Below are 230,686 nucleotides of genomic sequence, written 5' to 3' on the forward strand. Positions count from 1 at the left end.
GAAGAAGCAATCACTACAATCATCGAAGCTATTGAAAAAGCTGGTTACAAACCAGGTGTTGACGTATTCTTGGGTATGGACGTTGCTTCCACTGAGTTCTACAAAGACGGTAAATACACCCTTGCTGGCGAAGGTAAATCTTACACTTCCGCTGAGTATGTTGACCTTCTTGCTTCATGGGTTGAAAAATATCCTATCATCACAATCGAAGACGGTATGTCCGAAGACGACTGGGATGGCTGGAAATTGCTTACTGAAAAATTGGGCGACAAAGTCCAATTGGTTGGTGACGACTTGTTCGTAACTAACACTGAGCGTCTTGCAACAGGTATCGAAAAAGGTATCGGTAACTCCATCTTGGTTAAGGTTAACCAAATTGGTACATTGACTGAAACTTTTGATGCTATCGAAATGGCTAAACGTGCTGGTTACACAGCAGTTATCTCCCACCGTTCCGGTGAATCCGAAGATAGCACAATCGCTGATATCGCTGTTGCGACTAATGCTGGTCAAATCAAAACAGGTGCTCCTTCCCGTACAGACCGTGTTGCTAAATACAACCAATTGCTTCGCATCGAAGATGAGTTGGGTGAATTGGCTCAATACAACGGCCTGAAATCCTTCTACAACCTTAAAAGATAATCTGCTTTTATAGCAGACTTCGAAGACCCGCCGTTATGGCGGGTCTTTTTTATGATTTGAAGAAGATAGACTTTAATAGGTTTATCCTTATCTTGCAAGAAAAGCTACGACTTAACAGTCTAAGCTGTTGTATTACCGACAGCGCTATGATAAAATAAGAATACTGTTTATGTATCGTGATAACCTAAATTACCATAGATAGTGATGCTTAGGCGTAGGAGGTGGAAGTGAATGGATATCTTTTTGAAAGTTGTGCTCCTGATTTTTTCCGTCGGTCTTATTGCGGTCGTTCTTCTGCAAAAGGGGAAAAGCGCGGGTCTTTCCGGTGCCATCTCTGGCGGTGCTGAGCATCTCTTTGGTAAAACAAAAGCTCGTGGTATGGAGCTTGTACTACAACGTGTAACTGTTGGACTTGCTGCTGGTTTCTTCATCATGGCGATTCTAGCTGCTATTTTAATCGACTAAAAGATCTACCGTAAGCCCTCGCTCTGTTCTAAATGGAATAGAGCGGAGGCTTTTTTGTTATATTAAAAGGAGTTAAAAAGCACCTAAGGGTGCTTTTCTTTTCATATTCGCAAAGAAAAAGGTTGGATCGATAGGAAGTAAATCTGAAATTGGCATGGATGTATTTCAGCAGTTAAAGGAAATTTTGTACTGTGTTAACCTTTGGATGACAGTAACAGGGATGCGCAGGATTGATTTCGTGTATACTAGGGTATGAAGTAGTAAAGGTAAAATTTACTTGGCATTACTGCAGGGCAGGACAAGATATACATATTTGCCAGCGGCTTGAAGCCGCGGAGGGCTGGGGTGACGAACATGATAACACAAGAAATATTACTCGATTTCATGCGGGAAACTGCATATAAACCAATGACTTATGAAGAGCTGGTGAGTCATTTTGCTCTAGAGGATAGTGAAGGGTTTAAAAAGTTCGAGGAGCTGCTGATTGAATTAGAGCAGGATGGAAGAATTGTATTGACCCGTACTGCACGTTATGGCGTGCCAGAACGGATGGATTTGCTGCGTGGACGTTTACAAGCACATGCGAAGGGTTTTGCTTTTTTAATCCCGGATGATCGTGATCATCCTGACGTATATATCCATGCAAATGATCTTAAGGGAGCTATGAATGGCGATATCGTTCTGATTCGTATTACCTCTAAAAGTCCGTCCGGCGGACGTATGGAAGGCGAAGTAGTACGTATTGTAAAACGTGGCGTGTTGCAGACGGTAGGTGTTTTTCAAAACCTGGAGACCTATGGTTTTGTGCTGCCTGATGATAAGCGGATTAATCGTGATATTTTTATTCCGAAGCAATCCTTTAAAGGGGCTGTAGATGGTCAAAAGGTCGTTGTGCGTATTGTGAGTTATCCGGAAGGCCGAGCAGCGGCAGAGGGTGAAATTATTGAAATTCTCGGACATAAGGATGATCCGGGTGTTGATATTCTTTCCATTATCCGCAAACATCAATTGCCTGAAGCATTTCCAGCTGAAGTGATGGATGAAGCCGATAGTGCTCCTGATTCAATTACAGAAGAGGAGATTGCGGAGCAAGGAAGACGCGACCTGCGCGGACTGAACATTGTTACGATTGATGGCGAAGATGCTAAGGATTTGGATGATGCGGTAAACGTACAGCGCTTGGAGAATGGACATTACAAGCTGGGCGTCCATATAGCAGACGTAGGTTATTATGTGCGTGAAGGCTCTGAGCTGGATAAAGAAGCCTATGACCGCGGTTGTAGTGTGTATTTGGTAGACCGGGTTATTCCGATGTTGCCGCACCGTCTATCGAACGGGATTTGCAGCTTGAATCCACAGGTAGACCGGTTAACAATGTCCTGTGAAATGGAATTTAACGAGCAAATGAAGGTTGTGAAGCACGATGTCTTTACGAGCGTGATTCGCACCAAAGAGAGAATGACTTACTCCAATGTTCGTAAAATTCTCGAAGATGAAGATCCAGAGCTGCTGGAACGTTATAGTCCACTAATTGATGATTTCCGCCTCATGAAAGAATTGGCGATGAAGCTGCGCGATGCGCGGATGCGCCGGGGTGCGGTTGATTTTGATTTTGAAGAGAGCAAAATCATCGTCGACGAGAACGGCAAGGCTGTAGATATCGTGAAGCGTGAACGTTCTGTAGCGGAGCAGATTATCGAGGAGTTTATGCTGGCGGCAAATGAAACGGTTGCTGAGCATTTCCACTGGTTGAAGGTTCCGTTCCTTTACCGGATTCACGAAGATCCAGATCCAGAGAAGCTGCAGAATTTTATGGCTTTTGCGGCCAATTTCGGATATCACGTCAAGGGCCGTGGCAATTCGGTTCATCCACGTGCTTTGCAGGATCTGTTGGAGCAAATCCAAGGCACAAAGGAACAGACGGTCATCAGTACGATGATGCTGCGTTCCATGAAGCAGGCAAAGTATGATGCGGAGAGCACGGGCCATTTCGGACTGGCTGCGGAATACTATTCTCACTTTACTTCTCCAATTCGCCGGTACCCCGATCTGGTCATTCACCGCGTAATGCGTGAAGTGATTGAGAATGGAGGGGCACTGACCCAGAAACGGCATGATTATTTGTCTAGCCGGATGCCTGACATTGCTCAGCAGTCCTCGGAACGCGAGCGTGTGGCGGTAGAAGCTGAACGCGATACGGAGCAACTGAAGAAAGCAGAATACATGCAGGATAAAGTAGGCGAGGAATTCGAGGCTATGGTCAGCAGTGTGACCAGCTTCGGAATGTTCATCGAGCTGGATAATACCGTCGAAGGTCTTATTCGTCTCAGTGCAATGAGCGACGATTATTATCACTTCGACGAAGGTCATATGGCGCTTATTGGCGAGCGCACATCGCGTGTGTTCCGCATTGGTGACGAGGTGAAGATCCGAGTCGCCAAAGTAAATATGGATGACCACACGATCGATTTCGAGTTGGTCGACATGAAGCCACGCGCGCCAGGCGAGCACCGCGGCGGTGGTTTTGCAGGCGGCCGCGGAGGCAAGGGCGGCCGGTCGGGCGGCGGCTTCATTTAAAGCCGGCCGGGGGCAAAGGCGCCGCGGGCAAGGGACGCGGCGGTAAAGGCAAGCCCGGCGGCGCTGCTGCAGGCGCGGGCAAGGGCAAGCCGGGCGCAGCTGTGCGCGCCGGTGAAGGGCCGCGCGAAGCGGCCGGTGTTGGCGCAGCGGGCGGACGCGGTAAGCGGAAGCGCGGGCGCGAGGCCGGCGAGGATGCGAGCCGGGTAGTTGCTGCGCCGGGCGCAGAGCGCGGAGGCGAAGCCGGCGGCAACGCAGGCGCGCCGCGTGAGCGCAGCGGCGGGCGAGGCCGCGGCGGAGAGACGCCGGCGGTGCCGTGGTGGACGCGGCATCAGCTTCGGCTTTGGCTCAGGCAAAGGCGGATACGGCGCTCCTGCGTCCGACGCCTCCGGCGGCGAAGCGCGGGGCGTGGACGGCAGCACGAAGTTCCGCAGCCGCGAGGATCGCGGGGGGAACTTTGGCGGTGGAGAAGGCCGTAACGGTGCTCCTACAGGCAAAGGCCGCCGCAAAAAGAAAACCAAAGGCGGCGTGTTCATCGGCCAGTCCGTGACACCAGGCAACGTAGAGACTTCTGAGCAAGTCACTTCTAAACGGAGTGACAATAATGGCGGCGCTCCAGAAGGAGCACCACGTAAGCGTAAAAAGAAATAAATGACGGTTATGCGTTGCGTAACTCTATAACGATACTAAGCACCGTCCCTCTTGGGGGCGGTGCTTTTTAACTCATAACAGGCTTGGTTAATTGCATTATGTGCAGTTAAATTTGGGTTATGTAGTAAAAGTGGTAGTTAGTTGCATTTTGTACATCTAAATCTGATGAGTTACCTCTAATTGGTCTGATTTCGCTTTTTTAGCTGCAGAAAGTGCAACTAATTAGTTTTTTGGCGGTGATAAGGCTTAAATAGTTGCACGAAATACATTTATATATAGAAAAACGTAGGTGATAGCAAGTGAATAGGTAGAGGATAGGATAGGTAGAGGATAGGCACAGTATAGGTAAAAGCGGCACTATTTGAATAGGCGTCGAATAGATGTATATCCAAGTAGGGGGAAGCGGATAATTGAGAACAAATATGTAATAAGTAATTAGGGTAGATGGATATAGATATGTGGAAATTAGTGGATAACTATCTGTTAATTAAGGCGCACAAGTAAAAGGGTAACCTCGCTATTTTCCAAAAAAGTCCAGATCAACTCAAATTAATGTTTTTTGTAACAAATGCTAGATATTGGGTAATGTTACTGACAACTATATGACAAATTAGGTGAGGTATATTTGGTTGAAGGTTCCTTGCGCTCACTTGATTCCATTTGTTACAATATAGATCAGACGTTCGATGGCTGTGTCGTTTAAGATTAGACAGACATGGTTACTTTAACTTATGAATATGATTCAAGGAGTGATTCTCATGGGTAAAAAAGCAGACGGGAAAGTACTCGCCCAGAACAAGAAAGCTTCCCATGATTATTTTATCGAGGATACTTATGAAGCTGGCTTGGTGCTGACGGGTACAGAGATCAAGTCGCTGCGTAATGGCCGCGCTAATATTGGAGATGCTTTTGCTACGATCCGCAATGGTGAGATTCAGATTCACAACATGCATATCAGCCCTTTTGAACAAGGTAACCGTGCCAATCCTACCGATCCCACACGCACACGTAAATTGTTAATGCATAAGGAGCAAATTCATAAACTGCTGGGCTTGTCCAAGCGAGATGGATTTACGATTGTGCCACTCAAGATTTATGTGCGGAATGGCTATGCGAAGCTGTTGATTGGTCTTGGTAAAGGTAAAAAGGAGTATGACAAACGTGACTCGGCTGCCAAGCGAGATGCTCAACGTGATATCCAGCGTGTACTGCGTGATAAGCAAAAGATCGCCAGATAATCTGGGAGAACTAGACGATTCAAATGAGTTCCAGTTTCAACCTTCAATTCCTTTAACCCACGTGTTAAAGTGTTGATAAATGTGCTATACTGAGTAAGTAAGTTAGTTATTGCTTCGTTACAGTTTTCTTGAATAAGAAGCTGTAGATTGGATCTCTCTTGCTTGGAAGATCCGCTTGATCCGAAGCGCCCTTTTAATGAGGGGCCGTTCTTGGATTCGACGGGGGTAGTTCGAGCATGAGTAGCGAGTAGTGGGGACGCGTCCGCTTCATCAACGCTAAAGCCTATTAAACGGCAAACAACAAAACAACTACGCTTTCGCAGCCTAAGAAACTGTGTGCGTGCTTCTACTCTGCATCGCCCATGTGACAGGGATAGGGGCTAACAAATAGTGGGATACGCTGTCTCATCTCCGCCTGCGGTGAGCTGAAGAAGACAATCAGGCTGACCCAACGTATAGTAGGATTACGGGGCGATACTCGGGTGACATCAAAACTGTGACTACACTCGTAGAAGCTTATGTGCCGTTATCTTCGGACAGGGGTTCGACTCCCCTCGGCTCCATATGGAGTATTAGAAAAAGCGACCTTTAGGGGTCGCTTTTTTGTATCCTCATAATTAAAGTTAGGCCATGCTTTTTAATGATTTCAGCCAATTCCTCAAATGTGTACTTGTGGTTTATCATGTCTACTATGAGGTCTTCGGAATGTTTGGTATGCATATTTTTAAACTGCAAAAGATTTCTCTACCACCACGAATACCGTCCTCATGAGGATGGTTCCCATACTATTGTTAACGATACCCTTTTGCAAAGTTTCTTTGTTATAATTATTATAATAATCTCTTCATTGGCTGGTGATTATGAATGAGTGAAAAATTTTGGTTAGTAGTACAGTATCCTCTAAAAAGTGAAAAAGGAAGCCAACGTGATAACTGGTTAAGAGATAAAGTAATGGAATACCTGGACATATCTCTAATAGATGCTAACTTAGGTTGTGTTGATGGCTTTGATATGGGCAAATGCATTTCCGACCCAAAAAAATATGCTCTTAATATATTTTGTATCATTACGGAAGAAGAACGTAGTATAGCCTTGGTAAAGAGAGTTTTAAGAGATAGCAGGCTTGATTATACTCGTATAAAAATTGCTACAATGCCCTATGGAAAAGAAGAAACATATAGTCTTAAATTTTCCTATAAAAAGGGTGTTACCGATTTTTCGCTATAGCACAGTTTTGAGTTTAGAATTACAACTACACCGTAAAACAATTTTCTGGCGGGAGTCATGAATTTTGTGACATCAAAGCTCTGACTACACTCGTAGAAGCTTATGTGCCGTTATCTTCGGACAGGGGTTTGACTTCCCTCGGCTCCATAAGAGGAACCCGCTGAGATAGCGGTTTTTTTGCTGTTTAGTGATTGAATTGTAGACCGAATGCAGACAAGGAATTATGGGGAACTAAAAGTATTTATTTTTGTAGACATGTTGTCTACATCTAAAATTAGATCATTCACTTTGAAGTTAATATTTAGTGGCACATTTTCCGAAACTACATCTATAAGAGCTCGAACTGATATAAGATTAGATTATGGCATTAAGCACTCAAAAGCAAAAATATTCGGGGGAATTACTATTATGAGTTTCACTATTGATTATGTTAAAAATAAAAACAGAATTATTGTAACATCGGACGGTATGGAAGTTGAGGATGCCTTTGCGTACGCAGAACAATTTCCGAAGATACTGAAGAAAACTAAGCGAGGGTTTACAGGTATGACTGTAATCACTGGTGGTCTGGTATTTAAGCAAGAGGTGATGGCAATTCTTGCTCCAACTGGTGAAGATGCTGTGAAAGCTGGAATGTCCACAAAACACAAATGGGTGTATGTTGCGCCTACGGCGTTCTACAAAACGCAAATGAATCGTATGTTTAAAGATATTGCAAACTTGTACGAATCGATAGAAGAAGCTGAAGCGTATCTTGATTCTGCAGGGAATTAGCAACTTCTAAAAATTAAAAGGACCCAGCCATCATCTGTAGCGCCAAAGGTACTTTCTGCGTATCGAAGAAGCACTGTGAAAAACCGATATATTCAGGATTAACTTATATAAATGGATCACTATACTAAGGAGTTATTCCTATGACCAGTCTCCTTAATCAGAATGACTTATCAAATATTGGTTAGAATGCTTCTAGGATGACATCAAAACTGTAAGTAGACTCGTAGAAGCTTATGTGTCATTATCTTCGAACAGGGGTTCGACTCCCCTCGGCTCCATTTGAAAGACCCGCTGATTGATATTATCCCCTTCAAGTAGACACTCAAAAAAACCTTCATGTTATCATGTAGGCTTGAGTGCCACTTGGAGGGGATATTTTTTATGGCTAAAAAAGGTCAAACATTTCAGAAGTATACAGAGGAATTCAAATTAAAGGCGGTCAGAGCGTATTAAGAGGGTTCATCGAGCTATAAGGAGGTAGCTGAACGAGAAGGGATACGTAACTGTTCTCAACTGATTGAACACACATGAGGCCAGTTTTTTCGTTCTCTAAAGTATACCTAAATAGGATGAATTATAACTGGTTAAATTTACAAATTTGTCATGTGACAATAGTGATGACAGCAGTAACTATTCTCTCAAATGCTGGAATTATATAATGGATAGATTACATAGACAAGATAGGCTTCGTAAGGCTATTGTCTATAAATTTTTATTTTGTATTATTTATTTATAATGTAATTATATTACATAAAGTATTATATTGATATTTATATGAAATGGGGAGAAACATTGAGAGAAAGAATTCTAACTCTATTCATGACGATTGCTATTCTATTCACGACAATCACACCCGGGTTGGTACCGAGTGCTGAAGCAGCAGGAGGCACAGTTACAAAGACCTATACAGCAACTGCTGATACGATGCAATTAAATGGTCAAGCGGAATATAACGGAATCTATGATAATGACGGAGATGGTTATCTATATGTCGGCATGAGCAATAATGACGGCTTCGTCAATGTGCGCAATAGAATGGCCGCATCTTTCAATTTAGGTGCTCCAGAAGGGACCATTGTATCAGCAGAGCTGGTTGTGGCGGTTGCTACTGTATTAAGAGTCCCGAATCACACGCTGTACATGGAGGCAAGGGGCTCTGCTGCGAATAGTTTGGACCATAATTTTAATGGTACCTTCCCCTTCGTAGATGTGAATAGCCCTTTTTCAGATAAATTTACGGCGAAAAGCACTGCGGAAGTGCCGATGGGCACTTATCTTCAGGATCAATCGATTACTTTCAATGTTAAGAGTGCTGTCGATGCCTTTACGGGTGGTTCTGATCGCACAGTAACTTTTACACTTAACGGCAATGAAGCAGATGCAGACAGCGGGAGATTTTTATTGTATTCCTTAGAAGCTTCGAATGCTGCATTTCGCCCGAAGCTAGTCGTTACTTATGAGACCGGACCGACGAATACCCCGCCTACGGGCTCTTTCAAAATTGCGGAGGGAACAGCGACAAGCGCCAGCACAGTCAATCTATCCGTAACAGGTTCAGATCCTGATGCAGGTGATAGTGTTACCCATATGAGATTTGCGAATAGCGTTGCTAATTTATCGGCGGCATCTTGGTTGCCTTTCAGCAATACAGCAACATTCAGTCTAAGTGGAGGGGATGGGGCGAAGAACATCTATATGCAGGTGAGAGATTCCAACAATGCGATATCTGCCAGTTCTTCTCAGATCATTCTATTGGATCAGACAGCACCAACAGGTGCACTGATTATTAATGATGGTGCTGCATGGACGAAATCAGAGATGGTCACTTTAAAAGGAACCTATACGGATGGAAGCGGCTCAGGAGTTGAGCAGGTGCGTCTCTCCAATGTTAATGGGACTTGGCAGACCAGCTGGTTCAGTATCGCTGATCTGAACGGGAGGTCATGGGTCCTTCCGGCTGGACAGGGAGTCAAAAACGTATATGTACAATATAAAGATAGAGTTGGTAATTCGAGCAACTCAACTATTAGTAGTACAATTACAGTAGATACAATAGCTCCTGTTATTACAAATGTAGTGAATAACATAGTATATAATAGCAAAGTTAATCCTCTATTTTATGAAGGCAGCGGATTGCTTAATGGGAGTCCCTATACCAGTGGTACAGACATCACCCAGGATGGAACGTATACACTGATCGTCACCGATCAAGCAGGCAATAGTGCGACGGTGGTTTTCAAGGTTGATACGATAGCACCTACCGTAACGGGAATAGCGAATGGTGTAATATACAACACAATCAAAACGATTACCTTTAACAAAGGAACCGCGACTTTAAACGGAGCTGCTTTTGTTAGTGGTGCACAGGTTTCACAAGATGGTGTGTATACCCTGATTGTAACGGATACAGCAGGCAATGTAACAACGATTAACTTTGAGATAGACACAACAGCACCTAAAATTAAAGGGGTAAGCGAGGGCGGGGTTTATAAGTCGGTTACTCCCAGTTTTAATGAAGGAACAGCGCAGCTGAATGGAACTGCTTATATGAGCGGTACAAGGATTGATCAGGATGGTGTGTATACGCTGGTTGTAACCGATACAGTAGGTAATGTAACAACGGTTAACTTTGAGATCGAAAATGTGGCGCCAATTGTTACGGGAGTAATGGAGGGCGGAATTTATATATCGGTAGTTCCTAGTTTTAATGAAGGGACAGCGCAATTGAATGGAACTGCTTATACAAGCGGTACAAAGATTGATCAGGATGGTGTGTATACGCTGGTTGTAACCGATGCAGCAGGCAACGTCACGATGGTGAAATTCATCATTGACAGAACCGCTCCAACCGTCATAAGCGTTGTTTACGGGGTGAGCTACAACACCGACAGAACGATCACTTTTAACGAAGGTACGGCAACGTTGAACGGAGATCCATTCGCAAGTGGCGAGACCGTTTCCGCTGAAGGCAACTATACACTCATTGTGACCGATGCGGTGGGCAACGTTACGACAGTCAGCTTTACGATCCACAAAGCTATGGCCCAACCGTTACTGGGGTTGTTTACGGATCGAGTTATAATACCGACAGAATGATCACGTTTAACACGGGAATCGCAACATTGAACGGAGATCCCTTTGCTAGCGGATCTGAAGTCAGTGCCGAGGGCGACTACACACTCATCGTAACGGACGCGATGGGCAACGTTACAACCATTGCATTCACGATCGATAAAACGGTCCCGATCATTAGCGGTGTGACCGACGGCTCTATCTATAACACGAATCAATCGATTACGTTCAATGAAGGTACGGCGACCTTGAACGGAGATCCATTTGCAAGTGGCGCAACCATTTTCGCCGAAGGTGACTATACGCTTGTGGTGACGGATGAGGCGGGTAACGTTACGACGGCCAACTTCACCATTGACAGAACCGCTCCAACCGTCACCGGGGTTGTTTACGGGGTGAGCTACAACACCGACAGAACGATCACTTTTAACGAAGGTACGGCAACGTTGAACGGAGATCCATTCGCAAGTGGCGAGACCGTTTCCGCCGAAGGCAACTATACACTCATTGTGACCGATGCGGTGGGCAACGTTACGACAGTCAGCTTTACGATCCACAAAACCGGCCCAACCGTTACTGGGGTTGTTTACGGATCGAGTTATAATACCGACAGAATGATCACGTTTAACACGGGAATCGCAACATTGAACGGAGATCCCTTTGCTAGCGGATCTGAAGTCAGTGCCGAGGGCGACTACACACTCATCGTAACGGACGCGATGGGCAACGTTACAACCATTGCATTCACGATCGATAAAACGGTCCCGATCATTAGCGGTGTGACCGACGGCTCTATCTATAACACGAATCAATCGATTACGTTCAATGAAGGTACGGCGACCTTGAACGGAGATCCATTTGCAAGTGGCGCAACCATTTTCGCCGAAGGTGACTATACGCTTGTGGTGACGGATGAGGCGGGTAACGTTACGACGGCCAACTTCACCATTGACAGAACCGCTCCAACCGTCACCGGCGTTGTTTACGGGGTGAGCTACAACACCGACAGAACGATCACTTTTAACGAAGGTACGGCAACGTTGAACGGAGATCCATTCGCAAGTGGCGAGACCGTTTCCGCCGAAGGCGACTATACACTCATTGTGACCGATGCGGTGGGCAACGTTACGACAGTCAGCTTTACGATCCACAAAGCCGGCCCAACCGTTACTGGGGTTGTTTACGGATCGAGTTATAATACCGACAGAATGATCACGTTTAACACGGGAATCGCAACATTGAACGGAGATCCCTTTGCTAGCGGATCTGAAGTCAGTGCCGAGGGCGACTACACACTCATCGTAACGGACGCGATGGGCAACGTTACAACCATTGCATTCACGATCGATAAAACGGTCCCGATCATTAGCGGTGTGACCGACGGCTCTATCTATAACACGAATCAATCGATTACGTTCAATGAAGGTACGGCGACCTTGAACGGAGATCCATTCGCAAGTGGCGCAACGGTTTTTGCCGAAGGTGACTATACGCTTGTGGTGACGGATGAGGCGGGTAACGTCACAATGATTTCTTTCACAATTGATCGAACAAACCCGATTATAACCGGTCTAACTGTAGGAATAAGCAACTACACCAGTCCGTTGACGATTGGATTTAATGAAGGTACCGCTACATTAAACGGTCAGCCCTTCACAACCGGAACGAGAGTTATATCTTCTGGCAACTACACGCTAGTCGTCATCGATGAAGCAGGAAATCAGACGATTGCCACGTTTACGCTGAACATCTCGACTCCTGAATCCGGTTCAGGTTCAAGCTCAGACCCAAGTACAAGCTCAAGTACAAGCCCAATTCCAAGCTTAGGGCTAGAGATCGAGATCAATGGAGTTAAACAGAAGGATTTAGCCAAAGAAACAACTGCTGTTATGAACGGAAAGAAAGTGACAACGGTAACCATCGACGAGAAGAAATTATCGCGTTACCTCGATTCCTTACCCGATAAGCCAGTCATTAACATACCGGTCCATAATGATTCAGATCGTGTTCTTCTGCTCTTAAACGGTCAGCTTATCACAACACTGAATGACCGAAACGCAGTTATTCTAATTCAAACGGAGCTTGGTTCCTATCTTCTAGCTGCCAACCGGATCGATTGGAGTCTTGTCACGAAGCGTTTCGGTTCGGAGGATGCACTGCGAAACATGGTGATTCAAGTCGAGATTACCAATGTACCAGAAAGCGATATCGTGCAACTTGCTAATAGTATAGGGAAGGCAAGACTCTTGTCGCCGCCGATTGATTTCAACATCACAGCAGCACATGGCGGTAAGACGATTGAGCTCAACAAGTTTCTTAGCTATGTCGAGCGGACGATTGTCATTCCCAATTCAGCAGATGATCACAATAAAAATATAACGGGGATTACGATGACGAAGGATGGAAACATCGTGCCGGTACCTACCCGAATGATGAGGGAGAACGGCAAGACCTTTGCTGTCATTTATAGCCTGACAAATAGCGTCTATGCCGTTATAGAGAATGACAAAACCTTTGCGGATATTCAGAATCATTGGGCGAAGTATGATATCGAACAAGTAGCGTCCAAGCTGATCGTCCAAGGTGTCACTGAATCGAGCTTTCAACCGAACAAGCAAATTACCCGAGCTGAGTTCACGGCGATGTTGGTCCGGGCTCTCGGATTACACACGGTTGATCAGCCTACTAGCTTTACTGACGTCAACAGCGGGCAATGGTATTACGAAACGGTCTCCATTGCGGAAGGCTACGGGTTAGTTACGGCAAGTAACAACAGCCAGTACACTCCCAACGAGAAGCTAAGCCGAGAAGAAGCAATGGTGTTGCTGGGGAAAGCCATGAAGCTTGCTGGGATGGATACAGCGATTTCCGATAGCGAAGCCGCTCAACAGCTTAGCACATTCAAAGACCATCATTTGCTCGACTTGTCTGCAAGAGCGGCAGCTGCACTTAACGTTAAATACGGAATTATCATAGGCAATCAAGGACAGCTTACGCCGAACAATGTCATTACACGTGCCGAAGCTACCGTCATTTTACAACGCTTGCTCGAAGCGGCCAAACTGAGTTCGTAACAGCAAGAACCTTCAACCACAAGCTAAGTGGTTGAAGGTTCTTTTTTGTGTATATTTAGAGGAACTCGTCATGCATTACCTCGTGATCACCCATTACAAACTCCTGCTCAGCCGTTATTTGCCCCTTCTAGATTTGATCGTACTTGCGAAGTTTGTAATTAACCGCTTCGAACGCTTCGTCTAGGTCTTGTTGTCGTTGCAACTCTTTTTTATGCTACTCAAGGATCGCCTTTCTTTATAGGAGAGTTTGTTTTCCTTGAATGGCTAAATCAGTGTAATAAAGATGCTTCCAAAGGCAAAGTTACGGATATGTCTACCGCAAGCTCTTATGCAGTGAATCTAATTAAAGATGAAGCAGAAGCTAGTATTATCAATGGGAAGAAGAATGGCGTATTTGATCCGCTGGGCAATGCCACACGCGCATCGATACGCTGACCAAGGAATGATCTTAAACTATGCTACCTCGCCGAACATCCGAATCATCACACGGCGGCGAATTGTGGATTTGTACAGCCATGGCTCGGCTCCATATGGAGTACTATTGAAGACACCATGAAAGGTGTCTTTTTTCATATTTTCAGAATATGATCTGGACTATGCGTGGCGGTTCAAAAAAATGAGTATCTTGCTAGATCCAGTATCTTTCGTATGTGGAATTAAAGATTGCAGTGAAGAAGGTGTGAAGGAAAATTTAAGGTTCTATATAGGGATAAAAAAGGCAAACCTAGGATAGGAAGAGTTAATAGGGAGATATAAATGAAAACCAGTATACTTATGCTATAATTTAATAAAGTGACTCTGTGTTTTAGAAAAATTGGATAAAGGATGCATTGACCAACCATGTATGAGAATCAGACTTCTATGCACCACAAGCTGTTTATTATCGGCGCAGGTGCTGCCGGACTAATGGCCGCCGTTACTGCGCGTGATATGGGTATCGATACTGCCATTCTGGAGGGTAACGACCGGATTGGAAAGAAGATATTAATGACAGGTGATGGCCGCTGTAACATTACGAATGAATCCACTGCGACGGGTACGGATGAAGCAATTGCTTTATCGCACAAGTATCACAGTAATCAGGCCGGATTTCCACTTGCGGTATTGCAGCAATTTGGCATCCGTCAGACTATAGATTTTTTCTCCTTTCTCGGGCTTCCACTTACAAGATTGAAGGAGGGCTTGATGTATCCAATGTCGCTGCAGGCAGCAGCGGTGCTGGATATTTTCCAGCTTGCGCTGGAGGATCGGAATGTTCCGGTATACCTCAATAACAAAGTGTTGGATGTTACTGTTTCGAAGAATCATCCGCGCTTCAAGATAAAATGCCAAACGGAGACAGAGGAGGAGGTTGTTTATACTAGCGACTATCTACTTCTATCTGCGGGTGGCCTTGCCGGTCCAAATGCGGGAAAAGAACCTCCTGGGTATACACTTGCCGAACGTCTGGGGCACACCCTGATTGAGCCTTTGCCGGCCATTGTGCAATTGAAGCTGCAATATCCGAATATGAGGGCACTGTCCACTATCAAATCTCAGGGACAAGCTCATATCATTGTGAACGGTAAAGTCATCTGCAGTGAACAGGGTGAAATTGCCTTCACGGATTATGGTATTACCGGCCCGCCCATTCTTCAGCTAAGCAGGAAGGCTGCGTATCATCTTGCAAGAGGAGAACAGGTAACATTGTCGGTTGATCTGATGCCGGGCCGCACGGAGGAAGAGTTAGTTGAGTTTTTAGAAAGGCTCTGGGAGACCTTTGGACACCGGACTGTGGCGGATTGCCTTGTTGGCATCTTCAATAAGAAGCTTGTTTCTGTCCTACTAAAAGAGACTGGCTTAGATCAACAGCCAGAGCTGCTTTGCCAGGATCTATCGATGAAAACCAAGGGGAAATTTTATCGAATCTTGAAGCGTTGGGAATTTAAAGTGACGGATACCAATGGCTTTACGAATGCGCAAGTGACAGCCGGCGGCATTGATACGTCGGAACTCATCGAAGGAACGCTGGAATCCAAGCTGGTGCCTGGGCTGTATTTGGCTGGCGAAGTGATGGATGTCGACGGAGATTTCGGCGGCTATAACCTGCAATGGGCCTGGAGTTCCGGATATGTGGCCGCCATGGCGCTAGCTAAGTCAATTCAATAAATTTATCAGGAAAAGGGATGCATCAATTAACATGTATAAGGATCAGACTTCTAAGCACCACGAGCTGTTCATTATCGGTGGGGGTGCTGCAGGTCTAATGGCTGCAGTTACAGCGAGGGATCAAGGTATTGATACAGCAATTATTGAAAGCAATGACCGGCTTGGGAAGAAAATAATAACGACGGGTAACGGGCGTTGCAACATTACGAACCAATCCACCGCCACCGGTACGGATGAAGCGGCCGCTTTATCACGCAAGTATCACAGTAATCAGGAAGGATTCCCAATACATGTATTGCGGCAATTCGGTGTCCGCCAAACGATCGAATTTTTCTCCTCACTCGGGCTTCCTTTTGTAAGCTTGGAGAATGGCCGGATGTATCCGATGTCGCTGCAGGCGGCTTCGGTGCCGGGTGTATTTAAGCTGGCGCTGGAGGATCGGAATGTTCCCGTATATTATAAACATAAAGTGTTGGATGTTACCGTTTCGGCGGGACATCCGCGGTTCGCGATAACCTGCCAGACGGAGACAGAGGAACAGGTTGTGTATACCAGCGACTATCTTTTTCTATGTGCAGGCGGCCTTACCGCTCCCAAAACGGGAACGGACGGCTCCGGTTATACGCTTGTCCAACGTCTGGGGCACACCCTGATCAACCCGGTGCCAGGCATTGTACAATTGAAGCTGGATTATCCGTATTTGAAGGAACTATCGGGCATCAAATTTGAGGGAGAGGCCCATGTTATCGTAAACAATGAAGTCATCCGCACTGAGTCTGGTGAGATTCTTTTTACGGACTATGGTATCTCGGGCCCGCCCATACTTCAGCTCAGCAGAAAGGCTGCGTATAATCTCGGAATAGGAGAATCGGTGACATTGTCGGTTGATTTAATGCCGGAGCGCACGGAGGAAGAGTTAATTGATTTTCTGGAGATCCACTGGGGGATCTTCGGACACCGGACGGTTGCCGATTCTTTTGTGGGCATCGTCAGCAAGAAACTGATTCCAGTACTGCTGAAGGAGGCTGGAATTGATCAACAGCCGCACTTGCTTTGTATGGATTTATCATGGAAAACCAAGAAAATATTTTATCGAATCTTGAAACGTTGGGAATTTAAAGTGACCGATACCAATAGCTTCACGAATGCACAAACAACAGCCGGTGGCATTGATACGACGGAGCTAATCGAAGGAACGTTAGAATCTAAGTTAGTCCCTGGGCTGTATTTGGCAGGTGAAGTGATGGATGTGGATGGAGATTGCGGCGGCTATAACCTGCAATGGGCTTGGAGCTCCGGCTACGCCGCTGCTATGGCACTTGCTAATCGACGTGCCAGCACCACGTAAGGGGGCAGAGGGTTGCTGACTCTTAAACGATCATCTATTACTATGGCAGAGGTTTGCTGTAACAAGTCTGGTTTTAGTAATGTGAAAGCGATGAGGATTGTTTCTCATCGCTTTTTTTGTGATTTTTTAAAGTTTGGTGCTCATTTTATTCGTTGCTTAACTCTGATGTCTTTATTTTACCTCAACTTTATTGTCGTCCCTTTATTAATCCTTAAGTTTATCAATTAGAGTTAGTATTCGTCTATTTTTTGTATCTTCCTTTTTAGCAAGCTCAATATAATTAATCTGCTCTCGTTTAATGTAATCAGGCTGGTTTAGAAATGTATTCAGCATGTGGTACTCTTCAAGGTTTGTAGTAATGTAATCAGGCACAATCAGTTTACGATTTTCCTCACATTTCTTAAGTATTATATGTAATGTATCACCGAGCTCTTTTTGTACTGCTCTTCGAATAAATTCGTTATAAACAAAATAATGCCCATTCTTTGACGGCAATAAAGTATGGTCAAATTCGTGCCCGTCAACAGAGATTTGAATAGGTACTTTACCATTAGTATTGAATATCTCCCTTACTGAATAGGGGAAATAGACTACTTTCCATTTCATTTTACCTTCCAGCAGCTTTATCTCACTATCAAATTCATAAACCATATTAAATAACACTCCTCGTGGTAAAGAAGCTGATTTCGGTCACTCATTTTATCATAGCCACTTTGCTGTTTCTAGGTGATTCGAATTCAATATGCTGTTGCAATAACCTATATGATGTTGAACATGCCTTATCTGCATGAGGATAACATCAGTTTTAGTTATTTCTTCGTATAGTACACATGGTTCCAATAATCTGCCGTCAGTAAGTTCAGCAAAAAAATTACGAGCCACACTCATTATCTCCTCTACGTACTCCGTCATTTCCTCCTTAGTAGGGTAGTCAGAGCACTCCTTATCTAAGTCTTCTGTTATATCTTTACCGAAGTCAGGTATCGTGAATTCTTCATCCTTCTGCTGCCTAAACCAAAATTTCATGCTGGTTGTAGCATGGAATATATGCTTCCAGTATTTATGCTTGGCATCCTTCCAAAAATGATCAGGACATACTTCGATAAGATTCTTCAACATTTCTACGGTTGGATCAAACTGTCTTCTTAAAACAGCCACCATCTTATCACTCATGTTCATCAACTCACTTCTTGAATTTTAGAATCTTAACTTTATTCTTGTTCTCAGCAACCAAAACCTTCCATTTTACGATGGTGCATTTGGAAAATTTGTGAAACATACTCAATCACAAACCCAACTGTTACGGGATTTTCCGTTCTTTGAACATCTTGATGATGAATAATTAGCTGAAATTGCTAAGGTATGTGGCGAGCGTACTTATATAAAAGGAGAGTCCATCTTTTTTGAGGGTGAAGAGGGAGAGGAGCACTATCTGGTTCTATCTGGAGTTGCTCACGTGTTGTTGCGTCTAACAGAACAGCACGGAGTGCCCTCTGATAAAGGTGTTCTAATCGATTTGAAATTAACGCATCAACACCTGGCGGATATGACAGGAACGGCGCGTGAGACCGTGACAAAATCATTGCTTGGATTACAGGATGAGCAGTTGATACGTATTGATCAGAGGAAAATACATTATGATGCGGCTCCATAGGTAGTAAAAGAAAAGACACCTTGAAGGGTGTCTTTTTACGTTATTGCAGCTTGAAAAAAAGATGCCAACATTATCCCCGACTTTAATGAAAGTTCCCGGTTTCATTTTCCGTGAATTTTCCGTCGCTGTCATGCTGAGATTGCTTGCGGCGATCATTACGGGCTTGTTGTTGCTGTTGGGCTTCCAGGCTGTTTACGGGCGTGGCTTCCAAATCTTTTACGGTGTTGATCAGATTCTTGTCTGGTTTATTTGCGCTCAATTGAAAATTCCTCCTTGATTACCTAATGGTTGTGAATTTTATTATGTGCTGGCTACTGTGTGGCTATTCGTGTTGTATGATCACAATCCATTCGCTGTCCTATAATCATTAGCTCAGAACACGGTTAGATATGGGAGATATGAGTAAATGATTGTTTCGGAACCTTTTTTAGTTTTGATATGTTGAACGTGTTCTGGTTCCAGAATTTGGATTATTCTCGAAGGGGGACAGGGGCTAGATGCAGGATCTCTTTCTAAATATTTAGGAGGTGAAAAGAGAAACTTCATTTTTTGCAAGCGGTTACAATGATATCTGCAACAAATTAAAATCGGGAGGAAATAAAATGAAAAAAAGAGTTGCAAAGGTAACCAGTATTGTTGTGTTGTTTTCTCTTGCTCTTTCTTTAATAGTAGGTGGATGGACAAATACGGTGGTGCATGCTGCTGGTCTTGCGGTAACAGGCAGTGGAGGCTGGAATGAAACGGCATATGTGGAATGGTCACCTGTAAGCAATGCGACAGGGTATAACGTTTATGTTAAATTGGCAAGTGCAGCGGATTCTGGGTATCAACAAATTAATAATGAGTTAATCCGCAAATATCCTTCCTACTGGAGAGCCGATGCTGTAGGGCTTGCAGCCGGAAATTATGTGATGAAAGTTGAAGCTACCTTGTCAGGGGGTGGGACGGTAAGTGCGGTTTCAAATCCACTATCCGTAACGTCATATGAACGCTCAGGATTTGCTTTTTCGACTAGCTCGCAATATGGTACGGGATCAGGGGCTTATAATGAGAATGGAACCCTCAAGAATGGTGCTCAAGTGCTGTATATAACATCTCAGACTGCGCAAACCGTAACCCTTGGTGTGAAAATCAACAGCTCCGGCGCTGTACAAACAGGGGTTGGCCTGGGCGGTATTCTGGCACTGAGACAAAAAGGCTATGATACAACTCCACTTGCGATTCGAATTATCGGAAAAGTTACAGCTGCTGATCTGAGTGGACAGCTTAACAGCAGTGGGTATCTTGAAGTCAAAGGTAAAAACAATTATTCGGAAATGAATATTACTATTGAAGGTATCGGAAATGATGCTTACGCATACGGATGGGGAATGCTTCTAAGATATGTAGGTAATGTGGAAGTAAGAAACCTGGGTGTAATGTTATTCCCCGACGATGGCATTTCAATGGATTCTGGCAATATGAATGTCTGGGTGCATAATAATGATATTTTTTATGGAGCTGCTGGAGGCGATGCAGACCAAGCCAAGGGCGACGGTTCCACAGACCTTAAAAATGGATCCAACTATATTACAATCTCTTACAACCATTACTGGGATTCCGGAAAATCTTCGTTAGTTGGTTTGAGTGAGCCGGCTGAATTTTTTGTTACCTTCCACCACAACTGGTTTGACCATTCGGACTCCCGTCATCCGCGGATTAGAGTGGCATCCGTCCATATCTATAACAACTTTTTCGATGGTATCTCCAAATACGGTGTGGGTGTTACTACAGGTGCTTCAGCTTTTGTAGAATCTAATTATTTTAGACATGCTAAGTTTCCAATGATGATCTCCTTACAAGGTACAGATGCTTTAGGGGAGGGCACGTTCTCAGGCGAAAATGGAGGTGTGATTAAAGCCTATAACAATCTTATTGTAGAGGCTTCAAGTCTCATCTATGCGAATTCAAACACAGGGACAGCTCCTGCTAATGTTACCTCATTTGATGCTTACTTAGCTTCGTCAAGAAATGAAACCGTCCCAAGCTCATACAAAGCATTAAAAGGCGGAACAGCCTATAACAACTTCGACACGAGCGTAAATACAGGAGTGAACGTATCTAATATTGATAACGTAAGCAATGTTGAACAGATTGTTATGGCAAAAGCCGGCCGTCTGAATGGCGGAGACTTCACATGGGAATTTAATGATTCAGTGGATGACGTTTCGTATGCGCTTAATACAGCGCTGATGTCTGCAATCAGAAGCTACACAACGGGACTTGTCTCTGTAGGGGGGAATTCAAACCCAACGAACCCGACTCCGACTCCATCAGTAACACCTACGCCAACAGTAACTCCTGTGCCAACAGCGACCCCAGCTCCAACAGCGACTCCAGCACCGACGACAACGCCAGTGCCGACAGCGGGATCAACCGTTCACAACTTTACTACGGATGGAACAACAAGCAGCTTCTTCAATATTCAAGGCAATCTCTCAACAAGTAAGGGAACTGTGGCCTATCAGGGTTTAACCCTAACCCAATGTCTAAAAATCGAGAGTGCAACCAGCATTCAATTCACTGCTGCTAAAGCTTCAACGTTAACCCTAGTGTTCAACACAGAGGGAACAAAAATCAAAGTGGATGGAACAAGTTATCCTATAACCAATGGCATTGCCACTGTCTCTCTAGCCGCAGGTGCACATACCATTACAAAAGATAGTACGGCGAATCTATACTATATGAAGCTGGAATAGGGGAATGGCTGCCTCTACTTTAATATGGAGTATCAGAAACGCAGAAAAGCGACCTGTAGGGGTCGCTTTTCTTTGCTTTTTCTTATGATCTTATTACTTGAGTTATTGTCGATTCAAAAACTATTAATTTTGTGTTGATTTGATTAATCTTTATCATCAACCAAATCAATAATCTCACGAATATCCTCAATATTTAAAGCTTCTGCAATTTTGCCTATATGACTAAAGTTAATATTCTCCCTTTTTCCATTAGCTAACTCACTTAATGCGGCATGTCGGACATCGGATATTCTGGATAATTCTCGTAGGGAAATCTTATGTTTTTTGGTCAATTCTGAAATTTTCACTATAACTCTCTTTCCCACTTCTAATCCCCTCACTAACTCTCAGTTTTTAAGAAAGCTGCTGTAAGTAAAGTAAAAGACATCTTAACCGTGTCTTTTACTTTACTATATAAGCACGTTTCAGCACTTCAGGATAGTTGACCAGCTTATACTAATTCTCGGTTATTCCCCATACCGGTCAATCGCCATAGCTGCGGATTTCAGCATGCGCCGCTTAAGATGCTCACCCTCGACGATTTTTACGCGGAGGCCAAGAAAACGGATTTTGGACAATAGGAATTCGCTATCGTCTCTCATGTAGATGACTTTGATTCGATAGATACCCGAATTTTCATCAAAGGACACGGATTTATCAAAACAGGAAAAGGCGTACAGAATTCGTGATAGCTCAGCATTAAAGGTGGGGATGACTTGAATACATGCACATTCCTTCTGATCCTCTAATAATCGCATTATCCTTGCTTTTAAATCATTAATCCGTTTGGCAGGGAAGGGAGCTACTTCAACAGAAATAATGTTTTTTAGTTTAGTGGACATAAGAGAACGTTGCCGGGTGCTGTACCATTGCAGATACCACTCCCGCTTATACATGTTGTATTCCAGCTTATGAGGGAACCCGGTTTGGTCAGTTCGTTGGCCTCCATGCTTAATATGGAAAGTAATAAGGATCGCTTGATTCTGCATGATTATACGGCGGAGTGTACGAAGCATTGGATGATAGACCTGCCGCTCTTTGCTTTTAGCTTTCTCCATAATAATTTGCCGCACTTCTGTGGACGCTTCTGCCTCCAATATGGCGTTCAATTTACTTAAGGTATCCAGTGTAAAAGCTGCTTCTGAGGCCGGGTGCATTAACATGGTTTTCAGCCAGGAACGTTCCTGGGAGGTCAGCGCTAATGAACCCACTTCGTCGAGGCGTGAAATGATTTGGAAGTTAAATATTTTCTCAAATGGATTCATAATAGCTGTGAATCTCCTTCCACTCCGCGATAAATTGCTTACGCAGCCAAGGGGGTTCTAATACCTCGCAGCTCGAACCAAAGCTTCGTAACCACGGCTTAATTTCATAAATACCATTCACTATGATCTCATAAAGGAATGTAGAATCGGACTCTTCCGTAATTTCTCCCCACTGTCCCTGCGCTTCAACCCGCTCCCGAATAAAATTAACACCTGGGCGATTGGGGTTATAAAATCTTGCCACCACTTTAATTGCACGGGTGGTATCTATAACCCAGCTGGTTGTCATCTGCTCTTCCAGATTGCTGAGTTTCTGAGCAAACTCTGCTTCTTCCACAGTGTCGCCCTCCTCAATTTGAGTGAGGCCCTCCATTCGGAATTTCATGATGCCCATACGTGAATTATGTCCGATTAAATACCAGCGCCCATATTGATGGTCATAGATGACGCGGAGCGGAAGAACAGTTTCTGTGACGCCCCTTGTTTCCCGCTCAAAGAGAGGATTGGTATTCTGAGAGGCGTAGTTTTTGCCCTTTTTAGGGGATAGATATAGAAACTTGATTTTTTTTCGCTGCTGAATGGCTGCAAATATCGTATATAGGTGTGCCTCATCAAGAATACGTGAATGATAATTATATTTGTATCTATGGGTTTCCGTAGCTTCGAGGGTATAACCCCGCTTCCGCAGGACCTTTTTTAAGGTGTCGCGCAGCAGGTAACCTTGTACAGACGGAGTCTGCGTGTTGGCGATGACATCAACATAGTCGTAAAGATCCAAGAGCTGATCGCCGGATAATTGATCAATCAGATCGTTAGCAGCCTTGTATCGATAAGGCCGACCTTCGTTTACACGAAGAATAACGCCAACTTCCTCAAGGTATTTCAGATCTCCACGGATGGTTTTCTCATCGGGCATTGGATAATCGGTTGGCATTTGCTCACTGCACACATCCTGTAGATCTTTAGCCGTTAGCTCCTGAGTCTGGAGCGCAGTTAATAGTAGTGTAAGCCGGATGCTCTCCGTTTCCTTAAGCGACTTCGCCCGGAACAAGAACAGGAGCAGCGGGTCGGCAGATTCATAGTAGTTATAGCGGAGCCACTCAGAGAGTTCTGTTGCTTGTTCTGTAGGCAGATCCTGTTGTAAGACGGTTACCATGCCCTTCAGGTTGCGCAGCGTTTTGTCATAGGTATGTACAGAAATGCCGAGACGATCGGCGAATTGTTGTCTGCTGTAAGCTCCCCCCGCTAAAGAGAGCATGCGAAGAAATTGAATCTCCTTGTCAAAACTTTCCCGGGCCATTTGTATCCCTCCACCCTGTAGCGAATCCATAAGAAATAGTAGTACTCATTATATTAAGCACCAGAGTTGAATAAAATGGAAGTGTTTTTGGCCGCCGCCATACTTCCGCCCTGTTCGTTACAGGGAAGATGAGCGAAGATAGATCCATGAAGCCAAAGCAATTCTGATGAGGCGTTCGAATAGTAACAAGGGTAGAGAATAGGGAAGTAACCGATCTGGAGGGATGAAGATGGATCCTATAAACAAGCTTATCCGTGAGCAGCTGGAACAGATTGAACAGGAGGAGCAAGTTACAATATTGTATGCCTGCGAATCAGGTAGCCGGGCGTGGGGATTCCCATCGCAGGACAGTGATTATGATGTGAGATTTATTTATCTGCATAAACCGGAATGGTATCTATCTATTTTTGATAAGCGGGATGTGATCGAGCGTCCTATTAACAATATGCTTGATATCAATGGCTGGGATTTGCGGAAAGCACTGAATTTATTTCGGAAGTCTAATCCACCGCTGCTGGAGTGGCTGCAATCACCCATTCAATATGCAGAAAAGTACAGTACAGCAGAGAAGCTTAGAAGCATTTCCCCGTACACATTTTCACCGAAGTCTTGTATGTACCATTACTTAAACATGGCAAGAGGGAACTACCGTGATTATTTGCAAGGCGAACAGGTCAAGATCAAAAAGTACTTTTATGTACTTCGTCCCGTTCTAGCCTGTGAATGGACTCACCGATATGGAGAGATGCCGCCGATGGAGTTCGATGTACTGGTAGAGCGGCTTATTCCGCAGGATGAAGAGCTGTGGCAGGTGATTCAGCAATTGCTGGCACGAAAAAAATCCGGTGAGGAACTAGACTACGAGCCGCAGCTAACCGCGATTAACGATTATTTAGAAGAACAGTTCCAAGTGTTGGATAAGGTGGCGGCGTCCTTGAATGCTAAGGAGAACAACAGAGATCATCAGCTGGATGCTCTATTTCGAGAAGCTTTACAGGAAGTATGGGGACGGGCCCTATAGAAAGATTGATAGGAGGAAGATGGTAGTGGCTATTGTACAACTGAAATCTACGAATCCAAAATTCACTTTTTTAATTAAAAAAAATCCAGTGACAGGTATGCAGCTTCGTCTGGTTCGTCAGGGATTGGCTTATGGATGGTATTCTGATGAGGCAACTTATAACGTTTATTTTAAGGACGCAGATAACGATATATCCTACAAGCAGAACGGAAGCGAGAGCTTTGAGTATTTAAATGTCTCCCGGTTTAATACACCTCTATTTCCGCTTAATGCGGTCAATGAGTTTTTCTCTACACCCTTTAAATCCCAGGATGAACGGGATGCGGAAGGATATGAGCATTCTTTTTTCATCAATATGGTTCAGGTTGAGCGGATACACTATATTGAATTTTTCCAAAAGCATTTAAAGGGATATACCTTCTCCTTGCAGCATCAGGCACATAAGAGCTATTCCCTGACGATTACCACACATAAAAGCTTGTATCACCTCTTACATGTTGTTGGTGTGCTGTCCTTGTTCTTATCCATATTTGGGGATGAGTACATAGATATTTCGGATGCTATTTTGGATAAATATATCCGCAGCCTTAACGTCATTGATGCACCTTTTTATATAAGAAGTCTATTTGCAAGGAATTTCCTTACCTCTAAGGAACGGTTCAAGCGATATAAAGCCTCCATCGAACAAACAGACCAGTATTCTATTGGGCTGGAGTATGGCGGTACTGCGATGCAGCGGCGTACTTTTATTTCGAGTGTGCTTCCATTCAATAAGCCGATTCTGGACATCGGCTGCGGAGAAGGTTTCTATGCAATTCCGTTTGCCGGAAAAATAGAGAGCACCTATTATGCGGTAGATATAGCCGAGGCGTTGCTGGAGGTTGTGAATCGGAAAGCGAAAGCTAAGGACATTGATAACATTGCAACCTTTGGCTCACTGGACCATTTTCTGGAGTCGTACAATGGGGAGCAGGTTGATGTGATTCTAACAGAAGTTGTAGAGCACATGAGTGAGGGTGAAGCGGCAGAGCTTATTCAGCAAATAATCGGTAATGTGAATTTTCAACAGCTTATTGTGACGACACCAAATGCTGATTTCAATCGTTACTATGAGCTGGAAGGATTCCGGCATGAAGATCACAAGTGGGAAATGGGACAGGAAGCGTTCGTGCAATGGGTTTTGGATACGGTTCAAGGTTTAGCAGTCGAGGTTGAATATTTGATGGTTGGTGACCGGGTTGGCGAGATCCGTACGACGCAATGCGCTATTGTGCGAAGAAAGGAGGAGTAGACAGTGGAAATTCAAACGCGTGTACATACCATATTTCTGCTTGTAGGAGCAACGGAATGCGGGAAATCAACTTTTGCTAAAGAAGTTCTGATCCCGCAGTTAAAACTAGAGGATGCCTCCAAAGGTTTACGTACGAATGTGCAGTATTTATCCTCGGATAGTATCCGCCAGGAGATATTGGGCTACGACTATGATAAGTATGATCAGGTTATGCTGGAGGCGAGTTCGCATACCTTTCAATTATTGTTTGAGAGATTGAAGTTAGTCACTTCTTTTCCGATTAATGCGGAGTTTGTGGTGATGGATACCATTGGGCTATCCGAAGATTACCGTAGTAAAGTCCGTGAGATCGCCGGGCAAAATAATTACAATCTGGAGGTTATTCTGTTTGATTACCGTAAACGGGAGGATTACTACGTCTCGGAGCGCTCGAAGAAGCTGATCTCCAATCATTTAAACCGGCTGAGAAAAGAAATCCTGCCTGTTCTGTCACGGGAAGGTTACAACAAGATTCATAAAGTGCGTGCTAAAGATTTTATTCTCGAGGGTGAAGGGATAGCTAACCCGGACTACCGGGTGATTATACAGGATTGGGATACTTACGCATCTACGGTACTTCTACAAGCACAAGAGTATATTGTGGTTGGGGATGTTCATGAGTGCGTCGAAGAGCTTCAGGGACTTTTACGTAATTACGGCTACAGGGTGCACGAAGGTAAGTTAAGTGCAACAGATAAGCTCAGTAACACACGAGTCATTCTTGCTGGTGACTGGATTGATAAGGGCAAAAAGACACGGGAGACGATTGAGTTCTTATTTGATAACCGCGAGCATTTCCTATTTGTTATGGGCAATCACGAGAACTTTGTATACAAGTACGTAAAGGGTGAGATTCAAGGAACCGATCCGGAACTGCTAAGAACGTACTTTGATTCCACCCAAGTGCTTAAGGAGGATACCGCGCTTTTTAGTAAATTTTCGGCTTTAGTGGAGCAATCTCAGCCCTTTTACCGCTATATAGGTATGCAAGGTCCTTCTTTTTATGTTACTCATGCTCCTTGCCGTAATAAGTACATTGGTAAGCTGGATACGAATTCACTACGCCATCAGCGTAACTTTCGGCTGGATCGTGAGGTTTCCTTTGAGGAACAGCTTGATTTCCTAAAGCAAGAGGCTGTGAGTAATCACCCCTTTCATCTCTTCGGACATATTGCAGCCAAGCAGACTTTTCGGATCAAAAACAAACTCCACCTCGACACAGGGAGTGCGCAGGGTAATGAACTAACTTCTGTTCGCATGTCGTTTAAACCTTTCTATAAAAGTCAAAAATCGCATGTGACTACGGTGCACGAAGAGCTACCTATCCTGTTCCGGGAACAGCAAACCGTATCCTTGTTAGAGCTTGATTACGAGTCTGTGCGCAGACTGCAGTATTCCTCGCAGAACCGGGTCAACTTCATCTCCGGGACGATGTCACCTGCGGATAAGGATATGGCTGCCGGTGAGCTTGAGTCTCTGCGAAAAGGGTTGGATTATTTTGCCGAGCGTCGTATATCTGAAGTCGTCCTGCAGCCTAAATATATGGGATCACGCTGTAGTGTGTACCTTTACCGGGATATAGAGCAGTGTTACGCAATTAGCCGGAACGGCTACAAGGTTAAGGCGGTCGATCTGACGCCTATCTACGAACAACTGCTGCATAGATTCGGAACCTATATGGCTGAGCAGGGGATCCGTGTGCTTTTACTGGATGGCGAGCTGCTGCCTTGGAAAGCGCTGGGGGATGGGTTAATTGAGCGTCAGTTCCGGCCGATTAGCAAGGCGCTGGAGACAGAACTGGATTTCTTAAGACAATATGGATTTGAGGAGTCACTGGGTAAACTGATACAGGATTTTGAAGCAAGCGGGTTTGAACAAGACCAGCACCATATGTCGAAAGAGGCGCTTAACAACAACTATGGGTCTCATGTTTATCAGACTTTTAAGTATGTCCGTGACATAAGAGAATCGTATGTAGATCTTGACCAGCGTGAGGAAGCTTACAGAGTATACAAGCAGCAACTGGAGTTGTATGCGGGTGATGCAGAATTAGCGTACAAACCTTTTGCAATCCTGAAGGAAGTACTGGAGAATGGTGCTGAACGGGTACCTGACGGTAAAACCTCCGAATTATACAGGTTCTTAAATGATGATGAATCTCTGGTTTTGGACTTGAAAGAGCCTGATGCCTACATCAGAGCAGAGGAGTATTTCGCAAAGATAACGGTAGAGAAACATATGGAGGGAATTGTAATCAAACCGGAGCAAGAACAGCAGGGGGTAGTCCCATACATGAAGGTCCGCAATCCGGGCTACCTGTCGATCATCTACGGGTACGACTACAAGTTTCCACATAAGTATGCCAAGCTGATGAAACAGAAGAATATCGCTCCTAAGCTTCGGACGTCCTTAATCGAACACCGGCTGGGCAGACAAATGCTAGAAGTGAAGCTGGATGAGATCTCGTCTGACAACGAGGACTACAAGCAAATTGCAGCAAACCTGTTATTCGAGGTAACGAAAGAGAAAGAGATCGACCCGAGGTTGTAGAGGATTGTTACAGGCGAAGAAACTTGGTTTGCCAATTATGAGAATGAGTTCAGGCTGTCGGGAAGGTCCCGGCAGTCTTTTTTTCGTCAATTGTATCCAGCTCAATCGCGGTCATAGAGCCGGAAGGCAAGTGTACAAGCCTCGTTCTAATTGTAAAAACAGGAGGACGCACCTTATCGGGTCCGTCCTCCTATCTATTCCTCATAAATACGCCTTAACCCATAATAACGAGCACGTTGTTTTCTGGCGCCATTTTGGCCACTGGGATCAGGTTGCCTTGAATTTCTTCACCGTTAATAACGATATGGGTAACCCCTTTTTGTACACCCTTCTTGTTCTCCACCTGGATGTTCAGCTTCTTCCCACGGAATTCCCGGACCATGGAAAAGTCTGTCCAGTCGGAAGGAACACACGGGTTGAGGCGAAGGCCATCAAATTGCGGTTGAACCCCCATAATGCCTTCCACCAAGGAGACCATCACGGTTGAAGCGGTGCCGGTCAGCCAGTGGACATGCGCCCGGCCTTGATATGGGCTGTCCTTGGACTCGACAAACTGGCCATGTACATAAGGCTCGAGTTTACGGATTTCAGCCTTATCGTTCATGCTGGCCGGACTGCAATTCAGGAAGTATTCGAACGCGCGCCCACCGTTGCCGATCATGGTTTCCGCCAGAATGAGCCATCCCTGCGGCTGGCTGAAGATGCCGCCGTTTTCCTTAGTTGAGGCGTTGAAAAGAGCCATCAACGCTACTGGCAAACCGTATTCACGGAACGGAGGGTAGAATAACATAGTGCCGTAATCGGTCCGCAGATTCTCATACACTTTGTCCATGGCGAGCTTCGCCTGATCCGGGCGGGCTGCACCGCTTAATACGGCCCAGCTTTGCGGATTGAGCCAGATCTTGGCTTCATCATTTTCCCAGGAGCCGATGGTATAGTTGTCTTCGGTAAATCCGCGGACGAATTGATCGTTCTCCCAAGCGTGTTTTTGAATGTTATCGTCCAGCTCATCAAGCAGGCCCTGCGCCCATTGAATATCTTCAGGCTTGTTCTTATTTTGTGCGATTTCCATGAATACCTTGAATGCCATATACAGCTGGAATGCGACGAACAACGACTCACCCTTGGCTCCAAGCCGTAGGCAATCGTTCCAGTCGGCATGAAGCCCAACCGGCATGCCGTGTGCGCCCATACGATCCAGACTGAACTGAAGTGCCTGGCGCAAATGCTCGTACACTGTGCCCTCGCCTTTATCCGAATAAGGGATTATTTCATCTGTGAAATCCCAGTTGCCACTTTCATTCAAGTATTTAATGACGGTTGGGAACAGCCATAAAGCGTCATCAGCCCGATAATGGGGGTGACCGGTTTCCCGCACGTATTCTGGATCATCCGGTGTGCCCTCATGCCCAGGATTGTGATCAAATTTCACCAACGGAAGTCCACCGCCGTTGGAAACCTGGGCGGATATCATCAGTCTTAGACGTTCAAGGGCCATCTCATGATCCAGATGAATGATGCCTTGAATATCCTGCACGGTATCCCGATATCCGAGTCCATTACGAAGACCGGAGTATTGGAAGGAGGCTGCACGTGACCAGATGAAAGTGATAAAGCATTGATATGCATTCCAAGTGTTGATCATGTTGTTCAGGTTATCGCTTGGTGTCTGGACTTGGAAGCGGTTAAGTTTGCTGTGCCAGAATGCTTTTAACTCTTCGAGTTCTTTATCTACCACGGACAAGTCCTTATAATGGCTGAGAATTTCGGAAGCGCCTTTCTCATCATACTGTCCCAGTAGAAATACGATTTCTTTCTCTTCTCCCGGCTGTAAATCTACGTTAATCTGCAGGGCCCCGCAGGAGTTAGTATTGTAGTTTAATGAATTGGAGCATTGGCCGTTCTCAACAGAGGCCGGATTGCCATAACTGCGGTAATCGCCTAGGAACGTATCCCGGTCACCGTCATAAGCGGTAACTTCTGCACCTGCAGCGCCGAAGAATCTCCAGGTTTGTTCTTCGGGGGTGTTTTCATTGATGACTTGAAGGATCATATTATTTTTATAGTAGGTCCGTGAAATAAACAGAGTGTACTGAAGGTTGACGGTATCCTGCTCATAGTTGTTATTGTTGGTTAATTCAACAAATCCGAAGAGAGCCAGCTTGCGTGCTTTGGAGCCATCATTGCGCACCTTCATGCGCCACACCTCATAGGTTTTGTTCAGTGGTACATAATATAATGATTCTGTATGGATGTTATCGTAGTCCGAGACAATGTTCGTGTATCCGGTTCCATGATGGCATACCGACTTATATTGCTCCAGATCTTTACCCACTGGCTGCCAAGAGCCGGACCAATAATCCCCGTTCTCCAAATCTCTCACGTAAATATAGCGTCCGGGCTCGTCCTTAGAGTTGAAGTGGTAGCGGATATGCCGCCCATTTGCGCCAGACTTTACAAAGCTATAGCCGCCTGCGTTACCTGAGATGATTGCACCGTATTCCGGCGAGCCGAGGTAATTCGCCCAAGGGGCAGGCGTATTCGGCTTGGTAATGAGGTATTCCTTGTTTTTTCCATCAAAATAACCATATTGCATGACCATTCCTCCTATTAAGTGGTTAATGGGCCGATCTATAAACGCGCGTTCACAAAGAGGTGAAATATCCATGTGTAATTTTATTATAAGATACTTTTAGTAAATCGATAACCCTATATTTTAGCGAAAAAACGAACAAAAATGCTAACTTTTTAAGTAGGTTGCAAAGCGAAAGACACCTTAAAAGGTGTCTTTATTTATTTTAGCGGCAATGTCTACTCCACTAAAACACCATTAACAAACGTCATAGTTTTATCTTTGAATTCAAGAATAAACTTGTTTGGAAAATCTAGATCAGTATGAATCTCCGTCCCCAACATAACTTTTTTGCCCACATCATCAAAGGGATTATGAAGTAAACCTCTAGGCGTATACCTAGTTTCAGAACCGATTACATTATTATTCTCATCGCGGATAAATTTGGTTTTTCCTGAGAACACGAGGTCCTTGCCATTTTCCAAAGTTAGATGAACTTCCAAACGATCCTTTGTCTTCTGATAATCTATGACTACATCTTTAGAGGATACAGGGAAACCGATAACAAAAAGTCCAATAAGGGCTGTAGCCAGTATGAGTACCGATAAGACGGAAAAAATGAGAGTTTTTATATTCTTTTTTTTCACTTTTTTAAAATAATTGAGTTTGTTAACTTCCTCTTTATCAATAATAGGCACACTTAGATTTGCTGTGGCGGTCATTTCATTATAGGATTGAAGGCAGCTTTCACAGGATTGCAGGTGTTTTTCGATTTCTTCGTTACTATGTACAGAGGTTAGCTTTTCAATATAGGAAGGTAATAAATCCTGAATGATCTCGCATTTCATGAAGATCTTCCTTTCATTAATTTTTGTTTTCCACGGTAAAAGGTAACTCTTGCCCAGGTCTCATCTCTGCCAAGAATTTCGCCGATTTCCCGAAAACTGAATTCTCCGGTCAAACGCAGATATAATACTTCTTTGGTGTTTGGATCAAGTAAATGAAGTTGTTTAAATAAATCCATTTTGTCCTGAGCAAAAATGAACTGGGATTCTGTTGAATTTGCGTTAGCCAAAGGAGCGTCTTCTAATTCCTCAGACTTCCGCTTGCGCTGCTTGTCCAGCTCCTGATACCACACATGTTTAGCAATTTGACAAAGCCAAACGTATACTTTGCAGGTTCCATCGTATTTATCTATCGATTTTATAGCTCTATAAAAAGTTTCTTGGGTGATTTCTTCTGCTAGCAAGTGATTATGACAAAAGCTAAATACGAATTTATATACTTGGGTTGAATATTCCCTGTATAATTGCTCGTTGTCCTGCATCCATTCACCTCCTCAAGTTATATATCCGTAAAAAGCTATAAACGTTACAAGTTTTTTAAAAATAAATTTGATTTATAAAATAATCGCTTTCAACCCCGGTATGTGAGGGAATTAAGGAGGTTCAGCGTTAAGGCTGGTTTCACAGTTGGTTTACCCTTTATAATTACATGAGATCTTATTGTACAAGTTACAAGGGGGTTCATATATGATAACAAAGGTAAACCGGCAGTTAAATGAGGGTCCTAAAATTCAAAAAGAACAAGAGCTTGTTACCAAAATGATTCGTATATATTGTAAGAAAAAACATCATCATAAAGGCTTTTGTGAGGAATGTCAGGAATTAAACGAGTATGCGCTGAAGAGGTTAGCCTATTGTAAGTTTGGTGAAGAGAAAACAGCTTGTGCCAAATGTCCTGTTCATTGTTACAAACCGGATTATCGCCAAAGAATTAAAGGGGTTATGCGTTTTTCTGGTCCGTGGATGCTGCTCTATCACCCCATTGAGTCGATTAGGCATATTCCGCTACCTAATAAATTGAGAAAATAAGTAAAAACCGGACATCATTTGATGCCCGGTTTAATGTATTTTTAGGTATTATTCTCCCAGCTTTTCAGCCTTCACCAAAATCTCTCGCAAAACACGGGCAACCCGGCTTTTTCTTCTCTTTACTTTTACACTTATCCGTCTTAACGACTCTTGGTATACGGCGGTATCATTGGGTTCATAGAGCTGTTTGGCGGCAATCCGTAACGTCCTTCTCATTAATATTGCTGATGAACGTGTTGACTTCGTTCGGTATCCTCTGCGCAAGACCCGTATAGTATGTTTGTATTTCTCCAGGTCTTCGTTTGGAGGAACAAGGGCGAACAGATTTAGGGAGGAGTCATTGAACCCGTAGCTTTTGAACATGATTTTTAGATTCTCAATATTTATGAGATTTCCTCTGAAGTGGGTTGGATGTTCTTGGTGAACGCCGACAACTTCTTTGATGCTGTGAAAAGGGATTTTTAATCGATGCAGTCGATACCCAAGATCCCAATCTTCGAGTCCATAGAGGATAAACTGTTCATTAAAACCTCCAGCCCGTGTTAATTGGCTGCGTCTTATGGACACACAACGTGTGACGAGTAACATCCAAGGGGCTACATCTGTGCTGGCAAATTGCTTTTTAGTATTTGGAGGAACTCTTGAGGCAAAGGTGACTTTTGATAACGTCTCCGTCTGCTGAAGGATATCATTGGGTGTGATTATTGGGATAATTTCAGTCGCTGATTCGAAGTCAGGATTCCATAAGTTAGAAGGCGAAAGTGTATTGCGGCAATGTTCTTTTTCTTCAGGAGAAAAGTCTGGGTAGTAGTGGGTATAAGCGTCATCCCATGAGTGTGGAATACCTGAAATTATCGACTTAGGATATTTACGGTGATACTGGTTTACGATCCTAATGAATTCAGGGAATACCAGAAAATCAGCATCGCAGAAGATGACGTATTTCCCTTTTGCCTGACTCAGCCCCAAATTTCTTACGGCAGAACGGCCGCGTTGTTCCTGCTGAGCCACATAAAGAAGCGGATAAGAAGTTTGAAAGCTTTCGACCATTTCCTTAGTACCATCTGTAGAACCGTCATCTGCGACGATTACCTCGAACCGATCCTTCGGATAGGTCTGTGTCTCGAATGAAGTGAGTGTAAGTAGCAGCTGCTGAAGTCGGTTATAGGTTGGAATTATGATGCTGTAACGGATAGCCAGAATGATCACCCCCACCATTTAATAAAAGTCCTTGAATAGGATAAATAATAACAATATATTCAGGGACTTTAGCCTGGTCTAGTCAAACGCCTTTAAGGGTGGAAATAGGCAGGGGACAGGGTTTAGCACGAATCAAAGATTTTATCTTTTTGTGAACTTACCTAGCTCCGTCTCATCTCTATTGTAAAGAACCCGCTAAATTAGCGGGTTCTTTACTGTCTGTGCGCTTAATTGTAGTAGACAGAATGCTCGGTATATGTGAAGTGCTATTAGTGAGATATAAGAACCCCATATTGTTTAAAAAAGTTGGTGATTTCAGAGATGTCCATCCGTTCATCAGGTAGATCTTCTGGATAATAAATGCCTGGGACCCATGGTTCTTCCTTTGATATCCGCAATAGCTTTTCTGCTTGGACAGCAGCTCCCAAAGCGGTAAGATGAGTCTGACCAAGCGGGTCAGAAATCGCTATTGTCCGTTCAACCCAGTGCCCATTATGATCCAGACCCTTTAGATGAATAAGGATATGATGTGCACTGCCAGTACCAGGATTGTAGAGCAGTCTTCGTCTAAGCGAACGGAATCGGTCCCCGCTGATCATCTTCCATATTCCGCTGTTAACTAGTCCGACAAGGATGGAGGTGGAGGCTTTGCTGTCGAAGGAGATGCGGAAGCTGGCGGAGTCGATATTCTCAGCTGTTGGCAAGGTGACATGATCTGGGGTGTCAAGCCGATAGCATTTTGCTGTATATCCATCTGGAAATTGGACTTTGATGGGGTCAGTCATTGGAAATACAAGACGTTTTCCCCCCCGTTCTGTAATATGGAATGGAATGGTCATACGATCCATGTACGCCGCGGAGTCGGGTCCTGCTTTGTCACGTAGAGAGTACAACGCGTGAATATCAACGGCGACGTTTTGAAGCGTGGCCGAGTGCAGCATGGCGAACAGCGAAGCAGTTCCCGCCATCCATCCCGAAGAAAGCACGATAGGAGCATAGAGGTCTGCTTTTTCTAACTTTGTGATTGATTGTTGGAATATCTCTGTCCAGCGAGTAAGATCGATCAGTGGGATTTTTCTTCTAACTGCAGACATAAGTAGCCGATCCTGCAGATCGTTGACGGAATTGATGATTAGCGATACATTATCGCCTGCATAAAGCAGTGGATCATCCGCATTATTATCAACTACGACTGTTTGTACCCGTGTGGACTCAAAAGGTGCTGCTTTTTGCGGTGACCTTCCTCCCAATATAATCTCGAGATCGGGATGTCGATCGTGTAATATTTGAGCAATTTGTCTGCCGACGGCACCGTATCCTCCTACAATAAGTACCTTTTTCCTATGCATATCTGCAACCTCCGTTTAAATGTTTATATGTTTAAGTTATTTAACATATTGCTTAAAAAAATAGGAATGACAAGTGCTAGTCAGGTTAATGGCATTAATTAGCACTGGCATTCCTCTTCAACGAAATGGACAAGTTGTTTCATAAGCGCTATCGCTTCGTCAAACTCAAGTCTGTAGAACATTTCCGTGCCCTTCTTCTGAACCTTAAGCAGCCCTGCTTGCCGTAATATTTTCAGATGATGAGAGACTGTAGGCCGGGACATGGGGATATGCTCTGCAATTTGGCTCACATTCATACTCTCTTTGTCGATCAGCAATGCAATGATTTGCTGACGTATAGGATCTCCCAAGCCTTGGAAATAGGGGCTTAAATTCTCGAAAATATGAATCGCCTTCTGATTACTATTAGATTCGTTCATAACTCCCTCCGTTATAATGTTTAATTGTTTAAACGTATCATAATATATTTCAGGGAATAATTCAATGCGTTGATAATCTCCGTTATTTTGGAGGAATCCTAGTTTATTAAATATAATCAAGGGACATATGGATATTTGTATTAAAATTGTGAGGTCATATGGTAAGGCGGTTTTATGGATGAACTCAAGTAAAAAATAATCATGTCCTTAAACAAAAGACACCTCGATGGGTGTCTTTTGTTTAAGGAATTCCAGAAGGTAGCATACAAAGCTCGGCTTATTCGCGGGGATAAAAAAGGATCAATAAGAGGCTGCTCCTTTTTATGTTCTATTTTCCACTAGGTAATAATTTATTCAATAAGATTGCTGCCAATGAAGCAGCTAGGATAGGTGAGCCTAATAAATACTGTACGAATGTAGGCAAAGAGTTCAAGTAGTCACCAGGAATGAGTACCAAAGCCAAGGTGATGATCATTGGTAAGGCAATAATGTACATTTCTTTTTCGCCGATGGTTACATTTTTCATTACTTGCACACCATTAATTGCGATGATGCCGCAGATGATGGCGAAGACGCCGCCGATTACAGCGGATGGAATGGAAGAGATCAAAGCGGCGAGTTTACCGGAACAACCAAAGAGGACAAACCATCCTCCTACAGCGAGAAAGACCCGGCGGCTGGCAACACCTGTAATGGAGATGATCCCTGCATTAGTTGAATAACCTGTAACAGGAGTCGAACCGAGCACAGAAGCAATAAGACAGCCAATTCCTTCTCCAATTACGCCTCGGTTAATATTTTTGTCTGTCAAAGGTTTATTGATTACATTGCTGACCGCAAACCAGGTGCCTGTTGTTTCAGCCAGCAGCACGATATAAATAATAACCATGGTGATAATAGCTGAAAAGTTGAAGGAAAAGCCGAAATCGACAAAAGCGATCCGCGGCATGCTAAACCACTTGGCACTACTTATCGCTGAGAAATCTAAAACGCCCATAATATTAGCGGAAATACATCCGACTACTAACGCCATCATTACGGAAAGAATTCGGAAGACAGATCCTTTATTACGGAACAAAGTACCGAGAACCACAAAAATAAGCAGTGTAGCACCTGAAATAAGGGCTAATAATACATTTTGATTAATTGAAGCCCCGGAGGCTCCGTAGATATTATCTCTGATCGCAACAGGCAATAAAGATAGACCTACAATGAAAATGATTGTGCCACCTACGATAGGCGGAATAAAGTTTTTAACGATTTTATTAAAAATCCCCGCATAACCCAAAATAATAACCAGGATGGCCCCGATTAAGCTGGCACCTAACACGGAGCTCCAACCGAGCTCTCCGCCACCACTAGCTGCATAAATACTGACGATCGCACCCAGCGGAACATAAGAAGGACCTTGAGCGATAGGCAGCTTCATACAGAAATAGGTTTGCACAATCGTTGCAAGTCCTGCGGCAATAAAGGTGGATTGGATTAACGCGCTGGACTGATTGGGCTGTAAGCCGATTAACATCGCAATAAGGAATGGCACTACATAGACATCCATAGCCAATACATGTTGAAAGCCGAGAATGACGGATTTACTAAATGAAACTTTTTCATCGGGTAGGACAGTTAGTAGCTGTGATTCCAAATGTGCTTGCTCTTGTACGTTTACTTGTGTTTTCACTCCGATGCCCACCTTAAGTTTTCTAGTTTAATTAATCTTTAACGCGAATGAACTTTTTCACCCTGTACCCAGACTTCACGGATATTTTCAGGTCTAGCCAGATACATTATCTTTTGAAAAATATCTTGCAAATCTTCATTCTCATCAAAGACGGGCAATTTCGCCGAGGGTACTTTCGTATCGATTATTTGAACATCCCATGCATAACCTTCTAGTAACCGGCCGATAGGTAAGCTTAAGCTTTCTCCGCCGCCAGCGGTAGCAAGATAAAAGGATTCATGGATCGTAATTCGCGATCCGGGTACTCCGCGGTTTTGTGCAGAAAGTGAGGGATTCACTCCATCCTCCAGCATTCTTGAAGACATAACGGCTTGTCTAATGTTGTCGAAGAGACTAGGTGAAAAACCTCCGGAAATATCAGAGCCTAAACCAATCTCAACGCCTTTGGCATGGAAGTCAGCGATCGGAATGACACTATTGGCAAAATACGCGTTGGATATCGGACAATGCGCAATAGCTGTTCCTGTCTCTGCAAACAAATTCACATCATCTTCATCTAAAAAATTACAATGTGCCATGACAGATTTATCACTGAGCAGACCAAAATCATGCAAGGCAAAAGCATCGTTCTTCTGGAACCGTTCTTGCACATAACCATGTGCCCAATCACTTTCACTACAGTGCGATTGCACATACGTATCATATTTAGCGGCTAGTTCTCCCAAGCCTTGTAAAGCCTCATTAGTGCAGCTTGGAATGAACCTTGGTGTCACTACTGGATAAACGCCTTGTTTAGTAGATTTAGCGAGTTCTTGTACAGCTAGTATAAATTCTTCCGTATCCACTAGTGCGGTGTGGGTGTCGGAGTCGCGGTAATTCTCAGGATTTCCCTGCGGATCGTCCATAACCACTTTTCCAACGAGTCCACGTTGTCCTTTTTCCGCACATATTTTAGCCAATAATAGACTGGCCTCTTTATGCACCGTTGCAAAATAAAGTGCTGTAGTGGTTCCGTTTGCGAGCAAAGTGCCAACCACGTCATCGTAGACTTTTTTTGCAAAAGCCAGGTCCGAGAATTTAGACTCCAGTGGGAAGGTATAAGTATTTAGCCAATCATAGAGCGGGATATCTAATGCAGTTCCAGATTGAGCCCATTGTGGCGCGTGGACATGCAGGTCGATAAAGCCGGGTAAAAAATACTGGCCTTCAGCTAATAAATGAAAATTGTCCTGACCTTGATAAGCATCAAGCAAGGGTTGATAGTCGGGGTGATCCGGTGCAACGATCATTTCTATCATCCCATCCGAATTGATACAGAAGAGATGATCCTTTAAAATTTGTATTTCTTTTGGGGATAGGCTAGAAAATGAAGTGCCTAGGAATATTTGCATATAATTTCTCATGATTTCCGCCTTAATGTTCGTCTTTTGGTGTGCATTCGTTATTATAATCCGTGAAAAAGGATAAGTCCAGACCAAAAGTCGAATAAAGGCGTAATTGACGGATAGGAGAAGCTGAGGAATTGAAAGCGAATATGACACATAGACGTCACGTTCGCTAGGCTAGAATACAGAAAAAGATAGAGGGAAGTAAAAAATGCTGATCGGCTTCGATTTCTTTACGGTTATAGGAAATGAATGCGGTTACTATCTTGTGATATAATAGATGAAATCGATCAATAGTTTGAGAAAATTGGATTAGGAGTGTTGCCTGGATGAGAAGATACAACATTTGGCGCCCGTTGATGTTAATTATTGTTGCTGTACTTACAAAAAGCTTGGTCACTAACCTGTGCATTTTGTTTGGTATGCAGGCTGAATCAGCAAGTAGTATGGGGACGCTGGGCATGGTCATTGCCGGTTTAGTGATGTACAATCGCATGACAAATCGCCGACGTAAATAAGCTGGCCGGATAGATTATAAACGTCTGGTTATTATGTTATAGTAAAGATTGAAATAAAACTTGTATCGACCTGAAAAGGAGTACTTCATGACACAGTTTGTCTACAAACAAATTATTGATGACTTAAAAATGAAAATTTTTGCTGGGCAGTTTCCCGATATGAAATTACCGGATGAACGAACGCTTAGTGAAACTTATCAAGTGAGTCGTAGTTCTATTAAAAGTGCTCTGACTAAAATGGCAAATGCCGGCATTATTTTTAAAAAGCGTGGCTCAGGGACATTTATAAATCCTTTATACATAAAAAATGAATCTATTTTTAACTACGAAGGCTCTAATTTAGGTGTCACCGACAATTTTCAAATGAATGGGAAGAAGCCAAAGATTAAAGTTTTGAAATTTGAGGTCATTCCACCAACGGAAGAACTACAACGGGATCTGTTTTTAGGCCCTCATGATTTTGTTTACAAAATCATTCGCTTACGTCTTTTTGATGATGAACCCTTTATGATTGAAACGGGTTATATCCCAATCAAAATCGTGCAGAATTTAAATCAGACCATTATTGAAGGATCTATCTTTAATTATTTGGAGGATTCACGAAATCTGGCGGTAACCAAATCCTTTTTATCGATATCCGCAGAACCCTCTGAGGCTACGGATCAAGAGCTGCTGCATTTGCAGGCAAATGAGCCAGTAAGCATTATGGAAGGGATTTTCTTTTTAGATAATGGCACGCCATTTGAATTCTCCCATATGCGCTTCCACTATAAATACTTAAAATTTAATACCTTTGTGTCCGTTCATTAAAAGTAAGACTGGGGAATTTTTCTCGGTCTTATTTTTTTTGTTTTGCGCAAAATAGATGAAGGATAAGGAGCAAATACCCCCGCAAACTTCAGTCCATATTTTTACATATATATTAATATTGACGTATTTTTACAGACAATTGACACTGTATTTCATACTATGTTCATATTTTCACAAAATTGGACCGTATCATTTGTTGAAAAGGTTGAATTAATTTTTCGCGGCGGTATGATGTACTTGTGGAAGAAATTACGGCAATGTAGACACAGAAAAAATTTTGGGGAGTGGAAGAAATGGTATTATCCATGGATGTTGATTACTCATCAAAAACTTATTTAGAGAAGCTTGATGCATACTGGCGCGCAACTAACTACATCTCTGTAGGTCAACTGTATTTGAAAGATAATCCGTTGTTAAGAGAACCGCTGAAAGAAGCAGACGTAAAGATTAAGCCCATTGGACACTGGGGAACTATTCCAGGCCAGAACTTTATTTATGCCCATTTGAATCGGGTCATTACTAAATATGATTTGAATATGTTCTACATCGAGGGCCCTGGTCATGGCGGTCAGGTTATGGTTTCGAACTCCTATCTCGATGGTAGCTATACTGAAATTTATCCGGAAATCACACAAGATATCCCAGGCCTGAAGAAATTGTTCAAACAATTCTCTTTCCCAGGTGGAGTTGCTTCCCATGCTGCCCCTGAAACACCTGGATCGATCCACGAAGGTGGCGAATTAGGTTATTCTCTATCCCATGGTGTAGGTGCAATTCTGGATAATCCAGATTTAATCTCCGCTGTTGTTATTGGTGATGGAGAGGCTGAAACTGGCCCATTAGCGGCTTCATGGTTCTCCAACCGGTTCATCAATCCAGTTACTGATGGTGCAGTTCTGCCGATCTTGCACTTAAATGGTTTCAAAATCAGTAACCCAACGATTCTGTCTCGTCAATCCAAAGAAGAAATTACTGCATACTTTAAAGGTATGGGTTGGGAACCGTTCTTCGTTGAAGGCGAAAATCCTGATCTAATGCATCCGGAAATGGCTAAGGTGCTTGATACCATCGTTGAAAGAATTGAAGCGATTCAAAAGAATGCACGTGACAACAATGACCTGACGCGTCCGGTTTGGCCAATGTTGGTCTTCCGTTCTCCTAAGGGCTGGACGGGTCCAAAGCAATGGGATGGTGTTCCGAATGAGAACTCTTTCCGTGCCCATCAGGTGCCGATTCCAGTGGATCAAAAAAATATGAAGCATGCTCCAGCGTTATTGGAGTGGATGAACAGCTATAGACCAGAAGAATTATTTGATGACAATGGTCGTCTGAACGCTGAACTTGCTGAGATTCTGCCAACTGGCGACAGACGTATGGGAATGAACCCAGTTACTAATGCTGGCAACCAAATTAAAGATCTAAACTTACCGAATTTCCGTAAGTTCGCACTTGATAATTCCAAACCAGGTGAAGTAATAGCACAAGATATGGCCGTTCTGGGTAAATACATGAAAGATGTTATCTCTCTGAACGAAGAGAACCGCAATTTCAGAATTTTCGGACCGGATGAAACAATGTCCAATCGTCTGGGACCTGTCTTTGAAGTGACGAAACGTCAATGGTTGGATCAAGTGATTGAGCCGAATGACGAATTCCTAGCTTCTTATGGCCGTGTTATCGATTCCCAATTGTCTGAACATCAGGCAGAAGGTTTGCTTGAAGGTTACGTATTGACAGGTCGCCATGGTTTCTTTGCAAGCTATGAAGCTTTCTTGCGTGTCGTGGATTCGATGATTACTCAGCATTTCAAATGGCTACGTAAAGCAACAGATCAAAGCTGGCGTGCGGATATTCCATCATTGAATGTGGTAGCAACTTCAACTGTATTCCAACAAGACCACAATGGTTACACTCACCAAGATCCAGGTTTGCTAGGTCACTTGGCTGATAAAAAACCAGAATTTATCCGTGAGTATTTGCCGGCTGATGCCAACTCCTTGCTGGCTGTCTTTGACACCGTCTTAAATGACCGTCAAAAAATTAACTTGATTGTTTCTTCCAAACATCCTCGTCCACAATGGTTCAGTGCGGATGAAGCACAAGAGCTGGTGGATAAAGGACTGAAGATTATTGACTGGGCAAGCACCGATCAAGGTGGAGAGCCTGATGTTGTCTTTGCTTCTGCAGGTACAGAACCAACTATCGAAAGCTTGGCTGCCATCTCTATCCTGCATGAAAAACTGCCGAACCTTAAAATTAGATATATCAACGTGGTAGACTTGTTGAAACTGAGAAGTCAAAAATTAGATCCGCGTGGCTTATCTGACGAAGAGTTTGATCAATTTTTCACAAAAGATAAACCAGTTATCTTCGCTTTCCATGGATATGAAGGTCTGATTAAAGACTTGTTCTTTGATCGCCATAACCATAACCTGCACGTACACGGATACCGCGAGAATGGCGATATCACAACACCATTCGATATGCGCGTATTGAATCAAATGGACCGCTTTGACTTGGCGAAGGAAGCTGTTCTGAGCTTGCCTAATGCTAACGACTATAAAGCGATCGCAGATGAAATGGATGCTATCGTTAAGAAACATCACCAATTCATTCGTGAAGAGGGTATTGATTTGCCAGAAGTAGAGAACTGGGTATGGAAAGCTTTGAAATAAGCGTATAGTCAGTACCATAGGAAGTAATACAAAAAGACACCTTTAGAGGTGTCTTTTTATTTGTTTAAATTACCATACAAAACAATTATAATCATTTTTTCATCTTTACCACTGTAAATATATGTGAGTAAATAGTTGGGTAAAGAAAGGGGAGAAATGTATGACATCTATTGATAAACTTCCCAAGTCTATAGAAATACAGCTTACAGAACAACCTTTATTTCACTCTGTATCCGATTTAATGAAAGATGGGCAATTCGGTGAGCAGTGGCTTGTATTGACTGAGAAGGAGATTTCCGTTTGGGGAACGGACGGGAAACTGGTCTCAAAGCTTCTAGTCTCGAATATTACTGATGCCCGGGTAGTAGGCGGGGTAGGCGGCGGATCGTTGCTTGTGGATACCCAAGAGGGGCCTATTATACTTATACGTTATACAGCATCACTTACCTCTATATTTGGTTTTGCTTCTAAATTAATTGGCGCTGTAGCTAAAGGCGAGGAACGGCCAACCGCTTCTGAAAAAGAGTTTCCAAGAAATTGTCCAAAATGCCGCAATCCACTGCCGGAAGATTCGCAAGCTTGTCCGGTGTGCAAGAGTAACGGCAAGGTTCTATTTCGGATGCTGAGCTATGCCAAGCCTTATAAGATCCAAATGATCGCTGCGGCGATTATGTTGATTTTTACTACATTGGTAGAGCTTGTTCCACCATTTTTGACGAAGATGATCGTTGATAATGTGTTGACAGAAAAGGATATGGGCTCAACGCTTCTATGGATTGTGATCGGGCTAGCAGCCACGTCCTTAGTAATTACTTTAATGCAGACTGTACGTGGACTTATAGGGGTATGGATTGGTTCCAAAATCATGGGTGATCTTCGTCATGATGTGTATCATTCCTTGATGAAATTATCTTTATCTTTTTTCGACCGAAGACAATCTTCGCAATTTATTGGACGGGTGAATAATGATTCAGAGGCGATGCGGCAATTTATGACTGACGGTGTAATCTGGGTCTCGGGTGAATTGCTACGGGTAATCGCTATTTTCACTATTATGTTCAGTATGGATTGGAAGCTAACGCTGCTTGCTATGCTGCCTATGCCGCTTATGGTGGTGCTGTCGACCGTGTTATGGCCGATGATTGGCAGACGTTGGTACCAGCAGTGGAGATCTATTTTTAGATTAAACGCTTTGGTTGGCGATTCTTTGCAGGGGATTCGTGTAGTCAAAGCATTCGGTCAGGAAACAACAGAGATGTCACGTTATACAGTCGCCAATAAGGAGCTGGTTCGGCATAATATTCGGATCGAAGGCTTATGGCAGGGGATGTTTCCTGCTTTTGCGTTGGTTGCTGGTGTGGGTACGTTATTAATTTGGTTTTATGGCGGGAAAACGGTGCTACAGGGCCAATTATCCATCGGTACGCTAATCGCTTTGGTGACCTACCTTGGGATGCTTCTTGGACCTTTGCAGTGGGTGAGCCAAATGATCAACTGGGCCAGCCATGCGATTTCAGCAGCAGATCGGGTCTTTGAAATTATGGATACTCCGTCAGATGTGCCTGATACTGTGAATCCAGCAGCCATCGGCCGCGTAAACGGTGAGGTTGAGTTTAAGCGGGTTACTTATGGATACGAAAAACATCATCCTGTGCTCAAGAACGTGGATTTAAAAGTGGGTGCGGGCGAGATGATTGGTCTGGTCGGACATTCAGGTGCCGGTAAGTCGACTTTCATTAATATGATCTGTCGCTTCTATGACACAGATGAGGGAACCATTACCATCGATGGTGTGGACATCCGAAATATCAGCCAGTCAGATCTGCGTAGTCAGATCGGTGTAGTGCTGCAGGAGACGTTTCTATTCGACGGAACGATTGCTGAGAATATTGCCTATTCTAAACCGGACGCTACGGAATTAGAAATCATGCGCGCTGCAAAAATTGCCAACGCCCATGATTTTATCGTTCAATTGCCGGATGGCTATGATACAAGAGTTGGGGAACGTGGCCATAAATTGTCCGGTGGAGAGAAGCAGCGAGTGTCTATTGCCCGAGCAATAATTCACGATCCGCGAATTCTAATCCTAGATGAAGCAACAGCTTCTGTAGATACAGTGACCGAGCGGCAAATTCAAGAAGCGATCTCGCGACTGGTAAAAGGCAGAACGACATTCGCGATTGCCCATCGATTATCCACGCTAAGAAATGCGAACCGTCTTGTAGTGCTTGAACGCGGGAAGATCATTGAAGTGGGTACACATGAGGAATTGCTTGCTGCAGAAGGTGCTTACTTCAAGCTAGTTGAGGCACAGAAGGAAATGTCGCAGATTAAGGGGGTTGAGATGCATGAGTGATTCGAATCTTGTTAACGGGGAATTGAATCCTAAAGATCCCTATGAGATTAACATTCTTGAACCGGGTGCAATCTCTTTTAGCCGCAGTCAAGGTGGCGTGTTTCAAGGAGTAGTGGAGGGTCAAGTCTATGAGGAATTAATTCTTTTTCGTATATTTCCATTCCAATATACCACGGAGTATATTTCAGTTCGTAACTCCAAGAGTGAGGAGATCGGAGTCATTCGTGACATTGATCAGCTCGATGAAGAAAGTCGGGTGGAAGTGGACACAGAGCTCCGGCTGCGGTATTTTCTTCCGGTTGTAACCCGCATTGATTCTATTAAGCAAAAAGCGGATATGTGGATTTGGGAGCTGCAAACGAATCTGGGCCAGACCCGGATCGTTATGCGGAACCTGCACGAGCATATGCAGTATCCAAGTCATAAACGAATCATTCTTACGGATATCAATGGAAAAAGATGCGAAATCCGTGATTATCTAGCCCTGGATGTTCAGAGCCGAAGCAAGCTGAAGGATGTTTTATAGTCTAGTTATGAAAAAGCTCCGCAGCCATTTGTTGATGGCCTGCGGGGCCTCTTTTTTTATCCGTAGTTTCTGCTAAGGAAAAATTTGATGGCGTTCTCTCTTCGGTATGGTAATATATTACAACCGGATCTTTACCATAGGGGAGGTATGTGAGTGAAGCATAAATGGATCAATTCGCCGTACACCTTTGCTTTAGGGATGTTTGCGATGATGGTTCCCAGTCAGGCATTTAGTTCATTTTACAGTTACTTTTATGTTGAAAAATTAGGATTGGGCATTGGACTTGCTACATTAGCCAGAACCATCTTTCTGATCTGGGATGCGGTAAACAATCCGTTATTCGGCTATTGGTCAGATCGCACAGATACTCGTTTGGGTCGACGCAGACCATGGGTGTTTGGCTCAATTCCGTTATTCATGCTGGCATTTGTACTGGTTTTCTCCCCTCCCGGCGGATTATCTGAAAATGGATTGTTCACTTGGTTTCTAGTCACACTTATTTTCTATGAGGCTGTCGCCACTGTGTTATGGGTGAATTATGGAGCGTTACTCCCGGAGCTCTTCCGTGGAGACCGTATTCGGGCAAAAGCCTCTGCGATTCAGCAAGGCTATCAAGTTGTAGCTTTGTTAATCGGTACTGCCTTAACCCCAATTATTTTTGCAGCTATTGGTTTCTCTAATATGGCTATAGTGTATGCCTGTCTCTTTGGAGTGTTTATGTTTTTATGTATGATGAATGTCCAAGAAAAGAAGGAGCCCACAGAGCAGGAACCCTTGAAGTTGATTCCGGCTTTTCGGGAGACCATTCGGAATAAAAAGTTTTGGGTGTTTAATATTTCGAACTCTTTTGCCCAAACGGTGAATGGACTTGTAAGCTCGATGATTCCTTTTTATGCAAAATATGTACTTCATATCTCAGAGGCTCAGGTATCGATTTTACTCGCAGCTGTTTTTGTTTCGGTCATTCCATTAGTATTCGTGTGGTACTGGATGATTCGTAAGATGGACGGGGTTAAGGCGTGGCGGTTATCACTGATCTTATATGCGTTATCGGTAATTCCGTTATGGTTTGGTTATGACCTCTTAAGTGGCGTGGCTGCTGGCGTAGTTGTCGGTTTCGGATTAGCCGGATTTCTAGTGACCCCAGCAATAGTAGGTGGCAAGATTATTGATGAGGATGCGGAAAAAACAGGTCTGAGAAGAGAAGGAATCTACACGGCTGTAAGCGGATTCATCACTCGTTCAAGCGGGTTAATCTCTGCGTTAGCTTTTTTCATTGTAGGTATGATCTTTGGCTATCAAGGCGGCGATGACCCAGGGTCCAATCCTGAAGCGACATTTAGGTATTTAATAAGTGTGGTGCCATTATGTCTGTTGGCCATAGCTGTTGTCATATCCTTCACAATGAAATTTACATTTATGGACTCTTTGAGAGGTGAGGCTGACTATGAACAAAAAATTAATCATCAATTGTGATGATTTTGGGCAAAGTCCCCCCATGAATCAGGCGATTAAACATCTGCTGGAAGAGGAAAAGGTATCCTCAGCAACGATTATGGCGGTGGCCCCTGGGTTTGAGGAGGCCGCTGCATGGTGTAGTCGCAGGCAACAACGGAATGTGGGACTTCACTTGACGATGACTAGTGAATTTGAGGCTTTGCGCTGGGCGAGCCTGACGGGAGAGACTTCTCTTCATGACGAGAGCGGACATCAATATAGGACGGTAAAAGAGTTCGAACAGGGGGCGCAGACAAAAGCCGTACTAAAGGAGATAGATGCGCAGTACGAGCGAGTAAAACAGTCGGGAATAGTGATTAGCCATGTAGACAACCACATGGGTAGTTTATACGGAGTGGAAACAGGACGCAGCTTGCTACCGCAGACGTTGTGGACAATTTCCCGCTGGGGATTGCCCTCACGATTCTTCAGATACATCCATGCTGAGGATCCGCTTTTGGCATCGCTGAAAAATATTGAACGACCAGTTGCCCTTGGAGCAGGGCTGGCGGATACGTTTGGGGTGCCGATTCCCGACTATTTGCTATCGCATCCTTTTGGTGTAGAGGAAGGCGAGACGTATGAAAGTTTTAAAAGATCTATTATTGCTAAGCTGTATTCGTTGCCGGATGGCGTTAGTGAGACCTATATTCATCCCGGGATAGACGATCCATGGATGCAAGCAAATATTCCGCACTGGAGTAAGCGAGTTTGGGAGTATAAGTTGCCCTTTGATGATGATTTTACCTATGCCCTCAGTGATGCTAAGGTTGAATTGACGAATTATCGTTATGTACAGGAGCATCTAAAACGTCCACGGTTAAGATCTGCAGGCAGATTGTTAAAGAACCTGATAAGATTATGAGCAAAAATAAAAGACACCTTGAGGGGTGTCTTTTGATTATCCCATTAATCCTTTTAGCCCGTTAAGGAAGGGGGAAATAGATTTAATCATATTGTAGCCCATCTTCATAACCGGCATAGTTTTTTGTACCATTCCAATAAAGTTGCCGATTCCCCCGAACCCGCCAAATCCGCCAAAACCACCGCCTCCAGAACTGGCAGCCCCTGCTCCTGCGGAGCCTAGAACGCCTCCACCCATTCCGAAAAGTGAGCCGAATAAGGGCATTAATCCTGATACGTTTGCTTTCCGGGAGCGGGAAGAAGAGTGTTTTTTTGATTTTCTGTGTTTGTTTTTACGTGGTTTGGAAAGGGTCAGTCCATTCTTATCGAGGCCGGTTATCCATCCTATATACGTACGTCCATCATGTAACGTAATGCACACGGGTCTACCTTTCAGCTGTTCAGCACGTTTGCGAATCTTCGTTGTATTTGCCATTTGTGGATCACCTCATTGGTCTATTTACTTCTATATTACTCAGATATTTTTGTGTTGCTTGTGCTAGTTCATCATAAAAAAATATTTGGGTGAAAGAGCTACCACTTGTGTTGATGCCCATAATAATTCATTACACTCATATAATTTAATGTGCGATAAATAAATTATGGAGGGGTGAAAACTTGATATCAGCATGGATTGGGAGTATTACTTTTTTGGGAGCAGTGATTCTTTATATACTGCTGTCTCTGGGATTGCCTTATGGGGAATTTGCAATGGGAGGAAGGCATAGAATTATGCCTCCACAAATGAGAGTCGCGTGTGGAGTTTCAGTAGTGATACAGCTAGTTGCCATCCTGTACTTATTGCAGGCAGGGAATGTGATCTCTATTGGATTACCTTTTGATAGAAGGGTATGTTATTTTTTTGCCGTCTATTTAATGCTTAATACTATAATGAACTTATTGTCGAGGAGCATGAAAGAAAAACTTGTGATGACACCCTTATCTTTAATAACTGCAATCTGTTTTGGGATTACTGCTATGAATGGGTAAAAAGTAGTGCCGGATATAGATTCGACTTTTCTAGACTTTATATAGGATTGTTTTTAGGACACATCTGGTGAAGATGTGTTCTTTTTGCATCTATTGACTCTTGACCTATAAAAACGGATTCATAAGTCTAGGTCTTTCTTCTTATGTTATTATATTTAACATTGTTTTATATTATTTTTACAATTATATGATAATTGGTTATGTTTGTGTGATATAATATCACAGAAATTATGTGAAAATGATAGGGAGGACTAATATTATTATGGGATGGAAGACACGATGGAATAAGCCGATTGCTTCTGTATTAGCAACTGCAGTGCTTTCTTTGCAGGTGTTTGGAGGTATTGGTTTGGGTGCAGCTTGGGGTACAGATAAAGCTGAAGCAGCATCCGCAGCCACAGCCAAACTCCGGCTGATGAGCACGACGGACGTGCACACCAATGTCTACGGCTGGGACTATTTTAAGAATGCGGCTTCAGTAACTGTCGGTCTTGACCGCACAGCAAGCTTGGTGAAACAAGCCAAAAGTGAAGAACCCAACACCCTCCTGCTCGACAATGGGGACTTGATTCAAGGAACTCCGCTAGGTACTTATGTGGCGAAGGAATCGGATCTGAAGGATCCTACTAATGTTACTGATATCCATCCGATGATTGCAGCCATGAACGCTATGGGATATGATGCTGCGACTTTTGGTAATCATGAATTCAATTATGGATTACAATTTTTAGATCGTACGATAAACGGTAGCGCTGGTAATGAGATGACTACTGGAGCCAATTTTGATTATGTGAATGCCAATATATATAAAATGGATGGCGTTACAAATGCTTATCAACCTTATGTTATTATTCCTAAGAAAGTAACGGATAGTAACGGCGATGAGCAGACGATTCAAGTTGGTCTAATCGGCCTAGTTACTCCTCAAATCATGGAGTGGGACAAGGTTAATCTGGAAGGCAAAGTTGTCGTTGAAGATATTGCTAAAACGGCAGAAAAATTTGTTCCTGAAATGAAAGCTAAGGGAGCAGATATTATTGTTGCTATGGCCCATACGGGGTTTGATGTTAACGCCGTTGTTGGAGACGGTTCTGAGAATGATATTAACGCTTTGAGTAAGGTTCCTGATATTGATGCGATTACGTTCTCTCATACGCATAAGGTATTCCCAACAGGGAATAACGATACGTTGGACGCGTCGTTCAAAGATCCTGTTACTAAACAACCGTATGCAAACGAAAAGGCTGTGATCGATAATGTGAATGGCCACATTAACGGTACGCCTGCTGTACAAGCTGGTTACGGCGGAGCTTATTTGGGTCTAATCGATCTGAACATTGTATACGATGGTAGTGACTGGACGGTAGACAAGCAAAGTTCAAAAGCTTCTGCTCGTTCTATTTATAAGACAGAGAATAAAGTGAATATACCACTGGTTGAGCCTGATGCGGCTGTAGATGCAGCTGTTGCAGCAGCACATGAGGCTACTATTGCTTATACTGGACAAAAGCTTGGTGTTACAACAGCTCCGATGAACAGCTATTTCGCAATGGTTCAGGATGATCCTACGGTTCAACTTGTTACGTATGCACAAAAGTGGTACGTTCAGAATTATATTGATATCAATGTTCCTCAATATAAGGACCTTGCCATTCTTAGTGTTGGTGCTCCTTTTAAAGCAGGACGCAACGGACCTGATGAGTACACCAGTATTGATAAGGGTGACTTGACTATTCGTAGCGCAAGTGACCTGTATTTATACGATAATACCCTTAAAGCAATCAAAGTTAAGGGTTCTGTTGTAAAAGAATGGCTGGAAATGAGTGCGGGCGCATTTAACCGCATCAAACCAGGGATCTCGACTCCGCAGTCTCTGTTGAATACGAAATTTTCAGTTTTTAACTTCGATGTAATCGATGGGGTTCAATATAAAATTGATGTGACGAAAAACGCGAAGTACAATCCGGATGGTACGATTAATGATGCTTCTTCGAGTCGTGTAACGGATGTCACTTACAATGATCAACCTTTAGATCTAGATCAGGATTTCATTGTTGTTACTAATAATTACCGCGCAAGTGGTGGAGGGAACTTCCCGGGTGTTAAAGGTGCAGAGCTGGTTGTAGACTCTCAAGATGAGAATCGTCAGGTTCTGATGGACTACATCAGTGAAGCTGGTACGATTGATCCAACTGCTGATGGTAACTGGTCCTTGGCACCTATCAAAGGCAATGTGAATGTTACATTTACAACAACACCTAAAGCGGCAAATGTACTCCCAGCGAACATTTCCGATACTGGACAGCAAGATAATAAGGGCTTTGGAATTTTCAAGCTAGATCTAAGTGTGAAGACACCTGCACCGACGGAAGATGTGGAGGTTCACCTTCTTGGAATTAATGACTTCCACGGTCAACTCGACACTGTTTCTACAGTGAACAATAAGTCTGTAGGCACAGCAGCCTATCTCGCGACTTATTTGAAAGCAACTCGTGCAAAATATGAGAACTCATTACTCTTCCATAATGGTGACTCCGTTGGAGCATCCGCTCCAGTATCATCCCTTGAGCGCGATGAGCCGACTCATGCTTGGATGAACATGATGAAATTTGATGTGGGTTCTCTTGGTAATCACGAATTTGACCAAGGTGTTGATGCACTGATGACACAGCTTTATGGTGGTGTCGACCCTAAGGATAATAAAGTTAACCATGCTGGATCTGATTTTGATTATGTTAATGCGAATGCAGTGGATGCCAAAACTGGCGAGCCAATTATTAATCCTTATGTAATCAAAGAAGTAGGCGGTGTGAAGATCGGCTTTATTGGTCTTGTAACGAAATCCACACCAAGTAAGGTGGCACCTTCCGGTACGGCTGGCGTGCATTTCCTCACGCCTGAAGAGGAAGTGGCGGCTGTTGAGAAATACGCTAAGGAGCTTCAATCTAAAGGTGTTGAGACGATTATCGTGCTTGCACATGATCCTGCAACAACCAAAGATGGTGTGACTACAGGTGAAGCGGCTGATCTAGCCAATGCGCTTCCTGCGGAATCCCCTGTTGATGTTATCGTTGCTGGTGATAACCATGCACTTGCAAATGGAACAGTAAACGGCAAGCTGATTGTACAAGCTTATTCTTACGGTACAGCATTTGAGGATATCAAGTTGATCATTGATCCTAAAACAGGTGATGTGAAGGACAAGTCTGCTGTGGTAACTTCCACCTTCCATGATGGGGTAACACCAGATCCGGAAAGTGTGGCACTGGTTAATGCTTACCTTGAGAAGCATCCTGAGCTCACTCAACCAGTGGGTACAACGGACGGAACTATCACTCGTACCGATGCTTACAATAATGAGGCTGCACTTGGTAATCTGATTGCTGACTCTATGCGTAATGCTGACTTCGGCGATGGTGCAAAAGCTGCCGATTTCGCCTTTATGAATCCAGGCGGTATCCGTGCGGACCTTCCGAAAGGTCCTGTAACCTTCGGCGATCTGGCTAAAATTCAGCCATTCGGCAACACGCTTGTGAAGCTGACACTAACCGGAGCGCAAATCAAAACATTGCTGCAACAGCAATGGAATGTAAAAGCTGATGGAACACCAGATATCAAAACGCTGCAAATTTCCGGACTGAAATATACAGCGAATATGTATCTGCCAGTAGCCGATCGTATTGCGAGCCTCACACTAACTGATGGAACACCAATTAATCCTACGCAGAAATATACAGCAGTAGTAAATAACTTTATGGCTGCGGGTGGAGATAACTACAAGGTTCTGACTCAAGCCAGTGATTCATTGGCTGGACCTATTGATTTGGACGTGTTCTACGACTACATTGTAAAAACGTTTAATGGCAAAGAGATTAAAGCAGCCATTGAAGGTCGTATTATTAATAAATTAAAGGCTGATTCGGGATCAGGCAGTGGCAGCGGAGGCGGTTCTACCGGTGTAACTCCAACGCCTACTCCAACCGCGAAACCAACAGCAACACCAGCACCATCAACAGCACCAACGGCAACACCTGCACCAACTACTGCGCCAGCAGCAAACTTCAAGGATCTGGGCAAGGTAGCTTGGGCGCAAGAAGCTATTGAAGCATTGGCTGCTAAGGGCATTCTGAAAGGTCTGGATGCAAATACTTTTGCGCCAACCAAAACAGTGACTAGAGCAGAGTTCGTTACGATGCTGGTACGCGCACTGAATCTTACGGGTTCAGCAACAACCAGTTCGTTCAATGATGTTAAACAAGGAGTTTGGTACACGGATTCTATCGCCCTTGCGGTGAAGGCTGGACTTGTACAAGGCTCTGGAAATGGCAAATTTGAACCGGGTCGTGAAGTGACTCGTGAAGAGATGGCCATTATGGTTGCTAACGCACTGAAAGACAAACTACAGCCGATTGATAAAAATGCAGCATTGGGTAAGTTTGCAGACAAATCCAGTATTGCTCCTTATGCACAAGAGGCTATCGCACAGCTAACTCAATTGGGAATCGTCAACGGTGTTGATGGTGGGAAATTTGCACCTAAGGGTATAGCTAATCGCGCTCAAGCAGCGGTTATCATCTATCGCATGCTTGGACAAGCATCATAATTCTATTGTTCTAACTAAAAGTGTATCGATGATCCTCTTGAGGGCATCGATACACTTTTTTTAAATATAAGAAAGTATAAGTGACACCAATACTCTTATAGTCTTCCCTTAAACGCTTACTGCCCTTACAAGGACACCGAAGGCGCTTTTACTTGTTAAATTTGTTGTTGCTCTTTCTGTGAAATCATGTTAACTTATATTCTGCACTGTATTTTTTTATATCTTGTGCGGTCGTGGCGGAATTGGCAGACGCGCACGGTTCAGGTCCGTGTGGGCTAACCCCCGTGGAGGTTCGAGTCCTCTCGACCGCATACCTAAGTGCATATAAACAGGCAATACTTTTGAATCGCTCTTCAACCTGAAGAGCCTTTTTCTATTTATACGCATAATTCAATTTGACAAACTCTATGTAAAAGAAGTGAAGCAAAGATGGAGCCTAATGTAGGTGTAAATACGAAGCAAAGTGTGCGGTTTCTAGAAAAGTATTTCTCTGGGGAGTCGATAGATTATCGTCAGATGATTGCTTTATTCATCCCTATCCTAGTGGATCAGGCCTTTGTGGTGGGTCTTAATCTAGTGAATACAGCTATGATAAGCTCGTCTGGTGTGGCAGCTATCAGTGCGGTCAATATGATAGATTCTCTTAATATTTTTCTCATTAGTGTGTTTATTGCCGTCTCAACAGGTGGGACGGTTGTTGTTGCGCAGTATAAAGGGAGCGGCAATGACCTCATGGTGTCAAAAGCTACGGCAGGTGCTACGTCATCTGTTTCGCTGATGGCATTTGCTATTGGGATGTTCGGAATTCTTTTTCACAATCCGCTGTTGAATTTACTATTTGGAGCGGCCTCACCGGAGGTTATGGAGAACGCCCGAATATATTTAATCGGGAGCTGTATCTCTTATCTTGGTATAGCTGTTGTGGAAGCGGTATGTGGTGCTCTTCGTGGAATTGGTAGAACGAGGGCCTCGCTTGTACTTTCGCTAATTATGAATTTAACTTATGTCTTATTGAATCTCGTCTTTATTAACCTGTTGCATATGGGTGTTCTGGGGATGACCATTTCTATAAATATAGCTAGATACCTGGGGGCGTTCTGCGCACTTTATTATCTATTCCGATTGGACAACGATCTGCATATCCGTATTCGCGATCTTGTAGCAGTTAAGCTGTCTATGCTGAAAAAAATAATGTTCATCGGGATGCCGTTTGCGGCAGAGCAGATGTTCTTTAATGGTGGTAAAATTCTGACTCAGATCTTCATCGTTAGTCTGGGTACGTATGCACTTGCGACTAATGCGATTGCCTCCTCCTTTGCAGGGATTATGCAAATCCCGGGGAATGCGTTGTCCTTGACGATTATTACAGTGGTGGGACAATGTATGGGAAGCAATAATGTTAAGGATGCTCGAAAATTTATTAAATCATTCCTTGTCGCCTCTTCTCTTTCCCTGGTGGTGATGGGGTTGCTGATTATGCCTTTTTTCAATCCATTAGTGTCTATGTTCCATCCTCCTGCTGAGATTGTGGGTGATATCTTCCTGATTGTGCTCATCAATACGATTGCGCAAATTCCGTTATGGTCTATAAGCTTTATTACGCCTTCGGCGCTTAGAGCGGCAGGGGATTCCAAATTCACCTCTATGGTTTCGATGCTTACGATGTGGCTGTTCCGTGTAGTGCTCGGATACATCTTAGGTATTGTTCTGAACTTTGGTATACTCGGCGTTTGGCTGGCGATGAATTGTGAGTGGGGGATCAGAGGTTTGATTTTCCTGCGGCGATTTATGGGCAAGAAATGGGTTCAGCATCGTGTTATATAATAGATATAAAAAAATCAAAGGACGCCCTGAGGGGTGTCTTTTTTGTATGCTCTGATGAGTGCCTTGGGAGAATGCAGCTTGAGTATTTCTTGGGTAGCGGGGTAATAATATGTAGGAATTGCGTCTTTATGCTTACTAAAACACACAACAAGGAGTCTTGCACAATGTCACATTTCGTTAGATCCGTTACTTCACCCAAGAAATTTATCTCCGGCCATAACTTACTGTCAGATCTGAATGAGTATATTAAGGCGTTTGGCGATCATGCCTATGTGATCTGTGATGAGTTCATTTTGGAACGTGCTAAGAAAGAGGCGGGAAGTTCCATCGAAGGTGCGGGGAATAAGGCTACTTTTGAAAAATTCAATTATGAATGTACTCAGGAAGAGATTGATCGTAATCGGGAACTTGCCCGTAAAGCTGGGGCGAATATCATCGTCGGTATCGGTGGAGGTAAAACACTGGACACCGCCAAAGCTACTGCGTATTATGAGAAGCTACCTGTAGTTATTTTTCCGACGATCGCATCTACTGATGCACCATGTACAGCGCTGGCTGTCATTTATAATAAAGATGGTTCATTTGATCAATACTTATTCCTCCCAAGTAATCCGGATGTGGTCTTGGCGGATACAGCGATTTTAGCTTCAGCGCCTTCCCGTTTTTTCGCAGCTGGAATTGGCGACGCACTGGCTACTTATTTTGAAGCCCGTGCTTGTTATGCCTCTAATGGCGACAATCTCGTACTTATGAAACCTTCTACAACGGGTCTAGGTATATCAAGACTTTGTTATGAAGCTCTACTTAAGAATGCGGTAAAAGCAAAACGTGCGGTCGATCAGAAGCTCTATACACGCGCGGTGGAGGAGACCATTGAAGCGACAATTTATCTAAGTGGTGTGGGTGCTGAATCTGGTGGTCTGGCTGCCGCGCATGCTATTCATAATGGGATGACAGCCGTTCCTTCACTACACAAAGCTCAGCATGGTGAAAAGGTTACGTTTGGTCTTTTAGCCCAGTTAGTACTGGAAAATGCCTCAAATGAGGAGCTGGAAACTGTCATTAAGCTTATCAAGGATGTAGATCTTCCGCTAACCCTCGCCGATCTGGGGTGCACGGAATTTATCGAATCCGAATGGCGCCAAGTTGCTGAAGCTGCTTGTGCAGAAGGAGACACAATGGGCAATATGCCGTTCCCGGTTACTCCGGAAGATGTGTACAATGCGATAGTGGTGGCGAACTCGCTGGCAGAGTCTTATAAATAACTAGCACAACTAATATGTAGTGATAATGAAGGCGCCCTTGGGGGTGCCTTTTGTTTTTATATAGGTTAAGCTGTTGAAGTAGAGTAGGGGTAAAATTATGCTTATAGGTATCGGCTTCGGCATACTTAATCACGGGATAGGGTGCCTACGGAAACGAGATTATTGCTAATCGCCCCGTTGCTGTGCCAATATCACTCTATGTAATAAGGAGGAAAGATGAGAAAAAAACATTTAGGTTATCTAGTCCTTATTATCATAATTATTGGAGCGGTAATAATAGCAGTAATTCACGGAAATTCGGAGCGTCAGAACAAGCAGGCAGCAGGAAGCCTTGGAATGGATTATGTGCGCAAAGAGTACACGGAAAGTGCGTCGCTGAGAGTTGCAACGATTTGCAAACCCTTATTTGGAGGGTCGGGTTATCAGGTAGTGCTCGAGGATTCAAGTGGGCAATCGTATTATGTCATTATCGTTCTCGGAACTACACGTAATCTTGTCACTATGGACGATCTGACGAAAGAGGTGCGGGAAGGTACAACTGTGTTTCCGTGCCACCAATAAAACATGATAAATGAATCGGATCTCATCTATATGATTATTGGGAGGCACTCCTGCGGGGTGTCTGTTTTTGTTATATTAAATTGAATTTTGTTATTTATTTTCGGAATAACTAACATTAATACTAACGTAAACAATAAAATAATTATAACAAAAGGGAATATTTAGATTGTTTTATGCCAATGTAACCGCTATAATCTTGCATATACCGAAATATCTAACGAAATTAAAATGTTTTGTTAGTATTTGTTATTAATAACGAAGCTGAATATGTGGAGGTGAATAGTTAGCGAGTAGGTCTGTAATTGTCTTCTATAAGGACAGATAGTTATTGGGTTCATAACAGCTGGTTGGCTATTCTTATTATCAAATCCAATCATTTTCGAAGGAGAATTAGGAATGAAAAAAGCGAAAAAGTGGCTGGGGAGTATACTTGCCTGTGCAATGATAATGTCTCCTTTCCCCTCTGTAATTTCTGCAGCAGCAGCGCCATCGACTGTGGGATTCGGTGATACACAGGGTCACTGGGCACAACAAAATATTGCGAAGTGGGTAGAAAATGGCGTATTAAACGGGTATCAGGATGGTTCTTTTCATCCCAATGAAGGAATTACAAGAGCTGAGTTTGCTACGATCTTGAATAAGGTATTTGGTTTCTATATGAAGTCAGATCAATCTTTTTCCGATGTAAAAGCGACCGATTGGTATGCAGATCAGCTTTCGTTGGCACGATATGCTGGGTATTATGAAGGATACTCAGAGAATAAAGCACAAGCTACTGATTATATAACGCGTCAGGATGCGGTGACGATGTTGGCTCGGATATTTACTCTTCAAGCTACTGAAAGCGCTTCATCGATGAGTGGATTTAGTGATTCCGCTCAGATTCAGGCTTATGCTAAGGATGCAGTTCATGCGCTCTCAGGTTTGATTACAGGGTATGAGGATGGAACCTTTAAGCCGCTTGGAAGGATCACCCGTGCCGAAGTTATAACGTTAATTAATAAAATAGTGAAGAGTTATTACTCGCAATCTGGAAGCTTTGAAGGAGGAATAGTTTCTGGGAATGTAGTCGTTAATCAGGATGGTGTTGTGTTAAAAAATGCAACGATAAACGGAAACCTGTATCTAACTGCTGGGATCGGTAACGGCGAAGTGACCCTTGAGGGTATTAAGGTTACGGGCACCACATTTATTGCAGGTGGCGGGATAAACTCCATTCTTATTAAGAATAGCTCATTAGGCAAAGTAAATATAAATCGTAAAGAGGGTGAGGTTCGTGTCCTCACGAGTGGTACAACCCAAATTTCTCAGCTAACGGTAGATAGTCTAGCAAGACTGGAGTTTGGAACTGGGACGATGATCACCACGGGAATTCTAAATAGCACTGTGGGGCTGATCCTAGGTGAAGGCGCATCGATTGCTAATCTAAACGTAGCTGTCAAAGCGACTGGAACCACCCTTTCCGGTCAGGGCGACATTGCAAAAGCGGACGTTAAAGCAACAGGAGTAACGTTGAACGGTAAGCCCATTGCTTCTGGCACAATCGTCATTATCAAAGGCAATCAAGGTCCTGTAGCAACGACTACCCCAGCGCCTACCTCGGCATCAGGCTCATCAACAACGCCGGTAGGTCCGACTAATCCAACCGCGGCACCTACAGCGACACCAATACCAACGGAAACACCGACACCGACAGACCCGACGGGTCCTGTGGGACGTATCGAGAATTTAGCGGATGTTGATGCAAGTAGTGAGACTAGATCGCTATTCGCCTATTTACAGGATATCCGCGGCAGTGAGATCTTGTTTGGACATCAGCATGCTACTACAGAAGGACTTTCTATTACTGAAAAGGACGGAACGCAGTCTGAGGTCGAGAATGCAGTAGGCGACCTTCCGGGGCTGTTCGGCTGGGATACGCTTAGTCTTGAAGGTTTTGAGAAACCAGGCGATCTAGGCGCAACCCAGCTGGAGAATCGTGATAAATTAATCGGCGTGATGAAATCTGCTTATGAAAAAGGCGGCGTGCTTACATTAAGCTCGCATATGCCGAACTTCGTCACAGGAAAGGACTTTTATGACACCAAAGGGAATGTGCTTACGCATATATTACCCGGCGGTGACAAACATGCGGAATTTAATGCATTCCTGGATATGATTTCGGACTTTGCAAATAACTTAAAAGATGATGATGGTAAAGCTATTCCAGTCATTTTCCGTCCATTCCACGAGCAAAATGGTGGCTGGTTCTGGTGGGGTGCGCCTTACCGTACGAAGGAGCAGTATGCTGAAATTTATCGTTATACCGTTGAATACTTAAGGGACAAAAAAGATGTGCATAACTTCTTATATGCGTTCTCACCGGGAAGTCCATTTAACGGCACAGATGCGACATTCCTTGAGACGTATCCGGGAGATGACTATGTCGATATCCTTGGCTTCGATAATTATTATGACGGAACCACTGAGGGTTGGTTTGATTCAGTCGTGAAGGATGCTAAGCTGATCTCGAAGCTGGCGGATGATAAGGGGAAAATCGCAGCATTTACTGAGTTCGGTTATTCGGGTGTGAAGCCAACTGGAACGAAGGACCTGAAATTCTTTACCAAGCTAATCGCTGCACTGCAGTCTGATCCGGATGCTAAACGGATGGCGTACATGCAGACTTGGGCGAATTTCAATACAGATTCTATCTTTGTCCCTTATAGAAATGCTCCAAACGGGCTAGGGGATCATGAACTGCTCCCTGATTTTGTAGACTATTATAATGATCCGTATACAAGCTTCAGCCATGAAGTGGCTATTGCGGATGCGTATTCGAAACAGGTAACTACAGAAACCGAGCAACCTTTTTTACACATTGCCTCACCAACGGCAAACCAAACAGTGCCCACGACAAAAACATCGACCCTTCGTGTTCGTGTGTTGAATCAGGACGTGGATAAAGTAACCTACCTGATTGGGGATGACACAACAGAGTACAGCATGGCAGCTGACGCAGAAGGTTTCTATTACTTGGCAGATTGGACACCAGGTGTAGCCTTCGACGAAACTGGCGTGATGCTTACTGTTAAGTCCTATGCAAAGGATGGTTCTGTACTTTCACAAACGATCCAAATCTTTGTAAGTGACGTAGAGGGCAATGGGGACCCATTGATTGTAGATACTTTTGAGAATTACAAAGGGAATGATGAATTACTTCGTGCGGCATTAAGTCCTGCGGGTGATCTAAATACGATCTCACTTGATGCGGACCATAAAAATGATGGCAAGTATGGCCTGAGATTCGATTATAATGTGGATGGCCAAGGTTATACAGGTCGTACCAAAAACATGAATAATGCCGACTGGTCGGACGCCAACAAATTGAAGCTCTGGATTGCACCTGATGGCAGCGACCACAAGCTTGTTATTCAGGTCAATGCAAGCGGCATTTCTTTTGAAGCTTATCCTTCACTGGCAGGTACGACACCTGGCTTGGTGGAAATTCCATTCAGCCAGTTCGCTCCAGCGCCATGGGATACAGGAAATGCCGGTAAAGTAATCACTAAAGAGAACCTTAAGGACATTCGGGCAGTGTCTATCTACGTAAATAAAAAGGACATAGTAGCAAGTACGTCTGGTACGCTGTACTTCGACGATATTGCAGCGTTTAATGATGGAACAGGTGGTGTTCCTAATGGGGGCGAAGGCCCTGGCAGCACGCCAGAACAGGCGAAGCTGTTGTATGGTTTCGAAAAAGATACTCAGGACTGGACAGTAGAGCAAAATAATGCGAGTGCAAGCGCGGCAGTGATCTCGACTGATGAGGCTGCTGAGGGAACTCATTCGTTAAGCACCTTGTTCTCACTCGATTCAGATGGAGCTTTTGAGCTCAGCAAAAATGGCAGTCTGGATCTGAGCGCGGTTGATAAATTAAGCGCACAAATTAAACTGTCGAACGGAACAGCGGATGCACGTTTGTATATTAAGACGGGATCAACCTGGTCTTGGGCTGACAGTGGAGCTGTGAAAGTAGATTCGAGCGGATTTACTACGGTTTCGCTCAACTTGGCAGGTATTGCAGATCTTAATAGTGTAAAAGCCATAGGTATCAAGCTCGAGGGATTCAGTGGTACGGGAACTTCTACGCTGTATCTGGATGATGTTCGGACCCTGAAGAATGGTACCGCACCTGAAGCTGTCGTCTATGGCTTCGAGGACAATACACTGCAAGGCTTCAGCATCAATGTGGATGAAAATAATAAATATAATACAGCGCTGGCTCAGAATCTATCGGTGAGCAATGCTGTGTATGCTGAGGGAACTCATTCGATGCAAGCGGACTTAACATTGAATGGAGGGCAATTCCAGCTGCGTCGTATGGTGGTTACCAACTTAGCGAATGCATCAACAATTACGCTTAAAATCAAGGTTGGACCTATTGATGCAAGCGATGTTAGCGGTGTAATGGCTCAGCTGTTCACCCAAAGTGGCTCAAGCTGGGGAACATGGACTGCTTCTACGGCTACACCAGTAGATGCCAATGGATTTACTACAATAACACTGGATATCAGCAAGGTAGCGGATCGTAATTTGACCCAAGCGATTGGCGTTCAAGTCATGACCACAGCAACTGATCCAGTAGGTAGTGCTACCGTATATGTGGACCAAATCACGATTAAATAGAAAGTAGTAAAGCCGGAAGCGAACATTTTACGATGTTCACTTCCGGCTTATTTATTTAGCATCAAATTTATTCATTTTAAGTCGAGTATCTGCTTGAAATTAACGAAGCTTAATAGACCCGCCATCTACCATGATAGTCTGGCCCGTAATATAATCGGAATCTTCACTCGCTAGGAATACCGCAACACGCCCGATATCACTTTCCAGTTCACCCAATCTTCTCAAAGGGATTTTCGAAATCATGTTTTGGTAATACTCAGGGTTTGCTTCTGCCCATTCAATCATGCCAGGGGAATTAGCAATTGGAGCAATGATGTTTACGTTGATTCCAAATGGACCAAATTCATTAGCGGCTACCCGGGTAATTCCACGGATGGCTTCTTTTGCAGCAGCATATGTTCCTTGATTGGTATCCCCGTTGAGGCCAGCGCCCGATGCAAAATTAATAATTTTACCTTGTGCTTCTTTTAAATACGGTAGTGCTGCTTGCATGAAATAGAAGGTTGGATAGAAGCCTGTATCAAAAGATAAATCGAAATCAGCCTGTGTAGTTTCTTCGATAGATTTCATTCTGGATGCGTGGGCATTGTTTACTAAAATATCTATTTTTCCAAATTTATCAGCTACTTGTTTAGCAAGGTGAGCTATTTTATCGTGTTCCTTGAGGTTCGCTTGAATAAAGATAGATTCAGGTTGATATTCTTGTAATTCTTTAATTGTTTCTTTGCCGGTTTCTTCATTGAGGTCAATAATAGCTACCTTAGCGCCTTCTTTAACAAAAGCCAGGGCCATCCCTTTACCAATACCGCCTGCTCCACCAGTAATAATAGCTACTTTTCCTGCAAGTCTGCTCATGTTGGTATCTCCTTTTTGTGAAAAAATGTAGTATCTAACTCTTATCAGAGGTAAGGTGTAATTGTTACTTCGACTATATATTACCCAAAATAGTAGCTATATTTACCATGAAGTAGAAACGGCATCATTTACCAAGATGAATATAGAGGGTGATGATGAATAATACAGCATCTGATGAGGTCTGTTCCAGCTCTTATGTACATGTTGAGCGATTGAATTAAGCGGCGCACCAAGTGATGAGCAATTGATGATTCATGTGTCGCACCAAGTGATGCTGCAAGTGATGCAATAAGTGAAGTATTTATAGAGTAATTAGGGAAAACTTACCTGATTTTCGGCCGATTTAGTAACTAATTAAGAAATCCCCCTAATTATTAGGGAGGAATTCCCTGATTTCGTGCATTTAGAGTGAATATCGGCTATTTTCAGGGAGTTTTTCCCTAATTAGTTTAAACCCTACCGCAAGCCGTATGAAAAACTCACCTAGCAAGTCGCCCACCGCCCACTGCCTACACCCACCGCTCACCGCCCAACCGCCCACCGTCCAACCACCCAACGCAATATCAGAGAACACTACGCGTGGTATATAGTCATATGGCACAGTAAAATCCATTACTTTTCTTTTCAATTCCATTCCATAAAAAAGAAGCTGCCCCCAAGTAGAATTCACTACTTTTGAGACAGCCTCTTATGGATATTTATAAAGGAAACCCCATCGAGATTACCGCACCGCCATTTCTTCGGTTGCCTGCGCTGATCTGACCTCCACAACGCTCGATGATTGCGCGGGAAATAGCCAGTCCAAGTCCGGATTCTCCGTCTTTTCCTTTTACAAACCGATGGAAGAGATAGGGAAGCAGATCGTCCGAAATTCCAGGACCATCGTCACTTACGGATAACAGGGCCCGGCCCTCCTTGACCGAAACATGGATATAGATATGTTGGTTAGCATAACGTGTTGCATTCGATACTACATTAAGAAGCGCCTGTAGCAGCTTATCCCTATCCGCACGGATCGTAAGAGAATCTTGATGATCGTGGGAGATATGGAGGGTTAATTCTTTTTTCATTAATAGAGGGTTCATTCGTTCGATGGTTTCTGTCAGTAGATCTTTTAAACAAATAACCGTAGGCTTGAATATATCTTCCTCGCTGTCTAGCTTCGCAAGTAAAGTCATTTCGGACACGAGCTTCTTCAAGCGGCTGCTTTCGCTCATGATAATGTCTAGCCCTTTTACTACATTCTCACCTTCAAAAACACCATCCTTAATCCCTTCAGCGTAGCCGGAAATGGACATTAAGGGAGTTTTTAATTCATGAGACGCATTCTGGAAAAATTGTTTCTGCACATGGTTGAAACGATTTAATTCATCTGCCATGTCATATACCGATTGAGCGACAGATCCAAGCTCTCCACCAGCTTTAATTAATTTAACATCTGAGAAGCGCCGTTCTTTGACTTTGCGGAGTTCTTGTTGCAGCCTCATTAGAGGTTGAATCAGCTTCTTGGTGATAAATAGGCCAAATAGGAACATAAATGCTCCCGCTGCGCTGAAAACGATCAGCAGTCTTTTGAGCAAAGCTTGTTCAATAGCAGTGACTGCGCTCATAGGGGTTAGTAGAGTTAGCGTGCCTATAGGTGTAGCCTTCACTTCAGTAATATACCGTGTATCTGTTCCATTCCAAATGTTCTGGAGCTCAGTGGCTTGGCCTGTGACACTCTTGGCATCATAGTTTATTGCAATTGAACTCATCTCTGATGATGTGGACAAGACTTTTCCTGTCTCATCGCTAAGAATGGCTTCGACGCCTGCAGTGCTTAGAGAAGGTAAGGTCACCGGCAGAGCTTCCAGCTGAGTGCCAATCTCCCCGATGTATTTACTTTCTTCAGTCAATGTAACTGACATCGCTGCCCCAATGGTTCTTAAATCCTCTTTTTGTGTTCCGACAAAATGGTTGAGTAGTACAAAATGGATCACGACTGCAGTAATAGATAGTAGCAATACCAATGCAATACTAAAGGCTAAATTAATCTGATGTGCTAGTTTCATTCGTATGCTCACCCCCATCTGTTCTCATGCGGTATCCGTGTCCCCATACAGCCTCAATGGGCAAATGCTCCAGTTTTTTGCGCATCCGTTTAATGAGATGATCCACGGCGCGATCACTTCCAAAATAGTCGTCTCCCCACACATAGCTCAGCAGCTCATCTCTTGTAAATGCCCGGTTAGGGGCATCAGCGAATACTTTTAGCATGGTGAATTCCTTGCTGGTCAAGTCTACCTCTTCACCACACCAGAATACACGTCTTTCTTCCGGCAATAGTAGAAGCTGGTCGATTTCAAGACGGGTGGAAGTGGTCTGACTATTCAATTTTTCGGCCTGATTACTCATTTTGTACCAGCGTTGAAGCTGCCGTTTGATCCGGGCGACTAATTCACGAGGGCTGAACGGCTTGACTAGATAATCGTCACTGCCAAGCTCCAATCCTAATATTTTATCCACTTCATTATCTCTTGCGGAGATCATAATGATCGGTACTTCGGCTTCGTTACGAATCCTTTTACAGAACTCATAACCATCCATGCCGGGGAGCATAACGTCGAGTACCCACATATCCGGGGGGCTAGTCTGCCACAAGGTCCATGCTTCCTCAGCGCTGCCAAGGCCGATGGTGTGGTAGTTTTCTTTTTGTAAATAAGCTTCAACAAGATTGCGTATATGTTCATCATCGTCGACTACGGCAATGAGATATGGATTATTCATTTCGGGTTACCTCCAGATTATTCTCCTACAAGTATATCAATCCAGAGGTGGGTAGGGGCGGCTGCCATTGTATTTCCACAAATTAACCAATGTTCTGCCACACCCATTATGTAAGCTTGGTCTTGTAAGATCATTCGAATCGACGAGGAGTGTTGTATTTATGAATCAACAGATGTTATTTAAAAAGTTAGCGCTGTCCGCCCTGCTTGTGTCCGCCGTTGCTGCACCGTCTGCAACGAACGCAGCAAGTGGAGCGCAAGACGGAAACACGAAAACAACGGCTGCAGCCGTGGTTACTGCTGCCTCTAAAGGAACAATTGCCACTAAAGTAACCACTATTGATTGGGTAGATCCCCTAGAGTTGGCTAAGACCTACGCACCTAATACCCAAGAAGATTGGAAGAACACCTTGGATCAGTATTATAAGGTTGCTGGATTTAGTGTAACCGCACTTGCCGAGCTTGTGCCTGCGGAACTGGTGGAGGGAGTTCAATTATCTAAAGAAATACTATCCACCGAAGCTCTACCTGCAGGATATATTGAAGCTGGTCGTAACCTTGAAGTAATACCTGTAGTCGATGATATGCAGGTAGATAGCAATATCACTACTTCAATTAAAGCTGTAGACGCGACTTCAATTGCTATTTCCATTCCAGATCTTAGCGACGCGGATAAAGCTTTTTTCAAAGCCCAAGATGATCTGAATAGTGCCGCTAAATCCAAAGATGCGACTGTGATCAAGGAAGCTTTAGCTAATCTGCTGGACCAATATAAAGAGAAGATCAAGGAGCTTGAAACAGCCAAATAACGGCGATTAGCGAGGCTTGATACAGAATAGAGATACTGAAAAGGGTAAAGATAAAAGACACCTCGCGGGGTGTCTTTTTAATATGCATATCAATCTTCACGCTTTGCCTTTGGCCCTTACTTGCTTCCGCCAGTTCACACCGATCACCCCGGCGATGATCATCACTGTACCGGTCCAATGGTACCATTCCAGTTGCTCATTCAGCAGAAGTACACCACCGAGAATAGAGACAACTGTTGAAAGACTGCCGAAAATGCTCACGCGTGAAGCTTCCATCCGTGATAAAGCATAGTTGGAGAGGAAGGAGGTAACGAGGGAGGAGAGTACGCCGAGATAGAGCATGGAGAATATAAATTTGGGCTCTTGAAAAGGTGTGAAATACTGATCCAAGGTTCCTGCCGAACCATGCTTAATGATCGACAGTCCATTAAAAAATATAAATCCGAACAAAGTAATCATATAGGTAAGTTCTTTGGGACTCCAGGTACGTGTCAGCTTTCGAGCTGCAACATTATAACCGGCAAGGGATAAAGCTGAGATTAGGATAAGTAAGACGCCCCAAAGACTAGAAGAAGAGATACTCAAACCTGGAATGGCAAAGATAAGAATAATGCCTGCAACTGAGATTAATGTAGAGATCTTTTGGAAGCTGCTCGTGGTTTCCTTCAAGAACATCGCCGCCAAAAGGATGGTGAAGATGGGCATTGTCGCCTGAATAATACCCGCTACAGCGGAAGTTGTATACAAAAGTCCATACGCCTGAAGGGTGAAATATAACGCTGGATACATTAAAGCCAGTGGGATTATCACTGCGGCCTTGGATATTCCAAACTTCACCCGCCCCCACCCTGGAAAAGTAAATAAAGAAGCGGCAAGGAAAGATAACGTGAAGCGATGAGCTAGCGTATCAAAAGGATCCGAGACGGTTAGGGCCATTTTTACAAATATAAAGGAAAACCCGACGATAATAGCATTCATGACAGCTGCTGCTATCGCTTTTTGAGTAGAAGATGTATTCATTAGTAAAGACCTCCAAAGTGTTGCGCGCATTTAGGTACCGGTCCTGTTCTGCTCTTTATTCTAAGGCTAGAGTAGCTGTGCTACAATGTAATTATTATTCATCTGTACCGGTACAGAATAAGCTTGGAGGAAGGTGAAAGGGATGTATAAGTATTCGGAGTTAATCAACGAGCTGGAAGCGCAAATTGCCGAGGATACGTATCGTGAGGGAGATAAATTACCGTCTATCCGGGAGTTGTCCTTACGTTATGGATGTAGTAAAAGTACAGTAATTCGCGCTTTACAGGATCTTCAGGACAAACATTTAATCTATGCCGCCTCAAAAAGTGGTTATTATGTCATGAAACGAAGCGGACAGCGAAAAGACGAAGGTGCACATTGGATCGATTTTACGGTGTCTGCACCCGACCCGGATATTTTTCCGTATCTGGATTTCCAACATTGTATTAATAAAGCGATTGATATGTACCGCAATGACTTGTTCATCTATGGAACGCCGCAGGGGCTTCCTTCTCTTATTCGTGAAATGCAGCGGCATCTGGCTTCTTATCAGGTATTTGCCAATCCGGAACAGATTTTTATTACCTCAGGTGTGCAGCAGGCGCTTGGCGTATTGACCCGAATTCCTTTTCCGAATGGCAGGCAGCGAGTGCTGATTGAGCAGCCGAGTTACCCGTTGTTTATGGAATATCTGAAGACGTATGGCATTGAGACAGAGGGAATAAAGCGTTCGGATGCTGGGGTGGACTTGAAAGAATTAGAACGGTTATTTAAGACAGGCCAGTTCAAGTTCTTTTATACCGTCCCGCGATTTCATAATCCGCTCGGCGTTTCCTATACCCGTACTCAGAAGAAGGCGATTGCTCAGCTAGCAGCTAAATACGATGTGTATATCGTTGAAGATGACTACATGGCGGACTTGGAGCAGGATGCAAAAGAGGATCCGATCTACGCTTATGACGATGCTTCCCATGTGATCTATTTAAAAAGCTTTTCCAAAATTATATTTCCGGGTCTACGTGTCGGTGTCGCTGTACTGCCAGAGGTCCTGTGTGACTCTTTTAACCGATTCAAAAGACTGATGGATATAGATAGCTCTATGCTGTCTCAGGCTGCCCTGGAGTTGTATCTGAAAAGCGGAATGTTCGAGCGCCACCGAAAAAAGATGCGTTCCTGCTACGAAAAAAGATCCACGCTGCTCCATGAATCGATTATGAGAGAGTTAGATACAGCGACAGCACAGCATTATTCCTACCATCCAACCGGCCAGCTTGGTGTGCATACGTATCTGAAGCTTAGTGACAGCGTAAAGACAGAACAGATGATCAAACGTCTGCAAAAAAAGTTCATTCGCATCGAAATGGCGGACAGCGGGTATCTGCCCTCTTTTAATAAAGAGAAGATTCTAAAGCTCAATGTATCCAGTGTAAAAGAGCCGGATATTCGCTCTGGCATTGAACAGGTAATGCAAGAAATACGCTGAGAGCGCAGCAATAAATGAGTGGATGATAATGGTGGAAATGCTGGGAGTCCATTGGAGTAGAAATAAAAAAGCGTTCCTCCAGTAACAGGGATCGTTTTTTGGCGTTGTGGGTCGTTGGCAAATCTGGCAGCAGTGAATTGATGGACAGCAGATCTCATTATCGGTACAACTCGCAGTAATCTCTGGTTCTTCTATAAATATCCGAACACATTTTCTGTGCAATCTTCGGCCGAGTCCTGCGGACCCAGATAACGTTATTTGCTAGTTTTTAGCCTTTGGAGCAGGTTTTCGGACACCAGCGCCGCTATACAATTAGAAAGGGGTTACATTGGGTGGTTTTCATGCTAATAACGGCTATGGGGTCCGCTAGCACTCTAAAAATGTGAAAAAGCCGCTTTTAAGGTCAGCTGTGTCCGATAGCGAATTCGCTAAGTGCAAATTACCAAGATGCTTTATTCATTTTTGCTTCGGTAGCGAGTATCAGCAACAAGCGCAAAAAAAGAGACCGGGTTCGGTCTCTTTTAGTTATTTCTCGATAGGAGGTATGAATTAATTCGCAAAAAAGTTCGGCAGGAACTCTTTATTAGCTTCCAGCATTTCGTCCAGCATCCGAATCGCTACGTCCACGGACGGAACAAGCGGGTGATGTGCGAGCGCCTGAAGGGCAAGGGCGCGGTCTCCGGTGACAGCGGCGTCAATCGCCAGCTGTTCATAGGTTTTGACAGCATGAATGAGTCCTTTAGCCATGGTTGGAATTTTGGTCAGTGGCAGAGGTAACGGGCCGTTTTTGGTGACCACGCAGTTCACCTCAATGCTGGCGTCATCTGGCAGGAAGTCCAATATGCCACGGTTAGCGACATTTAGGGTCTGAATGTCGTTTGATCCGTTATGAAGCGATCTCATGAGATTAACAGCTGCTTCTGAGTAAAAAGCACCGCCGCGCTGTTCCAGCTGCTTCGGCTTCTCGCTTAGCTCTAGATTGCCATAAAGCTCGAAGAGCTCTTCTTCTACACGTTTGACGACTTCAGCACGGTTAATGCCTTGCTTATGGGAGTCCATCTGCTCTTCGAGCATGGCATCGGTCATATAGAAATATTTTAAATAGTATGAGGGCAGTGCATGAAGGGATTGCAGGAATTCCGGGTTCCATTCTCTTGCCGGTACGTTCTTAGCGCTGTAGCTGGTTGTATCTGCAAGCATATCATCCAGCTTGTCTTCACCTTCAACATCGATACGAGTAATCCAGTGCAAGTGGTTGAGGCCCACAAATTCGGCATATACGCGGTCTGCTGCTACATTATATTTGGCAGAGACTTGCTTGATCAGGCCGATAGGTGCGTTGCACAGGCCAATACTTTTTACCTTAGAGTATTTCAGAACGGCTTCGGTGACCATCCCAGCAGGGTTAGTGAAATTGAGCAGCCATGCGTTGGGAGCCAGTTCCTCGATATCACGGCATACATCCAGAATAACAGGGATGGTGCGCAGTGCTTTCATCATTCCCCCAGGACCTGTTGTTTCTTGGCCAATAACGCCATATTTGAGCGGAATCGACTCATCACGAGCACGGGCATCAAGCATGCCGACACGCATCTGAGTGCTGACGAAATCGGCGCCTTCGATCGCTTTACGGCGGTCTGTTGTCAGGTGAACCTCAATCGGAAGGCCGGATTTCTCCACCATACGTTTTGCCAAGTTACCTACAATATTCAGCTTGCGAAGACCAGGCTCAATATCTACAAGCCATAATTCGCGCACGGGAAGTTCTTTATAGTGAAGAATGAATCCCTCTACTAATTCTGGGGTATACGAAGAACCTCCACCGATAACTGCAATCTTTAATCCTTGGTTAGCTGCCAAGATTAATCACTCCTGTCTTGTAGTTTGTTTGATCGATTCATAATCCTGAAATTTCCGCATCTTCTCATATACTTCACTACTAAGGGTCAACCCATCTTGATCCATAGCTGACCATACTGCACCGACTACAGGCTCTGTGGCAAGGGTAACCACTGTTGCCTGAGGGGCTGCAGCGTGTACAGCTTTCTCGATAGGCTGGCGAATCCAACCGCGATCCCCTCGGGTTAGCAGACTTCCTGCCAGCACCACATCGAAGGTCTCCTGCTCCATGCCTAGCTTGTGAATGATAGCTGCCGCAGACTTCCCTAGTTCAACCCCTTGCCGATGTAAAATCTCCAGCGCTACGGCATCTCCTTCAGCTGCTGCTTCAAAGAGCATGCGGGTAACATTTACGGGGACTTTTTTCCAATGATCAAGGAAATCGTGAAACATATGCCCAACTTCCTCATAACCTAACATTTTTAGCAGTAAGCCTGTTAATAGGGTGGGCTGTTCCCGGCCGTCCCAAGCTCGGATAACGGAACGAAACACCTCAATATTGAGTGCGCCACCCCCGCCAAAATCACCGTACATATAGTCAAAGCCGCCGCATTGATAATGCTCTCCCTGCAGGTTTCTGCCTGCTGAATTGGTGCCGGTACCGCAGATGAGCGCGACACCATATGGGCGATTCGTTCCGGCGCGTAGACCGATCATAGTGTCACAGTTAATGGTGTATTTGGTGAATCCTATCTGGCGTATCATCGGATGGAGAATAGCATAGTCGGCCTCGCGATCAGCACCGGCAAGTCCGAGATAGGTATGCTGGATGTCTTCCAACCGGAGTCCGGCTTCAGCCAGCGCCCCGAATGTGGCCTCTTGAATACTGTTGGCGGCCTCAAGGGCGCCTGTCTGGTGGTTGCCGTTACCACTCTTGCCTTTGCCAAGAACATTGCCATGTTCATCGCTTAGCAGAGCATAGGTTTTCGTGCCTCCCCCATCGATCCCCAAGTAGTAAGTCAATGGTCGTCACTCCTAGTGTATAAATTTAATCTACTCAGCTCCGGTAGATTCACGTACGATAAGTTCAGGATCAATCCGCATCCCGGCTCCACGTTTCATCTTTCCGGAGATGCGTTTGAGCAGCATATCCGCGGCTGCCAGCCCGATTTTGTCTGCAGGCTGACGTATTGTTGTCAGATGTGGATGAAGCTGTGAAGCAATATAATGATCGTCATAGCCGACCACTGCCACCTCTTCGGGTACCTGAATGCCCGCTTCCATCAGGGCATTGATGACTCCAAGCGCGATATTGTCATCCCCGGCGAAGACGGCGGTGGGCAGCTTTCCTTCCTTCAGCCAACGTTTGCAGGTATCGTATCCCATCCCAATATCGAAATCACCAGGCACGATCTCAAAGGGGGCCAGTCCTTGTTCCTGAAGCGCCTGTAGAAATCCACTGCGCCGCTCCCGCGTACTCCGGAACATTTCCTGACCGCAGAGATGGGCGATTGAAGTGTGTCCCAGCTCCAGCAGATGACGCGTAGCTGCGTATCCCCCCTTGAAGTTGTCGATCGTGATGGAGTAGGTATCATTTTCGGGCTTCTGATTATCTATCAGCACATAAGGAATACCCCGCCGTTTTAACTCCACAATATAATTGTCCTCTTCCATCGGAGAGAGCAGAATTAAACCGTCTACACGATCCTCCTGAATTAAATAATGGCTATCATCCGATTCGATGCCTGTTGAGATGGATATGGCTAAAAAATAACCATGCATCGCTAATATTTCATTCAGCTCTTTGACCACTGCGTCAAAAAAGGAATCTTGCAGGGTAGTGACAATAATGCCGATAATTCCCGTCTTACCGCTTGCCAGACTGCGTGCCGCAGCGTTAGGGCGGTAATCCAGCTCTTTAATTGCCTCCAGCACCTTTTGGCGATTATTCTCGCGCACCGATTCGGCCCCATTTAACACCCGGGATACGGTTACAACGGATAATCCGGATTTTTTGGCTACATCAAAAATACTCACTTTCATCTTTAATTCTCCTCACGGCAGATTTTCCGATCCTGTTTTCTACTTTCAGTATACAGGGTTGGCAGACTGTCCGCTAAACGTATGATTTCACGCAGGTATACCGTCCCTAAAGGGGGCGGTATACCTGCCAAACAGTTATCGCTGAATGATCTCTGTAACCTTCTTCTGAATCGTCGCCATCACCTCTTCAACCGTCTTATGTCCGGTTTCTACTGGCTGCAATTCATTAATGAACATGTCATTAATTTGCGAGTAGTTGGTGATTAAGTGGTTATAGGATTCGAAGCCGTAGTTAACAGCACCCTCGTAGACATTTTTGATATCCTGTGGATCGATACCTTCAAAATGTTTATAGTAAGCTTCTGCAGCTTCGGTGTTGACTGGTGGGTTACCGCCACTAAGCTCAATGGATTTCTCTTGCACTTCGCTTGTGATCAGGTATTTGATCCATTCAAAAGCTTCCTTCGGATGTTTGGAGTCCTTCAAGATCAGCAGCGGATCGACATAAAGGGTGCTGCGTACCTTTTCGTTTCCTCCCCATGGCACAGCGGCTACGCCAATTTTGAAGGGGAAGTCATTTGCACCTGCAAGGTTCCATGAGCCTCCGATAGACATGCCGATTTTACCAGCAACAAAGGGATCGCCGTTCTGTCCAGCTACACTTTTGCTCCATTCGGAAGAAGGAGAGACTTTATCCTTAAAGACAAGATCAAATAGCTTGTTGTAGGCAGCGATCACTTCAGGGGAGTCAAAATAAGTCTCGGAAGGCACGCCGCCATTAGTCCATGTATCTTCTGAGTAAGGCTCCGCTCCAAAATATAACGGCCGCATATCGCGTTCGGACCAAGTGAAGTCTACGCCATATTGAGTTTTGGCGATATCATCGGATACAAGCGTCATTTGTTTAGCTTCGTCGACCATTTTTTCAAACGTCCAGCTCTTATCTTCATAATTGCTTGTTGGATAAGTCAGTTTGGCAGCATCAAACATGTCTTTGTTATAGAGCATTAAGGTGACATACATATTGACCGGGATGCCGTAAGTGTGATCTTTAACCTTGTAGATACCCATTAGATTCTCTGGGATACTATAATCCTCTGCCTTGAAACCATCCTCTTTCATAAGGTCGGTCATATCGAACAACATACCCTTATTGTAGTATTCTGCGAAACCTCCATACCCCCAGTGACTTGTCACGTCGGGCGATTTGCCGCCGGCAATTAGCGTTTGCAGCTTGCTGTCGAACTGCTCATAAGGCGCTTTTTCCACTTTCACTTTAATATTCGGATGCAGCTTCTCGAAATCAGGGATTAATTTTTCGACAAATGTGCGGTCTTCTGAATCTATTGTGTAATGGGTAATCGTTACCGTTTCTGCTTTACCTCCAGAATTAGTAGAGTCACCGTTTCCTCCAGATAGGGCGTTACCCGCCGATTTGCCGCCGCTACAGCCTGATAAGGCTAGAACAACGAGCATGGTAGCTGCAAGTAAAAGCGCAATACTTTTCCTGTTCTTGTTCATTAGCTAAACCCTCCATGATTTCAAGTATATTTGGCCGCCGGATGGCGGATTATTACTTAATCCCTGTAAGTACAATCCCTTCGACGAACTGTTTCTGGGCTACAGCAAACAGCGTAACGATTGGGACCATAGCTAGAACTGAAGCAACCATTAGCAGATGCCAAGGTGGAATACGGAACCTCGATGAGGTAAGAGAAGCCATCCCGACGGGTAGCGTGAACTTATCTGATGAGCTTAAGTAAAGCACTGGCGTAAGCAGATCATTCCAGTTGTAGATAAAAGCAAAGATAGCTACGGTCGCAAGTGCAGGTTTGGAGAGTGGGATTGCTATGGTAGCCCACATCCGTATTTCACCACAGCCATCAATGCGTCCGGCATCAAACAGCTCTTCAGGCAATGTGGAGAAGAATTGGCGCAGCAGAAAAATATTATAGGCTGAGCCGAAGAAAGCAGGCACGATCAGGGGTAAAAAGGTATCTATCCAGTTCATTTGCGAAAAGAGTACAAATTGCGGAATCATAATGGCCGGATAGGGTAACATCATGGTGCTCAGCAGCAGGATGAACCACACCTGATTACCTGTACCTCTGAATCTGGCGAATCCATAGGCAACCAGCGCCGAAGAAATCAAGGTTCCCACAACACTAAAGCCGGCGATAATCAGACTGTTTTTATAAAGAGTACCGAACTGCAGGGTATCAAATATTTCTGTGTAATTGCTCCACTGCCAGCTCTCCGGAAGAAAGGTGGGTGGGAACTTCAGCATCTCGCGTTTGGACTTAAGTGAAGTGGAGACCATGAAGAACAAAGGAAGCAGCATCAGAAATGTTGTAACTACTAGAGTAATAAAGCTGAAAATCTTAACAGGCTCCGCTTTCCGGCGGCGGTTTGTTCCTTTAGTCCGGGGGCTTAGCGCTCTGACTGTACTCATTTGCGTCCGCCTCCTTCATAGTGAACATAACGGTTAGACAATTTCATAATAAGTGCGGTGCACAGCATAACTACGATAAGGAGCACCCATGCCAAGGCTGAGGAATAACCGGCACGATATTCTTTGAAAGCGCTGGTGTAGAGATTATAGACATAGAACCAGGTAGAGTAATTCGGCCCCCCTTGAGTCATGACAAAAGCTTGGGTAAAGACTTGGAAGGAATCAATCAGTCCCATAATCAGTTGGAAGAGCAGCACGGGAGAGATCATCGGTAAGGTAATGTTCAGGAAGATTCTGAAGCGCCCGGCACCGTCAAGGTTAGCGGCTTCGATCAAGCTAGCCGGTACGCCTTGCAGACCTGCAAGAAATAAAATCATTCCTGAGCCTGCTGTCCAGAAAGTCATGATGATCAAGGCATATAGTGCAGTGTCTGGGTTCATCAGCCAAGCCGGTCCATGAATGCCGAACCAGGAAAGGATGTAATTGAAGAGCCCGATCTGCGGGTTGAAGATCCAGTACCACAGCAGGGACATGGCCACGCCGGATACCATGCTTGGGAAATACATTGCTGTTCTGAAAAAGCCGCGCAAAGGAATGGTCTGGTGAAGCAATAGTGCAAAGCCAAGACCGAGCGCAAGCTGGATAGGTACACCGATGAAGGTATATCTCAGCGTGACAACCACCGATTTCCAGAACAGGTCATTGTGAAACATCTCTGTGTAGTTAGCGAGCCCGATAAATTTAGGTGGGTGTATGATGTCATAATCAGTAAAGCTGAAGTAAAGCGATGATAAGATAGGATAAAGGGCGAATACTAGGAAGCCGATAATCCAAGGAGAAATGAACAGATACATGTAGAACGTCTGCCGCCTGTTCTCGCGATTGATCATGACACACCAACCTCTCGTTTTAAAAGTATAAGCGCTTTAACTTTTGATCATGCTAACACTATTAATTAGCAATAATACTAGGTACCTAGAGATTAAAGTTTAACCGCTTTAACTTTTTGTTTCGCTTTAATAAGCTTATCATAGAGGATGATCTCTAAATAATCAACACTTATTTTAACTATAAAAGCGCTGTCAGTCATTAAACGTAACATACAGTCTGTCATTTTTGTGAAAAAGGGACCTGAAATAAGATTCGGGAGATTATTGTGTTAACTATTATAACGCAATTTTATTATTTTTTATTAATATTCCTCATGCTATGATTAGGTTTGGTCATATTTTGTTAGAAATGAGGAAACTGAATGACGACTAGACCTTACTTAAAAATGATCCAGCATTCTGTTACAGCCTCAGGGATTAGCTTTGAGGAAATTACACCGAATTTCGTATATAGAGCGACAGATGGAGTGAAATCATTTGTGATGGTAGACGCTGAGATCGGACTAAACAACAGTGCTTCTACGATCATTGCCATGAGTAAATCTCTAACTTATGATGTTTTGCATAAGGCGAATATCCCAGCCGTAGAACATATTTATTTGCCGCATCCTGACTCCAAATTTAGCAATTTGAATCCTTATCCATTGGCTGAGCGTTATTTCCAAGCGTGCAATGGGGAGGTAGTTATGAAGCAGGATAACGGGGCGCAGGGAAATCATGTGTACAAAATCAATGAGATAGCCGATCTGCATGAAAAGCTGGATTTATTATTTTCTTTACAGCTTAATGGGGCAATAGGTCCTTATTATGAAGCGGAGATTGAGTATAGAATTGTAACTTTTAATCATCAGGCGCGTGTATTCCTTGGCAAAAAAAGAGTTCGTTCGTGGAAGCATAATTTGATTAACGGAGCTGTTACGATTGAGGTGAAAGATCAGGCCAAACAAGAGGCGCTGGCGGAGCTTGCCTCCTGGACCTCTAAAGCGCTGGGCCTTGATTTCTGCTCAGTAGATATCTTAGAGACAAATCAAGGCTTGATGGTGATTGAGGTCAACCATAAGGTGATGTTAGATGAATATTGTAAGCAAAATCCAAGTGAAGTACCTGGCCTCTCAGACCTTTACAGGGAAGTTATTCTTCAGCGTATGAATCAGTTATAAGCCGATATTCAGCAGCGATTGCCCGAATAATCTTTTGGCATTTCCGATTAGAGTTTGCGTACCCACGATTACAATAATCTCCGAAGGTGATTGTTCTTTAACATACGTAAGAGCATCCTCTAAATAAGGGAATTCGGAACTTTTTTCGAGAAAACTTTTAGCGATAAGCAGGGCATCCGTTGGGAAAATTAGATGGCTTATATCGGGTTTGGTTACGATTAGTTGATCCGAGACTGTACTCATGACTTCGATGACCCCTGTGTAATCTTTATCCTTAGGGACACCGATGATGGATGTGACGGTACGGCTGCGCTCAGGATTCACTAATTGAATAAGTTCAGCCAGATAGCTTGCAGAATCTCTATGAATAGCTCCGTCAATAATCGTCAGTGGGTCATGATAGATAACTTCACAACGCCCCGGCCATTGTAATTGTTCAAAACAGTGATGTACGATCTTCTGATCAAGGGGTCCCCCTGTAATCTCTTCACAAAGTGCGACTGCGCTGGCAGCATTGACCGCTTGAAACTGTCCCAATAGCGGAAGGGTCAAGGCTGGATAAACGGCTGGCTTCGTCCGGACATCAAAAGTAGTTCCGACAGAAGTGGTTGTGATAGATTCAGCTAAAAACTGTTCTTCATAATATTGCACAGGGTTGGAGGAGAGGTTGTCCTTCATGATCGCAAGAACGTCGGATTTCTGTTTGCTAACATAGACGTTTGTTGTGTTGTTTTTGACAATCCCCAGCTTGTGCAGTGTAATGCTGTTCAGATCAGGTCCCAAATGGGCTACATGCTCTTCCATAATCGGGGTAATGACAGCCCAGTCATTGCTCAGGACATTGGTGTCATCAAACCTTCCTCCTCTACCGCATTCAATCACATTGATATCTGTACCCTTCTCCTTAAAGTACAAAGCCGCAATAGCCAAAGCAACCCCAACCGGACCTTGATATTCATCAGCAGCAAGCTGCTCTTCGATCTGGTGGAAGCCCCCGCGAATTACATTACCTAATCGCACAAAATCTTCTGTGGCTATTGCCTGCCCATTGATCCGGATTCTTTCGTTGAAATCTACCAGGTGAGGGGAGGTGAATAACCCCACTTTATAACCCAAGTGACTTAACAGAGAGGAAATAAATCTAGAGGTGGAGCCCTTACCTTTACTGCCTGTGATCAGTATGTATTTTTGATTGCGATCCGGACTTCCGACTGCATCCAGTAATGCTCTGGTTAACTCCGGTTTTCTAACTTCTTCATCCAAAGTTTCTGTAATGTTGTTAATGGCCCTTAGGTAAGAGCTGTAGATCATATCTTCTACTTGGGATTGTGAAGTGAATTCCACGGAAATCCCTCCATTTAATTAATTTTGGCGCGTTCCTCAGATAGTGTTGTGTAGATGATAATCGGAAGTAACACAAGAGAAATGATGACGGTCAGAGCGATGCTCCAGTTCAAATCCTTATATAGCTGTACTATGGTGAACAACAAAGCGATAACAGGTAAGACTAGTTTATTTAAGTGCTTTAGGAATAAGGAGTACATACTTCTTTTTACGGTAACTGATGTGCCGATGCTTGGGATTTCTAACTCGTTACGCGATAAGGCGGTGATCCCGATAAATAAGTGGCTGTCGATAAATTTAAGCTGCTCATTATCCGCATAAAGCTTGACTGACTGGGCAATATGCTCCGTATCGATGTCTAAGATGGGGATAGTGATTTGTTTGGAATTATAGGAGATCACGATCTGATCTGTTTCTTCCATGCCTAGCAGTTTTCTAACATTCGGATGAATTCTGCATAAATTCTGGTGCTCATCAAAAGGGTAAGGATGACCCACTCTGAGGGTGAGCTCTCTTTTGCCAATAAAAAAGTTCCCTAATGCACTTAAGGGCCGTTGGATCAGTTGATTTATAAGTTTATGTATGCCTGGCTTGGGTTGAGAACGCGTCCTAGCGCGAGTAATGATTAATGGATCATGCCCCTCGGAATGGGTTTCAAGCAATAACATGATGTATCTGTTGAAGTAAAGGGTATTCGGTTTGGCTGTGCTATCTTCTCGTAAAGTTAGGTTTACCCGGAAGCCATTTTTGGGATTGATAAGTTCTACTTGATTCGTATATTTACGGACGAGTGCTGGACAGGCTTTTACATAGGGTTTGGCAATCTCGTCCACTTTAGGAATTCCCCGAAGAACTGTGTCGTATTCTGGCTTCGTTATTGTTAATCCTGTAGTCAGGCAGTCCCCGAGCTTGTCCTTTGCCCGCTTGGATAATTGGATTGTACCTCTTGGCACCTCATCTGCCGATAAAATTAAACAGCTGACTTTGACACCATTCTCTGCTGTAAGATCAACGAAGATATGCTGCACTAAACCTAATTCCTTTAACTCTTCGGAGTTCATTGTGATTTCTTCACGAGGTTGAAGGCTTTGTTTGTCTAGAATAGTAAAGGTTTGCTCGATAATAATGTCAGACACCGCCCAATAGTTTAATGATTTGTTCAAGGGAATGAATGGTTTTTTGGAATAAATCAAACGCATTCGGGTTACGATAATTTCGATTAATTTCAATTTGAATACTTTGAACTAACAATTCCTTAGTGCAATATGAAGTAATCGTTCCAGGATGGGATGCAGAAAATGTATGATTTTGTCGAACATTGGTAATACCATTATTGTTAAAGATGCCTATGACGTCATTTAAATTATTCTCTCGTATAGAGGTTCCGTACAGTGTCCCTAGGTCAATATCAAACTCTCGAAGTTTGGAAGCTCCGTGCAGATCGATCACAAACTGAATGCGATGTTCTTTGACAAGCGCTCGTAGCGCAGCCTTATATTCTCCACCTAAGATGTAATTTGGGTCTTCTTTGGAAAAGCTATTCGAATAAATACAGTAGCAATTGGTGAGCTTTTGTAACAAGAGGGCAAGGGAGCCTGTATACATGTCAGCTGGTTTTACAGCATGTTCTCGAAAATGATTAATGGCATGTGGAGCTGAGACTAGTACAGGAAGGGAGCCTTCTACAATGGAGTAAGAGGGAGCTACCCCGATATCGCCAAAATAATTATTATTGGAGAATTGTAGCTCATACTGTTCGATCAGAGATAAAATATGCAATCACCTATTCATAGTTATTTAATGGGTCGTTAACCATTAGTATGTCCTAAGCATTCACCATTCATGAATAAGGATGAATCTATTATAACGCTTGCAAGGTTTGCCGTGGGCAGTTTTTCCATAAAATGATTCTAAAAGATTGGCTATTGAAAAGTTCAAAATGGTGTGCTAATATTTCAATTGAAAACGTTACCGATAAGGATACCGAGAAGGATACCAAAAAGTAGGCTGGGGATTACTTAAGCAAATGAAAACGCTGACATAATTTTCACTAACAGCATCGGAACGTCTTCATGCGAAGTAATCTAATAAAAAGTACGAGGGGGAAGAAGAATGAAGAATATCAAAAAATATTTAGGGCTCATGTTAGTAATGTCTATGGTTGTTGTCTTAGCGGCAGGATGTGGGAATAAAGAAAATAATTCTGCATCCAATGATGGAAACGCTACATCTGGTAAAAAAGGGTCAGTTTATTTCTTGAACTTCAAACCTGAGATTGCAGAAATATATGAAAAGATCGCTAAGGATTACGAAGCAGAAACAGGAGTTAAGGTAAAAGTCGTAACGGCTGCTGCGGGTACTTACGAAACTAAATTGAAATCCGAAATCTCCAAGTCTGAAGCGCCAACTATTTTCCAAATTAACGGACCTGTTGGTTTTCAATCCTGGAAAGATTACACCTTGGATTTGAAAGATACTAAGCTTTACAGCTATCTGTCCGACAAAAGCTTGGCTGTAACTGAAGGTGAAGGCGTGTATGGTATCCCTTACGTAGTTGAAGGATACGGCATCATCTACAACGACGCAATTATGAAGAAATACTTCGCTTTGGCTGATAAAGCGGTATCGATCTCCTCCACAACTGAGATCAATAACTTCGACACTTTGAAAGCAGTAGTAGAAGATATGACGGCTAAAAAAGACCAACTGGGCATTAAAGGTGTATTCGCCTCCACTTCCCTCGCTGCTGGTGAGCAATGGAGATGGCAGACTCACCTTGCAAACTTGCCGCTGTACTATGAATTCAAAGACAATACTGAGTTTGACAACACCGTTCTTGCGGGTCTAGCTTCTAAAGAAGTTGAATTCAAATACAACGATAAATTTAAAAACATCTTCGATCTGTACATCAAGAACTCTGTAACTAAAGAATCCTTGCTGGGTAGTAAATCCGTAGCTGACTCCATGGCTGAATTTGCACTTGGTAACGCAGCTATGGTTCAAAATGGTAACTGGGCTTGGTCACAAATCAACGATGTTGACGGTAACGTAGTTAAAGCTGAAGAAATCAAATTCTTGCCTATCTACACAGGTATGGAAGGCGAAGAAAAACAAGGTTTGGCTGTAGGTACAGAAAACTATTTCGCAATCAACAGCAAAGTATCTGCTGAGAACCAACAAGCTTCTATCGCTTTCCTGGAATGGTTGTTCTCCAGTGAAAAAGGTAAAGCTTATGTAACTAACGATCTAGGTTTCATCGCACCATTCAATACCTTTGAAGACAGCGAAAAACCAGCAGATCCACTTGCTAAAGAAGTATCTGCTTGGATGGAAAAAGATCTTACTTCTGTAGCTTGGACATTCGCAGCATTCCCAAGTGAAGAATTCAAAAACGTCTTTGGTGATGCGCTCTTGCAATACGCTCAAGGAAACAAAACTTGGGATGAAGTTGTAACCATCTTCAAGGACACTTGGAAGGCTGAAAAAGCAAAATAATAAATGCATGGAAAGATGCTTGAATAACTCTCAGTTGTCATACAGATAAAAGCTTAGTGCCACTGGGCTCCCTCGGGATTCAGTGGCACTAAGCAACAATTGGAGTGGATCTTGCTACATCTGTTTCATCATTTTCCATACTGAGATAGGAGAAGACTCCATGGAAAAATCGATAAAAAAATATTTTGCTCTTTTTGCATTACCGACCATAATAGCCTTTGGAATTGCCTTTGTGATCCCTTTTCTTTTGGGTATATATTTGTCTTTTACAGAGTTTACTACAGTCAATGATGCAACATGGATAGGGTTTGGCAATTACGCTAAAGCTTTTTCGAATCAAGAGTTTCTAAATGCATTAGGTTTCACCGTTAAATTCACAGTTTTATCTGTTCTTACTATTAATGTGTTCGCCTTCATCTTGGCGATGTTATTAACTAGAAAGCTAAAAGGTACCAACGTATTTAGAACGATCTTCTTTATGCCTAACTTGATAGGCGGTATCGTATTAGGATATATCTGGCAGTTGATTTTTAATGGGATTTTGTACAAATTCGGTGTCACTTTGACCTCTGATGCAACGTATGGATTTTGGGGACTAATCGTTCTTATGAATTGGCAATTGATAGGGTACATGATGATTATCTATGTTGCAGGTATTCAGAATGTTCCTAAAGATATAGTAGAAGCCGCAAGAATTGATGGAGCTTCACGTTCTAAGATTTTGCGTAATGTGACTATTCCACTCGTAATGCCGTCCATTACTATTTGTTTATTCTTAACTTTATCTAATTCATTTAAATTGTTTGACCAGAACTTAGCGTTGACCGCTGGTGCACCTTCTAAGCAGACCTCCATGTTAGCACTGGACATCTACAATACATTCTACGGAAAATCAGGATGGGAAGGTGTCGGTCAAGCGAAAGCCGTCGTATTCTTTGCTTTAGTAGCCTTAATCGCCTTAATACAACTTGTCATTACTAGAAGAAAGGAGGTTGAGAACTAATGCAAAAGACTAGAGCAAAAGATTACTCCATATTCACCATTTTGTTGGTCTTGGCCATTGCGTTCTTATCTCCTATTTTTATTGTTCTGATGAACTCCTTCAAGGGTAAGTTCTACATTAGTGATACGCCGTTCTTATTCCCTAATGAGACTACGTTTGTTGGTTTAAAGAACTATACTAGTGGTGCAGCAAAGATTGATTTCTTCAGTGCCTTCGGAATGTCCTTGTTTATTACGGTATGCTCGGTGGCTGTGATCGTGTTATTTACTTCCATGACTGCATGGTACATTACCCGGGTGAAGTCCAAATTCACAGGCATGATGTATTATGCGTTTGTATTCTCGATGATCGTGCCTTTCCAAATGGTTATGTTCACAATGACTAAGACTGCAAACGTGCTGCATCTCGACAATCCGATTGGGATTATCTTAATCTATTTAGGGTTTGGATCAGGGCTGTCTGTGTTTATGTTTAGCGGATTTGTGAAGTCTATCCCGCTTGAGGTTGAAGAAGCGGTAATGATTGATGGCTGTAATCCACCTCAGGCCTTCTTTAAAGTGGTATTGCCCATCCTGAAACCTATTGCTGTAACTGTAGCTATCCTTAATGTAATGTGGGTATGGAACGACTTCCTATTGCCAGACCTGCTGATTGGTACAGAATATAAAACGATTCCTATTGCGATCCAGTACCTAAAAGGTGGATACGGATCGATTGACATGGGAGCTATGATGGCGATGCTGGTCTTAGCTATTGTGCCAATCATCATTTTCTACCTGACTTGTCAAAAGTACATCATCGAAGGTGTCGTTGCAGGTGCGGTTAAGGGTTAAGCTTGATCTACCTCGTTAAATAAATTAATATTCATGTAAGAAGCGAGTAGGGTGTTTTTCTTGGTGGGTGACCATCAGGAATCCCCTGCTTTCTTATTTTGACTATGAAGTTGAATAAGGATTAAGGAGTTTGATAGATACTAACAAGTAAAGGATAGATAGAAATGGAGAGACTGACTATTATAGACATCGCCAAATTATGCGGTGTTGGCGTGACTACTGTATCAAGGGCTATTAACAATCATCCGGATATTAATGAAGAAACAAAAGCGATGGTTATGAGGGTTATCAAAGAAAATCATTATGTCCCGAACAACAGTGCAAGAAATTTAAAACGTTCTGATTCGAAAACGATTGCAGTATTGATTAAAGGGATATCCAATCCATTTTTTAGCCCGATGATCAAAGTGTTCGAAAAAGAGATTCAACGCAAGAAATACTCCTTCATCCTACAGCGAGTTGATGAGAATCAAGATGAGATCGAAGTGGCGATTGAGCTGGAGAAAGAAAAAAGGCTAAAGGGAATTGTCTTTTTAGGAGGGCTATTCTCACACTCTCAAGAGAAATTACAGCAATTAACGGTTCCATTTGTCCTTAGTACGATCGGAATGACGGAAGAGTTTGATTTGAGCGACTATTCTTCTGTATCTGTCGATGACTTTAATGAGAGCTATAAGATTGTGGACTATTTATGTAATCTGGGGCATGAGAAAATCGCAGTCATTACTGCACCAGAAGAAGATGTAAGTATCGGTAAGTTAAGATATGAAGGTTATAAAAGGGCTTTAGCTGATCATGGAATCGCTTATAATGAGCGGCTAGTGCGGCGGATGAAAGAGGATATCGACAGTTACAGTATGGAAAATGGGTATGCGGTTACAAAAGAATTGCTAGAGTTAGGTGAAGAGTTCACCGCTATTTTTACCTTATCAGATAGTATGGCTATCGGCGCCTGTAAGGCAATATTTGAAGCGGGCAAGCAAGTCCCGGAAGATTACTCTGTGGCTGGTTATGACGGATTGGATATTTCCTTCTATTATAATCCTTCTATTACTACCATCAAACAGCCGGTAGTGGAGATTGCGGAAGCGACGATTAAGATTCTTTTTGATCTCATCAATAAGAAGGTTAAGCATGCGCATCAGATTTTCCCGGCTGAATTAATAGTTAGAGAATCTACAAGGTCTTTATTGTAGTTTCAACAAGTGAGTATGTTTAAGTTTATTTACGAATCGGGGTGGGGAGATAGAACCGCAAGAGATTAAACCTAACGATATCAACAGCATCACACGGTTTCTCACCGCATTTGGTGATCCTACTCGGATTCGGATTGTTACGTTATTAGGGAATAAAGGTCGGCTGAATGTTGGGGAAATTGCAGGTGAATTCGAAATAAGCAGGCCAGCGATTTCACATCATCTCAAAATCCTACGGGATGCCCGCATTGTTGACCATAAAAAGAGAGGCCAGGAAGTCTATTACTGGCTGGCGCGTGAACGGCTAGCAACAAACTTTAGGGCGCTTGCTGATTTGGCAATGTCGTTTAATCATGGGGACTAAGCCATCTCAAGGGAATGGTTCAGTCCCATTTTAGGATAACCAGGCATTTACCATATCGGAGACGGGTTTATAGATAAATATCATCCATCCCAATGGGTTAGAGACCGAAATATGTAACGCATTAATAAGACTGAAGAAAGTTCCCAGCAACAGAAGAAATGAGAAAACCCACATCTCCTTGATTAATTTTTTCCTCCACATCAGGGGAACTTCAATGGCTGCTATAACGGCTACAACTATGAGAATCACTACTATACCCAATATTCACAACCTCCCAAACCATCTAGTTTCGAGATATTAAGTCTTTGCTCAGTGCTCTTCTGAACATTACTACGCTTAACAAAACCAGGGGTAGAAATAACCCAAAGGTTATAACATAATACACCCAATAATTATCAAAAATTTCGCCGTAATAAGTGTAATTTGGGGCTATAAGAGGTGCTAGTGCGACCAAAATCAACCCTGTCGGTAAGGATAACACTCGATACTCCTTCAATTTTAATAATTGGGACAACCCCAGAATAAAAGCATAGAAATACAAAGTTACTTTTATAAAGAAAGTTAACATCCACTGTAGAGCTATCATGGCTTCCACCCGCTCAAAGATTCCACCAACAGATATGCGCCTTGCGATGTTATAGCTGGGATATATATCTCTGGCCGTCAGATCCGGACCTAAGACCAGTATGGAGACGATGAGCGTTATGAAAATTACAGTCCCCCCTAGGAGGGTGCCTTGTAAAAAACTCCTTGTTATCTTTTGTTGTTTATCTACATAAGGAAGTATCATTAGAAAGACGACTGGTTCTAAAAAAGTGTAGGCCGTAATGGGAATAGTCCCTCTCAGTACTGGCTTTATTCCATCTTCCAGGATGGGGAATATTCTGATAATTTCCATCTGAGGAACAATTGCGACCGTCAGGATCAGAAATAGGATAACGACCATTGGAGTGAAGATCTCTCCCGCTCGTCCGATAACCTCAATACCGAGCCGCGTTGCCATAATTACGATAAGTATAAATAAGAGCAGGATGGCCGGGATAGGAGTTCCAGGCAACATTTCTGAAATCACAAAATCACTGATCTCCCTCATACTTCCAGCGATAACTATAAGAAAAAACAATAAAGTCATAAGCGATAGAATAGTCCCAAGCCATTTTCCGAAGACCTTTTGAATTGCCTCAATAAGCGTTAATTTGGGATATAACTTTGCGAACTTGCTGTACATATAGTTGGCCAGCAAACCTAATGCCATTCCAATTAAAGCTGAAATCCAGGCGTTTTGTGTGGCGTAGTGTGTGGATGAAGAAGGGATTATAAGGATGGAATCCCCAATAGTAAGGAGCATAACCAGTAAGGTTAGCTGGCGAGTACTTATTTTTCCCTTTTCCAACATGGTTTTGTTCACTCCAATTCATCACTTCGCCTCTTCTAGGAAAGAGTTAGTCACTTTCCCTAACAGGCGAATCTTAATATCCATCTTTACGCTTACTGGAAGGTTAACAAAGGTCTCATCCCAATTGTTTCGCAGTTTCTTCCACGCCTGCGGGTTAGAACGATGGATGATTTCGCCGAATCCAAAAATATCACTTTTGTATTCAGTTTGTACCTTTTTAATTGTAGCTTCGAATAGATTTATTACTTTTTTATTGGCGATTTGTTCTAATTGAGTGATGGTCTTTGGGTCCCTTAGATCAAGATTTCTGCATTGTACCTCTCCTAAATCTGATTCTAAATGCTGCTCAATAGTGATTTCTGGTTTGCCACTATGGATGCTGCCTTTCATTTTGGAACGGGCTTCAAATACATCAAGTGAAACCTTTTTACCTTCGGGACATTGGATATAGAAAACAGTGCTCCTTACTTTATTGGTTAAATAGTTATACACTTTTGATTCCTCTGGATTTAGCCAACCAATCAATTTGTCCTCCTTGAATATGGCCAATCCGGAGTATTTCAATTCCGTTGGAGAGTCTACCGTTTCAACATTCTTCGGAGTTTCTCCTTCATCTACACTTCCATCGATGACAACACCTGTTAAGACTGGATTTTTACCTTTACTCACAAGTTCTGTAATTAGGGTTCCTAATGTCACAGTAGATGTAGGTGCCCAATTTTTCTCAGAGGTTTCCAGACTGGAAAACAATCGCACGGCAGGAATCTTTTCAAGACTGGTTAATATTTTCAACGCATCTTCTGCCCTCGCATCCTTTGCTACCACTATAAAATAATCATTTCGCGTATCGTTGTCTCTTGACATGAAATCAAGAACATCGCTGATTCCCTCTTTAGCCAAATCCTCGCCAAGGACTAGGATTCGTAAATGAGAGATATAAATTTTACGTGGACTAACGGTTGTGATTTTTCTAAGGGCTTCATATACGGTATTTCCCGTCGCTTTATAAAGGTTGACTGGTGCCTGAGGAGAGCCCCCCTTTGAGCCAGCGATTTGACTGGGTAAGACCACTTGCGCAGAAACTTGATATTGATCTCCGATTTTATCGATACCTATTCCTACAGCAATCGCAAGATCATTTAATTCTCGGCGGCTCCAGCAACCTGTTACAAATATTTGCATGAGAATAAGAACACAAATCAGAAGCGATCTTCGTTTCATGAATTATTCCTCCGTGAGATCTCCCGGTTTCTCCGGTGGTGAACTCTTTTCCCGAACGATATTTTTTTTATTGATAAGTCTAGGGCGGGTAAACATAGCCCAATGCGGCATTCGGAAAAAGGTGTCCTTTTGATCGGCGAGATTATAGGGAGCAAACGGGCTCAAATAAGGAATTCCAAAGGAACGTAAGCTGCACATGTGAAGAACTATCGCAATAACGCCGATAATGATCCCAAACAATCCAAAGGATGCAGCAAGGAACATCATTGGGAAACGGAGCATTCTGATGGTCAGGGCAAGATCGAAGGATGGCAGCACAAAGCTGGAGATAGCAGTAATAGCGACGACAATAAGCATGGCAGCAGAAACAATGCCGGCATCAACTGCCGCAGTCCCAATCACTAGGGTGCCTACAATGGATACAGATTGGGCTATGGTTTGAGGCATTCGTACACTCGCTTCTCGTATAATCTCAAAGGCAAGCTCCATTAAGAGTGCTTCAATAAATGCTGGAAGCGGCACGCCCTCCCGTTGTGCGGCTAGACTGATCAGCAGGGTTGTGGGCAGCATCTCCTGATGAAAGGTAGTAATAGCTACATACAAAGATGGGGCAAGTAGTGAAATGAAAATACTGAAGTATCGAAGCATTCGTACTAAGGTGCTAACATCGGCACGTTGATAATAATCTTCCGCCGTCTGCATGAAGGAAACAAATAAGGTAGGCACCGTCATTACTATAGGAGTCCCATCTACTAATATGGCTACTTTTCCTTCCATAAGAGCAGCTGCTATAACGTCAGGGCGTTCCGTATGATGGATCGTTGGAAATGGGGTATAGGTTTCATCCTCGATTAATTCTTCGATATAGCCACTTTCCAGGATCCCGTCAATGTCGATCCGATCTAAACGTGAGTGTACTTCTTGCAGAATCTCATCACTAACAATGCCATTGATATACATGAGGGCTACGTCTGTCTGTGTTACACGTCCAATTTGCTGTGTTTCTAACCAAAGATTGGGGTCTTTTATTTTCCGCCGGATTAATGCGGTATTCGTGCGTAAGCTTTCTGTGAAGGCTTCCTTAGGTCCACGAATCACCGTTTCAGTGGCACTTTCCGTTACGCCACGGTCTTTCCAGTCACGCATGCCTATGGTGAACCCTTTGGTATATCCATTGAGTAAGAGGATCACATCTCCGGATAATAGAGAGGTGAATAAAGAATTGAACTCCGTCGCATCTTTAATATCCCCTACAGTGAGCATGTGATCTTTTAATAATTGATAGTTGGCTGTTTGTGTATCAAGACTTGGATCTGGAAGTTCTAAGATTAGTGATTCCAGAATGAAATCCTGAATAGCTTTACTATCCGCCAATCCATCTGTATAGAAAATAGCTGCTTTAATCTGGTGTTTGGAACCAATAAAGAATTCTCTAATCACGAGATCTGTACTATTGCCGAGTGTTGTTTTTATATATTGAATATTATCTTGAAGTTTTTCTTTAATGGGTTCCTTGGGTAATTCTTTAGTGGGGTTAGGGTGCCCTAATGAAGGGTTCTTAAAAACTTTTGTTATTGTTCTGTTCAGAAATCCCATAGTTGTTATCCCTCTTCCGCTGGTGCTGTAAATATAGCTATTACCAGAATGAGGTGGGATTATTCTGAACCATGGATGGGTCAACGCATATCAAAAAAGCCGCAGAGAGATTCTCTGCAGCTAGCTAGAAGCGCTTAATTAAGACTTTAAGACGTCCAATCGTTATATAGATGCTTCTCCGTTAGGATGGACAACAACTGAATACCAACCTCATTATGGCCACCTTCAGGGATGATCAGGTCAGCGTATTTTTTGGATGGCTCAATAAAAGCTTCATGCATGGGTTTAACTGTACTCAAATATTGATGATGGATCGACTGGATGCTCCGTCCACGTTCTTCAATATCTCTAAGGACCCGGCGGAGAATGCGTACATCAGGATCGGCATCCACGAATACCTTGATGTCGAGCATTTCACGGAGATTCTCGTCAGAAAGGACGTGGAGTCCCTCGATGATTACAATATTGTTTGGCTTCAGTTCTACCGTCTCTGTAGTGGAGCGGGCATGGACTGTAAAGTCATACACGGGAGCGAATGCGGTCTGTTCTTCGCGCAGAGATTTAAGATGCTCAATGAGCAGCTCGTTATCGAAAGCGAAAGGATGATCGTAATTAATGGATTCACGTTCAGCAAAGCTGAGATGTGAGTGATCCTTATAGTAGTTATCTTGAGATATGAAAGTTACCTTTCCCGTTCCAAGACGGTCAATGACGGAGCGGGCTACGGTTGTTTTTCCCGAGCCGGTGCCGCCGGCGATACCAATAATGAGCATGTGATTCAATAACCCTCCCTAAGATTGCCGTTGCAATTCCAATATTGTAGCACAGCGCTCATGTTTTTTCACCTTAGATCGGGTAAAATTAAGATGGGATTTTTGGAAATTCGTCTATATTAGGGACAAGGCAAATCCGGAAGGGGTTATCCAACGAATGAACGGAAAAAAAACCGTACAAGAGGCTTTTAATGAAACGGCCTATCGAATCGCAGGGAATGGGAATAGAGATGTGCAAGTGTTGAAGGAAGCCTTGGCAGCCGTAGAGAACAGTACGGCATCTGATATTTATGGAACGGGCGAAGTGATTGAAGATTTCCAGACGAAAATGGCGAATATCCTGGGCAAAGAAACCGCGGTTTTCTTTCCGAGCGGAACGATGGCGCAGCAAATCGCTTTAAGAATTTGGTGCGATGAAAAAGAGGTGAAAAAAGTAGCCTATCATCCCTTATGTCACTTGGAGATCCATGAGCAGGATGGCCTGAAGGAATTACATCATATTGAGCCTATCTTGCTTGCGGACAAGAACCGATTAATCACTTTGGAGGATGTGGCGAACCTAAAGGAGGATATCGCCTGTTTGTTGCTGGAATTACCCCAGCGCGAGATTGGTGGTCAGCTGCCAGAGTACACGGAGCTTGAAGCTATTTCTGCTCATTGCCGTGCACGCGGCATTAAATTGCATTTGGATGGGGCAAGATTATTTGAGATCCTCCCGTATTACGGGAAGTCAGCAGCTGAAATCTCTGCACTCTTTGATAGTGTGTATATATCCTTTTATAAAGGAATTGGAGGAATCGCTGGGGCAATTCTTGCAGGCAGTGAAGATTTTACGAAGCAATCAAAGATATGGAAACGGCGGCATGGTGGAGACTTAATCAGCTTATATCCGTACATCATTTCTTCTGATTATTATTACCAGCAAAGAGAAGGCAACATGCAGCAGTATTATGAAGGTGCAAAGGAGCTTGCTGCCTGGGTTAATCAATGTCACGACGTAACCACTCTGCCCGCTCAACCTGTCTCCAATATGTTTCACATGCATTTTCAAATGTCTAAGGAACAAATTGAACCGATTCTGTCAGCGGTGTATGAGGCGACAGGAATCGGTTTAAGCGCGGGTATAAGAGCTACCGGGGAACATGCTTCTTATTGTGAGATCAGCATTGGAGATAAGTATGCCGACATCCCAAAAGAAAAACTTAAAGAGTTTTTTCTGCTGCTCGATAAGCTAATGAGCGAATCATCTGCCGAGTAGCGTGCGGAGTAAGGAGATTCGTAATAGTTGTTTTTTAATAAGCTTCATGCGAAACTCATTTTTTAATTGATTGTAGATCAGCGGGCAATGGTTAAGCGCCCAATGGTACATGAATTTAAAGTCTGTAGCGTCCTTTGCAGAATTTAATAAATAGTATGAGATCGTATCGTAAGCATTGTGGTTGAACCATTCCGTCATTTCCTGTGCGTTATATCCATATTTCTGCACGGCCATATTCTTAATGAGTTTCTTTTCTTCCAGATTCTCAATTAAGAATCCTTGGCTCAGATTAAAGGTGATATTGTTCCCGTGTATTCTGTATACGCCGGCAATCACATCAATGAAGCCCGCATCACCTACCAGCAGGGAACGCAAATAGATGGAAGCATCGTTGACCATATTCATATCTAGGATATCCATAGCCATTAAGGCCTCTCGTTTAAAGACAGTAGTTAAAGTAGAGGCGGGTTTTGGATATCCTTTTTTCTCGAAATTCATGAAATAATCGCGTTTCTTAATAATGCTGCTAAGCTGCAGATTGGAGATTTTTAGTTGTTTGGCTTTGGAATACTCCAGAAACACATTCGCAGCTACAAATGAAATTTCGGGATGAAGGAGATGGAAGCGGACTGCTTTACTGAAATAATTCATGTCGATCAGATAATCATCATCATCGAGAAAAAGAACATATTCCCCATCACCATGTGCAGCAAAAGCTTTTCGACGATTATTTCCAGGTCCGCTATTGGTAGCATTGCGCATGTAAATGACCCGTGGCTCCGCCCCAAAGTGTTGCTGCATTAACTCTTTCGTGCCATCTGTAGAACAATCATCAATCACTGTAATCTCTTTATTGGGATAGTCCTGCATTAAGATACTTTGGATCGCTTGATATAGGAATTCTTTTCTATTATAGGTGGTGATAATGACACTGATCTTGGGAGAATCGGATAAGGATTGGACTGCTGGGTAGGAAATTTCCGTATCCGAAATGCGGCTTTCCATTTTAACCAACCCCTGAATTAAACCTGCGATATCACTGGCAACAATGTTGAATTGTTCAGACAGATAGAATTTCAAAGTATCCTCTGAAGCCCTCCCAGTCAGAAAGGCATGAATAACCTCAGATAAGGTTTCCAGATAAGGTTTGATTTGTACATTTTGTTCTTGATCTATGATCTGGCGGCATCTTTGCAATAGTTCTGTATCCTCTATTTGGATGGTGGGTGAATGGTTTATTTCATCATTTAGGTCGTTTAGAAAGACGTAACAGGCTTGCTGCAAAACCTCGCTATGATCCATTTCCAGTCCTCCTGTTGTGTTATTTGGATAAACCACTTACCTCAGGCTGAGCGTTAATTTTATTTTTGAGTTTGTATCGATACTTTTTGAGATGTTCCCATGTATAGAGGAAGACTTCCCGTTCCATTAAAGAGCCGATTACAAAATATACAGGCAAGATCACTAGTCCTAGAAGTACACCCCAGATCATAAGCCCCAGATAGGAATGGATCGGGATGTCGATGGCAGTTGTGATGAGAATAATGCCTACAAAAACTACTGCATTCGTAAGCCATCTTCTAAAAGTGACCCATGGACTGCGGTCCAGCAAATGTTTGCTGGCATAAATCACAATATCTATGGAGCGGTATAGGAGGGCAACTATCGTTCCCATCAGTACACCGTAAATTCCCATGAAGATTACGAAGACAACAGAAGCCACCAGATTAATGGCGGATTCCAGAATGGAACGGTTTTGTGTTTTTTTGAAATGTCCAGCGATGGTAATCACATTATTGGAAGACGTTCTGGCATTGGTTAATAATTTGATGACTACGAACAAGACCGGCAACCACATATCAATGTAATTCACGTCGTTTACCCCGGCGGTATACAATTTCATAAAGGGTAAAATCAAAATGTAAGCCACCGTTAGAATCGAGAAGATAAGCCCCATAAAATACACTTCGTAAGCATCATAAAATTTAATAAATGCTTCTTTACTCTCATGGTAGCTTTGCCCTAGGGCAGCCTTCACACTTCCGTTTATGGTCTGAACGATATTATCCACGATCGTAAAAATCATATTGTACATAACATAGATACTGACGATTTTTAGATTCGTAAAGATGGTTAATATAAGTACGTCAGTATTTCTAAACACCAAATAGGAGATTTCATGGACTAATACGGAATTCTTTTGACCAATGGCTTCATAGTCTGGTTTGAGATTCAGGTTGATCCACTTGTAATTCTTATTCATATAAATATAGAAAGCGATGATTTGAAGTAAAGTTAAGATAAAATAGGAAGCTTGAACCGCAATAATGTCCACACCTTGCAGTAATAACAGAATCCGGATCAGGCTGTTCATAATATTAGCCACAGTGACAATGGAAGTCTCTACATAGCTTTTTCCCTCCGCAGCGAGCAGGACCTTGAATTTCCCCTGAAAATAATAATTGATTGCTCCGCCCATCCCCGTAAGCAAAATAATGACCATAATCGATAATTTATCGATCTCAGACGAGATCACTAGCGGGTACACGATGGCGAGTAGCAGTACGGCGAAGAAATAGTAAATACCTGTTTTTTTATAATAGCTGGAGGTGGCAGCCAGAATAGAGTTGATATTGTTTTTATTATCCGAAGCTACCGGCTTGTAAAGTGCTTGGATCGAGGCCGCCCCAACACCTGCTTCCAGCAGCGCCAAATAACTAATAATCTGCACAATCGAAGCGATCAGCCCATTGGCCTCAGAGCCATAGTTGACCATTATCAGTCTGGGTATAAAAAAACCGAGGATAATCGTGATGAGTTGACTTCCCAGTCCAAAGGATAAGTTAAGAATGCTCCGCTTGGCTTTCATAACGAATCCCCCTTTCGTAAAGCGGTAAATACGTGTCTAGATGCTCGAAATGTCTTTCGGCTTGTTTTGCTTGCAGTGTGACATCCATAGAGCAGGTGATCATACTTTCAAAAATCTGTGCAGGCTGGAACTGTTCCAGCGTGTTGAAATCGGCATACAGACCTGTGAATCCAACATCTTCCATTACATTGACCATTTTTTTGCTGTAGGCTACAGGGAATACCGGTTTATTAAATACCCAGCCCAGAATCATTGCATGGAATCTTGAAGCCACAATAGAACTGGCATTAGCTAACACGGACAACACTTCTTCCATGTTCGTTTTATATAAATGCACTTGAATAGCATCCTTGTAGGAGGGACCGATAAGGCGCTGAATCTCTTCAATCGCCAGTTGATCGCCTTCGTGTTCGCAAAATGACATGAAATGAACCGCGTAACCTTTTTCAATGAAATAAATTGCGAGTTCTTTCATTTTTTCATAATAGAGGTTGTCAAAACCGTTCAGACCTTTCGCAGAAGGTTTAATAACGGATAAGACGATGTAATCCTCCGGTTCGTTTGGAATATCTGGCGGGTCTAGCTGGAAAATAATATCTGGGGCTAAGCGGACATTATCCAGATCCTTAAATAAATCATAAGAGTACTGTTCTCTGAAACATATATCTGTATAATCCTTGAAAATCCGCTTGTGCTCATCATAGTATTCTTGATTTGTAAAAGGGCCAAAATTAGATCCTAACAGATAGTAAGGCTTATTTTGATTACGAATGACTTCTGCATTCTTGAAATGCTCTGCCCAGTGGTCTGCTTCCATGAAAATTGAGCCGCCGATATGAACGACGCCATCTGAGTGATCTGCCAGATATTTGTGAGCCACATTATGTATCTTTAGCTTCCTGCAAATATAGCCAATGCCTCTTAGAAGAAGGGAATCGGAAGGATACACTTTGAGGTTAGGGAGCTCTTTGAAACATTGTTTATAGAGGCGTGGTGCGCAAATTCTGAATTTGGTATCCGGATATCTTTCGCACAGCACCTTAATGAATAGATCATCGCCCAGATTAAATTCGGTATAGGCGTATATCAGCATCTTTTTCATATTCTAGATTCCTTTCGGGTTCCGTTCCCTTTAAGTAGGTTGCGCTTGAACCGGGATAAGCCTCTCTCCACAGAGATGAATCTGTGATATAGAAGCGGGGAGATTAAAAATGTTCTGATATAAAGGGTTAATCTGCGATTATCTCCTCTATAACGTCTTATGAGTTCATCCATTTCTTGATTGAGCTTGGGATAGGTATGGTTGATGTCACGAAGTAATTCCTGAATGCTTACCCCTTCCGTACCATTTAGACAGGTTTTGAGGTTGAAAAAGTAGTTCTCGATCAGCTCCCGGTTCATTAACAAAGGTGAGATCGTATCTAGTTCAGCAAAGGGATAGGTTTTAAAATATTCATCCACCCTTTTGAAAGCATCCACTACATCGAATTTATTCACGTTATAGCTGTTGGAGATGGAGGAGTTTCTCTGTAAATAAAATGATAGTATATCCGGGATTGAGATGACTCTGGCCGCTCTGGACAAGGCTTTGTAGATGAACTCTTGATCCTCTCCATTCACACAGCGTTCTGTATAACCTAACCCGTGGAGAAGTAAGAATTCTCGCTTATAAGCGATACTCCCTGTCCATATTCGCAAGCTTTTGTTCACGAAAATCCGCGCCAGTGCTTCGCTTCCCGTCACGTCGCTGAAATCAGAGGTACAGCTTAATAGAGTTTCTCTGCCTTCTGAGACATGATTATAACCCCAGCAAATAATCTCGGGTTGTTCATCTTGAGTATAAGAATGAATGGTTGAGACCAAGTCTGCGGAGACATAATCATCTCCATCGACAAAAAGAACATAATTACCTGTGGCTTCAGCTAATCCCCTATTTCTAGCCGCGCTTACTCCATGATTCTCCGTTCGAATGACTTTACAGAAAAGGGCGGGATTACGCGAAAGAATCTTTTCTATAACGTTGTAAGTGTTATCCGTAGAACCATCATCTACGATGATGATTTCGAAATGCGGATCGCTTTGGTCAAGCAGTGAATTAAACATAGGGGTTATATACTGCTCTATATTGTATACCGGGATCACAAGGCTTAGATTCATGGGCTCGCTCCTTTCCTGTGGAAAACTGGATGATAAGCTATCTTAAGCTTACCCCTCGTATGAAAAGATTGTATATACTACTTTAGTTTACTTATTGCTGGCTCCACTCGTTGTAGCATCATGTGAATAATAGTTATTACAATATGTAAAATGAAAATATTATGGTTTGGTTTAACATAGATAGAAAGCCAACAAAATGCTCGAAGCGGAGGGATCTGGGATGCAGCTGCAAAAAATATTCGTGAACGGTGAGAGACTGAAGAATACAATCGAGGCATTTGCCGATTATGGGCGTACAGATAAAAATGGCGTGACCCGATTATCGCTGACGGAAGAGGATCTTAAAGTTCGGGATTATTTTCGTGCCTGTTGTGAAGAGCTCGGAATGTCTGTGAAGATGGATGATATGGGGACGATGTATGCCACACTGGCAGGCGAAACTTCCGGGCCTCCGATTGTGATTGGCTCGCATATGGATACTGTGAAAAAAGGGGGCAGATTCGATGGCGTCCTGGGGGTTATCGCGGGTCTAGAGGTGGTGCGGACGCTTGTAGATTACGGGATTAAGCCGAAGGTTCCGGTGACGATTATGAATTTTACGAATGAAGAGGGGGCACGTTTTGAGCCATCGATGATGGCCTCTGGTGTGTTGTCCGGAAAGTTTGATAAAAGTGTTATGTTGAACAAAAAAGATCCAGCAGGCATCACCTTTGGTGAAGCGCTGGAGAAGAGTGGATATAAGGGAGAAATGAGCAATCGTATCACCGAAGCCACCGCTTATTTGGAGCTTCATATCGAGCAAGGGCCTGTTCTTGAAAAAGAGGAGCTGACGATTGGGCTGGTTGACTGTGTAGTTGGTATGGCCTGTTACGAGATTGAGGTGACGGGAGAATCCGATCATGCGGGCACAACCCCTATGGCGATGCGCAAAGATGCTTTGTTTGCTGCCACAGATATGATTATTGAGCTGCGGAGCAAGCTGGGGGCGCTCGATTCCGAGCTTGTGTATACCATGGGCAGAATGAATGTGCTTCCTAATATCCATACCGTCATTCCCAATAAAGTGATTTTCACCATTGAAGCCAGACATAAAGAGATGGAGATTGTGCGTGAAGTGGAAGCCATTATCAACGGTTTGCCAGAGCAACTGCTGGAATGTGAAGTAAGCAAGACTAAGCTTTGGGGCCGAGATACGGTGTGGTTTGATCAGAATGTGTGTGATTTGGTGGAGCAAGCGGCTCAAACCTTGAGTTATTCCAGTCGAAAGATCGCAAGTGGTGCAGGGCATGACGCACAATTCGTAGCCAGCTTTCTGCCATCCGCAATGGTGTTCGTGCCTAGCGTGAAGGGTAAAAGCCATTGTGAAGAGGAACTAACCTCTTATGAAGACTGCGAAAAAGGGGTAAATGTAGTGTTAGAAACAGTGATGTTGTTATTATCAAGATAGGTAATGTCACTTAATATAACATAATGCAATAAGGTAGTCGCTTTAATTTCATACAAAATCGTCAAAAAGGCACTCTATAGGGTGTCTTTTTTTATGAGATAATAAAGATGGTTGTGTTGAGTACCAAAATGGTTAAAGATTAATGGGCAGTTAAGTCTGATCCTTTGTGTAAAAACACAATCATGGTAGATAATATTTTAATTTTTTAACAAAATGGGAATGCTAATCATATGTTATCATTCTTTACATAAGGGATCTACATTAGATGGGAGAGATGAATGATGATTATCGGAGTACCTAAAGAAATTAAAAACAATGAAAATCGTGTTGCCATAACCCCTGCGGGTGTAGTTAGTTTAATTACTGAAGGTCATCAAGTGCTCGTAGAAGCTGGAGCCGGTGTGGGCAGCGGATTTCCTAACGAAGAGTATGTCTCTGCCGGAGCACAATTGATTGAGGATGCAGCAAAGGTCTGGAGCTCTGCTGAAATGGTGATGAAGGTAAAAGAACCATTAGCAACTGAGTACCCCTATTTCCGTCCAGGCCTTATTCTATTTACGTATCTTCATCTTGCTCCAGAGCCTGCCTTGGCTGCTGCGCTAAAAGACAAAGGCGTCTTTGCGATCGGATATGAGACGGTTGTTCATGGACGCACCTTGCCGCTGTTAACACCGATGAGCGAAGTAGCTGGCCGGATGTCCGTCCAATTGGGCGCGCAGTTCCTGCAAAAGAACTACGGCGGACAAGGTATTCTTCTTTCCGGAGTTCCTGGCGTTAGTCGAGGTAAAGTGAGTATTATTGGCGGCGGTGTAGTAGGTACTAATGCAGCTAAGATGGCTATTGGCTTAGGCGCAGATGTTACGATAGTTGACCTCAGCGCGGAGAGACTACGTCAATTAGATGATATTTTTGGAGCACAGATTAATACGTTGATCTCTAACCCTTATAATATTGCCAAAGCAGTGGCTGAAGCGGATCTGCTGGTAGGTGCCGTGTTAATTCCGGGTGCTAAAGCACCGAAGCTGGTTACTGAAGAAATGGTCAAGACCATGAAGCCGGGATCAGTGATCGTTGACGTGGCCATTGACCAAGGTGGCATTGTAGAAACCATCGACAGAGTGACGACACATGATAATCCAGTGTTTGTGAAACACGGCGTGCTGCATTATTCCGTGGCTAATATGCCAGGCGCTGTTCCTAAGACCTCAACTATTGCCTTAACAAATGTTACAGTTCCATATGCCCTGCAAATTGCCAATAAAGGTGTGATCAAGGCGATTCAGGATAATGACGGCTTAAGAAGCGGCGTGAATGTAGCCAATGGCAGAATCACCTGCCAAGCTGTTGCCGAAGCGTTGGGTGAGACACCTTATTCGGTTGAGCAAGCCATGGAGCAGACATTCACATTGATCTAAAATAGACGCGTTCCATAATGGAATGAGCCAAACAGCAAGCTCTCTGCGGGGAGCTTGCTGTTTGGCGTTTCTTGCGGTGGAGACCGGGTGGAAGTTGGTCAGTATGGCGTTAAAGTAAATAGATTGCGTTTCAGTGTAATTAGATGCAGTAGATGTTTGCTCGTGCGGTGCTATGGTGGATAGATTACATAGTGAAGTTGGATGGATAGGGTGAAAGCTTTGATGAGAGATTTCCGGGGGTTATTCCCTAAAAACCACTTATAACATTTGGTAATCACCAACAACTATTAAACCTTCCCAAATACCCCGACAAAACTCTCAACAAAACCCCCGCCAAACATCCCCGTCCCAAACACCTTCCTCAACAAGCCGATCTCGCCCCTCACCTAAACCAGCTATTTATCTTATAGTCAGCTAGGGGGATGCATACTATAATGAAATCACTCTAGAGTACAGGATTTGGTTATTCTTCAGGTGGGAGTGAAGCTAGTGACAGATAAGAATCCATTATTTGATCGTTTCTTCGACAGTATGGAATCATTGGCAGATGCGATAAGTGAATCGCTCCAGTCTCAAGTTACCATTGAGGACAGCAATCATCATGTGATTGGCTACAGCTCGCATGAATTTGAGAGTGACTCCGCGCGGATTTCAACGATTATCGGGAAGCGTGTACCTAACACTGTGATTATTGGCTTGCGCAAAAAAGGGATTATGCAGCAGCTGGAGAGTGCGGCACATCCCATTCGAATTCCTGCAGTGCTGGAGGTGGGACTTGGTCCCCGGTTGGCCATTTGTATTAAACATCAAAAGGAAATTCTCGGGTACATATGGGTAGTAGATACAGGCAACCTGGTAGAAGGGCATGCCGAAAATATCGTTGAGAAGGCGGCAGGTATCGTAGGCCGTTATTTACTTAAGCAGCGAGGTTGGAAAACGAAGCAGGACAAAACGCATGAGGACTTTTTCTGGAAGCTGATTACCTCCCACTACGACAACGAAGCAAATATTAAAAAGGATGCGGAATTTTGGTCCATTCTTTTGCCGGAAAAATATTATATTAGCGTGTTTGAAAGTGACAAGGTAATCGATGATCATTTAATACTCCGGTTTCGGCAGGTTATGGCATCTTATTCCGGACTGCAATTACTATTTCTGACGGCTGAGCATAATCGGCTGATTATTTTGTTTTCCTTCAGCTTTGTGATCGAGGGGGCGGGTGGATTATCTTCATTCCTGCATAAAACAATGGAGGATATGTATAAGAGTGAAGGCTGCACACTGGCTGCTGGCTGTAGTCTCGATTACACTGAATATATGTCCGCGGCTATTGCCTATTGGGAAGCGGTGTCCATTGTGGAGATCAAAAAGCTGCTGCCTTTTCATGGGCGGGAGCTGCTATTGTACGAGGAGATTGGATTTTGGGCATATATACCGGCTATTATGGAGCAAAAGCGCAGTCGAATTCGTAAAAGCCCGTTGCTATATCCGCTAAAAGAACATGATCGCGAGCATAAAAGTGATTTTCTCAAAACCATCGCTGTCTATTTATCATTAAGCGGCAATTTAAAGGAATCCGCGGCTTTTTTACATATACACACTAATACATTGCTTTATAGATTAAACCGAATTGCAGAGATTACGGGCAAAAGCTTGAAGGATACGGGTTATCGCACTTCTATTTTCCTGGATATTTTGACGGAAGAGACACGGCAGCTTAACCAGTGGTTCGTGGATGCCAGGGAATCATGAGAATTAAGCACCAACCCGGTGACGAACACGTACAATAACCTATATTTAGAACCTATAACATTGGAGGGACTAAGCATGGTGAAGGAAGTTCGTTCACCCGATGCCCTTGACTTTGAGCGCAAAATGAGAGAAAGCATCGTGGAATCGGCTGAAGCTTTAAATGAAAGTGGAGTGGATTTTGCAACATTTGATGATTCCCGCTGCAATCCGCAGTTTTGGACACGTACAGAGATTGGTGGACTTCAGCTGAACACTGGCGTAGAGCCCACAGTGGGAATTAAAGATATTTTTCGGAATGGTCATTTATATGCCTTTGAATGCGCGACAGCCATGGTCATTGTTATGTATCGGGCGACGATTGAAGCTATAGGTGAGGAAGCGTTTAATCAGTATTTCAAGGATTTGTTCTTATGGGACTGGAATTACGATGAGAATCTACGCTTAATTACAAACTACAACAAGGAACTAACGCAGCGGGGAGACGTTGTATATTTCAAGAATCCCGATCATGCTCCGAGCAAGCCAGAATGGCAGGGCGAGAATGCAATTAAACTCGAAAATGATCTGTTCTACGGCCATGGCATAGGGATTACTACTGGAGAGATCATCATAGACTCTCTGAATCAGGAAAGAGTATATGGGAGTGATATCTCGGCCTATTTAACGGATGAATCGGTGCATCCAGACTTTAATTACTTACAGCGGTTATCTGCAGGAACGGTTTTACCGGCAGCCAACAATAGAAGCTTCCGATACACTGTATGTTCAAGAATAGGGTCTAGAAACTATATTTATAAGATCTAGCGTCTGCCTATTTTATACTTACTGAGCAATGCAAAGAGAGGGCTCTTTTGTATTGTTCATTTTTTTATTCACAAAAGAAAGGGATAGAGCTTCAGATAACTCTGAAAACTCTATCCCTCTTTTTTAATTAAGGATTACCACGTCGTTTCTAATTTGTTATAGCTCAATAAAATCGTTGCGGAATTTCTCAAAATCAGATTTTCTGCATTCCAGCTCAAGGCGTGTGCCTGTTTCTTCATAGCTAGTAGATTGAACATGGGCGTGTTCATTGAAATAGGAGACTACATTACCCCGATCAAATGGAACCAGAATCTCACACTGGACATAGTCCGTAAAAACATGGCTGCGGATCAGAGCGGTAAGTTCAGCCATTCCACTATTTTTCTTGGCGGAAAGGTAGACATTGTCACCTTCAATTTGCGGGTAAGGCAAATCAGTCAGATCAGCTTTATTATAGGCATAGATCGTTGGAATCTGGTCAGCGCCGAGTGCTTTGAGCGTCTCATCTGTAACCGCCATATGCTGTTGATGCTGCGGATCGGAAATATCGACTACGTGAATCAATAAGTCCGCTTCGGTAACCTCTTCAAGAGTGGAGCGGAACGCTTTGACCAGATGATGGGGAAGCTGGCTGACGAATCCGACAGTATCTGTTAATAAAAAGGTTTTGTGATCAGGCAGCTCAATGCTGCGAACCGATGTCTCTAGTGTAGCGAACAGCATATCCTTGGCGAATACTTGTTTATGGGAACCCGGATGGTAAGTCTCTACCATGACATTCATTAAGCTGGATTTTCCGGTGTTCGTATAGCCTACCAGGCAGACGACGGGAACTTCATTTTTATGCCGTTGTTTCCGCTGGATTTGACGTCTTGCTACTTGTTGTTGCAGTTCAACCTGTAAAGCAGTAATCCGCTCTTCAATTCTTCTGCGGTCCAGCTCTAGCTTGGTTTCACCAGCACCTCTGTTTTTAAGTCCAGCTCCGCCACCTTGTCTGCCCAGCGACTCACGAAGACCTGTGAGGCGCGGCAGCATATATTGCAGCTTGGCTACTTCAACTTGCAGCTGGGCTTCCTTGGTCTTCGCTCTTTCCGCAAAAATATTCAAGATCAGAATGGTCCGGTCAATGACCTGACGATCCAGTGCGGACTCCAAATTGCGGATCTGTGAAGGTGACAGTTCGTCGTTAAAAATAACAATAGGAGCATCGTGTGCCTCTAAAAGTGCCGATAATTCCTCGATTTTACCTGTCCCGATATAATGGGAGGGGTTAATTCGACTTGCCTTTTGACTAAGCTCTCCTACGACTTCAAGGTCACAGGCAACTGCCAGATTGCTCAGCTCTTCCATCGAATAGGCGAAATTCGTTTCGTTCTGAAGCTGGACACCGACTATAATTGCTTTTTCTCGTATTTGTTCCATATATTTATTCATCCTCCAATAGTAAATAATAAACGCAAAAAAACACAGGCAATCTGCCTGTGCTTACGGTTCGTTAGAGGACGTCAGAGTTAGGGCCTTCCATAGGTAGAATGAATTAAACAACAGTCCAGTCGCAGGGAAGAGTCACTTTGATCCCTTGCGAGCAGCAGTTGGCTAATTGGCTTCTATGGATGTTCAATTCTTAAAGGAATGGAGGTGAAGAGAATCCTCCCTACACGCTGTTGTTAAATTATCGGGTTACCTTTAAAAATGGGTAGACCAATCCTGAGTCCTCTGCACATGGGCAGAGCTTTAGCGCTATTCAATTAGCCGCGCAAAGTTCTAACTCGGATAAAGTCTATCACACGTAACCCTCCGTTCATAAAAAGTTAAGTCGAGTTTACCACATTCGTTATTTAGTGGCAAATCTCTATTTATGCTCTGGAACATCTCTTGTATTTTAATTATACCCAATAATTCTAAACAATGTTTACATATCATATATGAATTGATATATAGGAGGTGTGATGACATTGCCTGTTCTGTCCACAAACACCATTATTAATTTACCAGTCGACGGTACTCGGCCAATAGATCAAGTAGTGATCAAAGTTGTCAACAATGGATCGGCTGGCGCGTTTTGTTATATTACGGGCTTATCCAATAGTGTCAGTCCCCAGGCCATTTTTGTTGAAGAGTTATTTGAGCTGCAATATCAGGAGACCTTAAGCAAGACCTATGTCATGGTAGAGGATTTATTCCAATTTAATTTTGTATATTCACAGGAGCAGATGAAGATTCAGGTTTTCCTTGTTGATGCGGAAGGTGTATGGACGGCCGTTGATCTTGAAGTGTTTCAAGTGAGCCGAATAACTTCGGAAATACGTGATAACGTGACCGTTACATCGACTGACTTCGCAGCGATCAGCTTTATGAGACGTCCTGGCTTTGCTATTCCACAAGGTCTTGCGGCTGAGATTCGACCGGCAGCTTTAGATGTTATGTCCAAAAGACCTGTGCGATATATGGTCGTTGCAGGCGGGACCCTTGATGGGGCCTTCGAGAATTATCCTACACCGACTACGAATATTCCTGTCACGGACACGGCGCTGCTAGTGAACTATACCTGCACTACGGTCACGGGTGGAAAAGTTATTATGCAAGGTACAGGATCAGGGATTTCTGGGGCGTATGCGAATCTGGCGGTCAATTTACTTAATGAGCGACTCTCATACGAGTTCCATGATGAACCTGTCACATTGGTGGTAAACTCCCTCTCGGGCGGGGACGATCTCGCAGTCACCTTTAAAATGTCCGAGCAATGGTAATTATTCTTGTGAAAAAGGAACATTCGCATTTACGCGAATGTTCCTTTTTGCTAGTCATTTAAGTCACGACGCAAGGTGAAGAGATCTTTCAGAGCCTCTGTGGACAGCTCGGTAATCCAGCCTTCCGAGCTGGAGATCACATTATCGCTGAGCTGCTGTTTATTCTCCAGCATCTCATCAATCCGTTCTTCGAGTGTGCCCAGGGCGATGAATTTATGCACCTGCACATCACGAGTCTGGCCCATGCGGTAAGCGCGGTCAGTTGCTTGATTCTCCACCGCTGGATTCCACCAGCGGTCGAAGTGGAATACGTGATTGGCTGCAGTTAAGTTCAGGCCAACTCCCCCAGCTTTGAGTGAAAGGATGAATACATTCGGCTGATCAGACGGCGATGTGTCTGGGCGTGTAGACCCATCTTCCGCCGAAGGGGCTGGTGTCTGAAACCGCTCGATCATGCGGTCGCGCGCCTGTTTGGAGGTACTTCCGTTCAAATAAAGGACGGGTTCGCCCAGCTCCTGCTGGAGAACCGCCTGAAGCATTTTTCCCATACCCACATATTGAGTAAAAATCAGGCAGCGCTCGTCTTCCGCGCGCAGCTCCTTAACCATGTCCAGCAGTCTTTCGAGTTTGGAGGAGCGGTTAATAAGAAAGCTGGTATCCAGTTTATTGTCTGTATCAAGCTCAGGGATAGCTTCTTTTGTCACAAGCATCGGGTGATCGCATAGCTGCTTAAGCCCGGTCAGAGCTCCGAGAATTGCCCCTTTGCGCTCAATGCCTTCCAGCTTCTTCATCCGTTCCAACAGTCCGTTTACGGTTTGATCGTAAAGCGCCGCTTGTTCGGCTGTCAGATGAACATAGGTTTTCATTTCATTTTTATCAGGTAGATCGAGCTGTATATTAGGGTCTTTTTTCTTGCGGCGCAGCATGAAGGGTTTTACTAGATTTTGTAGGTCCGCTGTACGTTTCGCGTCGCGTTCCTTTTCAATAGCATTTGTGAATCGGTCATTAAAAGACTTGGCGCTGCCCAGATAACCTGGGGTTATAAAATCATAAATGGACCACAGCTCGGATAATCTGTTCTCTATCGGCGTCCCTGTTAAGGCGACCCGGTGTAGAGCTGGAAAACTACGTACAGCTGCGGATTGTTTGGTTTGGGCATTTTTGATATTTTGAGCTTCATCCAGGCAGATCGTCGCCCAAGTGAATTCCTTTAGCAGCTCTTGGTCAAGCGCAGCAGTCGCATAAGAGGTCAGTACCACATCGGCTTGCGAAGCTGCGCCATAGAAGAATCCCGCGTCCAGACGGCGGCTTCCGTAATGAAGCATAACATTCAACGAAGGCGCGAAGCGTTGCAGCTCCTTCTGCCAATTGCCTAACACAGAGGTCGGGCAGATGATCAATGAAGGCCAGCCTGGTGGGTCGGTCTGCCGCCGGGCTGAGCTTGCATCCGTGTTTTCTTGGATGTGTAGCAGATAGGCGATGAGCTGTACTGTTTTGCCTAGCCCCATATCATCGGCTAGACAGGCCCCCAGCCCAAAGCGGCGCAGAAAGGTCAGCCAAGCGAATCCTTCATGCTGATAGGTGCGCAGCTCCGCTTTAAGGCCTGCGGGTACGGGCGGCTTAGGCCATTCTGAGCGCTGGCCCAGCTGACCGATAAGGCTGATCAAATGCTCGTTCAGCTCTACCTCCAGACGCAGACGCGCGGCATCCTCTTGCAGCTGCTCTTCCGTAGCTTCAGCGTCTGCCTCTTCACCAGCTCCTAGCAAGTGGAGCTGAAGCACGTCTTGGAAGGACAAGCCTTGCGACTTGTCCATTCCCGCCATGGCTCTTTGGATTTGCGCCAGCAGAGCCGGATCGAGTGAGACCCATTTGCCCTTGAAGCGGACGAGCCGTTCCCCTCTTGCGACCAGCTCGGCAAATTCGGCTTCAGTGAGATCCGCATCGCCGATGGAGATTCGCCAATCGAAATCGATGATCGAATCGAGACCGAACAGCGACTCGCCGCCGCTGCGTTTGTCTTCGCCGGAGCTGATCTTCGCTCGCAGGCGCGGCTTTTTCCGGCTGGCGGCTTCCCACCACGCCGGCAGCAGCACTTGCCAGCCTGCTTCCAGCAGCCGCTGGCTCTCGGCCGTCAAGAACCGCCAGGCGATGGCATCGCTCAGCGGTTCGGCCAGCACATCGCCGCCCGCCGCGAAGCGCTCGGGCGGCAGACTGCCGCGGAGGCGCTCCAGCCATCCCGCGGCCCGTTCATGCACGTGAGCCGACCACGCGGTCGGCCACAAGCCGTACGGCTCGCCGTTATCGGCGAGCCTGATGGGAACAAGCGCGGATTCATCGCGCTTGTCCTGAAGGATCAGCTGCAGCCGCCAATAGGATTCATCCTCATCGGGCTCCAGCAGCTGTAGAGCGGGCCGGAAAGGCGCGGTGTCCGCCTTCCAGCCAATGGCGATAAGCCACGCGGCGGTATCCATGCCCGCTGCAAGTGCTCCGCTTCTATCGAAGAGAAGCGGGAATTCGCTGCGGAGGTCGCCGGCCTCGGCCTCCGTGCTGTAATAGCGCTGCGATACGGCGGCAGAGAACGCCGCACGTAATCCACGGCTAAATTCGCTGCCGCCATTTAGCGCCTCAAGGGCTCCCTTAGCAGTGTCACTGTCCACTGCCACCTGCGCAAGAGCCCCCTCGTCCCAAGTCCATTGCAGCCTCCCGGCGCGGTAGGCGGAGATGTCGGGAATATACTGTTTGTGCTCCAGACATATAGCCAGAAGTGGCGCCAGTTCTGTGAGGTGGGCGGCATCGCCCTCCCAGCTCCATTCGATATGCGCCAAAAGCTTCTGCTCGGCAAAGAAGGGGATGACCTGCTCAGCAGGAAGAATCACTAGCTCCACGCCTTCGCCAGCTGGCTGCACGGTTAACTCCGTACCATAAAAAGACGCCTCATGCCAGGCGAAAAGCCGCTGCTTAAGCTGCAAGCCCGGCACGAGATCTTCGCGCTCATTCATTCCAAATATTAAAGCATCGCCATACTGGCTTAATGCAAGCCGGATGGTTAGCGTGCGTAAATGCATGTTCATGGTATTAGCTTTCCTTTCCGAAGCTCCTCTTGCAGCGCACGGAGCCTGCTATGCCTAATGGCGAAGGCAGTGAGGAACTCTTCCCAGCGTTCTTCTTGTTTCAGCTTTTTATACAGCTTGGATAATCGTTTCAATAATTTCACAGCCGCTTTGTAGCTATGTCTGTTCTTATCCAGCACGAATCTTTCGGCGGCCTGATGGTAAAAGGGCAGCAGAACCTCAGGTGCATTCTTTTCCACCGGTTGGAGGTCTTTGACACGAAATTCGGAGGGCTGTTTACCGATGGACAGCTGATAATCCATCCAGGTCTGCCATTTCTCATAGGTGATTAGCTTCTCTTCATAGACTTCGCCAGAGATAGGTAACATGGTGGCTAGTGTGTCCCACATTTGCAGCTCAGCTTCAGGCAGGTGGCGAACAGCTTCTTCCCAACTGGTTGAATAGCTATTGAGATTATAGAGTCTGCTGCTCAGCAGTGGACCGATCTGAACAAGCCAACCCACCAACCGGGACCAGTCCCCTGCATCCAGCAGCGGAGAGGTGAAGCTCATGAGCTCATCGGGATGGAGACCCGGGCGCTCGGCAGCCTTATTCAGTAAGTCCCAAGCCTTCTGGTCATCCATCAGATAGTAATACATGCGGCTCTGAGCTAACAGCCACGCATGTTGTGACAGGGAAGCGCCTAATTCACCTTCTGCTTGCTGCAGCTGTTCGATTTCATTCAGGTAAAGCTTAGTTCCACCTGTATTCGGATAAATCCAATTTCTCCACAGCAGATCATAGCTAAGAGAAAAAGAGGGTTGATCCCGTGAGCGATCCCGCGACTCCGTCAACATCTCGCGCCGCAGATAAGATAAAGTATCGATGACGTATGGCCATAGATCCTGCTCTTGCTCGGGGGACAGCGGAAGTGTCTTTTTTAAAAGACCTGTGATTACTTCCTGTAGCTCTGAGACTGCTACCTGTGTGTAATAACCAAGAGAAGGGGCGTAAGCGGCCTGACCGACGGATTGCGTGGAAGGCTTAGCGAGCTTTTCCAACAGATAAAGATGAGCATGCAGAGTGAACAGCTTCTCCGTTTCCGGAAGCATTTTTGGTTTGAATTTATTAATTGCAGACAAGGCCCGACTCACATATTCAGGATTTCGGGTAGTATGGGCTAGAGGGGAGATACAGAATTCAAAATACTCCCGCCACTCCATTATTTTTCCGCTAGCGATGCGGTTGGCCATCTCTTTCATTTGCTGCTGACGAGTTGCATCGGCTCCAATAGAAGTACTTGTTGCTGTACTTGATATTTTAGGCAAAAAGGATGCAGCTTTAGCGTTAGCCAAAACCTGTACAGATCTATTTTGTTGTTCGGCATAATTCAACAGCACGGCAGCCATATGCTTGCAATGACCTGATACTGGACAATTACAATGACAATTGGTGAAGCCGTCGAGATCAATGGTGACGCGGTAATCCTCTCTACCTTCAACTAGAGCGTTAATCTTACAAGGCTCCGTCATGGTAAACGGCTGCACTCGATTTTGTTTATAATATTGGAACCCCCGCTTGAGGGTAAGATCATCGAAATAATAGGCGACATTTTGGATGAGCTTACTCCACTGCGTATCATCCATAGGATAGGTTGGTTGCATACAATTGGTCTCCTGTAACGAAAATGGTCTTTAGTTGTCTTTCATTATATCACTTCTGCTGGCTTCATCTTTAAATCGTTAAATTTTGATAGATCATAAGAAAACTCTGTTTAAAAGCTGGCGTGAAGATGATTAGAAGCTAATGGCTTGTATTGAACGGAAGGTATGAACATATAATAATCGTACTGCAAGTTGGATCATGATTATATAGGTGTCATTTACGAAAGATCAAACAAAGGTCAAAATTGGTCAAATAAATAAAAAGAACTAATTTTGTTGTGGAAAATCAGCTAATTCGCCTGAATTTGAGCGGTAATCGGCTTAAATCGGTTTTGTTATTCCTCGGGTAGGGGACTATAATAAGGTCATAGGTCAAATAAAGTCAAAGTCAATGAGAGGAGAATGGATAATGTTTGATATGGTTCCTTTTGGTAAACGTAGAGATGATGCTTTTGGTGTGCTGGCTAAGTCCTTGAATGATGTTTTTAATGATGATTTTTTTGCACCGATTAAGAGCTCCACGATGTCCTTCAGAACAGATATTCGTGAGAGTGAGCAGGCTTACCTGATTGAAGCTGAACTTCCTGGTTTGAAAAAAGAAGAAATCGACATTGATTATGCCAGTCCTTATTTGACGATTAAAGCTGTACGTAAGGAAGAAAATGCCGAGGAGAACAAGGAACATCAGATTGTACGCAGAGAACGTCGATATGGTGAATATGTGCGCAGATTCTATGTTCAAGATATTGCCGAGGAAGAAATTCGCGCGTCTTTGAAAGATGGAGTGCTGAAGCTGGAAGTTCCCAAACGGCAAAAAATGCAAGGTAAACGCATCGAGATTCAAGACGGAGATTCTAATTCTACGGGTTCGCAGTCTGAATAAGCATAAATTAAGCGGAATGAACTTCCGCTCAGTCTTTTAGAGATGGCAGCGGGCTTTTAATATAGTGTTATGAATAGAAGGCGCATTGTAGTGGAGGATTCCGGCTATGGTGCGTCTTTTCTCGGAGTGCAATGGTGGTCAATATGAGAATAGGGATGGAAAGGAGGAAGCGCGAGTGGCTAGTAAAAGCTATTATGATGCTTTGGGTGTGAGCAAAAAAGCTACTAAACAGGAAATTAAAAAGGCTTATCAGAAGCTTGCCAAGAAGTGGCATCCCGATGTTAACAAAGCCCCTGAGGCAGAGGCGAAATTCAAAGAAGCAGCTGAAGCCTATGAAGTGCTTGGTAATGAGGATAAACGGAAACTCTATGATGAAGAGCTGCTTTATGGAGCTCAACGTGGCAGAGCTAGTGGAGGGGCGGCGAGTGGAGCCTCCTCTTGGGATTCAAACTTTGGTGGAAGTGGAAGCTGGAACGGTGGAACTTATTCAACAGGAGGTTCTGGTATTTCGGAGGAAGATTTATTCGGGATGTTTTTTGGGAATCGGGGCTCGGCGGATCGGGCTGGCTTTGATTTTTTCTCGGGAAGTGGAACGGGACGTGCGAATGGCAATCCGTGGGGCGAGGCCCGTAGTACCATGCAGGCGCAGCTGGATATTACCTTGGAGCAGGCTTATAAAGGCGCTACTGTAAGAGTACAGGTCAGTGACAAAACGGTGGATGTGAACATTCCGCCTAGATCCTATGAGGGTACAATTATTAAAATCGCGGGAAACACTCCGGGTGGCGACGTGCTGCTGGCACTTCATATTCTTCCTCATGATATTTATGAGATTCGCGATGGCGACTTATATGGCATGGTTGAAATCGCTCCTTGGCAAGCGGTATTGGGTGGAGAAGTGAAGGTTCCATTACCGGGGGGCGGCGCCGTGAAATTGAAGATTCCAGCAGGAATTCAGAGCGGCAAAACGCTACGTATCCCCGGCAAGGGCTTAAAACGTGAGAATGGTGCGAACGGCGATATTTTATTTGGAATTGAGATTGTTATCCCTGAACCTATCAGCGAAGCGGAGAAAAATCTCTACCGAAAGCTGGCAGACTCCAGCCCTTTCGAAGCCAGAGCTAAACGTCAAAGCACTGGCACCCAGCGGCAGAAGGCGAAAGTGGGTAATTAATAGATAGGTAGAAGAGGTAGAGGTGAGGTGATTACACTCGTTTGTGATCAACTCTGGTTGGTGAATAAGGTGATTTGAATGCTAGTAGCAGAACAGTAACTTATTTAGCCACTAACTATAAATGAACGTTTCGCTCAAACGGTGAAAGTCGGCACTATGGTGGGAAAAGAGAGTCAAAAGTGCTTTCGAAAGTGCCTTCGAGAGTGCCAAACTGGGATCGATGGTCGAAAAGAAAGGCAAAAATGCCTTAGAAAGCGCTGAATTAAGCTCGTTGGTCGAAAAGAAAGGCAAAAGTGCCTTCGAAAGTGCCGAATTAGGCTCGATGTGCGAAAAAAGAAGCAAAAGTGCCTTCGAAAGTGCCGAATTAGGCTCGATGTGCGAAAAGAGAAGCAAAAGTGCCTTAGAAAGTGCCGGATGGAGATCGTTGGTCGAAAAGAGAAGCAAAAGTGCCTTAGAAAGCGCTGAAATTGGCTCGATGTGCGAAAAAAGAAGCAAAAATGCCTTAGAAAGTGCCGAAATTGGCTCGATGTGCGAAAAAAGAAGCAAAAATGCCTTAGAAAGTGCCGGATGGAGATCGTTGGTCGAAAAGAGAAGCAAAAGTGTCTTCGAAAGTGCCGAATGGGGCTCGTAGGTCGAAAAGAACGGTAAAAATCCCGTAGAATGAGCGCAAACCAGCTAGTTACTCGAAAAGAGCGGCAAAAATCCCGTAGAATGAGCGCAAACCAACTAGTTACTCGAAAAGAACAGTATAAATCCCGCAGAATGAGTGCAAACCAACTAGTTACTCGAAAAGAACGGTAAAAATCCCGTAGAATGAGTGCAAGCCAACTAGTTACTCGAAAAGAACGGTAAAAATCCCGTAGAATGAGTGCAAACCAGCTAGTTACTCGAAAAGAACGGTAAAAATCCCGCAGAATGAGTGCAAACCAGCTAGTTACTCGAAAAGAGCGGCAAAAATCCCGTAGAATGAGCGCAAACCAACTAGTTACTCGAAAAGAACGGTATAAATCCCGTAGAATGAGTGCAAACCGACTAGTTACTCGAAAAGAACGGTAAAAATCCCGTAGAATGAGTGCAAACCAACTAGTTACTCGAAAAGAACGGTAAAAATCCCGCAGAATGAGCGCAAACCAGCCAGTTACTCGAAAAGTACGGTATAAATCCCGTAGAATGAGCGCAAACCAGCCAGTTACTCGAAATAAGCGGGATAAATCCCACTAAATTAACCTATCCCCGGCCCAAAAGGCCGATTTAATATAATCACTCTTAAATAGAAAGGTGAGAGCTATGGATTTCAATAAATTAACTCAAAAGCTGCAGGAAGCAGTAGCTGCGGCGCAGTCGCTGGCATCAGACAGCGGTCATCAGGAGATCGATAATCTCCATCTGTTAAAAGCGTTGCTTCAGCAGCAAGAAGGATTGCTGCCAAGATTGCTGCAAAAGATGAATATCCCTGTGGCTGAGCTGATGCGCAGCACAGATGAACTGCTTCAACGCAAGCCGAGCATCAGCGGGTCAGGAGCAAGCACGGTACGGCGTTACGCCTCGCAATCGCTGATTCATCTGCTGGAGCAGGCGGAGAAGGAAGCGGCGAAGATGCAGGATGAGTTTGTTTCTGTGGAGCATGCGGTGCTGGCCATGGTGTCGGATTCGAGCGGGGAGAATCGTGAGCTAAGGGATCTTTTTGTCCGCCGTGGGCTGACCCGTGAGAAGCTGATGTCGGTGCTTGCTGAGATTCGTGGACATCAGCGGGTAACCAGCCGGGAGCCAGAAGCTACTTATGAGGTGCTGGAGAAATACGGCCGTGATCTTGTAGCAGAGGTTCGCGCGGGCAAGATTGATCCAGTCATTGGTCGTGATGGCGAGATCCGCCGGGTAATCCGGATTTTGTCCCGTAAAACGAAAAATAACCCTGTGCTGATCGGTGAACCAGGTGTAGGGAAAACAGCCATTGTGGAAGGCTTGGCCCACCGGATCGTGCGCAAAGACGTGCCAGAGGGGCTGAAGGATAAGACGATTTTTTCACTGGATATGAGTTCACTTGTGGCAGGCGCCAAGTTCCGTGGTGAATTCGAAGAACGCCTGCAGGCGGTATTGAGGGAGGTTCGCGAAAGTAACGGCCGCATTATTCTTTTTATTGATGAGCTGCATACGATTGTGGGCGCAGGTAAAACCGAAGGCTCGATGGATGCGGGCAATATGCTGAAGCCGATGTTGGCCCGGGGTGAGCTGCACTGTATCGGTGCCACAACGCTCGATGAATATCGCAAATATATAGAGAAGGACCCTGCGCTGGAGCGCCGTTTCCAACAGGTGCTCGTGAGCGAACCCGATGTAGAGGATACGATCTCCATTTTGCGTGGTCTGAAGGAGCGGTTTGAAGTCCACCACGGGGTCAAAATCCATGACAGCGCCCTAGTAGCCGCAGGGGTATTGTCCAATCGTTATATTACGGATCGATTTTTACCGGATAAGGCGATTGACCTAGTGGACGAGGCTTGCGCCATGATCCGCACAGAGATAGACTCCATGCCGGGTGAGATGGATGAAGTGACCCGCCGCCTGATGCAGATGGAGATTGAAGAAGCAGCGCTTAAAAAAGAAACCGATGACGCCAGCAAACGCCGTCTCGAAATATTGCAGCGCGAGCTCGCTGACCTGAAGGAGAAGCAGCTAGGAATGACGGCGCGCTGGGAGAAAGAGAAGTCGGCCATCCAAGGGATTCGCGACCTCAAAAAACGGCTGGAGCAAGCACGTAAGGATCTGGTCGATGCACAGGAGGAATATGATCTTAATAAGTCAGCCGAACTGAGCTACGGCATTATTCCTGATCTGGAGCGTCAGCTGAAAACAGCGGAAGAAGCGGCACAGCAAGACCAGGATACAAGATTGCTACGTGAGGCTGTTACTGAAGAGGAAATTGCAGATATTGTCTCCCGCTGGACCGGCGTTCCGGTTAGCCGACTGGTAGAAGGTGAGCGGGATAAGCTCCTGCGTCTGGAGGATACGCTGCATGAACGGGTAGTGGGCCAAGACGAAGCTGTCAGCTTGGTGGCCGATGCAGTGCTTCGGGCAAGAGCGGGAATCAAAGATCCGAATCGCCCGATTGGCTCATTCCTGTTCCTTGGCCCGACGGGTGTAGGGAAGACTGAGCTCGCTAAGTCGCTTGCGGTATCTCTTTTTGACCGCGAAGATGGGATGATCCGTATAGATATGTCGGAGTATATGGAAAAGCATAGTGTCTCCCGTCTCGTCGGCGCACCTCCAGGATATGTTGGATATGAGGAAGGCGGGCAGCTCACGGAAGCTGTGCGGCGTCGGCCTTATACTGTAGTGCTGCTCGATGAAGTGGAGAAGGCGCATCCCGATGTGTTTAACATTCTGTTGCAGCTGCTTGATGATGGACGGCTGACTGATTCACAGGGCCGAATGGTTGACTTCAAGAATACAATCATCATTATGACTTCCAATATCGGTTCACCTCATCTGATTCAAGGCACCGATGAAAACGGTCAGCTCACGGAAGCTGCCAAGGATAGAGTGATGAAGGAACTGAGTGGTCATTTCCGTCCAGAGTTCCTGAATCGGGTGGATGACATTGTAATGTTCAAGCCGCTGACACTGGGTGAGATCGAGAAAATTGTGGACAAACTGGTGGATGGATTGCGTCTACGTCTGGCAGAACGGGAGATCGGGCTGGCATTAACTGAATCGGCGGTGCGTTTTATCGCTAAGGAAGGTTTTGATCCTGTGTATGGGGCAAGACCGTTGAAAAGATTTATCCAGCGCAGCTTGGAGACACGTGTGGCGCGTGCGATTATTGCTGGTGAAGCCGCAGAGGGATCAGTTATTCAGGTGGATGAATCCGGCAACGAGCTGACAGTAACCATTCTGAAGCCAGAAGTCGATGGACCAGAGAGTTCTGAATTGAGTTCTGAATAAAAAAAGGGCGTTCACAAAACCCTAATGGTTTTGTGAACGCCCTTTTTATTGTAAGCCTCATTCCACCCAAGGGATTAGATGAGGCTGTTCATCCAAGATGGACATGTACTGCTCTTTCCAGCCGTATTTGCCGTCGGGGTCGAGGAGCATATAACGCAGATATTTTTCCAGCCGGAACTCGGCTTTGGACCAACCGAGATGCTTGAGCCGCAGGTTGCTTAGCTGATGAGACAGCTCGAAGATATTTTCCGGGAACCGCCCACAGTGCTGTGGGGATTCATTCCATACATAGTTGAAGTCTTCTTTATAGCGAAGCAAAAAAGGGCGGTAGTTCAGATGAGAGCGCCAGTAGGTATCCTCCCTGTAATGGTTCGCGTTCCATAAATCGTAAAGGCGGAAGCAGAACAGATCGACCCCATCTGCATACAGCAAGGAATCTATATTTTCTGCAAAGCTGGCTTCAAAGATCTCATCCGCGTCCAGACTCAGAATCCACTCGGGATTTGTCTTTAGGACTTCCTCCCACTGCTGTTTTCGCAGCTCAATTTCATTGCTGAACTTGGATTCGGTATTATGCACGAGATGAACGGGAATGCCTTCAAGTGCTTCCAGACAGACAGCTGCCGTATTGTCGGTGCTGCCGTCATCAATAATGACAGCCTCATCGATATATTTGCGGTGTTCCTCCAGAACCTGTCGCAGGAAGCGCCCGCTTTCATTTTTTACAACCATGGTAAGGGTTAGCTTGGGACGCTTTTTTGTTATAGGAGCAGCTGCAACCTCATTGGAATTTTCCTCGATGGGTGTGGGTGCCGATTCAGCTTTTACCCCTGTTGTTTCTCTGATAAAATCTTCAACCTTGTTCAAATCACTATCTCTGTACAAATGAAGGGCAGGATAATGGGTGTCAACAAATAGCGGAATGCCAAGGGCCGCGGCACGAATGCAGAAATGGCGATCCTCGCCCCAGTATGATATGTTCCGGATCTGATTGTAGCTCACCCCGGCTTTTATCGCATGCTGGCTAATCAATGTACAAGCGCCGAGACCCCCCACTTCATAGATTCCAGGATTGCGGAGTTTGGCTATGAATTCATGAAATCTGCGGTTGATCTCCTCGGGTTGCAGTTTTTCGCCGGGAAGTATCTCCCACTGATTATATTCGTCATGCATCCAGACCTGCGGCTGAAACATGGTATCTGGCTGCCACTGTGTCCAAAATACCTCTGAAATAATATCTTTGTTCGTCCCTATTAGATGACTTAGCGTATCGGGGTGGAGGATGAGGTCTGAGTCGATCAGGAACAGGTAGTCGTAGTTCAGGGTTTGCGCTCGGTTTATCATGAGGTTTTTGAAGTTGGCGACTTTCCAGACTAAATCAGAATTCCAATAGTGAGTCGTATCATTGCGAATGTACGCATCGTTAAAGCCGGAGCTTTGAATAAAAATATGCTCGCCCTTGCTTTTAAATTCCTGGAGCAGCCGGCTGGATTCCTCATCATCATTGTCATCAATCAGATGGAAATCCAGTTCGATTTGCTCGATATTCAAGCGCAGCAGGGAATTCAGAAATTCCCGTAATACATTGGGCTTTTGATGGATCGGGCTGCCGATTAATACGCGTGTCTTATTCATTGCGGCCTCCTTGGGGGACTCTCCCTTTCTTCCGAGAGGTATAGGTATGTTCTCAATATATTTACAGTGAGAGAGTAATAATCCTTATTTCGCAAAGTTCTTATAGTAAATGAGAAATGAGAGTTGGATAAATTGAACTTTTTAGATATATTAATTTTGATGAATCTGCTGTACAATTACCGGATAATTAGATAAGAATGCAGCCAGATGAGCACAGGAATGAGACTATGGATAAATCACCACTAAAAGTTCAGTAGTTAATCAATCTGTTACTGGCCATGAATCCTCGTGCGGATGTGTTCTGGGATGATGGAAAGGGTGAATACCGACCTCTGCTGAATGAGGATGCTGAGGAAATTGATTGCACCGGAAGAGAAAGCGAAGACTGAAGCTCATATTGGTGGCTGAACAGAGTTTGATTATTGCGACCCTTGGCATACTGTATTCGGAAGAGTCATTTCAGGTATGGACCCTGTGGATACTTTAAGGCGTGGGGATGTCATGAAAAAGGTCGAAACTATCAGTTCCCTCAATATTACATTAATGTGAAATGCTATCCATTGTAATTCCTAGTATCCCGATATACAATATAAAAACAAACAAAGACAATATAGACACGGGGGAGAAACTTATGCGTAGAGGATTATCTGGAGTTATTACTTTGGTTTTGTTAACATTTTTGATTAGCGCGTGCTCCGGGGGAAATAACGCCGCTTCCACAAATACAAATCAGACGCCTACGGCTACTGAAGGATCGACAGCAAGCACTGAACCAAAAGATGGCGGCAACTTAATTATTGGGGTCGCTGCAGATCCTGTCATTCTAAATCCGAACTATGCAGGTGATCGTGTCAGTCTGACGATTGACCAAGCGCTCTACGCGCCATTGTTCCAAGTGAATAACGGAGAGAAGACCTTCTACTTGGCAGACAGCCTGACACTTTCCGAAGATAACCTGACTTATACATTGAAACTGAAAAGTGGACTAACTTGGCATGACGGAGAAAAGCTTACAGCTGACGATGTCGTGTTCACGATTGATAGCATCCTCGATGAGAAGCAAAACAGCATGCTGAGAGCGAACTTATTCATCGGTGATAAACCCGTTAAGGCAGTTAAGGTGGATGATCTGACTGTAGAGTTCAAGCTTCCGCAGGTCAGCCCAGCTTTTGAAGCTACACTAGTGCAAGTATTTCCGATTCCAAAGCATATTTTTGAGAATGAGACGGATCTAGAGAAAAGCACCAAGAATGCTGCTCCGGTTGGATCTGGCCCATTTAAATTTAAAGAATACAAAGCAGGCGAATATGTTACACTCGAGAGATTTGATAACTACTTTGGCGGCAAACCACATCTTGATTCTATAACGTACCGGATTGCTAAAGATACGAATGCTGCGAATCTCGCACTTCAGAATGGTGAGATCAACATTAAGTATCTAGATCCACAGGATGTTGGAACGATTGAGGCTTCGAACAATTTCGAAATCCTGCCTTATAGTGAAGGGCGATTGTCCTACCTGTTGTTCAATGCAAACAGTGATAGAGGTGCTCTTGCTAAAAAAGAAGTTCGTCAAGCCTTGTCTCTAGCCCTAAGTCGTGATGAAATCATTCAGGCTGCTTATACTTCTAACGAGTATGCAGACCCGGCGAAGTCCTTTTTGACTCCGGATGCATTGTTCTATACTAATGACGTACCTTCTTTTGATAATGACGTAGAAAAAGCCAAAGAGCTTCTGCAATCGGCAGGGGTTAGCGATCTGAAATTGAGATTGATTGTATCGAGCGGTAATAAAGCTCAGGAAGCCATTTCACTATACGTGCAGCAAAAGCTAAAGGCCATTGGCGCTGAAGTTGAACTGCAAAATATGGATGCCTCGGCATATGGCCAGAAGTTCAGTGATATGAATTCAACAGATTTTGAACTTGCGATTGCAGGTTATATTATGGGTTACGATCCTGATGCTTACAGAATTTTGTATACTTCTACTGCAGACTCTAACTACTCGCATTATAATAATGCTGAAGTCGATAAGTTGTTCAATGATGGTGCAGGAGAAGCAGATGTAACTAAACGTGGTGAGATCTATAAGAAGATCCAAGAGATCATTGCTGATGATGCACCGATTTATCCAATTGCTAATACTAAGACTATTGTAGCTGTCTCCAAGAACTACGGCGGTCTAGAAGAAGCAGTCTTGAAGCCTGTCGTTATTTTTGAAGATTTATCGAAAATCTACCTTAAATAAGAACGGGAAAAAATAAGCTGGTCAATCCAGCTTATTTTTTTACCGATATAGAACTGGGAGAATATACGTATGAGACAACTTATCGTCCGAAGATTACTGCAAACCCTGCCGATGCTGTTTTTTGTCTCGGTTGTGTGCTTTGCGATGATTAAGCTGGCTCCGGGGGATCCGGTACTATCCTTCGTTACGCCGAATATGCACGCGGATGATATTGAGCGCATCCGGCATAACCTTGGGCTGGATAAGCCAGCCTACATTCAATATTTTATATGGATCAAAGAAGTACTGCAGGGCAATTTCGGTTATTCCCTTGTGAATCATCAGCCTGTATTGGAGCAAATTCTAGAACGTTTACCTGCAACAGCAGGTTTGATGGGCAGTGCAATCGGCTTAGCCGTTCTGTTGGCGATCCCGATGGGTCTGCTTGCTGGAGCTAACCGGAACCGCTGGGTGGATAAAGTAATTAATTTTTTATCCTATATCGGAATTTCAGTGCCTTTATTTTGGCTGGCCATCTTACTTATGTACTTATTCGCAATTAAGCTGCACCTGCTGCCTATAATGGGGATGCGAACCATTGGTGTGGAATCAGCGGTTGATGTATTGAAGCATGGTATTTTGCCTTGCGCCGTATTGGCGTTTGGATTTCTGGCCGGTTACGTACGATACATCCGCTCTAGTACGATTGGACAGCTAAAAGAAGAATATGTGCAGATTCAATATGCTTTTGGATCCAGCAAGACAACGATTCTGTTCCGTCACGTGCTTAAGCATGTACTGTTGCCAGTAATTACATTGCTCGGGATGTCGATGGGTGATCTGGTGGCGGGTGCAATTGTAACGGAGACGGTATTTTCATGGCCGGGTATTGGCTCTTTAGGGATGACTGCGGTTAAAGGGATGGATTATCCCGTAATTATGGGAATAACTTTGTTCTCTTCTTTAATGCTGATCATCGGCAATCTGGTCGCGGATATTCTATATAGCTTCGTGGACCCACGAATTAAATTAACGAGGTGACCTCATGAATCGCAGTAAATGGAAAAGTGTTGGAGATGAGCTATTTACGAATAAATTGGGTGTCGCAGCCCTCATTACTTTAATCGTCTTCACACTAGGCTCTATATTTGCTTTTTTATCCGGACATGATCCGAATGCAATGGATGTTTTGGCACGTTTGAAGGCACCCGGGGCGGATCATTGGTTTGGTACGGATGATTACGGCCGGGATTATTTTGCCCGAGCTTTGTATGGTGGCCGGGTATCTTTGCTAGTTGGTTTTGCTTCAATGATCATTGCCACGGGTATAGGTGTGACGGTGGGCGTAATCAGTGGATATTTTGGCGGATGGATTGATAATCTATTGATGCGGATGCTTGATGTAGTGATGTCCATTCCATCTTTCCTTGTGCTGCTGCTGCTCAGCGTATTTTTGAAGCCGAGTGTAGGAAACATCATTTTAATCATTGCTCTATTAATGTGGATGAACATTGCCCGTGTGATTCGTGCGGAGACGATGACGATTAAAGAACGGGAATATGTACTGTATGCAAAAGCTTCCGGCCAGAGCAACTTCGGAATTATTTGGCGTCATATTCTTCCGGGGCTAGTACCTGTTGTGATTGTAGGTGCGACGAATAATATCGCTTCCGCGATTATGATGGAGTCGTCCCTAAGCTTCCTTGGGTTCGGGGTACAACCTCCGAATGCCACTTGGGGCAGTATGCTTAACAATGCGCAGGGATATATCGCTCAGGCCCCTTATTTGGCATTGTTCCCGGGGTTATTGATACTATTAACGGTTCTGAGCTTTAATGTTCTGGGCGATATTTTGCGGGTTGGCTTTGAACCGAAGCTGATCCGAAGATAGGAGTGTGAAGACATCATGACGGAACGGCTATTGTCTGTTGAGAATTTGAAGGTTTCCTTCCAAACTCGGGATGGAGAGAATCAGGCAGTTCGTGGCGTTAGCTTTCATATAGATGCTGGAGAAACGGTAGGGATTGTTGGTGAATCCGGAAGCGGGAAAAGTGTAACTGCGAAGGCGATTATGTCGTTGATTACACCTCCGGGTAAAATTATCGCTGGAAATATTAATTTTCGTGGTGACAATTTATCTAACCTTTTGGAAAAAGAGTGGAGAAAACTGCGCGGTAACCGCATAGCGATGGTGTTTCAGGACCCCATGACTTCTCTTAATCCTGTGAAAAAAATCGGCCAGCAGCTTACGGAGGTCATCCGGCGGCATCGCGGCTTAAATAAGGAAGCAGCGTTTAAAGAGGCAGCAAGTATCCTGCGGCAGGTGGGCATTAATAATCCTGAGCAGCGGCTGCAGCAGTATCCGCATGAATTCAGCGGCGGGATGCGGCAGCGGGTCATGATCGCTATGGCTCTTTCCTGCCAGCCAGAGCTATTGATTGCGGATGAGCCGACAACTGCGCTTGATGTAACAATACAGGCCCAAATTCTTGATCTTTTTAAAGAGCTAAAAAATAATACCAGTACAGCTATAGCACTGATCACTCATGATTTGGGTGTGGTGGCTCAGGTATGTACACGGGTTATCGTAATGTATGGTGGACTAGTGATGGAGGAAGGTACGGTGGAGGATATTTTTTATCGCCCACAGCATCCTTACACGAAAGGTCTGCTTCGCTCCATTCCGAAACGTGACGGCAAATCGCGTGAACGTCTAATTCCAATCGAAGGCACACCTCCGGATTTGTTGAATCCTCCTTCTGGCTGTCCCTTTATGGAACGTTGCCCTAATGCTTTTGCCCGTTGCAGCGAACGTCCTCCGGTAATCGAATTATCGCCCGGTCACCGTTCGATGTGCTGGTTAGCAGATGGTGTGCAGGAGACTCCAGCTGTAGCTGGCGTTGAAGGGAGCGGTTCGGTTGAGTGACAATAAGATTCTAGTGGACGTAAATAATCTCAAAAAACATTTCTCCAAAGGCAAGGATATGTGGGGACGCGATACATCGGTGCTTAAGGCAGTAGATGGCGTAAGCTTTCAGATTCGTCAGGGAGAGACCTTTGGGCTGGTTGGAGAGTCGGGAAGCGGCAAGTCCACGGTTGGACGCTGCTTGCTGCGCTTATATGACTACACAGACGGTGAAGTGTCTTTTGACGGGCAGCCGCTGAGCAAGCTTGGAGAGAAGCAGCTAAAACCTTTTCGCAGACGCATTCAGTCGATCTTCCAAGATCCCTATTCATCACTTAATCCAAGCTTAAGTGTGCTTGATCTGATCAGTGAGCCGATGAAAATCCACGGCATCCACGAAGGTGAAGAACGCAAAGAAGCTGTTGCGGCATTGCTGGAAAAGGTAGGTTTAAAAAGAGAACATCTCTACCGCTTCCCGCATGAATTCAGCGGTGGCCAACGCCAGCGGATTTCGATTGCCAGAGCATTGTCCGTAAGACCTGAGTTTGTCGTGTGTGATGAACCGATCTCAGCGCTGGACGTGTCTGTCCAGGCTCAGGTAGTGAACATGCTGGAGGATTTGCAGTCCGAATTCGGCTTGACCTATCTCTTTGTCGCACATGATCTGTCGATGGTACGGCATATTTCTGACCGGATCGGCGTGATGTATGGCGGTCGTCTAGTAGAGGTAGCCGAAAGTGATGAGCTGTACGAGAATCCTATTCATCCTTATACAAAGGCGCTGCTGTCTTCCATCTTGGAGACGGATCCCCGGCGGGCCAATCAGAGAATTATTTTAGACGGATATTCGCAAGAGTATGGCAGAGCTGAGACTTCCACACTACAGGAAGTAAGTCCGGGCCATTATGTTGCTTATGATTTTACGGTATGATTAGACTCTATATATAGATTGGGAGGGATCAGAATGTCAGAGAACTTAAACCGGGTAAAGTTATCCCAGTGGGATGCGTTATTGGTGGAATCACTCCGCTCCTTGGGGTGGTCTGATGAGGATATTCTTCGTAAAGTGGCAGAGGGCGATTTGCCCGTTGACAAGAGCGAATACCAATTTGATTATAAGCAGCTGACTACGTTGCAGTCAGAGCAGCCGGAGTTGTTCGGGCAAGCGGTGAAGACAGGCTATCAGATTAAATACAACACGATTCGTGGGATTCGCAGCTGGATATGGGTAGCTCTGGGCAAAGAAGCGGCTCTGGAGCTTGAGGAAGGTAAGGAAGCCGCTGAGGTGGCTTTAACCTTGGCCGAGAAGGAACGTTTGGCTTCTGTGTTATCCTTCGGTTGGCAGATCGAGAGCGATACGAAGGCAGCGGTTGGAGATACAGCTGTCTACCGGATTGCACCGATTGGACGTTAAGCTGAATAGCTACAGTAAAAAACGATTGTTGCGGGGAAGGACTCCCTGTGCACAATCGTTTTTTTGTTATAATTCTCGCTTAAATGCTTATCGTTAATATACGTTTACCGCTGGGTAAGCTACCTCATATTGTGCAGCCTCAATCCAGCTTCCTGTCTTAAAATCTCTGCCCCGGACAAGCACTTTATCGCTATACACTTCTACATAGAAGCCTTGGCTGCCCTCTTTATGTTTATCTTCATTAGTCCAAAGATAGGCGACAGAAGCAGCATTAAACATCGTTGCGATCTCTCCATCGCCAGGGAACATAGTGTTGTCTACCTCCAGCTCCCAATGGGTATGTCCAGTGAATAACAAGGTCTGAGGGTATCTCGACAGGATTTCTTTTAATTCCTTATCTTGTGTGACACCATACCAATCTTGCGATTCCAGCGATCCGGCTACGGTGTCTTTAAGCGGTTGATGCAGGAAGAGAAAGATAGGCTGATCTGGTGAAGCTTGTTCTCCAAGCTTATGCTCCAGCCAATCAAGCTGTTCAGAAGAAAGATCACAGAATTTGGGCAATCCTTGTTCTGTCCCTAGCATAATAAAATGATAGCCATTGACCCAGTGATCATGATAGGGTCCGGACATTCCGGTCTGTGACGTATACATTCCTAAACGTGATTCCCAATTTCCGAGGCCCACATCATGATTGCCTAAGGTAAAGGTAATCCCGGGCAGTTCGGTTTTGTATTGTTTGAGGATACGAAGCATTTCTTCGTATTCAGCAGGGAAGCCGTGGTCTGTGACATCACCGATATGCATAATCCCGCTGCTGCCTTCCCCATGCGCTGCTATATCACGGAGAGCCAGCTCGAAGTTAAGATTGTACTCATGATTGCGGTCAGCAGTGACATGGGTATCCGTAATGATCTGAAAGGTGATAACTGGTTTATCTTCAGGTGATGTGTTCGTACTCATGTTTGGGCATCCTCCTTTATCTATGAACCTATCCAATACTGTTGCTGTTCGCTAATGCGTCTTGCCGCTAATATTCAGTCCTATGATCCCGACAATGATGACGGCTATCCAAAGTAGTGAGGATAGGGTTAGCTTTTCTTCAAAGAACAGGGTTCCTATGAAGGAAATCAGGATGATTCCCGCTCCTGACCATATCGCATAAGCTACGCCTACCTTAATAGAGGTGAGAGCATAATTCAGGGAGGTGAAGCTGGCTCCATAGAACAGGAACATAAGCACGGAAGGCCAGAGCTGGGTGAACCCTTGAGATATTTTCATTGAGAGGGTCCCTGAGAGTTCGAACACAATAGCCAGCGCCAGAAACATCCATGCCCATATTCCTTCTATTCTCACAGGGGAGTAACCTCAATTCTGAGCTCAGCATAAGATTGTACAATGAGATCTGCATCCGGGAGAATATGTGTTGAAGCACTAGTACCGTCGCTTTCTGCTAGGCCGATAGCTACCTGTACACCCGCTGCTTTAGCCATTCGCATATCCCCGTTAGTATCGCCGATAACCGCTGTGTACGCGGGTTCCACGGCTAACCTTTTGCAGGCAAGCTGCACCATGTCGGGGAAAGGTTTACCCTGATCCACAAGATCTGTTCCAATTACCTCGGAGAAATAATGCCGTATGCCAAGCCATTGGAGATGTTTGTCTGCGGCCTCTGTTTCATCTGCGGTCACCACGGCGAGAGGAATGCCTGCACTCACACACTCATCAAGAAAACGATGAAGTCCCGGAAGGGAGTGAACGGGGCGTTTCTCTTCTAACCTAACATCCGCTTCGAGACGGCATTGATGGACAAGCTCCATGGACTCCGCCCAAGATAAACCTTGCAGATAACCCTGCCATGACAGAATGGCATAAAGATCACTCATAGTCCCCATAGCCAGCGGTCCGTTGCGATCATAATCGATAATGCTCCCCTGGGCATTGTGTACAGTTCCCATTAATGCAGGGAGCTGCTCTTCTGCAATCTGTAGTCCTTTTTCCTTCATATACTTCGTGAATCTCTCTAAAAAACATTCGCCCCAGCTGCCCCAGAGGGATACGAACTGGAGCAGCGTACCATCCTTATCGAATAGAATAGCTGCTACAGCATATCTGCCTTGTGGAGTGATGAGCTCAGACATGAAGTCCACCGCCCTTTATTTTAATTTATCAAGCGCTGCTTGTGCCGTTTCTTGTGCTTCCTTAAGTGCTTGTGCTGCTGGGATATTCTCAATCTGCACCTTATCTGCGGCGATTGTCAACGCATCGTTAATTTTGCCGCCAGTTGGGTCTTGGAAAGGTGCAGAACCATGAGAAGCTTGCATCAATGGAACCTTAATCTGTGGATTGCTTTCGCTGAATGACACAAACGCCGGGTCTTGCAATGCGGATTGGCGCACCGAAATATATCCCGTATTAATGGACCAGGACGCAGTATTCTCAGCATTCGTGAAGTAGGTTAGCCATTTCATAGCTGCTTCCTTTTCACTGTCGCTGGCTTTGGATAGAATGCCGGCCATAAGGGCTTGGGCTACGGGTTTGCCCTCACCGATCCCTGCCCAGCCTGGCTGCTCCATAGCCGAAACAATGCTGAAGTCCAAGTCGCCCTGATCGCCGCTGGAGCCAGTGTAGCCTGCGGCTTGACCCTTCATTACATCGTCAATCGTCTTGTACCAATACTCCCAGCCTTGACCGCCGGAATGAATCCGCATGATCTTATCCTCGTGAATCCACTTGCGGAACAAATCCCAGGTTTCAATCCACTCTTTAGAGTCGACCATAACTTGTTTTCCATCCTCACTAAGGATAGTGCCTCCTTTGCTGAGTACGGCATCAATCATGTTCCCTGAACCCCACATAGGCTCCCAACCATAAAGGGTGGTTTTGCCGCCGTCCTTCACTGTCATTTTCGCAGCTGCGGCAGCCAGATCTTCCCAAGTCTTTAATGTGCTCGCATCAATTCCATTCTTCTCAAAAACATCTTTGCGGTAGTACATGACCTGCGTTGTTCCATACATCGGCAGGAAGTATTGCTTACCATCAACCTGGCCCTGATTTATAAAGGTTTGGACAAAATCCTCTTTATTAAAATCTGGCTGCAGTGCCATAAGCTCGTCTATCGGAGCGAAATATCCTTTACGGGCCCAATCTACATTGGAGGAGAGAGCAGCCGCAGGTACTTTTCCTGTAGCGATAGCTGCTTGCAGCTTCTGTTCGGTTTCCGTGTAGTCTGCCTGCGCGATACCTTTGACGATGACCTCTTGCTGAGAGGTATTAAATTTCTGAATCAGTGCCTCCATATTCTCACCAAGCTTGCCGCCGAGACCATACCAGAATTCAATTGTTACCGGTGCATTTTGTGTGGGCGCAGCCTCTGTGGAGGGGGAGGAAGAAGCTCCATTCGCCGCTGTAACATTGCCTGTATTCGCATTTCCTCCGCAAGCTGTTAACATTGTAAATCCGGCAACTAAAGACAGGGTGGACAGTCTCTTCAATACGTTCATCATCATTCTCCTCTTATTAAAATAGAATTGTTAGCTTATCCTTTGCTGGAACCAGCGGTCATATTGACACTTTGCATGATCGTTTTCTGAGCTAGTAGAAATACTAGCAGCAACGGGGCGATGGTGAATGCGCTAGCGGCCATGATCAGCGGCCATTTTAATCCGTAGGCACCTCCTTGAGTAAAGAAACTACGCAGACCCGCCGAGACTAGCTGTAGATTCGGGTCTTTGGTGATCAGCATCGGCCAGAAATAGTTATTGTACTGATCAATGAAGGTGATCAGGGCTAGCACAGCAAAGGAAGAACGTGTAATGGGGACAAGAATGGTCCACAGAATCCGCATATGTGAGGAACCGTCCACTTCTCCAGCCTCCACCAGCTCATGGGGAACCTGAAGGAAGGCTTGGCGAATTAGAAAGATGGAGAAGACACTTACACAGTTGGATAGAATTAATCCGGCATATGAATCCAGTAGATGGAGCTGGGACAATACCAAATATCCGGGAAGATAAACAGCGGTGGCTGGAACCATATAGCCGAAAAGAATAACGCCTGAGAACAGCCCTCTGAAGCGGAATTTCATATGCGTAAGCGCATAGGCCATCATCCCGGAATTTATGACCTGCAGAATAACAATCGACACAGCGACAAATATGCTATTGCCCATATATCTGAAGAAAGGGGCTTCGTGCCAGGCGGCTGAAAAATTACTCCACAGCGCATCCTTAGGCCAGATTGTGGGCGGAGACTGCCAGATTTCATCATTGGTTTTTAAGGCGCTGGTGACCATCCAATAGAAGGGGAAGGCCATGATCAGTGCAATAGCTGTAAAAAATAGATGGCGGGTCAGCTTGCCCACGCGTACGATCGTTGCATTCATCAGTCGTTCTCCTTTACAGCAGTTGTTATTGATAATGGGTTGTCCGTTTACTAACCTCTAGCGAGACTACGGATAGCAGCATACATATAAATACCAGAACCATTGCGACACTAGAGGCTTCTCCAATCTGAAAGGCTTCAAAGGCAGACTGATAATACATATAGAGCAAGGTGCGTGTTGATCCTGAGGGTCCACCTTGTGTAAGTACGTTAATCTGGTCGTAAGCCTGTAACGCCCCGATGATCTGTACGATGAACAGAAACAGTGTCGTTGGCGAGATTAGCGGTAAAGTAATACGGCTGAATTTTTGAACAGCATTTGCTCCATCCAGTTGAGCTGCTTCCAGCAGATCCGTAGGGACATTGCGTAGTGCCACCAAGTAAAAAATCATCGCCCAGCCTACCGATTTCCATATTGTCACGAGCAGAACGCCAAGCAGCGCCCATTTAGGGTCTTGAAGCCAACCGATTTTTTCTAGACCTAAGAGGTCAAGTACAGTATTGGCAAGGCCGATTTCGGGTTCATAGATCCAGGACCAGACAATGGATACAGCCACGGTCGGCGTGACCCAAGGGGAGAACAGCAATACCTGATAGAGGGTGGACCCTTTCAGCTTCCCGTTCATCAGGAGTGCTAGTCCAAGTCCGATCAGAATAACGGGCAGCACACTTCCGGCACAGAATAACAGAGTCACTCTAAGTGCTTTATAGAAGGCAGGATTGCTGAACAGATCCAGATAGTTGGTTAGTCCGACAAAGGTTTTCTCAGGGCTCATGAAGTCCCATTCGGTAAAGCTGAGATAAAATACATAAAGTAATGGCGCTAGCCAAAATACAACGAATGGAATCATTGCCGGCAAGGTGAAGAGCACCGGTTTCAACTCCCCTATAAATCTCGAACGTTTCATTATTCTGTCGATACCCCATTCCATCTTCTGTTTTTTGCGGTATAATTCTGAGGAAAGCTCTTCCGTTCAAAAAAAATTGTACACTCATCGAGCGGCTGCGTGGTCAAGTGGACGTAAAGATCGATGCGAGATTATGTAAAAAATTAAGAGATTAGCGCAGGTAGTTGCTATTTTGTGTAAAATAGAAGGGTAGATTCTAAGTGGAATGAAGGTGCAGCTATGAAACAGGTAGCCTTTGGTGAAGAGAATAAAGACTTATCTCCACGCGAGCAGCTGCTGCGTCCGATGATCGATGCGATTGCTCAGACGATGGACCTATATGGTGCGAATTATTCATTTGGGCAGCTGTATGGAATTATGTTCTTTGAAGACCGTCCGATGACGCTTGAAGAGATGAAGAATGTGATGAATATGAGCAAGAGTAATATGAGCTATGGAGTCCGTTCTTTGATGGCCTCCAAGATGGTCACTAAGCTGGAGGAGAAGCGGGACCGAAAGGATCTGTATGCAGTGGAAACAGATTTCTTTCAGACCTTTAAGAACTTTTTTGGAATGAAGCTACAGCGGGAGATTGATGTCATGAAGCACGCTTTAGACGTTGTCATTCCTGAGCTGGAGGGATTGGTTCAAGCCGTGGATACGTCTGAGGAGGAGCGGCAATTCTGCCTGAAGGATCTGGAGAAGCTGGAGCATGCCGTTCAATATTATCATTGGCTGCAGCAGTTCGTGGACGAGCTTGGGGAAGAGAATTACTTCGCAGATAAGAGAAGGTCCTAGACCGTCTACAATCACATATAGATGTACATAATTGTATATAGATCTCCATTTTTGCGGGGTGTTCCTTAAGCCGGTTCAGGCTTGAGGTTCGCCCTCTTTTTTATGATAAAGAAACAAAAATAAGAAGAAAATGTAACCAATAGCAGGTGGAACTTCCATAAAATATATAGTTACATAGGGACAAGAAATGTTGTTAAGGAGATTCTGAGATTGAAAACAAAAAAATATATGCTGCTTGTTGTCATAGTTCTACTGCTGAGCTTTGCTGCTATTTTGAATACACAACGTGAACCTTCAACAATTATTATTAACGTAAATGGTCAAATGATAAAGACGATAGCTGCCAACCCTGCCTCGCCTGATGATCTTATGATCCCGAAGGCGGTAGCTGAACAGGCACTAAATACACAAATCGGCTGGCAGAAATCCGGCCCTCTTCCAAAAGGTATTTACTACAGAGATCAGGTGGCTGTGCTGATGTATCATCATCTTTCTGAGAAGCCCATGCCACAGTTTCCTTGGGTGTTATCGGTTGATCGGTTTGATGATCAAATGAATCTGCTGAAGCAGGAAGGTTTTCATGTGATCAACATGGCGGAATACCGTGAATTTATGCTGAATAACGGCGCAGTTCCGGACAATGCAGTGCTGCTGACCTTTGATGATGGATATGAGAGTTTCTATAAATTGGCGTTCCCCGTTTTGCAAAAATACGGATATACAGCCGTTAATTTTGTTATCGTATCTACAATAGATCATCCAGATCCGAATAGCGTACCGAAGCTCACTTGGGAGCAAATGCGGGAAATGAAGCATGCTGGGATGGGATTTTATAGTCATACCTATGATTTGCACCATTATGGGGTTGTCGATGCCGAGGGCGGGCAGCGGCCAGCTGCAAGTGCCTTGTTATATGTTGATGATGAGAACAGGAATGAGATGAATGTCGAATACTACAGCAGAGTTACACGTGATCTGGCTAAGGCGGAGCAAAGGCTGAAGGAAGAATTGGGCAATACGGATTCGGCGATTGCTTTTCCTTATGGGTCCTACAATGACAGATTGCTGGCTGTCTGTGATTCGCTGGGGATTTCACTGACCTTCAAAATTGAGGATGGGATTAACACCAGAGCGGATCGGAATGCCGCACGAATTAACGGGGGAAGTGAGACACTTACCGCTGCGTTGACGCTTGATCAGATGAAGCATATCGATTTGCCTATGGAATTGACCTTGAACAACCAAAAGGTGAATATGGTAAGGAATTCTCCTGAAATGAGGAAGGGAACCTTGATGGTTCCGTTTCATCAATTATGCAAAGATCTGCATATAGATATGAAATATGATCCGAAACGCCGAATCGTTGAATTGACTCATATGGATGCAGGAGCATGAAAAGTGTCACTTTTATAGATGATGAGATTACAAAAAGTGAGTAAATTCGTCATTTTAGGCGAATCACTAGTTGCTATAAGTGAATTCCTTACTGTAGACTATAAACAGAGTACTAATTGGTAAGCGAATGGAGAGAACTGATGGAATTGTTTAAGCGTTATTACGCAAATTTAACGGTCCGGCGTTTTTTGATTTTAGGATTGGTTGCTCTACTGCTATTCAGTATTAGAGATATGCTTAATTTGGTACTGTTGACGTTTTTGATTGCGTATGTAATGAATAGCTTTCAAGTGCTGCTCACGAAGCGCATTAACAAATATGTAGCAGTTAACAGCAAAGTGATTATTGTTATTCTATACCTTGCCTTAATCGCTGTAATTGTCATAACCCTCGTTAATTATCTGCCTAAGGTTTTCATTCAGATTAAACAGTTAACGAATTTTTTGACCAATTTGACCCCTGAGAACATCCCGCAGAATGATATTGTGCAGTATATATTCGCCCAGCTTAAGGATTTGAACTATCAGTCGTATATGAAAGACGGTATTGAATATGTCTTGAAAATAAGCAATTGGGGCACCAGCTTTGTTTTATCAACCATTTTGAGCTTTGTATTTATACTTGAGAAGAACAGGATCGTTAGTTTCACTTCCCGCCTTAAAGAGAGCAAAATCTCTTGGTTCTATGTAGAGCTTGAGTATTTTGGCAGAAAATTCATCTCCTCTTTCGGAAAAGTGATCGAAGCACAAATTCTGATCGCGTTGTTTAATACATGCTTTACGGTGATCGGACTCTGGATTTTAGGTTTTCCTTACCTTTTCGCATTATCCATTATGATCTTCTTGCTTAGTTTAATTCCGGTTGTAGGTTTTGTTATCTCGCTAATCCCACTTTGTATTATTGGTTACAATATTGGTGGCCTAGTCATGACTATCTATGTACTGGCAATGATTGCCGTGCTTCATTTTGTAGAAGGCTACTTCCTAAATCCTAAACTGATGTCATCCAAAATGAATTTGCCTATGTTCTATACGTTTATCGTGTTGTTATTCTCTGAGCATTATCTCGGGGTTTGGGGTCTGATTCTGGGGATTCCGATCTTTGTATTCTTCCTTGATATTCTGGAGATTAACAGAGAGAACAAGATAGGGACTTAGGGATTCTGTTATAAAATAAGTATTAAATATACAAAACCCGGCTAAATGGAAGATCCATTTAGCCGGGTTTTTTTTGTGTATGTTACAGCGTCGCTGTATGTATTCCCTTAACCGAAGGAAGTATGGACACTATCTGAAACGATGTCCCTCAGCTCCGCTTTATATGCCGCATACTGCTCGGTTGTTATGCTTCCAGCGGCTAACCGTGAATCCAATTGATCCGTTAGCTGGGCAACCTGTAGATCGATTACAGCTTCAATATCTTGGCCTTGTTCTGATGCAATATCTTGAAGTGACTTACCGTCATATATGGCCTCGTATAGATCCTCGTCCGTTGGCTGGTTAAGTACCTCCAATAATTCGTCTTGATCCGCGACCTCTGTGGTGGACCATTTAACAGGCGAACTTGCATTAGCGGTAAGACTAGTCCAAGCATTTCCGAAAGACATCACTACAACTACCGTTCCGACTATGATCACTCTTTTTATATCCATTAGAGTCCTCTTTTCTTGTTCTGCAATAACTTATCTTGCTTAAGCATCCGTCTAAAGTATCGTTTAAAATGGGTTCTAACTAGTTATATTGTAACCCGCGAAGCTGAACTGAAGCTTAAGCAATATTAAAAATAACCTAAAGATTTAACACGGCTATGATATAGCGATAATACACCGCAGGTATACTTTCCAGATGAGCTTCATTGCATATTTATGCATTGAATCACAATCAAACAAATGGGGAGTGTTCGGAGTTTTGAGAATAACAGCAAAAGCTAAACGTTTATTTTCCAGCATAATTGCCAGCAGTTTGATGTTGGGAATCATGGCTCCAGCAGGATATGCCGAAGAGCAGCAGCTGGAGACGGAGCAGACATCTTCCGAATTAGAGGCGCATTTTGATGAACAGGTTGAGCTCGACACGCTTTTAAGTCAACCGACTGTAATGGCAGAGGTGTACGCGGTACCTCATAATCCAGGAGCGCTACTGATTACAGAAGTTGTTCCGGATACTAAAAATGTAAAAGGGACAGATGGAACCTCTGTAGATGGTTACGAGTTTGTTGAAGTCTACAATAATACGGACAAGCCGGTTAATTTTAAGGATTATTATTTCTTTTATAATGACAAAGATACATGGGCGCCTAATGGTGATGCTGTAATACCGGCGCATGGAAATATTGTTTTCTGGATTATGAACGGCAATAATCTGAATGTTCCTACGGAGGATTTCATCAAAAACTTTAATCCTTCTGCAGCTTTGCAGGAAGGAGTGAATCTGTTCCGGATCAACGGTGGCGGGGGGATGGCTAACACTTCTGCGCGTAATTTACAAATTAAAAGCAAAGCAGGAGATACGCTAATTGTTTCTGCTTCCTATGGAAAAGAACAGGTGAAGGAGAATAACGGGATCTTCTATCAATATTTGCAAGCGGATAGCTCCGTTATGAACCTCATGGCGAATTCGGGAACGGTTGTGGCTACGCCTGGAACCGTAGAGGCAGAACAAGTGCCTGAGCTAGTTCCTGGGAACAAGCAGCCAGTGATTGAACATATTGCACAGAGTAGTGTCGATCCAGCCGATCTCCCTATCAGTGCGAAGATTACTAATCTGGAAAGCGGGGCAGATGGATCACTGCCCGTAGTGAAGCTACAGTATGGCTCTCCTTCTCAGGCGAAAGATACGATAATCACTATGACCTCAAAAGGTGGGGATGAATATGCGGCAATGATTCCTGCAGCTGCGCTGGAAGAGCCGGAGCTGCATTACAGCATCCGCGTTAATAATGTGACAGAGAGTTATTCTGTTCATGTGAACCTGCCGGCGTTCGATTCGAATAATGTGCCGCCGTTGTTAATCACAGAGCTGCTGCCGAATTCGACGAATGTAAAAGGAACGAGCAGCGACGCTTTTGAATTCATTGAGATCTATAACAATACTGATGCACCTGTTAATTTCAAGGACTACAAGGTCTATTATCGTTATCCTGATAAAGGTAACGCTTCCGATGTGAAGTGGCCTTCGACGCCAGAGAACTTTCTGATTCCTGCACAGCAGTCCGTGGTGTTCTGGGTTATTAATAGTGCCAATAGTACTTACACTGCTAATGATTTCAATACAGAATTCAACACAAACTTAATTGAAGGCACCAATCTCTTTTTGATCAAAAGCGATGGTATGGCGAACTCTGGCCGCCGGGCAGTCGTAATCAAAAGTAACACGGAAAAAGAAATTTCCTCCGCGTATTATGATGCTGACCTCACCTACGATGGTGGAGCTAAAGGTGATGACACCAAAGAGAATAAAGCCCTTCTATATAAGTATCCTGTGAATGGGCTGAGCAAAATGCTCAAGATCAGTACGGGGTCAGCCGTTCCGTCACCAGGCCAGACGGATGTAACACAACTTCCAAGCACACCGATTCATGTGGAGCCGGATACAGAGAAACCAACAGTAGAAGATCTGACGGGCGTAACGGAGATTGATCAGTCGCTGGGTCTCGATTTGAAGGCTTTTGCTGATGACAATAAAGCTGTTACTTCTGTGGAAGTTAGAGTGTCTTCGGACAAGCAGCCGGAGGCTGTTAGCCACAATCTATCCCAAGACTTCAACGACAGCTTGTATCACTTCAAATTGACCTCTGCGGATTTGATTGGCAGAAATGAAATCCAGTATTACTTTGTTGTTTCTGATGGAACGAATGAAACACAATCTCCAGTAATGAAAGTAAAAGTTACAGGAGGACAGGATCAATCACCCCTTCGTTTGAATGTGAAGGAAGGGCAGTTGATCAATGGCTCCATGACCGTAAAGGGAACCTCTGCCACCGCTAAGGCTGATGTCTTAGGCTTGAGCATTGACAGTAAGTTACTGGGCAATAACGAGGCATATAATGCACTGGAGAATGATGCCTACTTTGTATTTGAAGCTAAAAATGTGGACTATTATTTTAAAAATGCGATCACGATGGGACCGGAAGAACTAGGAGATGCCAGTATTCTGTATACCTTTATGGACCCGATTACTACGTATACTACATTGACTTTTCCTATTTCTTCTGCCGCTTTAAAAAAGGGTACGGATAATGTGATTTACATTCGGGCGGGCTCTAAATCATCTCCATTTGATCCTCGTCCTGAGGAGAATAAGGATGATTTTGAAGTGAAAAATGTTCGTCTCCTGCTGGCAGATGGTACCGAAATTTGGGATCCGGCTTATGCAGAACGTGATAAGGAAATCAAGATGGGGGACAGCGCAGGTAAGCATGAATTCCTCGGCTTCCAGTTTGATCTAAAAGCGGATTTGTTCCGTTCAAAGGCGTACAACTGGAATACTAAGGAAGCAACTGACGGAGAACATAAAGTAACGCTTACCGAAGGTGGAACGAAAGTATCATCAAACGTAATTGTTGACAACACGCCACCATCCATCAAAGCATCCATAGAAGAAGGACAAACTTACCGTGGCAATTTTGAAATTGCTGCTGAAGTTAAGGATACTTATGCGGGTGTAGATAAGGTCAGCGTGAAGCTGGATGGTAATGTTATTGAACTGCCCTATGCTACTTCATCCGGGAAGTTATCGGCTGGGGATCATATGCTTTCTATCACAGCCTTAGACAGGATTGGCAATCAAGCAGAAAAGGTCATTACATTCAATGTACCGAATGAGAATCCATTTGCGCCACTGCTTATTTCTCCTACAAACTGGGAGACCGCTGTAGGTACTAATCCGACTTTAAAGGTTAAGGTTGAAGATCCTAATCAGGATAAGATAAACGTTACCTTCTTTAGAGGATTTAAGTACGATGCTAACCATCCGGAGCAAGGCTTTGCTGGATTTATAAACGCATCCGATACAGAGCCGCCGAAACAATCCGTACCTGCGGGCGAACAAGCGCTTAGCAGTGATGACTACAGTAAAATAAGTGCGGTAGACGGACAATATTTAATTAATGATGCTGTCGATCAATTCCCTTATCAGCGTTATGAAATTAAGCTGGATGAGTCGGTTAAGGCGTCAGATCGTGTAGATATTGAATGGAAAGGGAATTCGTTGCCGGGACGTAAAGTAAGTCTCTACGCATGGAGTCCAACTCAACAAAAATGGGTACAGCTGGATCATTTAATCGCTGGAACAGAGGATTTTGAGCTGAAATCCACGGTTACAGCTGGAGAATATGCTAATGGAAATAGCATTGCAGTAATGGTTCAGGACGAAATTGCTTCGGTGGCTAAGACAGCACCAACAGTAACACAAGATACGTATGACTTTTCTTTTGTATGGATGTCTGATACACAATATTATTCACAGAGCTACCCTTACATTTACCGTAAAAATGTAGAATGGATAGCTGACAACAAAGAGAGCTTGAACCTGAAGTATGTTATTCATACAGGAGATATCGTGGATAAATCCTATCAGGAGTATGAGTGGAAGGAAGCTGACCGGGACATGAAGGTTCTGGAGGAAGCTAACATTCCTTATGGTGTTCTTGCGGGTAATCATGACGTAGGTCATCAAACCGGGGATTACACGAAATTCTGGGAGTATTTTGGAGAGTGGAGATTCAAGAATATGCCGACCTTCGGTGGCTCTTATGACAACAACAGGGGCCATTACGATTTAGTGTCTGCGAACGGAAATGATTTTGTTATTGTATACATGGGCTGGGGATTGGCTGAGGAAGAAATCGAATGGATGAATGAGATCGTTGCCCGTTATCCAGAGCGTAAAGCGATTCTTTGTCTCCATGAATACTTGCTGGTTTCTAATAACCGTGCACCTATTGCAGATAAGATTTTTGAGATGGTTGTGAAACCTAACAAAAACGTAATCGCAGCACTGTCCGGCCATTATCATGATGCTGAGCTTAAGGTAGACGAGCTGGATGATAACGGTGACGGTATTCCAGACCGCAGTGTCTATCAAATGCTGGCAGATTACCAAGGCGCTGAAGAAGGGGGACTCGGCTATATCCGTCTGCTTCAGTTCGATGTTGCTAATAACAAACTTCGCGTGAAGACTTATTCGCCTTATTTGGATGATTATAACTACTATGATGAAGACGAATATCCAGGCAAAGATGAGTTCGTTCTGGATCTGGATTTACAGCCTGTGACTAAACGTGTGGCTACCGACTATATCGGAGTCAAGGTTTACAGCGACCAGGAAATTGCGGCCAATCCACAAGTAGAGAGTGGCGCGGAGACTCAGGTCACTTGGAGTAAGCTGAATCCGGATAGCTACTACCAATGGTATACAAAGGTTGAGGATGATCACTCCGGTAGTGTGCTTTCAGATATCTGGGGCTTTTACACTGGAAAAGAGGATGTGATGCCGACACCAGAGGTGACACCAACACCAACACCGACACCAGAGGTAACGCCGACACCAGAGGTATCGCCATCGCCAGAAGTGACGCCGACACCAGCACCAGAGGTGACAACGGCACCTCCGGTAGTTTTACCAGTGCCAACAGTGACTCCAACGCCTACAGCCACACCTGGAGCGGGAAAGGGAAACATTGAACTGGCATTAGGAAGTAATGGGACGTATACAGCTGATCCGTCAGCCCTGAAGAAACTGATAGAGGAAGCTGCTACAGGGGGAAGCCTAAAGATTAGCGCAGGCGGAGCAACCTCGGCTCAAGATCAGATTAGAATTGCTCTTGATGCAGCCGCTGTTCAACAGGCTGTCGATAAGAAGTTGAATTTGAATATTGTTTCATCTAACGTTACCTTGAGCGTACCAACAAGCTCCTTACCAGCCATTCCGGCAGGCAGTGATATGCTGCTACTAAGCATTGATACGAGTATGATATCTGTACAGGCCAATGACGCTGGAATGAGTCCATTCAGAGCTAACGTTACGCTGAACCTCAGTACATCTGCAGGAGGCAAAGAAACGGCTATCCACCAGCTTAAAGGTGCTGTTACGATTACCTTGACGCTGACTAAGGAACAGCTTGCTAAGCTTGATACAGATTTTGCGGGTGTCTATTATGTAAATGGCAGCACGTTGGAATATTTGGGTGGAGTGTTTAAGGATAATACCGTTACCTTCACAACAAATCACTTTTCCTCCTTTGCGGTACTGGAATACCATAAGCAATTTAGGGATACTGCTGGTCACTGGGCAGAGTCGTATATTTCCAAGCTGACGGCTAAGCATGTGATTAAAGGGATCGACGATACGCATTATGGACCACAGGCGAATGTAACACGTGCAGATTTTGTTACACTGGCCGTTCGTTCTCTCGGATTGGATGAAGCAAATGGGGCTATCGTACAGAGTGCTTTTGCAGATGTATCTAAAGATGCTTATTATGCACAGTCGATAGACAAAGCTGTCCAGCTTGGATTGATCCAAGGCAGTGATGGCAAGTTCCGACCTAAAGATGCGATTACTCGTGAGGAGGCGGCAGTTGTCCTGCAGAAACTGATGCAGTATAAAGCAGGATTGCAAGCTTCCGTTGCTGCTGCTGCAAGCTTTAAGGATATGAATAGTGTATCTGAGTGGGCGAAGCAAGCGGTAATTGATTTGCAAGCAAAGGGAATCCTTGACGGCAAGGGCGACAATAACTTTGACCCTCGTGGCAAAGTGACCCGTGCTGAAATCGCAAAACTGTTATATGGAATAATCAAATTATAAGATAGGTTGGCAAAGGCAGGCAGAGGTGACTCTGGCCTGCTTTTTGTCTTTTTTGCGTGTAGTCTCCTTTTTCTTCTATGTAAAAAGGAAATTTCCACTATTCATATGATTTTTCATATATAATATTTTTGAATTAATTTTAAATTTTCAGAATCTTTCAAAATAAAAGTAAATTGCAAGGGAAGCTGGCATTGTCTCTTCTCTAGTACCGTTTTTGTTAGCAGTAATTCAGCTCTTTACGGCACTTCTTCCGCTTGGCGCAGGGCTTGGCATTCATTTATGGGTGCTTGTACTCCTCATCCTGTTATTCACCGACCCCTTCTTCTTTACGTATCAATATCCAACATACTGACCGCTGGTTTGGACTCATTCCATAATACATAGATTGGAGATACCGACTTTGAGAATGAAGTTAGCACATATCCTCCTTTTGCTTACTGCGGTTTTTGCGTTCCTTCTGTATCGGGGAAGCCTTGATTCCATCGATCAGCAGTTACAAGATCGTGTGATGCAGCACGAGAGAGATGTGGATACTACGATTGCTATCATCGGGATTGACGATCAGAGCTTGGAGGACTTCGGCAGCTGGCCATGGAGCAGAAATGTTCATGCCCAGCTCTTGGATACACTCTCCGAGGGCCATCCTGCAGTGATCGGCTTTGACCTCACATTCCCAGTGGGCTCGGAGGATCCGGAGGCAGATGCCGAATTCGCTGCGGCTGTCGCACGAGCGGGGAATGTAGTCCTGCCTGTATATGGCACGTTTGCCCCAAATACTGAGCAGGGGAAGATCGAAGCGTTGGAGTTATCCCAGCCGTTTGAGGCTTTAAGAGAGGCAGCGGCTGCGACCGCCCATATCAATACCATTACCGACATGGACCATGTGGTGCGTAAAGCTCTTTTTTCTTTTGACTATGAAGGTAAACCTATTAACAGCTTGTCATGGACACTCTATCAGAAATATCGAGAGGCGATGGGGGGGACTGCGGATCCGCAGAAGCTACCTTTAGATAAGTTTGGGCGCTTCTATATCCCCTATTCAGGCGGCAAGGGTGATTTTGAAGAGATTCCCTATTCGGCGGTGCTTAACGGGGAGGTTTCTCCATCCTATTTTGAGAATAGAATTGTGCTTATCGGGCCGTATGCTACAGGGTTTAAGGATGACTTTCTAACCCCAATCAGCGGTAAAAACACGTTATACGGCGTGGAAATACATGCGAATATTATTCAATCGCTGCTGGACAATAATTATAAACGCGTGCTGGATTGGAAGTGGAACGAAGTAGTTTTGTTACTAGCTGCACCCTGGCATATCTACTATTCCGTAAAGTAAAGATGCTATATTCCTACGCTGTCATTGCGGTCATTATTGCACTCCTTATTTTTGCAGGTCGTTATTTCTATGATCAGGGAATGTTGATTTCACTAGGTTATGTGATTCCGTTTCTAATTATTAGCTGCATTGTCGTGATAGGGTTTCAATATTTAGAAGAACTGATGGAGAAACGTAGGGTTACGGATATCTTTGGCCGATATGTTGCCCCGCAAGTTGTGGATCAAATTCTTAAGAAGGGTCAAGAAGGATTGAAGCTGGGGGGGAGCCGCAGAGAGCTAACCTTGTTGTTCGTGGATATTCGCGGGTTTACTCCGTTGTCGGAGGCTGCTGAACCTGAGGAGATTGTGGAGATTTTGAATGAGTATCTGGATCTCACCGCAGGTTGTATTTTTAAGTATGATGGCACATTGGACAAGTTTATCGGGGATGCCACGATGGCGATTTTTAATGCTCCATTGCTGCTGGAGGATCATCCGATGCAAGCGGTGAAGGCGGCGTGGGCGATGAAGGAAGGCTCGGCTGCAGTGGAACAAAAGCTGTTCGAGCGTTTTGGCTTAGTCGTGAAATTCGGCATTGGGGTGCACACTGGCCCAGCTGTATTCGGGAATATTGGCTCGAAGACACGGATGGATTATACAGCGATTGGAGACACCGTCAACACGGCGGCCCGTCTGGAAAGCAATGCGAAGCCTGGACAAATCCTCATTAGTGAAGCTACCTACGCTTTTGTAAAAGATAGAGTATCAGCTGTTTCATTAGGAGAGATCAAGGTAAAGGGCAAGGAGCAGGGAATCAGTGTCTATGAATTGGAGGGATTGAGATGAAGTCGTTAAAGCTTACACTGGCATTTATTCTTTTGTTCAGTATTCTTTGGCCAGCGGTTGTCACAGAGGCGAAGGATAGCGTCAAAGTAGGGAAAATAACTGCGGTCTCAGGCGAGTCAGAGGTGAAGAAAAGCGGAGGAACCAAGAAATTTAATGCTTTCAAAGGGATGGCGATTACGCAAGGCGATACGATTATAACAGGCTCGGACGGACAAATCAGCCTCGACCTTGATGCCAACAAAGAAGTTACGATCGGAGCAAACACTACGCTTACCATCAGCCAACTAGTCGAAAGTGCCAAAGCGCTGGGCGGTAAGACAAGTCTGAAGCTTCAAAATGGGCAGGTCCTGATCAAGGTGAAAAAGAAGCTGGAGGGTGACTCCCGGTTTGAAATTGAGACCCCGACGGCTATTATGGGCGTTATGGGCACAGAGTTTTTTGTTAGCGTTAATAGCCAAGGCAATGTAGTCCTTAATGGTGGGGCAGGAATTAACGGCGATTATTTGGGAGTTCTGGAAGGAACAGTTCATGTAGTTTCGCCTGTAGATGCTACTCTTTCTCAATTAATAGGAGCCTCCCAACAGCTTATTATAGAGAATCAACAATGGATACAGGGGCACTTGTCCCTGAATGTATTGCCGCAATTTGCGTTAGAGCAGCATTTGGAATATCTGAACGAAGAAGGGAAATTAACCGAAGCAATAAAAGATCAGTTCGATCGACTATTTGAGCAAATAAAAGCTACTATGCCTGTCCACCCACCTATACCATCAATTCCACCTAAGATTAACTATGATCTATCTAGTCGGGCTCCCTTAGATATAACGAAACCAACACCACCGATGCCGACGCCAACACCGGAACCAACGCCGAAACCGACGCCAACACCGGAACCAACGCCGAAACCGATGCCAACACCGGAACCAACAGCAACGCCAACACCGGAATCAACAGCAACACCAACGCCGGAACCGACAGCAACGCCGACGCCGGAGCCGACAGCAACGCCGACGCCGGAGCCGACAGCAACGCCGACGCCCAATCCGCTTGACGCGCCTGAGCTGAACCAGCAGGAATTTAGAGAACATATCTATGACTATCTCGTCCGTGATAATGAGATTGCTTCGCCGTTTACGGCACCTTTAGCCTTTAATATCGCAGATGACTCTAATCCTAATGCTGCGAGGGATGGGGTGAGTGTTACTTTGAATCAGAGTGCGGACACGCTCGATTTAGGAGAGGTATACATTCGAGAGAATGAGCTTATCATTCAACTGCGGCAATCACTTCCTTATAAGTCATTCGTTCAAATTAAGGTTAACGGTGGTTTGTTAAAGAATGCCCTTACCGGGGGGCAGGTACAGGAAGAGGATCAACAGATAGCAGACGGCGGGTTTTACTTTGAAGGAGAGATCACTCCGAGTTATTTTAATCATACGGGTCCTATAGGTGAAGATGAAGCACCGGAATTTATCATCCATTCGCTAGGTTATGATGTAGGGGAGATTAGATATCGTTATGAATATGATCTTGGAGATCCATTACCACTAGAAGATACGGATTATGTACTGGATCGGAATGATGAGAATACCTTTGTGCTTAAACTTACTCCAGAATTTTTGAATAGACTAACTCCCGAACCTTATAACGTTATCATTCCTCTGGTGAGGATTGAAGATACTGAAGACGGCCCTGTACAGGTAATAGTAGACACGCTTAAGATCAGCTTATCTTTGTTATTTTAAAGGCGCAATAACCTTCGGGAGGAGAAAATAACGTTATGAAAAAAGAACTCATCTCCATCGCTTGCGGAATTATGCTTATAAGCGCAGCCCTACCTAATATCGTAGCCGCAGAGGTATTGCAGCCTATAAGTGGTGACATTCAAGGGAGTATAGTCCAGAATGTTTCGTCTAATGTTGGACTCTCTCTTAAGCAGCCATTGGGAGTAGCAACAGTGCCTGGCAGCAATGACCTTATTATTGTGCAGTCAGCAAGCGGTACAATTAGCAAGTGGAGTAACGGAACCCTACAGACGATAGCGGGAAAAGGTAACACTGGGTATAGTGATGGGCAGTCGGCAGAGGCCTTGTTTAATCATCCGACGTACACCGCCGCTGACAGTAAAGGTAATATCTATATCAGTGATACCGACAACCATGTGATTCGCAAAATAGAGGGAGGCACAGTCTACACCTTTGCAGGAACGGGAGTCGCCGGGTATAAGGATGGACAACCAAACGCGGCGCAGTTTAGCTCTCCGGGTGGCCTAGCCATAGACAGCAATAATAACTTATATGTAGCGGACACACTTAATCATGTGATTCGTAAAGTTACTCCAGAAGGGGTCGTTACTACATTTGCGGGTCAGCAGGGGAATGATGGTGCTTATCTGGATGGAGCGGTAGCTTCGGCAAAATTCAATGAGCCAGTGGGTCTTACGTTTGATGAGTCCGGTAATCTCTATGTAGCTGATAGCGGAAATCAGATGATCCGGTTGATTAAAGGCAGTAAGGTTGAGACCTTTGCAGGCAAATCAACCACAGTTGACCCTGTGACTGGCTATATGGCTGGAGGATTCCAGAATGGAGACCGACTGTCTGCTCTATTCAATCGTCCACGGGGACTGGCTTATGCTGATGGAGTACTGCTGATTGCTGATAGTCTGAATCATCGGGTTCGGGCTATTCAGAAGGACGGCAAGGTCATTACAGTCGCAGGACAAAGTACCGCGGGAGATCGGGTCGGAGCTTTGGACGATGTAATGTTTAATCAACCTTCCGGTATCGCTCTTGTGTCCGGGAAGCTGTATGTGACGGACACGTTAAATAACAAATTGAAGGTATTAGATCTCGATGTACAGGCCCTTAAGCCACTGCGTAGTGAAGCTGATCTGCTGGATGCCGTTCCGCTGCTGCCAGCAGGTAAAAACATGCAAGTATGGTTGGACGGAGTGCAAGTGAAATTAAATACCTCTAATCTGCCACTTCAGGAGTCGGGTAAAATATATTTACCAGTTAGAGCGTTATTTAGCTCATGGGGAGCGGACATTAGCTGGAACGTGGTCAACAAGGAAACCGTGATTAGCAAGGGGGATTGGACACTTTCCCTTAAGCCTGACGCAAGTCAGAAGGTACAAATCCTAAAAGGTACTTTATACGTGGCAGCCGATTATCTGCCGACCATTTCATCTTTTATGCAGGTATACGATGAGGACAGTCACGCAATTGTGCTGGAAAGTGGTCTATAAGCTTCCGAGTTGGAGGACACCTTTGAAGGTGTTCTTTTTTTGAATATATAAAATACTTACTTGACAGGTAGGAATAAAGGGGTATATGATATCACCAATACTTAAACAGTAATTAAATGAACAGTGAAATAATTCAACTGAGCTGATTGGACCACCAAAGGCTCCCGTACTTTTCCCTTGTCAGGGGTAGGTGCTGGGAGTCTTTTTTTATGGGCTGATTGGGAGAAAGCAGAGGTAAGTAAGCCATGAACGAACAATATTGGAGACAGCTGGAGGAGACAGATTGGGCATTTCGCAAGGCGGTTCGCAGATTCGTGAAAGAGCGGGATAAGGTCGCCGTAGCAGGCATCTCCTTACCAGGCATGCTGATTCTGCACAAAATCATTCGCGATGGTGAACAAAGGCTAGGAGACTTAGCGGATGAACTAGACTTCACCTCAGGTGCGATTACCGCATTGAGCGATAAGCTTGAGGCGGGTGGATATACCGTGCGCAGACGTAAAGAAGGCGATCGTAGAACGGTAATGCTGGATATTACGGATAAAGGCCGCAAGCTGGCGGAGCAGAACAGCAACATCGGAGAACGATGTATTTCGCTTTTGTTTGAGGGGTTTACGGAGGAGGAATTGGCGCAGCAAAATGACTTTTATCAGCGGATCATTAGCAATTTGGAAGGATTCTCGGATATCCTGCTGAAGCTCGCCAAGGAGAATGCAGAGACCTCTCCAGCCCTTGAACAGAAGCCACGAACAACCACTAAAAAAAGTAATTATCTTAGCTACTAAAAAAATTGAACGTAGGAGAGATGAACGATGGGACATTCAACCATTTATCCAACTGGAGCAACCGTATATAACCCTAACAAAGCCTGGAGTGGCTATACCGTATTTCAAGCTGGTGAAGAAGGTGTTGTACTGATTGATATGAACGGTAAAGAGGTGCATTTGTGGAAGGGGCTGCTTGGATTTCCGGCTAAAATCTTCCCGGGTGGTTATGTGCTGGGCAGCACAGGAAGAAGAGATCCTAAATTCGGAATACAGGATAATGTAGATCTGGTACAGGTGGACTGGGATGGGAACATCGTGTGGAAATATAACAGCTATGAACATATAGAAGATCCGGGTTATGAACCCCTCTGGTATGCCCGCCAGCATCATGACTATCAGCGCGAAGGCAATCCGGTCGGATATTTTGCACCGGGGCTTGAACCCAAGGTAGACAGTGGAAAAACGCTAATTCTTGCTCATAAAAACATCTACAATCCTCAAATCTCCGACAAACAATTGCTTGATGACACGATCCTTGAGGTGGACTGGGAGGGGAATATCGTCTGGGAGTGGGCTCCAAATGAACATTTTGATGAGCTAGGCTTTGATGAAGCGGCCAAAAATGTACTATTTCGTGATCCTAACTCACGCTCTTTCGGAAATCTAGGTGGTGGTGTTGGAGACTGGCTGCATATCAATTCGGCTTCTTATGTAGGACCCAATAAGTTTTACGATGCAGGGGATGAGCGTTTCCATCCGGATAACGTGATCTGGGATGCGCGTGAAGCAAATATTATTGCGATCACGGATAAGCGTACCGGAGCCATCGTTTGGAGAATCGGTCCGGATTACTCGCTGCCAGAAGTGAAGCATATCGACTGGATCATTGGCCAGCATCATGCGCACATCATTCCGAAAGGTTTGCCGGGAGAAGGCAACTTACTTGTATTCGATAACGGGGGCTGGGGCGGTTATGGTCTTCCAAATCCATCTTCTCCTTTTGGGCAAAAAAATGCACTCCGCGACCACTCGCGAATTCTGGAGATTAATCCCGTGACTTTTGAGATAGAGTGGCAATATACAGCGGCAGAAGCAGGTTTCTCTGTCCCAACCGATTCTTATAAATTCTACAGTCCATATATCAGCTCCGCTCAACGGCTTCCGAATGGCAACACCTTAATTACAGAAGGTTCTAACGGCAGACTCTTTGAAGTTACGCCAGAACATGAACTGGTATGGGAATATATTTCGCCATTTACGGACTCCAGAAATACCAATATGGTCTATCGTTCCTACCGTGTGCCTTATGCATGGGTACCACAGCTGGAAACGCCAGTTGAACAAGCGATTGAGCCAATAGACGTAACGCAGTTCAGAGTCCCGGGGTCTGCACCTAAAGGATCGGATTCTGTGGTAAGTGTGGAGACAACCCTGCCATTTGTTGAAGGAGCTGCTTGTGTAGCGACGACGGATGAAGGCAGCAGCCGCAAGGTAAATTAACAAATTTGAGGAGATGGGTCGGTTGAAAAAATCATGGATCAGCTCAAGCTTTCTGCTCTTATCTTTATCAGTGGTTATCCTTTTATCGGGCTGCAGCTCCAAGGGCGACGCGGCTGCCTCTAATGCCGCTAAAGAGGGAGCGGCGAATAGCAAAGCAGAGACATTAAAGATAAAAATTGCTGACATCAATACGAATCCCACTTTTCGGGTGGCACTAGATAAAGGCATCTTTGCCAAACACGGGATTGACGCTGAACTGGTCAACTTTGGTTCCCCTGCGGAAGGTGTAAATGCCCTTTTTATTAAACAGGTGGATGTGGCTTTCGGGGCAGACTTCCCCTTGCTGAACGCAGTGGCGAAGGGCGATTATGCTATTATCGCCTCGGCGGGATTAGCGACTGATGAAGCGTCCACTGAATGGAAATTGTTCGTACAGGATGATATTCAGAAGGCTGAAGATTTGAAAGGGAAAAAGCTGAGTTTCATACGCGGCACCTTCATTCCGTACCTTTGGGATGAATATTTGAAAGAGCATAATGCTGCTCTCGGTGATGTGGAGTTAATAGGACAGGGTGCCTTTGATGAAGCTTATATCGCTTTGAAGCAAGGTGCTGTGGATGGAGCATGGTTTTATGGTTCGGTTCTGAATGATAAGCTCTATGCACTTAAAGGTGTTCATGAACTGACGGATATGTCTAAAACCACGGTTCGATTGGGGATGGGGATTGTAACGGGAAATGATTTTGCGGCTAAGAATCCGCAAGGTATAGCGAATTTCCTAGCAGCGGTGGATGAAGCCGGAGCCTATGCTCAGGCTCACCCAGATGAGGTTGCTGATCTGATGTATAAGGAAGTGAAGCAGCCTAAGGAATCAACGATAAAAGATCTGCCGAATAATCCGTGGGCACTAGGATTTACTCAAGCAGCGTATGACAGTTTGACCAAGCAGAAGACATATATGGTCGACAACGGAATCATTGAGAAGGATTTCGATCTGGATAGTAAACTGAATCTCGAGCCGCTGGCGAAGGCATTGCCAGAAGAGGTTACGTACAAGAAATAGGGGGGTTCAGCATGTCATTACCTGCTAAGCAGCATACCATTCATATTGAGCAGCTCCGTAAAAGCTACAGCGAACCGACTGCTGGGGACGTTCACTACATTATAAAAGATGTAGATCTCGTAATTAAAGGTGGGCAATTCTTCGTTCTGCTCGGGCCGAGTGGTTGCGGGAAATCAACACTGCTGAATATGATCGCCGGGTTTGTCTCCAAATCCGGTGGGCATCTACGGGTGGATAATGTAGAGGTGAATAAGCCTGGCAGAGATCGGGCGGTTGTGTTCCAGCAGGCGGATTCCTCCTTATTCCCTTGGTTAACCGTCCGTCAGAATGTGGAGTTCGGATTGCGGATGAAGAAAATCGCAAAGGGGGAACGGCACACAATATCGGATAGGTTCATCGGGCTTGTTGGGCTGAACGGGCATGAGGAGAAGTTCCCGAAGGAGCTGTCTGGGGGGATGAAGCAGCGTGTTCAGCTGGCTCGGGTGCTGGCGAATGATCCAGCGATTCTGCTGATGGATGAGCCATTTGGTGCGCTGGATGCGATGACGCGCCGAACGATGCAGAAGGAATTGGTCAACATTTGGTGCCAGACACATAAGACGGTGATTTTTGTAACTCATGATATTCAGGAGGCGTTATTGCTGGGGGAACGAATTGGCATTATGTCCGTAGGACCGTCCTCTAATATTACGGATATTTATGACAATACACTGCCGTATCCGCGGGACGTAACCTCACCGGAATTCTACTCGTTATACAATCAAATTCAAGGTCATTTCGAAGAATAGGATAGGGTGAGACAGATGAGAAAATGGGTGGAGAAGAAGTGGGTTTCCGTAACCCTTCTATGGATTACCGCGCTCTGCGTCTGGCAGCTTGGAGCTGTAATCTATGGCCCCGATGTGATCCCCGGTCCATGGAGTACACTTAAGGGCGGACGGGAGCTGCTGGAAGACGGAACCTTGCTGCAATATATCGGGATTAGCTTTTACCGGGTGCTCATTGGTTGGGTACTCGGCAGTTTACTGGCGATTCCCGTAGGGCTAATCATTGGGAAGGTGAACTTGATCCGTATTTTTGCGGAGCCTTTCCTGAACTTTATCCGTTTTATCCCGCCGATTGCATTCATTACATTGTTCTTAGTATGGTTTGGTATTGGGGAGCAGTCGAAGATTGCGTTAATTATGTACGCTACCTTTTTTATCGTGGTGCTGAATACTTTAACCGGTGTGATGTCCGTGGAAGAGGACAAAATCCGCTCAGCCCGCAGTATGGGCGCCAGTGAGTGGCAAATTCTGATTCATGTGGTCGTTCCGGCGACGATCCCTTATATTTTTACGGGTATCCGGTTAGCGATGGGCACCTCATATATGGCGATTATCGGCGCGGAAATGATTGCTTCGAACGAAGGTGTAGGTTATCTGATCTGGAATTCCCGGTTGTTTTTCCGTACGGATTGGATCTTTGTCGGGTTATTCTGCCTTGGCTTTATGGGCTTCTTTACGGATCGGCTTTTTGGCTGGTTCGGTAAGAAGGTGCTTTACAGATACGGTGTTGTCAGTGTGGCAGCGCGTAGACGGTAGTTATATTCATACATGTAAAACTGCCTGGAAATGTCGGGCAGTTTTTTACTTGGATTGAAGTTTATACGAATATTTTTTGTTATTGTAAGTAAATTGGATGGAATCCAGTGATGAGGGATTAAGAGAATAATCATTTATTTTTTCTTTGTTGCCATTCAGAAGATTATAAATATAAACTTCGTAACTATAGCTACCATCTGCATTTCCAGGAAGTATGGAAACCGATAGATAAAATTTTTCTTTTTCATCAACTGCATAACTATAAAATTTACCTCCAGATGAATGGAATTGAGCAATTTCTTTATTAGATGTTGGATCGTCTACTTTCATCACCCAAGCTTGTTCTCGTATCGGCTGAGCGCCATCAGTGAAAATGGAAAAGGTATGATAGAGGATATAATCATCTAATCCAAAAACGCCGCTAACCACCAGAACAGCATCGCCATCATTTAAAGGTAACGTCAATAGCTTCTTGGACTTTTCTACAGCTAGTGTTTTTTCATTAGGAGAACTTAAATAGAAAGTGAAAGGCTCTGTTGGAAAATAAAATGGATTTGCTTCTGTTCCAGGGGCAATGTTCATTTTTGGGGCTGGCAACCATACGATACCGGCAGAGGTATTGACAGCGTAGTTGTATTGTTCTGTATTCTGATCACGTAATGGGAGGGTGTAAAGATCACTGTTTATTTGAATGATTTTATTACTTGTATCTGGCGTGTTATTTTTAGGAGGAGTAGCTGCATTGTTGCAAGCTGAGATAAGCAAAGTACATAGAAATAAACCTGTTACCATCTGAATTTTTGTAAACGGCATTTTTCAAGCTCCTCTGAGGGTCATTTCTTATTATGAATAAATACTACTATACATCAGTAAAGTTCTATTTTAGTGTAATTAATGTAATTATTTTCATAAAAACATTTCTAAGGGAAACGGCGGTCATCTAAAAAAGACGACAGGTCGTTTCTTTTTATTTACAAATATTCCTATTCTCCTTAATGCCGCGAAAATAGTACACGCCTATACTGCAATTGGGTGCCTAACAGTTGTACATAAAGAAGCCCGCAAATAAGAAATAGGAGTGAAGGGGAAATCATGAAAAAAGGGATCAAAAATCAATTATCGATGGGTCTAATGTTATCCTTGCTCGTCCTGTTGCTTGCTGCTTGTGGAAATTCAGCCAAGGCTGAAGAAACAACGAATGGAAAGGCTGGCACCAAAGAATTAAGTCTGACTGAGATCGAGAGTAAAGCTAAAGAAGAGGGCAGTATCGTCAGTGTAGGAATGCCGGATTCCTGGGCGAACTGGAAAGATACATGGAGTGATATGAACAGTAAGTATGGTCTTACACATTCGGATACCGATATGTCGAGCGCGGAGGAAATTGCCAAGTTTGATGCGGAAAAAGACAAACCAACGGCCGATATCGGAGATGTGGGGATTGCGTTTGGCTCGGTTGCCGTGGATAAAGGGGTAACCCAGCCTTATAAAACATCCTACTGGGATGAAATCCCCGATTGGGCTAAGGATAAGGACGGGAATTGGATCGTCGGCTATCAAGGCACCATTTCTTTTCTGACTAACACTAAGCTCGTGGCGAATCCACCGAAGAGCTGGGAAGATCTGAAGAACGGTAACTACAAAATCATCGTTGGTGATGTAACCAAGGCTGCTCAAGCACAGATGGCTGTATTGGCCGCAGCGATTGCCTTTGGTGGCGATGAGTCGAACATTGAACCGGGGATTGCTTTTTTCGAGGATTTAGCTAAAAACGGACGTCTCTCCAATGCAGAAGCTTCCCTTGCCAACATTGAAAAAGGGGAAGTAGAAGTTACCCTGCTCTGGGATTTCAACGCTTTGAACTATAGAGACCAGATCAACAAAGATGGCTTCGCAGTAGCCATTCCCCAGGAAGGCAGTGTCGTGAGCGGGTATGCCACGATCATCAACAAATATGCGCCGCATCCTAACGCGGCGAAGCTTACACGTCAATACATCCTTAGCGATGAAGGACAGATTAATCTTGCCAAAGGTTACGCTCGTCCGATCCGTGACAGTGTAACGTTGCCGGATGATGTTGCAGCTAAGCTGCTGCCAAAAGAAGAATACGTCAACGCTAAGCCTGTTGGTGATTACAAGGTATGGGAAGAGACGGCAAAAACCATTCCTCAATTGTGGCAGGAACGTGTGCTTGTGCATTTGAATTAGTATTCATTTCTCCCTAAAAAAGAAGCAGGGCGCCTTCGTCATGATGCCGTAAGGCGCCTTTGTTCTATTCCCGCGACAAGGAGCGAGTAAGATGAAACAAAGAAGCCGCGGTGTGATCCTGGCACTTATTCCATTTGCACTAATGGTGTTAGCCTTTCAACTGGTACCTATACTATCCATGTTGACGGGAAGCTTTCGCACAGCGGACGGAACGGGATTTACGTTAGGCAATTATCTGCATGCGTTGCAAAGTGCCTATTACATGCAGGCGATTAAGAACAGTCTGCTAATCTCCATAACCTCAAGTCTGATAGGGATCATTGTCGGACTTTTTTGTGCTTATTGCATTACCCGGTTTACCCCGAGAGTACGCGATAGACTTCTGATGCTGTCGAATATGACCTCTAACTTCGCAGGTGTTCCGCTGGCTTTTGCTTATATCATTTTGCTCGGAAATAATGGGGTGTTTACACTCTTATTTAAACAGTGGGGCTGGAGTGTTTTTGCCGATTTTGATCTATATAGCTGGTCAGGTCTAATACTGGTGTATGTATACTTTCAGGTTCCGTTAGCCTTACTGCTTTTGTACCCGTCCTTTTACGGAATTCGTGAGCAGTGGAGAGAGGCAGCGTCCTTACTGGGGGCTGGGCCTTGGCAGTTCTGGAAGACGATTGGCCTGCCTATTCTAACTCCGGCGATCTTCGGCACACTTGGAATTCTTTTTGCTAATGCAATGGGGGCTTATGCCACGGCTTACGCATTGGTTGGCGGAAATTACAATCTGTTGGCGGTACGTATCGGTTCACTGGTTGCCGGAGATGTGGTTACACAGCCACAAATGGGGAGTACGCTTGCTGTTCTGCTTGGTCTGACTACGATTTTGGCGGTTTATCTGAACCATTTAATGGTGCGGCGTGCGGAGAGGTTCGGAACGAAAGCGCTCAGTAAACCGGATGTGAAAATCAAAGCTTCCCGGCGTTTATGGACAGCTCGTGAGGAGGCAGGGCAATGAATATACGCAAAGCAGGCTTTGCTCCACGCACCTTCATGCTGCTGCTCATGGTGTATTTGCTGCTTCCTCTTTTGGCAACGGGCATTTATGCTTTTGCACAAGATTGGCAGAATACCTTGCTGCCCCGAGCTTGGACGCTGAATTGGTTTGGGGAAATGTTTGAGGATATTCGCTTTCTGGAGGCGCTTTGGACCTCGCTTTATTTATGCCTGATCAGCGTGGTGCTGAGTCTGGCCGTGATGCTGCCAGCTGTTTTTGTCATCACCCTCTATTTTCCGCGTTGGGAGAGCTTTATGAAAGGTATTGTTGTTTTGCCTTATGCGGTGCCTGGTGTTGTGGCTGCGGTAGGTCTTATTCGTACCTATTCTTCTGGACCCTTTGATATCGCTGGAACAGCGTATTTATTAGTGGGGGCATATTTTGTGGTCATCCTTCCCTATATGTATCAGGGCATTCGCAATAGTCTGTTAACGGTTAATGCCGTTGAACTGCTGCATGCTGCGGAGCTGCTTGGTGCCCGCCGAAGAACGGCCTTCGTGAATGTGATTTTGCCTAATATATGGCCTGGGGTTATCGTCTCTACACTGTTATCATTTTCAGTTCTATTCGGCGAATTTGTCCTTACGAACATGTTAGTTGGCGGACATATTCAGACGATTCAGGTATATCTATATCAAAGGGTTGGTGAAAGTGGACATTTAGCCAGCGCGATTGCGATCTCTTATTTTCTGTTTATTCTAATTCTTTCGATGGTACTCATGAAGCTCGGTAAAAAGATGGGAGGGGGCGTTAAGGGATGAATGATTATCTAAAGCTGCAGGGTGTATGCAAAATGTTTGGGAATACCTGTGTGTTAGACAATGTTGATTTGGAGATCCGTGAAGGTGAACTTGTGACACTGCTAGGCCCCTCCGGTTGTGGAAAAAGCACATTGCTACGCTGCATAGCCGGTCTTTCAGAGCTGGATGGCGGCAGAATTCTTTTGGAAAATAAAGATCTGGGAAGTTTGCCGCCCCGTAAGCGCGAGGTAGGAATGGTGTTTCAGTCTTATGCCTTGTTCCCCAATCTGACGGTGAGCCAAAATATCGAGTATGGAATGAAAATGCGGGGATTATCGAAATCAGCCCGCCATCATCGCTGCGCGGAATTGCTGGCATTGGTCGATCTGGAAGATAAACGGGATGTATATCCGCAGTCCCTCTCCGGTGGACAGCAGCAGCGGGTAGCGCTGGCTCGTTCTCTAGCGGTGCAGCCCAAAGTATTGCTGCTGGATGAACCCTTAAGCGCACTAGATGCTAAGATACGCAAGAATTTACGTGCAGAAATTCGTGATATCCAAAAAAGGTTTAACATGACGACACTATTCGTGACACATGATCAGGAGGAAGCGCTGATTCTTTCTGACCGCATCTGTATTATGAACGGTGGCCGGATTGTGCAGGATGGCACACCTGAGGGGTTGTACTCCGCACCACGAACAGAGTTCGTTGCCCGGTTTATGGGCAGTTACAATGTATTGACCCGATCAGAAGTGATGACGTTGTTCCGGGGGATAGATAGCACGCAGGACCGCTTTGCTATTCGGCCTGAGGCGGTTACGCTGCTGCATGAGGGCGCGGGACTTCACGAGGTTGCTGCCGGAGTGCAACTGGTGGATGGCATCATTAAATCTGTCTCCGTGTTGGGCAATATTATTAGGTGTACGGTAGAGGTAGAAGACATTTGCTTAACGGTTGATCTTTTAAATGACGGACGCTGGCTGAGGCTGGTGGAAGGGGCTAACGTCACCTTGGCTCTGAACCCTTCTGAGCTGCTGCATCTGGAACGAGAGGGAGCGTAATAAGATGACTGAAATGAACAATAAACTTATTGTGGTAGTGTTGGACGGACTTAGATATGAGGCCGCACGTGAATATATGGGGTATATGGAGCATTTGGTGGAGCAGGGGAAAATATCATGTCACCGAGTGAAGTCGGAATTGCCTAGTCTGTCACGCCCGCTTTATGAAGTACTCTTGACGGGGACATCTGTGACCAAAAATGGAATTACGGCTAACCATATTGTGAGACCAAGCCATGAAGAGAGCGTATTCCATCTGGCAGTGGCCGCTAATTTGCGCACAGCTGCTGTCGCCTATCATTGGGTCAGTGAGCTTTATAATTCGGCCCCTTTTGATCCGCTGGCTGATCGCCATCAGCACAATGTGATGAAGCCCATTCAGCATGGCAGCTTTTATTTCGAGGATCACTATCCCGACAGTCATGTGTTTGCCGACGCGGTGTATTTACGGAGTGCCTATGATCCGCATTTCCTATACATTCACTCCATGAATATAGATGACGCCGGGCATCGTTATGGCGGCGAGAGTAAAGAATATGAGCTTTCAGTGCGTAATGCCGACGGTCTGCTGGCCACTGTTTTGCCTATTTGGATGGAACAGGGCTATAAGATTATGATTACGGCAGATCACGGAATGAACGCAAATGGGTACCACGGCGGGATAACCCCTTCCGAGCGAGATGTGCCATTATATACGTTTGGGGTAGATGTATTATCTTCAGAAAAAGAGGAAGAAATGCTGCCACAGCTGCGAATGGCTCCTTTAATGTGCCACTGTTTGGGGCTGGCCCCTTCGGTAGCAATGAGTAAGGAGGGCTTGCCTCCACTTGTGCAGAAGCAATCCCATGACAAAGTGGAAGAACCTTTGCCGTTGGTATGAAATAAAATAATTAGCACTAGAAAAATCATATATTTAACCCAATTAGGAGGTTGTCTATTGAGCGCTTCTAAAGCTATGAAATGGATTACGGGTTCCTGTGAAATTATTTTGGCAATTCCAATTCTGGGTGCTGCTATTGTTATTGGCACGGGGTATTCCGTTCTGGGGTTGATGTTTATTCTACATGTGATTACATTGATTTTATCTTCAAGAGACCGTGAGTCTATCTACGGTTCAGTGCTAGGAATTATAACTTCTTTATTGGCATGGATTCCTTTTGTGGGCTGGTTCTTGCACTTAATTACTGGGATTCTGTTGATGGTGAGTGGAGGACAGAAGTCCCGTTATCCGTCGAACCATATCTATCCACAATGATGTAAAATGACTTCAATACAGCCCAATTCGGACGTTTGTCCGGTTGGGCTGTATTCATGTTATAATGAGGGCACATTTTAGCAGTAAGCACAGAGAGGAGGCGCATCCATATGGAAATAACCGCACAAGAAGTAGCAGAATGGATGGTGAAGGAGATTCGTTTTACGGGTACCTTGCATCAGACGGCGGCGATTGAATATGTGAAAGAGAATTTTGGAGAACAATTTGTATTTGTGAATGAGAACGGCAATGCCTCACTCTCCAAAGAAGTGAAGAAAGCTTTCCGGAAACTCCATGGCGGGAGAATTGCTTGGGATCGAGACGGGTTCTTGTGGGCTTGGACCTAGGTTTGGCGCTTAAAAAAATTTATAAACTGTTCAACTTATATAATGAGATAAAAAACGGACCATGCATGTATTGCAATGGCCCGTCTTTTTGCATTCCTTTTTGTTAGATATATTCTGTCATTCCCTGTTCCTTTAGAAGCTCCACGATATCTTTGACTGACTGCGCTTTATCCTTGGGACAGATTAATAGTGCATCCCCAGTATCCGCAATGATGAACCCGTCTACACCAATGGTCGTGATCAGTCTGCCATTTCCATAGATGATTGAATTATGGGTATCTATCCCCACATGATTTGCTTTTATAATGTTGCCTGCATCATCCGGAGGGAAGATTGAACCCAGTGCATCCCAGCTGCCAATATCATTCCAGCCAAACTGCCCGGAAAGCACGACAACTTCATCAGAGCGTTCTAAAATGCCGTAATCAATCGAAATATTCTGAAGCGTTGGATAGATGGCATTAATAACTTCCTCTTCCTGATCTGTACCCAAACAATCACTGATGGGCAGCATGGTTTTGTAGAGTCGAGGTAGATAACGTTTGAAATTATCAATAATGACAGAGGTCTGCCAAATAAAAATCCCACTATTCCATAGATAATTACCGGATGCCAGATAACTCTGTGCATTCTGAAAGTTTGGTTTCTCTACAAATTCATCTACATCATATACAGCCACTGGGCTTGTCGCAATCGGCGTCTTATCAAAGGCAATATAGCCGTAGCCAGTAGATGGGAAAGTAGGCTTGATTCCGATGGTTACTATTTTGTCTGACTCCATGGCAACAGTACAGGCTTCGTCTAGTGTAAGACGGAATTGTTCCTCATCCGTTATATAGTGATCGGAAGGCAGGACGACCATCAAAGAATTGCCATGAGATTTCTCTATAGATAATGCTGCAAAAAGAATGCTAGCGGCTGTATTTCGCGCCACAGGTTCAATTAGAATATTAGCTTTGAGAACGCTGCTGTGCATAATACTCTCCAACAATACTGCTTGGGTACGATTAGTAACGATAACTGTATTCTCCTGAGGAATAATCCCTTTGAAGCGTTCAATCGTATCGTTTAGCATAATGTCGTTGCCACTAATATTCAGCAGCTGCTTTGGGATTTCTTGTCTGGACAGGGGCCAAAACCGTGTTCCGCCCCCGCCGGCTAGGATCGTAGCATATTTATTCATGATGCATCACCAACCGGGCAATTGTGAAGGATATAATGCTCTCCGAGCCTTGGTTCAGGTTGAGCCCCGCGGCATGGATGCCGTCATAACAAGCACCAGTCTGCGGATCGATCAGAGGGATTCCCAAGGAATTATGCCCTAGATACCAGTTGTAGCATAATTCTGCTTGCGTAAGATAGGCGGGGTCCTCAAGAACAACAGCTGCTTCCCGGCAGGCCAGCAGCATCTCGCAGGCTTCAATGGGCTGTTCATCATAGGGTGCAGCCAGCCCATCACGCAGCAGCCAGCCATGGCTGCCGATCGGTTTATAGTAACCTTTGCTGGAGAAGGTGGTGGAAGCTAGGAAATCCAGGCTTTCCTTGGCGGTCTCCCGCAGGTCTTTATTCCCGGAGATCAGGAAGGCCCGAAGCAGAGCCCAGGGCAGCATGGAATTGCCATAAGTGATGCTGTTCTCGAACCAATTCCAGCCGTGCCCCTTATAGCGGGTATATTGATTATGCAGCCGAACCGCAATATTTTCGATCAGACTCTCAATGGTTGCCCTTGGCAGAAAGGCGGCTTCTTCGGTCGTGTTTTCAGTATGCGGGTATGGAAAAGCATAACCTAATGAGCCCGGTGCTTCGGTAAGATAACTTAGGCCGATGATGGCATAGGCTCCAGCCCGAGGTGAGCCCAAGGCTTCCAGATGCGGCAGTGCCTGATTGATCAAATACCGGCAGGTATTCATCAGGTTATCGGGCAGGGAAGCAGCATGCGACAAGGCGAACCCGAGTGCCCACAAGGTACGTCCCTGGCAATCTTCAGAACCTTTATCCTCTATAAAGGAGCGGTTATAATCCATGAAATTGCGAAAATTGCCGTCCGCTGTCTGGGAATGATAGATAAAAGAGATATACGTATGAATGAGATCGAGTGCCACGGCATCCCGGGAATTCTCGTACATTAAGACCGCAGCAATCAGGGCGCGGGCGTTATCATCGGTAGTGTAGCCCTTGGAACGGTCCGGAACCCCAAACTTGGTATGCTGAAAGATTCCTGTATCGTCCGTGATTCTGCGGAGATAGCCTGGTTTAGCCTGTACTGTGGTGGAGGTTTCCATTAAATCACGCTCCGATCAGCTGACGCCGAGCTCTGGATATGGCTGTGGAACAAGGCGGCATAGATTTTGGCGATTTCGTTCCAGCGCATAGTGAGCCCGAGCTTCAACGTACGGTCTTCCATCGTTTGCACCAGGGCGGGGCTATTCAGCAAGCGCAAAATGCAGGCTTCCAAGGAAGCAGAATCATGAAAATCAGCCAGTAGACCGCGGCCTTCTGCCAACATTTCCTGGGCGTAGCGGTAAGGAGTTGACACGATGACCCGGCCATAACCGACTCCGTAGGCCAGGGTGCCGCTGACGGCCTGATCCTTACCCAGATAAGGAGTCACATAGATATCTGACATGACCAAGGACTCTATTACTTCTTCTTGGGTCAGCAACTTATCGACGAATTGGACATTGTCCTGCAGGTCAAACATTTCTACGAGGTCCGTCAGTTTCTGGCGGTAAACTTCGCCGGATTCCAGCTTGACGACCGGATGGGTCTTGCCCCAGACAATGTAAAGTGCTTCGGGATGTCGCTTGACCACGCCGCGCATAGCTTCGATGCTGTATTCAATTCCTTTGCCGGGACTGAGGAAGCCGAAGGTGGAGAGGATTTTGCGGTCTGGATAACCGTATTGTGCTTTGAGGCTGGAGCGTGAAGCTGTGCTCACTTGAGGGACACCGTGATGGATGAATGTGATTTTGGAAACTGGGATCTCATAAATAGTAGATAAATCAGTAAGGGTTGATTCCGCCATCGTCACGACCTGCACGCTACGCTCGGCCAGACATCGGATGATCTGATGCTGCTTAGGGGAGGGCTTGGTCAACACTGTGTGAAAAACAACAACATACGGAATGTTCAAACGTTCGACAAAGGGCAGCAGGTATTCACCGCTTTCTCCGCCGTAGATGCCAAATTCATGTTGGATGACCAACAAATCGGTATCGGAATTGTTGAGGAAATCGGCCGTATCTATATAATCTGCGTAATTATGCTGGTCGATCTGCCGTATTACCTGCTGATCGTAAGCGTAGGTTTCATTGTTGTTTATGGCAATAATCCGGGGCGGGTTGAAGCCGGGAAGGTGGATAAGTTCATCTAGCAGATCCTGTGTGAACGTGGCGATACCGCACTCTCGCGGCAGACTGGTTCCCAGGAACACGATGTTGTGATTACGGACTGTATTTTTCATTCAAAGAGCCTCCCTAATGGTCTTGCGATTGGTCTGGATACAAAAAAAGAAAATAAAGAAGACTTTATTTTCTGAATAGGGAAAGGTATTTGTTTTTTCTGAAATTAGAAATGTTGCAAATTATTTCCTAATCCCACTGTAACATGACCATTTAATCTTGTCAATTTAATTGACTCCTTGGGTGAGTGCGGATATATTATGGGAGGAGGTGGATGAATGCCAGTCATACGCAGTAAACTGAGCGAGGTCATGCTGAGGCATGATCCGAAATTATCGATCCGTAAGCTTGCCAAAGAGATCAATTACCACTTTGATTCAGTACGCCGAATGTACAAGAATGAGATGGTGCAGTATCCAAGGGATCTGCTGCTAAAATTATGTGTATACTTTAATGTCCAGCCCGGCGAGCTGATCGCCATGGATGCGGAAGACAACGATTGGGTAATCGATCGTTCAAATGATTATGAGGAGGACGATGATGACAAGGAACCCGGCACGGACAGCCACCTGTAAGCAGCTTCTGGATACATATCATGCCGGACGCGGTACAACCATAGTAAACAAACTGACGTTCACCGGTGTCGGGCACCGGGATGTCTATAATATAACCGCCCCGTTTATGTATAACGGGGAGGAAGTACTAATGGGAAGAGTTGAGGAACGGGACAGTGAGTTCTCTCAAGTCTTCTTTTTTACATGCCATGATGGAGTCTGGAGGCCTCGTGCGCATACGCATACGTACAATTTACAGGACCCGTGCTGGACCCGGATCAGGGGGGAACTTATTGTGGGCGGGGTGGAAGTGATTACGGCAGCGGATGATCCGCACCGGATTACCTCCTGGGTGACCCAATTCTACAGGGGGTATCACATCGATTCTTTAACCCACTTTTCTTCAGGTCCCGGCACGATGAAGGATATCCGGCTTATCGAGCTTGATAATGGCAGTGTAGGCGTATTTACCCGGCCACAGGGCGAACGGGGTGGGCGAGGACAGATTGGGTTCACAGTGATTCCTTCGCTGGACGAACTGAATGAGCAGACCTTTATTGATGCCGAGGTGCTTCAGGATCAATTCGTGCCCGAAGAGTGGGGGGGAGCCAATGAAGCTCATCTGCTGCGGGGTGGAATGGTGGGCGTATTGGGCCACATTGCTTGCTTCGATAGCGCCGGAAACAAACACTATTATGCCATGGCTTTTTCGCTGAATCCTGAGACTTATAAAGCAACTCCGGTCAAAATAATTGCAGTCCGCAGTGATTTTCCGGCGGGCCCGGGCAAGCGCAAAGAACTGGAGGATGTCATCTTTAGCGGTGGCTTGAAACGTCTTGGAGGAGGCCGGGCGGTATTATCTGTAGGGGTGAGTGATGCTGAAGCATATGAGATTGAAATCGCAGACCCGTTTGACGAATATGAATCCTAGCGTTCTTCCAGTTGGTTTGACTAGATTATATGGTCATGTTACACTTAGTGTGACAAGAATTTATGGTCAAAGAGAGCGGGAAACCCAATGAATAAGTTTATTCAATTCAACACACGTAAGACTGACACCAAGTCCAACATCAATCAGGCGCGTAAGCAAGGACGTATTCCGGCTGTATTATATGGTATTGGTAAAGAGACTCTGACGTTGGAAGTGAATGAAAAAGAACTTCTGGACATTCTCAAAAAGAATCCGCGCGCAATTCTGCAAGGTAAGGTGTCGGAAGAGCTGGAGGTTCCGGTCGTGGTTCAGAACATTCAGAAGGATACCCTGTCCGGCAAAATTCTGCATATTGATTTTCAACATGTAAATATGAAAAAGAGCATGGACAGCAAGGTGACTATTCATTTTGCAGGTGAAGCCGTAGGGATTAAAGCAGGCGGCACACTTCAGGTAGAAATCTATGAAGTGGAAGTTCGTTGTATGCCTGAGGATCTGCCTACCTCCATGGAAGTCGATATCAGCGGACTGGATATTGGCGACCAGTTGCTCGTCTCTGATCTGATCTTCAAGGACGGTATTGAAGTGTTGACCGAACCGTCAACCGTAATGATCCAGATCAAGACCGTGCATGAAGAAGAGGAAGAAGAAGCGGTAGTAACTCCAGCTTAAACATATATTTTTTATAAAAAAGGCAAGTTTCCAGGGAAGAGGAAACTTGCTTTTTTTTGCGTTGAATCATACAGGAACTTCTCGTTGGTCCTTTGCCATAGGGGAACTACATAACGGGCAGGGTTTTGAGGTTAAATGATCCTCAGCTCCGCCCGCTTTCATGCGTGTCCAGCCAGGACAGGTACTGCTGGTACAATTCCATACCGCAACGACATGGGTTCTTGTCGCAGTTGTCCGGCTGGTAGGTAAGGATCTTGTTGTCACTGTTCTGCTCACCGTAGTCGTTGCTGTGGAAGAAACGGCAGAGCGGAAGGCTGATAACATGAAGCGGGAGACCTCTGCTTTTTTGCCCCGATGCCTCGCAGGTGAACTGATAAACAGCTCTTCCCGGGCTCTAGTAACAGCTACGTAAGCCAGTCTTCGCTCCTCTTCCAGGGCAGCCAAGCTTGAACTCCCACTATTTGCAGCGGCCAGCTTGCGGTCCTTGAGCCGGTCCCCCTCCAGGGCGGAGCTATGCGGGAGAATTCCTTCAGAGGCTCCAATCAAAAAGACCACAGGAAACTCTAATCCTTTGGATTTGTGAATGGTCATAAGCGCGATCCGATTCCCTTGTTCTTTGGTGCTTGGCTGACGATTATGTTCATTACGTTCCGTAACATTATCTATGAAATCCAGAAAGGCAGGAATACTATCAAATCGCTCTGCAGACGATTCTAGTTCATCTAGCATTTCTTTTAACGTTTCGCGATGCAAGGTTGCTTGATGCCGCTCATTCGCTTCGATGAAATAATCATAGAATTGCGTGCGGACCTGGCGAATCGCTTGGACTGGGGTTAACTCGCGCATATTGCGAATTAGATCCAGCCGCTCTCTAAGCTTAGTGCCCTTGAAATCCTCCATGCCGGGCATGGACAACAGATGGATTAGTGGGCCTTGCTTTGGTTGTCTAGCTTCCATCTGCCGGATGTGATTCATACCTTTTTCACGGTTCATATAAAGAGTAGGCAGGATGTTCTCCATAGCCGCAAAATTCCGCCGATTCACGGAGAGACGCATATGATCCACGACCGGGGAAATTAGCCAGTGTTCGTACAGTAATTGCCCTTCTCCATAATCAATATAGGGAATATCGCGTAAAAGAAGTAATTCCAGAACGGCCCGGTTGCTGCTGGACGCTCTATATAACATGGCGAAGTCGCTATATTCTCTTTTGCCGCTCGAAACCTCGTTTAAAATATGCTCAACCATCTGCTCGGCTTCCTCGTCTGCTGTCTGGGGACGCATATACCGGGGCTGACTCCCGCTGCCTTTGGCAGCTTGCAGGGTTTTGGAACGCCGGCGCGTATTGTGCCGGATAATACCGTTGCCGAGTCCGACTATAGCTGGACCAGAACGGTAATTAATATCAAGTGTAATAACCCTTGCTCCCGGGTACAGCTTCTCGAATTCCAGAATGAATTCACTGCGTGCCCCGTTGAAGGAATAAATCGTCTGGTCATCGTCGCCAACCACCATCAGATTATGCTGCGGGTGAGCAATCATTTTGACTAACTCGTACTGCAGGGCATTGGTATCCTGAAACTCATCCACCATCACGTATAGATATCTCATCTGCAATTCCTGTAAAAGCGTAGGACGCTCCTTCAGCATCCGATAGGCGATTAAGAGGACATCGTCGAAGTCGATTTTAAAATTGTCTAGTTTCCATTGTTCGTAGATTTCCAGAATGGATTTCATTTCTTTTTCAGCGGTGGTTCCTTCAGGCAAGCCTTCTACGGTACCCATGTTCATCTTGCAGGAAGAGAGCAGGGAGAGTAGCGTTTCCGGTGGATAGGCATCTTTAGGTAGCCCTAGCTCACGCATGATTTGTTTCAACAGGATGTGCTGGCGCCGCGTCTCACTGAAAATCTCTTGCTGCAATCCTTGTCTGCGCAAGAAAAATAAGAAAAAGGAATGAAACGTGCGGGCCTGCAGCCGCGCGACGTCCGCTGGGCCTACTCCCGGTAATAGGGCGATCCGTTCGCGCATTTCCGCCGCAGCTTTACTCGAAAAAGTCAGCAATAGCAGCTGACTTGGCGAGACACCGCGCACGGACAACAAATAACCGGTTCGGCAGATCAGAACCGAGGTTTTGCCGGAGCCTGCGCCGGCCAGTGTTAGAAGCGGCCCTTTATGATGCCGTACCGCAGAAATCTGCGGACGATTGAGTAAGATGCCGCCTTCTTCCAGCCTGCGAAAAAAAGCGGAGTCCTCATCCTCCCGCTTCACCAGCTCTTGGCTTGTCTGCGCTGAGGCCACAGCCGCTTGCGGGATCCGCTCACCAGTAGCTCCCAGTGGGATATTATGAAATAAAAGCTTATTCAATAGATTCACCTTCATTATTTCTGTATAGAGTGGTCTCAACAAATCTAGTTCTATGATGTTTGAGTTCATCTTAAAATGTGCCGAAAATTTAGCCAATCTACAATATACCATCCCAGGCTTTTTACTGCACAGGAAAAGTGTTGGATATTGGGCCAGTAAAAATCTGGGGATTGGTGTGGGAGTGGGACACAACGATGGTAAAAATCCCGTAGATTGGGTGGAATGTGGCTGCGTGGGCGGAATGTACGGTAAAAATCCCGCAGATAGGCTGGAATGTGGCTGCGTGGGCGGAATGTACAGTATAAATCCCGTAGATTGGATGGAAAGTGGCTGCGTGGACGGAATGTACGGTATAAATCCCGTAGATTGGGTGGAAAGTGGCTGCGTGGACGGAATGTACGGTAAAAATCCCGTAGATTAGCTGGAAAGTGGCTGCGTGGACGGAATGTACGGTATAAATCCCGTAGATTGGGTGGATTGTGGCTGCGTGGGCGGAATGTACGGTATAAATCCCGCAGATTAGCTGGATTGTGGCTGCGTGAGCGGAATGTGCGGTAAAAATCCCGTAGATTAGCTGGAATGTGGCTGCGTGGGCGGAATGTACGGTAAAAATCCCGTAGATAGGCTGGAATGTGGCTACGTGGACGGAATGTACGGTATAAATCCCGTAGATTAGCTGGAATGTGGCTGCCTGAGCGAAATGTGAGGAAAAAATGCCCTAAATAAGGGCGAATCCGCCTCCATAAGCAAAAAGAGAGGCATATATGCCCTAGAAATGAGCAGAAGAGGAGAAGCGACGTGGAAGACAGGCAAAAATGCCCTAAATAAGGGCAAATCCGCCTCCGTAAGCGAAAGAGAGGCATTTATGCCCTAGAAATGAGCAGAAGAGGAGCAGCGACGTGGAAGAGAGGAAAAAATGCCCTAAATAAGGGCAAAACCGCCTACATAAGCAAAAAGAGAGGCATATATGCCCTAGAAATGAGCAGAAGAGGAGCTGCGATGTAGAAGAGGGGCAAAAATGCCCTAAATAAGGGCGAATCCGCCTCCATAAGCAAAAAGAGAGGCATATATGCCCTAGAAATGAGCAGAAGAGGAGCAGCGACGTGGAAGAGAGGCAAAAATGCCCTAAATAAGGGCAAATCCACCCCCATAAGCGAAAAGAGAAGCATATATGCCCTAGAAATGAGCAGAAGAGGAGCTGCGACGTGGAAGAGAGGCAAAAATGAGAAAAGGGTGAATCCGCCCCCATAAGCGAAAAGAGGGGCATATTTGCCCTAAAAAGAAGCAGAAGAGGAGCTGCGACGTGGAAGAGAGGCAAAAATGCCCTAAATAAGGGCAAATCCACCCCCATAAGCGAAAAGAGAAGCATATATGCCCTAGAAATGAGCAGAAGAGGAGCTGCGACGTGGAAGAGAGGCAAAAATGCCCTAAATAAGGGAAAATCCGCCTCCGTAAGCGAAAAGAGAGGCATATATGCCCCAGTAAAGGGCGCCGGGTGCAGGTCTATTTCTATTTTTATAATATAAAAATTTCTGCCCGCGCATCGCAGGCTTGTCCAGCGCACATTTGCCACTCTCCTGAACAATTCTGTGATGCCCATTCCCTTTTCCTATCATGCTCATATCCTAAAGCAAAAACATGATATGGAGATGACCCTATGCCCTCGCCCAGTAAGGCCCGCATCAGACATGCCGTTACTATAGATGTACTGATTCCCGCGATTGAAAAAGATTTACAGACCCTTCCCCATGTGATTGACGCTGTTAGAAAGCAGGTTAAGCATCCCATCGGCCGGATATTAATTGTTGCTCCCAAAAAGAAACGGATGATTGAGTTCTGCCGCACAAAAGGCTGTACCTTTATTGACGAGAATACGGTGCTGCCGATTACGAAAAAAGACATTCATTACCGCTCACGCACCTGGGAACGTTCCGGCTGGCTATTCCAACAGCTGCTGAAGCTGAATGGCGACAAGCTCTGCACGGCGGATTATTTTTTGGTCATTGATGCGGATACCGTTCTGATCACCCCCCACCATTTTCGGGCAAATGGCAAGACACTCTTTTACAGCCGGAACTGGAGCCAACCACAGTATTTTGTAACCTATAGGAAACTCATGGGCCGCAAGGTGACCGCAAAATCATCATTTGTGACCCATTATATGCTGTTTGAACGCAGTCAATTGGCCCAAATGAAAAGAGAGATAGAAGCAAAACACCAAATGCCCTGGTATCGAGCTATTTTACACAGTATGAACCGCTCCAAGCAATTTGCCTTTTCCGAATTCGAAACCTATGCCAATTACCTGTATTCGAAGAATCGCGAGGGAATGAAAATTCAAAAAGCGCGTAATAAAGGTCTCCATATGAATGCAGGACAGCTATCCAAGCAGAAAGTGAATCAGCTGGCTGAGAAGTATAGATCATTGTCTTTTCATAAACGAAAGGGGTATGTGAGAACACCGGGGGCTAAATCCAGCGCAGGGGGGCGATAGGGTTGCAGATCGTACTCCTTTCAGGGGGATCGGGGAAGCGGTTGTGGCCGCTATCAAATGAGATCAGGTCAAAAGCTTTTTTAAGGCTGCTTCCAACAGAAGCTGGCGGTATGGAGTCGATGATCGAGCGGGTATGCAGAGGGCTGGAAGAGGTAGGTTTGTTGGATTCAAGCTGCATAGTGACTCATCGCAGTCAGGTGGAGATTACTCGCAAATCCGTTGGTGCTCAAGTCCCTTTATTAGCGGAGCCGCAGAAACGGGGGACTTTTACTGCAGTAGCTCTGGCGGCAAGTTATCTGCATTCTGTGAAGGGTATGGACTCAAAAGAGATCGTAGTGGTCATTCCGGTGGATTCGTATGTGGAGACTTCTTTTTTTAAACAGCTTCATCAATTTCCAAGTGTGCTTGCCGAATCACAAGCGGACATTGCTTTGATTGGTGTTTTACCTGAATTTCCTTCTACACAGTTCGGTTATATTCTGCCGGGTGAAGGGTCTGGGGTAGGGGGGACGTCTTTTTTAAATGTTAAGCAGTTTGCGGAGAAACCGAACGAATCGACAGCCGCCGAGTTCATTTCTCAGGGAGGACTGTGGAATTGCGGCGTGTTTTCCTGCTCATTAGGGTACTTGCTCTCAAGTATGATCGAACGGGATCTTCCAGTAGATTACATGGAGTTTATGGAGCATTATGATCAATTGCCAGAACGAAGCTTTGACTATGAGGTGCTAGAACACACGCGGCGTGCGATAGTCATCCCCTATATTGGGGTGTGGGCGGATATTGGCAGCTGGGATGCACTTGTTCCCCATTTGCAAGGAAGAGTAATTGGCAGTGGGAGTATTTCTGAGGATTCAAAAGGTACCCATTTGATCAACGAACTCTCTTGTCCTGTGCATATCATCGGCGCTCCTGGTTTAATCGTGGCGTCGGGGCCAGATGGCATTTTGGTTGCTGGGATAGAGCAGGCAAAACGAATTAAGCAGAAGCTGGAGGGCCCTGCAGCGAAGCCGATGATTGAAGAAAAACGCTGGGGCACCTCACGCATTTTGGACTTCTCTCGTACGGCGGCAGGTATTGAGGTTACGACCTCTAAAATAACTATTTTGGCAGGCGAGCACACCAGCTACCATTTTCATCGGCATACTAAGGAAGTTTGGTCTTTTCTTTCTGGAAATGGAGAATACCGGATGAATGGCCATCTTCATGCGGTTGCCGCCGGGGACACGGTCACGGTACCTGCTGGTACGAAGCATGGACTGCGGGCCATTACAGCGCTCGAATTAATTATTATTGAACTGTTGGAATTTCCTGAGGTGGATGACTACGTACGAGTGTCTGTCGAATGGGAGGGGGAGGACAGCTTCCTTGATGATTTGGGATGAATGGAAAGGTAGTTCGCTTTAACCCGGAGGCAGTTGTAGACATGGGGAGATTGACCGGCTGAAGTGAAATAGATGTATTCAGTGCAACTATTTCGTGGAGTAGCGAATCCCTTGCGATTTAGATGTAGTTTGTACAGTTAAAAATCGCGAATTTTTACGTTTTGAATAGATTTGCTGAATATAAGTGTACAGAGTGCAATTAAATCCGAATTAGCGCCTAAAAGAGGGCATTTAACTGTACGAAGTACAACTAATTCTTGAGAGGGACGGGGGATGCAATAGGCAAGCCACAGTAAGCTACAGGACAGCCACAGTAAGCTACAGGAAAGCGATAAGTAAGCTATAGGTAAGCCACAGTAAGCTACAGGAAAGCGATAAGTAAGCTATAGGCAAGCCACAAGTAAGCTACAGGCACGCCACAACCTAAACCTAAAGTGTAAATGAGAGACCCCTACCTAGCAAAAATAAACCCACAAATAGCACCGTGAGCAGAACTGCCCACGGTGCTATTTGTGCATCCGCTGCTTTATGCAGAAATTATTCTTTAGAATTTCTTTTCAAAAGATGCTCAATTCCTGCCGCGACTCCGTCTTCCTCATTACTGGTGGTGATGAATTCAGCCATTTCCTTAAGAATTGGCGCTGCGTTAGCCATAGCAATCCGGTAGCCGGCCTTCTCGAACATCGGCTGATCGTTATAACTGTCGCCCATGACAGCTACATCCGCTAGCGGGATACCATAATGGTCAGCAAGCATGGTTACACCGGAGCCTTTGTTGGCCTCTTCATGGTTAATCTCGATATTATTTACATGGGAGGCGGTAATAATTAAGCCCGGAATAGCTGCGAAGCGGGTGGAAGCTTCCTTGAGCAGCTCTCGGTTTAGAGAAAAAGCCAATGTTTTATAAATAACATTTTCCTCCTTGCTCCACACCTCTTCCATACTCTCCACATAGGTAACCGCTGCTTGTTGAAACTGTTGATCGATCATTGCTTTCAGCAGCCAGCTGACTTCTTCAGGAACTTCTTCATCGCTTAGTGCAGATAATTTCTCTAACCGTACACGTTTGTTCAGCTCTACATAAACGTTATCCTCAGTGTATACCTCGTAATACAAGTCCGGAATTTCGTTCATCCAGCGCAGAGCGGGAATGATGTCTGCTTTATTCAGCGGCGTGCTTGCCGCGAGGGTGCGATCAGATAATGTGACGACTGCGCCATTTAGACTGACTACAGGACATTCCAGATCCGCTAGCCGAAGCTGACGTTCTGCATCCATAAAAGAGCGGCCTGTGGCAATGATAACAATGTGACCTAGTTTCTGAGCTTTTATAATAGCTTCGCGGTTTTTTGGACTGATGTTTCCTTCTTCGTTCAGTAATGTTCCATCCATATCTAAAGCAATCAGCATATTGTATGAGCTCCTTTTCCAGGTAAAGTGGTACTTTTTAAGGGGTATTGAAACGTTACTTGTATCTTATCATTAATATTCTGAAAACCAAAAACCATTTTCATGCAACTGTACAATAATGAACGTCCAACAAGAGATAAGAGGTTTTTACAGTATATTTTTAGATAATAGTTCAGTCGTGGTACAATAGTTATCAAACTAACCGACTAGCCGAATCTATCGTCAGCTTATGTTCGTGGAACGTGACCGACGGTATTTTTCCTGTGTAAGGACATCGGCAGCTGCTTATGTAAAGGGGACTATTTATGAGATCCAAAAACTTAGCCACCATGTCACTCGCCTTTATGGCATGTGGGTTTCTGATTACACTGTTTCTACCTGAAAACCTAGCCGTGATTCTACTGAGAGGTGGTTTCGAAGCCGGTTTGGTAGGGGGGATTGCCGACTGGTTCGCGGTAACGGCGCTGTTCCGCCATCCGATGGGGCTACGTATTCCACACACCTCACTACTGCTCAAGAATCGCGATAAGATCATCCAATCACTAATCACCGCGATGGAGACTGAGCTTCTTAACAAGGAAAGCATTGAGAACAAGCTGCGTAAGTTTGGCTTTATATCAATGGGCTCCAAGCTACTGACAAAGTTCTTTAGTAAAAAGAAGGCAAGAGTACAAATATTGGAGCAGCTTGGCGAATTCGTGTCTCGTCTTCCGGTAGAGAAGGCAGTACCGTTTCTGCAAAAGGCAGCCTCCGAATATGTTCGTGAAGCTGAGCTTGGCGTTGCGGCTGATAAAATAGTTACTAAGTTAATGAATGACGGTAAAGATGTAGCTGCTCTAGACTATGCGCTGGAAGGGGTGTCTACTTGGAGCGGACGTCCTGAAACGAAGGCTATGCTGGGCAAGATTGCCAGCGAGAAATTGGCTGAAGTGAAGCTTGGCGGACTTAAAGGTATGGCTTTTCAGGCTTTTGTCGGGTTTATGGATGCAGATATGCTTGGTGAAATGCTGCAAGGTATGTTGCAGTCCGGTATCCGCGATTTTCGGGAAGAGGATAGCCCATACCGTGAAGAGATTATCCGCGAGATTCGAGTGGCCCTGTTCCAGATTGTTAATGACGAGGCTAGACTGGCTTCATTAAAAGAATGGGCAATAAATGAGCTTGAAGGCGAAGCAGCAACCGCATTTCTGCATACGCAATTGGAGAACATTCGCAGCAAAGCAATTTCCCTATTGGAGGAAGATCGGGCGGCTGGCGGACGCAAGCTGTTCACGCTCTATACCCTGCTTGTACGTCGTATTGGCAAGGAACAAGAATGGATCAGCAGCTGGGAAGAGCGGATTCGCGCTTCGCTAATTGCCTTTGTAGAGGCTAACCACTACAGAATAGGTCTTTTGGTAAAAGAGAATCTGGACAGCATGGATGACGCTAGTCTAGTGAATATGCTGGAAGATAAAGTGGGTAAAGATCTGCAATGGATTCGTGTGAACGGAGCTTTATGCGGGTTTGTCGTAGGGCTTGTGCTTACAGTTATTCAATTGATTTGAATGAAACTTACTATTTATTGTAAAATAAGGAAAAAAGAAAAGCAGCGATTCTCCCGTGAGGGAGGATCGCTGCTTTTTGTTGTTGCTCATGGCCTGTCTGCATCGTGGAGTAATAATCCTCCTCTGAGGCTTATGGACCGATATGACGTTATTTGTTAGTTCTTGGCTCTTGGAACATGCTTGCGGACTCCACTGGCGTTATTCCTATGGATGACGTTCATATGGGGCATTTTTCATGCCAATAGGGGTTATAGGGTCCTTAGCATTGCAAATGAGGGATAAAGCTGCGTTTGGGGTCAGCTGTGTCCGATAGCTACCTTGTATGCGCATATGTTACCTAATTCATACGGAGATTGGTGTTTAGCTCAAGCAAGCTCAAAAAGAAAGGGACCCAGCAGCCAGTTGATGGCTTAGGAGGCCCCTACTTTGGGTGAGTCTACAATTGCATTCCATCTGCAAGAGTTCTGTACCCTTGCTGTGGTGTTGCAGAAGCTTGATACAGCTGTTCTAAATGGTTTGCGGTTCGCTGCCAATTGAAGGCTTCAAGCGCATCTGCTCTCCCTTGTGATCCGATGGTAACTGCCAATTGTGGATGGCGGGCTATCCGCAGCAAATGCCGGGCAAAGGGTAAAGCCTCGCGATATCGTTCTACCAGATAACCGTTATGGCCAGAGGCGACAATCTCTCGGATGCCCCCATTATTAGAAGCGATAACAGGTAGACCGGAGGCCATAGCTTCTACATTAACAAGGCCGAAGGATTCATGATTCTGGGAAGGGCATACAAAGCAGTCTGCCGCCTGATAAAGGGTGTGTATATTCTCATGAGCCACATTTCCTAGAAAAGTAACAGACACTCTCAGTCGCCGTGCAAGGAGCTTCAACTGCCGTATGTACGACGGTTTGCCTTTGCCGGCGATGACCAGATGAGCGGGGAGGTGTTTGTTTAAATGCGACATAGCACGTATTAATATAGGCACCCCTTTGCGGGGGATAACCCGACCAACGAACAAAACGGTAAAGGTCTGCGGGAGTCTGTAGAAACTACGAAGCTGTTGTTTTTCAGATATCTGCACAGGGGTAAACCGGTCAAGATCAGCTCCCAATAAGACAATATGAATCCCTGTGGTCAGTTTCGGGAAGCGGCGATCCAATCTTCGCTGTAAGGAGTGGCTGTTGGCAATGATCAGATCCGCTTTTGCCAAGGCATGGGCCACTTTATCTGTACCCGGTGTGAAGGTAAGCGAGTGCAGGAACAGAAATACCGGGATATGAGGAAGCTGCTTCTTTACAGCAGACATAAGATGGGGGCGATTATCAACCTGAATGATGTCAAAGGATTCTTTCTGAATGTATTCTAATACCGAAGTAAGATAATGGGCTGGGGTGCTTGCAGGCAATCGGATAATTCTGACCTGCTCCAATATAGTGGCAGCAGGTAGTCCAGGTACCTTCCGACTTACAATGGTTACCTTATGTCTCTCCGCCAGTCTTCTGGCAATGGCCCGAATGCAGATTTCTACAGAACCGTCTCCCGGAACTGGGAACTGCTCCGGTGCAATGATACAAATGTGCATGGTTCACGCCTCCTTTTATCCGCTAATGGATATCCTCTTCCACCATATGCAACACAGTAAACAGTAGATACATCCGAAAGCGGAGAGGGCGTTTCACTCATGCCATTTGTACAGTTGCAGCATAAAATACTAAGGCTTACTAAGGCCGTGATTATTTTTTGAGGGACAGGGGAGAGGACAGTTGGGAAAGAAGTTAAAGTCTGCATTGACCAGCAAATGGATTAAAACCAAGGTGCTCATGCGAAGCGCTGAAATTTCACCGTTGATTCCCGAAACGATAAAATTCAGTAAAGTCAATCTGAAAGCTATGCTGCTGAAATATGGAATGGTTTATGTTAAACCGGAATACGGTACCTATGGCAATGGTGTGATGAAGGTTGAGCAGAGTAGAGAGGCTCATGGAACAGAATATAAGTACCAAAGTGGAACAAGACTCAAAACCTTTAGAACCTTCGACGCCTTCCATTTATCTTTAAAGAAAGCAACGCGTGGACGTAGTTACCTGATCCAGAGAGGAATAGTTTTGCTAAAGCACGGGAAACACCGCTTTGATATCCGTGTGATGGTCCAGCTCAGCCCGCAGGGCAAATGGGAAACTACCGGTCTGATCGGTCGGGTAGCTGAGAAAGGTAAGATTGTTACCAACTATCATAGCGGCGGCAAACTAACTGCTATGGAAAAGCTGCTGTCTCCTTATCTGAACGAAGCTCAGCAAGCGCAAATGCTTAAGATCCTGAGAAAGCTAGGAGAAGATACCGGACGTTTCTACCATAAGAAATATCCTGGGTTTAGACAGATTGGTGTCGATGTAGGATTGGATAGATCCATGACGCCTTGGATTATTGAAGTGAATACTAGTCCGGACCCGTATATTTTTAAACATCTTTCTGATAAAAGCATGTACCGCAAAGTAATGGCTTACCGCAGAGCGAATGAGAAGAAAAAGTCCGTTAAATGATCTGTTTCCTCGTATTTGCAATGACAGCAGAAATCTTTTGTTCTAATTCTATGATTTTTTGCTTGTGTGTTGCGATTTGGCGGTAACCGGAGACGAGTGAGGACAGAGACTGAGTGGTTAATGTAAGGTTTTGCTTGCGAATCGCTGCTTTGAAGTCACTCCAATCTGCGGAAATCCGTTTATTCAATGAGGTGACTACGCTTTTGTTTGATTTAATTGAGACCTGTGGACTATCAATGCCAGACAAGGTTTTGCGGGCATAGGTTATCTTTCGGGTACGTGTCTGTTTCGCTGCATTCAACTGATTCTGTCTGTCGCTAATTTCTTTGCGTGCCAACTGAACCAGGATCTTCATAGCATCACCTTGGGCTTGTAATACGGTATTCAACGTCTTGTTTTTAAGACCCTTGGCGATCTTGATACGCTTATTAAGCGCATTGTACTGGTCGAATAAGGGCTGATAGTGCTGTTTGCAGCTCTTAACGGTAGCCTCCAGTTGAGCTACGGTTTCTAAATCAATCTCTTTAATTTGCTTACGTACTGCAATCAGTGTTTGCTCATTATTATAGTGAAGGGTTCGGATCTGCTCCTCACGATTATTGTATTGCATCTTTAAAGTAGATAAATCATTGTACAGATTAGTCATCTTTATCCTTGTAGGACCGTCGGCAGTCGCAGCTGTTAGATCAAAAGCCGCTTGAATAGAGGGTGTTAATTCAGTCGTTGCTGCAGCAAAAGCTTCCGTTGATGTGCTTAACGATAGCAGGATCACCAGTAGTAGTAAGGGGAATGACTTTAGTGCGTTCATTAATTCGCTCCTCCTTTTGTCCGTATCCCTGAAGACAACAAAAAAGCACCCGTAGCAAAGGCAAAAGCCTTTATTACGGGTGCTTCCATCGTAATAGGTCACGAACGATATATTTATTCTTAAATATAAGTTGTTTATTTGCTAGCGTCAATAATTTAAATTTAAATATTTCCAATTTAAAATAATGCGCTAGACATTTCTTTCCCCAGTTCTCTTATCGTATACTGACATAAGAAGGTATGAGAGCTTTAGCACTAGCAACAAAGGAGGTCTGGCTTAAATGGGCAGCTCGGTAGAATTTAACGCAATTCTGGATCATGCATTTATGAGGTCTCCAGAAGGAATGGCCGTACTGTTTTCGAATAACGGCGATTTCAACTGGATAAAAGTCAATCCGGCTTTTTGCAATCTACTTGGCTTTACGGAGGCCGAGTTTCTTGCCGGGGCTCTTTTTACAGAATCGGAAAATAGAGAGGCACATTCAAAAGAGCTCTCCTATAGATTAGTAATGGACGAGCTTCAGAAATCGCCAGCGGGCAGCTGGAAGAAGGAACATTGTTTTTTAAACAAAGAAGGTCAACCCGTTTGCCTGTCTCTCATGTTCTCTGGATTAGGAGCAGAAGAAGGACAAGCCCCTTCGTATATTATAGTATACGCCGAGGATATTACGGAACTAAAGATCGCAGCTCAGGAAACGGTGGATCATCGGGATCAGCAGCAGCAAATGGAAGAACAAATTCGTCAAAGTGAACGCAATTATAGATTGATGTCTGAGAATTCGCTGGATTTAATCTCGCGTCATGCGGTCAAAGACAGTGTTTTCTTATATTGTTCTTCGGCTAGCCGTACCCTGCTTGGTTATGAACCTGAAGAGATGGTTGGGACAAGCGCCTATAATTATCTTCACCCCGATGATCTAGTTATGATGCAAGGTTTAATGGAGCAGAGCCGCAGCTCTGGCGTTATTCCGGCTGTAGCTTACCGCTACCGCCATAAGAATGGCACCTATGTCTGGTTCGAGTCGAGCAGTCGTTATACCTATGATGATGAGGGAAATGTCTTGGAGATTATAGCGATTGGGCGGGAAATTACGGAGCGCAAGCAGTTCGAGTTCAAGCTTAAGGAGAGCGAGCAACGGTATAAATCATTGTTTGAATACAATCCATCTGCTGTGTACTCTATGAATTTGCATGGAGACTATTTGACTGCCAATGCGAATTTGGAGAAGTTGACCGGGTATTCGCTGGAGGAACTGATCGGAATGTACTTTGGCCCCATTGTGCATGAGAAGGACATAGAGAAGACGTTGTATCATTTTAACTTAGCCGCCCAGGGTTATCCTCAAAGCTATGATCTAACGCTTATTCATAAAGACGGACACTTTGTAGAAATTAATACTACCAATATTCCGATCATTGTAGATGACCAAGTAGTGGGTGTGTATGGGATTTCCCGTGATATTACAGAGCGCATCCGTTATACAGAACAAATTGAGAAGCTTAGCAATGAGTATACCCTTATTTTAAATGCGGTTTCAGAAGGCATCTTTGGACTCGATATGGAGGAGAAGGTGACGTTCATTAACCCTGCAGGTTTGCAAATGCTGGACTATGAACATGATGAAATTATGGGCCATCCTTATTTGGATCATATTCAGCAAATAGCGCTTGATGGGAGCCATTATCGGCCGCAGGAATCTCCACTGATGAAGGCTATTAAGTCAGGTGTATCTTATCAGAGTAAAGATGCGGTCTTGTGGCGTAAGGACGGTTCTAGCTTTCTGGCGGAATACCAGGTAACCCCTCTGTTTGATAAAGGGGAGCCGAAGGGTGTTGTTGTAGTATTCCGGGACATCACGGATGAGAAGGAAATCATTCGGGCGAAGGAATCCGCAGAAAAAGCAGACCAGGCTAAGTCTGAGTTCTTAGCTATTATGAGCCATGAAATCCGTACGCCGATGAACGGAATTGTAGGGATGACGGATCTCCTGGCGGAGACGGAGCTTGATGAAGAACAGCTTGGATATACTGACATTATTAAGGAGAGCAGCAGCTCGCTCCTATCTATTTTGAATGAAATACTGGATTACAGCAAAATTGAAGCCGGAAAAATGATGATTGTAAATGAGCCCGTGCAGCTTCAAGCCGTATTGGACAGCGTAATCGATCTATTTACAGCTAAGGCTTTGGAGAAAAATATTCAGTTATCATGCAGCGTGGCACCTGGAGTCCCGCCACTGATTATGGGCGATGCCGGGCGGTTGCGTCAGATATTGGTCAATCTGGTCAGCAATGCAATCAAGTTTACAGATCGGGGCAGTATCAGTATTTACGTAGAGCAGAAGCTGTCCGCAGATCAAAAGAAATTAACTTTGAAATTTAATGTTAGGGATACGGGGATTGGCATTCCTCTAGAGAAGCAGCATCGGCTGTTTCAGTCCTTTTATCAGCTGCATTCCTCGTTTAATCGCAAATATGGCGGGACCGGATTGGGGCTGGCGATTTGTAAAAAGCTCGTTGAGCTGATGGGCGGAGCTATCGCAGTAGAGAGCAGTGAAGGAGAGGGCTCTAATTTCTATTTCACGCTGCAGATTAATCCTGATAGTAGTAAATCTGAGATAAATGTGGAAGATACAGTGCAGACAGAAGAACGGGAGACAACAATGGAAGGGGCAGCAGCTGCAGAAGGAGAATTGGATGCCGGTGCAAATGTAATTCTACTTCCGGAGGCAACTCCACATTGTACTCCTAAGTCTAGCCCTTTAAGAGGGGATCTATCCGAATGAAGCATGGACAGCCTCGGATTAGCAAGAAACTGCCTGCGGAGCCATATACACAGTGGGAGGTTGGGGTCGAATCCCCGTCCTCTGCATGTGGCCCAGCTACGATGGCAGCGTTAGCGGAGTATTGGAACACCCATTTAGGAGCGGACTTTATTCGGGGCAAAGGTCATTTTCCTTCCAAAGCCGCTCATATTAATTACATATACAGCCATCACGGTGGAAGACCTTGGGGGATGAGTGTGCGCCGTTTTACCAAAGGACTGAAGAACTATATCCATTCAGTGATTTTACCTAAGGATCAGCAAAAGTTACTTATTACTACGTTTAATGATTTTGAAGTATATAAAACAGAAATTGATGCCGGCCGGCCTGTGGCTGTTAAATTTGATAAGTGGTTTCGTCTGCGGTGGAGAGGTGAGTTTACTTACGATTACCATTGGGTACTAGGTATAGGATATGAGGGATTTGAGGACGGAGAGCGTGCTACCCTGATTGTCCACGATAATGGTGTGCGGTACAAGGACGGTAGAGTCACTCTAGGGAAAGAACGGCGTATTCCGTATTTTGCGAATAAAGACATTATTACGATGGTCGGGCTAGATATTGCAGATGCATCGAGGTAGAGGGATTGTCCTGACAAAATAGCTTGAAAAATTTGAGTCCAAACGTTTGCACTACTTAGACGATCATACTATAATCCAGTTAATAACTGGAAAAGGGGATAGGTGCTTTGTCCGTACAAAGGGAAATGAAGGAACCCATTTATTATGGGGATCCTGCGGCTACTAGAGGGATTTCCGTGTTTGCTCAGGAGTTTGATCAGTTATTCAGCTATGATGGGGACGATCTTGGCCTAACGTACTCACCGGGGAGTTCAGCTTTTTGTTTATGGGCGCCCACCGCTCAAGAAGCGGAGCTGGTACTCTATAATTCATGGCAGGGAGCAGCAGAGTGTAAGTATTCTATGATCCGTGATGTCCGGGGAACGTGGAGAATTACAGTTGACGGTGATTTAGATGGCAAGTTCTATACCTACCGAGTACGTCTTGGAGAACAGTGGAATGAGGCGGTTGATCCTTATGCACGTGCTGTAGGAGTGAACGGTGATAGGGGAGCTATTTTAGATTTACGCAAAACAGATCCGGAACGGTGGACGGAAGATAAGCCACCCTTGGATGATCCTGTGGATGCCATCATTTATGAGCTTCATTTGCGTGACTTATCCATTCATCCAGCAAGCGGTATGACCCATAAAGGACAATATCTTGCTTTGGCGGAAGAAGGAACCCGCGGACCGGAGGGTATTCTCACTGGACTCGATCATATCGCGAACCTCGGTGTAACCCATGTGCAGCTATTGCCTGTCTATGATTATTCTACAGAGAGTGTAGATGAGACGAGGCTGGATGAACCGCATTATAACTGGGGTTATGATCCGAAGAATTATAATGTGCCAGAAGGCTCCTATGCTACAGATCCATATGTGCCTGGACTGCGTATCCGGGAACTAAAAACAATGATTCAAGCACTTCATGATCGGGGTCTCCGCGTCATTATGGATGTGGTTTACAACCATGTGTACGATGGCTATCGTGTGAATTTCACCAAGCTGGTTCCCGGCTATTATTTGCGTTACAAGCAAGACGGAAGCCTGTCGGATGGCTCTGGCTGCGGGAATGACGTGGCTTCAGAACGCTTGATGATGTCCAGCTTCATCGTGGAATCCGTAGTTTATTGGGCCAAAGAATACCATATCGATGGTTTTCGTTTTGACCTGATGGGCTTGATTGACCTCGACACGATGGAGGAAATCCGGCGTCGTCTGGATGGGATTGACCCGTCCATCATGACGATTGGTGAAGGTTGGATGATGGGGACGGAGTTGCCGATGGAGCGGCTCGCTCATCAGAAGAATGCTGCGCTTCTGCCGGGAATCGGACATTTTAATGATGATTTCCGGGATGCCATTAAAGGGAATATTTTTCTGCATGATCAACCGGGCTTCATCAGCGGAATGATGGGACTGGAGCTTGCGATAAAGGCAGGGGTCGCGGGAGGCATTGCTTATGCCCCAGGCATTGGACAATTTGCCGTGGAGCCTCAGCAAACCGTCAATTATGTGGAATGTCATGATAATCATACGTTATGGGATAAAATATTACTGTCCACACAAGGGCAGACGGACAAACAGCGCCAATCTATGCATAGGTTAGCTTCTGCGATAGTGTTCATGAGTCAGGGAATCCCCTTTGTCCATGCGGGTCAGGAATTTATGCGCACGAAAAACGGGATAGAGAACAGCTATAAATCCTCGGTGAAGATCAACCAATTGGATTGGGAACTGTGCGCTGCTCATCAAGATGATGTGGTTTATCTGAAGCAGCTAATTGCCTTGCGTAAAGCACATCCGGCTTTCCGTATGCGAACGGCAGATGAGATTCGGAATCATCTAGTATTTGAAAAAGCACCGGTAAGTTCGGTAGCGTATACATTGCGTGGCCATGCTGGAGGCGATGCGGCGAAGCATATCTATGTGCTTTTTAATGCTAATGTAGAACAGACGGCTTTGGTTCTGCCACAGCTTGGTGCATGGAAAACAGTTTTTGGAGCCGATCTTGCGCAGAATCTGACGGGTAATAAGCTAACTATAAGCGGGATTGGAATGGTAGTACTGACGGTGAACTAGATGTTTTTTTACAGATAATTCTTCAAAAGCATGCAGTGTATTGTGCTCAATGAGTGCAGTACTCCGCGTGCTTTTTTGTGTGGAACTTTCTTTTGAATGGATGCTCTTATTTTACATAAAAAGGTGACATTACTCATTTTCGTTAAAGATATGGGGTGCTAATATTAAGGCATTTACTTTGGCGCTTTAGAGTGGCATAACAGCAGAAAGTGACAGAGAGTACTTTTCTTTGGTAGAGAGGATGAAAGAGATGGGGAAAGCAACCGGATTTTTAGAGTTTGAACGACAGACACCCTCCGAGTGTGAGGCATTGGAGCGAATTAAGAATTGGAATGAATTCTCGATACCTATGGATGAAGAAAAGCTGCGCGAGCAAGGGGCGCGTTGTATGGATTGCGGTACGCCATTTTGTCATGTAGGACGCCTGTTGTCTGGTATGGCTTCCGGCTGCCCTTTGCACAACTTGATTCCTGAATGGAACGATATGGTCTATCGTGGAAATTGGGAGATAGCGCTGAAACGTCTGCATAAGACTAACAACTTTCCTGAATTTACAGGCCGTGTCTGTCCCGCTCCTTGCGAAGGCTCTTGTACGGTAGGGATGAATGGCAAACCTGTCACCATTAAATCTATTGAGAAGTCGATTGTAGATAGAGGTTTTGCAGAAGGCTGGATTGTGCCTGAGCCGCCGCTTCATCGCACGGGTAAAAAGGTAGCTGTAGTGGGTTCAGGTCCGGCGGGGCTTGCCTGTGCGGCACAGCTTAATAAGGCAGGACATACGGTGACTGTGTATGAACGGGCGGACCGGATTGGCGGTCTGCTTACCTATGGTATTCCCAACATGAAGCTGGATAAAAAGACTGTACAGCGCCGGGTGGATCTGCTTGCAGCTGAGGGCATTACCTTCGTAACTCGAACAGAGATCGGCCGAGATCTCCCAGCATCACAGCTCAAGGCAGAGCATGATGCTGTAGTACTGTGTGGTGGATCTACACAGGCACGTAATCTGCCGATAGAAGGACGCGATTTGCGTGGGATTCATCAAGCTATGGAGTTTTTAACGCTGAATACAAAGAGCCTACTGGATTCAGGGCTTGCCGATGGGGAATATTTATCAGCAGCAGGTAAGGATGTAGTTGTAATCGGCGGTGGGGATACTGGAACAGACTGTGTAGCCACTTCGATCCGTCACGGCTGCCGCAGTGTGACTCAGCTTGAGATTATGCCACAGGCGCCGCTGACACGTCAGTCTAACAATCCTTGGCCGGAATGGCCAAAGGTGCTTAAAGTGGACTATGGTCAGCAGGAGGCCGCTTCACTGTATCAAGAAGATCCGCGCCGTTATCTGGTTTCGACGAAACGGTTTGTCGGCGATGAGGGTGGGCAAGTGCAGGAGCTGCGTACAGTGCGCATTGAATGGACTCATAATGAACAGGGACGAATGGTACCGGTCGAAGTGCCGGGCAGTGAGGAGACCCTGCAAGCACAGCTGGTATTACTGGCTTTGGGATTCACAGGACCCGAAGAAACTATACTGGGCGAGCTTGGGGTGGAACGCGATGAGCGGGGGAACGCCAAAGCAGAGTTCGGAGCACAAGTAACCAATGTAGAAGGTGTGTTCACAGCAGGCGATATGCGGCGCGGGCAAAGCCTTGTAGTCTGGGCTATTGACGAAGGGCGTCAGACTGCGCGCGAAGTAGACCGCTTTTTGATGGGATCCTCGAATTTGCCGTGAGTGTTAAGATATAGCGGGCAGGGCGTTCCTTTGGGAACGTCCGCTTTGCGTTGTGGTATGTTCAAGGTTAAGATTATTGTCTAAGCGCATATATACTTAAGTTAAGTTGAAAAGGAGAATACATGATGAAGTTAATGTTTATTTCCGACATTCACGGATCTTTATTTTGGCTGGAACGGGCTTTGGAAAAGGTGGAAGAAGAGCAGCCGGACAGTCTTATTATTCTAGGAGACTTTTTATATCATGGTCCAAGAAATCCGCTGCCAAAGGACTACAAACCACAAGAGGTTGCTAATAAGCTTAATGCATATAACAAAAACAAGCCGATAACCGCAGTACGTGGAAACTGTGACGCCGAGGTAGACCAAATGCTGCTGGAATTCCCGATGATGGGCGATTATGTTATGCTTTTGCACGAAGGCAGACGGATTTACGCTACACATGGTCATGGCTTTAGCATTGAGCATTTGCCGGCGCTTTCCGAGAAGGATATTTTTATTCAGGGACATACCCATATACCAGTTGCCGATGTAAAAGAGGGAGTGTATGTACTGAATCCCGGCTCCATATCGCTGCCTAAAGAGAATAATCCGAATTCCTATGCTATTCTAGAGGGCGGGCAATTTATCGTTAAGGATTTTGAAGGCAATGTGGTAAAAAAGATTACCGTATAGTGAGAGATATCGTTTAAAGGAACTCCTGAAGATTGAGAGATTGAATAAGGGAGACAACGCCGAAAGACAACATTACCAATCCGGACAGTTTGTTGAACATGAGCTGTTTCGAACGCCCTGACATTATGTTGATTCTGAACAAAGCGGTGCTCCCTGTCAAACCTATCCACCATAATGCGGAACCCAGAAAGACGCCGCTAACTAGAAACGGCATATTGGAGCTGCTATGAGACAGAAGGACGCCAGATGCCGAACTGGTCATGCGGCCGTTGCTTTTCAGTAATTCCAAGATTTGAAGATCGATGTCATCCATTGCAACCCACTCCTTTAAGCTAATTATATAAAATCCATTAGAAATGAAAATGGAATCACTAAAATAAGTAAAATTATTAAATGATATCCTGATTTATATTAAAATAATTAAATTTAGCTTCGTTGTTACGGATGAAAACTTAAATTTTTTAACTGTAAAATGGGGGCTGCGAACAAAAAAAATCCTTCCAACATTATTAATGACCCAGGGAATTGAGCACTAGAACATATTATTGTATGATGAGGAAGGAGTTTTAAGGGTAGGACTAGCTCCAAATATATTAGTAAAGGTAGTTAACACATGAATCCTAAAGATTTGAACTATACAATGCCACCGGAATGGGGCAAGCATGAACGTACTTTTATCTCCTGGCCGGTGCAGGAATCTATGTGTTTCCCGGATAACCACGAGTCAGTGTGCCAAGGTTATGCTGACATTATCACAGCCATCGCCGAGTTTGAACCAATCACGGTCATTGTGAACCCGGAGGATGTGGAGCGGGTAGAGCATTTGGTCGGCGGACCGAATGTAACGCTGCTGCCTATTGCGCATAGCGATGCTTGGCTGCGTGATAACGGACCTACCTTTATTGTTAATAAAGAAGGACAAATGGCAGGTGTGAACTGGAAGTTTAATGCTTGGGGCGGTAAATATTCACCTTGGGATCTGGATGACGAAGTGGCTCCGAAGATTCTGGAGCATGCGCAGATCACCCGTTTTGATGCACCGCTTGTGATGGAGGGTGGCTCGATTCATACGGATGGAGAAGGCACTTTGCTTACTACAGAAGAGTGTCTGCTTAACCTAAACCGCAACCCGGAGCTGAAGTGCGAAGAGATCGAAGAGTACGTGCGGAACTATACAGGTACAGAAGCTATTATCTGGCTGAGACGTGGCCTTAGTGGCGATGAAACCGATGGTCATGTCGATAATATTGCTTGTTTTGCTGCACCAGGCAAAGTTATTATCCAGGTCTGTGAGGACCCGCAGGATGAGAACTATGAGATTACGCAAGAGAATCTGCGTATTCTGGAGAACGCTACAGATGCCAAAGGGCGTAAGCTGGAGATTATCAAGATTCAGCAGCCACCACGGGTCGATCATGACGGCAGTCGTCTGACGCTCAGTTATTTGAACTTTTATTTCGTGAACGGCGGAATTATCTTGCCTGTGTTTGGGGGCACCGCGACAGAAACGGATACACTTGCTGAGAAAGTACTGGCTGGTTTGTTCCCGGATCGCAAGATTCGTACAGTTAACGGAATGGCCGTTATCACCGAAGGCGGAAATGTCCACTGCACTACGCAGCAAATGCCTGCACAGCTATAATTGAAGGAAACTAGACGTCCAAAGGGACATTTATATACAAGGAGGACAGATACTTGAGAAATGTAAAAGTAGCTGCGACACAAATGAGTTGTTCCAGCAATATTGAGGAGAATATCAGCAAAGCCGAGACATTGGTCAGAGAAGCGGCAGCACAGGGTGCGCAAATTATTTTGCTCCAGGAGCTGTTTGAGACCCCGTATTTCTGTCAAAAAGAGAAAGCTGATTATTACGCATACGCAACAGAGCTTGAGCATAACAAGGCGATTAATCATTTCAAAGCAGTAGCCAAGGAGCTGCAAGTGGTACTGCCGATTAGTTTTTATGAGAAAAAGAATTACGCGCGTTACAACTCACTTGCTGTAATTGATGCTGATGGAACGGTGCTGGGCAAATACCGCAAGAGTCATATTCCAGATGGCCCAGGTTATGAAGAGAAGTTCTACTTTAATCCGGGAGATACTGGCTTTAAGGTATGGAACACTCGTTATGCCAAGATTGGTGTAGGCATCTGCTGGGATCAATGGTATCCAGAAGCGGCTAGAGTAATGAGCCTGATGGGAGCAGAAATTCTGTTCTATCCAACGGCTATTGGGTCTGAACCGCAGGATGGATCGATCGATTCCAAGGATCATTGGCAGACCTGTATGCTTGGACATGCAGCTGCGAATCTTATTCCAGTCGTGGCTTCCAACCGTATTGGTGAGGAAATTGATGAGGATTCGAGCATTAATTTCTACGGTTCATCGTTCATTGCAGGTCCTCAGGGCAATAAAATCGTTGAGGCTGGACGTGAGGAGCAAACTGTGCTGGTAAGCGAATTCGATCTGGATGCTTTGGAAGTTGGCCGGATCGAGTGGGGAATCTTCCGTGACCGCCGGCCGGATCTGTATAAATTGATCGGTTCTTATGATGGAGATATCACACTTTAATAGGTTTAAAGTTAAATATGCTAAAGGCATTGCTAGAGAGAATAGAATCTCTGGCAGTGCCTTTTTCTGTTTGATGGTATTTTTTTTGAGAGTGATGTACGCATAAAACGTATAAAATAATAATATTGTGTTATATAACCTTACATTATTTAGAAAAGTTAATTGTCATGAATCCTTTAATCTGTTAAAATCTCTTTAAGTTATTTCCGAAAATAGGGGGAATGGGGATATGAAAATAAAAAGTCGTGTTTTAATGTCAGTTTTTATATCATTTGTGGTGGTTGCATTGGTAGGTTGTGGAGCAAATAACAGTAAAGCTGGTAACGAATCCTCAGCGGAGAAAATTAAGTTTGCCAGTGATGCCAGCTACGCTCCTATGGAGTATATGGACACGGATAAAATCAAAGGATTCGACATCGATTTCATTAAGGCAGTTATGGAAGAAGTGGGAATAGACTATGACGTAACGAACACAGGCTGGGAAACGATGCTGCAAAGTGTGAAGCAGGGAACGGAGTATCAAGCAGGGCTATCTTCAGTATCGATTACGGATGAACGTAAAGAAACCTATGACTATTCCATCCCTTATTTCGAATCTACCAATATGATTATGGTTAAAGAAGGCAGCGACATCAAAAACGCACTTGATCTTAAAGATAAAGTAGTTGCAATACAAGGGGCCACAACTGCAGATGACCTGATGAGCGGAATAATGGGTGTCGACAACCCTAACTTGAAACGTTTTGACAGCAATGCGGTGGCATTGATGGAACTGAATGGCGGCGGAGCCGATGCGGTCGTAGCGGATATTGCCATTGTACGTGAGTACATGAAAAACAATCCTAAGCAGAAGCTGGTGGGGATTGTAGACACGGAGAATTTCGGAGCGGAATATTACGGCATTCTTTACCCTAAGGGCAGTGAGTTAAAAGCGAAACTGGATCCGGCTATTAAGAAGGTATTGGAAAACGGAAAGTACGCGGAAATCTACAAAACTTGGTTCGGCGAAGAACCTAACCTGGATAGCTTATTGAACGCAAAATAAGGAAAAAACCTAATAAGCATGCGTAATGATAGCTATTGCGCATGCTTATTTTTTTAAAGAGAGATGACATAAAGAAGAGAAGGGGAGAGTCCTATGGATTTTAGAATGGACATTATCATTCATTATTTGCCCGTCCTTTTAAAAGGGACACTGCTGACTATTGGTATTTCTGTAGTTTCTATTTTATTTGGCTCTATTTTGGGACTGGGGATCGGATTTGGCAAAATGGCCCCAAAATGGTATTTGCGCTGGCCTTTTCATTCATATATCAATTTTTTTCGAGGAACACCACTGTATGTGCAGATTCTGATTGTTCACTTTGGAGTGATTCCTCCGCTTTACGGCAAAACCAATGCTCTAATTACTGCGTTTGTTGCTCTGTCGCTTAATTCGGCTGCTTATTCGGCTGAGATTTTTCGGGCAGGCATTCAGTCGGTTGATCGTGGGCAACGGGAAGCGGCTATTTCACTGGGGATGACTAGTCGGCAAGCGATGAGATTTATTATTTTACCGCAAGCGATCAAACGGATGGTTCCGGCTTTTGGTAACGAGTTTATTGTGCTTGTGAAAGACTCCTCTCTTCTGGCTTTGGTGGCTGCACCGGAAATAATGTATTGGACCAACACGATGAAAGGGCAATATTTGCGGATATGGGAGCCTTATTTGACAGCGGCACTTATTTATTTCATTCTTACCTATTCTCTTAGCAAGCTGCTGAATTACGTTGAACGGAGGCTGAAATAGGATGGAGCCTATGATTTCAGTACGGAACTTACATAAATCATTTGGAACAAATACGGTGCTGGCCGACATAAGTATCGATATTTTCAGTCAGGAGGTAGTGGTGGTTATTGGACCGTCCGGATCGGGTAAATCCACCTTTTTGCGTTGCCTTAATTTACTGGAGCAGCCGCAGGGGGGCGAGATTGTAATTGAAGGCACTTCTTTGATGGCGGCGAGTACGAAGATTAACGATATCCGTACAGAGCTTGGGATGGTATTTCAGCAGTTTAATCTATTTCCTCATATGAAGGTTATAGAAAACATTATGCTGGCGCCGGTTCAGGTGCGTAAATGGTCTCCGGATAAAGCGCGGCAAAAAGCGCTTGAGCTGCTGCAAAAAGTAGGTCTAAGTGAAAAAGCAGAGATGTATCCAGCCTCATTGTCTGGGGGGCAGGCTCAGCGGGTAGCAATTGCAAGGGCGCTGGCTATGGAGCCCCAAATTATGCTCTTTGACGAACCAACCTCAGCGCTTGACCCGGAGATGGTGGGGGAAGTGCTGGCGGTGATGAAGGAACTGGCCCGTGAGGGGATGACGATGGTCGTGGTGACACATGAAATGGGCTTTGCGCGTGAGGTGGGGGATCGGGTGCTGTTCATGGAACAAGGTGAGATTGTGGAAGAAGGAAGTCCGGAGCAGCTGTTCGGAAATCCTAAGCAAGAACGGACACGATCCTTTCTATCAAAGGTGCTGTAATTTTGTGGAAAGTAGAATCTTGTTATTTTATCAGGTATATTAGAAGAGTAACGGTTATTTCAGGGATTTATATGCAAAATCTGTCGGAACGTGGAGAGGAGGCTCTTGGGATATCTTTTGTTATCATAATCTAGCAGTGATAGAGGGAGAATACGATGAGCACATTTAAAAACTGGTTGAATACAGCCAAAAGCGGACTTACAGATCAAGTGAAGAAATTCAAAAATAAAGATTTCATGAATGCGGTAGTTGCAGGCTGCGCTTTGGTCGCTGCGGCGGACGGTAAAATAGAAGAAGCAGAGAAAAACAAAATGGCCGGCTATATGAATATGAGTAATGAATTGAAGGTATTTGACATGAGAGATGTCATTGCTCAATTCAACTATTACGTAAGTAACTTCGAATTTTCACCAGAAATAGGAAAACAAGAAGCTTTGAAAGCGATCGCTAAGTTTAGCGGCAAACCAGAAGCGGGCCGTCTGATCGTGGGTGTATGCTCGGCAATTGGATCAGCTGATGGTGATTTTGATGATTACGAAAAAGCAGTTGTGCGGAATATTTGTGGCGTCTTAGGATTAAACCCTAGCGAATTCAGTTTATAAATTAGGTGAAGTCATAGATAAAAGTTCGTTGAAACGTAATTTATTCTTTATCGTATCACTGATATAACACCTAAAAGCTAGACTAACAGATAATGATTTTTATCGGAAACGGAGGTACGTTGATTTGGCTGGAATTAATCTGGTAAAAGGTCAAAAGATTGATTTGACTAAAGGTAATGCGGGCTTGTCCAATGTAATTGTGGGCTTAGGCTGGGATCCAATTGAAGCCTCGCGGGGATTCTTTGGAGTCAAGAAACAGGCGAATGTCGACTGTGATGCCTCAGCACTGCTATTAAATGAGGATGGTAAGCTAACTAAGAAGGGTAACCTGATCTGCTTCCACAACAAGCAAAGTCCTTGCAACTCGGTCATTCATTCCGGAGATAATCTGACGGGTGAAGGCGACGGAGATGACGAGCAAATCATGGTTAATTTGAAAGCCATTCCTGCCGATGTTCACAAGGTTCTGGTTGTCGTTAACATTTACGATGCGGTGAATCGCAAACAGGATTTTGGAATGATCAAATCAGCGTATATTCGGGTAATAAATGCTGCCGGGAATAGTGAGTTGATTAAATTCAACTTGTCAGACAACTACACAGGTTTTACGGCACTTATTTGTGGAGAGCTTTACCGCCAAGGTGGAGAATGGAAGTTCGCTGCAATTGGTGAAGGCAGCCACGCCGCTCATATCAATCAACTTGCAGAACGCTACGTATAATCCAAATATAAGAAAAGAGGTATGTAATCATGGCAATTAATCTATCCAAAGGTCAAAAAATCGATTTAACGAAAACAAACCCAGGTCTATCCAAAATCACAGTAGGTCTTGGTTGGGACACTAATAAATATGACGGCGGAAAAGATTTCGATTTGGACGTATCCGTCTTTTTGACCAATGCTAGTGGTAAAGTTGATAAAGAAACCAACTTCATTTTCTTCAATAACAAGCAAAATGAGAATGCTTCTGTTGTTCATACCGGAGATAACCGTACAGGTGAAGGCGATGGTGATGATGAGCAGGTTCAAGTGGATCTTCAGAACATCCCTGCTGATGTAGACAAAGTAGCTTTTACTATTACAATTTATGATGCTGAAGCAAGAAGCCAAAACTTTGGACAAGTCTCCCGTTCCTACGTACGTATCGTAAACGATCTGAACAATGAAGAATTGATTCGTTTCGACCTCGGTGAGGATTTCTCTATTGAAACTGGTGTTGTTGTAGGCGAATTGTATCGTAACGGTGCAGAATGGAAGTTCAATGCTATCGGCAGTGGCTACAAAGACGGCTTGAGCGGTTTGACTCGCGACTACGGCCTGCAATAAATTTCATTCTGCATGCTAAAGATGAATTGAATTCATAAATGAAAGAAGGTTTTGTCAGTGACGATCAGTCTCTCTAAAGGACAACGGATTGATCTTACCAAGACTAATCCGGGTTTGACGAAGGTAGTAGTAGGGTTGGGCTGGGATACTAATAAGTATAGCGGCGGCCAAGATTTTGACCTTGATGCCTCAGCCTTTTTACTGCATGAAGATGGTAAGGCCAAGGGCTCCGATGATTTTGTATTCTACAACAATCCTTCGGGTGGCGCAGGTTCCTTGACTCATACGGGGGATAACCGTACAGGTGAGGGTGACGGAGATGACGAGCAGATTGTTGTTGATTTCAGCAAAATCCCTGCTCATATTCAGCGCATCGGAATAACGGTAACGATCTATGATTATGAAACTCGGGCACAAAACTTTGGACAGGTTTCCAATGCTTTTGTACGTGTAGTAGATGCTTCTAATGATCGTGAAGTGCTTCGCTTCGATTTAGGTGAAGATTTTTCAACTGAAACAGCTGTTGTATTCTGTGAGTTCTACCGCAATGGTGCGGATTGGAAGTTCCAGGCGATTGGAAGTGGCTTTGCCGGCGGTCTAAGCGCTTTATGCAGAAACTATGGACTGGACGCGCAATAACATCCAAGTGGGCGGGGTCATTACCGATCCTGCCCTTTTTATAAATATTTAGAGCAGTACAGACTCCACTTTGTGGGGTTCTTTTTTACAAAATTATTAGTTGGTTTACTCCATTTATAAAGGTGGCGTAAGAATGAGTGTTAACGTAGTCAAAGGGCAAAAAGCTGATCTGACCAAAGGCAATGCTGGACTTCATTCTATAATCGTAGAGATCGGCTGGCATGCTCCGGCTGCTCTGGAGATTGATAGCTCTGCTTTCCTGCTTGGATCAGAGGGTAAAGTAAGTAAAGACGAGGATTTAATATTTTATAATAATCCAGCCACATCTTATATTAGGTATAAGGATGTGCCAGGATTCAATGACCGCAAGCAATTCGAAGTTCAATTGGATAAGATTCCTTCCGATGTGATGAAGATTGCCTTTACGCTTACCATTTATGATGGGGAGAAAAGGGGTCAAAGTTTTGGGCAAGTTAGTCAGGCCTATTTTCGGATTCTCAATCAAGTGACAGGTGCGGAACTGCTCCGATGTGATCTCGACAATCTTTTCTCCGTGGAAACGGCCATTGTGGTAGGGGAATTATATAGATATAACAGTGAATGGAAGTTCAGTGCCATTGCAGCGGGGTTTGCCGGAGGTTTGAAAGAGATATGCAGCAACTTCGGTATTGAAGCGAATGAGGAGCCTGCTCCTGCTGCTCCACAGCCGGAGGTTAAGCCGCAGATTCCACCACAAATCTTCGCAACGCCGCCTGCGCAGCCAGTGAAACGTGAAGAGAGCTCTCCAGCCACACCCCCGCCTTCGCCAATGAATCTCAACTTGAAGAAAATCGAGCTGAAGAAAAAAGGCGATTCCATCAATTTGAAAAAATCAGCCAGTGGTGATTTAGGGGAAGTGTTGATTAATCTCAACTGGAACCAGAAGCAGGGCGGACTCTTTAGTCGTAAAAATGGCGTAGATCTAGATCTTGCTTGTCTGTATGAACTGAAGAATGGCAGTAAAGGAGTGGTACAAGCGTTGGGCAATGCCTTTGGCTCATTGAATCAACCTCCTTATGTCATGCTTGATGGGGATGATCGGACAGGCTCCGTAACTACTGGTGAGAATTTGCGTATAAATGGTATCAAAATTTCCGAGATTGAACGCATTCTAGTGTTTTCCTTTATTTATAAAGGGGTAACCAACTGGTCGGAGGCCGATGGGGTTGTCACCATCAAACAAGGCGGAGGACCTGATATCATTGTAAATTTGGACGAGCATAACAACCGAAAAGGGATGTGTGCCATTGCGTTATTCCGGAATGTAAGCAATGAAACATTTAGTGTTGAACGGCTGGTGCAATATTACAGTGGTCATCGTGAGATGGATGAAGCCTATGGCTGGGGGCTGCGCTGGGTTGCGGGCAGCAAATAATCGATTTTACCGGAGGCGCAAAGTGTAATGGATTGGTTCGCAGATTTTTTTAGAAATATTAGTGAGAATTATGGGCATTTTTTCTCATGGAGTGATGTAGTAGGTACACTCTCTGATCCTGTGAGCTGGGGGATTATCGGGAGCTTAATTCTACTAGAAGGTTTGCTCTCTGCAGATAATGCACTTGTGCTTGCCGTTATGGTTAAGCATCTACCTAAGGAGCAGCAGAAAAAGGCGCTTTTCTACGGTATCTTAGGGGCTTATTTGTTCAGATTCCTGGCCATTGGACTAGGGACATTTCTTATTAAGTTTACTTTGGTTAAGGTTCTTGGTGCACTGTATCTCTTTTATATCGCATATAAAGGTTTATTTAAGGGCAGTGGCGAAGAGCATACGGAGAATAAAGGCACTTCTTTTTGGAAGACGGTTCTCCTTGTTGAATTAATGGATATTGCTTTCAGTATTGACAGTGTTATTGCGGCATTTGGACTTAGCGATCAGGTTTGGGTTCTCTTTATGGGTGGTATCTTAGGGGTTCTGATGATGCGCGGAGTGGCGCAGGTATTCTTGAAGCTTATTGATAAATTCCCTGAATTGGAACAGGCAGCGTTCCTGCTTATCGCCATTATTGCGGGTAAGATGCTAGCGGGTGCTTTTGGTTTTGAATTGCCGCATGTCGTATTCTTTACAATCCTTATAGCGGTATTCGTGGGTACGATCCTCTATAGTGCTAGACGTAAGAAAAAAGATGCCCATAAAAGTGCATGATTAAAAAAGTAATTGCACCATAGAGAAGTCGGAGCCGATCATGCAAGAATAGAAACGCCTGCTTCTTTCAGGTAATCGTATATGTTATAGCGTAGGCCTTCACTTATATTTGAGAGAGCCAAGATGCCATCCCCAAGGGAGAGTATTGCCGGTTCTGACACTCTCTATGAGGAGAGGTCTACGCTTGTTTTGCTTGGCTTCGCAAAACTATAAGGGGGAACCGATTTGAGATACTTCGATTACCTGACGAAAGAACAAGAAATCTCTTTGTTTTACACTCCGCCTATCTCATTTGATCATACCACGAACAAGGAACTGCTAGCCTACGCTGTCGGCGCTGCCCTCTATATGCCGGCTACCCGTGCAAGTGTTGCAGAAGACATCATTAAGCTCAAGAATGCAGGTCTAGTGACGGTTATTATAGATCTGGAGGACGCAATCGGAGATGACCAGGTTGACAATGCAGAGGAGTCTATTATCCAGCATCTTATTTACCTAGCTGCTTACGCAGAAAATGAGCTGGATTCATCGAACAGCCTCCCGCTTCTTTTTATACGAGTACGTAACCCGGACCAACTCCGGCAAATGATTTTCCGCTTGGGATCCTTGGTAACGATGTTAACAGGGTTTGTATTTCCTAAGTTCTCTGTGGACAATGGAATTCAATATTTTGAAACGTTAGCTGAGTACAACAATACGCGTGGTTATAATGATCCTGTGCTTTACGGGATGCCAATCTTGGAAACTGCACCTATTATTTATCGGGAAAGTCGAGTGGACAGTCTGCTATCTATCCGTGATTTACTCCGTAATTACCGTGAACTTGTCCTAAACGTCAGAATTGGGGCAACGGATTTCTCCAGCCTGTTCGGACTGCGTCGCAGTCCTGATGTTAGTATTTATGATCTTACTCCTATCCGTGACTGTATCTCGGACATTATCAATGTTTTTGGGCGGGTTGAAGAGGGATATGTGATCTCAGGACCTGTCTGGGAGTATTTTGCGAATAAAGGTCATCGAGTTCTCCGGCCGCAGCTGCGGCAGACGCCATTTGAGGATACTTACGGCAAAAACGGCCGTGATATGCGGAATAGCTATATCTCGAGCAGTGTAGACGGGCTAATTCGCGAGGTTATTTTGGATAAAGAGAATGGAATTGTGGGTAAGACGATTATCCATCCTTCTCATCTCAGACCTGTTCAGGCGATGTATACAGTGATGCATGAGGAATACGTCGACGCTTTAAGCATTGTAGAAAGTAATGATGGCAGTCTGGGCGTGTTTAAGAGTCAATATTTTAATAAAATGAACGAAATTAAGCCCCATCTGAATTGGGCAAGACGAATTTTACTACGATCTCAAATATACGGGGTGTTACATGAACAACAGCATTTTGTCGGATTATTACCCGAAAACGAATTTACGCACGTATAACATAGTCGAGAACCTGCAAGTGAATGTAACCGAAACCTTTAACCCCTTTCATATGCCTCTGGATTCTTTATTTTCTATGGCGGCGCGAATTAATAAAAAACGAACTTTTCTGTTTGTCAGTAAGGTGCTTGGCAAGCATATCCCCGTCGATCCGTATACTTCACTTCTAAGCGGAGCAGCGTTGGCGCTGCTGTTATATCAGGAGATGAACGGCGACTCCGTGGATAGTGATCGTATGACAAAGTTATTGGATATGGCGGTTCATGGGCTGATTCATCCTGAATTTGCTAAGGAAGCCTATCAGCATTTACTAGCGGCCCGGCTGGTTTTGCCCAAGCCTGTGGTTTTTATTGGATTCGCAGAAACGGCAACTGCACTGGGTCACAGTGTGTACAACATCTTTGCTGAGCAGGCATCCTATATTCATACTACGCGTGAGCATATTCCTGATTTGGAGTCTGTTGTAAGTTTTGTAGAAGAGCATTCCCATGCAGTTGATCATCTATGTTATGCCTTGGATACCGAACTCTTATCTGGGACAGAGCCCATTATATTGGTAGATGACGAGATTACGACCGGGAAAACCGCGATCAATACAATTCGAGATATTCAGTCAAAATTCCCGCGGGAGGAATATGTGGTAGTCTCTCTTCTGGATTGGAGAAGCGGCAGCAATCTTCAACACTATAGTGAGCTTGAGCAGGAGCTGGGGATTCGCATTAAGTCGTTATGTCTGCTGCAAGGGAATATTGAAGTGATAGGTTCACCGGTGTTTAATAAGGATACTGAGCAGCTGGATAGAGAGGCCATTTCTGAGTGTGAGGTTGTAACTACTTATGCTCAAGATGGAATGGAACGACTGGAGGTATCCTCTATCGATTCCTATGGTGAGATCAACACAGCGCCGTATATGAAATATAGTGGACGGTTCGGAATGGAGTCACAGGATAATCTGGAGCTTGATCAGGGTGTGAAACGAATAGCTGAGCAGCTGCGGCAATTGCGTAGAGGACCGAAAGCCTTGGTAATGGGTGTAGGAGAATTTATGTATCTTCCGATGAGAGTGGCGGCGGAAATGGGGGAAGGGATTGCTTACCAGTCTTCCACTAGAAGTCCAATTCACCCTGAGCGTCGGCCGGATTATGGGGTACATAGTGCTGCTGCGTATCCTTCAGCTGGTGACCCGGAAATCACAAACTTTATTTATAATATAGCTCCTGGTCAATACGATGATATATTTGTGCTGATTGAGCGTGATGTACCGCATGAGCGTATGAAACCTATGCTTGATATACTGAAGAAACTGGCCCGCCATAAAGTGCATCTTATTGTACTGACCTCGGAAAGAAGAAGTGGAGGCCCTACCTATGAAGGGAACAGTAACTGAAAAAATTCTAAACAGAAGTATAGCCGAACCGGTTCCGCTAGGCAGCTATTCTCCGTCAGATGTTATATTTTTGCTTAAGGATCTGAGCGATGTTTCACTGGAGCGGGCGACTGACGAAAGAGAGGCCGCCATTCAATCAGGCGTACACTACTCTGAGATGCTGCCCGTGGAATATCAGCCTACTGAGCAGTATATTGAGTTATTTCACGAGACGCTGGAGCAATCTGCGGAGAAGGTTGCTCTAGCAGTAGCGGTAGTCTCTGAGATGATTGTCGCTCAACGGGGACTTGATACGGTGTTAGTCTCTTTGGCAAGAGCGGGAACACCAATTGGTGTACTGATTAAGCGTTATATCCAAGAGCGATATGATGATGATCTGCCGCATTATAGTATCTCTATCATTCGGGGCAAGGGGATTGATGAGAACGCAATCCTCTATATTCTGCAAAAGCATGGGCTTGACGCTGATTTGCAGTTTGTCGACGGATGGACGGGGAAAGGGGCTATTCGCCAGGTATTGATTGAAGCGTGCAACAGCCTGTATGAGAAATATGGCATTCGGCTAAATGATGACCTGGCCGTATTGGCTGATCCCGGGAACTGTTCAGGCACGTTCGGGACTAGAGAGGATTATCTTATTCCTAGTGCATGCCTCAATTCTACGGTGTCAGGACTGATGAGCCGGACAGTGCTGCGCGATGATTTAATCGGTCCGGAAGAATTCCATGGGGCTAAATTCTACAAGGAATGGCTCGATACGGATGTATCTAATGTATTCATTGCGGCGATCTGCCCGTATTTCTCCTCCGTTGCGGAAGAAGCACAAGCGATTGCTGAACAGATGCAGCAATCCCCGCCAGAAATTACATGGCAGGGCCTGCGTGATATTCAGAGTATTCAAGAAGTGTTCGGCATAGATAACATCAATTTGGTCAAGCCCGGAGTCGGAGAAACAACCCGAGTGCTGCTGCGCAGAGTACCGTGGAAGATTCTTGTCGATACTATGGATAATCCAAATCTTCGTCATATTATTCTCTTAGCAGAGGATAGAGGGGTTCCAGTAGAAGTATTCCCTGGACTCACCTACTCCTGTTGCGGGATTATTAAGCCGCTGAGAGGTGAGACGGAATGATCTATGCCAGTGATTTGGACCGAACGTTAATCTATTCCTTAAATGCAATCGGTGTCCCGGAGAATACTCCGGGCCTGGTTCCTGCGGAGGTTGTGGATGGTAAGACGGTTTCATACATTTCGCAAAAAGCTTTGGCTGATCTGATGGAGCTTACTTCCCGTATTATCTTTATGCCCGTTACAACACGTACAATAGCGCAGTATAAGCGTATTAATCTGTTTCAAGACACGATTATTCCAGACTACGCGATTACTAGTAATGGCGGGAATATTCTGATTGGTGGCGAAGTAGATAAGAGCTGGAGAGCTTCTGTGGGCAGGCTTGTTCAAAATGAATCGGCTGCGGCAGAAGAAGTTAGAATGCACGTTAGGTCTGTAGTGCACGAGGAATGGATCATTAGTGAGCGGTATTGTGATGATTTATTTTATACTTTTGTAGTAGTTCGTGATTTATTACCTATGGATGAGATCACGAATCTGGCAGAGCGATTATATGATTTGGGCTGGCGGGTATCCTTACAAGGGCGCAAGCTATATGTCGTTCCTGCCGCTGTGAATAAAAGTGATGCGATTGTTCATGTGCGCCGGACGGTTCGTTCAGAACCGATGGTAGCATCGGGAGATTCCTTGTTGGATAAGAGTTTACTAGAAAGTGCGGACTATGCGATTGCTCCTTGTCATGGAGAAATATTTGCAGAGCAGCAGAGTGGTCTTGTAAAATCAAGGTATCCCTTTACGAAGCAAGCGGGTGTTTTTGCTGGTGATGAAATTCTACAGTATGTAAACATGATCTATAATAACTTAACCGTATTGGGAGTTGGGCCACTATGAAAAAGGTAAACATTTATTTCAATCGCTGGTTTTCCGTCGCTTACCATTATATGAATCTCATCCGCAATAATGAGGATGGCGTTCCTGTAAAAATCTTCGCCACGCATCCTGATATTCACCATATGTCCCTTCAAGGTGCTGATGTTGCTGGGACTGAACCAGCACTGACTGGAATAGAATATGTTCAATTCTGCGTGGATTTCTGTCGCCGCAATGAGATCGATATCTTCATTCCACGGTTACATATGCTGGATATAGCTTTGCATGCTGCTATGTTTGATGCGATTGGCACCAAGGTTCTAGTCTGTAGAGATTTGGACTTATTGGAGACCATCATGGATAAGGGGAAGTTCTACGAAAGTGTTAAGGAAACAGGGATTATGACAATTCCTGATTATCATGTGGTGAGTACAGCAGAGCAGTTCAAAGAGGCTTATCATGATCTTGTAGCCAAAGGACACCACGTATGCTTTAAACCCACGGAGACAGAGGGAGGCCTTGGCTTCCGTATCATTGATAACACACGTAGTCCTTTACAGGAGCTGTTTGGTCATGTAACTCCGCTGATATCCTTCGATGAGGCCTATCGTATTCTGGGAAGTGAACCTACATTCCCTGAACTTATGGTGATGGAATTGCTGGAAGGTTATGAATACAGTATAGATTGCTTGTCAGATGAGAATGGCAGGCTGTTAGCGGCTGTACCCCGTCGTAAAGCTGGCGGTCGTCTGCGGCTGATGGAGCATATTCCGGAGCTGGAGGAGATCGCTTCCCGGGTAGCAGAGGTATATAAAATACCTTTCAATTTCAATATTCAAATGAAGTATAGTGGTGGAATTCCTAAACTGCTGGAGATTAACCCCCGGATGTCTGGAGGTCTTCATATTTCTTGTCTGTCTGGAATTAACTTTCCATACCTGGCTGTCAAAAGTGCACTCGGCGGAGAGGTCCAGCCTGCGGAGTTCGGCGATAATGTGCTTGCCAGCCATGTAGAGCAGCCGCTAATTATGAAAATAAACGGCGAATCCGTAATTCCGGATCCCGTGAATTGAGCGTTCGCAATCTCGCTCACAAGAGGTGAGAAAAATTAAATTTAAATCGAAAATATTGCTGTATGCCGGTATTGGCTATGTTGTCGCTGTATTAACGAGTTCTTTTTTGCCTGAGTTACTCTCCTTGCTGTTGCCTGTAGCGGGTGCAGCGGTAGGGGTTCTTGCAACGAGAAGTCCAAGAACCAACCTTCCGGCTGAGGTGCTGCCAGCAGGTCCAGAGACGGTGCCTGTTGCTCCAGCTCCCTCTGCAAATGCTCCGCAATTACCTAGTGTGGCAAATAATGCTGCACCAGGTAATCCGGGCAATAGTGGTAGAACTGAGGCCGAACCAACGAAGATTGGACCGGAATTTGCTCCAGTAGTTGAGTACCTTAGCATTCTGGAAGATATGATTATCTCCGAGGGGCAGAAGGATACACTGGACAATGAAATTGTCGAGAAATCACTGGCGCTTTTTGCGAGACTTCAACGTGTAATTCCGCTGCTGCAGGAGCTCAATAATGGCGATATTAATCATACGGTCCGCAGATTGATTCTGAAGGATTTAAATGGTGTGATTAACCCATTTTTGCGCCTAAGTGGTGAAGCGAAGACGAAGAATCGGAGAACGCTGCTGAACGGTCTAAGAGATGTTGATTCCAAAATATCGGATATTGCTTCGACGATCGAACATAAAGACCTGATGGAACTTCAGACGAAGGCGGAACTGATTCATCAGCGGTATAGCAGTTCCGAATTATAGGAGGGAAACCCATGTCCACGCAGTTGATCCAATTAAAAAAAGAAGATGAACAAAAGGTAGTCGAAGAAGCCGCACAATTGATCGAGAAGGTATCCCAGACAGATACAGTCACGTTGGATTCTTTGATGGATGATATCGGGAAGCTTGGGGTGAAGACGCAGGAAAAAGCAGGCCAAACGCTCAAGCTGCTGGATCGTCCGGTAAATGACCTGATGTCCGGTAAGCGTGTTGAAGTGCCTAACATGATCATGAAGCTGCGGAATGAGTGTGAAAATCTGCAACAGAGTAAGAATGTTAGCTTTTTCGGCAAAATGCTGCGGAAGAGTCCGATGAAGAACTATGTGTACAAATATCAGTCTGTCCGCACAAATATTGATGCGATTGTTACTGGTCTACGCGACGGCAGAGATACCCTCGAAGAGAGTATTGTAAATATGCGCCAGCTGAAACGTACCTCTATGGAGGAGATCTATAACCTTCAAACCAAAATTGCCTTCGGCAATAAGCTAAAAGAGCTGTTCGAGGTGGAGATTGCGAAGCCTGAGAATGAGTTCCGTAAAGCTTATCTGGAGCGTGGTCTGCGTAAAGTGATGGTTCGTATTCAGTCCATGACAGAGATGATTCTGCTCTACAATCAAGCGATTGCTGCTACAGATATCATCAATGACAATAATGATAAACTGATCGATTCCGTAAATAATGCGATTGATAAAACTTCTAATCTGATTACAGTGTCGGCAATGATTGCGATGTCGCTGGCCGATCAGGAGAATGTTATCAACGCTGTAGAAGCAACAAATAAGACGATTGAAGATCAGTTTAAAGAAAATGCACGCTTGCTGCGTACGACTACAGAAAAAACAACCGAGCTTCTATCCAAACCTTCCATGTCTATGGAAGCCGTGAATCAAGCGATCGGCGATCTGCTTAGCGCATTGGATACTTCGGAACAGTCAAACCGTCGTATTATCGAAAGCTGCCAGGATTATACATCCAAAATGACGACGATCAATACCCAACTGGGCAATCGTCTAGGACTCAATGAAGCGGACAAGCCTGAGGCGCTGAAACAAGGTGAAGCAGAGAGCCAACTGAGCAGCTTCTTGAACTAATTGTTTTTAAAAAAAGTTCATAAAAATATAGCAGAGCAGTGAGTCTTCATTTCTGGGGGTTCGCTGCTCTGCTTTTTTTTGGATATGAAGTAGCTTACTTCAACTACATAGGCGTAAACGTGATCTAATCAAATGAAGTTTACTGTAGCCAAACATAAAGCCCTATTCAAATACATAAGTTGTCACAAGACTACATGTGGAGGAAGTGGGGATAGGCTATGGTTTTAGGCTGTTTGATACTCGTGCTTATCATCGTCGCCAGCAGTGAAAAAGCAGAAGCCATTGCTAAAATGAATGAAGACAATTAGCAAGAGGTAGCTTCGCTTCCCCGTAAGTATTCAGGGATTTTTTGCCGCGAGTTGGTTCAAGTAATTTCCAGCGGGTTATTGGGTATAATAACGCAAGGCTGTCGATTAGCCCATAATCAGCTGGAAATACCAAAATCCCTAAGGAGGTCACATGGAGAACGAGGCACTGCTTCAGGTTGAACAATTAGCACTTAAGAAACAGAAGATATTCCGGCAAAGCGTAATGCGCTATATTGCCAGAGCCATGCTGGCCAGTATGTTTATCGGATTCGGTGTAATTGTAGCATTTAAGACAGGCAACTATTTCTTTATGGAGCAATCCCCCTTTGCATATCCAATGGCTGCGATTACTTTCGGAGCGGCTATTATTCTAATTTCTTTTGGTGGTGGCGATTTATTCACCGGAGATACTTTTTATTACACATACACGGCACTAAGACGGAAAATGAAATGGTCTGAGGTTGTCCGCATGTGGATCATGAGTTATATCGGTAATATTCTTGGGGCTGCCGTTTTTGCCTTGCTGATTTTTTTGACAGGACTGTTCTATAGCTCAGATGTAAACGGTTTTTTGCTATATGTAGTGGAGCATAAGATGGAAGCCCCGGCAGGTCAGCTTTTCTTTCGGGCTATTCTTTGTAACTGGCTCGTTTGTATGGCTTTTTTTATACCGATGAATATGAAAGGCGATGGGGCCAAAATGTTCGCCATGGTCTTATTCGTATTCTGTTTTTTCATCTCCGGCTATGAACATAGTATTGCCAATATGTGTACCTTTGCGATTGCGCTAGTACTTGATCATCCCGGAACGGTATCGTGGTATGGCGTGGTGCATAACCTTGTCCCCGTTACGATCGGCAATTTAATTGGCGGTGGCGTACTGATGGGGGTAATGTATTATTATGTGAATAAACCTTTTTTGGATGATACTAAGCATTAACAGAAAAATAGAAAATAATAATCCTCCAAAACTTCGCTCTTGTATAGGGGTGGAGTTTTTTTGTGCAGAAAGTTATTTTTTAACATTGGGATTATTTGATTTTTAAGGATTGAAAAGGATTAGAGGGAGAGAGGTAGAATACATAATTATGCAATGCAAAATTGAAGATTCATACAGAATGGGGTAAGGGCTTTGGATGAGACAACAGGGATACTGACGGATGAGACCATTATTAAGGCTTCCAATCAGCATTGTATTGACCAAGGAATTGATCCTGAGCAACCGCCTGTCTTTGCAAAGGGATATTCTACTGATGAATTGGGGGCACAGCTTAGCGCATATAGTGAAGTGATTGAGGTTATCGAATTTTTTGTCAAAAAATTTCTTTCCTCAGTCAAAGGGAACCCGATCCTAGTTACGATTTCGGATGATGCAGGTTATCTATTGGCGTTCCAAGGAGATGCGACGATTATTGATCTCGTAGGACAGGTAGGCATCAAAGAAGGCGTGCAGATGAACAAAGAAGTGGGTACCAATTCAATCGCTTTAGCCCTTGAATATCAGAGGCCATTCCAGCTGACAGGACGAGACCATTTCCATCATATTTTGCATCATTTAGTATGCTGTACAGCTCCATTTTATAAAGAAAATGGGCAAGAAATTTTAGGTACAATTTCATTTATGGCAGATATAGATGTAGCCCATCCCCATTTGCTGCCTCTGCTCTGTACGATGGCTGACTCGATTGAACGTGAGATTTTGTTGCGGAGAGGGAATTCTCAGCTGCAATTATTAAATCGGATTTTGCTAGAGACCAATTACTTAGGGGTAATCATAACAGATCAATTCGGAACAGTCGTGAATATAAATGAGAACGGTTTAGCTATGCTTCATTTGGGTGGTGAGCATCAAGAGTCTGTTGTTGGAACTAGTGTCTTTGAAATTAGGAATGTGGGCGCATACTTTCAACATGTCATCATACATCATGTCGCATGTGCCGGGTTAGAAGTGATTCAGGAGAAAAACGGGTTGTTCGAGCATTATATGTTAGATGTACTACCCGTTTACGATGGGAATGGTTACTTAGCGCGTGTGATTGGAAGTTTGCGCAACATCACGGAGATGAAAAGAACGGAAGAAGTGCTGCGCAATACAGAAAAGCTAGTGGTCGCAGGACAACTGGCTATGAGCATTGCACATGAGATCCGTAATCCCCTGACTACGGTGAAAGGGATGCTTCAACTGGCTAATAAAGATTCACGTCTGTTGCATTATGATCTCATTATGTCAGAAGTGGAAAGAATGAATCTTATTGTGAGCGAGTTTCTTATTCTGGGTAAACCGCAGGCTGCGCATTATATGACTGAACAATGTAGCACGATCCTGCTGGAAGTATTGAATATCTTCGCGATTCAGGTGGAAATGAATAATATAGTGTTAAATACAAAGATCCATTATGATGCTGAGATCGAATGTGACCGCAATCAGATTAAGCAGATTTTCCTCAATATCCTAAGAAATTCAATGGAAGCTTTGCCTTTTGGCGGGAGCATTACAGTGACTCTTGATGTGAAGGATGAATTTCAGGTGATTACCTTCACCGATAATGGAGAGGGTATGAACAAGGAAGTTCTGGAGAAATTAGGAGAGCCTTTTCACACGACTAGAGGCGATGGGAATGGACTTGGCTTCATGATTGTCAAAAAAATCGTGACTGCCCACAGAGGATATGTGGCAATAGCTAGTGAAGAGGGAGTGGGCACGGCCGTTACAATTTATCTTCCGATGGCACATTCATACCACAAATAAAACAGCAATAATTCATAATTAAAAAGACTCTTCCGCCCATATAAGCGAAAGAGTCTTTTTGTATATCCATTTGCATCTAATGGTGAGGAATTACCACTTAGAGCCACCCGATGATTTTCCACCGGATTTGCCGCCGCCACCGCCCCAAGAAGAGCCGCCGGAGGATTTGCCGCCACTGCCGCCACCCCAGGAAGAGCCGCCGGAGGAACGTCCCCCACCGAATCCGCCTGAAGAAGGAGGACCGGAGGACATCCGTTTACGGGCTTGCGCACGCCGCTGTTGCTCTCTCATCATGGCTAGCTGGGCAAGCCGTTCTTCCTCTTCCTTTTGGCGAACGATTCGGTTCGCTTCATTCACAAAGGAAGTGATCTGAGCGTCATAAGCGTGGCCAATCGATTCCAGTTCCTCCAGGTTGTAAGGCCGGGAGGACAACCGTTGCTCCAACTGGCTATATTCCGGCAGTAAGGATAACTCAAAGCGGATTCTGGAAGACAAGCCTCTGCTGTGCAGCATTCGCTGGGTCGTCTCTACCCGACTTTGTCCTTCGGAGAAGAGACGTTGTACTTTATCCAGTCTTTCATTTAATGCATTTAGACTTTCAGAGACGCCGTCATATTGCCGGCCAGCTTCATCCTGCAAGGACAGCAAGCGCTCCAGCGCATCGTGGGCCTTGTCATATTCGCCCCGTTCATCACTGGTCCAGTTCTCAATTTGCGCCACTTCACCTGCGCCTTCCCGAAGACGTGTGCTCCACTCCGTCAGAATGTTCTCTACGCTAACTATATGCTGTTCTTCGAAATGTACACGTGCTTCTGTAATTCGGGCCTGCAGCTCGTCTCGCCGCTGCTTCAAGTGGCTCCATGTGGTGCGGAATGTCTCTAGATCTCTGCGGTTATTCTGCCGCAGCAGTGCTTGCTGCTCTGTCATAGCAACAGCTTCATCCAGAAGCAGATCTAGACTGGCGCCGATTCTGCGCACCTCATCCATATCTCCTATACGCAGCGGCGCTTCAAGAGTCAACGATTCTACGCGGGCCTGCTCCAGGTGGTCATATGGCTTAACCTTCATATTGTGCAGTGAATTCTGTTCAATGATCCCGGTGATTTTGGCACGTGCCGCAGCTAATACCGTAGGAAATTTGTTTAGCTTATCATCATAGAGATCAACATCCTTCAGATCCTGTTCGATTTTTTCCTGACGTTCTTGTGCATCCTCGGTAACCTCTTGTGCAGCAATGGGATCAAAAAGCTCCAATTGGTCTGCCTTAGCAGTTTCCTCCGCAAGCTCCTTAAGTTCCTCTACAATTTCTTGAAGCTCATATCCGGTTTCTTTAACTGCACCTTGCAGCTGTTCTTCAAGCTCTGGCGTATCCTCTTTCAGCTCTGTAATACGCTGTTTGACATTGCGGTCAGCTTCGTTAATGACAGCAATGTGTTTCTCTTCCTCTTCAAGCGCTGTGCGGAAGGCAGCTTCGGTCTGCTGCAATTGTTTCACGGCTGTCTTGAGGGCAGCCAAACGATAAAATGCTGGCTGAACGCCTTGACCTTCGCTTTGTAGTGCGGAGATTTCAACGAGCTTGGCGGACAGCCGCTTGGAAATACCTTCGACTAGCTCTCCCGTCTTCCCTTGAACGATCCCTTGAAAAGGGTTTAGCGATTCCAGTGCCCGATTTGCCTGGACCATTAAATTAGATAACTGTTTCTGTTGCTCGCTAAGCTGCTTGCGTCGACGCAGACCTGTAACCATTACAAAGAGTAGAAGGAGGATTAGAAGGGCTCCGATAAGAATCGCTGCAATCATAAACATGGAGCTGCTGGAGCGGTTTACATCATTCCCGACCCCGGCTGCGCTCCCGCTTCCTGCGGTTCCTCCAGTATTGCCGGCACGATCTCCGATGGAATGGATGGCATTAATCAAAGCCTTTGTCCCGCCAGCGAAGTCCCCTTTTTGGGCATAAGGAATGAAATAGGTGTCGAGCAGTTTTTGGATGGCTGAACTTCCCGAGGACCCTCCCTGATTCTTAGACCAAGTATTTAACGAGCTTTGAAAGCCTGGATTTAAGAAATTTAGCTCAATGGACTGGTCACCAGCGGAGATCAGCAGTAGAAGATCCCGCGTGGACAGTTTCCACGAGTCGTAAACCTTGTCTGCATACTTATCAGCTGGAGTACCGTCTGTGGAATCTACAGTGAGTACATGGATGGTCATGAGTTCTCCAGTGGCGGTAGCAGAAATAGACGCGGCTTCTGCGGAACTGAACATTTCAGCGTTATCGGTAACAAATCCCTGCTGTGCAGGAATTCTAGCGGCGTATGCACCAGGTACCCATAACAGGCTGAGCATTAAGAATAAAGCTATATACTTTTTCAAGCTGACACGCTCCGATCTGAAGGACTTTTTATTCAATATATTATGCTGATAATTATACTATATCATTAACCATCAGGTGACCTGGAGATACTCCAATTATTATATAGTTATGTCTGCATACCAACAAAAAAAGCCATGCCCCTAAATAAGGGAACATGGCGTATACTCGGAAGCATTATCTTGTCGGCAGACAGAGAATGTATTGCAATCTGGATTTAATTTCTTTTTGCCATTTCAAATCTCCAACTTTAACGGCAAGATTGAGCAGATCCAGATAATCGTCAACCTGTAATGTTGTTCGGGTAGAGGTAACGTTCATGGGTGATCAGTCTCCTTTTAACTTAAATATAGTAAATTGAAATTATTAACGCTTATAATAATGATAATCATTATCAACGTTTATCGTTATTGCTATTATCCACATTTTCTATGTAAAAAGCAATATAAAAATCAAGACTTCGTAACTTTTATCATTTACAAATAAAAGAGTCCATCGAAAGATGGGGATTTGCGTATAATGTGTGGTTTTAGGAAAGAATTAGCAGGAATCTTACCATATTTTGTCGAATACTTTTTAGAATAATGCTTTAAATTCTAAATTTTAGCAAAAAGGGGAATTGGGCAATGAAGCGGTGCACAATGTTGCTTCTGATTATTTTTCTGCTTTTGCTCGTACCTCCTACAGCCGCTCACGCCGAAAGAGAGGATATAAGGTACCAAGTAGAACTGGAATATCCACCTTATAAATATGTAGAAAACGGGTATTTGACCGGGTTTGATATTAATTTGAGCACGATGATTTTTGAGAAGCAGGATTACCTTATTCACTACAGTACTGGGCAATGGGATGAAGTATACAGTCGGCTGATTCAAGGAGATATTGAGATAGCAGGTCTTATGGCAATTACGGAGTCGCGTAACCAAGAGGTGTTATTTTCAGATCCAGTTATTAAGAATTATATTTCCATCTATGCAAGGCGAGAGCTTGAGGATGAGATCGATTTAAAGACGTTGGGAAGTTATAAGATTGGGTTAGGGAATGGACAGTATTCTGCAACCGTGCTGAACAGCAAGGTGGGGATTACAAATTACATAGAATATGCAACGACTCCTGAAGCTTTGAAGGCTTTAGAAAAGGGGGAAATCGACCTTCTATTTGAGAATCAGGAAGTGATTGATTATCTGATTGCTGAACAGAAATTGAAGGGGAGTATTATCAAAAAAATGAGCAATCTCTACCCTAGGGATGTCGCTTTTGCAATAAGTAAATCCTCTCCGGAGCTAGTGACTTATGTTAACGAGAGATTGGATCGCCTGCATCGTTCAGGTGCTTTTGAAGAGCTGTATCAGCACTATTTCTTCGTTCATTCAGATTATTATAAAGTTATGATGCGCAATAGATTTATTGTGGGAGCCATTATTCTGCTCGGCCTTCTGATCATTAGTGCGGTTTTGCTAAAAATGTATATTAATCACTTACGGCGGGCGGTTTATTCGGAACAGCAATTTTTTGAAGATGTAATAGAGCATAGCGGTATGGTGGTTTGGGCTGTGCAGGCGGATAAAAAGGTAGTTCGGTTTAACAATTACGCTGAGCGAATGACGGGCCTATGCGAGAATGAAGTAGTGGGCAAAAACATTGAGGATATAGAGGGGCTGACAGGCAGTACGGCGGCTATTCGGAATCTGTTGGAAAGGGCCGTACAGCTTGACTATGTTGATAATATCGAGCATAAACTTCCAGACAATTCGCCAGCAGCGCGGTATTTTTCATTTCGGACCACCTTGTTGAAAGGATTGGATAAGCAGGCAGCTGATATTTTTGTGCTTGTAGGAGTGGATATCGATGAGCGCAAACAAAATGAGCTAAGGCTTCAGCAAAGTTATGAGGAACTGGAAGCTACTTACGAAGAGCTGTCAGCAACAGAGGTCGAGCTACAGGAGCAATTTGCTAAGCTGCAAGTAGGTGAACGACGGTTCAGTCTCGCGACAGAGGGTTCTGGTGCATACATGTGGGAGCTTGATTGGGAGACAGGACTGTATAATCTATCGGATCGCTGGTACAAGCTCATGGGCTATACGGAGGATGAAATCAATTCTTTCGAAAATGGGGTGCTTAGTATTATTCATCCCGATGACCAGCCATCATCCCAAAAGGCAAGACATGATCATCTGGCAGGTTTAACACCTATCTACGAGACGGAATACCGCATGCGGACCAAAGATAATCAGTTCGTCTGGTTTGAGGTAAGTGGTAAAGCTATCGTTGATCCAAAGAATGAAGTTGTGTTATTTATCGGTTCGCTGATTGATATTAGTAAGCGCAAGCAGGTAGAGCTAAAGCTGAGCAACAGTTATCAGGAGCTTGAGGCAACCTATGAACAGCTTACAGCCACACAGCAGGAGCTTGTAGAGCAATACGATATGCTGGTGGAGAATCAAAAACACATGCATCGTCTAGCTTATGTGGATGAGCTTAGTAATCTACCCAACCGTGTATGTCTACTGGAATCTATGGAGAAATATCTGCAATGTTCAGGAGGCAAGGCGGCGCTGTTGTTCGTAGATACCGATAATTTTAAATACATCAATGATACCTTAGGGCATAAATCCGGTGATGTTCTTATTCAGAAGGCTAGCAAAAGGCTGCAGTCGGTGGTGCGGGAAGGAGATATGCTCTCTCGGCTCGGCGGGGATGAATTCGTGATTTTTATTAAGGATATAGAAAACCACGAGGATGTGCTAGACCTGGCGGAGCGGATCATGAGAGCGTTCAGGCAGTCCTTTTTAATCGGAGAGAGTTATTTGTACGTTTCCGTAAGCATCGGAATTTCCTTTTATCCGGAAGATGGGGAGACCACCGAGCAAATCTTAAAAAATGCGGATGTCGCTATGTACCGGGCAAAAGAGGATGGTAAGGGGACTTATGTAGTATATGACAAATCTATGCATACTGCGTTTAATGAACGGATGAATATAGAGAAACATTTGCGCAGTGCCATGAATAATAATGAGTTTGAGTTATATTATCAACCGCAGGTGGATATCCAGTCTGGATTAATCTCTGGTTTTGAGGCTTTAATACGCTGGAATAGTCCAACGCTGGGCTTTGTATCTCCACTTTCCTTTATCAAAATCGCCGAGGATTCCAGGCTGATTATTTATATTGGAGAATGGGTGCTTAGGGAATCGTGCATCTTTATGAAGGGCATTCAAGATCGTATGGGCATTCCTTACAAGATATCAGTTAACATTTCCATTATTCAACTATTGCAGGATGATTTCGTCGAGATGGTGCAGGAAAGTCTGGCTGAAAGTGGGCTAAAGCCTAGTTGTCTTGAACTGGAAATCACCGAGTCTATTTTTATGGAATCGTTTGAGAGTATCGTGAATAAGCTTCAATTCCTCAAATCCCAAGGCATTCGTATTGCGCTGGATGATTTCGGAACGGGATACTCATCTCTTAGTTATTTGCAGCAATTGCCGATTTCTACGCTTAAAATGGATAAAACCTTTATCGATTCGCTTTCGGAAAAAGCTTACAGCCAGTCTTTTGTGCAGACCATTATACAGCTGGGCCACAATATGGGGCTGGAGGTCGTTGCGGAGGGAGTGGAAGAGATCAGCCAGCTGGATTTCCTCAGAAAATCGGGCTGCGATAAGGTACAGGGATATCTGGTTAGCAGACCTGTTCCGAAGCAGGAAGTGGTGGAGCTTTTGGAACCGCAGAAGCGTTACGGAATATAGCAGTGGATACACAGCCCTCATCACAAGGTGGGGGTTTTTGGTATGAAATGCTTCTGAAATTAAGGCTTTGCAAAAGAAAACAAGCTCCGACAGATAAACAGTGTCTGTGGAGCTTGTCACTAGCTGATGACAATTTTGTTCTTCCCGGTGTTTTTAGCTTCGTAAAGTGCATCATCAGCCTGCTGAAAAGTAGAATTTTTGGAGTCTGCACCTGTGTAATCATGCATCCCGATACTGACGGTTATGCTTTTCCCTTCCATTTCGGCAAAAGGGGTATCGGCGACTTTGGCTAGAATTTGTTGCATGATTTCATAGGATTGCTCAAAGGTTTTGGTTGTCAGAATGACAATGAATTCCTCGCCCCCGTACCGCGCGGCGAAATCATCAGGACCGATATACTCGAGCAGGATCGCTGCGACTTTTTGTAATACGATATCTCCAACGGAGTGTCCATAGCAATCATTTACTTTTTTGAAATTATCGATATCCATAACGGCAAGCTGCATGGAGAATGGATTACTCTGCTGATGCTCGATTAGCCAACCCAAATATTCGTGAAAAGTCTTGTGATTATACAGATCAGTCAGGGGATCTATCTTAGATAGACGATCCATGATTATATTCTGAATGCGTAATTCCTGTTCTGACTTGACGGAGTTCTGCAGGGATTGCATCAAATCACGTCCACGAACGATTACTGCAAAACCTGCCAAAGCAGTGCCTGCAAAAATAAGAGCGATAATGATTGTTTGGGTGATCGGAAAGTACTCGTGAATGGATGTCTTGGTGAATAAAATGATCGTGTACAGTAGAGAAATAGCAGAAGTGGCTATCATATAACTGCTCTTCAGATAGATCATCGAGACTAGTAGCGGGAACAGCATAATTAATGATTTAACATGCAACTCATCGCTGAGATTGACGATAATCAAAACCGCAAATAGATGGCTTGCAACCGTAATGGCGAGTTGGGCCCACAGAGGCCTCCATCTATAGATTACTTCTAGAATAATGATCAAACTCACTATGATGGAATCAGAAATCAACGAGTGCTCAATATAATCGTTCCTGGTTGGGGTTTCCGGACGCTGGCTCCATAAGGATAGAGAAACAATGAACTGAATACTTAAATACACAATCAGGATGATCCAGAATGAATTGAGAAGCACACGATTCCAATAGGTCTGACGAGGAGTTTGAGGTGTGGCGCGCATAATGTGATCCTCTTTTCCAGTGGCAATATGCTTATATATTCGACAATAAGCTCAGGTTTCCTCTTGATGGCTTTCTTGGAAGCGGGAGATCAACAAGCATCTTTATAAGGGGAGATTGCCTGGCCCGGGGAATGATTGATCGAAAAGGAATACTATAGAAAGTATTTCCTTTAATTAACTCTGCTGATATAATGTTAGAATACATAACATCAATCGAGTGGAGTGGAAGTAAAGATGCAGATCCGTCGAAACCAGATTTTCGTAGTCGTCCTGTTGCTTCTTGTCAGTGTGTACAGCTTATTGATTGATATGCTCTGGATGCATAAGCTGGTGATTATTCTGCTTATGGGTTCTCTAGGATGGTTCTCGCTGAATACATCCCGCTACGGTTATCGCAAAGAAGCGCTGCTGAAGGATTCACAGAACAAAGTGGAGCTTCTTGGCAATGAGATTGTAGTTACCTCGGATCGGCTGCATGGTGCGCTTGAAGAAATCAGTCGCCATACAGAGCAGCTGCAGCAGACAGCAGATTATTCACACGCGTATGAAACGGATTTAAGGATTCGCAGCAACGAAGCTAAAGCCAATATTGAAGGGGCCTATCAGACGATGGGCGGTGTAGCCTCAGTTACAGCACATATTGAAGAATTGACGGAAAAACTAGGCTCGAATATGCAATATGCTCGGCAAGGAATGACAGCAATGGTAGATTCCCTGAGCATTGCAGATGTGGTGATGAAGGATCTGCAAACACAGAGTGGGGACATGTTAGCTAAGTTTACTGCCCTGAGTAATCATATTGCGATGGTAGAGGAGATTAATACATTGATTAACTCCATTGTGAATGAGACCTCGTTGCTCGCGCTGAATGCTTCTATTGAAGCGGCCCGGGCCGGTGAACAGGGCCGCGGATTTGCAGTAGTGGCCAGCCGGATTCGGCAGCTGGCTGATCAAAGCAAGAGCTCGGTAGACCGCTCCTCAGGCATCTTGCTTGACATTAATAATGGAGTACAGCAGGTGCTGGAATCCGTTACGAAAGAGCAAGTCTCAGTGGAGCGTGGGGTGAACGAGGTCGGCACGGTGAAGCTTCGACTCGATGATATCGCGTCGAGAGTAGATGAAGTAGGCAGCGCCGTGACGGAAACAATCGATGCTGCCGCGAAGCAGGGCAAGCTGATTGTAGAAGTGACAACGGAGCTGAGCGGTGCGGTGGCTATCGTGAATGAGACGATTGCCAATGTAGACCTTACGCTTGAGCAGGTGACACGGCAGCGGGACCAGATTGGGCAGCTGAACGAAGTCAGCGCCAATCTGTTAGCGGAGTCGCAATCCTTGCAGCAATCGGTTACTAGCATTGCGGGCAGAGCGGAAATTGAGATGAGCCAATATGCAGCCCGGCTTCAGGAAATGCAGAGTCTCTTGGAGACAATTTCCGCCAAGGAAGAACTTTACGCTCCAGATACTGAAGTTCATCAAGGTGTTTTGAACGCTTACATTAAGAAAATTCCAGATGTACAAGCCATTTGGTCCAATCGGACGGATGGAACCTTTATCTACTCCGAGCCAGCGGCTGGCCTGTTGAATGCTAAGCGGCGTGATTGGTGGAATGGGGCCATGAATGAAGGTGAATATGTCTCTAAACCTTATGTATCCGCGATTACGAAACGTTCTTGTATTACATTATCTAGAGCAATCCGGAATCGTCAGGGAGATGTAGTAGGCGTGGTTGGTATTGATTTAGCGGTGTAATAAAACAACAGCAGCAAGCCCTTCTGTAGCAGAGGCTTGCTGTCTTTTTTATTCCGATGCTAACACAACTTAGCTTTAGGTAGCGCTGACCTGCAATTGCTTCCACGTTGCCTGCCAGTTTTTTTGTGCAATTCGTTTTTCATAAATAGGGAGTAAGTTCGGATTATTGTTGAAATGAGGGGTAGCCCGTAACACTACATTAATAACATCTGCAATCCCATGCGGAGCGGTTAGGATAACTTTACCGTATTCATCTAAGGAAAGCCCAAGCGCTGTAGCTGTTTCCGGAAACTTGGAGATGGCATCTACAGATGACGTATAGGGCGCAAGGTTGTTAATGGTATGCATTCTTGCTTCATTCTTAACGGACCATGGCACATGGGGATTTAAATTTCTTAGTTTTGCCTCCCATTGCTTTTCCACTTCCTCATGAAGATTGCTGCCGTCATAATAAATAACATCAATATCTGGCAAAGGGGTCCGCTCTTCAAAGCCATGTAAGGTATCCCAGATTTTTGAACGTACAAACCCAGCACAAACCCACCAGTCAGGTAACTGTAGCGATCTGGCATTTTCTAAAATATCCATCATCCAGGGATCATTATGTACAAGCTGAATGATATCTGCCTCGTGTTCTATCTTGTGCAAACTGCCACCTCCGAATATTCATGCTTCCAATCTGTTAATATCATACAACAAGAGTTTCAATAGAGGTATAAAGGGACAGGCTGAATGGACAGAGGCATGAACTATCTTTATAATGAATCGACATCGAGACCTTTGGAGGCGGTGACCGTGCAATATACGTTTACTATATTACTGCAATTGTTGGAAAGAGCTGCGTTATTGCTGATGTGTCTGTTTGTATTGACTCGTCTGCCGCGGTTTAAAGAGGTTTTTCAAAAAGGGAGTTACGCTCCGCAAGAGCTTGCTATTGCAACGATGATCTTCAGCTTATTTGCCATTTTCGGCACTTATAGCGGGATTAATGTGGAAGGTTCGCTTGTGAATGTGAGAATTATCGCCATCGTATCTGGCGGGATTTTGTTCGGGCCATGGGTTGGACTTATAACAGGCATCATCTCAGGGGTTCACCGTTTTCTGATTGATATCGGAGGGGTAACCTCTCTTCCTTGTCTGATTACGAGTATCACCGCGGGCATAGTGTCTGGGATAATCTATCGCCACACCTCTGGTGAACGTCGCTGGATAGCAGGGATTTTGGCGGGAATGGCCTGTGAGGCACTGACGATGCTGCTCATTCTAGCGATGGCTCAGCCGATGTCGCTGGGTGTGGATATCGTGTCCAAGATCGCTTTTCCGATGATTATGAGCCAGATTAGTGTCGGCCTGATTGTTGTGCTAGTGCAGAGCGTGGAAGGTGAGAAGGAACGGATCGCGGCTAAGCAGTCCAAGCTGGCGCTTGATATTGCCAATAAGACCTTGCCGTATTTTCGCAATATTAATCAGGAGTCGCTGCACACCATCTGCCAGATCATCAAAGAGGATATTGGTGCAGACGCTGTAGCGATTACGGATACTCGGTTTATTCGTGCCTATGTTGGCGTGGGTGAGGAGGATTATGAGACAACTAACGATATTATCAGTGAGGAAACTAAAGTAACGTTGTCCAGTGGTGAAATTACCATCCGTAACGATGATAGTGATTACGTGAATCCGCAGATCAAGTCGCTGATCATTATTCCTTTGAAGGAAAAGGGTGAGGTGACGGGATCGCTCAAAATCTATTACACCAAAGCCCACAAGATTACCTATTCGCTTCAAGCTATGGCCGTGGGTCTGTCACAAATGATCTCTACCTTGATGGAAGTGTCGCGGGTGGAAGGCATTAAGGAAATGGCGAACAAAGCGGAGCTGAAGGCACTGCAGACCAGCATTAACCCGCATTTTTTGTTCAATGCACTGAATGCGATTGCGTCCTCGATTCGAATTAATCCGGATAAGGCACGCGAGCTGATTGTGAATCTGTCCGGTTATATGAGATACAATCTGGAGCTTACCGATGAATTCATTGATATCAAACGAGAGCTACAGCAGGTCCAGCAATACGTAGAGATCGAAAAGGCGCGTTTTGGAAGCCGGCTTAACGTGCTTTATGATATTGATGAGGTTCAGGTTCGAATTCCGAGTCTGATCATTCAGCCGCTTGTAGAAAATGCGATTATACACGGCATACTGAAGGTAAGAGGGACAGGAACAGTAACGATTTCTGTAAAAGACCACGGGGATACCGTACGGGTGGGCATTCGCGATACCGGAGCTGGCATCAGCGAGGAAACGATAGAGAAGGTCTATACTGGCGATATGCCGGAGAATAAAATCGGGCTGTTTAATGTACACCAACGGGTAAAGCTGATCTATGGGACTGGACTTACCATTCAGAGATTGGATAAAGGGACGAACATCTTTTTTGATGTTAAAAAGGAGGACCAATGAGAGCGATCATCGTAGAAGATGAAGAGCTGGCAAGACAGGAGCTGGCTTATTTAATAGAGACGCACAGCGGGATCGATATAACGGCACAGTTTGAAGATGGGCTGGACGCGCTTAAATTTTTGCAGAGTGATACGGTAGATGTGATTTTTCTGGATATTAATATTCCTTCCATCGATGGGGTGCTGTTGGCACAAAATATCAGTAGATTCTCGGTAAAACCCTACATAGTGTTCATCACTGCGTATAAGGAGCATGCCGCTGAGGCGTTTGAGATTGAAGCTTTTGACTATATTCTTAAGCCTTATAGCGAGGTACGCATCAAAGCCATGCTGCACAAGCTGGAAAATGCGTTTGCCAGCCGTGGACGACAGGGGGAAGAAGAGCGTAATCCGGTCAGTGACAAGGTTAATCTGTGGAAAAATGAAAAGATTATCGTAGTGAATGCCGACGATATTTATTACGCCTCCGCGCAGGAAAAAAGTACAAGTGTGATGACTAAAGGTGAGGAATACAGCATGGCACTTAGTATTAGCGATTTCTTTCAGCGGCTGCCGCAGGATCGTTTTTTTCGCTGCCATCGTTCCTATATTGTTAACCTGTCCAAGATCAAGGAAATCATCCCGTGGTTCAACAATACGTATTTGCTGCGCCTGCATGATTTAGGTTTTGAAGTGCCGGTAAGTCGTAGTAAGGTAAAGGAATTCAGGCAGATTATGCGCTTATAAATGCAATTCATTCTTCATTTCCGTCATCTCATGCCGGATTTCTCTCAACATCGGCTGGTTTAGCTACAATAAAGAGGCGATAGAAGCTCTTGTAGCAGACAACGAGAGAGAAAGAAGGAAAAGACCATGACTACGACAATGGACAGCAAAAGCACCAAACGGTGGCTAATCGTATTAGGTACAGTAATTATGCAAATGGGCCTAGGTACCATCTATACATGGAGTTTATTTAATGCGCATCTGGTAACAAAATTTGGCTGGGAGCTTAACTCCGTTTCGATTACTTTTTCTATAACGAGCTTTGCACTCGCTTTCGCGACTTTGTTCGCAGGGAAGCTGCAGGATCGTTTCGGGCTTCGCCGTTTGACTGCTACTGCTGGGATTGTGCTCGGACTAGGATTGATTCTTAGCTCTCAAGCCAATTCACTCTTCATGTTCTATTTATTGGTTGGGGTGATCGTTGGTTTTGCGGATGGGACAGCTTATATCACTTCATTATCTAATTTAATTAAATGGTTTCCGAATAATAAAGGTTTAATCTCCGGCGTGTCCGTTGGTGCTTATGGAACGGGGAGTTTGATCTTTAAATATATTAACGGCGGGTTGATTGACTCAGTGGGTGTGTCTAATACATTTATGTATTGGGGTTTGATTGTTATGGGCATGATTGTAATCGGTTCCTTGCTCGTAAGAGAAGCTCCGGTTCAAGCGGCCCCAGCACCAGCGGGTTCAACGACAGCTACAGTAATGAGTTCACCGAAAGACTATACGGTCAAAGAAATGCTGCGGACAAAAGAAGCTTATCTGCTATTTATCATCTTTTTCACCGCTTGTATGTGTGGTCTGTATTTGATCGGTATTGTAAAAGATATCGGCGTGCAGCTGGCTGGACTTGATGTACAGACAGCAGCTAGTGCGGTGGCTATGATTGCGATCTTTAATACAGCGGGACGTTTAATTCTGGGTGCTTTATCTGACAAAATGAGTCGCTTGAAGCTGGTAGGCGCATCGCTTGCTGTAACTGCGGCGGCTATGCTGACCCTCAGCTACGCGACCCTGAATTTCGGACTTTTCTTCACTTGTGTAGCAGCCATTGCGTTCTGCTTTGGCGGGAATATCACGGTGTTCCCCGCCATTGTCAGCGACTTCTTCGGACTGAAAAATCACAGTAAGAACTACGGAATCGTTTACCAAGGTTTTGGTATTGGTGCCCTTTCCGGTTCGTTTATCGCCGTCTTCCTAGGCGGATTTAAACCAACCTTTGTTATCTTTGGCCTCTTGTGCCTGCTGGCCTGCATCATCGCGGTTTCTCTGAAACCGCCAGTGGCGAAGTCGAAAGAGAAAAAAGCGCTGCGTCTCAAAGCAACGGAACGTACGGCTTAAGATGTAATTGAAGCTAGAACCAGGCAGTGATTCTCCCGTTAGTGGAGAATCGCTGCCTGGTTTTTTTGATTTGTGGTGGCTTGCTGAGCTGTGGCTTGCTGAGCTGTGACTTGTTTGGGCGGATTATCTTCAATTGGGAGAAGGAGTTTTGCTGGGATCTGAGAAGTAACTGCATTCTGTGCAACTATTCCGTATGAAATAGTGAATCTTCGGATTTTAGTTGTATTCTGTACAACTAAAATCTCGAGATGTTGCTTAGAGGCGAAAAAACCAAGGAAATAGTTGCACCAAATACAGCTATATCTAATGGTGGCGTGATGCGTGAAAAAATAGTTGTATGAAATACAGTTAAACGTGACTACCCTTGCACCAGCACCAGCACCAGCACCAGCACCAGCACCAGCACCAGCACCAGCACCAGCACCAGCACCAGCCCCAGCACCAGCACCAGCACCAGCACCAGCACCAGCCCCAGCCCCAGCCCCAGCCCCAGCACCAGCACCAGCACCAGCACCAGCCCCAGCACCAGCACCAGCACCAGCACCAGCACCAGCACCAGCCCCAGCCCCAGCCCCAGCACCAGCACCAGCACCAGCACCAGCCCCAGCACCAGCACCAGCCCCTACATCAGTACCTACATCAGTACCTACATCACTACGAGCACCTATACCAGTACCTGCATCTATACCAACATGTGTGTGCTTGCACCATCGCTTTTGCTATCCCTTTCCCTTCGGCTCTCTTTTGCGTCTAAACATTGCCTCTGTTACTGCTCAATATAGTTACTTAGAGGGTAGATAGATTTGTCGGACGTACAGCGGATTTTTTGTAACTAGGTAAGCAAGTACATCAATAGGAAAATGTGGTCGAAGCAGTGTTGGATATGACCTGATTCTTGCGGAACTCGGATGGGGACATCCCGCTAAGTTTATTGAATATGCGGTTGAACTGGGAGAAGCTGTTGAATCCAGATTGCCCGGCGATCTCGGAAATCTTCAGGCGGGTGTAGATCAGCAATTGCTGGGCATTACGGACCCGGGTCATCTGAATATATTCTGTCAGCGTGGAGCCGGTAATTAACTTAAATTGGTGTGATAAATAATAGGAGCTGATAAAGAACTCTTTAGCGAGGAAATCAAGGGACAACTCGCTGTTGTAATGGCTATGGATGTATGCGGTGATCGAGTAGATTTTTTGCATAATGGCATTTCCGATCTCCTCTGGGACATAGCTGTTCTGGTCTCTATGCTGGTATAAAGCACAGAGGAACTGTTGGAAAAGGCTGTGAATCAGTACTGGATTTAACGGTGAAGTGCTGTGTGATAAGGTGAAGATAGCGTTAAGAGGATCAAATACGGCTTTGCGCAACTCTTTTGGCAAACGGTAGATCGGTATTTCTTCCCAAAATGAGAGAAACATACTTTTGTAAGCGTTCTCTAAACCGGGTATATCTTTGGGCATGGCGAAGTTTATGATCAGCCGCTTAAACGGCGGCCCTTCCGGATATTGTGTCTTATGCATCCGATAAGGACGCAGGAGCACGATGTCATACTGCTGGAGGGCGCAGACATTCCCATCGATAATATGAGTGGCTCGGGAATCCATTAAGATATGAATCTCGTAAAAATCATGAAAATGCTGAAACTCCATATTGATATCGTGAGAACGCTGGTCATAATCAAAATAATAAAAAAGGGGATCAACGGGCGTGTTGATACGTACGCTATACCCTTGTTCGTACAGTAAGTCGCTTTCAAGCAAATGCTCTCACCGCCTTATTCTGTAATATGCACTTATTATAGGTTCAGAAAAGCAAGATTTGCAATATATGAGGGTTATTACAGCAAATATAAAGTAGTTTTTGTATGGAATGGTTTGATATATTACGGGTGAATGGAACTACCCAACATGAGGGAAGAACCAAAATAGCAGGCGAAGGGGCGGGAAACAGATGAACAACAGCATGATTAGTAAAGTTGAGATCATTGAAAAGCTGAACCGCGTGACGGATAAGCTGCTGAAGCTGGAGCGGCCGGAAAACGAAGTAGAACTGCAAAATTTAGGGGAGGATGCGGGACGACGGGGGTATTTTGCCCGTGATTTTGGCATGGAGGAATGGGATTGGCCGCAGGGAGTGGGGCTTTACGGACTTCAAAAGCTTGAGCAGCATTTCAAGGATGAGCGTTATCAAGAATATGCCAAGCTTTGGATGAGCAAGCAACTGGGCAAGGGACTGCCGAGCCGGAATATCAATACAACAGCGCCGTTGCTGTCATTAATGGAACTGAAGGAAGCGGAGGAATTAAGCCTGGAATGGGTGCAGTGGTTGATGCATGGCCTGCCGCGGACGGAGGAGTCTGGTTATCAGCATGTCACAACAGGAGCGAGCGAGGATGAAGTTACGCTCAATGATAATGAAATCTGGATTGATACGTTATTTATGGCTATTTTGTTCACGGCAAAAATGGGTGTGAAATACGATAATTCCGCATGGCGGCAAGCGTCGCTTTACCAACTGTTGCTGCATATCAAATACCTTTATGATAAAAAGACGGGGCTGTTTTTTCATGGCTGGCATTTTGGCGGCCGGCATAATTTCAGTGAAGCCTTCTGGTGCCGGGGCAATAGCTGGTTTACACTCGGCCTGCCTGAATACCTGGAGTTGATGGGGCCGTATCTGGACAGTGGAGTGTTTGAATATCTTCAACAGATCCTGAACGCACAGGCAACAGCTTTATTAGCCTGCCAGAGCGGAGACGGATTATGGCATACGCTGCTGGACGACTCTAGCAGTTATACTGAAACGTCAGGCTCAGCAGCTATCGCAGCGGGTATTTTGCATAGCGTACGCAGGGGGTTGTTGCCGGAATCGTATGCAGATCATGCCCTGAAAGCGATCCGGGCGGTGCTGGACAGAATTGACGATGAAGGCACGGTGCTTGGTGTATCCGGCGGCACTCCGATTGGTGCTGCAAAAGAAGATTATAAGGAAATCATTATTGCCCCTATGGCCTACGGACAGGCCATGGTTTTAGTCGCACTAGGTGAAGCGTTACATTACTGTTGAGGAGGAGTAGATAGCTAAGGAGAGAGTTAAAAAAGCTGGAGAAATATTTGCTTGTAACTTCACTTGTGCTTGGAGTATACTATTTTCGGGATGGTTAAGCGCTTACCTCAAAGGAGGATAAGCAAATATGGTAAATCCGATCGTAGTTGGCATTATTGGGGCAGGCAGAATTGGCCGGCTTCATGCAGATAATCTGCGTGTGATGCCGTCGTTTAAGTTGAAATCCATTGCGGAGGCTGTGGTAAGTGAGGAATTGCTGGTCTGGGCAGAGAGCCGGAATCTTGGCTCTGCATTTGTGAATGGGCAAGACATTCTGAATGACCCTGAAATCGAGGCTGTGTTTATCTGCACACCTACGGATACCCACGCCTCTTGGATTGAGCTAGCAGCCCGGGCTGGAAAACATATTTTCTGTGAAAAGCCGATCAGCCTGTCGTCAGAGTTTACCCACCAGGCACTGAAGATAGTGGCGGATGAGGGTGTATTGCTACAGGTCGGCTTCAACCGGCGAATGGACCCTAGCTTCCGCAAACTTAAGCAACTGGTTCAATCAGGAGAGCTAGGCAGTCCACATATTGTGAAGATCACATCACGTGATCCGCAGCCTCCGGGTGAGGCTTATGTGCGGTCTTCCGGCGGGATGTTTATGGATATGACGATTCACGATTTTGATATGGCCCGTTATCTGATGGGTGAGGAAGTAACAGAAGTTTATACCCGAGGTGCCAATCTCGTTGATCCGATGTTTGGGCGCTGCGATGATGTGGATACAGCTGTCATCACGCTGACCTTTGCCAGTGGCGCAATCTGCGTCATTGATAACAGCCGTAAGGCTGTATATGGTTATGATCAACGCGTGGAGGTGTTCGGTTCCTGCGGCTCAGCCACCGCCGATAACTGCCGTCCAACAACTGTAGAAGTTTCAACCGCTGCTTCGGTCACACGCGATCAGCCGCTTCATTTCTTTCTCGAGCGGTATAACCAGGCTTTCGTGGAAGAGGTTGCCGCATTTGCCCGGGCAATCCGCCTGCAGGAGCCTATCATTTGCAGCGGGCTTGACGGGCAACAGGCGGAACGGATTGCCGAAGCCGCTAAGGAATCCTATCTTACCGGGCTTCCGGTCAAGTTGTCTTCTTGTGCCGGAGAGGGAATATCGGCAACACAAGCTTTGTAAGCGGATGCAGATGCTGAAGGAAGATGGGGGAGGTCTGTGAAGATGTCCAATCTAATCATAAAAGCCGGAGCACCCGGCAAAGATGGACTTGTAGCGGCAGTTAGCAAGGAGAGCGCTGGATGGGAGTATGTAGGTTTTGAAGTGTACCAGCTGCAGGTTGGGGATACGCTGAGCCGCAGCGCGGAAGGGAATGAAATCTGTCTGGTGCTGCTGGCGGGCAAGGCGGATGTGAGAGCAGGCGCCCAGTTGTTCGCCGGGATCGGTGAACGTATGTCTGTATTTGAGGATTTGCCGCCGTATGCGGTGTATATTCCGGCGGGAGGGCATTATGAAGTTACGGCCTTGACGGAGCTGGAACTTGCGGTTTGCCTTGCACCAGGAACGGGCAAATATGCGCCGCGTTTGATCGCTCCGTGCGATACTGTGGCCGAAGCCCGCGGTTCTGGCAGTATGTCACGGCGAGTGGTCAACATTTTGCCTGAGCAGAGTGAAGCCGAGAGCCTGCTGGTCGTGGAAGTACGTACGGGTGGCGGCAATTGGTCCAGCTATCCTCCGCACAAGCATGACTGTGACAATCTACCTGCTGAGTCTTACCTGGAAGAGACATACTACCACCGGGTTAACCCGGCTCATGGTTTTGTAGTGCAGCGGGTGTATAATGACGATCGCAGCCTTGATGAGACGATGGCCGTGTCTGACCGCAGTATTGTATTGGTTCCGGAGGGCTATCATCCTGTATCGGCTCCGCCGGGTTATGATTCTTATTATCTCAATGTGATGGCAGGTCCGGTCCGCACATGGGTTTTTCATAATGATCCGGAACATGAATGGCTGTTCGAGATGCAGCAACACCAGAAGGATAAGAAGAAATAGTGTAGCAGCACGCACGAAAAGGGGGCTTCCGCAAGGCGGAGGCTCCTTCTTTGTGTCGATGTATTGACCAAATGATCGCCACAGTAAGAGAGTCTCTTGCACCGCTGAATAGACACTGTCAGAAGAGTTCCTTATAATCTAGGTATAGGATTGTACGAACGTAAAGGCGGGCTCACTAACGATGAAACCTACGATATATGATGTGGCACGGGAAGCGGGAGTCTCCATCGCTACGGTGTCCAAGGTGTTGAACAAGAACGGGAGAATTAGCGATAAGACACGGGAGAAGGTTCATCGGATCATGGAGGAGCTGAATTACCAGCCGAGTCTGGTGGCCTCTGCGCTGACGAGTCGCCGAACGGGAACGATTGGGCTGATGATTCCCGATATTTCCAACCCTTTTTTTGCTGAGGCGGCCCGAGGTATTGAGGATTACGCTCAGGAGCAGGGAAGCGACTTGATTGTATGCAGTACTGACCGGGATGATGAGAAGGCGGCCCGGTATATCTCACTGCTCCTGCGTAAACGGGTGGACGGTATAATCATTGCTTCTCATACAGGGAATCCAGATATGGTCCGCCGCCTGCTGGCTGATCACGTACCGCTTGTGTTATTTTCGGCTGATATCCGGATGATGGAGAGCAACAGCGTCACGGTGGATGACTATAAGGGAGGCTATCAGGCGACAGAATATCTGTTGTCCCTGGGCCATCGCAGGCTCGGCATTATCTCTGACAATTTACCGGGGAGTAAGCTGCGCGTGGAAGGCTTTATGGATGCGCTCAAGGCAGCGGGTGTTGGCTTTGGCAATCCGGCTAATCTCACGCATACCTCAGCCACACTGGAGAACGGCCGCAAAGCGGCTGCCGCGATGCTGGCTCAGGCGCAGGAAGACCGGCCGACCGCCATATTCGCCTGCAACGATCTGCTCGCGATTGGGATATTGAAGGAGGCGCGCAGCGCAGGCTTGTCAATTCCCCGTGATCTGTCCGTAGTGGGTTTTGACAATACAATGCTGGCTGAAATTTGCCATCCCACCTTGACCAGCATTGCTCAGCCTCTGCGTGAGATGACGGAACAGGCGATGATTCTGCTGAACGAATCTATCGACAATCCCGATAGTCCTAAGCGCAAGATCATGCTGATGCCGGAACTGATAGTCCGCCATTCCACCGGACCGGCACCGCATTAGGAAGACACAAACTCTACAAACGGAGTAAGAACGCCGACTCCTATCTGAAGACCTGTACTTCGCTTAGCGGCGAGGGACAGGTCTTTTCTTTGTTTTTTTCTGATACATGGGTTCAGATCCAAATTCGTTTAAGTTCAGGATTGCCAAACTCCAATTTCTAAACTATACTAATGGAAATTAGGTTAAGCGCTTAACCCATCCCCCGATGATTGTTGTATCTCATTAATCTATTTTACTGAAGTTTTCTCAAGGAGGCGTCATAATGAACGGTTTACAGTTCGATCCTGCACGACCGCTGGATTTAATCGCTGTCGGTCGGCTCTGTATTGACTTGAACGCTAATGAAACCGGAAGACCAATGGAAGAGACACTGACGTTTACCAAATATGTCGGCGGCTCTCCCGCCAATATCGTAATTGGAGCAGCACGGCTAGGGATGCGCACTGGCTTTATCGGTAAGATATCCGATGATCAGATGGGCCGTTTTATCCGAACTTATCTGCAACGGAATGGCATTGACGATAGCCAGGTGCGCGTTGACCAGACTGGTGCAGTGACTGGGCTTGCTTTTACTGAAATAAAGAGTCCTCAGGAGTGCAGCATTCTGATGTACCGGGATCATGTGGCTGATTTGCTGCTGAGTACGGAGGAGATCTCGGAAGAGTATATTCGGAAGTCCAAGGCACTGCTGATCTCAGGTACTGCACTGGCACAAAGTCCGTCCCGTGAGGCTGTGTTTGTCGCTTTGGAGTTCGCCCGCAAGCACAATGTTACTGTATTTTTTGATCTGGATTATCGCCCCTATACTTGGAAGTCAGCCGCAGAAACAGCGGTCTATTATAATCTGGCAGCTGAGAAATGCGATTGTATCATCGGTACCCGTGAGGAATTTAATATGATGGAGAGCCTGTACAATGTTACAGATGCAGATGACGAAGCAACAGTTAACCGCTGGTTCTCGCACCAAGCAAAGCTGGTCGTTATCAAGCATGGCGGGAGTGGTTCAATCTCCTACACGGCGGATGGGCAGAAGCATCGGAGCGGTATTTTTCCCGCTAAAGTATTGAAGACATTTGGAGCCGGAGATTCTTACGCCTCAGCCTTCATTCACAGTCTAATGCGGGGAGAAAGCGTCGGTGAGGCCATGCGCCGCGGCAGCGCGTCGGCATCCATTGTCATCTCCCGCCACAGCTGTTCGGATGCCATGCCAACCTTGGACGAATTGGAAGCGTTTTTATTGTCTAACGAGGAAATCACTTCAGGTGCAGAGTAAGTAGGCAGAGGTTGGAGAGGACACAACTCAAACAACCCCAGATCGAATAGCTATGCAAGATTAGATTAGATTCGCGGGATCGCATTAATAGAGATGAAGGAGTGAGTAGAATGGCACAGCAAACCGTGCAAGTGCTGAACAACTATATTGACGGGCAGTGGGTAGAGGCGGCTACGGAGCACTCAGAAACGGTATACAATCCAGCGTCTGGAGAGGAGATGGCAAGGGTTCCGCTGTCCAGCAGAGTCGATGTTGATCGGGCGGTGGCTGCGGCAAAGGCGGCTTTTGCAGGCTGGTCCAAGACACCGGTACCGCGCAGAGCGCGGATCTTGTTCAAATATCAGCAGCTGCTGGTGGACCATTGGGATGAACTGGCGAGGACGATCACGCTGGAGAATGGAAAAAGCTTCAAAGAGGCCTACGGAGAGGTGCAGCGCGGCATTGAGTGTGTGGAATTTGCGGCAGGTGCGCCGACGCTGATGATGGGCCGGCAGTTGCCCGACATCGCGACAGGCATCGAGTCTGGGATGTATCGCTATCCCATCGGTGTAGTCGGCGGGATCACACCGTTTAATTTTCCAATGATGGTGCCTTGCTGGATGTTCCCGTTGGCCATCGCCTGTGGGAATACCTTTGTGCTGAAGCCCTCCGAACGCACACCGCTGCTGGCAGCACGTTTGGTCGAATTGTTAGAGGAAGCCGGGCTTCCGAAAGGTGTGCTCAATCTGGTTAACGGTGCGCATGAGGTGGTAAACGGCCTGCTGGAGCATCCTGATGTGAAGGCGATTTCCTTCGTTGGCTCACAGCCAGTGGCCGAATATGTCTACAAGAAGGGAACGGCGTGTTTGAAGCGGGTTCAGGCGTTGGCAGGGGCGAAAAATCATTCTATTGTGTTGGCAGACGCGAACCTTGAGGCTTCAGCAACACAGATTGTCAACGCAGCCTTCGGCTCGGCGGGAGAGCGCTGTATGGCTTGCTCCGTGGTAACGGTGCAGGAAGAGGTTGCTGATGAGCTGATCTCCATCCTCCTGCGTGAATGTGAGCAGATGACCATCGGCAATGGTTTGGACGACGACACGTTTCTTGGGCCGGTTATCCGCCAAAGTCATAAAGACAAAACGGTCGCTTATATTGAACAAGGCATGGCCGAGGGCGCTAAGTTGCTAAGAGACGGCCGGGCGGATGCTGCGGTGCAGGGACAGGGTTATTTTATCGGCCCAACGTTGTTTGATGGAGTGACCCGGGAAATGAAAATCTGGCAGGAGGAAATTTTCGCGCCTGTCCTGGCAGTGATCCGTGTCAAGGATGTAGAAGAGGCGATTGAAATTGCCAATACCTCTCGTTTTGCCAACGGGGCTTGTATTTTTACGAATGACGGCGGGAAAGTGCGCTATTTCCGGGAAAATATCGAGTCAGGCATGTTGGGTGTCAATGTTGGAGTGCCAGCCCCGATGGCCTTTTTCCCTTTCTCCGGCTGGAAGGATTCCTTCTATGGCGATCTGCATGCGAATGGAAGCGACGGGGTTGAATTTTATACACGCAAAAAAGTCGTCACTGCCCGCTGGCAGTAACAAAAACGGCGAAAGGGAGGTTTCACGTGGATACGATTAGATTAACGACGGCGCAGGCGCTGGTGAAATTTCTGAACCAGCAATATGTGGACTTTGGCAATGGACCCGAGCGTTTTGTACACGGTATATTCACCGTTTTCGGCCATGGCAATGTACTTGGACTGGGGCAGGCACTTCAGGAAGCGCCGGGTGAGATGACGGTCTATCAGGGGAGGAATGAGCAAGGAATGGTGCATGCGGCGACTGCCTTTGCCAAGCAGAGCCGCAGACGGCGAATCATGGCCTGCACCGCTTCGGTAGGACCGGGTTCAGCTAATATGCTGACAGCCGCTGCCACTGCGACGGCGAATCAGATTCCCGTGCTGCTCCTCCCCGGCGATACCTTTGCCACCCGTCAACCGGATCCGGTACTTCAGCAAATGGAGCATACCTACAATCTGTCGATAACGGTCAACGATGCCTTCAAAGCGGTGAGCAAATATTGGGACCGGATTTATCGGCCAGAGCAGCTGATGACGGCATTGCTGAACGCGATGCGTGTGCTGACTGATCAGGCAGATACCGGGGCAGTTACGATTGCGCTGCCGCAGGATGTGCAAGGGGAGGCCTGGGACTACCCACTTGAGTTCTTCCGTAAGCGCATCCATCGGATCGTTTCCCGTACTCCGCATCCGGATGAGCTTGCTGCGGCAGCTGATCTTATTGCCAGCAAACAGCGACCTCTGCTGGTCTGTGGGGGTGGAGTCCGGTATGCGGATGCAGGAATGGAATTACGTGCGTTTGCGGAGAAATTCGCCATCCCATTCGGTGAGACGCAAGCTGGAAAAAGCGCCGTGGCAAGCGACTGTGCCTACAATCTCGGTGGCATAGGAGTTACCGGGAATGGCTGTGCTAATACGTTGGCCGCAGAAGCGGATCTGGTGATCGGTGTGGGTACCCGGTTTACGGACTTCACGACAGGTTCGAAGAGTTTGTTCGCCCATCCCGAGGTGGAGTTCCTGACAATTAACGCTTCCCTTTACCATGCCTCCAAGCTGGATGCGCTGGCTGTGGTCTGTGATGCTGCCGAAGGTCTTAGGGCGCTGTCTGCTACGTTGGAGAAGCGCGGTTACCGCACCGCTTATACAGATGAAATTGTAGTGGCAAAAAAGGCATGGGAAGTGGAAAGAAAGCGTCTATCTGACGTGGAGTATACGGTGAATCAGGAGGCAGATCGTCCAGATCGTTCTTCAGTTTCCTTCGTGCCGGAAGTTGCCGGACATCTTGATGAGAAGCTATCTGAATATGCGGCGAAGTTGAACACTTCGCTGGCGCAAACACAGGTACTAGGGATCCTCAATGAATATCTTCCGAAAGACGCCATTGTGATAGGAGCCGCAGGCAGCTTACCGGGCGACATGCAGCGGATGTGGAATTCCACTGTGCCGGATACTTACCATATGGAATATGGTTTTTCGTGTATGGGGTATGAAATCTCCGGTGCACTCGGTGTGAAATTGGCGGAGCCGGACCGGGAGGTATATGCATTGGTGGGCGATGGCAGCTATCAAATGCTGCATTCGGAACTAGTGACGAGCCTTCAGGAGAACAAGAAGATCAACGTCATTCTGCTGGATAACATGGGGTTCGGCTGTATCAACAACCTGCAGATGGAGCAAGGACTGGATAGCATGGCGACTGAATTCCGCTACCGGGGCCCGGAAGGTCAGCTGAGCGGCGAACTGATAGGCATAGATTATGCAGCAAGTGCCGCGGGATATGGAGTGAAGACCTTTCGTGCGTCAACGGCTGAGCAGCTGCGTGACGCTTTGAGGGAGGCTCAGCTGCAGGATCGTTCCACCCTAATTGACATTAAGGTGCTGCCCAAGACAATGACACATGGTTACGGAGCCTGGTGGAATGTTGGTGTTCCAGAAGTGTCCGGCAGTGAAGCCGTTCGGGCTGCCTACGAGCAGAAGCTTGAACAGCTTGGAAAGGCCCGCAGTTATTAGTATTAGTAATACTGTGAAACGGAAGGGGTAGAATCGAGGATGTTCAAAGAACATGCGGTCAAGCTGGCGATTGCTCCTATCGCTTGGACTAATGATGATATGCCTGAACTGGGAAAAGACAATACCTTTGAACAGTGCATTAGCGAAATGGCGCTTGCCGGGTTTCAGGGAAGCGAGGTGGGCAACAAGTATCCACGCTCTCCGGAACGGCTGCGCCGGGCACTTGAGCTTCGTGGACTTGAGATTGCCAGCGCTTGGTTCAGCGCGTATCTGACTATGCGGCCATATGAGGAGACAGTGGAGGCTTTTTGCGCGCATCGTGATTTTTTATATGAGATGGGTGCGAAGGTGATTGTCGTCTCAGAGCAAGGACGGAGTATTCAGGGACAAATGGATACGCCGCTGTTTACTAATAAACCTGTATTCACAGAAGCGGAGTGGGCCGCACTTGCCGATGGACTGGGTGGGCTTGGCCGGCTGGCTGCTGAAAAAGGTATGGAGCTTGTATACCATCATCATATGGGGACAGGGGTGCAGACTGGGGCCGAAATTGCTAAGCTAATGGAGCTCACGGAACCGGAAGAGGTGTCTCTGCTGTTCGATACCGGTCATCTAGCTTTTGCCGGTGAGAATCCCTTAGAGGTGTTGCGCATCCACTTACCTCGGATTAAACATGTCCATTTAAAGGATATACGTCCGGAGGTTGTTCAGCGTGTGCTGCGTGATCAGCTCAGTTTTCTCCAGGCTGTAAAAGCGGGCGCATTCACCGTACCTGGCGATGGATGTATATCCTTTGCGGAGATTTTCAGCGAATTGGCAAGTTACTCTTATACGGGATGGTTTGTAGTGGAAGCGGAGCAGGATCCGGCACTTGCCGATCCGCTGGAATATGCGATCAAGGCGCGCCGTTATATCAGAGATCTGAGTGGTTTATAGGCCGAGGAGGGCTACCACTTGGTGCTTGGCGGCTGCTCGGACAGATTTATATGCGGGGGTTCACGGCTATGGCTGTGCGCACCTCGCCTTTTTAATGAGCAGGTGTAAAATACGAATGGCTTCGTTGGTCGGGCTCATGTTGTATGTGTTATAATGGCAGCAAATTAGGCGGAAGAGTTTCCATTTCCATGATGGTGCAGCCAAATATCTATGAACTACTCGTGCATTAACGGCTGAACCGTGGCCGGGTATCCTAACGGTTGTACAGAGGGGGTTATCTATTGTTCCGTTCCTGGTATCGCCGATTGCTGCTGTCCTATTTTCCTATTTTTTTGCTTACTGTGACGATACTGATTTTTGCCTCTTTTGTATTTATTAATGATATTTCACGAATGGAAACCAAAAAAGCGGACCGTATCACCGCCAGCTATCTTATGGATAATGTGGACCGAACGATCAAGGAAGCTGAATTGTCAGTGCTGGAGGCTGCTGAACGCAGCGATGCTTATAAACGTTATTTTAACAATCAAGGCCAGATTGATATGGCGACCGTCTACGCTGTTGCCCAGAATCTACGCAACCTGACGCGTGAATCGCCCTATATTCAGTCCATCTATCTTTATGACAAGAGAAATGAAAGCGTTTTAACAGAAACTGGATTAAAGGACCTTTCAGGATTTGTAGACGAGGATTGGATTGGCCGCATCACCTCCGGCTCTTTATCGGAAGGCTGGCAGCCTGTTAGGGAATACAAAGATGAATTTCAGCGTACGTCTATACGTGTGCTTACCATAAATAAAGGTATGCCGCTGCCCTTCGGCTCGGAGGGAGTGCTCGTAATTAATCTCAAAATGAGCGGAATGGAACAGATCGTCGACGGTATGGTCAATGAACAGTTGTCCTTTCTGACCATCTTTGGCGCAGATGGACAGGTGGTCTATCAGGCGCATTCGGACAGTGAAGGTGCCAAGAATGGGAAGCAGTTGAACACTTTATATATGGAAAGGCTTGGCTGGACGTTTACCAGCGGGATCAAAACGGGCAGTCTATTCAGCTGGGTGTCAGTGATTTCTTACCTTTGGGTAGCTATTGCCTTAGGTACGGTTGTGTGCGCGATTTTTTACCTGATCTATGTTACGCGGCGGAACTATAAGCCAATTCAGGTGATTATGAACCGGATTGAAGGTCATCAAATTCGCAAGCTGGACCAATCCAGCGACAGACCGGACGAAATGATGCTCATTGACGGGGTGCTGGAAGATCTAATCAACCATATGACGGATTATGATAAGAAAAGCAGAGAGAATTTGCTGTTACAGCGCAGCAAGCTTTTCAACGATCTCTTGCAAAGCGAGCGGTTGGACAATGTCGTTCAGCGGATGGAAGAGCTGTCGCCGCTCTCCGGAGCTCATTCCACAACCCGCTTTATGGTTGTGCTAAGCGAAATCAACCGCTACGACAAGGTTTTTCAAGATCGGTATAC

The 230,686-nt window shown here is 45.1% G+C and carries 182 protein-coding genes, 1 tRNA gene, 1 other RNA gene and 2 pseudogenes (2 of these 186 only partly in view); 123 read left to right on the plus strand and 63 right to left on the minus strand.

Annotation, left to right across the window (positions count from 1 at the left end):
* From eno to MHH89_RS23045, 12 genes and pseudogenes are all read left to right on the plus strand, one after another.
* Nucleotides 1-642 carry the end of a phosphopyruvate hydratase gene (gene eno, locus MHH89_RS22985; RefSeq protein ID WP_036687130.1) on the plus strand. Its footprint begins 645 nt before the window's first position, so only the last 642 of its 1,287 coding nucleotides appear in the window; its start codon lies off the left edge, out of view; its stop codon occupies nucleotides 640-642.
* Nucleotides 643-873: 231 nt separating this feature from the next.
* Nucleotides 874-1,107, plus strand: a complete 234-nt coding sequence (gene secG / locus MHH89_RS22990; RefSeq protein ID WP_076126868.1) for a preprotein translocase subunit SecG — start codon at nucleotides 874-876, stop codon at nucleotides 1,105-1,107.
* A gap of 354 nt (nucleotides 1,108-1,461) precedes the next feature.
* A pseudogene (rnr, locus tag MHH89_RS22995) lies at nucleotides 1,462-4,332 on the plus strand (ribonuclease R).
* Between the two features lie 758 nt (nucleotides 4,333-5,090).
* Nucleotides 5,091-5,570, plus strand: coding sequence for an SsrA-binding protein SmpB (smpB, locus tag MHH89_RS23005; RefSeq protein ID WP_036687155.1), 480 nt, complete (start codon nucleotides 5,091-5,093; stop codon nucleotides 5,568-5,570).
* A gap of 200 nt (nucleotides 5,571-5,770) precedes the next feature.
* Nucleotides 5,771-6,136, plus strand: a transfer-messenger RNA (tmRNA) gene (ssrA, locus tag MHH89_RS23010).
* A gap of 298 nt (nucleotides 6,137-6,434) precedes the next feature.
* On the plus strand, nucleotides 6,435-6,797 hold the full coding sequence (locus MHH89_RS23015) for a hypothetical protein (RefSeq protein WP_076126889.1): 363 nt from the start codon (nucleotides 6,435-6,437) through the stop codon (nucleotides 6,795-6,797).
* Between the two features lie 408 nt (nucleotides 6,798-7,205).
* Nucleotides 7,206-7,571, plus strand: coding sequence for a hypothetical protein (locus tag MHH89_RS23020; protein WP_076126891.1), 366 nt, complete (start codon nucleotides 7,206-7,208; stop codon nucleotides 7,569-7,571).
* Between the two features lie 792 nt (nucleotides 7,572-8,363).
* Nucleotides 8,364-10,667 carry a hypothetical protein gene (locus tag MHH89_RS23025; protein ID WP_341088222.1) on the plus strand — a complete coding sequence of 768 codons (2,304 nt, stop codon included), beginning with the start codon at nucleotides 8,364-8,366 and terminating at the stop codon, nucleotides 10,665-10,667.
* Between the two features lie 26 nt (nucleotides 10,668-10,693).
* A complete protein-coding gene (locus MHH89_RS23030) occupies nucleotides 10,694-13,717 on the plus strand; it encodes an S-layer homology domain-containing protein (protein WP_341088224.1) in 3,024 nt (1,007 codons plus the stop codon).
* Nucleotides 13,718-14,090: 373 nt separating this feature from the next.
* Nucleotides 14,091-14,273, plus strand: coding sequence for a hypothetical protein (locus MHH89_RS23035; protein WP_139329976.1), 183 nt, complete (start codon nucleotides 14,091-14,093; stop codon nucleotides 14,271-14,273).
* Nucleotides 14,274-14,557: 284 nt separating this feature from the next.
* Nucleotides 14,558-15,865: an aminoacetone oxidase family FAD-binding enzyme gene (locus MHH89_RS23040; RefSeq protein WP_081382950.1), complete on the plus strand. Its 1,308-nt coding sequence runs from the start codon at nucleotides 14,558-14,560 to the stop codon at nucleotides 15,863-15,865.
* Nucleotides 15,866-15,896: 31 nt separating this feature from the next.
* The gene (locus MHH89_RS23045) at nucleotides 15,897-17,213 is read left to right on the plus strand and encodes a BaiN/RdsA family NAD(P)/FAD-dependent oxidoreductase (protein ID WP_076282629.1); all 1,317 of its coding nucleotides are present in this window, start codon (nucleotides 15,897-15,899) and stop codon (nucleotides 17,211-17,213) included.
* Between the two features lie 204 nt (nucleotides 17,214-17,417).
* Here MHH89_RS23045 and MHH89_RS23050 read toward each other — a convergent pair whose 3' ends face one another.
* Together MHH89_RS23050 and MHH89_RS23055 are read right to left on the minus strand one after the other, a co-directional pair.
* On the minus strand, nucleotides 17,418-17,864 hold the full coding sequence (locus tag MHH89_RS23050; RefSeq protein ID WP_076282630.1) for a YdeI/OmpD-associated family protein: 447 nt from the start codon (nucleotides 17,862-17,864) through the stop codon (nucleotides 17,418-17,420).
* 51 nt (nucleotides 17,865-17,915) lie between these two features.
* Nucleotides 17,916-18,386: a DinB family protein gene (locus tag MHH89_RS23055; RefSeq protein WP_175623624.1), complete on the minus strand. Its 471-nt coding sequence runs from the start codon at nucleotides 18,384-18,386 to the stop codon at nucleotides 17,916-17,918.
* Between the two features lie 283 nt (nucleotides 18,387-18,669).
* On the opposite strand from MHH89_RS23055, the gene MHH89_RS23060 reads away from it, so the two are divergent.
* Nucleotides 18,670-18,867: a helix-turn-helix domain-containing protein gene (locus MHH89_RS23060; RefSeq protein WP_076126901.1), complete on the plus strand. Its 198-nt coding sequence runs from the start codon at nucleotides 18,670-18,672 to the stop codon at nucleotides 18,865-18,867.
* A gap of 82 nt (nucleotides 18,868-18,949) precedes the next feature.
* Here the strand turns inward: MHH89_RS23060 and MHH89_RS23065 are convergent, their stop codons facing one another.
* Nucleotides 18,950-19,126 carry a hypothetical protein gene (locus tag MHH89_RS23065; RefSeq protein ID WP_169744731.1) on the minus strand — a complete coding sequence of 59 codons (177 nt, stop codon included), beginning with the start codon at nucleotides 19,124-19,126 and terminating at the stop codon, nucleotides 18,950-18,952.
* A gap of 343 nt (nucleotides 19,127-19,469) precedes the next feature.
* On the opposite strand from MHH89_RS23065, the gene MHH89_RS23070 reads away from it, so the two are divergent.
* Nucleotides 19,470-21,605 (plus strand): pectate lyase family protein, encoded by a 2,136-nt coding sequence (locus tag MHH89_RS23070; RefSeq protein ID WP_076282632.1) that lies wholly within the window; start codon nucleotides 19,470-19,472, stop codon nucleotides 21,603-21,605.
* A 143-nt stretch (nucleotides 21,606-21,748) separates the two neighbouring features.
* On the opposite strand, the gene MHH89_RS23075 is transcribed toward MHH89_RS23070, so the two are convergent.
* The 3 genes from MHH89_RS23075 to MHH89_RS23085 form a co-directional block, all read right to left on the minus strand.
* Entirely contained in the window at nucleotides 21,749-21,970 is a 222-nt protein-coding gene (locus tag MHH89_RS23075; protein WP_076126905.1) for a helix-turn-helix domain-containing protein, read from the minus strand.
* Nucleotides 21,971-22,111: 141 nt separating this feature from the next.
* Nucleotides 22,112-22,909, minus strand: coding sequence for a WYL domain-containing protein (locus tag MHH89_RS23080; protein WP_076126906.1), 798 nt, complete (start codon nucleotides 22,907-22,909; stop codon nucleotides 22,112-22,114).
* On the minus strand, nucleotides 22,896-24,209 hold the full coding sequence (locus tag MHH89_RS23085; RefSeq protein ID WP_076282633.1) for a helix-turn-helix transcriptional regulator: 1,314 nt from the start codon (nucleotides 24,207-24,209) through the stop codon (nucleotides 22,896-22,898). Before MHH89_RS23085 ends, MHH89_RS23080 begins: the two co-directional genes overlap by 14 nt.
* 229 nt (nucleotides 24,210-24,438) lie before the next feature.
* Here MHH89_RS23085 and MHH89_RS23090 point away from each other — a divergent pair, with 229 nt between their 5' ends.
* From MHH89_RS23090 to MHH89_RS23100, 3 genes are read left to right on the plus strand one after another with little or no spacing between them, the layout of a single operon-like run.
* Nucleotides 24,439-25,230: a nucleotidyltransferase domain-containing protein gene (locus MHH89_RS23090; protein ID WP_076126909.1), complete on the plus strand. Its 792-nt coding sequence runs from the start codon at nucleotides 24,439-24,441 to the stop codon at nucleotides 25,228-25,230.
* Between the two features lie 25 nt (nucleotides 25,231-25,255).
* On the plus strand, nucleotides 25,256-26,521 hold the full coding sequence (locus tag MHH89_RS23095; protein ID WP_076310082.1) for a class I SAM-dependent methyltransferase: 1,266 nt from the start codon (nucleotides 25,256-25,258) through the stop codon (nucleotides 26,519-26,521).
* 3 nt (nucleotides 26,522-26,524) lie between these two features.
* On the plus strand, nucleotides 26,525-29,110 hold the full coding sequence (locus tag MHH89_RS23100; RefSeq protein ID WP_312150999.1) for a metallophosphoesterase: 2,586 nt from the start codon (nucleotides 26,525-26,527) through the stop codon (nucleotides 29,108-29,110).
* Between the two features lie 214 nt (nucleotides 29,111-29,324).
* On the opposite strand, the gene MHH89_RS23105 is transcribed toward MHH89_RS23100, so the two are convergent.
* The 3 genes from MHH89_RS23105 to MHH89_RS23115 form a co-directional block, all read right to left on the minus strand.
* Nucleotides 29,325-31,706, minus strand: a complete 2,382-nt coding sequence (locus tag MHH89_RS23105) for a GH36-type glycosyl hydrolase domain-containing protein (RefSeq protein WP_076192607.1) — start codon at nucleotides 31,704-31,706, stop codon at nucleotides 29,325-29,327.
* Nucleotides 31,707-31,921: 215 nt separating this feature from the next.
* Nucleotides 31,922-32,530, minus strand: a complete 609-nt coding sequence (locus MHH89_RS23110) for a zf-HC2 domain-containing protein (RefSeq protein WP_076126916.1) — start codon at nucleotides 32,528-32,530, stop codon at nucleotides 31,922-31,924.
* The gene (locus tag MHH89_RS23115; protein ID WP_036687188.1) at nucleotides 32,527-33,009 is read right to left on the minus strand and encodes an RNA polymerase sigma factor; all 483 of its coding nucleotides are present in this window, start codon (nucleotides 33,007-33,009) and stop codon (nucleotides 32,527-32,529) included. The genes MHH89_RS23110 and MHH89_RS23115 overlap by 4 nt, the downstream gene beginning before the upstream one ends.
* A 205-nt stretch (nucleotides 33,010-33,214) precedes the next feature.
* Here MHH89_RS23115 and MHH89_RS23120 point away from each other — a divergent pair, with 205 nt between their 5' ends.
* Nucleotides 33,215-33,556, plus strand: coding sequence for a nitrous oxide-stimulated promoter family protein (locus MHH89_RS23120; RefSeq protein WP_036687189.1), 342 nt, complete (start codon nucleotides 33,215-33,217; stop codon nucleotides 33,554-33,556).
* A gap of 48 nt (nucleotides 33,557-33,604) precedes the next feature.
* Here the strand turns inward: MHH89_RS23120 and MHH89_RS23125 are convergent, their stop codons facing one another.
* The 5 genes from MHH89_RS23125 to guaD form a co-directional block, all read right to left on the minus strand.
* Nucleotides 33,605-34,756 (minus strand): glycosyltransferase, encoded by a 1,152-nt coding sequence (locus tag MHH89_RS23125; protein ID WP_076127071.1) that lies wholly within the window; start codon nucleotides 34,754-34,756, stop codon nucleotides 33,605-33,607.
* A 269-nt stretch (nucleotides 34,757-35,025) separates the two neighbouring features.
* On the minus strand, nucleotides 35,026-36,105 hold the full coding sequence (locus MHH89_RS23130) for a saccharopine dehydrogenase (protein WP_076310080.1): 1,080 nt from the start codon (nucleotides 36,103-36,105) through the stop codon (nucleotides 35,026-35,028).
* A gap of 98 nt (nucleotides 36,106-36,203) precedes the next feature.
* Nucleotides 36,204-36,524: an ArsR/SmtB family transcription factor gene (locus MHH89_RS23135; RefSeq protein ID WP_076126921.1), complete on the minus strand. Its 321-nt coding sequence runs from the start codon at nucleotides 36,522-36,524 to the stop codon at nucleotides 36,204-36,206.
* Nucleotides 36,525-36,852: 328 nt separating this feature from the next.
* Nucleotides 36,853-38,205 carry a uracil-xanthine permease family protein gene (locus MHH89_RS23140; protein WP_076126923.1) on the minus strand — a complete coding sequence of 451 codons (1,353 nt, stop codon included), beginning with the start codon at nucleotides 38,203-38,205 and terminating at the stop codon, nucleotides 36,853-36,855.
* A 38-nt stretch (nucleotides 38,206-38,243) separates the two neighbouring features.
* A complete protein-coding gene (gene guaD, locus MHH89_RS23145; protein WP_076310079.1) occupies nucleotides 38,244-39,608 on the minus strand; it encodes a guanine deaminase in 1,365 nt (454 codons plus the stop codon).
* A 311-nt stretch (nucleotides 39,609-39,919) separates the two neighbouring features.
* Between guaD and MHH89_RS23150 the strand changes: the two genes are divergently transcribed.
* From MHH89_RS23150 to MHH89_RS23180, 7 genes are all read left to right on the plus strand, one after another.
* Complete coding sequence (locus tag MHH89_RS23150; protein ID WP_036687195.1) at nucleotides 39,920-40,108, plus strand: hypothetical protein; 189 nt, start codon at nucleotides 39,920-39,922, stop codon at nucleotides 40,106-40,108.
* A gap of 87 nt (nucleotides 40,109-40,195) precedes the next feature.
* Nucleotides 40,196-40,918, plus strand: a complete 723-nt coding sequence (locus tag MHH89_RS23155; protein ID WP_076126926.1) for a GntR family transcriptional regulator — start codon at nucleotides 40,196-40,198, stop codon at nucleotides 40,916-40,918.
* Between the two features lie 293 nt (nucleotides 40,919-41,211).
* Nucleotides 41,212-43,593 carry a phosphoketolase family protein gene (locus tag MHH89_RS23160; RefSeq protein ID WP_175618986.1) on the plus strand — a complete coding sequence of 794 codons (2,382 nt, stop codon included), beginning with the start codon at nucleotides 41,212-41,214 and terminating at the stop codon, nucleotides 43,591-43,593.
* 160 nt (nucleotides 43,594-43,753) lie between these two features.
* On the plus strand, nucleotides 43,754-45,949 hold the full coding sequence (locus tag MHH89_RS23165) for an ABC transporter ATP-binding protein (protein ID WP_076126928.1): 2,196 nt from the start codon (nucleotides 43,754-43,756) through the stop codon (nucleotides 45,947-45,949).
* Complete coding sequence (locus tag MHH89_RS23170; protein WP_076126929.1) at nucleotides 45,942-46,475, plus strand: DUF1854 domain-containing protein; 534 nt, start codon at nucleotides 45,942-45,944, stop codon at nucleotides 46,473-46,475. The genes MHH89_RS23165 and MHH89_RS23170 overlap by 8 nt, the downstream gene beginning before the upstream one ends.
* Nucleotides 46,476-46,628: 153 nt before the next feature.
* Entirely contained in the window at nucleotides 46,629-47,951 is a 1,323-nt protein-coding gene (locus tag MHH89_RS23175) for an MFS transporter (RefSeq protein ID WP_076126931.1), read from the plus strand.
* The gene (locus MHH89_RS23180; RefSeq protein ID WP_341088228.1) at nucleotides 47,923-48,837 is read left to right on the plus strand and encodes a polysaccharide deacetylase family protein; all 915 of its coding nucleotides are present in this window, start codon (nucleotides 47,923-47,925) and stop codon (nucleotides 48,835-48,837) included. The genes MHH89_RS23175 and MHH89_RS23180 overlap by 29 nt, the downstream gene beginning before the upstream one ends.
* A gap of 36 nt (nucleotides 48,838-48,873) precedes the next feature.
* Here MHH89_RS23180 and MHH89_RS23185 read toward each other — a convergent pair whose 3' ends face one another.
* A complete protein-coding gene (locus MHH89_RS23185) occupies nucleotides 48,874-49,311 on the minus strand; it encodes a hypothetical protein (RefSeq protein WP_341088230.1) in 438 nt (145 codons plus the stop codon).
* Nucleotides 49,312-50,127: 816 nt separating this feature from the next.
* On the opposite strand from MHH89_RS23185, the gene MHH89_RS23190 reads away from it, so the two are divergent.
* From MHH89_RS23190 to MHH89_RS23215, 6 genes are all read left to right on the plus strand, one after another.
* Nucleotides 50,128-54,468: a bifunctional 2',3'-cyclic-nucleotide 2'-phosphodiesterase/3'-nucleotidase gene (locus tag MHH89_RS23190; protein WP_341088232.1), complete on the plus strand. Its 4,341-nt coding sequence runs from the start codon at nucleotides 50,128-50,130 to the stop codon at nucleotides 54,466-54,468.
* A 227-nt stretch (nucleotides 54,469-54,695) separates the two neighbouring features.
* Nucleotides 54,696-54,779: transfer RNA gene (locus MHH89_RS23195), tRNA-Leu, on the plus strand.
* A gap of 118 nt (nucleotides 54,780-54,897) precedes the next feature.
* Nucleotides 54,898-56,292, plus strand: a complete 1,395-nt coding sequence (locus MHH89_RS23200) for an MATE family efflux transporter (RefSeq protein ID WP_076218289.1) — start codon at nucleotides 54,898-54,900, stop codon at nucleotides 56,290-56,292.
* Between the two features lie 164 nt (nucleotides 56,293-56,456).
* Nucleotides 56,457-57,557 carry a glycerol dehydrogenase gene (locus tag MHH89_RS23205; protein ID WP_076279938.1) on the plus strand — a complete coding sequence of 367 codons (1,101 nt, stop codon included), beginning with the start codon at nucleotides 56,457-56,459 and terminating at the stop codon, nucleotides 57,555-57,557.
* A gap of 216 nt (nucleotides 57,558-57,773) precedes the next feature.
* Nucleotides 57,774-58,118 (plus strand): hypothetical protein, encoded by a 345-nt coding sequence (locus MHH89_RS23210; RefSeq protein WP_076179139.1) that lies wholly within the window; start codon nucleotides 57,774-57,776, stop codon nucleotides 58,116-58,118.
* A 396-nt stretch (nucleotides 58,119-58,514) separates the two neighbouring features.
* Entirely contained in the window at nucleotides 58,515-62,786 is a 4,272-nt protein-coding gene (locus MHH89_RS23215) for a glycosyl hydrolase (protein ID WP_341088235.1), read from the plus strand.
* 99 nt (nucleotides 62,787-62,885) lie between these two features.
* Here MHH89_RS23215 and MHH89_RS23220 read toward each other — a convergent pair whose 3' ends face one another.
* The 3 genes from MHH89_RS23220 to MHH89_RS23230 all read right to left on the minus strand — a co-directional run bounded on the left by MHH89_RS23220 (nucleotide 62,886) and on the right by MHH89_RS23230 (nucleotide 66,407).
* Nucleotides 62,886-63,641: an SDR family NAD(P)-dependent oxidoreductase gene (locus MHH89_RS23220; RefSeq protein ID WP_339189136.1), complete on the minus strand. Its 756-nt coding sequence runs from the start codon at nucleotides 63,639-63,641 to the stop codon at nucleotides 62,886-62,888.
* A gap of 698 nt (nucleotides 63,642-64,339) precedes the next feature.
* Nucleotides 64,340-65,692, minus strand: a complete 1,353-nt coding sequence (locus tag MHH89_RS23225) for a sensor histidine kinase (RefSeq protein WP_340916186.1) — start codon at nucleotides 65,690-65,692, stop codon at nucleotides 64,340-64,342.
* Nucleotides 65,670-66,407, minus strand: coding sequence for a response regulator transcription factor (locus MHH89_RS23230; protein WP_076126944.1), 738 nt, complete (start codon nucleotides 66,405-66,407; stop codon nucleotides 65,670-65,672). The genes MHH89_RS23225 and MHH89_RS23230 overlap by 23 nt, the downstream gene beginning before the upstream one ends.
* Nucleotides 66,408-66,567: 160 nt before the next feature.
* Between MHH89_RS23230 and MHH89_RS23235 the strand changes: the two genes are divergently transcribed.
* Nucleotides 66,568-67,215 carry a hypothetical protein gene (locus MHH89_RS23235; protein ID WP_076126946.1) on the plus strand — a complete coding sequence of 216 codons (648 nt, stop codon included), beginning with the start codon at nucleotides 66,568-66,570 and terminating at the stop codon, nucleotides 67,213-67,215.
* A gap of 96 nt (nucleotides 67,216-67,311) precedes the next feature.
* On the opposite strand, the gene MHH89_RS23240 is transcribed toward MHH89_RS23235, so the two are convergent.
* Nucleotides 67,312-68,235: a DMT family transporter gene (locus MHH89_RS23240; RefSeq protein ID WP_076206086.1), complete on the minus strand. Its 924-nt coding sequence runs from the start codon at nucleotides 68,233-68,235 to the stop codon at nucleotides 67,312-67,314.
* Nucleotides 68,236-68,377: 142 nt separating this feature from the next.
* Between MHH89_RS23240 and MHH89_RS23245 the strand changes: the two genes are divergently transcribed.
* Complete coding sequence (locus MHH89_RS23245; protein ID WP_341088237.1) at nucleotides 68,378-69,718, plus strand: aminotransferase-like domain-containing protein; 1,341 nt, start codon at nucleotides 68,378-68,380, stop codon at nucleotides 69,716-69,718.
* Nucleotides 69,719-70,267: 549 nt separating this feature from the next.
* Here the strand turns inward: MHH89_RS23245 and MHH89_RS23250 are convergent.
* The 6 genes from MHH89_RS23250 to MHH89_RS23275 form a co-directional block, all read right to left on the minus strand.
* On the minus strand, nucleotides 70,268-71,578 hold the full coding sequence (locus MHH89_RS23250) for a 6-phospho-beta-glucosidase (protein WP_076126950.1): 1,311 nt from the start codon (nucleotides 71,576-71,578) through the stop codon (nucleotides 70,268-70,270).
* A 6-nt stretch (nucleotides 71,579-71,584) separates the two neighbouring features.
* The gene (locus MHH89_RS23255) at nucleotides 71,585-72,580 is read right to left on the minus strand and encodes an N-acetylglucosamine kinase (protein WP_341088239.1); all 996 of its coding nucleotides are present in this window, start codon (nucleotides 72,578-72,580) and stop codon (nucleotides 71,585-71,587) included.
* 30 nt (nucleotides 72,581-72,610) lie between these two features.
* Nucleotides 72,611-73,600 (minus strand): LacI family DNA-binding transcriptional regulator, encoded by a 990-nt coding sequence (locus tag MHH89_RS23260; protein WP_036687224.1) that lies wholly within the window; start codon nucleotides 73,598-73,600, stop codon nucleotides 72,611-72,613.
* A gap of 135 nt (nucleotides 73,601-73,735) precedes the next feature.
* Nucleotides 73,736-75,121 carry an ABC transporter substrate-binding protein gene (locus tag MHH89_RS23265; protein WP_341088241.1) on the minus strand — a complete coding sequence of 462 codons (1,386 nt, stop codon included), beginning with the start codon at nucleotides 75,119-75,121 and terminating at the stop codon, nucleotides 73,736-73,738.
* A gap of 52 nt (nucleotides 75,122-75,173) precedes the next feature.
* On the minus strand, nucleotides 75,174-76,052 hold the full coding sequence (locus tag MHH89_RS23270; protein WP_076305124.1) for a carbohydrate ABC transporter permease: 879 nt from the start codon (nucleotides 76,050-76,052) through the stop codon (nucleotides 75,174-75,176).
* The gene (locus tag MHH89_RS23275; protein ID WP_036687229.1) at nucleotides 76,049-76,942 is read right to left on the minus strand and encodes a carbohydrate ABC transporter permease; all 894 of its coding nucleotides are present in this window, start codon (nucleotides 76,940-76,942) and stop codon (nucleotides 76,049-76,051) included. Before MHH89_RS23275 ends, MHH89_RS23270 begins: the two co-directional genes overlap by 4 nt.
* Before the next feature lie 362 nt (nucleotides 76,943-77,304).
* Between MHH89_RS23275 and MHH89_RS23280 the strand changes: the two genes are divergently transcribed.
* Nucleotides 77,305-78,102 (plus strand): ATP-grasp domain-containing protein, encoded by a 798-nt coding sequence (locus tag MHH89_RS23280; RefSeq protein ID WP_076310074.1) that lies wholly within the window; start codon nucleotides 77,305-77,307, stop codon nucleotides 78,100-78,102.
* Here MHH89_RS23280 and MHH89_RS23285 read toward each other — a convergent pair.
* From MHH89_RS23285 to MHH89_RS23295, 3 genes are read right to left on the minus strand one after another with little or no spacing between them, the layout of a single operon-like run.
* Nucleotides 78,097-79,446 carry a bifunctional folylpolyglutamate synthase/dihydrofolate synthase gene (locus MHH89_RS23285; RefSeq protein WP_340011745.1) on the minus strand — a complete coding sequence of 450 codons (1,350 nt, stop codon included), beginning with the start codon at nucleotides 79,444-79,446 and terminating at the stop codon, nucleotides 78,097-78,099. The two genes, MHH89_RS23280 and MHH89_RS23285, sit on opposite strands and share 6 nt — an antisense overlap.
* 14 nt (nucleotides 79,447-79,460) lie before the next feature.
* A complete protein-coding gene (locus MHH89_RS23290; RefSeq protein WP_341088244.1) occupies nucleotides 79,461-80,609 on the minus strand; it encodes a hypothetical protein in 1,149 nt (382 codons plus the stop codon).
* Nucleotides 80,575-81,225: an N-formylglutamate amidohydrolase gene (locus tag MHH89_RS23295; protein ID WP_341088246.1), complete on the minus strand. Its 651-nt coding sequence runs from the start codon at nucleotides 81,223-81,225 to the stop codon at nucleotides 80,575-80,577. Before MHH89_RS23295 ends, MHH89_RS23290 begins: the two co-directional genes overlap by 35 nt.
* A 333-nt stretch (nucleotides 81,226-81,558) precedes the next feature.
* Between MHH89_RS23295 and MHH89_RS23300 the strand changes: the two genes are divergently transcribed.
* The 5 genes from MHH89_RS23300 (at nucleotide 81,559) to MHH89_RS31375 (ending at nucleotide 86,337) form a co-directional block, all read left to right on the plus strand.
* Nucleotides 81,559-82,941 (plus strand): ABC transporter substrate-binding protein, encoded by a 1,383-nt coding sequence (locus tag MHH89_RS23300; protein WP_076126963.1) that lies wholly within the window; start codon nucleotides 81,559-81,561, stop codon nucleotides 82,939-82,941.
* A 160-nt stretch (nucleotides 82,942-83,101) separates the two neighbouring features.
* The gene (locus MHH89_RS23305) at nucleotides 83,102-83,944 is read left to right on the plus strand and encodes a carbohydrate ABC transporter permease (RefSeq protein ID WP_036687240.1); all 843 of its coding nucleotides are present in this window, start codon (nucleotides 83,102-83,104) and stop codon (nucleotides 83,942-83,944) included.
* Nucleotides 83,944-84,777 carry a carbohydrate ABC transporter permease gene (locus MHH89_RS23310; RefSeq protein ID WP_076126965.1) on the plus strand — a complete coding sequence of 278 codons (834 nt, stop codon included), beginning with the start codon at nucleotides 83,944-83,946 and terminating at the stop codon, nucleotides 84,775-84,777. Before MHH89_RS23305 ends, MHH89_RS23310 begins: the two co-directional genes overlap by 1 nt.
* A gap of 164 nt (nucleotides 84,778-84,941) precedes the next feature.
* The gene (locus MHH89_RS23315; protein ID WP_076126967.1) at nucleotides 84,942-85,973 is read left to right on the plus strand and encodes a LacI family DNA-binding transcriptional regulator; all 1,032 of its coding nucleotides are present in this window, start codon (nucleotides 84,942-84,944) and stop codon (nucleotides 85,971-85,973) included.
* Nucleotides 85,974-86,061: 88 nt separating this feature from the next.
* On the plus strand, nucleotides 86,062-86,337 hold the full coding sequence (locus MHH89_RS31375) for an ArsR/SmtB family transcription factor (protein ID WP_370511611.1): 276 nt from the start codon (nucleotides 86,062-86,064) through the stop codon (nucleotides 86,335-86,337).
* A 30-nt stretch (nucleotides 86,338-86,367) separates the two neighbouring features.
* Here the strand turns inward: MHH89_RS31375 and MHH89_RS23320 are convergent, their stop codons facing one another.
* From MHH89_RS23320 to udk, 5 genes are all read right to left on the minus strand, one after another.
* A complete protein-coding gene (locus tag MHH89_RS23320) occupies nucleotides 86,368-86,598 on the minus strand; it encodes a hypothetical protein (RefSeq protein WP_254847760.1) in 231 nt (76 codons plus the stop codon).
* 22 nt (nucleotides 86,599-86,620) lie between these two features.
* Entirely contained in the window at nucleotides 86,621-87,733 is a 1,113-nt protein-coding gene (locus MHH89_RS23325) for a GerAB/ArcD/ProY family transporter (RefSeq protein WP_076219030.1), read from the minus strand.
* Between the two features lie 21 nt (nucleotides 87,734-87,754).
* Nucleotides 87,755-88,954, minus strand: coding sequence for a Ger(x)C family spore germination protein (locus MHH89_RS23330; protein ID WP_076126972.1), 1,200 nt, complete (start codon nucleotides 88,952-88,954; stop codon nucleotides 87,755-87,757).
* A gap of 3 nt (nucleotides 88,955-88,957) precedes the next feature.
* Nucleotides 88,958-90,550 carry a spore germination protein gene (locus tag MHH89_RS23335; RefSeq protein ID WP_076126974.1) on the minus strand — a complete coding sequence of 531 codons (1,593 nt, stop codon included), beginning with the start codon at nucleotides 90,548-90,550 and terminating at the stop codon, nucleotides 88,958-88,960.
* A gap of 146 nt (nucleotides 90,551-90,696) precedes the next feature.
* Nucleotides 90,697-91,323, minus strand: coding sequence for a uridine kinase (gene udk / locus MHH89_RS23340; protein WP_036687251.1), 627 nt, complete (start codon nucleotides 91,321-91,323; stop codon nucleotides 90,697-90,699).
* A 157-nt stretch (nucleotides 91,324-91,480) separates the two neighbouring features.
* Between udk and MHH89_RS23345 the strand changes: the two genes are divergently transcribed.
* The gene (locus MHH89_RS23345) at nucleotides 91,481-92,581 is read left to right on the plus strand and encodes a threonine aldolase family protein (protein ID WP_076126976.1); all 1,101 of its coding nucleotides are present in this window, start codon (nucleotides 91,481-91,483) and stop codon (nucleotides 92,579-92,581) included.
* Here MHH89_RS23345 and MHH89_RS23350 read toward each other — a convergent pair.
* The 4 genes from MHH89_RS23350 to MHH89_RS23365 are packed head-to-tail and all read right to left on the minus strand — an operon-like array spanning nucleotide 92,567 to nucleotide 97,607.
* The gene (locus tag MHH89_RS23350; protein WP_076126977.1) at nucleotides 92,567-93,883 is read right to left on the minus strand and encodes a glycosyltransferase family 2 protein; all 1,317 of its coding nucleotides are present in this window, start codon (nucleotides 93,881-93,883) and stop codon (nucleotides 92,567-92,569) included. The genes MHH89_RS23345 and MHH89_RS23350 overlap by 15 nt on opposite strands.
* 19 nt (nucleotides 93,884-93,902) lie before the next feature.
* Complete coding sequence (locus MHH89_RS23355; protein ID WP_076126979.1) at nucleotides 93,903-95,450, minus strand: sugar isomerase; 1,548 nt, start codon at nucleotides 95,448-95,450, stop codon at nucleotides 93,903-93,905.
* Nucleotides 95,425-96,552 (minus strand): polysaccharide pyruvyl transferase family protein, encoded by a 1,128-nt coding sequence (locus MHH89_RS23360; protein ID WP_076303192.1) that lies wholly within the window; start codon nucleotides 96,550-96,552, stop codon nucleotides 95,425-95,427. The genes MHH89_RS23355 and MHH89_RS23360 overlap by 26 nt, the downstream gene beginning before the upstream one ends.
* A complete protein-coding gene (locus MHH89_RS23365; protein ID WP_076303191.1) occupies nucleotides 96,549-97,607 on the minus strand; it encodes a glycosyltransferase family 2 protein in 1,059 nt (352 codons plus the stop codon). Before MHH89_RS23365 ends, MHH89_RS23360 begins: the two co-directional genes overlap by 4 nt.
* A gap of 220 nt (nucleotides 97,608-97,827) precedes the next feature.
* On the opposite strand from MHH89_RS23365, the gene MHH89_RS23370 reads away from it, so the two are divergent.
* The 4 genes from MHH89_RS23370 to MHH89_RS23385 all read left to right on the plus strand — a co-directional run bounded on the left by MHH89_RS23370 (nucleotide 97,828) and on the right by MHH89_RS23385 (nucleotide 103,025).
* On the plus strand, nucleotides 97,828-99,054 hold the full coding sequence (locus MHH89_RS23370) for a Zn-dependent hydrolase (RefSeq protein ID WP_341088251.1): 1,227 nt from the start codon (nucleotides 97,828-97,830) through the stop codon (nucleotides 99,052-99,054).
* Between the two features lie 281 nt (nucleotides 99,055-99,335).
* Nucleotides 99,336-100,469, plus strand: a complete 1,134-nt coding sequence (ald, locus tag MHH89_RS23375; protein WP_038568222.1) for an alanine dehydrogenase — start codon at nucleotides 99,336-99,338, stop codon at nucleotides 100,467-100,469.
* 489 nt (nucleotides 100,470-100,958) lie between these two features.
* On the plus strand, nucleotides 100,959-102,221 hold the full coding sequence (locus tag MHH89_RS23380; RefSeq protein WP_341088252.1) for a PucR family transcriptional regulator: 1,263 nt from the start codon (nucleotides 100,959-100,961) through the stop codon (nucleotides 102,219-102,221).
* Nucleotides 102,222-102,296: 75 nt separating this feature from the next.
* On the plus strand, nucleotides 102,297-103,025 hold the full coding sequence (locus tag MHH89_RS23385) for a hypothetical protein (RefSeq protein ID WP_076139027.1): 729 nt from the start codon (nucleotides 102,297-102,299) through the stop codon (nucleotides 103,023-103,025).
* A gap of 156 nt (nucleotides 103,026-103,181) precedes the next feature.
* Here the strand turns inward: MHH89_RS23385 and hflX are convergent, their stop codons facing one another.
* Nucleotides 103,182-104,447, minus strand: coding sequence for a GTPase HflX (gene hflX, locus MHH89_RS23390; protein ID WP_076186202.1), 1,266 nt, complete (start codon nucleotides 104,445-104,447; stop codon nucleotides 103,182-103,184).
* A gap of 527 nt (nucleotides 104,448-104,974) precedes the next feature.
* Between hflX and MHH89_RS23395 the strand changes: the two genes are divergently transcribed.
* Nucleotides 104,975-105,775: a hypothetical protein gene (locus tag MHH89_RS23395; protein WP_076303188.1), complete on the plus strand. Its 801-nt coding sequence runs from the start codon at nucleotides 104,975-104,977 to the stop codon at nucleotides 105,773-105,775.
* Between the two features lie 50 nt (nucleotides 105,776-105,825).
* Here MHH89_RS23395 and MHH89_RS23400 read toward each other — a convergent pair whose 3' ends face one another.
* Nucleotides 105,826-108,846, minus strand: coding sequence for a DEAD/DEAH box helicase (locus MHH89_RS23400; RefSeq protein ID WP_076306811.1), 3,021 nt, complete (start codon nucleotides 108,844-108,846; stop codon nucleotides 105,826-105,828).
* Nucleotides 108,843-110,489, minus strand: coding sequence for an SWIM zinc finger family protein (locus MHH89_RS23405; RefSeq protein WP_076303186.1), 1,647 nt, complete (start codon nucleotides 110,487-110,489; stop codon nucleotides 108,843-108,845). Before MHH89_RS23405 ends, MHH89_RS23400 begins: the two co-directional genes overlap by 4 nt.
* A gap of 409 nt (nucleotides 110,490-110,898) precedes the next feature.
* Between MHH89_RS23405 and MHH89_RS23410 the strand changes: the two genes are divergently transcribed.
* The 4 genes from MHH89_RS23410 (at nucleotide 110,899) to clpB (ending at nucleotide 116,488) form a co-directional block, all read left to right on the plus strand.
* On the plus strand, nucleotides 110,899-111,372 hold the full coding sequence (locus tag MHH89_RS23410) for an Hsp20/alpha crystallin family protein (protein ID WP_076186194.1): 474 nt from the start codon (nucleotides 110,899-110,901) through the stop codon (nucleotides 111,370-111,372).
* Nucleotides 111,373-111,547: 175 nt separating this feature from the next.
* Nucleotides 111,548-112,546, plus strand: a complete 999-nt coding sequence (locus MHH89_RS23415) for a DnaJ C-terminal domain-containing protein (RefSeq protein ID WP_175618984.1) — start codon at nucleotides 111,548-111,550, stop codon at nucleotides 112,544-112,546.
* Nucleotides 112,547-112,766: 220 nt separating this feature from the next.
* Nucleotides 112,767-113,177 (plus strand): hypothetical protein, encoded by a 411-nt coding sequence (locus tag MHH89_RS23420; RefSeq protein WP_341088255.1) that lies wholly within the window; start codon nucleotides 112,767-112,769, stop codon nucleotides 113,175-113,177.
* Nucleotides 113,178-113,833: 656 nt separating this feature from the next.
* Complete coding sequence (gene clpB / locus MHH89_RS23425; protein WP_076306808.1) at nucleotides 113,834-116,488, plus strand: ATP-dependent chaperone ClpB; 2,655 nt, start codon at nucleotides 113,834-113,836, stop codon at nucleotides 116,486-116,488.
* Between the two features lie 57 nt (nucleotides 116,489-116,545).
* Here the strand turns inward: clpB and MHH89_RS23430 are convergent, their stop codons facing one another.
* Complete coding sequence (locus MHH89_RS23430) at nucleotides 116,546-118,123, minus strand: glycosyltransferase family 2 protein (protein ID WP_340977678.1); 1,578 nt, start codon at nucleotides 118,121-118,123, stop codon at nucleotides 116,546-116,548.
* Nucleotides 118,124-118,558: 435 nt separating this feature from the next.
* Between MHH89_RS23430 and MHH89_RS23435 the strand changes: the two are divergent.
* The 7 genes and pseudogenes from MHH89_RS23435 to MHH89_RS23465 all read left to right on the plus strand — a co-directional run.
* Nucleotides 118,559-118,672 (plus strand): annotated as a pseudogene (locus MHH89_RS23435) (peptidylprolyl isomerase); the annotation flags it as partial.
* Between the two features lie 82 nt (nucleotides 118,673-118,754).
* A complete protein-coding gene (locus tag MHH89_RS23440; RefSeq protein ID WP_076203342.1) occupies nucleotides 118,755-120,371 on the plus strand; it encodes an ABC transporter substrate-binding protein in 1,617 nt (538 codons plus the stop codon).
* Nucleotides 120,372-120,440: 69 nt separating this feature from the next.
* Nucleotides 120,441-121,391 carry an ABC transporter permease gene (locus MHH89_RS23445; protein ID WP_076127007.1) on the plus strand — a complete coding sequence of 317 codons (951 nt, stop codon included), beginning with the start codon at nucleotides 120,441-120,443 and terminating at the stop codon, nucleotides 121,389-121,391.
* A gap of 4 nt (nucleotides 121,392-121,395) precedes the next feature.
* On the plus strand, nucleotides 121,396-122,241 hold the full coding sequence (locus tag MHH89_RS23450) for an ABC transporter permease (RefSeq protein ID WP_036687295.1): 846 nt from the start codon (nucleotides 121,396-121,398) through the stop codon (nucleotides 122,239-122,241).
* 15 nt (nucleotides 122,242-122,256) lie between these two features.
* Nucleotides 122,257-123,276, plus strand: a complete 1,020-nt coding sequence (locus MHH89_RS23455; RefSeq protein WP_341088256.1) for an ABC transporter ATP-binding protein — start codon at nucleotides 122,257-122,259, stop codon at nucleotides 123,274-123,276.
* Nucleotides 123,269-124,186 (plus strand): ABC transporter ATP-binding protein, encoded by a 918-nt coding sequence (locus MHH89_RS23460; protein ID WP_280753353.1) that lies wholly within the window; start codon nucleotides 123,269-123,271, stop codon nucleotides 124,184-124,186. Before MHH89_RS23455 ends, MHH89_RS23460 begins: the two co-directional genes overlap by 8 nt.
* A gap of 33 nt (nucleotides 124,187-124,219) precedes the next feature.
* Nucleotides 124,220-124,669, plus strand: a complete 450-nt coding sequence (locus tag MHH89_RS23465; RefSeq protein WP_076192528.1) for a hypothetical protein — start codon at nucleotides 124,220-124,222, stop codon at nucleotides 124,667-124,669.
* Between the two features lie 93 nt (nucleotides 124,670-124,762).
* Here MHH89_RS23465 and MHH89_RS23470 read toward each other — a convergent pair whose 3' ends face one another.
* From MHH89_RS23470 to MHH89_RS23495, 6 genes are read right to left on the minus strand one after another with little or no spacing between them, the layout of a single operon-like run.
* Nucleotides 124,763-125,632 carry a metallophosphoesterase family protein gene (locus MHH89_RS23470; RefSeq protein WP_076192526.1) on the minus strand — a complete coding sequence of 290 codons (870 nt, stop codon included), beginning with the start codon at nucleotides 125,630-125,632 and terminating at the stop codon, nucleotides 124,763-124,765.
* Between the two features lie 51 nt (nucleotides 125,633-125,683).
* The gene (locus MHH89_RS23475; protein ID WP_248549163.1) at nucleotides 125,684-126,025 is read right to left on the minus strand and encodes a DMT family transporter; all 342 of its coding nucleotides are present in this window, start codon (nucleotides 126,023-126,025) and stop codon (nucleotides 125,684-125,686) included.
* On the minus strand, nucleotides 126,022-126,810 hold the full coding sequence (locus tag MHH89_RS23480) for an HAD family hydrolase (protein ID WP_341088259.1): 789 nt from the start codon (nucleotides 126,808-126,810) through the stop codon (nucleotides 126,022-126,024). The genes MHH89_RS23475 and MHH89_RS23480 overlap by 4 nt, the downstream gene beginning before the upstream one ends.
* Nucleotides 126,811-126,825: 15 nt before the next feature.
* On the minus strand, nucleotides 126,826-128,172 hold the full coding sequence (locus MHH89_RS23485) for an ABC transporter substrate-binding protein (protein ID WP_341088821.1): 1,347 nt from the start codon (nucleotides 128,170-128,172) through the stop codon (nucleotides 126,826-126,828).
* Nucleotides 128,173-128,207: 35 nt separating this feature from the next.
* Entirely contained in the window at nucleotides 128,208-129,053 is an 846-nt protein-coding gene (locus MHH89_RS23490; protein WP_076127021.1) for a carbohydrate ABC transporter permease, read from the minus strand.
* Between the two features lie 25 nt (nucleotides 129,054-129,078).
* Nucleotides 129,079-129,960 carry a carbohydrate ABC transporter permease gene (locus tag MHH89_RS23495; RefSeq protein ID WP_076127023.1) on the minus strand — a complete coding sequence of 294 codons (882 nt, stop codon included), beginning with the start codon at nucleotides 129,958-129,960 and terminating at the stop codon, nucleotides 129,079-129,081.
* Between the two features lie 219 nt (nucleotides 129,961-130,179).
* Between MHH89_RS23495 and MHH89_RS23500 the strand changes: the two genes are divergently transcribed.
* The 3 genes from MHH89_RS23500 (at nucleotide 130,180) to MHH89_RS23510 (ending at nucleotide 133,289) form a co-directional block, all read left to right on the plus strand.
* Complete coding sequence (locus MHH89_RS23500) at nucleotides 130,180-130,737, plus strand: GbsR/MarR family transcriptional regulator (RefSeq protein ID WP_076101159.1); 558 nt, start codon at nucleotides 130,180-130,182, stop codon at nucleotides 130,735-130,737.
* A gap of 210 nt (nucleotides 130,738-130,947) precedes the next feature.
* On the plus strand, nucleotides 130,948-132,132 hold the full coding sequence (locus tag MHH89_RS23505) for a polysaccharide deacetylase family protein (protein ID WP_081383320.1): 1,185 nt from the start codon (nucleotides 130,948-130,950) through the stop codon (nucleotides 132,130-132,132).
* Nucleotides 132,133-132,272: 140 nt separating this feature from the next.
* On the plus strand, nucleotides 132,273-133,289 hold the full coding sequence (locus tag MHH89_RS23510; RefSeq protein WP_036687315.1) for an AI-2E family transporter: 1,017 nt from the start codon (nucleotides 132,273-132,275) through the stop codon (nucleotides 133,287-133,289).
* Between the two features lie 107 nt (nucleotides 133,290-133,396).
* On the opposite strand, the gene MHH89_RS23515 is transcribed toward MHH89_RS23510, so the two are convergent.
* Entirely contained in the window at nucleotides 133,397-133,783 is a 387-nt protein-coding gene (locus MHH89_RS23515; RefSeq protein WP_076282386.1) for a hypothetical protein, read from the minus strand.
* 256 nt (nucleotides 133,784-134,039) lie between these two features.
* Between MHH89_RS23515 and MHH89_RS23520 the strand changes: the two genes are divergently transcribed.
* From MHH89_RS23520 to MHH89_RS23565, 10 genes are all read left to right on the plus strand, one after another.
* Complete coding sequence (locus MHH89_RS23520; protein ID WP_175623608.1) at nucleotides 134,040-139,937, plus strand: S-layer homology domain-containing protein; 5,898 nt, start codon at nucleotides 134,040-134,042, stop codon at nucleotides 139,935-139,937.
* Between the two features lie 406 nt (nucleotides 139,938-140,343).
* Nucleotides 140,344-141,270, plus strand: coding sequence for a CHASE2 domain-containing protein (locus MHH89_RS23525; RefSeq protein WP_254847745.1), 927 nt, complete (start codon nucleotides 140,344-140,346; stop codon nucleotides 141,268-141,270).
* 2 nt (nucleotides 141,271-141,272) lie between these two features.
* Nucleotides 141,273-142,097 carry an adenylate/guanylate cyclase domain-containing protein gene (locus MHH89_RS23530; RefSeq protein ID WP_076282384.1) on the plus strand — a complete coding sequence of 275 codons (825 nt, stop codon included), beginning with the start codon at nucleotides 141,273-141,275 and terminating at the stop codon, nucleotides 142,095-142,097.
* Entirely contained in the window at nucleotides 142,094-143,842 is a 1,749-nt protein-coding gene (locus tag MHH89_RS23535; protein ID WP_341088264.1) for a FecR family protein, read from the plus strand. Before MHH89_RS23530 ends, MHH89_RS23535 begins: the two co-directional genes overlap by 4 nt.
* Nucleotides 143,843-143,877: 35 nt before the next feature.
* On the plus strand, nucleotides 143,878-145,347 hold the full coding sequence (locus MHH89_RS23540; protein ID WP_076282383.1) for a stalk domain-containing protein: 1,470 nt from the start codon (nucleotides 143,878-143,880) through the stop codon (nucleotides 145,345-145,347).
* A gap of 245 nt (nucleotides 145,348-145,592) precedes the next feature.
* Nucleotides 145,593-146,132 (plus strand): MarR family winged helix-turn-helix transcriptional regulator, encoded by a 540-nt coding sequence (locus MHH89_RS23545; protein WP_076220058.1) that lies wholly within the window; start codon nucleotides 145,593-145,595, stop codon nucleotides 146,130-146,132.
* A 27-nt stretch (nucleotides 146,133-146,159) separates the two neighbouring features.
* On the plus strand, nucleotides 146,160-147,614 hold the full coding sequence (locus MHH89_RS23550; protein ID WP_076302289.1) for an aryl-sulfate sulfotransferase: 1,455 nt from the start codon (nucleotides 146,160-146,162) through the stop codon (nucleotides 147,612-147,614).
* A gap of 13 nt (nucleotides 147,615-147,627) precedes the next feature.
* A complete protein-coding gene (locus MHH89_RS23555) occupies nucleotides 147,628-148,677 on the plus strand; it encodes an ABC transporter substrate-binding protein (RefSeq protein ID WP_081383322.1) in 1,050 nt (349 codons plus the stop codon).
* Between the two features lie 11 nt (nucleotides 148,678-148,688).
* A complete protein-coding gene (locus MHH89_RS23560) occupies nucleotides 148,689-149,465 on the plus strand; it encodes an ABC transporter ATP-binding protein (RefSeq protein ID WP_076278956.1) in 777 nt (258 codons plus the stop codon).
* 15 nt (nucleotides 149,466-149,480) lie between these two features.
* Nucleotides 149,481-150,260, plus strand: a complete 780-nt coding sequence (locus tag MHH89_RS23565) for an ABC transporter permease (protein ID WP_036687327.1) — start codon at nucleotides 149,481-149,483, stop codon at nucleotides 150,258-150,260.
* Between the two features lie 45 nt (nucleotides 150,261-150,305).
* Here MHH89_RS23565 and MHH89_RS23570 read toward each other — a convergent pair whose 3' ends face one another.
* Nucleotides 150,306-151,073, minus strand: a complete 768-nt coding sequence (locus MHH89_RS23570) for a hypothetical protein (RefSeq protein ID WP_076282381.1) — start codon at nucleotides 151,071-151,073, stop codon at nucleotides 150,306-150,308.
* A 279-nt stretch (nucleotides 151,074-151,352) separates the two neighbouring features.
* Here MHH89_RS23570 and MHH89_RS23575 point away from each other — a divergent pair, with 279 nt between their 5' ends.
* From MHH89_RS23575 to MHH89_RS23605, 7 genes are all read left to right on the plus strand, one after another.
* Nucleotides 151,353-152,465, plus strand: coding sequence for an ABC transporter substrate-binding protein (locus MHH89_RS23575; protein ID WP_076278953.1), 1,113 nt, complete (start codon nucleotides 151,353-151,355; stop codon nucleotides 152,463-152,465).
* A 91-nt stretch (nucleotides 152,466-152,556) separates the two neighbouring features.
* Complete coding sequence (locus tag MHH89_RS23580) at nucleotides 152,557-153,477, plus strand: ABC transporter permease (RefSeq protein WP_076275947.1); 921 nt, start codon at nucleotides 152,557-152,559, stop codon at nucleotides 153,475-153,477.
* The gene (locus tag MHH89_RS23585; protein WP_076186152.1) at nucleotides 153,474-154,277 is read left to right on the plus strand and encodes an ABC transporter permease; all 804 of its coding nucleotides are present in this window, start codon (nucleotides 153,474-153,476) and stop codon (nucleotides 154,275-154,277) included. The genes MHH89_RS23580 and MHH89_RS23585 overlap by 4 nt, the downstream gene beginning before the upstream one ends.
* Complete coding sequence (locus tag MHH89_RS23590; protein ID WP_076307967.1) at nucleotides 154,274-155,317, plus strand: ABC transporter ATP-binding protein; 1,044 nt, start codon at nucleotides 154,274-154,276, stop codon at nucleotides 155,315-155,317. The genes MHH89_RS23585 and MHH89_RS23590 overlap by 4 nt, the downstream gene beginning before the upstream one ends.
* 4 nt (nucleotides 155,318-155,321) lie before the next feature.
* A complete protein-coding gene (locus MHH89_RS23595) occupies nucleotides 155,322-156,197 on the plus strand; it encodes an alkaline phosphatase family protein (RefSeq protein WP_341088274.1) in 876 nt (291 codons plus the stop codon).
* 57 nt (nucleotides 156,198-156,254) lie between these two features.
* Nucleotides 156,255-156,572 (plus strand): hypothetical protein, encoded by a 318-nt coding sequence (locus tag MHH89_RS23600; RefSeq protein WP_036687337.1) that lies wholly within the window; start codon nucleotides 156,255-156,257, stop codon nucleotides 156,570-156,572.
* A 110-nt stretch (nucleotides 156,573-156,682) separates the two neighbouring features.
* A complete protein-coding gene (locus tag MHH89_RS23605) occupies nucleotides 156,683-156,919 on the plus strand; it encodes a DUF6953 family protein (RefSeq protein ID WP_036687339.1) in 237 nt (78 codons plus the stop codon).
* A 103-nt stretch (nucleotides 156,920-157,022) separates the two neighbouring features.
* Here MHH89_RS23605 and MHH89_RS23610 read toward each other — a convergent pair whose 3' ends face one another.
* From MHH89_RS23610 to MHH89_RS23620, 3 genes are read right to left on the minus strand one after another with little or no spacing between them, the layout of a single operon-like run.
* Nucleotides 157,023-158,102: a mannose-1-phosphate guanylyltransferase gene (locus MHH89_RS23610; RefSeq protein WP_036687341.1), complete on the minus strand. Its 1,080-nt coding sequence runs from the start codon at nucleotides 158,100-158,102 to the stop codon at nucleotides 157,023-157,025.
* A complete protein-coding gene (locus tag MHH89_RS23615; protein WP_076302290.1) occupies nucleotides 158,095-159,201 on the minus strand; it encodes a glycosyltransferase in 1,107 nt (368 codons plus the stop codon). The genes MHH89_RS23610 and MHH89_RS23615 overlap by 8 nt, the downstream gene beginning before the upstream one ends.
* Entirely contained in the window at nucleotides 159,201-160,382 is a 1,182-nt protein-coding gene (locus tag MHH89_RS23620; protein WP_076275948.1) for a glycosyltransferase family 4 protein, read from the minus strand. Before MHH89_RS23620 ends, MHH89_RS23615 begins: the two co-directional genes overlap by 1 nt.
* Before the next feature lie 216 nt (nucleotides 160,383-160,598).
* Between MHH89_RS23620 and MHH89_RS23625 the strand changes: the two genes are divergently transcribed.
* From MHH89_RS23625 to MHH89_RS23635, 3 genes are all read left to right on the plus strand, one after another.
* Complete coding sequence (locus MHH89_RS23625; protein ID WP_076127054.1) at nucleotides 160,599-160,895, plus strand: helix-turn-helix domain-containing protein; 297 nt, start codon at nucleotides 160,599-160,601, stop codon at nucleotides 160,893-160,895.
* The gene (locus tag MHH89_RS23630) at nucleotides 160,858-161,805 is read left to right on the plus strand and encodes a DUF1861 family protein (RefSeq protein WP_139330081.1); all 948 of its coding nucleotides are present in this window, start codon (nucleotides 160,858-160,860) and stop codon (nucleotides 161,803-161,805) included. The genes MHH89_RS23625 and MHH89_RS23630 overlap by 38 nt, the downstream gene beginning before the upstream one ends.
* 87 nt (nucleotides 161,806-161,892) lie before the next feature.
* Nucleotides 161,893-162,477: a 50S ribosomal protein L25 gene (locus MHH89_RS23635; protein WP_076101172.1), complete on the plus strand. Its 585-nt coding sequence runs from the start codon at nucleotides 161,893-161,895 to the stop codon at nucleotides 162,475-162,477.
* Nucleotides 162,478-162,543: 66 nt separating this feature from the next.
* Here MHH89_RS23635 and MHH89_RS23640 read toward each other — a convergent pair whose 3' ends face one another.
* Nucleotides 162,544-164,841, minus strand: a complete 2,298-nt coding sequence (locus MHH89_RS23640) for a UvrD-helicase domain-containing protein (RefSeq protein WP_076278950.1) — start codon at nucleotides 164,839-164,841, stop codon at nucleotides 162,544-162,546.
* Nucleotides 164,842-165,022: 181 nt separating this feature from the next.
* Here MHH89_RS23640 and MHH89_RS23645 point away from each other — a divergent pair, with 181 nt between their 5' ends.
* The 3 genes from MHH89_RS23645 to MHH89_RS23655 all read left to right on the plus strand — a co-directional run bounded on the left by MHH89_RS23645 (nucleotide 165,023) and on the right by MHH89_RS23655 (nucleotide 168,717).
* A complete protein-coding gene (locus MHH89_RS23645) occupies nucleotides 165,023-165,262 on the plus strand; it encodes a hypothetical protein (RefSeq protein ID WP_341088277.1) in 240 nt (79 codons plus the stop codon).
* Between the two features lie 1,236 nt (nucleotides 165,263-166,498).
* The gene (locus tag MHH89_RS23650; protein ID WP_076185557.1) at nucleotides 166,499-167,335 is read left to right on the plus strand and encodes a DUF6492 family protein; all 837 of its coding nucleotides are present in this window, start codon (nucleotides 166,499-166,501) and stop codon (nucleotides 167,333-167,335) included.
* Between the two features lie 2 nt (nucleotides 167,336-167,337).
* A complete protein-coding gene (locus MHH89_RS23655) occupies nucleotides 167,338-168,717 on the plus strand; it encodes a sugar phosphate nucleotidyltransferase (protein ID WP_341088279.1) in 1,380 nt (459 codons plus the stop codon).
* A 537-nt stretch (nucleotides 168,718-169,254) separates the two neighbouring features.
* On the opposite strand, the gene MHH89_RS23660 is transcribed toward MHH89_RS23655, so the two are convergent.
* Nucleotides 169,255-170,127: a Cof-type HAD-IIB family hydrolase gene (locus MHH89_RS23660; protein ID WP_076124725.1), complete on the minus strand. Its 873-nt coding sequence runs from the start codon at nucleotides 170,125-170,127 to the stop codon at nucleotides 169,255-169,257.
* Between the two features lie 305 nt (nucleotides 170,128-170,432).
* Between MHH89_RS23660 and MHH89_RS23665 the strand changes: the two genes are divergently transcribed.
* Nucleotides 170,433-171,674, plus strand: a complete 1,242-nt coding sequence (locus MHH89_RS23665) for a DUF445 domain-containing protein (protein ID WP_076282373.1) — start codon at nucleotides 170,433-170,435, stop codon at nucleotides 171,672-171,674.
* A 436-nt stretch (nucleotides 171,675-172,110) separates the two neighbouring features.
* On the opposite strand, the gene MHH89_RS23670 is transcribed toward MHH89_RS23665, so the two are convergent.
* On the minus strand, nucleotides 172,111-173,250 hold the full coding sequence (locus tag MHH89_RS23670) for a glycosyltransferase family 4 protein (protein WP_341088282.1): 1,140 nt from the start codon (nucleotides 173,248-173,250) through the stop codon (nucleotides 172,111-172,113).
* A 181-nt stretch (nucleotides 173,251-173,431) separates the two neighbouring features.
* Between MHH89_RS23670 and MHH89_RS23675 the strand changes: the two genes are divergently transcribed.
* Nucleotides 173,432-174,208 (plus strand): YheC/YheD family protein, encoded by a 777-nt coding sequence (locus tag MHH89_RS23675; protein WP_232061115.1) that lies wholly within the window; start codon nucleotides 173,432-173,434, stop codon nucleotides 174,206-174,208.
* Here the strand turns inward: MHH89_RS23675 and MHH89_RS23680 are convergent.
* Complete coding sequence (locus MHH89_RS23680; RefSeq protein WP_076220534.1) at nucleotides 174,201-175,016, minus strand: hypothetical protein; 816 nt, start codon at nucleotides 175,014-175,016, stop codon at nucleotides 174,201-174,203. The two genes, MHH89_RS23675 and MHH89_RS23680, sit on opposite strands and share 8 nt — an antisense overlap.
* A gap of 280 nt (nucleotides 175,017-175,296) precedes the next feature.
* Here MHH89_RS23680 and MHH89_RS23685 point away from each other — a divergent pair, with 280 nt between their 5' ends.
* From MHH89_RS23685 to yfcE, 5 genes are all read left to right on the plus strand, one after another.
* Nucleotides 175,297-177,801 (plus strand): PAS domain S-box protein, encoded by a 2,505-nt coding sequence (locus tag MHH89_RS23685; RefSeq protein WP_341088284.1) that lies wholly within the window; start codon nucleotides 175,297-175,299, stop codon nucleotides 177,799-177,801.
* Nucleotides 177,798-178,421 (plus strand): C39 family peptidase, encoded by a 624-nt coding sequence (locus tag MHH89_RS23690; RefSeq protein WP_341088286.1) that lies wholly within the window; start codon nucleotides 177,798-177,800, stop codon nucleotides 178,419-178,421. The genes MHH89_RS23685 and MHH89_RS23690 overlap by 4 nt, the downstream gene beginning before the upstream one ends.
* Before the next feature lie 107 nt (nucleotides 178,422-178,528).
* The gene (pulA, locus tag MHH89_RS23695) at nucleotides 178,529-180,484 is read left to right on the plus strand and encodes a type I pullulanase (RefSeq protein WP_341088289.1); all 1,956 of its coding nucleotides are present in this window, start codon (nucleotides 178,529-178,531) and stop codon (nucleotides 180,482-180,484) included.
* 250 nt (nucleotides 180,485-180,734) lie between these two features.
* Complete coding sequence (locus MHH89_RS23700) at nucleotides 180,735-182,219, plus strand: glutamate synthase subunit beta (protein WP_341088292.1); 1,485 nt, start codon at nucleotides 180,735-180,737, stop codon at nucleotides 182,217-182,219.
* 125 nt (nucleotides 182,220-182,344) lie between these two features.
* Nucleotides 182,345-182,893 carry a phosphodiesterase gene (gene yfcE / locus MHH89_RS23705; RefSeq protein ID WP_341088822.1) on the plus strand — a complete coding sequence of 183 codons (549 nt, stop codon included), beginning with the start codon at nucleotides 182,345-182,347 and terminating at the stop codon, nucleotides 182,891-182,893.
* Between the two features lie 13 nt (nucleotides 182,894-182,906).
* On the opposite strand, the gene MHH89_RS23710 is transcribed toward yfcE, so the two are convergent.
* Nucleotides 182,907-183,206: an AsnC family protein gene (locus MHH89_RS23710; RefSeq protein WP_076282369.1), complete on the minus strand. Its 300-nt coding sequence runs from the start codon at nucleotides 183,204-183,206 to the stop codon at nucleotides 182,907-182,909.
* Nucleotides 183,207-183,506: 300 nt separating this feature from the next.
* Here MHH89_RS23710 and MHH89_RS23715 point away from each other — a divergent pair, with 300 nt between their 5' ends.
* From MHH89_RS23715 to MHH89_RS23810, 20 genes are all read left to right on the plus strand, one after another.
* Entirely contained in the window at nucleotides 183,507-184,535 is a 1,029-nt protein-coding gene (locus MHH89_RS23715) for an agmatine deiminase family protein (protein WP_341088295.1), read from the plus strand.
* Between the two features lie 53 nt (nucleotides 184,536-184,588).
* On the plus strand, nucleotides 184,589-185,464 hold the full coding sequence (aguB, locus tag MHH89_RS23720) for an N-carbamoylputrescine amidase (RefSeq protein ID WP_076124702.1): 876 nt from the start codon (nucleotides 184,589-184,591) through the stop codon (nucleotides 185,462-185,464).
* Nucleotides 185,465-185,693: 229 nt separating this feature from the next.
* Nucleotides 185,694-186,509 (plus strand): transporter substrate-binding domain-containing protein, encoded by an 816-nt coding sequence (locus MHH89_RS23725; protein WP_341088297.1) that lies wholly within the window; start codon nucleotides 185,694-185,696, stop codon nucleotides 186,507-186,509.
* Between the two features lie 93 nt (nucleotides 186,510-186,602).
* Nucleotides 186,603-187,253: an amino acid ABC transporter permease gene (locus MHH89_RS23730; RefSeq protein WP_076124698.1), complete on the plus strand. Its 651-nt coding sequence runs from the start codon at nucleotides 186,603-186,605 to the stop codon at nucleotides 187,251-187,253.
* A gap of 10 nt (nucleotides 187,254-187,263) precedes the next feature.
* Nucleotides 187,264-187,986: an amino acid ABC transporter ATP-binding protein gene (locus MHH89_RS23735; protein WP_076276053.1), complete on the plus strand. Its 723-nt coding sequence runs from the start codon at nucleotides 187,264-187,266 to the stop codon at nucleotides 187,984-187,986.
* A 155-nt stretch (nucleotides 187,987-188,141) separates the two neighbouring features.
* Nucleotides 188,142-188,588: a tellurite resistance TerB family protein gene (locus tag MHH89_RS23740; protein WP_076124697.1), complete on the plus strand. Its 447-nt coding sequence runs from the start codon at nucleotides 188,142-188,144 to the stop codon at nucleotides 188,586-188,588.
* 124 nt (nucleotides 188,589-188,712) lie between these two features.
* Entirely contained in the window at nucleotides 188,713-189,309 is a 597-nt protein-coding gene (locus MHH89_RS23745) for a TerD family protein (protein ID WP_076124695.1), read from the plus strand.
* Between the two features lie 29 nt (nucleotides 189,310-189,338).
* Nucleotides 189,339-189,914 (plus strand): TerD family protein, encoded by a 576-nt coding sequence (locus MHH89_RS23750; RefSeq protein ID WP_036687420.1) that lies wholly within the window; start codon nucleotides 189,339-189,341, stop codon nucleotides 189,912-189,914.
* 57 nt (nucleotides 189,915-189,971) lie between these two features.
* Complete coding sequence (locus tag MHH89_RS23755) at nucleotides 189,972-190,553, plus strand: TerD family protein (protein WP_036687422.1); 582 nt, start codon at nucleotides 189,972-189,974, stop codon at nucleotides 190,551-190,553.
* A gap of 133 nt (nucleotides 190,554-190,686) precedes the next feature.
* Nucleotides 190,687-191,967, plus strand: coding sequence for a TerD family protein (locus MHH89_RS23760; protein WP_076124694.1), 1,281 nt, complete (start codon nucleotides 190,687-190,689; stop codon nucleotides 191,965-191,967).
* Between the two features lie 27 nt (nucleotides 191,968-191,994).
* Nucleotides 191,995-192,735 carry a TerC family protein gene (locus MHH89_RS23765; protein ID WP_036687425.1) on the plus strand — a complete coding sequence of 247 codons (741 nt, stop codon included), beginning with the start codon at nucleotides 191,995-191,997 and terminating at the stop codon, nucleotides 192,733-192,735.
* Between the two features lie 225 nt (nucleotides 192,736-192,960).
* Nucleotides 192,961-194,169: an HpcH/HpaI aldolase/citrate lyase family protein gene (locus MHH89_RS23770; protein ID WP_232061116.1), complete on the plus strand. Its 1,209-nt coding sequence runs from the start codon at nucleotides 192,961-192,963 to the stop codon at nucleotides 194,167-194,169.
* Nucleotides 194,114-195,556: a phosphoribosyltransferase family protein gene (locus MHH89_RS23775; RefSeq protein ID WP_081392581.1), complete on the plus strand. Its 1,443-nt coding sequence runs from the start codon at nucleotides 194,114-194,116 to the stop codon at nucleotides 195,554-195,556. The genes MHH89_RS23770 and MHH89_RS23775 overlap by 56 nt, the downstream gene beginning before the upstream one ends.
* Nucleotides 195,537-196,688, plus strand: coding sequence for a cysteine protease StiP family protein (locus tag MHH89_RS23780; protein ID WP_341088303.1), 1,152 nt, complete (start codon nucleotides 195,537-195,539; stop codon nucleotides 196,686-196,688). The genes MHH89_RS23775 and MHH89_RS23780 overlap by 20 nt, the downstream gene beginning before the upstream one ends.
* On the plus strand, nucleotides 196,685-197,518 hold the full coding sequence (locus tag MHH89_RS23785; protein WP_036687429.1) for an HAD family hydrolase: 834 nt from the start codon (nucleotides 196,685-196,687) through the stop codon (nucleotides 197,516-197,518). The genes MHH89_RS23780 and MHH89_RS23785 overlap by 4 nt, the downstream gene beginning before the upstream one ends.
* On the plus strand, nucleotides 197,515-198,570 hold the full coding sequence (locus MHH89_RS23790; RefSeq protein WP_340977652.1) for an ATP-grasp domain-containing protein: 1,056 nt from the start codon (nucleotides 197,515-197,517) through the stop codon (nucleotides 198,568-198,570). The genes MHH89_RS23785 and MHH89_RS23790 overlap by 4 nt, the downstream gene beginning before the upstream one ends.
* Before the next feature lie 34 nt (nucleotides 198,571-198,604).
* Entirely contained in the window at nucleotides 198,605-199,312 is a 708-nt protein-coding gene (locus MHH89_RS23795) for a hypothetical protein (RefSeq protein WP_076278972.1), read from the plus strand.
* Between the two features lie 11 nt (nucleotides 199,313-199,323).
* A complete protein-coding gene (locus MHH89_RS23800) occupies nucleotides 199,324-200,424 on the plus strand; it encodes a toxic anion resistance protein (protein ID WP_036687432.1) in 1,101 nt (366 codons plus the stop codon).
* Nucleotides 200,425-200,883: 459 nt separating this feature from the next.
* The gene (locus MHH89_RS23805; RefSeq protein ID WP_076124688.1) at nucleotides 200,884-201,672 is read left to right on the plus strand and encodes a formate/nitrite transporter family protein; all 789 of its coding nucleotides are present in this window, start codon (nucleotides 200,884-200,886) and stop codon (nucleotides 201,670-201,672) included.
* Between the two features lie 192 nt (nucleotides 201,673-201,864).
* Nucleotides 201,865-203,481, plus strand: a complete 1,617-nt coding sequence (locus tag MHH89_RS23810) for an ATP-binding protein (protein ID WP_341088306.1) — start codon at nucleotides 201,865-201,867, stop codon at nucleotides 203,479-203,481.
* Nucleotides 203,482-203,571: 90 nt separating this feature from the next.
* On the opposite strand, the gene MHH89_RS23815 is transcribed toward MHH89_RS23810, so the two are convergent.
* Together MHH89_RS23815 and MHH89_RS23820 are read right to left on the minus strand one after the other, a co-directional pair.
* Nucleotides 203,572-205,851: a TPM domain-containing protein gene (locus MHH89_RS23815; RefSeq protein WP_341088307.1), complete on the minus strand. Its 2,280-nt coding sequence runs from the start codon at nucleotides 205,849-205,851 to the stop codon at nucleotides 203,572-203,574.
* A gap of 175 nt (nucleotides 205,852-206,026) precedes the next feature.
* Nucleotides 206,027-206,170 (minus strand): hypothetical protein, encoded by a 144-nt coding sequence (locus MHH89_RS23820; RefSeq protein ID WP_167348483.1) that lies wholly within the window; start codon nucleotides 206,168-206,170, stop codon nucleotides 206,027-206,029.
* Between the two features lie 305 nt (nucleotides 206,171-206,475).
* On the opposite strand from MHH89_RS23820, the gene MHH89_RS23825 reads away from it, so the two are divergent.
* A complete protein-coding gene (locus MHH89_RS23825; RefSeq protein WP_076219205.1) occupies nucleotides 206,476-209,598 on the plus strand; it encodes an EAL domain-containing protein in 3,123 nt (1,040 codons plus the stop codon).
* Between the two features lie 119 nt (nucleotides 209,599-209,717).
* Here MHH89_RS23825 and MHH89_RS23830 read toward each other — a convergent pair whose 3' ends face one another.
* Complete coding sequence (locus MHH89_RS23830) at nucleotides 209,718-210,812, minus strand: GGDEF domain-containing protein (RefSeq protein ID WP_076124680.1); 1,095 nt, start codon at nucleotides 210,810-210,812, stop codon at nucleotides 209,718-209,720.
* 234 nt (nucleotides 210,813-211,046) lie between these two features.
* Here MHH89_RS23830 and MHH89_RS23835 point away from each other — a divergent pair, with 234 nt between their 5' ends.
* A complete protein-coding gene (locus MHH89_RS23835) occupies nucleotides 211,047-212,561 on the plus strand; it encodes a methyl-accepting chemotaxis protein (protein ID WP_076307959.1) in 1,515 nt (504 codons plus the stop codon).
* Between the two features lie 75 nt (nucleotides 212,562-212,636).
* Here MHH89_RS23835 and MHH89_RS23840 read toward each other — a convergent pair whose 3' ends face one another.
* Nucleotides 212,637-213,152 (minus strand): nucleotidyltransferase family protein, encoded by a 516-nt coding sequence (locus MHH89_RS23840; RefSeq protein ID WP_076124758.1) that lies wholly within the window; start codon nucleotides 213,150-213,152, stop codon nucleotides 212,637-212,639.
* Between the two features lie 261 nt (nucleotides 213,153-213,413).
* Between MHH89_RS23840 and MHH89_RS23845 the strand changes: the two genes are divergently transcribed.
* The 3 genes from MHH89_RS23845 to MHH89_RS23855 all read left to right on the plus strand — a co-directional run bounded on the left by MHH89_RS23845 (nucleotide 213,414) and on the right by MHH89_RS23855 (nucleotide 217,126).
* Entirely contained in the window at nucleotides 213,414-215,018 is a 1,605-nt protein-coding gene (locus MHH89_RS23845) for a sensor histidine kinase (protein WP_341088823.1), read from the plus strand.
* Nucleotides 215,015-215,743 (plus strand): LytR/AlgR family response regulator transcription factor, encoded by a 729-nt coding sequence (locus MHH89_RS23850; RefSeq protein WP_076275969.1) that lies wholly within the window; start codon nucleotides 215,015-215,017, stop codon nucleotides 215,741-215,743. The genes MHH89_RS23845 and MHH89_RS23850 overlap by 4 nt, the downstream gene beginning before the upstream one ends.
* A gap of 138 nt (nucleotides 215,744-215,881) precedes the next feature.
* Nucleotides 215,882-217,126 carry an L-lactate MFS transporter gene (locus tag MHH89_RS23855; protein WP_076185694.1) on the plus strand — a complete coding sequence of 415 codons (1,245 nt, stop codon included), beginning with the start codon at nucleotides 215,882-215,884 and terminating at the stop codon, nucleotides 217,124-217,126.
* Between the two features lie 358 nt (nucleotides 217,127-217,484).
* On the opposite strand, the gene MHH89_RS23860 is transcribed toward MHH89_RS23855, so the two are convergent.
* Complete coding sequence (locus MHH89_RS23860) at nucleotides 217,485-217,736, minus strand: hypothetical protein (protein WP_341088313.1); 252 nt, start codon at nucleotides 217,734-217,736, stop codon at nucleotides 217,485-217,487.
* Nucleotides 217,737-217,975: 239 nt separating this feature from the next.
* Nucleotides 217,976-218,887: a helix-turn-helix transcriptional regulator gene (locus MHH89_RS23865; RefSeq protein ID WP_341088315.1), complete on the minus strand. Its 912-nt coding sequence runs from the start codon at nucleotides 218,885-218,887 to the stop codon at nucleotides 217,976-217,978.
* Between the two features lie 190 nt (nucleotides 218,888-219,077).
* Here MHH89_RS23865 and MHH89_RS23870 point away from each other — a divergent pair, with 190 nt between their 5' ends.
* The 9 genes from MHH89_RS23870 to MHH89_RS23910 form a co-directional block, all read left to right on the plus strand.
* Nucleotides 219,078-220,193, plus strand: a complete 1,116-nt coding sequence (locus MHH89_RS23870) for a glycoside hydrolase family 88/105 protein (protein WP_076282357.1) — start codon at nucleotides 219,078-219,080, stop codon at nucleotides 220,191-220,193.
* Nucleotides 220,194-220,320: 127 nt separating this feature from the next.
* Nucleotides 220,321-221,367 (plus strand): inositol 2-dehydrogenase, encoded by a 1,047-nt coding sequence (gene iolG / locus MHH89_RS23875; RefSeq protein ID WP_341088317.1) that lies wholly within the window; start codon nucleotides 220,321-220,323, stop codon nucleotides 221,365-221,367.
* A 42-nt stretch (nucleotides 221,368-221,409) separates the two neighbouring features.
* Nucleotides 221,410-222,240, plus strand: coding sequence for a 5-deoxy-glucuronate isomerase (gene iolB / locus MHH89_RS23880; RefSeq protein WP_076219003.1), 831 nt, complete (start codon nucleotides 221,410-221,412; stop codon nucleotides 222,238-222,240).
* A 181-nt stretch (nucleotides 222,241-222,421) separates the two neighbouring features.
* Nucleotides 222,422-223,432: a LacI family DNA-binding transcriptional regulator gene (locus tag MHH89_RS23885; protein ID WP_076282355.1), complete on the plus strand. Its 1,011-nt coding sequence runs from the start codon at nucleotides 222,422-222,424 to the stop codon at nucleotides 223,430-223,432.
* 262 nt (nucleotides 223,433-223,694) lie between these two features.
* Entirely contained in the window at nucleotides 223,695-224,705 is a 1,011-nt protein-coding gene (gene iolC / locus MHH89_RS23890) for a 5-dehydro-2-deoxygluconokinase (RefSeq protein ID WP_076124667.1), read from the plus strand.
* A gap of 110 nt (nucleotides 224,706-224,815) precedes the next feature.
* On the plus strand, nucleotides 224,816-226,276 hold the full coding sequence (locus tag MHH89_RS23895; RefSeq protein ID WP_076282354.1) for a CoA-acylating methylmalonate-semialdehyde dehydrogenase: 1,461 nt from the start codon (nucleotides 224,816-224,818) through the stop codon (nucleotides 226,274-226,276).
* A 26-nt stretch (nucleotides 226,277-226,302) separates the two neighbouring features.
* Nucleotides 226,303-228,267, plus strand: a complete 1,965-nt coding sequence (iolD, locus tag MHH89_RS23900) for a 3D-(3,5/4)-trihydroxycyclohexane-1,2-dione acylhydrolase (decyclizing) (RefSeq protein ID WP_076282353.1) — start codon at nucleotides 226,303-226,305, stop codon at nucleotides 228,265-228,267.
* A 39-nt stretch (nucleotides 228,268-228,306) separates the two neighbouring features.
* On the plus strand, nucleotides 228,307-229,203 hold the full coding sequence (gene iolE, locus MHH89_RS23905) for a myo-inosose-2 dehydratase (protein ID WP_076282352.1): 897 nt from the start codon (nucleotides 228,307-228,309) through the stop codon (nucleotides 229,201-229,203).
* A gap of 281 nt (nucleotides 229,204-229,484) precedes the next feature.
* Nucleotides 229,485-230,686, plus strand: the 5' portion of a protein-coding gene (locus tag MHH89_RS23910; RefSeq protein ID WP_076124660.1) for a helix-turn-helix domain-containing protein. It continues 1,048 nt past the right edge of the window; 1,202 of the gene's 2,250 nt are visible here — the first part of the coding sequence; the start codon lies at nucleotides 229,485-229,487; its stop codon lies beyond the right edge, outside the window.

Source organism: Paenibacillus sp. FSL H7-0323 (assembly GCF_038002725.1).
GTDB lineage: Bacteria > Bacillota > Bacilli > Paenibacillales > Paenibacillaceae > Paenibacillus_AQ > Paenibacillus_AQ odorifer.

What these genes read in the sequence shown, in the direction of transcription:
- MHH89_RS23840 (WP_076124758.1), bottom strand. Translation starts at nt 213,152, where the DNA reads ATGATGGATATTTTAGAAAATGCCAGATCGCTACAGTTACCTGACTGG.
- MHH89_RS23070 (WP_076282632.1), top strand. Translation starts at nt 19,470, where the DNA reads ATGAAAAAAAGAGTTGCAAAGGTAACCAGTATTGTTGTGTTGTTTTCT.
- MHH89_RS23665 (WP_076282373.1), top strand. Translation starts at nt 170,433, where the DNA reads ATGAGATCCAAAAACTTAGCCACCATGTCACTCGCCTTTATGGCATGT.
- MHH89_RS23660 (WP_076124725.1), bottom strand. Translation starts at nt 170,127, where the DNA reads ATGCTGATTGCTTTAGATATGGATGGAACATTACTGAACGAAGAAGGA.
- MHH89_RS23190 (WP_341088232.1), top strand. Translation starts at nt 50,128, where the DNA reads ATGGGATGGAAGACACGATGGAATAAGCCGATTGCTTCTGTATTAGCA.
- MHH89_RS23480 (WP_341088259.1), bottom strand. Translation starts at nt 126,810, where the DNA reads ATGTCTGAGCTCATCACTCCACAAGGCAGATATGCTGTAGCAGCTATT.
- MHH89_RS23080 (WP_076126906.1), bottom strand. Translation starts at nt 22,909, where the DNA reads ATGAATCCATTTGAGAAAATATTTAACTTCCAAATCATTTCACGCCTC.
- iolC (WP_076124667.1), top strand. Translation starts at nt 223,695, where the DNA reads ATGAACGGTTTACAGTTCGATCCTGCACGACCGCTGGATTTAATCGCT.
- MHH89_RS23800 (WP_036687432.1), top strand. Translation starts at nt 199,324, where the DNA reads ATGTCCACGCAGTTGATCCAATTAAAAAAAGAAGATGAACAAAAGGTA.
- MHH89_RS23405 (WP_076303186.1), bottom strand. Translation starts at nt 110,489, where the DNA reads ATGCAACCAACCTATCCTATGGATGATACGCAGTGGAGTAAGCTCATC.
- MHH89_RS23185 (WP_341088230.1), bottom strand. Translation starts at nt 49,311, where the DNA reads ATGGCAAATACAACGAAGATTCGCAAACGTGCTGAACAGCTGAAAGGT.
- MHH89_RS23670 (WP_341088282.1), bottom strand. Translation starts at nt 173,250, where the DNA reads ATGCACATTTGTATCATTGCACCGGAGCAGTTCCCAGTTCCGGGAGAC.
- MHH89_RS23765 (WP_036687425.1), top strand. Translation starts at nt 191,995, where the DNA reads ATGGATTGGTTCGCAGATTTTTTTAGAAATATTAGTGAGAATTATGGG.
- MHH89_RS23560 (WP_076278956.1), top strand. Translation starts at nt 148,689, where the DNA reads ATGTCATTACCTGCTAAGCAGCATACCATTCATATTGAGCAGCTCCGT.
- MHH89_RS23605 (WP_036687339.1), top strand. Translation starts at nt 156,683, where the DNA reads ATGGAAATAACCGCACAAGAAGTAGCAGAATGGATGGTGAAGGAGATT.
- MHH89_RS23855 (WP_076185694.1), top strand. Translation starts at nt 215,882, where the DNA reads ATGGACAGCAAAAGCACCAAACGGTGGCTAATCGTATTAGGTACAGTA.
- MHH89_RS23105 (WP_076192607.1), bottom strand. Translation starts at nt 31,706, where the DNA reads ATGCAATATGGTTATTTTGATGGAAAAAACAAGGAATACCTCATTACC.
- MHH89_RS23050 (WP_076282630.1), bottom strand. Translation starts at nt 17,864, where the DNA reads ATGGTTTATGAATTTGATAGTGAGATAAAGCTGCTGGAAGGTAAAATG.
- MHH89_RS23015 (WP_076126889.1), top strand. Translation starts at nt 6,435, where the DNA reads ATGAGTGAAAAATTTTGGTTAGTAGTACAGTATCCTCTAAAAAGTGAA.
- MHH89_RS23155 (WP_076126926.1), top strand. Translation starts at nt 40,196, where the DNA reads ATGACACAGTTTGTCTACAAACAAATTATTGATGACTTAAAAATGAAA.
- MHH89_RS23625 (WP_076127054.1), top strand. Translation starts at nt 160,599, where the DNA reads ATGCCAGTCATACGCAGTAAACTGAGCGAGGTCATGCTGAGGCATGAT.
- MHH89_RS23725 (WP_341088297.1), top strand. Translation starts at nt 185,694, where the DNA reads ATGAAAATAAAAAGTCGTGTTTTAATGTCAGTTTTTATATCATTTGTG.
- MHH89_RS23205 (WP_076279938.1), top strand. Translation starts at nt 56,457, where the DNA reads ATGTCACATTTCGTTAGATCCGTTACTTCACCCAAGAAATTTATCTCC.
- secG (WP_076126868.1), top strand. Translation starts at nt 874, where the DNA reads ATGGATATCTTTTTGAAAGTTGTGCTCCTGATTTTTTCCGTCGGTCTT.
- MHH89_RS23040 (WP_081382950.1), top strand. Translation starts at nt 14,558, where the DNA reads ATGTATGAGAATCAGACTTCTATGCACCACAAGCTGTTTATTATCGGC.
- MHH89_RS23635 (WP_076101172.1), top strand. Translation starts at nt 161,893, where the DNA reads ATGAATAAGTTTATTCAATTCAACACACGTAAGACTGACACCAAGTCC.
- MHH89_RS23360 (WP_076303192.1), bottom strand. Translation starts at nt 96,552, where the DNA reads ATGAAAAAGATGCTGATATACGCCTATACCGAATTTAATCTGGGCGAT.
- MHH89_RS23870 (WP_076282357.1), top strand. Translation starts at nt 219,078, where the DNA reads ATGAACAACAGCATGATTAGTAAAGTTGAGATCATTGAAAAGCTGAAC.
- MHH89_RS23710 (WP_076282369.1), bottom strand. Translation starts at nt 183,206, where the DNA reads ATGGATGACATCGATCTTCAAATCTTGGAATTACTGAAAAGCAACGGC.
- MHH89_RS23350 (WP_076126977.1), bottom strand. Translation starts at nt 93,883, where the DNA reads ATGGATCATAGCGAGGTTTTGCAGCAAGCCTGTTACGTCTTTCTAAAC.
- guaD (WP_076310079.1), bottom strand. Translation starts at nt 39,608, where the DNA reads ATGAGAAATTATATGCAAATATTCCTAGGCACTTCATTTTCTAGCCTA.
- MHH89_RS23620 (WP_076275948.1), bottom strand. Translation starts at nt 160,382, where the DNA reads ATGAAAAATACAGTCCGTAATCACAACATCGTGTTCCTGGGAACCAGT.
- MHH89_RS23610 (WP_036687341.1), bottom strand. Translation starts at nt 158,102, where the DNA reads ATGAATAAATATGCTACGATCCTAGCCGGCGGGGGCGGAACACGGTTT.
- udk (WP_036687251.1), bottom strand. Translation starts at nt 91,323, where the DNA reads ATGCTCATTATTGGTATCGCCGGCGGCACCGGCTCGGGAAAAACAACC.
- MHH89_RS23165 (WP_076126928.1), top strand. Translation starts at nt 43,754, where the DNA reads ATGACATCTATTGATAAACTTCCCAAGTCTATAGAAATACAGCTTACA.
- MHH89_RS23115 (WP_036687188.1), bottom strand. Translation starts at nt 33,009, where the DNA reads ATGCAGGACAACGAGCAATTATACAGGGAATATTCAACCCAAGTATAT.
- MHH89_RS23680 (WP_076220534.1), bottom strand. Translation starts at nt 175,016, where the DNA reads ATGAACGCACTAAAGTCATTCCCCTTACTACTACTGGTGATCCTGCTA.
- MHH89_RS23355 (WP_076126979.1), bottom strand. Translation starts at nt 95,450, where the DNA reads ATGAAAGCCAAGCGGAGCATTCTTAACTTATCCTTTGGACTGGGAAGT.
- MHH89_RS23650 (WP_076185557.1), top strand. Translation starts at nt 166,499, where the DNA reads ATGCCCTCGCCCAGTAAGGCCCGCATCAGACATGCCGTTACTATAGAT.
- MHH89_RS23305 (WP_036687240.1), top strand. Translation starts at nt 83,102, where the DNA reads ATGGAAAAATCGATAAAAAAATATTTTGCTCTTTTTGCATTACCGACC.
- MHH89_RS23315 (WP_076126967.1), top strand. Translation starts at nt 84,942, where the DNA reads ATGGAGAGACTGACTATTATAGACATCGCCAAATTATGCGGTGTTGGC.
- MHH89_RS23270 (WP_076305124.1), bottom strand. Translation starts at nt 76,052, where the DNA reads ATGAGTACAGTCAGAGCGCTAAGCCCCCGGACTAAAGGAACAAACCGC.
- MHH89_RS23615 (WP_076302290.1), bottom strand. Translation starts at nt 159,201, where the DNA reads ATGGAAACCTCCACCACAGTACAGGCTAAACCAGGCTATCTCCGCAGA.
- MHH89_RS23735 (WP_076276053.1), top strand. Translation starts at nt 187,264, where the DNA reads ATGATTTCAGTACGGAACTTACATAAATCATTTGGAACAAATACGGTG.
- MHH89_RS23830 (WP_076124680.1), bottom strand. Translation starts at nt 210,812, where the DNA reads ATGCGCGCCACACCTCAAACTCCTCGTCAGACCTATTGGAATCGTGTG.
- iolG (WP_341088317.1), top strand. Translation starts at nt 220,321, where the DNA reads ATGGTAAATCCGATCGTAGTTGGCATTATTGGGGCAGGCAGAATTGGC.
- MHH89_RS23545 (WP_076220058.1), top strand. Translation starts at nt 145,593, where the DNA reads ATGAACGAACAATATTGGAGACAGCTGGAGGAGACAGATTGGGCATTT.
- smpB (WP_036687155.1), top strand. Translation starts at nt 5,091, where the DNA reads ATGGGTAAAAAAGCAGACGGGAAAGTACTCGCCCAGAACAAGAAAGCT.
- MHH89_RS23835 (WP_076307959.1), top strand. Translation starts at nt 211,047, where the DNA reads ATGCAGATCCGTCGAAACCAGATTTTCGTAGTCGTCCTGTTGCTTCTT.
- hflX (WP_076186202.1), bottom strand. Translation starts at nt 104,447, where the DNA reads ATGGAACAAATACGAGAAAAAGCAATTATAGTCGGTGTCCAGCTTCAG.
- MHH89_RS23220 (WP_339189136.1), bottom strand. Translation starts at nt 63,641, where the DNA reads ATGAGCAGACTTGCAGGAAAAGTAGCTATTATTACTGGTGGAGCAGGC.
- MHH89_RS23170 (WP_076126929.1), top strand. Translation starts at nt 45,942, where the DNA reads ATGAGTGATTCGAATCTTGTTAACGGGGAATTGAATCCTAAAGATCCC.
- MHH89_RS23225 (WP_340916186.1), bottom strand. Translation starts at nt 65,692, where the DNA reads ATGAAACTAGCACATCAGATTAATTTAGCCTTTAGTATTGCATTGGTA.
- MHH89_RS23555 (WP_081383322.1), top strand. Translation starts at nt 147,628, where the DNA reads ATGGGTCGGTTGAAAAAATCATGGATCAGCTCAAGCTTTCTGCTCTTA.
- MHH89_RS23035 (WP_139329976.1), top strand. Translation starts at nt 14,091, where the DNA reads ATGGGAAGAAGAATGGCGTATTTGATCCGCTGGGCAATGCCACACGCG.
- MHH89_RS23510 (WP_036687315.1), top strand. Translation starts at nt 132,273, where the DNA reads ATGGAATTGTTTAAGCGTTATTACGCAAATTTAACGGTCCGGCGTTTT.
- MHH89_RS23750 (WP_036687420.1), top strand. Translation starts at nt 189,339, where the DNA reads ATGGCAATTAATCTATCCAAAGGTCAAAAAATCGATTTAACGAAAACA.
- MHH89_RS23895 (WP_076282354.1), top strand. Translation starts at nt 224,816, where the DNA reads ATGGCACAGCAAACCGTGCAAGTGCTGAACAACTATATTGACGGGCAG.
- MHH89_RS23130 (WP_076310080.1), bottom strand. Translation starts at nt 36,105, where the DNA reads ATGCATAGGAAAAAGGTACTTATTGTAGGAGGATACGGTGCCGTCGGC.
- MHH89_RS23825 (WP_076219205.1), top strand. Translation starts at nt 206,476, where the DNA reads ATGAAGCGGTGCACAATGTTGCTTCTGATTATTTTTCTGCTTTTGCTC.
- MHH89_RS23470 (WP_076192526.1), bottom strand. Translation starts at nt 125,632, where the DNA reads ATGAGTACGAACACATCACCTGAAGATAAACCAGTTATCACCTTTCAG.
- MHH89_RS23455 (WP_341088256.1), top strand. Translation starts at nt 122,257, where the DNA reads ATGACGGAACGGCTATTGTCTGTTGAGAATTTGAAGGTTTCCTTCCAA.
- yfcE (WP_341088822.1), top strand. Translation starts at nt 182,345, where the DNA reads ATGAAGTTAATGTTTATTTCCGACATTCACGGATCTTTATTTTGGCTG.
- MHH89_RS23245 (WP_341088237.1), top strand. Translation starts at nt 68,378, where the DNA reads ATGTATAAGTATTCGGAGTTAATCAACGAGCTGGAAGCGCAAATTGCC.
- iolE (WP_076282352.1), top strand. Translation starts at nt 228,307, where the DNA reads ATGTTCAAAGAACATGCGGTCAAGCTGGCGATTGCTCCTATCGCTTGG.
- MHH89_RS23515 (WP_076282386.1), bottom strand. Translation starts at nt 133,783, where the DNA reads ATGGATATAAAAAGAGTGATCATAGTCGGAACGGTAGTTGTAGTGATG.
- MHH89_RS23785 (WP_036687429.1), top strand. Translation starts at nt 196,685, where the DNA reads ATGATCTATGCCAGTGATTTGGACCGAACGTTAATCTATTCCTTAAAT.
- MHH89_RS23120 (WP_036687189.1), top strand. Translation starts at nt 33,215, where the DNA reads ATGATAACAAAGGTAAACCGGCAGTTAAATGAGGGTCCTAAAATTCAA.
- MHH89_RS23585 (WP_076186152.1), top strand. Translation starts at nt 153,474, where the DNA reads ATGAATATACGCAAAGCAGGCTTTGCTCCACGCACCTTCATGCTGCTG.
- MHH89_RS23085 (WP_076282633.1), bottom strand. Translation starts at nt 24,209, where the DNA reads ATGGCCCGGGAAAGTTTTGACAAGGAGATTCAATTTCTTCGCATGCTC.
- MHH89_RS23775 (WP_081392581.1), top strand. Translation starts at nt 194,114, where the DNA reads ATGAACAACAGCATTTTGTCGGATTATTACCCGAAAACGAATTTACGC.
- MHH89_RS23445 (WP_076127007.1), top strand. Translation starts at nt 120,441, where the DNA reads ATGAGACAACTTATCGTCCGAAGATTACTGCAAACCCTGCCGATGCTG.
- MHH89_RS23495 (WP_076127023.1), bottom strand. Translation starts at nt 129,960, where the DNA reads ATGAAACGTTCGAGATTTATAGGGGAGTTGAAACCGGTGCTCTTCACC.
- MHH89_RS23440 (WP_076203342.1), top strand. Translation starts at nt 118,755, where the DNA reads ATGCGTAGAGGATTATCTGGAGTTATTACTTTGGTTTTGTTAACATTT.
- MHH89_RS23525 (WP_254847745.1), top strand. Translation starts at nt 140,344, where the DNA reads ATGAAGTTAGCACATATCCTCCTTTTGCTTACTGCGGTTTTTGCGTTC.
- MHH89_RS23180 (WP_341088228.1), top strand. Translation starts at nt 47,923, where the DNA reads ATGAACAAAAAATTAATCATCAATTGTGATGATTTTGGGCAAAGTCCC.
- iolB (WP_076219003.1), top strand. Translation starts at nt 221,410, where the DNA reads ATGTCCAATCTAATCATAAAAGCCGGAGCACCCGGCAAAGATGGACTT.
- clpB (WP_076306808.1), top strand. Translation starts at nt 113,834, where the DNA reads ATGGATTTCAATAAATTAACTCAAAAGCTGCAGGAAGCAGTAGCTGCG.
- MHH89_RS23740 (WP_076124697.1), top strand. Translation starts at nt 188,142, where the DNA reads ATGAGCACATTTAAAAACTGGTTGAATACAGCCAAAAGCGGACTTACA.
- MHH89_RS23590 (WP_076307967.1), top strand. Translation starts at nt 154,274, where the DNA reads ATGAATGATTATCTAAAGCTGCAGGGTGTATGCAAAATGTTTGGGAAT.
- MHH89_RS23780 (WP_341088303.1), top strand. Translation starts at nt 195,537, where the DNA reads ATGAAGGGAACAGTAACTGAAAAAATTCTAAACAGAAGTATAGCCGAA.
- MHH89_RS23385 (WP_076139027.1), top strand. Translation starts at nt 102,297, where the DNA reads ATGGTGAAGGAAGTTCGTTCACCCGATGCCCTTGACTTTGAGCGCAAA.
- MHH89_RS23110 (WP_076126916.1), bottom strand. Translation starts at nt 32,530, where the DNA reads ATGAAATGCGAGATCATTCAGGATTTATTACCTTCCTATATTGAAAAG.
- MHH89_RS23805 (WP_076124688.1), top strand. Translation starts at nt 200,884, where the DNA reads ATGGAGAACGAGGCACTGCTTCAGGTTGAACAATTAGCACTTAAGAAA.
- MHH89_RS23335 (WP_076126974.1), bottom strand. Translation starts at nt 90,550, where the DNA reads ATGGGATTTCTGAACAGAACAATAACAAAAGTTTTTAAGAACCCTTCA.
- MHH89_RS23310 (WP_076126965.1), top strand. Translation starts at nt 83,944, where the DNA reads ATGCAAAAGACTAGAGCAAAAGATTACTCCATATTCACCATTTTGTTG.
- MHH89_RS23570 (WP_076282381.1), bottom strand. Translation starts at nt 151,073, where the DNA reads ATGCCGTTTACAAAAATTCAGATGGTAACAGGTTTATTTCTATGTACT.
- MHH89_RS23685 (WP_341088284.1), top strand. Translation starts at nt 175,297, where the DNA reads ATGGGCAGCTCGGTAGAATTTAACGCAATTCTGGATCATGCATTTATG.
- MHH89_RS23630 (WP_139330081.1), top strand. Translation starts at nt 160,858, where the DNA reads ATGATGACAAGGAACCCGGCACGGACAGCCACCTGTAAGCAGCTTCTG.
- MHH89_RS23850 (WP_076275969.1), top strand. Translation starts at nt 215,015, where the DNA reads ATGAGAGCGATCATCGTAGAAGATGAAGAGCTGGCAAGACAGGAGCTG.
- MHH89_RS23300 (WP_076126963.1), top strand. Translation starts at nt 81,559, where the DNA reads ATGAAGAATATCAAAAAATATTTAGGGCTCATGTTAGTAATGTCTATG.
- MHH89_RS23540 (WP_076282383.1), top strand. Translation starts at nt 143,878, where the DNA reads ATGAAAAAAGAACTCATCTCCATCGCTTGCGGAATTATGCTTATAAGC.
- MHH89_RS23240 (WP_076206086.1), bottom strand. Translation starts at nt 68,235, where the DNA reads ATGAATACATCTTCTACTCAAAAAGCGATAGCAGCAGCTGTCATGAAT.
- MHH89_RS23530 (WP_076282384.1), top strand. Translation starts at nt 141,273, where the DNA reads ATGCTATATTCCTACGCTGTCATTGCGGTCATTATTGCACTCCTTATT.
- MHH89_RS23045 (WP_076282629.1), top strand. Translation starts at nt 15,897, where the DNA reads ATGTATAAGGATCAGACTTCTAAGCACCACGAGCTGTTCATTATCGGT.
- MHH89_RS23370 (WP_341088251.1), top strand. Translation starts at nt 97,828, where the DNA reads ATGCAGCTGCAAAAAATATTCGTGAACGGTGAGAGACTGAAGAATACA.
- MHH89_RS23330 (WP_076126972.1), bottom strand. Translation starts at nt 88,954, where the DNA reads ATGAAACGAAGATCGCTTCTGATTTGTGTTCTTATTCTCATGCAAATA.
- MHH89_RS23465 (WP_076192528.1), top strand. Translation starts at nt 124,220, where the DNA reads ATGTCAGAGAACTTAAACCGGGTAAAGTTATCCCAGTGGGATGCGTTA.
- MHH89_RS23760 (WP_076124694.1), top strand. Translation starts at nt 190,687, where the DNA reads ATGAGTGTTAACGTAGTCAAAGGGCAAAAAGCTGATCTGACCAAAGGC.
- MHH89_RS23790 (WP_340977652.1), top strand. Translation starts at nt 197,515, where the DNA reads ATGAAAAAGGTAAACATTTATTTCAATCGCTGGTTTTCCGTCGCTTAC.
- MHH89_RS23325 (WP_076219030.1), bottom strand. Translation starts at nt 87,733, where the DNA reads ATGTTGGAAAAGGGAAAAATAAGTACTCGCCAGCTAACCTTACTGGTT.
- MHH89_RS23345 (WP_076126976.1), top strand. Translation starts at nt 91,481, where the DNA reads ATGAACGGAAAAAAAACCGTACAAGAGGCTTTTAATGAAACGGCCTAT.
- MHH89_RS23090 (WP_076126909.1), top strand. Translation starts at nt 24,439, where the DNA reads ATGGATCCTATAAACAAGCTTATCCGTGAGCAGCTGGAACAGATTGAA.
- MHH89_RS23580 (WP_076275947.1), top strand. Translation starts at nt 152,557, where the DNA reads ATGAAACAAAGAAGCCGCGGTGTGATCCTGGCACTTATTCCATTTGCA.
- MHH89_RS23215 (WP_341088235.1), top strand. Translation starts at nt 58,515, where the DNA reads ATGAAAAAAGCGAAAAAGTGGCTGGGGAGTATACTTGCCTGTGCAATG.
- MHH89_RS23500 (WP_076101159.1), top strand. Translation starts at nt 130,180, where the DNA reads ATGAAACAGGTAGCCTTTGGTGAAGAGAATAAAGACTTATCTCCACGC.
- MHH89_RS23885 (WP_076282355.1), top strand. Translation starts at nt 222,422, where the DNA reads ATGAAACCTACGATATATGATGTGGCACGGGAAGCGGGAGTCTCCATC.
- MHH89_RS23700 (WP_341088292.1), top strand. Translation starts at nt 180,735, where the DNA reads ATGGGGAAAGCAACCGGATTTTTAGAGTTTGAACGACAGACACCCTCC.
- MHH89_RS23420 (WP_341088255.1), top strand. Translation starts at nt 112,767, where the DNA reads ATGGTCGAAAAGAAAGGCAAAAATGCCTTAGAAAGCGCTGAATTAAGC.
- ald (WP_038568222.1), top strand. Translation starts at nt 99,336, where the DNA reads ATGATTATCGGAGTACCTAAAGAAATTAAAAACAATGAAAATCGTGTT.
- MHH89_RS23275 (WP_036687229.1), bottom strand. Translation starts at nt 76,942, where the DNA reads ATGATCAATCGCGAGAACAGGCGGCAGACGTTCTACATGTATCTGTTC.
- MHH89_RS23020 (WP_076126891.1), top strand. Translation starts at nt 7,206, where the DNA reads ATGAGTTTCACTATTGATTATGTTAAAAATAAAAACAGAATTATTGTA.
- MHH89_RS23730 (WP_076124698.1), top strand. Translation starts at nt 186,603, where the DNA reads ATGGATTTTAGAATGGACATTATCATTCATTATTTGCCCGTCCTTTTA.
- MHH89_RS23535 (WP_341088264.1), top strand. Translation starts at nt 142,094, where the DNA reads ATGAAGTCGTTAAAGCTTACACTGGCATTTATTCTTTTGTTCAGTATT.
- MHH89_RS23485 (WP_341088821.1), bottom strand. Translation starts at nt 128,172, where the DNA reads ATGAACGTATTGAAGAGACTGTCCACCCTGTCTTTAGTTGCCGGATTT.
- MHH89_RS23400 (WP_076306811.1), bottom strand. Translation starts at nt 108,846, where the DNA reads ATGAACATGCATTTACGCACGCTAACCATCCGGCTTGCATTAAGCCAG.
- MHH89_RS23410 (WP_076186194.1), top strand. Translation starts at nt 110,899, where the DNA reads ATGTTTGATATGGTTCCTTTTGGTAAACGTAGAGATGATGCTTTTGGT.
- MHH89_RS23715 (WP_341088295.1), top strand. Translation starts at nt 183,507, where the DNA reads ATGAATCCTAAAGATTTGAACTATACAATGCCACCGGAATGGGGCAAG.
- MHH89_RS23595 (WP_341088274.1), top strand. Translation starts at nt 155,322, where the DNA reads ATGACTGAAATGAACAATAAACTTATTGTGGTAGTGTTGGACGGACTT.
- MHH89_RS23820 (WP_167348483.1), bottom strand. Translation starts at nt 206,170, where the DNA reads ATGAACGTTACCTCTACCCGAACAACATTACAGGTTGACGATTATCTG.
- MHH89_RS23235 (WP_076126946.1), top strand. Translation starts at nt 66,568, where the DNA reads ATGAATCAACAGATGTTATTTAAAAAGTTAGCGCTGTCCGCCCTGCTT.
- MHH89_RS23430 (WP_340977678.1), bottom strand. Translation starts at nt 118,123, where the DNA reads ATGAATAAGACACGCGTATTAATCGGCAGCCCGATCCATCAAAAGCCC.
- MHH89_RS23160 (WP_175618986.1), top strand. Translation starts at nt 41,212, where the DNA reads ATGGTATTATCCATGGATGTTGATTACTCATCAAAAACTTATTTAGAG.
- MHH89_RS23490 (WP_076127021.1), bottom strand. Translation starts at nt 129,053, where the DNA reads ATGAATGCAACGATCGTACGCGTGGGCAAGCTGACCCGCCATCTATTT.
- MHH89_RS23395 (WP_076303188.1), top strand. Translation starts at nt 104,975, where the DNA reads ATGACATTGCCTGTTCTGTCCACAAACACCATTATTAATTTACCAGTC.
- MHH89_RS23365 (WP_076303191.1), bottom strand. Translation starts at nt 97,607, where the DNA reads ATGAATCTAAGCCTTGTGATCCCGGTATACAATATAGAGCAGTATATA.
- MHH89_RS23450 (WP_036687295.1), top strand. Translation starts at nt 121,396, where the DNA reads ATGAATCGCAGTAAATGGAAAAGTGTTGGAGATGAGCTATTTACGAAT.
- MHH89_RS23565 (WP_036687327.1), top strand. Translation starts at nt 149,481, where the DNA reads ATGAGAAAATGGGTGGAGAAGAAGTGGGTTTCCGTAACCCTTCTATGG.
- MHH89_RS23150 (WP_036687195.1), top strand. Translation starts at nt 39,920, where the DNA reads ATGAGAAGATACAACATTTGGCGCCCGTTGATGTTAATTATTGTTGCT.
- MHH89_RS23845 (WP_341088823.1), top strand. Translation starts at nt 213,414, where the DNA reads ATGTGTCTGTTTGTATTGACTCGTCTGCCGCGGTTTAAAGAGGTTTTT.
- MHH89_RS23550 (WP_076302289.1), top strand. Translation starts at nt 146,160, where the DNA reads ATGGGACATTCAACCATTTATCCAACTGGAGCAACCGTATATAACCCT.
- MHH89_RS23200 (WP_076218289.1), top strand. Translation starts at nt 54,898, where the DNA reads ATGGAGCCTAATGTAGGTGTAAATACGAAGCAAAGTGTGCGGTTTCTA.
- MHH89_RS23135 (WP_076126921.1), bottom strand. Translation starts at nt 36,524, where the DNA reads ATGAACGAATCTAATAGTAATCAGAAGGCGATTCATATTTTCGAGAAT.
- MHH89_RS23210 (WP_076179139.1), top strand. Translation starts at nt 57,774, where the DNA reads ATGAGAAAAAAACATTTAGGTTATCTAGTCCTTATTATCATAATTATT.
- MHH89_RS23265 (WP_341088241.1), bottom strand. Translation starts at nt 75,121, where the DNA reads ATGAACAAGAACAGGAAAAGTATTGCGCTTTTACTTGCAGCTACCATG.
- MHH89_RS23690 (WP_341088286.1), top strand. Translation starts at nt 177,798, where the DNA reads ATGAAGCATGGACAGCCTCGGATTAGCAAGAAACTGCCTGCGGAGCCA.
- MHH89_RS23575 (WP_076278953.1), top strand. Translation starts at nt 151,353, where the DNA reads ATGAAAAAAGGGATCAAAAATCAATTATCGATGGGTCTAATGTTATCC.
- MHH89_RS23230 (WP_076126944.1), bottom strand. Translation starts at nt 66,407, where the DNA reads ATGAATAATCCATATCTCATTGCCGTAGTCGACGATGATGAACATATA.
- MHH89_RS23260 (WP_036687224.1), bottom strand. Translation starts at nt 73,600, where the DNA reads ATGAAAGTGAGTATTTTTGATGTAGCCAAAAAATCCGGATTATCCGTT.
- MHH89_RS23280 (WP_076310074.1), top strand. Translation starts at nt 77,305, where the DNA reads ATGACGACTAGACCTTACTTAAAAATGATCCAGCATTCTGTTACAGCC.
- MHH89_RS23055 (WP_175623624.1), bottom strand. Translation starts at nt 18,386, where the DNA reads ATGAGTGATAAGATGGTGGCTGTTTTAAGAAGACAGTTTGATCCAACC.